The organism is Klebsiella sp. 2680 (assembly GCF_900198535.1).
Classification (GTDB): domain Bacteria; phylum Pseudomonadota; class Gammaproteobacteria; order Enterobacterales; family Enterobacteriaceae; genus Klebsiella; species Klebsiella indica.
Window position 1 is genome coordinate 1 of sequence record NZ_FZNJ01000003.1, and the last position, 230,686, is coordinate 230,686.

The 230,686-nt window shown below is 53.5% G+C and carries 217 protein-coding genes, 5 tRNA genes, 1 other RNA gene, 3 pseudogenes and 1 other annotated feature (1 of these 227 cut by a window edge); of the genes and pseudogenes, 108 read left to right on the forward strand and 118 right to left on the reverse strand.

The annotated features are described in order from the left end of the window. Positions 1–417: 417 nt before the first annotated feature. From clpB to rluD, 3 genes are all read right to left on the reverse strand, one after another. Positions 418–2,991, reverse strand: coding sequence for an ATP-dependent chaperone ClpB (clpB, locus tag FN037_RS13195; protein WP_142502436.1), 2,574 nt, complete (start codon positions 2,989–2,991; stop codon positions 418–420). 127 nt (positions 2,992–3,118) lie between these two features. Then, positions 3,119–3,850, reverse strand: a complete 732-nt coding sequence (gene yfiH / locus FN037_RS13200; RefSeq protein WP_138363085.1) for a purine nucleoside phosphorylase YfiH — start codon at positions 3,848–3,850, stop codon at positions 3,119–3,121. Further along, a complete protein-coding gene (gene rluD, locus FN037_RS13205) occupies positions 3,847–4,827 on the reverse strand; it encodes a 23S rRNA pseudouridine(1911/1915/1917) synthase RluD (protein WP_138363086.1) in 981 nt (326 codons plus the stop codon). The genes yfiH and rluD overlap by 4 nt, the downstream gene beginning before the upstream one ends. A 131-nt stretch (positions 4,828–4,958) precedes the next feature. Here rluD and bamD point away from each other — a divergent pair, with 131 nt between their 5' ends. From bamD to pheA, 4 genes are all read left to right on the forward strand, one after another. After that, on the forward strand, positions 4,959–5,696 hold the full coding sequence (gene bamD, locus FN037_RS13210) for an outer membrane protein assembly factor BamD (protein WP_138363087.1): 738 nt from the start codon (positions 4,959–4,961) through the stop codon (positions 5,694–5,696). 468 nt (positions 5,697–6,164) lie between these two features. Beyond that, positions 6,165–6,500, forward strand: a complete 336-nt coding sequence (gene raiA, locus FN037_RS13215) for a ribosome-associated translation inhibitor RaiA (RefSeq protein WP_138363088.1) — start codon at positions 6,165–6,167, stop codon at positions 6,498–6,500. Positions 6,501–6,605: 105 nt separating this feature from the next. Then, positions 6,606–6,730, forward strand: a sequence feature (Phe leader region). Continuing rightward, positions 6,607–6,654 carry a pheA operon leader peptide PheL gene (pheL, locus tag FN037_RS13220; protein ID WP_101706155.1) on the forward strand — a complete coding sequence of 16 codons (48 nt, stop codon included), beginning with the start codon at positions 6,607–6,609 and terminating at the stop codon, positions 6,652–6,654. (Overlaps the previous feature by 48 nt.) A 30-nt stretch (positions 6,731–6,760) precedes the next feature. After that, complete coding sequence (pheA, locus tag FN037_RS13225) at positions 6,761–7,921, forward strand: bifunctional chorismate mutase/prephenate dehydratase (RefSeq protein ID WP_142502437.1); 1,161 nt, start codon at positions 6,761–6,763, stop codon at positions 7,919–7,921. On the opposite strand, the gene FN037_RS13230 is transcribed toward pheA, so the two are convergent. The 3 genes from FN037_RS13230 to aroF form a co-directional block, all read right to left on the reverse strand. Next, complete coding sequence (locus tag FN037_RS13230; protein WP_142502438.1) at positions 7,918–8,790, reverse strand: SMP-30/gluconolactonase/LRE family protein; 873 nt, start codon at positions 8,788–8,790, stop codon at positions 7,918–7,920. The two genes, pheA and FN037_RS13230, sit on opposite strands and share 4 nt — an antisense overlap. A 67-nt stretch (positions 8,791–8,857) precedes the next feature. Further along, positions 8,858–9,979 (reverse strand): bifunctional chorismate mutase/prephenate dehydrogenase, encoded by a 1,122-nt coding sequence (gene tyrA, locus FN037_RS13235; RefSeq protein ID WP_138363091.1) that lies wholly within the window; start codon positions 9,977–9,979, stop codon positions 8,858–8,860. 9 nt (positions 9,980–9,988) lie between these two features. After that, the gene (aroF, locus tag FN037_RS13240; protein WP_138363092.1) at positions 9,989–11,059 is read right to left on the reverse strand and encodes a 3-deoxy-7-phosphoheptulonate synthase AroF; all 1,071 of its coding nucleotides are present in this window, start codon (positions 11,057–11,059) and stop codon (positions 9,989–9,991) included. 340 nt (positions 11,060–11,399) lie between these two features. Here aroF and FN037_RS13245 point away from each other — a divergent pair, with 340 nt between their 5' ends. From FN037_RS13245 to FN037_RS13255, 3 genes are read left to right on the forward strand one after another with little or no spacing between them, the layout of a single operon-like run. Beyond that, the gene (locus FN037_RS13245; protein WP_138363093.1) at positions 11,400–11,909 is read left to right on the forward strand and encodes a YfiR family protein; all 510 of its coding nucleotides are present in this window, start codon (positions 11,400–11,402) and stop codon (positions 11,907–11,909) included. Beyond that, positions 11,902–13,125, forward strand: coding sequence for a diguanylate cyclase DgcN (gene dgcN, locus FN037_RS13250; protein ID WP_138363094.1), 1,224 nt, complete (start codon positions 11,902–11,904; stop codon positions 13,123–13,125). The genes FN037_RS13245 and dgcN overlap by 8 nt, the downstream gene beginning before the upstream one ends. 11 nt (positions 13,126–13,136) lie before the next feature. Then, positions 13,137–13,619 (forward strand): OmpA family protein, encoded by a 483-nt coding sequence (locus tag FN037_RS13255; RefSeq protein WP_142502439.1) that lies wholly within the window; start codon positions 13,137–13,139, stop codon positions 13,617–13,619. 167 nt (positions 13,620–13,786) lie between these two features. Here the strand turns inward: FN037_RS13255 and rplS are convergent, their stop codons facing one another. The 5 genes from rplS to ffh all read right to left on the reverse strand — a co-directional run bounded on the left by rplS (position 13,787) and on the right by ffh (position 17,411). Then, positions 13,787–14,134 (reverse strand): 50S ribosomal protein L19, encoded by a 348-nt coding sequence (gene rplS, locus FN037_RS13260; RefSeq protein WP_000065253.1) that lies wholly within the window; start codon positions 14,132–14,134, stop codon positions 13,787–13,789. Positions 14,135–14,178: 44 nt separating this feature from the next. Further along, a complete protein-coding gene (gene trmD / locus FN037_RS13265; protein WP_138363096.1) occupies positions 14,179–14,946 on the reverse strand; it encodes a tRNA (guanosine(37)-N1)-methyltransferase TrmD in 768 nt (255 codons plus the stop codon). A 46-nt stretch (positions 14,947–14,992) separates the two neighbouring features. Then, the gene (gene rimM / locus FN037_RS13270) at positions 14,993–15,541 is read right to left on the reverse strand and encodes a ribosome maturation factor RimM (protein WP_142502440.1); all 549 of its coding nucleotides are present in this window, start codon (positions 15,539–15,541) and stop codon (positions 14,993–14,995) included. An 18-nt stretch (positions 15,542–15,559) separates the two neighbouring features. Next, positions 15,560–15,808: a 30S ribosomal protein S16 gene (gene rpsP / locus FN037_RS13275; protein WP_138363098.1), complete on the reverse strand. Its 249-nt coding sequence runs from the start codon at positions 15,806–15,808 to the stop codon at positions 15,560–15,562. Positions 15,809–16,046: 238 nt separating this feature from the next. After that, on the reverse strand, positions 16,047–17,411 hold the full coding sequence (ffh, locus tag FN037_RS13280; protein WP_138363099.1) for a signal recognition particle protein: 1,365 nt from the start codon (positions 17,409–17,411) through the stop codon (positions 16,047–16,049). Positions 17,412–17,577: 166 nt separating this feature from the next. Between ffh and FN037_RS13285 the strand changes: the two genes are divergently transcribed. Beyond that, a complete protein-coding gene (locus tag FN037_RS13285) occupies positions 17,578–18,369 on the forward strand; it encodes an inner membrane protein YpjD (protein WP_138363100.1) in 792 nt (263 codons plus the stop codon). Positions 18,370–18,387: 18 nt separating this feature from the next. Then, positions 18,388–19,677, forward strand: a complete 1,290-nt coding sequence (locus tag FN037_RS13290) for an HlyC/CorC family transporter (RefSeq protein ID WP_138363101.1) — start codon at positions 18,388–18,390, stop codon at positions 19,675–19,677. 68 nt (positions 19,678–19,745) lie between these two features. Here the strand turns inward: FN037_RS13290 and grpE are convergent, their stop codons facing one another. Then, positions 19,746–20,336 carry a nucleotide exchange factor GrpE gene (gene grpE, locus FN037_RS13295; RefSeq protein WP_138363102.1) on the reverse strand — a complete coding sequence of 197 codons (591 nt, stop codon included), beginning with the start codon at positions 20,334–20,336 and terminating at the stop codon, positions 19,746–19,748. Positions 20,337–20,459: 123 nt separating this feature from the next. On the opposite strand from grpE, the gene nadK reads away from it, so the two are divergent. From nadK to bamE, 3 genes are all read left to right on the forward strand, one after another. After that, positions 20,460–21,338 carry an NAD(+) kinase gene (gene nadK, locus FN037_RS13300; protein ID WP_138363103.1) on the forward strand — a complete coding sequence of 293 codons (879 nt, stop codon included), beginning with the start codon at positions 20,460–20,462 and terminating at the stop codon, positions 21,336–21,338. Between the two features lie 86 nt (positions 21,339–21,424). Continuing rightward, positions 21,425–23,086, forward strand: a complete 1,662-nt coding sequence (gene recN / locus FN037_RS13305) for a DNA repair protein RecN (protein ID WP_142502441.1) — start codon at positions 21,425–21,427, stop codon at positions 23,084–23,086. A 147-nt stretch (positions 23,087–23,233) separates the two neighbouring features. Beyond that, a complete protein-coding gene (gene bamE, locus FN037_RS13310) occupies positions 23,234–23,575 on the forward strand; it encodes an outer membrane protein assembly factor BamE (protein WP_138363105.1) in 342 nt (113 codons plus the stop codon). Between the two features lie 68 nt (positions 23,576–23,643). Here bamE and FN037_RS13315 read toward each other — a convergent pair whose 3' ends face one another. Both FN037_RS13315 and FN037_RS13320 read right to left on the reverse strand, forming a co-directional pair. Continuing rightward, positions 23,644–23,922 (reverse strand): RnfH family protein, encoded by a 279-nt coding sequence (locus FN037_RS13315; RefSeq protein ID WP_395034114.1) that lies wholly within the window; start codon positions 23,920–23,922, stop codon positions 23,644–23,646. Between the two features lies 1 nt (position 23,923). Beyond that, complete coding sequence (locus tag FN037_RS13320; protein ID WP_206665985.1) at positions 23,924–24,361, reverse strand: type II toxin-antitoxin system RatA family toxin; 438 nt, start codon at positions 24,359–24,361, stop codon at positions 23,924–23,926. 150 nt (positions 24,362–24,511) lie between these two features. On the opposite strand from FN037_RS13320, the gene smpB reads away from it, so the two are divergent. The 4 genes and pseudogenes from smpB to FN037_RS13340 form a co-directional block, all read left to right on the forward strand. Then, positions 24,512–24,994, forward strand: coding sequence for an SsrA-binding protein SmpB (gene smpB, locus FN037_RS13325; RefSeq protein WP_138363108.1), 483 nt, complete (start codon positions 24,512–24,514; stop codon positions 24,992–24,994). Between the two features lie 146 nt (positions 24,995–25,140). Then, positions 25,141–25,503: a transfer-messenger RNA gene (ssrA, locus tag FN037_RS13330) on the forward strand. A 294-nt stretch (positions 25,504–25,797) separates the two neighbouring features. Continuing rightward, on the forward strand, positions 25,798–27,003 hold the full coding sequence (locus tag FN037_RS13335; RefSeq protein ID WP_138363109.1) for a DUF4236 domain-containing protein: 1,206 nt from the start codon (positions 25,798–25,800) through the stop codon (positions 27,001–27,003). A 334-nt stretch (positions 27,004–27,337) separates the two neighbouring features. Next, positions 27,338–27,436: pseudogene (locus FN037_RS13340) on the forward strand (SOS response-associated peptidase); the annotation flags it as partial. Positions 27,437–27,501: 65 nt separating this feature from the next. Here the strand turns inward: FN037_RS13340 and FN037_RS13345 are convergent. Beyond that, on the reverse strand, positions 27,502–28,398 hold the full coding sequence (locus tag FN037_RS13345; RefSeq protein WP_177331091.1) for a LysR family transcriptional regulator: 897 nt from the start codon (positions 28,396–28,398) through the stop codon (positions 27,502–27,504). A 110-nt stretch (positions 28,399–28,508) separates the two neighbouring features. On the opposite strand from FN037_RS13345, the gene FN037_RS13350 reads away from it, so the two are divergent. Continuing rightward, positions 28,509–29,672: an alpha/beta fold hydrolase gene (locus FN037_RS13350; protein ID WP_064188004.1), complete on the forward strand. Its 1,164-nt coding sequence runs from the start codon at positions 28,509–28,511 to the stop codon at positions 29,670–29,672. Between the two features lie 624 nt (positions 29,673–30,296). Beyond that, positions 30,297–30,914, forward strand: coding sequence for a LysE family translocator (locus tag FN037_RS13355; protein WP_142502442.1), 618 nt, complete (start codon positions 30,297–30,299; stop codon positions 30,912–30,914). A gap of 189 nt (positions 30,915–31,103) precedes the next feature. On the opposite strand, the gene FN037_RS13360 is transcribed toward FN037_RS13355, so the two are convergent. Further along, positions 31,104–33,584, reverse strand: coding sequence for a phage tail tip protein (locus tag FN037_RS13360; protein WP_142502443.1), 2,481 nt, complete (start codon positions 33,582–33,584; stop codon positions 31,104–31,106). Here FN037_RS13360 and FN037_RS13365 point away from each other — a divergent pair. Both FN037_RS13365 and FN037_RS24395 read left to right on the forward strand, forming a co-directional pair. Beyond that, positions 33,558–34,321: pseudogene (locus tag FN037_RS13365) on the forward strand (IS5 family transposase); the annotation flags it as partial. The gene FN037_RS13360 and the pseudogene FN037_RS13365 sit on opposite strands and share 27 nt — an antisense overlap. 844 nt (positions 34,322–35,165) lie before the next feature. Beyond that, positions 35,166–35,354, forward strand: coding sequence for a hypothetical protein (locus FN037_RS24395; protein WP_185929280.1), 189 nt, complete (start codon positions 35,166–35,168; stop codon positions 35,352–35,354). Between the two features lie 59 nt (positions 35,355–35,413). Here the strand turns inward: FN037_RS24395 and FN037_RS13375 are convergent, their stop codons facing one another. The 10 genes and pseudogenes from FN037_RS13375 to FN037_RS13420 all read right to left on the reverse strand — a co-directional run bounded on the left by FN037_RS13375 (position 35,414) and on the right by FN037_RS13420 (position 43,857). Continuing rightward, positions 35,414–35,659: a hypothetical protein gene (locus FN037_RS13375; protein WP_142502445.1), complete on the reverse strand. Its 246-nt coding sequence runs from the start codon at positions 35,657–35,659 to the stop codon at positions 35,414–35,416. 255 nt (positions 35,660–35,914) lie between these two features. Beyond that, positions 35,915–36,109 (reverse strand): DUF1272 domain-containing protein, encoded by a 195-nt coding sequence (locus tag FN037_RS13380; RefSeq protein ID WP_142502446.1) that lies wholly within the window; start codon positions 36,107–36,109, stop codon positions 35,915–35,917. Between the two features lie 216 nt (positions 36,110–36,325). Next, entirely contained in the window at positions 36,326–37,687 is a 1,362-nt protein-coding gene (locus FN037_RS13385; RefSeq protein WP_142502447.1) for a YncE family protein, read from the reverse strand. A 377-nt stretch (positions 37,688–38,064) separates the two neighbouring features. Further along, positions 38,065–38,148 (reverse strand): annotated as a pseudogene (locus FN037_RS24615) (cytochrome b); the annotation flags it as partial. A 136-nt stretch (positions 38,149–38,284) separates the two neighbouring features. After that, positions 38,285–39,061: an ABC transporter ATP-binding protein gene (locus FN037_RS13395; RefSeq protein WP_142502448.1), complete on the reverse strand. Its 777-nt coding sequence runs from the start codon at positions 39,059–39,061 to the stop codon at positions 38,285–38,287. Further along, positions 39,061–39,831: an ABC transporter permease gene (locus tag FN037_RS13400; RefSeq protein WP_142502449.1), complete on the reverse strand. Its 771-nt coding sequence runs from the start codon at positions 39,829–39,831 to the stop codon at positions 39,061–39,063. The genes FN037_RS13395 and FN037_RS13400 overlap by 1 nt, the downstream gene beginning before the upstream one ends. After that, on the reverse strand, positions 39,828–40,835 hold the full coding sequence (locus FN037_RS13405; protein ID WP_142502450.1) for a glycine betaine ABC transporter substrate-binding protein: 1,008 nt from the start codon (positions 40,833–40,835) through the stop codon (positions 39,828–39,830). The genes FN037_RS13400 and FN037_RS13405 overlap by 4 nt, the downstream gene beginning before the upstream one ends. A gap of 16 nt (positions 40,836–40,851) precedes the next feature. Beyond that, positions 40,852–41,571 carry an aspartate/glutamate racemase family protein gene (locus FN037_RS13410; RefSeq protein WP_142502451.1) on the reverse strand — a complete coding sequence of 240 codons (720 nt, stop codon included), beginning with the start codon at positions 41,569–41,571 and terminating at the stop codon, positions 40,852–40,854. Further along, a complete protein-coding gene (locus tag FN037_RS13415) occupies positions 41,568–42,581 on the reverse strand; it encodes a D-cysteine desulfhydrase (protein ID WP_142502452.1) in 1,014 nt (337 codons plus the stop codon). The genes FN037_RS13410 and FN037_RS13415 overlap by 4 nt, the downstream gene beginning before the upstream one ends. A gap of 253 nt (positions 42,582–42,834) precedes the next feature. Beyond that, a complete protein-coding gene (locus tag FN037_RS13420; RefSeq protein ID WP_142502453.1) occupies positions 42,835–43,857 on the reverse strand; it encodes a malate/lactate/ureidoglycolate dehydrogenase in 1,023 nt (340 codons plus the stop codon). 244 nt (positions 43,858–44,101) lie between these two features. Between FN037_RS13420 and FN037_RS13425 the strand changes: the two genes are divergently transcribed. The 6 genes from FN037_RS13425 (at position 44,102) to FN037_RS13450 (ending at position 50,459) form a co-directional block, all read left to right on the forward strand. Continuing rightward, positions 44,102–45,109, forward strand: a complete 1,008-nt coding sequence (locus FN037_RS13425) for an ABC transporter substrate-binding protein (protein ID WP_142502454.1) — start codon at positions 44,102–44,104, stop codon at positions 45,107–45,109. A 20-nt stretch (positions 45,110–45,129) separates the two neighbouring features. Next, on the forward strand, positions 45,130–45,972 hold the full coding sequence (locus FN037_RS13430; protein ID WP_138363164.1) for an ABC transporter ATP-binding protein: 843 nt from the start codon (positions 45,130–45,132) through the stop codon (positions 45,970–45,972). Beyond that, positions 45,944–46,810 carry an ABC transporter permease gene (locus FN037_RS13435; RefSeq protein ID WP_142502455.1) on the forward strand — a complete coding sequence of 289 codons (867 nt, stop codon included), beginning with the start codon at positions 45,944–45,946 and terminating at the stop codon, positions 46,808–46,810. The genes FN037_RS13430 and FN037_RS13435 overlap by 29 nt, the downstream gene beginning before the upstream one ends. A 414-nt stretch (positions 46,811–47,224) precedes the next feature. Next, a complete protein-coding gene (locus tag FN037_RS13440) occupies positions 47,225–48,049 on the forward strand; it encodes a MerR family transcriptional regulator (protein WP_185929268.1) in 825 nt (274 codons plus the stop codon). A gap of 379 nt (positions 48,050–48,428) precedes the next feature. Continuing rightward, positions 48,429–49,679, forward strand: coding sequence for an OFA family MFS transporter (locus tag FN037_RS13445; protein WP_185929269.1), 1,251 nt, complete (start codon positions 48,429–48,431; stop codon positions 49,677–49,679). A 33-nt stretch (positions 49,680–49,712) separates the two neighbouring features. Beyond that, positions 49,713–50,459 carry an SDR family NAD(P)-dependent oxidoreductase gene (locus FN037_RS13450; protein WP_142502458.1) on the forward strand — a complete coding sequence of 249 codons (747 nt, stop codon included), beginning with the start codon at positions 49,713–49,715 and terminating at the stop codon, positions 50,457–50,459. Positions 50,460–50,679: 220 nt separating this feature from the next. Here FN037_RS13450 and FN037_RS13455 read toward each other — a convergent pair whose 3' ends face one another. The 5 genes from FN037_RS13455 to FN037_RS13475 form a co-directional block, all read right to left on the reverse strand. Further along, the gene (locus tag FN037_RS13455) at positions 50,680–51,990 is read right to left on the reverse strand and encodes an MFS transporter (protein WP_142502459.1); all 1,311 of its coding nucleotides are present in this window, start codon (positions 51,988–51,990) and stop codon (positions 50,680–50,682) included. A 105-nt stretch (positions 51,991–52,095) separates the two neighbouring features. Continuing rightward, positions 52,096–52,734 carry an N-carbamoylsarcosine amidohydrolase gene (locus FN037_RS13460; RefSeq protein WP_142502762.1) on the reverse strand — a complete coding sequence of 213 codons (639 nt, stop codon included), beginning with the start codon at positions 52,732–52,734 and terminating at the stop codon, positions 52,096–52,098. A gap of 12 nt (positions 52,735–52,746) precedes the next feature. Further along, positions 52,747–53,499 (reverse strand): Asp/Glu racemase, encoded by a 753-nt coding sequence (locus FN037_RS13465; RefSeq protein WP_142502460.1) that lies wholly within the window; start codon positions 53,497–53,499, stop codon positions 52,747–52,749. Next, positions 53,496–54,317: an alpha/beta hydrolase gene (locus FN037_RS13470; protein WP_142502763.1), complete on the reverse strand. Its 822-nt coding sequence runs from the start codon at positions 54,315–54,317 to the stop codon at positions 53,496–53,498. Before FN037_RS13470 ends, FN037_RS13465 begins: the two co-directional genes overlap by 4 nt. A gap of 2 nt (positions 54,318–54,319) precedes the next feature. Continuing rightward, positions 54,320–55,462: an FAD-dependent monooxygenase gene (locus FN037_RS13475; RefSeq protein WP_142502461.1), complete on the reverse strand. Its 1,143-nt coding sequence runs from the start codon at positions 55,460–55,462 to the stop codon at positions 54,320–54,322. Between the two features lie 324 nt (positions 55,463–55,786). Between FN037_RS13475 and FN037_RS13480 the strand changes: the two genes are divergently transcribed. The 5 genes from FN037_RS13480 (at position 55,787) to FN037_RS13500 (ending at position 62,503) form a co-directional block, all read left to right on the forward strand. Continuing rightward, positions 55,787–56,839: a 2,5-dihydroxypyridine 5,6-dioxygenase gene (locus FN037_RS13480; RefSeq protein ID WP_142502462.1), complete on the forward strand. Its 1,053-nt coding sequence runs from the start codon at positions 55,787–55,789 to the stop codon at positions 56,837–56,839. 78 nt (positions 56,840–56,917) lie between these two features. Then, positions 56,918–57,379 carry a MarR family winged helix-turn-helix transcriptional regulator gene (locus tag FN037_RS13485; RefSeq protein WP_142502463.1) on the forward strand — a complete coding sequence of 154 codons (462 nt, stop codon included), beginning with the start codon at positions 56,918–56,920 and terminating at the stop codon, positions 57,377–57,379. A gap of 44 nt (positions 57,380–57,423) precedes the next feature. Then, positions 57,424–57,951 (forward strand): (2Fe-2S)-binding protein, encoded by a 528-nt coding sequence (locus FN037_RS13490; protein WP_374043530.1) that lies wholly within the window; start codon positions 57,424–57,426, stop codon positions 57,949–57,951. Continuing rightward, on the forward strand, positions 57,948–61,517 hold the full coding sequence (locus FN037_RS13495) for a molybdopterin cofactor-binding domain-containing protein (RefSeq protein WP_142502465.1): 3,570 nt from the start codon (positions 57,948–57,950) through the stop codon (positions 61,515–61,517). Before FN037_RS13490 ends, FN037_RS13495 begins: the two co-directional genes overlap by 4 nt. A gap of 14 nt (positions 61,518–61,531) precedes the next feature. Further along, complete coding sequence (locus FN037_RS13500) at positions 61,532–62,503, forward strand: XdhC family protein (RefSeq protein ID WP_142502466.1); 972 nt, start codon at positions 61,532–61,534, stop codon at positions 62,501–62,503. Here the strand turns inward: FN037_RS13500 and FN037_RS13505 are convergent. Next, entirely contained in the window at positions 62,487–63,092 is a 606-nt protein-coding gene (locus FN037_RS13505; protein ID WP_312845805.1) for an NTP transferase domain-containing protein, read from the reverse strand. The two genes, FN037_RS13500 and FN037_RS13505, sit on opposite strands and share 17 nt — an antisense overlap. Before the next feature lie 522 nt (positions 63,093–63,614). Between FN037_RS13505 and FN037_RS13510 the strand changes: the two genes are divergently transcribed. Together FN037_RS13510 and FN037_RS13515 are read left to right on the forward strand one after the other, a co-directional pair. Beyond that, positions 63,615–65,480 carry a beta-glucoside-specific PTS transporter subunit IIABC gene (locus tag FN037_RS13510; RefSeq protein ID WP_142502764.1) on the forward strand — a complete coding sequence of 622 codons (1,866 nt, stop codon included), beginning with the start codon at positions 63,615–63,617 and terminating at the stop codon, positions 65,478–65,480. Between the two features lie 127 nt (positions 65,481–65,607). Further along, complete coding sequence (locus FN037_RS13515; RefSeq protein ID WP_142502765.1) at positions 65,608–66,453, forward strand: PRD domain-containing protein; 846 nt, start codon at positions 65,608–65,610, stop codon at positions 66,451–66,453. A 68-nt stretch (positions 66,454–66,521) separates the two neighbouring features. Here the strand turns inward: FN037_RS13515 and FN037_RS13520 are convergent, their stop codons facing one another. Genes FN037_RS13520 through FN037_RS13550 form a run of 7 tightly spaced genes read right to left on the reverse strand, consistent with a single transcriptional unit; the run spans position 66,522 to position 75,186 of the window. Continuing rightward, positions 66,522–67,634, reverse strand: a complete 1,113-nt coding sequence (locus tag FN037_RS13520) for a M24 family metallopeptidase (protein ID WP_142502468.1) — start codon at positions 67,632–67,634, stop codon at positions 66,522–66,524. Continuing rightward, positions 67,634–68,860, reverse strand: a complete 1,227-nt coding sequence (locus tag FN037_RS13525; protein ID WP_142502766.1) for a M20 family metallopeptidase — start codon at positions 68,858–68,860, stop codon at positions 67,634–67,636. The genes FN037_RS13520 and FN037_RS13525 overlap by 1 nt, the downstream gene beginning before the upstream one ends. 10 nt (positions 68,861–68,870) lie before the next feature. Then, positions 68,871–70,508: an ABC transporter ATP-binding protein gene (gene nikE / locus FN037_RS13530; RefSeq protein WP_142502469.1), complete on the reverse strand. Its 1,638-nt coding sequence runs from the start codon at positions 70,506–70,508 to the stop codon at positions 68,871–68,873. Further along, positions 70,508–71,335: an ABC transporter permease gene (locus FN037_RS13535; protein ID WP_142502470.1), complete on the reverse strand. Its 828-nt coding sequence runs from the start codon at positions 71,333–71,335 to the stop codon at positions 70,508–70,510. Before FN037_RS13535 ends, nikE begins: the two co-directional genes overlap by 1 nt. Then, complete coding sequence (locus FN037_RS13540; RefSeq protein ID WP_142502471.1) at positions 71,328–72,275, reverse strand: ABC transporter permease; 948 nt, start codon at positions 72,273–72,275, stop codon at positions 71,328–71,330. Before FN037_RS13540 ends, FN037_RS13535 begins: the two co-directional genes overlap by 8 nt. Positions 72,276–72,285: 10 nt before the next feature. Beyond that, the gene (locus tag FN037_RS13545) at positions 72,286–73,884 is read right to left on the reverse strand and encodes an ABC transporter substrate-binding protein (protein WP_142502472.1); all 1,599 of its coding nucleotides are present in this window, start codon (positions 73,882–73,884) and stop codon (positions 72,286–72,288) included. Positions 73,885–73,905: 21 nt separating this feature from the next. Beyond that, the gene (locus FN037_RS13550; RefSeq protein WP_142502767.1) at positions 73,906–75,186 is read right to left on the reverse strand and encodes a M20/M25/M40 family metallo-hydrolase; all 1,281 of its coding nucleotides are present in this window, start codon (positions 75,184–75,186) and stop codon (positions 73,906–73,908) included. 79 nt (positions 75,187–75,265) lie between these two features. On the opposite strand from FN037_RS13550, the gene FN037_RS13555 reads away from it, so the two are divergent. Then, a complete protein-coding gene (locus FN037_RS13555; protein ID WP_142502473.1) occupies positions 75,266–76,036 on the forward strand; it encodes a GntR family transcriptional regulator in 771 nt (256 codons plus the stop codon). Between the two features lie 258 nt (positions 76,037–76,294). Here the strand turns inward: FN037_RS13555 and FN037_RS13560 are convergent, their stop codons facing one another. Continuing rightward, positions 76,295–77,224 (reverse strand): LysR family transcriptional regulator, encoded by a 930-nt coding sequence (locus FN037_RS13560; RefSeq protein ID WP_142502474.1) that lies wholly within the window; start codon positions 77,222–77,224, stop codon positions 76,295–76,297. Positions 77,225–77,526: 302 nt separating this feature from the next. On the opposite strand from FN037_RS13560, the gene FN037_RS13565 reads away from it, so the two are divergent. Together FN037_RS13565 and FN037_RS13570 are read left to right on the forward strand one after the other, a co-directional pair. Next, complete coding sequence (locus FN037_RS13565) at positions 77,527–78,483, forward strand: aldo/keto reductase (RefSeq protein ID WP_142502475.1); 957 nt, start codon at positions 77,527–77,529, stop codon at positions 78,481–78,483. 60 nt (positions 78,484–78,543) lie between these two features. Beyond that, positions 78,544–79,959, forward strand: coding sequence for an MFS transporter (locus FN037_RS13570; RefSeq protein ID WP_260607874.1), 1,416 nt, complete (start codon positions 78,544–78,546; stop codon positions 79,957–79,959). Positions 79,960–80,257: 298 nt separating this feature from the next. Here the strand turns inward: FN037_RS13570 and FN037_RS13575 are convergent, their stop codons facing one another. The 3 genes from FN037_RS13575 to FN037_RS13585 all read right to left on the reverse strand — a co-directional run bounded on the left by FN037_RS13575 (position 80,258) and on the right by FN037_RS13585 (position 83,140). Next, entirely contained in the window at positions 80,258–81,580 is a 1,323-nt protein-coding gene (locus tag FN037_RS13575; RefSeq protein ID WP_142502476.1) for an FKBP-type peptidyl-prolyl cis-trans isomerase N-terminal domain-containing protein, read from the reverse strand. Beyond that, positions 81,577–81,963: a hypothetical protein gene (locus FN037_RS13580; RefSeq protein ID WP_260607875.1), complete on the reverse strand. Its 387-nt coding sequence runs from the start codon at positions 81,961–81,963 to the stop codon at positions 81,577–81,579. The genes FN037_RS13575 and FN037_RS13580 overlap by 4 nt, the downstream gene beginning before the upstream one ends. A gap of 265 nt (positions 81,964–82,228) precedes the next feature. Then, positions 82,229–83,140, reverse strand: coding sequence for a LysR family transcriptional regulator (locus FN037_RS13585; protein WP_142502478.1), 912 nt, complete (start codon positions 83,138–83,140; stop codon positions 82,229–82,231). A 115-nt stretch (positions 83,141–83,255) separates the two neighbouring features. Here FN037_RS13585 and speB point away from each other — a divergent pair, with 115 nt between their 5' ends. From speB to FN037_RS13625, 8 genes are all read left to right on the forward strand, one after another. Then, the gene (gene speB, locus FN037_RS13590; RefSeq protein ID WP_138359709.1) at positions 83,256–84,206 is read left to right on the forward strand and encodes an agmatinase; all 951 of its coding nucleotides are present in this window, start codon (positions 83,256–83,258) and stop codon (positions 84,204–84,206) included. A 10-nt stretch (positions 84,207–84,216) separates the two neighbouring features. Beyond that, on the forward strand, positions 84,217–85,065 hold the full coding sequence (locus FN037_RS13595; RefSeq protein WP_138359711.1) for a sugar phosphate isomerase/epimerase family protein: 849 nt from the start codon (positions 84,217–84,219) through the stop codon (positions 85,063–85,065). Between the two features lie 12 nt (positions 85,066–85,077). After that, positions 85,078–86,154, forward strand: a complete 1,077-nt coding sequence (locus FN037_RS13600; protein WP_138359713.1) for an isopenicillin N synthase family oxygenase — start codon at positions 85,078–85,080, stop codon at positions 86,152–86,154. Between the two features lie 19 nt (positions 86,155–86,173). Beyond that, entirely contained in the window at positions 86,174–86,977 is an 804-nt protein-coding gene (locus tag FN037_RS13605) for an ABC transporter substrate-binding protein (RefSeq protein WP_138359867.1), read from the forward strand. 24 nt (positions 86,978–87,001) lie between these two features. Beyond that, entirely contained in the window at positions 87,002–88,522 is a 1,521-nt protein-coding gene (locus FN037_RS13610; protein WP_138359715.1) for an amino acid ABC transporter permease/ATP-binding protein, read from the forward strand. Beyond that, positions 88,523–89,251, forward strand: coding sequence for a class II aldolase/adducin family protein (locus FN037_RS13615; RefSeq protein ID WP_138359717.1), 729 nt, complete (start codon positions 88,523–88,525; stop codon positions 89,249–89,251). Between the two features lie 5 nt (positions 89,252–89,256). Beyond that, positions 89,257–90,189, forward strand: a complete 933-nt coding sequence (locus FN037_RS13620) for a 2-hydroxyacid dehydrogenase (protein ID WP_138359719.1) — start codon at positions 89,257–89,259, stop codon at positions 90,187–90,189. Positions 90,190–90,263: 74 nt separating this feature from the next. Further along, on the forward strand, positions 90,264–91,058 hold the full coding sequence (locus FN037_RS13625; RefSeq protein ID WP_138359721.1) for an SDR family NAD(P)-dependent oxidoreductase: 795 nt from the start codon (positions 90,264–90,266) through the stop codon (positions 91,056–91,058). A 166-nt stretch (positions 91,059–91,224) separates the two neighbouring features. Here the strand turns inward: FN037_RS13625 and FN037_RS13630 are convergent, their stop codons facing one another. The 3 genes from FN037_RS13630 to FN037_RS13640 all read right to left on the reverse strand — a co-directional run bounded on the left by FN037_RS13630 (position 91,225) and on the right by FN037_RS13640 (position 94,943). Continuing rightward, positions 91,225–92,418: an MFS transporter gene (locus FN037_RS13630; protein WP_142502479.1), complete on the reverse strand. Its 1,194-nt coding sequence runs from the start codon at positions 92,416–92,418 to the stop codon at positions 91,225–91,227. A 16-nt stretch (positions 92,419–92,434) separates the two neighbouring features. Continuing rightward, on the reverse strand, positions 92,435–93,208 hold the full coding sequence (locus FN037_RS13635) for a transporter substrate-binding domain-containing protein (RefSeq protein ID WP_142502480.1): 774 nt from the start codon (positions 93,206–93,208) through the stop codon (positions 92,435–92,437). Between the two features lie 214 nt (positions 93,209–93,422). After that, positions 93,423–94,943 carry an aldehyde dehydrogenase family protein gene (locus FN037_RS13640; RefSeq protein WP_142502481.1) on the reverse strand — a complete coding sequence of 507 codons (1,521 nt, stop codon included), beginning with the start codon at positions 94,941–94,943 and terminating at the stop codon, positions 93,423–93,425. A 251-nt stretch (positions 94,944–95,194) separates the two neighbouring features. Between FN037_RS13640 and FN037_RS13645 the strand changes: the two genes are divergently transcribed. The 3 genes from FN037_RS13645 (at position 95,195) to FN037_RS13655 (ending at position 98,170) form a co-directional block, all read left to right on the forward strand. Continuing rightward, the gene (locus tag FN037_RS13645; protein ID WP_142502482.1) at positions 95,195–96,982 is read left to right on the forward strand and encodes a sigma-54-dependent Fis family transcriptional regulator; all 1,788 of its coding nucleotides are present in this window, start codon (positions 95,195–95,197) and stop codon (positions 96,980–96,982) included. Positions 96,983–97,339: 357 nt separating this feature from the next. Next, positions 97,340–97,639, forward strand: coding sequence for an ArsR/SmtB family transcription factor (locus tag FN037_RS13650; RefSeq protein ID WP_138359731.1), 300 nt, complete (start codon positions 97,340–97,342; stop codon positions 97,637–97,639). 9 nt (positions 97,640–97,648) lie between these two features. Beyond that, entirely contained in the window at positions 97,649–98,170 is a 522-nt protein-coding gene (locus FN037_RS13655) for a rhodanese family protein (RefSeq protein WP_138359732.1), read from the forward strand. Between the two features lie 201 nt (positions 98,171–98,371). Here FN037_RS13655 and stpA read toward each other — a convergent pair whose 3' ends face one another. Then, entirely contained in the window at positions 98,372–98,773 is a 402-nt protein-coding gene (gene stpA, locus FN037_RS13660; RefSeq protein ID WP_138359733.1) for a DNA-binding protein StpA, read from the reverse strand. Positions 98,774–99,471: 698 nt separating this feature from the next. On the opposite strand from stpA, the gene FN037_RS13665 reads away from it, so the two are divergent. Beyond that, positions 99,472–99,921 (forward strand): L-alanine exporter AlaE, encoded by a 450-nt coding sequence (locus tag FN037_RS13665; protein WP_138359734.1) that lies wholly within the window; start codon positions 99,472–99,474, stop codon positions 99,919–99,921. Positions 99,922–100,089: 168 nt separating this feature from the next. Here the strand turns inward: FN037_RS13665 and FN037_RS13670 are convergent, their stop codons facing one another. Continuing rightward, on the reverse strand, positions 100,090–100,440 hold the full coding sequence (locus FN037_RS13670) for a DUF2002 family protein (RefSeq protein ID WP_138359735.1): 351 nt from the start codon (positions 100,438–100,440) through the stop codon (positions 100,090–100,092). Positions 100,441–100,660: 220 nt separating this feature from the next. Between FN037_RS13670 and FN037_RS13675 the strand changes: the two genes are divergently transcribed. From FN037_RS13675 to emrB, 13 genes are all read left to right on the forward strand, one after another. Continuing rightward, complete coding sequence (locus FN037_RS13675; RefSeq protein WP_138359736.1) at positions 100,661–100,999, forward strand: DUF883 family protein; 339 nt, start codon at positions 100,661–100,663, stop codon at positions 100,997–100,999. Positions 101,000–101,572: 573 nt separating this feature from the next. Continuing rightward, positions 101,573–101,818 (forward strand): glutaredoxin-like protein NrdH, encoded by a 246-nt coding sequence (gene nrdH / locus FN037_RS13680; RefSeq protein ID WP_138359737.1) that lies wholly within the window; start codon positions 101,573–101,575, stop codon positions 101,816–101,818. After that, positions 101,815–102,225 (forward strand): class Ib ribonucleoside-diphosphate reductase assembly flavoprotein NrdI, encoded by a 411-nt coding sequence (gene nrdI, locus FN037_RS13685; RefSeq protein ID WP_138359738.1) that lies wholly within the window; start codon positions 101,815–101,817, stop codon positions 102,223–102,225. The genes nrdH and nrdI overlap by 4 nt, the downstream gene beginning before the upstream one ends. Continuing rightward, the gene (nrdE, locus tag FN037_RS13690; RefSeq protein WP_138359739.1) at positions 102,198–104,342 is read left to right on the forward strand and encodes a class 1b ribonucleoside-diphosphate reductase subunit alpha; all 2,145 of its coding nucleotides are present in this window, start codon (positions 102,198–102,200) and stop codon (positions 104,340–104,342) included. The genes nrdI and nrdE overlap by 28 nt, the downstream gene beginning before the upstream one ends. 10 nt (positions 104,343–104,352) lie before the next feature. After that, positions 104,353–105,315 (forward strand): class 1b ribonucleoside-diphosphate reductase subunit beta, encoded by a 963-nt coding sequence (gene nrdF, locus FN037_RS13695; protein ID WP_138359740.1) that lies wholly within the window; start codon positions 104,353–104,355, stop codon positions 105,313–105,315. 344 nt (positions 105,316–105,659) lie between these two features. Then, positions 105,660–106,865, forward strand: coding sequence for a glycine betaine/L-proline ABC transporter ATP-binding protein ProV (gene proV / locus FN037_RS13700; RefSeq protein ID WP_138359741.1), 1,206 nt, complete (start codon positions 105,660–105,662; stop codon positions 106,863–106,865). Then, complete coding sequence (gene proW, locus FN037_RS13705; RefSeq protein ID WP_138359742.1) at positions 106,858–107,922, forward strand: glycine betaine/L-proline ABC transporter permease ProW; 1,065 nt, start codon at positions 106,858–106,860, stop codon at positions 107,920–107,922. Before proV ends, proW begins: the two co-directional genes overlap by 8 nt. Before the next feature lie 69 nt (positions 107,923–107,991). Then, positions 107,992–108,987: a glycine betaine/L-proline ABC transporter substrate-binding protein ProX gene (gene proX / locus FN037_RS13710; RefSeq protein ID WP_138359743.1), complete on the forward strand. Its 996-nt coding sequence runs from the start codon at positions 107,992–107,994 to the stop codon at positions 108,985–108,987. Between the two features lie 217 nt (positions 108,988–109,204). Continuing rightward, positions 109,205–109,951, forward strand: coding sequence for an AzlC family ABC transporter permease (locus tag FN037_RS13715; RefSeq protein WP_142502483.1), 747 nt, complete (start codon positions 109,205–109,207; stop codon positions 109,949–109,951). After that, positions 109,941–110,276 (forward strand): L-valine transporter subunit YgaH, encoded by a 336-nt coding sequence (gene ygaH / locus FN037_RS13720; protein WP_138359745.1) that lies wholly within the window; start codon positions 109,941–109,943, stop codon positions 110,274–110,276. Before FN037_RS13715 ends, ygaH begins: the two co-directional genes overlap by 11 nt. Before the next feature lie 84 nt (positions 110,277–110,360). Beyond that, positions 110,361–110,891 (forward strand): transcriptional repressor MprA, encoded by a 531-nt coding sequence (gene mprA / locus FN037_RS13725; protein WP_138359746.1) that lies wholly within the window; start codon positions 110,361–110,363, stop codon positions 110,889–110,891. A gap of 132 nt (positions 110,892–111,023) precedes the next feature. After that, a complete protein-coding gene (emrA, locus tag FN037_RS13730) occupies positions 111,024–112,196 on the forward strand; it encodes a multidrug efflux MFS transporter periplasmic adaptor subunit EmrA (RefSeq protein ID WP_138359747.1) in 1,173 nt (390 codons plus the stop codon). A 15-nt stretch (positions 112,197–112,211) separates the two neighbouring features. Further along, complete coding sequence (gene emrB, locus FN037_RS13735; RefSeq protein WP_138359748.1) at positions 112,212–113,750, forward strand: multidrug efflux MFS transporter permease subunit EmrB; 1,539 nt, start codon at positions 112,212–112,214, stop codon at positions 113,748–113,750. Between the two features lie 361 nt (positions 113,751–114,111). On the opposite strand, the gene luxS is transcribed toward emrB, so the two are convergent. The 19 genes from luxS to mltB all read right to left on the reverse strand — a co-directional run bounded on the left by luxS (position 114,112) and on the right by mltB (position 128,988). Continuing rightward, a complete protein-coding gene (luxS, locus tag FN037_RS13740; RefSeq protein ID WP_138359749.1) occupies positions 114,112–114,627 on the reverse strand; it encodes an S-ribosylhomocysteine lyase in 516 nt (171 codons plus the stop codon). A gap of 162 nt (positions 114,628–114,789) precedes the next feature. Further along, complete coding sequence (gshA, locus tag FN037_RS13745; protein ID WP_138359750.1) at positions 114,790–116,346, reverse strand: glutamate--cysteine ligase; 1,557 nt, start codon at positions 116,344–116,346, stop codon at positions 114,790–114,792. Between the two features lie 66 nt (positions 116,347–116,412). After that, positions 116,413–116,841 (reverse strand): YqaA family protein, encoded by a 429-nt coding sequence (locus tag FN037_RS13750; protein ID WP_138359751.1) that lies wholly within the window; start codon positions 116,839–116,841, stop codon positions 116,413–116,415. Beyond that, the gene (gene yqaB, locus FN037_RS13755; protein WP_138359752.1) at positions 116,838–117,404 is read right to left on the reverse strand and encodes a fructose-1-phosphate/6-phosphogluconate phosphatase; all 567 of its coding nucleotides are present in this window, start codon (positions 117,402–117,404) and stop codon (positions 116,838–116,840) included. The genes FN037_RS13750 and yqaB overlap by 4 nt, the downstream gene beginning before the upstream one ends. Before the next feature lie 127 nt (positions 117,405–117,531). Continuing rightward, positions 117,532–117,846, reverse strand: a complete 315-nt coding sequence (locus FN037_RS13760) for a BON domain-containing protein (protein ID WP_142502484.1) — start codon at positions 117,844–117,846, stop codon at positions 117,532–117,534. Positions 117,847–118,276: 430 nt separating this feature from the next. Next, a tRNA-Arg gene (locus FN037_RS13765) sits at positions 118,277–118,353 on the reverse strand. Positions 118,354–118,540: 187 nt separating this feature from the next. Further along, positions 118,541–118,617: transfer RNA gene (locus tag FN037_RS13770), tRNA-Arg, on the reverse strand. A gap of 186 nt (positions 118,618–118,803) precedes the next feature. Further along, positions 118,804–118,880, reverse strand: a tRNA-Arg gene (locus tag FN037_RS13775). A gap of 174 nt (positions 118,881–119,054) precedes the next feature. Continuing rightward, positions 119,055–119,131, reverse strand: a tRNA-Arg gene (locus tag FN037_RS13780). A 4-nt stretch (positions 119,132–119,135) separates the two neighbouring features. Further along, a tRNA-Ser gene (locus FN037_RS13785) sits at positions 119,136–119,228 on the reverse strand. A gap of 323 nt (positions 119,229–119,551) precedes the next feature. Then, positions 119,552–119,737, reverse strand: coding sequence for a carbon storage regulator CsrA (gene csrA, locus FN037_RS13790; RefSeq protein WP_000906486.1), 186 nt, complete (start codon positions 119,735–119,737; stop codon positions 119,552–119,554). A gap of 235 nt (positions 119,738–119,972) precedes the next feature. Further along, positions 119,973–122,600: an alanine--tRNA ligase gene (gene alaS, locus FN037_RS13795; protein WP_142502485.1), complete on the reverse strand. Its 2,628-nt coding sequence runs from the start codon at positions 122,598–122,600 to the stop codon at positions 119,973–119,975. A gap of 126 nt (positions 122,601–122,726) precedes the next feature. Further along, positions 122,727–123,227, reverse strand: a complete 501-nt coding sequence (gene recX, locus FN037_RS13800; protein ID WP_142502486.1) for a recombination regulator RecX — start codon at positions 123,225–123,227, stop codon at positions 122,727–122,729. 67 nt (positions 123,228–123,294) lie between these two features. Beyond that, positions 123,295–124,353, reverse strand: coding sequence for a recombinase RecA (gene recA, locus FN037_RS13805; RefSeq protein WP_138359756.1), 1,059 nt, complete (start codon positions 124,351–124,353; stop codon positions 123,295–123,297). Between the two features lie 80 nt (positions 124,354–124,433). After that, positions 124,434–124,931: a nicotinamide-nucleotide amidase gene (gene pncC / locus FN037_RS13810; protein ID WP_138359757.1), complete on the reverse strand. Its 498-nt coding sequence runs from the start codon at positions 124,929–124,931 to the stop codon at positions 124,434–124,436. A gap of 320 nt (positions 124,932–125,251) precedes the next feature. Beyond that, positions 125,252–126,130, reverse strand: a complete 879-nt coding sequence (locus FN037_RS13815) for a metal ABC transporter substrate-binding protein (RefSeq protein ID WP_142502769.1) — start codon at positions 126,128–126,130, stop codon at positions 125,252–125,254. A 7-nt stretch (positions 126,131–126,137) separates the two neighbouring features. After that, a complete protein-coding gene (locus FN037_RS13820; protein ID WP_138359758.1) occupies positions 126,138–127,001 on the reverse strand; it encodes a metal ABC transporter permease in 864 nt (287 codons plus the stop codon). Next, on the reverse strand, positions 126,998–127,708 hold the full coding sequence (locus tag FN037_RS13825; RefSeq protein ID WP_171034825.1) for a metal ABC transporter ATP-binding protein: 711 nt from the start codon (positions 127,706–127,708) through the stop codon (positions 126,998–127,000). Before FN037_RS13825 ends, FN037_RS13820 begins: the two co-directional genes overlap by 4 nt. 203 nt (positions 127,709–127,911) lie before the next feature. Beyond that, positions 127,912–128,988, reverse strand: a complete 1,077-nt coding sequence (mltB, locus tag FN037_RS13835; RefSeq protein ID WP_142502487.1) for a lytic murein transglycosylase B — start codon at positions 128,986–128,988, stop codon at positions 127,912–127,914. A gap of 261 nt (positions 128,989–129,249) precedes the next feature. Here mltB and FN037_RS13840 point away from each other — a divergent pair, with 261 nt between their 5' ends. The 7 genes from FN037_RS13840 (at position 129,250) to gutQ (ending at position 134,239) form a co-directional block, all read left to right on the forward strand. Next, positions 129,250–129,813, forward strand: coding sequence for a PTS glucitol/sorbitol transporter subunit IIC (locus FN037_RS13840; protein ID WP_138359761.1), 564 nt, complete (start codon positions 129,250–129,252; stop codon positions 129,811–129,813). Next, complete coding sequence (locus FN037_RS13845; protein WP_138359762.1) at positions 129,810–130,787, forward strand: PTS glucitol/sorbitol transporter subunit IIB; 978 nt, start codon at positions 129,810–129,812, stop codon at positions 130,785–130,787. The genes FN037_RS13840 and FN037_RS13845 overlap by 4 nt, the downstream gene beginning before the upstream one ends. A gap of 13 nt (positions 130,788–130,800) precedes the next feature. Continuing rightward, a complete protein-coding gene (srlB, locus tag FN037_RS13850) occupies positions 130,801–131,163 on the forward strand; it encodes a PTS glucitol/sorbitol transporter subunit IIA (protein WP_138359763.1) in 363 nt (120 codons plus the stop codon). A 17-nt stretch (positions 131,164–131,180) separates the two neighbouring features. Further along, entirely contained in the window at positions 131,181–131,960 is a 780-nt protein-coding gene (gene srlD / locus FN037_RS13855; RefSeq protein ID WP_138359764.1) for a sorbitol-6-phosphate dehydrogenase, read from the forward strand. Between the two features lie 119 nt (positions 131,961–132,079). Then, positions 132,080–132,439, forward strand: a complete 360-nt coding sequence (gene gutM, locus FN037_RS13860) for a transcriptional regulator GutM (protein ID WP_138359765.1) — start codon at positions 132,080–132,082, stop codon at positions 132,437–132,439. A 68-nt stretch (positions 132,440–132,507) separates the two neighbouring features. Continuing rightward, positions 132,508–133,281, forward strand: coding sequence for a DNA-binding transcriptional repressor (locus FN037_RS13865; RefSeq protein ID WP_142502488.1), 774 nt, complete (start codon positions 132,508–132,510; stop codon positions 133,279–133,281). Beyond that, positions 133,274–134,239, forward strand: coding sequence for an arabinose-5-phosphate isomerase GutQ (gene gutQ / locus FN037_RS13870; protein ID WP_142502489.1), 966 nt, complete (start codon positions 133,274–133,276; stop codon positions 134,237–134,239). The genes FN037_RS13865 and gutQ overlap by 8 nt, the downstream gene beginning before the upstream one ends. Here gutQ and norR read toward each other — a convergent pair. After that, positions 134,202–135,746 carry a nitric oxide reductase transcriptional regulator NorR gene (gene norR, locus FN037_RS13875; RefSeq protein ID WP_138359768.1) on the reverse strand — a complete coding sequence of 515 codons (1,545 nt, stop codon included), beginning with the start codon at positions 135,744–135,746 and terminating at the stop codon, positions 134,202–134,204. The genes gutQ and norR overlap by 38 nt on opposite strands. Positions 135,747–135,932: 186 nt before the next feature. Here norR and norV point away from each other — a divergent pair, with 186 nt between their 5' ends. Both norV and norW read left to right on the forward strand, forming a co-directional pair. Continuing rightward, positions 135,933–137,363, forward strand: a complete 1,431-nt coding sequence (gene norV, locus FN037_RS13885; RefSeq protein WP_138359770.1) for an anaerobic nitric oxide reductase flavorubredoxin — start codon at positions 135,933–135,935, stop codon at positions 137,361–137,363. Continuing rightward, the gene (gene norW, locus FN037_RS13890; RefSeq protein WP_142502490.1) at positions 137,360–138,493 is read left to right on the forward strand and encodes an NADH:flavorubredoxin reductase NorW; all 1,134 of its coding nucleotides are present in this window, start codon (positions 137,360–137,362) and stop codon (positions 138,491–138,493) included. The genes norV and norW overlap by 4 nt, the downstream gene beginning before the upstream one ends. Before the next feature lie 70 nt (positions 138,494–138,563). On the opposite strand, the gene FN037_RS13895 is transcribed toward norW, so the two are convergent. From FN037_RS13895 to FN037_RS13910, 4 genes are all read right to left on the reverse strand, one after another. Then, complete coding sequence (locus FN037_RS13895) at positions 138,564–139,577, reverse strand: HoxN/HupN/NixA family nickel/cobalt transporter (RefSeq protein WP_142502491.1); 1,014 nt, start codon at positions 139,575–139,577, stop codon at positions 138,564–138,566. Positions 139,578–139,588: 11 nt separating this feature from the next. Beyond that, positions 139,589–141,808 (reverse strand): carbamoyltransferase HypF, encoded by a 2,220-nt coding sequence (gene hypF, locus FN037_RS13900; RefSeq protein ID WP_142502770.1) that lies wholly within the window; start codon positions 141,806–141,808, stop codon positions 139,589–139,591. A 12-nt stretch (positions 141,809–141,820) separates the two neighbouring features. Beyond that, positions 141,821–142,348 carry an electron transport protein HydN gene (hydN, locus tag FN037_RS13905; protein WP_138359773.1) on the reverse strand — a complete coding sequence of 176 codons (528 nt, stop codon included), beginning with the start codon at positions 142,346–142,348 and terminating at the stop codon, positions 141,821–141,823. A 134-nt stretch (positions 142,349–142,482) separates the two neighbouring features. Then, positions 142,483–143,496, reverse strand: a complete 1,014-nt coding sequence (locus FN037_RS13910; protein WP_142502492.1) for a LacI family DNA-binding transcriptional regulator — start codon at positions 143,494–143,496, stop codon at positions 142,483–142,485. A 254-nt stretch (positions 143,497–143,750) separates the two neighbouring features. Here FN037_RS13910 and ascF point away from each other — a divergent pair, with 254 nt between their 5' ends. Both ascF and FN037_RS13920 read left to right on the forward strand, forming a co-directional pair. Beyond that, positions 143,751–145,187 carry a PTS cellobiose/arbutin/salicin transporter subunit IIBC gene (ascF, locus tag FN037_RS13915; RefSeq protein ID WP_142502493.1) on the forward strand — a complete coding sequence of 479 codons (1,437 nt, stop codon included), beginning with the start codon at positions 143,751–143,753 and terminating at the stop codon, positions 145,185–145,187. Between the two features lie 26 nt (positions 145,188–145,213). Beyond that, positions 145,214–146,638 (forward strand): 6-phospho-beta-glucosidase, encoded by a 1,425-nt coding sequence (locus tag FN037_RS13920; RefSeq protein ID WP_138359776.1) that lies wholly within the window; start codon positions 145,214–145,216, stop codon positions 146,636–146,638. A gap of 101 nt (positions 146,639–146,739) precedes the next feature. Here the strand turns inward: FN037_RS13920 and hycI are convergent, their stop codons facing one another. The 9 genes from hycI to hycA all read right to left on the reverse strand — a co-directional run bounded on the left by hycI (position 146,740) and on the right by hycA (position 154,584). After that, a complete protein-coding gene (gene hycI, locus FN037_RS13925; protein ID WP_142502494.1) occupies positions 146,740–147,213 on the reverse strand; it encodes a hydrogenase maturation peptidase HycI in 474 nt (157 codons plus the stop codon). After that, complete coding sequence (locus tag FN037_RS13930) at positions 147,206–147,616, reverse strand: formate hydrogenlyase maturation HycH family protein (protein WP_142502495.1); 411 nt, start codon at positions 147,614–147,616, stop codon at positions 147,206–147,208. Before FN037_RS13930 ends, hycI begins: the two co-directional genes overlap by 8 nt. Further along, positions 147,613–148,380 carry an NADH-quinone oxidoreductase subunit B family protein gene (locus tag FN037_RS13935; RefSeq protein WP_138359779.1) on the reverse strand — a complete coding sequence of 256 codons (768 nt, stop codon included), beginning with the start codon at positions 148,378–148,380 and terminating at the stop codon, positions 147,613–147,615. Before FN037_RS13935 ends, FN037_RS13930 begins: the two co-directional genes overlap by 4 nt. Continuing rightward, positions 148,380–148,922 (reverse strand): formate hydrogenlyase complex iron-sulfur subunit, encoded by a 543-nt coding sequence (locus FN037_RS13940; RefSeq protein WP_142502496.1) that lies wholly within the window; start codon positions 148,920–148,922, stop codon positions 148,380–148,382. Before FN037_RS13940 ends, FN037_RS13935 begins: the two co-directional genes overlap by 1 nt. 9 nt (positions 148,923–148,931) lie before the next feature. Further along, the gene (gene hycE, locus FN037_RS13945; RefSeq protein ID WP_142502497.1) at positions 148,932–150,641 is read right to left on the reverse strand and encodes a formate hydrogenlyase subunit HycE; all 1,710 of its coding nucleotides are present in this window, start codon (positions 150,639–150,641) and stop codon (positions 148,932–148,934) included. A gap of 17 nt (positions 150,642–150,658) precedes the next feature. Beyond that, positions 150,659–151,582, reverse strand: coding sequence for a respiratory chain complex I subunit 1 family protein (locus FN037_RS13950; RefSeq protein ID WP_142502498.1), 924 nt, complete (start codon positions 151,580–151,582; stop codon positions 150,659–150,661). Between the two features lie 2 nt (positions 151,583–151,584). After that, positions 151,585–153,447, reverse strand: coding sequence for a formate hydrogenlyase subunit 3 (gene hycC / locus FN037_RS13955; RefSeq protein WP_142502499.1), 1,863 nt, complete (start codon positions 153,445–153,447; stop codon positions 151,585–151,587). Further along, positions 153,444–154,052, reverse strand: a complete 609-nt coding sequence (locus FN037_RS13960; RefSeq protein WP_138359784.1) for a 4Fe-4S dicluster domain-containing protein — start codon at positions 154,050–154,052, stop codon at positions 153,444–153,446. Before FN037_RS13960 ends, hycC begins: the two co-directional genes overlap by 4 nt. Before the next feature lie 82 nt (positions 154,053–154,134). Beyond that, complete coding sequence (gene hycA / locus FN037_RS13965) at positions 154,135–154,584, reverse strand: formate hydrogenlyase regulator HycA (RefSeq protein ID WP_138359785.1); 450 nt, start codon at positions 154,582–154,584, stop codon at positions 154,135–154,137. 208 nt (positions 154,585–154,792) lie between these two features. Between hycA and hypA the strand changes: the two genes are divergently transcribed. From hypA to FN037_RS14025, 12 genes are all read left to right on the forward strand, one after another. Further along, a complete protein-coding gene (gene hypA, locus FN037_RS13970; protein ID WP_138359786.1) occupies positions 154,793–155,143 on the forward strand; it encodes a hydrogenase maturation nickel metallochaperone HypA in 351 nt (116 codons plus the stop codon). Between the two features lie 78 nt (positions 155,144–155,221). Beyond that, complete coding sequence (gene hypB, locus FN037_RS13975; RefSeq protein WP_142502500.1) at positions 155,222–156,094, forward strand: hydrogenase nickel incorporation protein HypB; 873 nt, start codon at positions 155,222–155,224, stop codon at positions 156,092–156,094. After that, positions 156,085–156,357 (forward strand): HypC/HybG/HupF family hydrogenase formation chaperone, encoded by a 273-nt coding sequence (locus tag FN037_RS13980; RefSeq protein WP_142502501.1) that lies wholly within the window; start codon positions 156,085–156,087, stop codon positions 156,355–156,357. The genes hypB and FN037_RS13980 overlap by 10 nt, the downstream gene beginning before the upstream one ends. After that, positions 156,358–157,479 carry a hydrogenase formation protein HypD gene (gene hypD / locus FN037_RS13985; RefSeq protein WP_142502502.1) on the forward strand — a complete coding sequence of 374 codons (1,122 nt, stop codon included), beginning with the start codon at positions 156,358–156,360 and terminating at the stop codon, positions 157,477–157,479. Then, on the forward strand, positions 157,476–158,486 hold the full coding sequence (gene hypE, locus FN037_RS13990; protein ID WP_142502503.1) for a hydrogenase expression/formation protein HypE: 1,011 nt from the start codon (positions 157,476–157,478) through the stop codon (positions 158,484–158,486). Before hypD ends, hypE begins: the two co-directional genes overlap by 4 nt. Positions 158,487–158,947: 461 nt before the next feature. Then, positions 158,948–161,020: a formate hydrogenlyase transcriptional activator FlhA gene (gene flhA / locus FN037_RS13995; protein WP_142502504.1), complete on the forward strand. Its 2,073-nt coding sequence runs from the start codon at positions 158,948–158,950 to the stop codon at positions 161,018–161,020. Between the two features lie 38 nt (positions 161,021–161,058). Further along, positions 161,059–161,487: a molybdopterin-binding protein gene (locus tag FN037_RS14000; protein ID WP_138359792.1), complete on the forward strand. Its 429-nt coding sequence runs from the start codon at positions 161,059–161,061 to the stop codon at positions 161,485–161,487. A gap of 116 nt (positions 161,488–161,603) precedes the next feature. Further along, positions 161,604–162,551, forward strand: a complete 948-nt coding sequence (locus FN037_RS14005; RefSeq protein WP_142502505.1) for an alpha/beta hydrolase — start codon at positions 161,604–161,606, stop codon at positions 162,549–162,551. Between the two features lie 857 nt (positions 162,552–163,408). Further along, complete coding sequence (locus FN037_RS14010; RefSeq protein WP_138359794.1) at positions 163,409–164,326, forward strand: metal ABC transporter substrate-binding protein; 918 nt, start codon at positions 163,409–163,411, stop codon at positions 164,324–164,326. Beyond that, positions 164,323–165,144 (forward strand): manganese/iron ABC transporter ATP-binding protein, encoded by an 822-nt coding sequence (locus FN037_RS14015; RefSeq protein ID WP_142502506.1) that lies wholly within the window; start codon positions 164,323–164,325, stop codon positions 165,142–165,144. Before FN037_RS14010 ends, FN037_RS14015 begins: the two co-directional genes overlap by 4 nt. Next, positions 165,141–166,001, forward strand: coding sequence for an iron/manganese ABC transporter permease subunit SitC (sitC, locus tag FN037_RS14020; RefSeq protein WP_138359796.1), 861 nt, complete (start codon positions 165,141–165,143; stop codon positions 165,999–166,001). The genes FN037_RS14015 and sitC overlap by 4 nt, the downstream gene beginning before the upstream one ends. Then, the gene (locus tag FN037_RS14025) at positions 165,982–166,827 is read left to right on the forward strand and encodes a metal ABC transporter permease (RefSeq protein ID WP_138359797.1); all 846 of its coding nucleotides are present in this window, start codon (positions 165,982–165,984) and stop codon (positions 166,825–166,827) included. The genes sitC and FN037_RS14025 overlap by 20 nt, the downstream gene beginning before the upstream one ends. Before the next feature lie 91 nt (positions 166,828–166,918). Here FN037_RS14025 and FN037_RS14030 read toward each other — a convergent pair whose 3' ends face one another. Both FN037_RS14030 and FN037_RS14035 read right to left on the reverse strand, forming a co-directional pair. Beyond that, on the reverse strand, positions 166,919–167,263 hold the full coding sequence (locus tag FN037_RS14030; protein WP_138359798.1) for a nitrous oxide-stimulated promoter family protein: 345 nt from the start codon (positions 167,261–167,263) through the stop codon (positions 166,919–166,921). A 56-nt stretch (positions 167,264–167,319) separates the two neighbouring features. Then, the gene (locus tag FN037_RS14035; RefSeq protein WP_138359799.1) at positions 167,320–167,625 is read right to left on the reverse strand and encodes a SelT/SelW/SelH family protein; all 306 of its coding nucleotides are present in this window, start codon (positions 167,623–167,625) and stop codon (positions 167,320–167,322) included. A gap of 214 nt (positions 167,626–167,839) precedes the next feature. On the opposite strand from FN037_RS14035, the gene FN037_RS14040 reads away from it, so the two are divergent. The 5 genes from FN037_RS14040 (at position 167,840) to FN037_RS14060 (ending at position 173,925) form a co-directional block, all read left to right on the forward strand. Then, on the forward strand, positions 167,840–170,209 hold the full coding sequence (locus tag FN037_RS14040; RefSeq protein ID WP_142502507.1) for a TonB-dependent receptor domain-containing protein: 2,370 nt from the start codon (positions 167,840–167,842) through the stop codon (positions 170,207–170,209). A gap of 93 nt (positions 170,210–170,302) precedes the next feature. Then, positions 170,303–171,343: a hemin-degrading factor gene (locus FN037_RS14045; RefSeq protein ID WP_138359801.1), complete on the forward strand. Its 1,041-nt coding sequence runs from the start codon at positions 170,303–170,305 to the stop codon at positions 171,341–171,343. Next, positions 171,340–172,158 (forward strand): hemin ABC transporter substrate-binding protein, encoded by an 819-nt coding sequence (locus FN037_RS14050; protein ID WP_142502508.1) that lies wholly within the window; start codon positions 171,340–171,342, stop codon positions 172,156–172,158. Before FN037_RS14045 ends, FN037_RS14050 begins: the two co-directional genes overlap by 4 nt. After that, complete coding sequence (locus FN037_RS14055) at positions 172,158–173,153, forward strand: FecCD family ABC transporter permease (RefSeq protein ID WP_142502509.1); 996 nt, start codon at positions 172,158–172,160, stop codon at positions 173,151–173,153. The genes FN037_RS14050 and FN037_RS14055 overlap by 1 nt, the downstream gene beginning before the upstream one ends. Beyond that, positions 173,146–173,925 (forward strand): heme ABC transporter ATP-binding protein, encoded by a 780-nt coding sequence (locus FN037_RS14060; protein WP_142502510.1) that lies wholly within the window; start codon positions 173,146–173,148, stop codon positions 173,923–173,925. The genes FN037_RS14055 and FN037_RS14060 overlap by 8 nt, the downstream gene beginning before the upstream one ends. 61 nt (positions 173,926–173,986) lie before the next feature. Here FN037_RS14060 and FN037_RS14065 read toward each other — a convergent pair whose 3' ends face one another. Then, complete coding sequence (locus FN037_RS14065) at positions 173,987–175,240, reverse strand: enolase C-terminal domain-like protein (protein ID WP_138359805.1); 1,254 nt, start codon at positions 175,238–175,240, stop codon at positions 173,987–173,989. A gap of 343 nt (positions 175,241–175,583) precedes the next feature. On the opposite strand from FN037_RS14065, the gene FN037_RS14070 reads away from it, so the two are divergent. The 4 genes from FN037_RS14070 to FN037_RS14085 all read left to right on the forward strand — a co-directional run bounded on the left by FN037_RS14070 (position 175,584) and on the right by FN037_RS14085 (position 179,671). Next, positions 175,584–176,351, forward strand: a complete 768-nt coding sequence (locus FN037_RS14070) for an SDR family oxidoreductase (protein ID WP_138359806.1) — start codon at positions 175,584–175,586, stop codon at positions 176,349–176,351. Positions 176,352–176,443: 92 nt separating this feature from the next. Continuing rightward, entirely contained in the window at positions 176,444–177,808 is a 1,365-nt protein-coding gene (locus FN037_RS14075; protein WP_142502511.1) for an MFS transporter, read from the forward strand. A gap of 10 nt (positions 177,809–177,818) precedes the next feature. Next, the gene (idnD, locus tag FN037_RS14080; RefSeq protein WP_138359808.1) at positions 177,819–178,868 is read left to right on the forward strand and encodes an L-idonate 5-dehydrogenase; all 1,050 of its coding nucleotides are present in this window, start codon (positions 177,819–177,821) and stop codon (positions 178,866–178,868) included. Between the two features lie 89 nt (positions 178,869–178,957). Next, entirely contained in the window at positions 178,958–179,671 is a 714-nt protein-coding gene (locus FN037_RS14085; protein WP_138359809.1) for a FadR/GntR family transcriptional regulator, read from the forward strand. A 65-nt stretch (positions 179,672–179,736) separates the two neighbouring features. Here FN037_RS14085 and fucO read toward each other — a convergent pair whose 3' ends face one another. Continuing rightward, positions 179,737–180,888, reverse strand: a complete 1,152-nt coding sequence (fucO, locus tag FN037_RS14090; protein WP_138359810.1) for a lactaldehyde reductase — start codon at positions 180,886–180,888, stop codon at positions 179,737–179,739. Positions 180,889–181,664: 776 nt separating this feature from the next. Further along, positions 181,665–181,985, reverse strand: coding sequence for a FaeA/PapI family transcriptional regulator (locus FN037_RS14095; RefSeq protein WP_138359811.1), 321 nt, complete (start codon positions 181,983–181,985; stop codon positions 181,665–181,667). A gap of 173 nt (positions 181,986–182,158) precedes the next feature. Between FN037_RS14095 and FN037_RS14100 the strand changes: the two genes are divergently transcribed. The 3 genes from FN037_RS14100 to FN037_RS14110 all read left to right on the forward strand — a co-directional run bounded on the left by FN037_RS14100 (position 182,159) and on the right by FN037_RS14110 (position 184,769). Next, on the forward strand, positions 182,159–182,908 hold the full coding sequence (locus FN037_RS14100; RefSeq protein ID WP_138359812.1) for a transcriptional regulator: 750 nt from the start codon (positions 182,159–182,161) through the stop codon (positions 182,906–182,908). Next, the gene (locus FN037_RS14105; protein ID WP_138359813.1) at positions 182,901–183,371 is read left to right on the forward strand and encodes a hypothetical protein; all 471 of its coding nucleotides are present in this window, start codon (positions 182,901–182,903) and stop codon (positions 183,369–183,371) included. The genes FN037_RS14100 and FN037_RS14105 overlap by 8 nt, the downstream gene beginning before the upstream one ends. Before the next feature lie 198 nt (positions 183,372–183,569). Beyond that, a complete protein-coding gene (locus FN037_RS14110; protein WP_138359814.1) occupies positions 183,570–184,769 on the forward strand; it encodes an HD domain-containing protein in 1,200 nt (399 codons plus the stop codon). 31 nt (positions 184,770–184,800) lie between these two features. Here the strand turns inward: FN037_RS14110 and FN037_RS14115 are convergent, their stop codons facing one another. The 22 genes from FN037_RS14115 to FN037_RS14220 form a co-directional block, all read right to left on the reverse strand. Then, positions 184,801–185,538, reverse strand: coding sequence for an SDR family NAD(P)-dependent oxidoreductase (locus FN037_RS14115; RefSeq protein ID WP_138359815.1), 738 nt, complete (start codon positions 185,536–185,538; stop codon positions 184,801–184,803). A 1-nt stretch (position 185,539) separates the two neighbouring features. Next, positions 185,540–185,791, reverse strand: coding sequence for an acyl carrier protein (locus tag FN037_RS14120; protein ID WP_138359816.1), 252 nt, complete (start codon positions 185,789–185,791; stop codon positions 185,540–185,542). Positions 185,792–185,807: 16 nt separating this feature from the next. After that, a complete protein-coding gene (locus tag FN037_RS14125; protein WP_142502512.1) occupies positions 185,808–186,614 on the reverse strand; it encodes a MaoC family dehydratase in 807 nt (268 codons plus the stop codon). Continuing rightward, positions 186,611–187,864: a beta-ketoacyl synthase gene (locus FN037_RS14130; protein WP_138359818.1), complete on the reverse strand. Its 1,254-nt coding sequence runs from the start codon at positions 187,862–187,864 to the stop codon at positions 186,611–186,613. The genes FN037_RS14125 and FN037_RS14130 overlap by 4 nt, the downstream gene beginning before the upstream one ends. After that, complete coding sequence (locus FN037_RS14135) at positions 187,851–189,248, reverse strand: TolC family protein (protein WP_142502513.1); 1,398 nt, start codon at positions 189,246–189,248, stop codon at positions 187,851–187,853. Before FN037_RS14135 ends, FN037_RS14130 begins: the two co-directional genes overlap by 14 nt. Continuing rightward, complete coding sequence (locus FN037_RS14140) at positions 189,245–191,188, reverse strand: ABC transporter permease (RefSeq protein WP_142502514.1); 1,944 nt, start codon at positions 191,186–191,188, stop codon at positions 189,245–189,247. Before FN037_RS14140 ends, FN037_RS14135 begins: the two co-directional genes overlap by 4 nt. Further along, a complete protein-coding gene (locus FN037_RS14145) occupies positions 191,188–192,348 on the reverse strand; it encodes an efflux RND transporter periplasmic adaptor subunit (protein WP_142502515.1) in 1,161 nt (386 codons plus the stop codon). Before FN037_RS14145 ends, FN037_RS14140 begins: the two co-directional genes overlap by 1 nt. Continuing rightward, complete coding sequence (locus FN037_RS14150) at positions 192,345–194,456, reverse strand: peptidase domain-containing ABC transporter (protein ID WP_142502516.1); 2,112 nt, start codon at positions 194,454–194,456, stop codon at positions 192,345–192,347. Before FN037_RS14150 ends, FN037_RS14145 begins: the two co-directional genes overlap by 4 nt. A gap of 9 nt (positions 194,457–194,465) precedes the next feature. Continuing rightward, positions 194,466–195,416 carry an ABC transporter gene (locus FN037_RS14155; RefSeq protein ID WP_142502517.1) on the reverse strand — a complete coding sequence of 317 codons (951 nt, stop codon included), beginning with the start codon at positions 195,414–195,416 and terminating at the stop codon, positions 194,466–194,468. Between the two features lie 2 nt (positions 195,417–195,418). After that, positions 195,419–196,087: a DsbA family protein gene (locus FN037_RS14160; RefSeq protein ID WP_138359824.1), complete on the reverse strand. Its 669-nt coding sequence runs from the start codon at positions 196,085–196,087 to the stop codon at positions 195,419–195,421. A gap of 67 nt (positions 196,088–196,154) precedes the next feature. Further along, entirely contained in the window at positions 196,155–196,361 is a 207-nt protein-coding gene (locus FN037_RS14165; RefSeq protein WP_138359825.1) for a DUF4762 family protein, read from the reverse strand. 197 nt (positions 196,362–196,558) lie between these two features. Next, positions 196,559–197,230, reverse strand: coding sequence for a DNA-binding response regulator (locus tag FN037_RS14170; RefSeq protein WP_138359826.1), 672 nt, complete (start codon positions 197,228–197,230; stop codon positions 196,559–196,561). Positions 197,231–197,252: 22 nt separating this feature from the next. Further along, positions 197,253–197,789 (reverse strand): fimbrial protein, encoded by a 537-nt coding sequence (locus FN037_RS14175; protein WP_138359827.1) that lies wholly within the window; start codon positions 197,787–197,789, stop codon positions 197,253–197,255. Positions 197,790–197,798: 9 nt separating this feature from the next. Further along, a complete protein-coding gene (locus FN037_RS14180) occupies positions 197,799–198,848 on the reverse strand; it encodes a fimbrial protein (protein WP_142502518.1) in 1,050 nt (349 codons plus the stop codon). After that, positions 198,848–199,477 carry a fimbrial protein gene (locus tag FN037_RS14185; RefSeq protein ID WP_142502771.1) on the reverse strand — a complete coding sequence of 210 codons (630 nt, stop codon included), beginning with the start codon at positions 199,475–199,477 and terminating at the stop codon, positions 198,848–198,850. Before FN037_RS14185 ends, FN037_RS14180 begins: the two co-directional genes overlap by 1 nt. Positions 199,478–199,495: 18 nt before the next feature. Further along, the gene (locus FN037_RS14190; RefSeq protein ID WP_142502519.1) at positions 199,496–200,239 is read right to left on the reverse strand and encodes a molecular chaperone; all 744 of its coding nucleotides are present in this window, start codon (positions 200,237–200,239) and stop codon (positions 199,496–199,498) included. Between the two features lie 25 nt (positions 200,240–200,264). Then, complete coding sequence (locus tag FN037_RS14195; RefSeq protein WP_138359830.1) at positions 200,265–202,739, reverse strand: fimbria/pilus outer membrane usher protein; 2,475 nt, start codon at positions 202,737–202,739, stop codon at positions 200,265–200,267. Between the two features lie 75 nt (positions 202,740–202,814). After that, positions 202,815–203,369 carry a fimbrial protein gene (locus tag FN037_RS14200; protein ID WP_138359831.1) on the reverse strand — a complete coding sequence of 185 codons (555 nt, stop codon included), beginning with the start codon at positions 203,367–203,369 and terminating at the stop codon, positions 202,815–202,817. Between the two features lie 81 nt (positions 203,370–203,450). After that, positions 203,451–203,978, reverse strand: coding sequence for a fimbrial protein (locus tag FN037_RS14205; RefSeq protein WP_138359832.1), 528 nt, complete (start codon positions 203,976–203,978; stop codon positions 203,451–203,453). Positions 203,979–204,664: 686 nt separating this feature from the next. After that, positions 204,665–205,396 carry an amino acid ABC transporter ATP-binding protein gene (locus tag FN037_RS14210; RefSeq protein ID WP_138359833.1) on the reverse strand — a complete coding sequence of 244 codons (732 nt, stop codon included), beginning with the start codon at positions 205,394–205,396 and terminating at the stop codon, positions 204,665–204,667. 11 nt (positions 205,397–205,407) lie between these two features. Beyond that, complete coding sequence (locus FN037_RS14215; protein WP_138359834.1) at positions 205,408–206,076, reverse strand: amino acid ABC transporter permease; 669 nt, start codon at positions 206,074–206,076, stop codon at positions 205,408–205,410. Between the two features lie 6 nt (positions 206,077–206,082). Further along, positions 206,083–206,874: a transporter substrate-binding domain-containing protein gene (locus tag FN037_RS14220; protein WP_138359835.1), complete on the reverse strand. Its 792-nt coding sequence runs from the start codon at positions 206,872–206,874 to the stop codon at positions 206,083–206,085. A gap of 198 nt (positions 206,875–207,072) precedes the next feature. Here FN037_RS14220 and FN037_RS14225 point away from each other — a divergent pair, with 198 nt between their 5' ends. After that, a complete protein-coding gene (locus tag FN037_RS14225; RefSeq protein ID WP_142502520.1) occupies positions 207,073–208,395 on the forward strand; it encodes a CapA family protein in 1,323 nt (440 codons plus the stop codon). Positions 208,396–208,833: 438 nt separating this feature from the next. Here the strand turns inward: FN037_RS14225 and FN037_RS14230 are convergent, their stop codons facing one another. After that, a complete protein-coding gene (locus FN037_RS14230; protein WP_241675610.1) occupies positions 208,834–209,475 on the reverse strand; it encodes a TetR/AcrR family transcriptional regulator in 642 nt (213 codons plus the stop codon). Between the two features lie 219 nt (positions 209,476–209,694). Here FN037_RS14230 and FN037_RS14235 point away from each other — a divergent pair, with 219 nt between their 5' ends. Further along, a complete protein-coding gene (locus FN037_RS14235; protein WP_185929270.1) occupies positions 209,695–210,864 on the forward strand; it encodes an MFS transporter in 1,170 nt (389 codons plus the stop codon). A gap of 231 nt (positions 210,865–211,095) precedes the next feature. Here FN037_RS14235 and FN037_RS14240 read toward each other — a convergent pair whose 3' ends face one another. From FN037_RS14240 to FN037_RS14260, 5 genes are read right to left on the reverse strand one after another with little or no spacing between them, the layout of a single operon-like run. After that, complete coding sequence (locus FN037_RS14240) at positions 211,096–212,238, reverse strand: P1 family peptidase (protein WP_142502522.1); 1,143 nt, start codon at positions 212,236–212,238, stop codon at positions 211,096–211,098. A 12-nt stretch (positions 212,239–212,250) separates the two neighbouring features. Beyond that, entirely contained in the window at positions 212,251–213,093 is an 843-nt protein-coding gene (locus FN037_RS14245; RefSeq protein ID WP_138359839.1) for an ABC transporter permease, read from the reverse strand. Then, on the reverse strand, positions 213,083–213,973 hold the full coding sequence (locus tag FN037_RS14250; RefSeq protein WP_138359840.1) for an ABC transporter permease: 891 nt from the start codon (positions 213,971–213,973) through the stop codon (positions 213,083–213,085). Before FN037_RS14250 ends, FN037_RS14245 begins: the two co-directional genes overlap by 11 nt. Further along, entirely contained in the window at positions 213,966–215,102 is a 1,137-nt protein-coding gene (locus FN037_RS14255) for an ABC transporter ATP-binding protein (RefSeq protein WP_138359841.1), read from the reverse strand. Before FN037_RS14255 ends, FN037_RS14250 begins: the two co-directional genes overlap by 8 nt. Positions 215,103–215,137: 35 nt before the next feature. Next, complete coding sequence (locus FN037_RS14260; RefSeq protein WP_241675611.1) at positions 215,138–216,196, reverse strand: spermidine/putrescine ABC transporter substrate-binding protein; 1,059 nt, start codon at positions 216,194–216,196, stop codon at positions 215,138–215,140. Positions 216,197–216,352: 156 nt separating this feature from the next. On the opposite strand from FN037_RS14260, the gene FN037_RS14265 reads away from it, so the two are divergent. The 9 genes from FN037_RS14265 (at position 216,353) to mutS (ending at position 227,201) form a co-directional block, all read left to right on the forward strand. Continuing rightward, positions 216,353–217,195: a MurR/RpiR family transcriptional regulator gene (locus tag FN037_RS14265; RefSeq protein ID WP_138359842.1), complete on the forward strand. Its 843-nt coding sequence runs from the start codon at positions 216,353–216,355 to the stop codon at positions 217,193–217,195. A 398-nt stretch (positions 217,196–217,593) separates the two neighbouring features. Next, entirely contained in the window at positions 217,594–218,472 is an 879-nt protein-coding gene (locus tag FN037_RS14270; RefSeq protein WP_138359843.1) for a MurR/RpiR family transcriptional regulator, read from the forward strand. A gap of 17 nt (positions 218,473–218,489) precedes the next feature. Next, positions 218,490–219,437 (forward strand): N-carbamoyl-D-amino-acid hydrolase, encoded by a 948-nt coding sequence (locus FN037_RS14275; protein WP_142502523.1) that lies wholly within the window; start codon positions 218,490–218,492, stop codon positions 219,435–219,437. 32 nt (positions 219,438–219,469) lie between these two features. Continuing rightward, on the forward strand, positions 219,470–220,246 hold the full coding sequence (locus tag FN037_RS14280) for an ABC transporter substrate-binding protein (protein ID WP_142502524.1): 777 nt from the start codon (positions 219,470–219,472) through the stop codon (positions 220,244–220,246). Between the two features lie 23 nt (positions 220,247–220,269). Further along, on the forward strand, positions 220,270–220,926 hold the full coding sequence (locus tag FN037_RS14285; RefSeq protein WP_206665966.1) for an amino acid ABC transporter permease: 657 nt from the start codon (positions 220,270–220,272) through the stop codon (positions 220,924–220,926). Positions 220,927–220,934: 8 nt separating this feature from the next. Beyond that, positions 220,935–221,666 (forward strand): amino acid ABC transporter ATP-binding protein, encoded by a 732-nt coding sequence (locus FN037_RS14290; protein ID WP_138359875.1) that lies wholly within the window; start codon positions 220,935–220,937, stop codon positions 221,664–221,666. A gap of 23 nt (positions 221,667–221,689) precedes the next feature. Then, complete coding sequence (locus tag FN037_RS14295; RefSeq protein WP_138359846.1) at positions 221,690–222,889, forward strand: diaminopropionate ammonia-lyase; 1,200 nt, start codon at positions 221,690–221,692, stop codon at positions 222,887–222,889. A gap of 26 nt (positions 222,890–222,915) precedes the next feature. Next, positions 222,916–224,103: a YgeY family selenium metabolism-linked hydrolase gene (locus tag FN037_RS14300; protein WP_142502525.1), complete on the forward strand. Its 1,188-nt coding sequence runs from the start codon at positions 222,916–222,918 to the stop codon at positions 224,101–224,103. 530 nt (positions 224,104–224,633) lie between these two features. Next, positions 224,634–227,201: a DNA mismatch repair protein MutS gene (gene mutS / locus FN037_RS14305; protein WP_138359848.1), complete on the forward strand. Its 2,568-nt coding sequence runs from the start codon at positions 224,634–224,636 to the stop codon at positions 227,199–227,201. Between the two features lie 97 nt (positions 227,202–227,298). Here the strand turns inward: mutS and FN037_RS14310 are convergent, their stop codons facing one another. Genes FN037_RS14310 through FN037_RS14320 form a run of 3 tightly spaced genes read right to left on the reverse strand, consistent with a single transcriptional unit; the run spans position 227,299 to position 229,566 of the window. Further along, positions 227,299–227,535, reverse strand: coding sequence for a non-oxidative hydroxyarylic acid decarboxylases subunit D (locus FN037_RS14310; protein ID WP_138359849.1), 237 nt, complete (start codon positions 227,533–227,535; stop codon positions 227,299–227,301). A gap of 10 nt (positions 227,536–227,545) precedes the next feature. After that, positions 227,546–228,973, reverse strand: a complete 1,428-nt coding sequence (locus FN037_RS14315) for a non-oxidative hydroxyarylic acid decarboxylases subunit C (protein ID WP_142502526.1) — start codon at positions 228,971–228,973, stop codon at positions 227,546–227,548. Next, entirely contained in the window at positions 228,973–229,566 is a 594-nt protein-coding gene (locus FN037_RS14320) for a non-oxidative hydroxyarylic acid decarboxylases subunit B (protein WP_138359851.1), read from the reverse strand. Before FN037_RS14320 ends, FN037_RS14315 begins: the two co-directional genes overlap by 1 nt. 171 nt (positions 229,567–229,737) lie before the next feature. Here FN037_RS14320 and FN037_RS14325 point away from each other — a divergent pair, with 171 nt between their 5' ends. After that, positions 229,738–230,199 (forward strand): MarR family winged helix-turn-helix transcriptional regulator, encoded by a 462-nt coding sequence (locus FN037_RS14325; RefSeq protein ID WP_142502527.1) that lies wholly within the window; start codon positions 229,738–229,740, stop codon positions 230,197–230,199. Positions 230,200–230,224: 25 nt separating this feature from the next. Here the strand turns inward: FN037_RS14325 and rpoS are convergent, their stop codons facing one another. Continuing rightward, a protein-coding gene (gene rpoS, locus FN037_RS14330) for an RNA polymerase sigma factor RpoS (RefSeq protein WP_138359853.1) crosses the window boundary here: on the reverse strand, positions 230,225–230,686 show its final stretch. Its footprint extends 531 nt past the window's final position; the window shows 462 of its 993 coding nt (coding positions 532–993); its start codon lies off the right edge, out of view; it ends in the stop codon at positions 230,225–230,227.

Below are 230,686 nucleotides of genomic sequence, written 5' to 3' on the forward strand. Positions count from 1 at the left end.
TCGTGAATTAAACTTCGTAATGAATTACGTGTTCACTCAGAGACTTGGTATTCATTTATTGTCCGAAGACATTAAGAATCCATGTCACTTTGAGTGCCCACACAGATTGTCTGATAAATTGTTAAAGAGCAGTTGCGACGCGCCTTAGCGCCTGTCGCGAGGTGGCGTATAATACGCTTTCCTCATTCAGAGTCAACCCTGTTTTTCAGAGCCTTCCCTGCTGACCCGGCGGCTTGTGCACCGTTGTTCCGTGTCAGTGGAGGCGCATTATAGGGAGTAATTCTGATGTGGCAAGGGGTATTTTAAAAAAAAAGCCCACCCGCTTATTTTTAAGCCAAAACACCCGTCAGAATTAAATTATTGCCTGGTTTTTAAGCAAAAACGAGCCCAATGGGTCCGTTTTTGCTGTTTTGTGATTTACTGCACTGCCACTATCCGATCGTTTTTCACAACTAATTGCACTTCTTTACCCGGGATAAGCTCACCAGAAAGAATTTGTTGCGCCAGCGGGTTTTCAATCTGCTGCTGGATAGCACGTTTCAGCGGACGTGCGCCATAAACCGGATCGTACCCGTTTTCACCTAACAGTTTCAGCGCATCATCAGACATGTGGACTTCATAACCACGCTCTTCCAGACGTTTATACAACCGTTGCAGTTGAATCTGCGCAATAGAAGCAATGTGTTTTTCACCCAATGGATGGAAGACGACAACTTCATCAATACGGTTGATAAACTCCGGACGGAAGTTCTGGCTAACCACACCCAGCACTATTTCTTTCATGTGGCTGTAATCCAACGAGCCAAAACGTTCCTGAATCAGATCGGACCCCAGGTTCGAAGTCATGATAACCACTGTATTACGGAAATCGACCGTTCTCCCCTGCCCGTCAGTCAAACGTCCATCGTCCAGTACCTGTAGCAGAATGTTGAACACATCCGGGTGCGCTTTTTCCACTTCATCCAGCAGGATGACGGAATAAGGACGACGACGAACCGCTTCAGTCAGATAGCCGCCTTCTTCATAGCCAACGTATCCCGGAGGAGCCCCGACAAGACGCGAAACGGAATGTTTCTCCATAAACTCGGACATGTCGATACGCACCATCGCATCGTCGCTGTCGAACATAAAGTTAGCTAGGGCTTTACAGAGCTCCGTTTTCCCCACCCCCGTAGGACCAAGGAACAGGAATGAGCCAATAGGACGATTGGGATCGGATAACCCGGCACGGCTACGGCGGATCGCATTCGATACCGCTTCCACCGCTTCGTTCTGCCCAATGACGCGGCTATGCAGGGCCTGCTCCATACGTAGCAGTTTCTCACGCTCACCTTCAAGCATTCTGGCTACCGGAATGCCGGTCCAGCGCGCCAGCACTTCTGCGATTTCCGCATCGGTGACTTTGTTACGCAACAGACGCATGGTCTTACCTTCAGACTGGGTAGCTGCTGCCAGCTGTTTTTCCAGTTCCGGGATCTTGCCATACTGTAGCTCTGACATCCGCCCCAGATCGCCAACACGACGCGCCTGCTCAATAGCGATTTTGGCCTGCTCCAGCTCAGCTTTAATCGTCTGGGTCCCGGAAAGCGAGGCTTTTTCCGCCTTCCACTCTTCTTCCAATACCGAATATTGACGTTCTTTATCCGCCAGCTCGTCATTGAGCATATCCAGTCGCTTGATACTGGCTTCATCCGACTCTTTCTTCAGCGCCTGCTGTTCCAGCTTGAGCTGGATAATACGGCGGTCAAGCCTGTCAAGTTCTTCCGGTTTAGAGTCAATCTGCATACGGATGCTGGATGCCGCTTCGTCGATCAGATCGATAGCTTTATCCGGCAACTGACGGTCGGCGATATAACGATGAGACAACGTGGCCGCCGCCACAATCGCCGGGTCAGTGATCTGCACATGGTGATGCAGTTCGTAGCGTTCCTTCAGGCCACGCAGGATGGCGATGGTATCTTCAACCGTCGGTTCGGCGACAAATACTTTCTGGAAACGACGTTCCAGCGCGGCATCTTTCTCAATATACTGACGATATTCGTCCAGCGTCGTGGCGCCCACGCAGTGCAGTTCCCCACGCGCCAGAGCCGGTTTCAGCATGTTCCCGGCATCCATCGCGCCGTCCGCTTTACCCGCTCCAACCATGGTGTGCAATTCATCGATAAACAGAATAACGTTACCTTCTTGCTTAGAGAGGTCGTTCAGCACGCCTTTTAAGCGCTCTTCAAATTCACCGCGGTACTTGGCGCCCGCAACCAGCGAGCCCATATCCAGCGCCAGCACCCGACGGCCCTTCAGCCCTTCCGGGACTTCGCCATTGACGATCCGCTGCGCCAGCCCTTCAACGATGGCCGTTTTACCTACCCCTGGCTCACCAATCAGCACCGGGTTATTTTTGGTACGACGCTGCAGAACCTGAATTGTACGCCGTATCTCTTCATCACGGCCAATCACCGGATCAAGCTTGCCCTGCTCGGCACGCTCGGTCAGATCGATGGTAAATTTTTTCAATGCCTGACGTTGGTCTTCGGCCCCCTGATCGTTCACGCTTTCACCTCCGCGCATTTGTTCAATCGCCTGACTCACACTGGCGGTTGTTGCCCCGGCGGATTTTAAAAGGTCGGTCAGCGTACCGCGTGATTCAAGCGCCGCCAGAACAAATAGCTCTGACGAAATAAAGTTGTCTTTTCTCTTTTGCGCCAGCTTGTCGCAAAGGTTCAGGATACGTACTAAATCCTGAGATGGCTGAACATCGCCACCAGTGCCTTCCACCTGTGGCAAACGGCTCAGCGCCTGTTCAATTTTGCTGTGTAATTCCCCGGCATTAATACCTGCCGAAGTTAATAATGGACGTACCGATCCCCCTTCCTGATTCAGCAAGGCGCTCATTAGATGAAGAGGTTCGATAAACTGGTTGTCGTGCCCAAGTGCAAGCGACTGGGCATCGGCAAGAGCAAGCTGGAATTTATTGGTAAGACGATCCAGACGCATAACTCCTCCCATAACAGGTCAAATTTGCTACTGGAGATTAAATGAGGTCATCCCTCAATTATTCAAGGTTAAAGACCTGAACTATGCAAAAATAAGTTTGCCTTCTGGATCGTCTTAGCTCGGCAGGTTATATCAGCCAGATAAAACTTGCCATACGACCTGTCGTTCTGTCGCGACGATAAGAGAAAAATTCATCCTTTTCGCTAAAGGTACAGCGATCGCCACCAAAAATTTGCGCCACGCCAACATTCGCCAGACGCTGACGGGCCAGATGGTAGATATCAGCAAAATACTTTTCACCCGCGGGACGAAATGCGCTTTCCGCCTGTAAATCCTTTGCCATAAAGGCTTCACGCACTTCGGGGCCAACTTCAAACGCATCCGGCCCAATAGCAGGCCCAAGCCAGGCCATAATATTTTCCGGCTTATCGGCAAAGCAGGCGACGGTTTCTTCCAGAACGCCTGCACATAAACCGCGCCAGCCGGCATGAGCCGCCGCGACTTCGGTACCTGCGCGATTACAAAACAGCACCGGCAGGCAATCGGCGGTCATCACCGCACATACTGTGCCTGGCACATTGCAGTATGAAGCATCCGCTCGCTTTGACGCATATGGCCCGCCATCGAGTTTCAACACGGCCGTGCCGTGAACCTGCTCCAGCCACACGGGGTATGACGGCAAGCCGCCAGCGGCAAACATGCGCCGACGATTCTCTTCTACGAGCTGCTGATTGTCTCCGCAATGAGCGCCAAGGTTGAGTGAAGCGTATGGCGACAGACTAACCCCGCCAACGCGCGTGGAACTACAGGCAGCCACGCCTTTCGGCATCGGCCATTGCGGTACAATCAGTTTAGTCATAGCCAGTCGATATCATCTTTGTGAGCGTCAAAATCGGCACGCATGGCGTCAATCAAATCAACCATATCCTGCGGGATGGGCGCATGCCATTCCATCTCAATGCCGCTGATCGGGTGGTATAAGCGCAACATCGTCGCATGCAGCGCCTGACGATCAAATTTACGCAACGCCGTAATAAACGCTTCCGACGCGCCTTTCGGCGGACGCGGACGCCCCCCGTAGACAGGATCGCCCACCAGCGGATGGGTGATGTGCGCCATATGCACGCGAATCTGGTGCGTACGGCCAGTTTCCAGACGCAAACGCAAACGCGTATGAATGCGAAAATGCTCCATAATCCGATAATGGGTCACCGCTGGTTTGCCCATTGGGTGCACAGCCATATGCGTACGCTTGGTCGGATGGCGGCTGATCGGCTCTTCAACCGTTCCGCCTGCGGTCATGTGACCAATTGCCACCGCTTCATACTCACGGGTGATTTCACGCAGTTGAAGAGACTCCACCAGCCGGGTTTGCGCCGGGATAGTTTTCGCTACCACCATCAACCCGGTGGTATCTTTATCCAGGCGGTGCACAATCCCCGCTCGCGGCACATCAGCAATAGCCGGATAGTAGTGCAACAGCGCATTCAGCACAGTACCGTCAGGATTGCCCGCGCCGGGATGGACAACTAAATCACGCGGTTTATTAATTACGAGGATGTCATCATCTTCATAAACGATATTGAGCGGAATATCCTGCGGCTGGAAACGAACCTCTTCTTCGATTTCAACATCGACAGAAACGGTCTCTCCCCCCAGTACTTTCTCTTTCGGCTTGTCGCTGACATTGCCGTTAACCAGCACTCTCTGGTCAAGGATCCATTCTTTTATGCGCGAACGCGAATAATCCGGGAACAATTCGGCCAAAGCCTGATCTAAGCGTTGACCGAGTTGGTTTTCGGATACCGTTGCGTTGAGTTGTACTCGTTGTGCCATATACAGCTTCTTCGTTTAACGTTGGGTTTTACGGCTTTGCCGTTTAATATAGTGTGCTATTGTAGCTGGTCTTAATCGGGAGCAGGAACCGAGATTCTCCCGCATAAACATTTTGAGGAAGTCAAAACGTCATGACGCGCATGAAATACCTGGTGGCAGCAGCCACACTGAGCCTGGCTTTGGTGGGTTGCTCTGGCTCAAAGGAAGAGGTGCCCGATAATCCGCCGAATGAGATCTACGCGACCGCTCAGCAAAAGCTGCAGGACGGTAACTGGAAACAGGCAATAACGCAACTGGAAGCGTTGGATAACCGTTATCCCTTCGGCCCTTATTCCCAACAGGTACAGTTGGATCTGATTTATGCATACTACAAAAATGCCGACCTGCCGCTGGCGCAGGCAGCCATCGATCGTTTTATGCGCCTGAACCCTACGCATCCTAACATTGATTACGTCATTTATATGCGTGGTTTGACAAATATGGCGCTGGATGACAGTGCGCTGCAGGGCTTCTTCGGTGTCGATCGCTCTGACCGCGACCCACAGCACGCGCGCGATGCCTTCAACGACTTCTCCAAACTGGTTCGTGGCTATCCAAACAGCCAGTACGCAACCGATGCCTACAAACGTATGGTCTATCTGAAAGATCGTCTGGCGAAGTACGAGCTGTCCGTCGTGAATTACTACACCGATCGCGGCGCATGGGTCGCGGTTGTCAACCGCGTAGAGGGTATGCTGCGTAACTATCCGGATACCCAGGCCACCCGTGATGCATTGCCGAAGATGGAAAATGCTTATCGCCAGATGCAAATGAATGCGGAGGCCGACAAGGTCGCGAAAATCATTGCGGCAAACAGCAAAAACACCTGATTCCGGTAAATAAGCCAAACGGCAGCCTTTTGGCTGCCGTTGAGGCTGATGACAAACCTGATTTAGATATTGTGCTCGCATTTCTGCCGGGTGGCGGCTATCGCTTTACCTGGCATGTAAAACCAATAATATCATCATGTTATGGGTTTTTCGTAGGCCCGCGCAAGCGAAGCGCCGCCGGGCAATTCCGGAAAAACGCACTTTGTCAGCAATCTGAACGGCAGCCTTTTGGCTGCCGTTTTTATGTGCATGTCAGCGTGAGCTGAAGCGGTTTAGTGCTGAGTTAACCCATCAAATATGGCCCTCTTTCCTGCGTTCGACAAGCAAAATCTCCCCCGTTCCTGTCCTGACTCACAAAACAAATTCGTTGACAAAAAGTGACAATAAAATGTGATTTAACTCACGATTTTTGACATTAGGCGCGGTATGCTGAATTCACCAAGACGGGCAAGACAAGAGGTAAAATTTATGACAATGAACATTACCAGTAAACAAATGGAAATTACTCCGGCAATTCGCCAACACGTCGCAGACCGTCTCGCCAAACTTGATAAATGGCAAACTCATTTAATTAACCCGCACATCATCTTGTCTAAGGAACCGCAGGGTTTTATCGCTGATGCAACTATCAATACGCCGAACGGCCATCTGGTTGCCAGCGCGCGGCACGAAGATATGTATGCCGCCATCAATGAATTGATCAACAAGCTGGAACGGCAGCTGAATAAAGTGCAACACAAAGGGGAAGCCCGCCGCGCCGTAACATCGGTGAAAGAGGCAGGCTTTGTGGAAGAAGAAGAGTAATCCTTAACTTAAGTTTGTGTAATGCAACGCGCCTTCGGGCGCGTTTTTTATTGACAGAGAGAAAACAGTGCAGGTACTGTAATCCCACTGACTCAAGGAATTCATCGTGAAATTGATCCCGTTTTTCTTCGCATTCTTTTTTACCTTCCCCTGAATGGGAGGCAATTCGTCGTGTGATAAAGAATGCGAAGACGAACAACAAGGCCTCCCACGCGGGAGGCCTTTTTTATTGATATTCGATAACAAGAAAGGCAACACATATGACCGAGGAAAACCCATTACTGGCCTTACGCGATAAGATAAGCGCTCTGGATGAAAAGCTGCTTGCGCTGCTGGCGGAACGCCGTAGCCTGGCCGTCGAGGTCGGTAAGGCCAAGCTGGCGTCGCATCGTCCGGTGCGCGATATCGACCGGGAGCGCGACCTGCTGGAACATCTGATGGCCCTGGGGAAAAACCACCATCTCGATGCGCATTACATTACGCGCCTGTTTCAGTTGATCATTGAAGACTCGGTTCTTACCCAACAAACCCTGCTACAACAGCACCTGAATAAAATTAATCCACACTCCGCACGCGTGGCGTTTCTTGGCCCCAAAGGTTCATACTCGCATCTTGCGGCCCGCCAGTATGCCGCCCGCCACTTCGAACAGTTTATCGAAAGCGGCTGTGCCAAGTTCGCCGATATCTTTGAGCAAGTGGAAACCGGGCAGGCTGACTATGCCGTCGTGCCGATTGAAAACACCAGCTCCGGCGGCATCAATGATGTTTACGACCTTCTGCAGCACACCAGCCTGTCTATCGTCGGCGAACTGACTCTGCCTATCGATCACTGCGTGCTGGTCTCAACATCAACCAATGCCCAGCAAATTACGACCGTCTACAGCCACCCGCAGCCGTTCCAGCAGTGTAGCCAGTATCTTAGCCGCTATCCGCACTGGAACATTGAGTATACCGACAGCACCTCCTCAGCAATGGAAAAAGTGGCGCAGGCTAACTCGCCGACCGTTGCCGCACTGGGCAGCGAAGCCGGCGGAGCGCTTCATGGCTTACAGGTGCTGGAACATTGCCTGGCTAACCAGGCACAAAACATCACCCGATTCCTGGTGCTGGCGCGCAAAGCGGTGGAGGTTTCCAGCCAGGTGCCGGCAAAAACCACGCTGCTGATGGCCACTGGTCAACAGGCCGGTGCGCTGGTAGAGGCGCTACTGGTATTGCGCAATCACAATCTGATCATGACCAAGCTGGAATCTCGCCCGATTCACGGCAATCCGTGGGAAGAGATGTTCTATCTGGATATTCAGGCCAATCTGCAATCAATAGCCATGCGCAAGGCGCTGAAAGAGCTGACCGAAATAACCCGCTCCATGAAAGTGCTGGGCTGCTACCCCAGCGAAAACGTGGTGCCGGTAGATCCGGTTTAACGTTCACGAAACGGCAATTTCTTCATTCCTGCCACAGAAACCGGCAGGGTGAAGATTGCCCCGGAAAGCGGATACTTCGCCACTTCATCGGCATCCATATTCTCCCGCGTGGTAGTGATATAAAGCGTTTTCATGTCTGCGCCGCCGAAACAGACCATCGTAGGGCAGCGAACGGGCAGACGATACTCTTCCAGTTGTTCGCCAGTTGCTGAAAAGCGTGCAACGCGCCAGCCATCAAACATCGCGATCCAGTAGCACCCTTCGCTATCAATAGCAGCGCCATCCGGGATCCCTTCTCCCGCAACGAAGCGATGTATAACCTCACGTTTACCAGGCTCCCCTTGCCCGTCCAGCGCAGTGCGATAAATAACGGCGTTCGGCGTATCCGAGGTGTACATCCAGCGCTTGTCTTCGCTAAATGCCAGACCGTTAGCGCCATGGATATCACACTGAATCACCCGTGGACTGAGGCTATTATCGATACGCATCAGGAGCGCGCCGTTAAAATCCCCCGGCCCCCAGAACGTCCCCGCGTAAAAGCGGCCATCACGATCGGTTCCACCATCATTAAAGCGCGCCAGTTGCGGATTACTGGGGTTATCGCAGACTTTTCGCTGCAGCAGACCATGCGCATCTGTGAGCCAGATAGCGCTGCGTAAAGCGACAATAAATCCCCCCTTTTCACGCAGCGCAAAACAGCCGACTTCTTCGGGAAATTGCAGTACCTGATGCTCGCCAGTATGCACATCATAGCGGTGAATCTCACACGCCATAATATCGGCCCAGTACAGTGCCTGTTCGCTTTCACTCCAGGTCGGGCATTCCGGCAAATACCCGGCATAATCAAACAGCGGTTGTGGTTCAGCCATGTTTTCATCCCTATAAAAAAAGCCAGCGGGTAACCCCTCTGGCTTTATTGTATACATGTTTTACGGCTTACTGCCGATTATCATTTGCCTGGCGCAGCAGCGTTCGGCTTTCGCTCTGGAAACGTTGGGCGTAATCGCCAAACCAGTGTTCAACCTTACGGAAGCTATCGATAAACGCCTGTTTGTCGCCCTGCTCAAGCAGACCAATCGCCTCCCCAAAACGCCGATAGTAACGCTTTATCAGCGCGAGGTTATTTTCCGAAGACATAATGATATCAGCATAGAGCTGCGGATCCTGGGCGAACAGTCGGCCAACCATCGCCAGCTCCAGACGATAAATAGGTGACGACAGCGCCAAAAGCTGCTCAATGCGCACATTCTCTTCCGCCAGATGCAGGCCATAGGCAAATGTCGCAAAGTGGCGCAGCGCCTGAATAAAGGCCATATTCTGATCGTGTTCGACGGCGCTGATACGATGCAGACGCGCTCCCCAGACCTGAATTTGCTCCAGAAACCACTGGTAAGCCTCCGGCTGACGACCATCGCAATACACGACTACCTGCTTCGCCAGGCTGCCGCTATCCGGACCAAACATCGGATGCAACCCCAGCACCGGCCCTTTATGCGCGGCCAGCATCGCCTGCAGCGGCTCTGCTTTAACAGAGGCCAAATCGACCAGAATACAGTCCGCAGGCAACGGTGGCAGTTGTGCAATCGTCGCCACCGTCTTGTGAATCGGTACGCTGACGATAACCATACCGGCATCCGCAACAATCGCCTCGGCCTGTGACCAGTCGTCTTTTTCCAGGATACGCACCTGGTACCCGGAAAGCGTCAGCATCTTCTCAAACAGACGCCCCATTTGCCCGCCACCGCCGACAATCACTACCGGACGCAGGGTCGGACACAGCGTCTTAAAGCCTTTATCATTTTCGCTGGAATAAGACTCACGCATCACGCGACGCAAAACATCTTCGATCAGGTCCGGCGGGACCCCAAGGGCAACAGCATCCTCACGCCGGGAAGCTAACATTGCGGATTCACGCTCCGGGACGTAAATCGGCAACCCAAACTGGCTTTTAACCTCTCCAACTTCCGCCACCAGTTCCAGCCGCTTTGCCAGCAATGCCAGCAGCGCCTTATCGACTTCATCTATTTGATCGCGTAACGCGGTCAGTTCAGCAACCATATGATCCTCTTACACCAGACGAGCCGCCAGATGGCCTCGCAGATCTTTATCAATTTCACGGAGCAACGCCTCGGTGGTTTCCCAACTGATGCATGCATCCGTTACGGAGACCCCATACTTCATATCGCAACGCGGTTGCTCAGAGGACTGGTTACCTTCATGGATATTGCTCTCAATCATCAGACCAATAATGGAACGATTACCATCTTTAATCTGTGCGACAACGGATTCTGCTACCGCAGGCTGGCGGCGAAAGTCTTTATTTGAATTCCCATGGCTGCAATCTACCATCAGCGAAGGCTTCAGTCCCGCCTGAATCATCTCTTTTTCGCATTCCGCGACATCTTGTGGGCCGTAGTTCGGTGCTTTACCACCGCGCAGAATAACATGACCGTTGGGATTGCCCTGGGTTTGCAGCAGGCAGACCTGCCCCGCCTGATTGATACCAACAAAACGGTGCGGCATGGCTGCGGCACGCATCGCGTTAATCGCCGTTGCAAGGCTGCCATCGGTACCGTTTTTGAAACCGACCGGCATTGACAGGCCAGAGGCCATCTCACGGTGAGTCTGGGATTCCGTGGTACGCGCACCAATTGCGGACCAGCTAAACAGATCGCCGAGATACTGGGGACTGTTCGGATCCAGCGCTTCTGTCGCCAATGGCAGCCCCATATTGACCAGATCAACCAGCAGATGACGGGCAATCTTCAAGCCACCTTCAACATCAAACGAGCCATCCATATGCGGATCGTTAATCAGCCCTTTCCAGCCAACGGTGGTACGGGGTTTCTCAAAATAGACGCGCATGACCAGATAGAGGCTATCGCTGACCTCTGCGGCAAGGGTTTTAAAACGACGAGCATATTCAACCGCGGCTTCAGGATCGTGAATTGAGCAAGGACCACACACCACCAACAGGCGCGGATCGCGACCCGAAATAATGTCTGAGATTGTCTTCCGGGACTGCGCGATCTGCGCTTCCTGCTCAACACTCAAGGGGAATTCGGCCTTCAACTGATCCGGCGTGATCAAAACCTGTTCGTCGGTAATGTGTACATTGTTCAGCGCGTCTTTTTGCATGATTGGATCCTGTATAGCTCGTTTGCGATAGTGATTTCCTCAGCGAGGAGGAGGTAACGATACCATACCAAGTAAAGATTTCAATCCATATTCCGTAAATTTTAATTTACACCAGCAATTTAGTCGCACAACACACTCTTTTTTAGTAAACATTAATTTACACCAAAGTGAATTCCTCTGGCATTCCCCACCCACCCTATCTTCCTTTACTAAAAATCCTGGCAGAAATTACCGTAAAGCCGCAGGCGTGGCTAATGACGGTTTTCACCGATAATGTTATTCTCCGCTCAGGTATCAGCAACCTGCATTCCCCACGCTATGACAACCTGACGGAACCGTAATGACCGTTCTTCACCGTCTCTTTTTGACTTTAGTATTATCTCTTGTGGGTCTCCCTGCTGTTGCCTCCGGGCCGTCTGAAAATGTTCGTACTATCGTTTCGGGCATTGTGTCTTACACACGCTGGCCACAGTTACCAGGCCCACCCAGACTCTGTATTTTTTCGACATCACGTTATATCCATAGCCTGGCTGAAGAATCTGTGGAAATGTTGCCTTATCACCCCGTGATTGTTCGTAACACTGACGAAGCCTTACAGACGATTTGCGATGGTTTTTATTTTGGCAGTGAATCACCAATACAACAGGCTGAATTTACGGCTAGATATGGAAATCGCCCCCTATTGCTTATTGCGGAACAAAATACCGATTGCTCTATTGGCAGTGCTTTTTGTCTGCGTATAAATAATGAGAGAGTCAGATTTTCCGTAAATCTGGATGTACTGACGCACAGCGGCGTTCGGGTTAATCCCGATGTACTGATGCTTGCCCGGAAAACATCGCATGAATAAGGATTTGTCTCAGGCCCCGCGCCCCACATTTAAACGAGCGCTACGCCGTATCAGCATGATTAGCGTGGTTATCTCTATGACTCTAATCTGGTTACTGCTGAGCACCGCATCGGTATTTACGCTCAAGCAATATGCGCAAAAAAACCTTGAGCTGACGGCTGCAACAATGGGACATAGTCTGGAAGCCGCACTTGTTTTTGGTGATAGTTCCGCGGCCCGGGATACGCTGGCCGAGCTGGGTAAACAGGGGCAATTCTCCAGGGCCGTTTTACTGGATAAGCAGCAAAGAGACTTCGCAGCATGGAATAACGATCATCTGGTCAGCCAGGAAAAAATCAGCGACACGATCAGTAAATGGTTATTCCCGGAACCCACAGTTCAACCGATCTGGCATCAAGGGAAAATTATCGGCGAACTCCGACTGACCGCGCTGGACAAACTGATAAGCCACTTTCTCGGCATCGCAATTGTGGTTTTAACCGGGAGTATTTTTTTCGCGTCCTGTATCGCATTACTCCTTACCCACTCGCTGCATCGCGGCATTGTGAGCGCATTGCAAAATATTACTGAAGTGGTACACGATATTCGCAAAAATCGTCATTTCTCCCGCCGGGTTCCCGAAGAACGCATTGAAGAATTTCACCTGTTTGCCCAGGATTTTAATAGCCTGCTGGGAGAAATGGAGGACTGGCAGCAACAACTACAGGCCAAAAATGCCCAGCTCCTGCGCAGTTCATTACTCGATCCGTTAACCGGACTGGCTAACAGAGCGGATTTTTGTAATGCCATTACTGCGTTGATGAAAGACAAAACCAGACATAATTGCTCTGCATTATTATTTCTTGATGGCGATAACTTCAAACGCATTAACGATAACTGGGGTCATGCGGCAGGGGACAACGTTTTAATCGACGTTGCCAGACGCCTGATGGCCTTTGTCGGCAAACAGCACCAGGCATGGCGTCTGGGGGGCGATGAGTTTGCCATTCTGCTGCGAGGCGTTCGCACTGAAGCCGAAGTTCAGGTGCTCTGCGATGCATTATCCGAGCAGTTTCTCCCGCCGTTTAATCTCCAAAACGGCCATACCGCCAGGCTGTCACTGAGTATTGGTTATGCGTTAACCTGGGAACACGACTGCGCAGAAACACTACAAGAGCTTGCCGATCAAAATATGTATCGGATGAAAAACCAGCGTTTACAGCAAACACAAAAATAAAAGGAGTCACAATGTTCGGGAAATATTTTGCTTCCGCGTTACTGGCCATACTGTTTCTCACCAGTTGCCAGGCCCCACAAGGTAAATTCTCTCCGGAGCAGATTGCAGCCATGAAATCATACGGCTTCACTGAGACCAACAGTGGCTGGTTATTAGGATTATCGGATGCCATTTTATTCGATAAAAACGACTACCATTTGCGCGCCGACAGTAAAACAAAAATTCATACGATGGCATCACGTCTGGCCGCCACGGGTATTACCCACAGTCGTCTGGAGGGGCATACTGACAATTACGGTGAGGATAGCTACAACGAAATGTTATCGCTTAAGCGTGCTGACAGCGTAGCGGATGCCTGGGCCGAAGGTGCAAATATCCCGCGAGCAAATTTGACTACGCGCGGACTCGGGAAAAAATACCCTATCGCCAGCAACGATACCGCAAAAGGGCGCGCAGAAAACCGCCGCGTCACGGTGATTATCAGTACACCTTAAACTCTTTAATCGCTTGATCTAACCTGTAAAAGGGTGTGCTGACTATCGTCTCTGCACATGGCGCGATATCGTCAGTAAGCCACACGCCATGAAGGATTCAGCTAACGGTAAAAAAAGGGCCAGCCTGCAGGCCAGCCCTTTTATTCAGGATGTCGCGAAAGCGAATCTTAGTTAAGACGCTCTTTAATACGAGCAGCCTTACCGGTACGCTCACGCAGGTAGTACAGTTTAGCTTTACGCACAGCACCACGACGTTTAACAGAAATGCTGTCAACAACCGGAGAGTGAGTCTGGAAGACACGCTCAACGCCTTCGCCGTTGGAAATTTTGCGAACAGTGAATGCAGAGTGCAGACCGCGGTTACGAATAGCGATAACCACGCCCTCGAATGCCTGCAGACGTTTTTTGGAACCTTCAACAACCCATACTTTCACTTCCACGGTATCACCCGGACGGAAGGAAGGTACGTCCTGCTTCATCTGCTCTTGTTCAAGTTGCTTAATAATGTTGCTCATAATTTAATCTCTTATCCTGGGTAAACTGATATATCGGGAGCGTATTACGCTTGCCCATCATGTTTATGTTGCTGTTGTGCGTGTTCCGTTTTGAACTCCGCCAGCAACCTTGCTTGCTCTTCAGTCAGAGCCAGGTTTTCCAAAAGTTCAGGTCTTCTAAGCCAGGTCCGGCCCAGCGACTGCTTCAGGCGCCAGCGACGTATCTCAGCATGGTTTCCCGACAACAACACCGACGGAACGTCCATACCTTCCAACACTTCAGGACGCGTATAGTGTGGACAATCCAGCAATCCATCAGCAAAAGAATCTTCAATTGCTGAAGCTTCATGACCCAGAACACCCGGTATAAACCGGGAAACGGAATCAATCAGCGTCATTGCCGGTAACTCTCCACCGCTGAGAACGTAATCGCCGATTGACCATTCTTCGTCAATCTCGGTCTGAATTACGCGCTCATCTACACCTTCGTAGCGACCACATACCAGAATCAGTTTCTGATTGCTTGCCAGCTCGCTGACGCCTGCTTGATCAAGCTTGCGCCCCTGAGGTGAAAGATAAATCACCTTTGCACCTTCACCTGCCGCGTCTTTTGCTGCATGAATGGCGTCCCGCAAGGGTTGCACCATCATTAACATCCCCGGCCCGCCGCCATATGGACGATCGTCCACGGTACGGTGCCGATCATGCGCGAAGTCACGAGGACTCCAGCTCTGGATGTTCAGCAGGCCATTTTTTACTGCCCGGCCAGTTACCCCGTAATCGGTAATTGCGCGAAACATTTCAGGAAACAGGCTAACGATACCTATAAACACAAGCCAATCCCCATAGTGCCGTTTTGTTACCGTTTATCCGGAGAATTTAAAAACCAGGATCCCAGTCTACTTCGATTGTACGAGTAGTGAGATCGACTTTCTTGATAACCTGCCCATCGAGGAACGGAACCAACCGCTCCTTGATACCAAATGCATCTTTCAGGTTTGCCTTGATGACGAGAACGTCATTAGACCCGGTTTCCATCATATCGACGACTTTACCGAGGCTATAGCCTCCAGTGGTTACTACCTGGCAGCCCATCAGGTCTTTCCAGTAATAATCACCCTCTTCCAGCGCAGGCAACTGCGAAGAATCCACGACAATTTCGCAATTGGTCAATAGATTCGCGGCATCGCGATCATCAACGCCTTTCAGCTTGATGATGATATCCTGATTGTGGTGACGCCAGCTTTCCAGCTCAACGACCTGCCACTGACCCGCCTTCTGGATTACCCAGGGCTGATAGTCAAAAATGCTTTCGGCGTCTTCGGTGGAGGAAAACACTCTGAGCCAACCACGGATACCGTAGGAAGAACCCATCTTGCCCAATACAATCGGATCAACAGGTGCTTGTGCGGTGTGTTGCTTGCTCATCATGACCACCGTGACAGATTAAGCTGCTTTGTTAGCGGCTTTGATCAGCGCAGCTACGCGATCGGAAACGGTCGCGCCCTGGCCAACCCAGTGAGCGATACGATCCAGATTCAGACGAGTGCCTTCTTCGTTCGCAGAAGCGATTGGGTTGAAGAAGCCAACGCGCTCAATAAAGCGACCGTTGCGTGCATTACGGCTGTCGGTAACAACAACCTGGTAGAACGGACGCTTTTTCGCGCCGTGACGTGCTAAACGAATAGTTACCATAACATCCTCTTGTGTGAATAAAACAACCGGGCCCCATCGAGGAACGGAGCCCGGCGTCATATTAAAAGCCCGAAAATTTTACTGATTTCTGTGCAAAAATCAATTCAAAACTACATACGCTAAATAATTCGAGTTGCAGGAAGGCGGCAAGTGAGTAAATCCCCGGGAGCGTACACAAGTACGTGACCGGGGTGAACGAACGCAGCCAACGCATCTGCGGCTTGAATTATGAAGCGTATTAGCGGCCAGGGAAACCAGGCGGCATCATCCCTTTCATCCCGCGCATCATTTTCATCATGCCGCCTTTCGACTTCATTTTCTTCATCATGCGCTGCATATCGTCAAACTGCTTCAGAAGGCGGTTCACATCCTGCACCTGCATTCCGCAACCCGCAGCAATACGGCGCTTGCGCGAACCTTTAATGATTTCCGGCTTCGCGCGCTCTTTCAGCGTCATCGAATTGATGATCGCTTCCATACGCACCAGAACCTTGTCATCCATCTGCGCTTTAACGTTATCCGGGAGTTGCCCCATGCCCGGCAGTTTGCCCATCAGGCTGGCCATCCCCCCCATGTTTTTCATCTGACGCAACTGTTCAAGGAAATCGGTCAGATCGAAACCGTCACCTTTTTTCAGCTTAGAGGCCAGCTTCTCGGCCTGAGCACGATCGACTTTACTTTCGATATCTTCGATCAGCGACAGAACGTCGCCCATGCCGAGAATACGAGAAGCGATACGGTCCGGATGGAACGGCTCCAGCGCTTCGGTTTTCTCGCCTACGCCGAGGAATTTAATTGGCTTGCCGGTGATATGACGAATCGACAGCGCCGCGCCGCCGCGGGCATCGCCATCAACTTTGGTCAGCACAACGCCGGTCAGCGGCAGCGCTTCGTTAAACGCCTTCGCCGTGTTCGCCGCATCCTGCCCGGTCATCGCATCGACGACAAACAGGGTTTCTACTGGATTCAGAGACGCATGGACTTGTTTTATCTCGTCCATCATCGCTTCATCAACATGCAGACGACCGGCGGTATCCACCAGCAGCACATCGTAGAATTTAAGCTTTGCCTCTTTCAGCGCGGCATTAACAATATCAACCGGTTTCTGACCAACATCCGATGGGAAGAAATCGACGCTAACCTGTTCGGCCAGCGTTTCCAGCTGTTTAATTGCCGCTGGACGATACACGTCGGCAGAAACAACCAGCACTTTCTTTTTATGCTTTTCACGCAGGAATTTACCCAGCTTAGCGACGCTGGTCGTTTTACCCGCCCCCTGCAAGCCGGCCATCAACACCACGGCTGGCGGCTGTGCGGCTAAATCCAGCGCCTGATTCTCTTCGCCCATCGCCGCAACCAGCTCGTTGCGAACGATTTTGACGAACTCCTGGCCTGGCGTCAGGCTTTTGTTAACTTCATGGCCGACCGCGCGCTCTTTCACGCGGTTGATGAAGTCACGAACCACAGGCAGCGCGACGTCCGCCTCCAGCAGCGCCATGCGCACTTCGCGCAGGGTGTCTTTAATATTGTCTTCGGTGAGGCGTCCACGGCCGCTAATGTTGCGCAGCGTACGCGACAAACGATCGGTTAAATTATCAAACATTGTCTCTCGCCTGAGGTGGAAACGGTCGGTCGCCGCAGCGACACAAAAATACGGAATGGCCGCAGTATAACACGACATCAACGCGAATGTGCTGCAACGGTTGGAGCCAGAGTCGCGTGACGCTATACTGCTTTTCTCTACTATTAAGTCAACAGTCGACGCCCATATGCCTGTTTTTGCTCTACTCGCGCTTGTCGCCTACTCCATCAGCCTCGCGCTGATTATCCCTGGCCTGCTGCAAAAAAACAGCAGCTGGAGGAAAATGGCGATCCTTTCCGCAACTGTTGCGTTGATTTGTCACGCCTTCGCGCTGGAATCACGCATTTTTCCTGGCGGCGAAAGCGGGCAAAACCTTAGCCTATTAAATGTAGGATCGCTGGTCAGTCTGATGATTTGCACGGTGATGACCATTGTCGCATCGCGTAATCGCGGCTGGCTATTGCTGCCCATCGTCTACACTTTCGCACTGATCAATCTCGCCTTCGCGACCTTTATGCCGAACGAGTACATCACGCACCTGGAAACCACGCCGGGCATGCTGATACATATCGGTCTGTCGCTCTTCTCATATGCGACGCTGATTATCGCCGCTCTGTACGCGCTACAGCTGGCATGGATTGACTATCAACTGAAGAATAAAAGGCTGATATTCAGCAACGAAATGCCGCCGCTGATGAGCATCGAACGTAAAATGTTCCATATCACCCAGGTCGGCGTGGTTCTGTTGACCCTGACGCTGTGTACCGGGTTGTTCTATATGCATAACCTGTTTAGCGCAGAAAATATTGATAAAGCCGTGATATCTATTGTGGCGTGGTTCGTTTATATCGTCCTGCTTTGGGGGCACTATCATGAAGGCTGGCGCGGGCGCCGGGTCGTCTGGTTCAACGTGGCTGGCGCAGGATTGCTGACGCTGGCCTATTTTGGTAGCCGCGTCTTGCAGCAATTTATGAGCTAAGTCTTTAAGGAATCCCAAGTGGAACATATCTCCACCACTACGCTAATCGTTACTCTGCTCATTATGGTGCTCATCTCCGCCTATTTCTCCGGTTCTGAAACCGGCATGATGACGCTAAACCGCTACCGCCTGCGCCACATGGCCAAGCAAGGCAATCGCCAGGCGAAACGTGTCGAAAAGCTGCTGCGCAAACCCGACCGTTTAATCAGCCTGGTGCTGATCGGCAACAATCTTGTCAATATCCTGGCTTCGGCGTTAGGCACCATTGTCGGGATGCGCCTGTACGGTGATGCCGGCGTCGCCATTGCCACCGGCGTGCTGACCTTCGTGGTGCTGGTTTTCGCCGAGGTGCTGCCGAAAACCATTGCCGCGCTCTACCCGGAGAAAGTCGCCTACCCCAGCAGCCTGCTGCTCGCGCCGCTGCAAATATTAATGATGCCCCTTGTTTGGTTGCTCAACACCATCACCCGCATTCTGATGCGCATGATGGGCATTAAAACCGACATCGTTATCAGCGGAGCATTGAGCAAAGAGGAGCTACGTACCATTGTTAATGAATCTCGCTCACAGATATCCCGCCGCAATCAGGACATGCTGCTATCCGTGCTGGATCTTGAGAAGGTCAGCGTTGACGACATAATGGTTCCCCGCAACGATATTGTCGGCATCAATATTAACGACGACTGGAAATCTATCGTCCGGCAACTGACCCACTCTCCGCACGGACGCATCGTGCTATACCGCGATACGCTGGACGATGCGATCAGCATGCTGCGCGTCCGGGAGGCGTATCGCCTGATGACGGAAAAAAAGGAGTTCACGAAAGAAATCATGCTCCGTGCAGCCGATGAAATTTACTTCGTGCCGGAAGGTACGCCGCTCAGCACGCAACTGGTGAAATTCCAGCGAAATAAGAAAAAAGTGGGCCTGGTAGTGGATGAATATGGCGATATTCAGGGGCTGGTCACGGTGGAAGATATTCTCGAAGAGATCGTCGGGGATTTCACGACGTCAATGTCCCCTACACTTGCAGAAGAGGTCACGCCGCTAAACGATGGCTCAGTGATTATTGACGGCAGCGCCAACGTACGTGAAATCAATAAAGCGTTTAACTGGCATTTGCCGGAAGATGAAGCGCGCACGATTAACGGTATCATTCTGGAAGCCCTTGAGGAGATTCCGGCCCCAGGTACCCGCGTACGCATCGAACAGTATGATATTGATATTCTTGATGTTCAGGAGAATATGATTAAGCAGGTGAAGGTGATGCCGGTAAAACCCATTCGCGAAAGCGTGGCGGAGTCGTAGTAAGCCTTACTTTTTTGCTCGATATGAATAGCAAAACGGCCACCCTGGGGTAGCCGTTTCACTGTTATTTACTTCGCTTTCGCCACGGTCACCATCGCCGCGCGAATCGTACGACCATTCAGGGTATAGCCCTTTTGCATCACGCCCAGAACATTGCCAGCCGCCACATCTTCAGACTCAACCATCGCAATGGCCTGGTGTACGTTCGGGTCCAGCGGCACATTGGTATCAGCAATCACTTCCACGCCGAATTTACGCACCACATCCAGCATTGACTTCAGCGTCAGCTCAATGCCTTCAATCATTGGAACCATATCCGGGTTAGCTTTATCAGCCACTTCCAGCGCGCGATCCAGGCTGTCGATAACCGGCAGCAGTTCGTTGACGAATTTTTCCAGCGCGAACTTATGCGCTTTTTCGATATCCTGCTCCGTACGACGACGCAGGTTATCCTCATCGGCTTTTGCACGCAGCACCACTTCACGTTCGCGCTTCTGCGCTTCAACAAGCTGTGCTTCCAGATTCGCAATTTTTTCATCGCGCGGATCCACCTGCTCAGCCGAAACTTCAGGCTCTACCGCCTCAACGTCATCGTGCTGCTCCGTGATAATTTCTTCCGGGGCCTGCCCCTCAGGCGTTTTCTGTTCTTTACTACTCATGAATTTCTCCGCGTTTTTTCGCATTCATCTCGCTAACTTCGCTTATTATGGGGATCAGTTTCCGGGTTTCAAGGGAACACAGCCAGATTGTCACTATTCATTTAACCTAAGGACATCCAGATCATGAAGAACCATTTCAAGTGTATAGGCATCGTGGGACACCCCCGTCACCCAACCGCCCTGACCACACATGAAATGCTCTGGCGCTGGCTGTCCAGTAAAAATTATGACGTACTGGTTGAACAGCAAATCGCGCATGAACTGCAGCTTAGCGGTGTTAAAACAGGGACGCTGGCGGAAATTGGCCAACAGGCGGACCTGGCCGTTGTCGTTGGCGGCGATGGCAATATGCTCGGAGCCGCACGCACGCTGGCGCGCTACGATATCAACGTCATCGGCATTAACCGCGGCAATCTCGGTTTTCTGACCGATCTCGACCCGGATAACGCGCTACAGCAGCTCGCCGACGTACTCGAAGGCCATTATATCGCCGAAAAACGCTTTCTGCTGGAAGCGCAGGTGTGCCAGCAAGATTGCCAGAAGCGCATTAGCACAGCCATTAACGAAGTCGTTCTGCACCCCGGCAAAGTTGCGCATATGATTGAGTTTGAAGTCTATATTGACGAGGTATTTGCGTTCTCTCAACGCTCCGACGGCCTGATTATCTCTACGCCGACCGGTTCCACGGCCTATTCCCTCTCCGCCGGAGGACCGATCCTGACGCCTTCGCTGGATGCTATCACCCTGGTGCCCATGTTCCCGCATACGCTTTCGGCCCGCCCGCTGGTCATTAACGGCGACAGTACCATTCGTCTGCGTTTCTCCCAGCGCTGCAGCGACCTGGAGATTAGCTGTGACAGCCAGATAGCCCTCCCGATTCAGGATGGTGAAGATGTATTGATCCGCCGCTGCGATTATCACCTCAACCTCATTCACCCTAAAGATTACAGCTATTTCAATACATTAAGCACTAAACTCGGCTGGTCAAAAAAATTGTTCTGATTTTATGCCCCGCCTCTTTACTGTATAAAAAACCAGTTTATACTGTATTTAAACACAGTAATGGTTTTTCATACAGGAAGGCAGCTATGTTGGCACAACTCACTATCAGTAATTTTGCTATCGTTCGTGAGCTGGAAATCGATTTTCACAGTGGTATGACTGCCATCACCGGTGAAACCGGCGCCGGAAAATCAATTGCCATCGACGCGCTGGGGCTTTGTCTCGGTGGTCGGGCGGATGCCGACATGGTTCGCAGAGGCGCCAGCCGGGCTGATTTATGCGCGCGCTTCGCCCTGAAAGACACGCCCGCCGCCCAGCGCTGGCTGGAACAGAACCATCTGGAAAGCGGATGTGAGTGTTTACTGCGTCGGGTCATCAGCGCTGATGGTCGTTCCCGCGGTTTTATTAACGGTACGGCAGTTCCTCTATCGCAACTCCGCGAACTGGGTCAGTTACTTATCCAGATCCACGGTCAGCATGCGCACCAGTTACTGACCAGACCCGAGCATCAAAAAGCTCTGCTTGATGGCTACGCTGGTGAGTATGCGCTTACTCAACGTATGGACGAACACTATCGCCAGTGGCATCAAAGTTGCCGCGATCTGGCGCAACATCAGCAGCAAAGCCAGGAGCGCGCAGCTCGTGCAGATCTGTTGCAATACCAGTTAAAAGAATTAAATGAATTCAATCCGCTGGCGGGTGAATTTGAACAGATCGATGAAGAATACAAACGACTGGCCAACAGTGGTCAGTTGTTGACGACCTGTCAGCATGCGCTAATGGTGCTGGCAGACAGCGAAGAAGCCAACCTGCAAAACCTGCTCTACACCGCTAAACAACTGGTGAGCGAACTGACCGGCATGGACAGTAAACTCTCCGGGGTGCTGAATATGCTGGAAGAAGCCTCTATCCAGCTTAGCGAAGCCACTGACGAACTGCGTCATTACCACGATCGCCTCGATCTCGATCCAAATCGTCTGTTCGAGCTGGAACAGCGCATTTCCCGGCAAATCACCCTGGCGCGCAAGCATCAGATTTCCCCTGAAGAACTTCCTGCATTTTACCAGTCCTTGCTGGAAGAGCAGCGCCTGCTGGATGATAACGCCGGTTCTCTTGAATCCCTTAGCCAGAGGGTCGCTGAACATCATCACCAGGCGCTGGAGACAGCAAAGCAGTTGCACAACCTGCGCCAGCGTAGTGCTGATGAACTGGCTCGGCTCATTACTGAAAGTATGCACTCACTTTCGATGCCACACGGCGTGTTCTCCATTACTGTCGCGTTTGATGAACGTCATCTTACTGCCGAAGGCGCGGATCATATCGAATTCCGCGTAACAACTAACCCGGGCCAACCGCTGCAGCCGATTGCCAAAGTCGCCTCCGGAGGTGAGTTATCTCGTATTGCGCTCGCGATTCAGGTTATCACCGCGCGGAAGATGGAAACGCCGGCATTGATTTTTGATGAAGTGGATGTAGGTATCAGCGGCCCGACAGCAGCGATAGTGGGCAAACTGCTACGTCAGTTGGGTGAATCAACCCAGGTGATGTGCGTGACTCATCTACCGCAAGTTGCCGGTTGCGGCCATCACCATTTCTTTGTCTGTAAAGAAACTGACGGGGAAATGACTGAAACGCATATGCGCCCTCTGGATAAACGCGCCCGTTTGCAGGAACTGGCCCGTCTGTTGGGTGGTAGCGAAGTCACCCGTAACACCCTGGCAAACGCGAAAGAGTTGCTTGCCGCGTAAACTTTTTGATTTTCACAGAGTCATAGTGAACAGCAAATTGCCAATAGACCTGCAGCCGAAGGTTCCCAACCGGGCAAAGGTCTATTATCATCGGCATATTACAGACGAGCCACGTACTGTTCGGGCCCAAAAAGGAATCAAATCACTATGCGCTGTAAAACGCTGACTGCTGCCGCAGCGGTTCTTCTCATGTTGACCGCAGGCTGTTCCACTCTGGAACGAGTGGTTTACCGACCTGACATCAACCAGGGTAACTATCTGGCACCAACCGACGTAGCAAAAGTTCATGTCGGCATGACGCAGCAACAGGTTGCCTATGCTCTGGGTACTCCAATGATGTCGGATCCGTTTGGCACCAATACCTGGTTCTACGTTTTCCGTCAGCAACCCGGGCATGAAAAAGTCACCCAGCAAACCCTTACCCTGACCTTTGACAGCAGTGGAGTGTTAACCCACATTGACAACAAACCGGCCCTGACGGCGGAGTAAGACTGCTTAGATACAAAAAGCGCTCACTGAGCGCTTTTTGTGTTTCTGAAGATTTGCGCCTGAAACGATTACTTCCCTGCGTTTTTCTCTGCCCGCTGACGACGTAGTTCTTTCGGGTCAGCAATCAGCGGCCGATAAATTTCTACCCGATCGCCATCATGAACTTCATCCTGAAGCTTAGCCGGGCGGCTATAGATCCCCACTTTGTTTTTCGCCAGATCGATATCATCACGCAGCGCCAGAAGACCGCTGGCAACGATCGCCTGCTCGACCGTCGCCCCTTCATCCAGCTTAACCTGTTGCAGATACTGCTTTTCTGGCAACGCGTAGGCGACTTCGACCATCATTTTAGCCGACACTGTAGACCTCTTTGGCACGGCTCGTAAACGCTTGCACCATGTTCATGGCCAGCTCTTTGAAGATACGACCAAACGCCATTTCAATCAGTTTATTGGTAAATTCAAAATCGAGATGAAACTCAATTTTGCACGCTTCAGGGCTTAGCGGAATAAACGTCCAGCCGCCAATCAGCTTTTTGAATGGGCCATCGACCAGGCTCATCAGGATACTCTGGTTACTGGTCAGCGTATTTCTCGTCGTGAAGGTCTTACTGATACCCGCTTTAGATACATCAACCGCCGCAGTCATTTGCGTTGGTCCTAGTTCCAGAACCCGACTACCGGTACAGCCCGGCAGAAAATCAGGATAAGACTTCACATCATTTACCAGTTGATACATTTGTTCCGCACTGTACGGCACCAGTGCGGTACGGCTAATCTGAGGCATGGCAGGTTCCACATATAAACACGGTACAAATAATACCATTTATCTACTGCTAAAAAAAACGCTGTACCGCAACTCGTGCTAAGATAGCGCATTACGCCTCGCAGGATGGATTGAGGTACGACTGTTTTAAGACGATGACTTCAGGATACTATGACTAAGAAAAAAGCCCACAAACCTGGATCAGCCACCATTGCGCTGAATAAACGCGCTCGTCATGAATACTTTATCGAAGATGAATACGAGGCTGGTCTTGCCCTTCAAGGATGGGAAGTCAAATCCCTCCGAGCAGGCAAAGCCAACATAGGCGATAGCTACGTCATTCTGAAAGATGGCGAAGCCTATCTGTTTGGCGCTAACTTTACGCCAATGGCGGTGGCTTCCACTCACTATGTCTGCGACCCCACGCGTACCCGTAAGCTTTTGCTAAACCAGCGCGAACTGGACACGCTATATGGACGCATCAACCGCGAAGGTTATACCGTGGTTGCCTTATCGCTGTACTGGAAGAACGCCTGGTGCAAAGTAAAAATTGGCGTCGCCAAAGGTAAGAAACAGCACGATAAACGTACCGATCTAAAAGACCGCGAATGGGCGCTGGATAAAGCGCGCATCATGAAAAACGCAGGCCGTTAATTCCCTTCTGCTCTTGAGGGTCAGTTTCACTGGCCCTCGCGTTATATTGTTGTTGATGCTGACTTTTTGCTCTGCCTGCCGGAATAATCCGCGAAACGAGGACTGGTAAGCATATTCATAAATCTGTTATACTGTATTTACACATTGGGGCTGATTCTGGATTCGACGGGATTTGCGAAACCCAAGGTGCATGCCGAGGGGCGGTTGGCCTCGTAAAAAGCCGCAAAAAATAGTCGCAAACGACGAAAACTACGCTTTAGCAGCTTAATAACCTGCTCTGAGCCCTCTCTCCCTAGCTTCCGCTCTTAAGACGGGGATCAAAGAGAGGTCAAACCCAAAAGAGATCGCGTGGATGCCCTGCCTGGGGTTGAAGCGTTAAAACTAATCAGGCTAGTTTGGTAGTGGCGTGTCCGTCCGCAGGTGCCAGGCGAATGTAAAGACTGACTAAGCATGTAGTACCGAGGATGTAGGAATTTCGGACGCGGGTTCAACTCCCGCCAGCTCCACCAATCATGATTGGACAGTGATAGGACATCACTAGCAATAACAGGAAGTTAGCAGTCTCAGCAGGACACCGACCAGACGGTGCGGGGACAAAAAAGGATACGCAAAGGAGCCGCGGCTCCCTAGCGACAAAAAAGCCCGCCTACGCGGGCTTTTTTGTTTTACTCCACCAGCAAGTTAATCGCTTTATCATGGCGGTATGAAGATGAGCTAAGGATAGGATAGGCTTTTGTATCAGCTCAATGTTCATATAAAAACATTTCGAACTTTGGTACACAAAACTACACAGGGATAACTTTATGTCTCTTCGTTTCAGACAAACCTTTACTCTATTTCCTGGCGTGAAACTCAACATTGGAAAGCGTGGAATAAGCGCAAGCATCGGGGTACCTGGTGCAACTGTCAATGTTGGGAAAAAAGGACTCAGGGCGACTGTGGGACTCCCGGGTACGGGTTTATCTTATACTACACCTACCCTGCCCTATGATGATGGCCACTCAGTTACGAATCCATTAATTCCGTCCTCGACAGAACCTGATTTTGGCTTGACGGAATCATTTCCAAGCAACACTCCATCGAACGCTAAAATATATATGCCCATGGCTGGCATGAATGAAATTTCAAGCGCTTCGGTGGAAGTCCTGACAAGCTCGTCCCTTTTACCTTTACGGGATTTGATTGCTAAAGCGCGAGAACAAAGGGCAGAGATAAAATCTGATTTACAAGAGGCTCTTGCTGAAGAGTCAAAACAAAAGAACGAGTTGGTTCGACGCAAATCAAGTCTATTCCGTTGGTTTTACAAACGACGCATCGCAGAACTTGAGACAGAACTTCCCGTAACGCAAGCTGAGATATCTCGCCTAGTATCATGGGAAGATAGCACAAAAATAGCCATAACCTTCGAGAGCAGTGATGCTTCACAGCGCGCATATGCAGCAATGGTCCGTGCATTCGATATGTTAAAATCGAGTGTCAAAAAATGGGATATTACTGCAGATAAAGCTACAGACCAGTTTGCCGAAAGAACATTAGCAACCAGGTCTGTTAATCGTCACCCAGTTACCTTTGATTTCAGTTCAACGGATCTCATTCAATTTACAGGGCGTGCAATGCGATTTGAAAATGTGAATGGCGACGATATTTTGCTTTATCCTGGAGTTGCAGTCATACCACGAGCTGATGGGGCGTTCGCTCTGATTGATTTACGCGAATTACAAATCAGTTCAGAATATCGAAGATTCCATGAGGAAGAAGGTGTTCCCAGTGACTCACGCATAGATGGGCATACATGGGCGAAAACGAATAAAAATGGCTCACCAGACCGTCGATTTAAAGACAACTACCAAATCCCTATCTGCATTTATGGAAATATTACTTTCCATTCTCAAACTGGGGTAACTGAAGAATATATGGTATCAAATGCAGACGCCGCGCAAGCCTTTGCTGAGGCAGTAAAGCGCTATCAGACCTCACTCGCAGAATCCGAAGCGTTGATGAAGGCCTAACCTATCGCAGATATGGGGTGTCGGGGGTCGGAGGTTCAAATCCTCTCGTGCCGACCAAATAATCCCAATAGAACCAGCCTCTTATGGCTGGTTTTTTTATGCCTGTTTTTTGTACGGGGAGTTAATGGGGTGAAACTGGGGTGAAAACCCGTCAAACATTCACATCTCAGGGCATAGCTTCAAACGCTTATTTCTCACCTTGATACTGCATGTTCACACAGTGTGCGTGCTGTATTTCCAACCATTGAAGGAATTGTAGAGACTACTCTGAAAGATGCCTGGGAAACGGCTGATGACTGGTTTATAAACTGAGCTGTCAATACAATCACTCGTGGTGTCAGCAGACCATTTCACATGGCACCCTGTTTCCCGTGCCGTGGATAACGCGAAAAACCAAGTGCCAGAATTAATCGAGGCTATTGAGCGCCTATAAATTGATAACGTCGGCGATGTGCCAATAGCTGACATTACTGAACGTATATTTCATTTTTTCTCTCTTTACAGCTGTGTATCTCTTAAAGCTTCAGCAATAAAATCTACAAAGCTACGAACCTTGAAAGGAATGCGGATCGCACTGGGATACACTGCCTGAATGGTAAGTTCCGTTGTCTTGTACGCAGGCAGCAGCTCAATCAGTCTGCCCTGTTTTATATGCTCACAAAAAACAAAACTAGGACCATATGCTATGCCTGTTCCGGCCAGAGCGGCTTCCAGAAGCAACTGAATATTATTGGACGTGATTCGGCATGCACTTTCGATACGGTGAAAGCTGCCCTCAGGGTCGCAAATTGTCCAGTCTCCCGCTGAAACCGCCTGGCTGAACGCCAGACGCGGCGCGCGGGAAATATCTTCCGGCGTCTCTGGTGTGCCGTTTTTTTTCAGATAATCTGGTGATGCACATAAAACCATCTTGCAGGGCGCCAGCCGCCGGGTAACCAGCGACGGATCGTCAAGACTCCCAACCCTGATGGCAACATCAATTCGATTTTCAAGCAGGTCTGCGTATTTGTCTTCAAGCACAACATCCAGACTGACCTCCGGAAATTGTTCCAGATAACGTGACACGATCGCCCCAAGATGCATTGCACCGAAGGCGACCGGCGCAGCAATGCGAAGTAACCCGCGCGGTGTTGCCTGGACATCTCTCGCTTCTCTGTTCGCATCTTCCACAGCCTCAAGAATAACTTTACAACGTTCATAATATCGCTGCCCCACATCGGTCAGGCTCAGACGGCGTGTTGAACGCTGAATAAGCCGGACATTTAAATCGGATTCGATAGCACTGACATGTTTTCCTGCCATTGCCGCTGAAAGCTTAAAACGTCTTGCAGCCGCCGCAAAACTTCCTTCTTCCACTGCCGACATAAAAATCTGCATGCTGATAAATCTGTCCATAAACCCCGCCATTCGATAATTTGAGTATCGTCTATCGATATTATTTCACGGATTATCATTAATTGGGGCTGTAATTAACATTGTTTTCATTCCTCAGGAGGTGTGAAACAATGAAAATTAACGTGAACAATACGGGTATCAATGTACAGCTACAGGGCAGCGGTGAACTTGCGCTGGTATTTTTGCACTATTATGGCGGCTCATCCCGTACATGGGAGAGCGTGACAGGTCAGTTACCAGACCGCTACCGCACAGTTGCCATTGATCATCGTGGCTGGGGCTTGTCAGACGCTCCCGTATCCGGATACAGGATTGAAGACCTTGCCCGGGATGCCGAAGGCGTTATTTCGGCGCTTGAGCTTAAACGCTATATTCTGGTTGGCCATTCGATGGGGGGAAAGGTCGCCCAATTGATGGCATCGCGGCAGCCCGAAGGACTTGAGGGTCTGGTTCTCATTGCACCTTCCCCACCTTCCCCCATGTTGCTTTCCTCAGAGGAGCGCGACAGACTATCCAGCGCCTATAACAGCCGCGAATCAGTTGGGTTTGTCATCGACAATGTCCTGACGGCGCGGCCGCTCAGCCCTGCGATTCGTGAGCAGGTTATCGAGGACAGTTTAGGAGCGTCAGACGGAGCCAAAGCAGGCTGGCCCGGTGTGGCGATCAGCGAAGACATCACACGGGAAGTCGCCTCCATTAATGTTCCGGTCAGAGTCATCTCAGGGGAACTGGACCGGGTCGATACCCCGGAAACTTTGCAAAGAGAGTTGCTACCCCGTATTCCTCACGCAGCGATGTATATTATTCCCGGCACGGGACACCTTTCACCGCTTGAATCACCCGGTGTGATCGCTAGTCACCTGTCAGCCTTCGCAGCATCGATTGAGAAGCGTGCCGCAGTTTATCGCTCCCCTACTGAAACCATCGCCGCCTTTGATGAAGCATTCAACGCGGGAAAAATTGATAATTTAATGTCCGTTTTCAGTAATCGCGCCACCATGAAAATGACTGATGGAGCTGTTATTGAAAGTAATCCTGAAGCACTACGGATGGCTTTAATCGCGCTGACAGCATCACGGCCAGTTATCAGGAACCAGATACGCGCTCTCATCTCTTCTGGTGATCTCGTTCTCGTCCTTATCGACTGGTCGCTGACTATGACTTCAGATGACGGCACTCAACGCGTTGAACACGGTATCGCCACGCAGGTAATGGAGCAGGGTGCGGACAAGGGCTGGCGGATACGCATTTCAAACCCATCAGGGATTGTCTGAATGCTATTAAAGATGGAAAGAACTTACAGATGAAGATATTCATATGCAGTAAAACATAACAAGTCAGGGCTGGTTGTAGATGCAGCCTTGCCATTGGCTCCAGCCACATGCTCAGAACACCGCCCCTGACGGTTCGGCAGAGCCTACCAGCTCTGCCGTTTTGCCAAATCGGACTGAAATTCCGACCTGTCGGGACTCCTATAGATATATGAGCAAACTAGTAATGTTGGAGGATACCAGAGCCTCATCAGCAGACCTGTGTTCAGCTTCTTAGTATTCTGACCCGGAACGTCCGTTTCTCGCTCAAAGCTGACCTTCAGTTCATTCAAAACGTCTGCTGAGGGTGAGTGCCAAAGGCGGACTTTGATGGACTAGTGGTAAATCCCATCGCAGTGAGGAACGTGTATCCTATGTATACCAACAAATTCGACCTTTAATTGTATTAGCTCAGACTTGATCTGGCATTGTCACAGCACAGAGCTTAACCTTACCTGACAGGCCGGTCTGGGCCAGGAGCGGATGTTCTAGGCATTGTGTTATATTGTTAACCGGGAGCAGTTCATGGGGTGTGTATTTCGCGGAATGCGGGGGCTGTCTGACACTGATTAATGATGGAGAAGAGTCATGACAAGTGATTTGATCGCGCTTTCTGCTATTGGCGTAGCTATCCTGTTTGGCGCAATGAGCCCGGGAGTTAGCTTTCTTCTCGTGGCACGCACGGCCATGTCCAGTTCGAGACGGGCGGCTTTATCTGTCGCTGCAGGTATGGGTTTTGGTGCGTTTGTTTTTGCTGCCATAGCGTTAGCAGGTCTTCACACCCTGCTGACTCTGGTCCCATCACTTTACATGGGACTGAAGGTTGCAGGCGGTTGCTATCTTTTATGGCTGGCGTTGAAAATGTTTCGTCGTCCTTCAAATCGTTTTAATGATTCTGCCGGTACCGAGGAAATAAGCGCCTTAAAAGCTTTTATGACTGGCGTATTTACGCAAATCAGCAATCCCCATACTGCACTGGTCTTTGCCAGTATTTTTTCCGCAGCGCTTAGCAAAAATATTCAACCTGTTATGTATATCATCCTGCCAACAATGGCATTCGTTATTGATATGCTCTGGTATGCAGTTGTTGCATGCTTATTATCAACTGACGGGCCACGTCAGGTTTACATTAAATACCGTAAGTTTATAGATAAACTCAGCGGAGGCGTTATGGCCCTTCTGGGAATACGACTGCTGTTGAAGTAAGTCAGACGAGTACGATTTAGTCTACTAACACGACGTGTGCATGGCCTCGCTCAAAGCAGACTGTCAGATTTGATTGTGTGCTGTCAGTGAAAACTGTCAGCTCAAGTCTGAGCTAATACACTTTAATCGTAAAGCGCCGTGTTTATATAGTTGACCTCATTATCATTCAGTAAATTGAGCTAATACATTTTATTTGGTGATGACCGAACCTGAACGGCTGACAAACACGTGATACCTGGAAAGCATGAAAATCGTCCCGGTTGCGTTTGACGCGTTGTGTAACACGCATTCCACATCTGTATAACCATCACCAGCCGGAATAGAGACGGAGAACGACCCAATATTGTATCGACCGCCGTTTGACTGCCTCCACACCTGAGTGTCACCAGCCCTAATCTGGAAGTATGTTCCCGAACCTGATCCGCCACCCGTCATTCCCAGACAAGCAACCATGCCAACTGCGCATGAGCCCAAATTTAGCCTGTCGCTCGGACTGTTTTCATAGACAATGGCATTCTGACGACCTGCGGAATCATTCATCAATATCGATCCAACAATCGTGACTTTCTGCGGGAAGCTTTGTTGTTTGACACGACAAAATCTCACTATCTTCGTACCATCGTTCCCCAGATCTTCACTAAAGAAAATAGTCTGGTTAGGCAGCGTGTCAGAAATGTCTCCGACAATTTTATCCGCGCTCAAAGTGCCGCTGATCGTACAGCTTTCATTGATTACTACGTTATCAAGTTCGCCGCTGGTCGCCTCAATTTTCCCGCGCACTGTAACGTCATTAAACTCCGCCTTTCCGTTCTTGTTAACCTGCCAGCCCTTCGATCCGGAAGCGAAGTCATTCGACTGAATCACATTCCCTATTTTCGCATTATCGACGCTGCCGTCTTTAATGCGAGCCTTGTCGATGTACAGTTCATTGCCCTCGGCGATCATCACCGGCACGGAAGTTTTGCTGTTGCGGTTAAACAGCGAGAAACGGTCGGCATAGAGGATCAGGTCGCTTGTACTGCCGTCGCTGCCCAACACGATACCGGCGCCCACCTTCTTCCCGTTGTTTGTTTCAACTTTGATGGAGTACATCGAGCTGACCTTGCCGTTTGTCTCCGCCAGCGTCTGACCCTGGGCCTGTACGGTAGACGACAAGGTACCGACTGTACTGTTCAGACTCGTCAGGCTGTTTGCTGCTGATTCAATTTTCCCCTCGGCACTTGTCACCCGACTGGTCAGTGAATTGACCGCCCCCGCATCGGCTTTACCGCTCAGCGAACTCTGCAGGCTGGTGAGCTGCTGGCTCTGTGCCGTGATTTTATTCTCGGCATTCGTTACCCGCGTTGTCAGTCCGCTGATGGCAGTGGTGCTGGCATCAGCCACATCCAAGGCAGCCTGCGCATCGGTTATATCTGTAACGACGATATCATCGATATAGAGCTCATAACCCGGAGTGCCGCTCCCGGTTGCGCCGCGGGTAGAAATCCAGACCACACCGCGCGTCCGCCCGGTTCCGTTCATCTGCGCCTTACCGCTGAACTTCACCCACTTCCCTCGGCCACCCAGACCGCTTTCGCTTATCGTGACCGCAGCCTGCCAGGCGCTCTGACCAGCAGCATTCTGTCCCTGAATACCGACTATCGTATTCCAGCCCGATGATGGTGACTGGTCTGACGGCATCATGGCCCAAAGTTCGATTCTGTACACCGCGTTCTCGCGGATACTCGACCACGGGCCTATCGTCTTGTCGCTGTTGCCTCCGTCGTTTGCCTCACGGCGCAGGCGCAGGCTTTTGCTACCATTAAACTTCTGCGCTGTAGTGACGACGGCGCCACTTCCACCGATTTGCTGGCCATCAGCATAGCTTTCCAGTGAACCATCAAACCACGGGTTGGAGACCTGGTTGCGCAGCGTGCTGATACTCCCGGACAGAGATGTGATGCTCTCTGACTGCGTGGTCAGCGTGTCTTCCACCTGGCTGACCCGGTTCGTCAGCGTGTTCACCGCGCTGCTGTCCGCCTTCTTACCAATGTTCTGGTTTGCGGTCGACAGACCGTTTTCCAGCGCTGTGGTCCGGCTACCAATACTGCTCAGCGTGTTGCCCTGCTGGTTGACGGTCGTCTTCAGAGAATCAACGGCTTTTGCTGTGGCGTCGGCTGTGTTCTGGGCCTTGTTGGCCGCAGTAACGTTACGCAGGTGCCAGTCAGCTACATACCAGACCGTTCCGAATGGCGAACTCTGGTTAATCTGCAGGAACGGACGCATGAAATTCGTGTCCGACGGGACCGTAAATCGCCATGTCGCGCGCTTCCATGACGCTGTGGTTTTAGTGTTTCCGCCAGAAGCCTTTGCTCCGATACCGCCGGTCGCAGATGTGGCTCTGCCAATATAAAAGTTGAAATCAGCGCTACCGTTACCGCACGCGACAAGGGCGGTCATCTCAAAGATATCTCCCGGAGTGACCGCGATATTGTTCGCACTACTAAGGCTGATGTGATGATCTCGCGCAGCTATTTTTGCAGCATACGCAAATGGGCAGCCCGCTGGTACGCCGTCACTTGAGGTGGCTACGACGGTAAACCCCATCTGGTTAGCAGCCGGATCAAATGACGGGTTCGGGATATAATCATCACCGGCAAAGGTGGCCGTCCTTACTTCGCGCACAGACATGTCATGAATGGCATATTTTGGGTGCTTTGTTCCGGTGCTCCCTGGAGAGATTTGCCTGAACGTTACGGTCACTGGAAGACGGTTTATAACCGCTTTAACCGATGGTCTAAGGCTGGAATAATGAACAGTATTTTCAATAAATTACTCCAGATTCTGGATGAAAAAAAGTTGGTTGACTGGGATGTTATTGCACTTGATGGCAGTAATATCAGGGCCCTGAAAGCAGCGGCAGGTGCGAAAAAAAACATCCCGATGACCTCAACGACCATGGGCTGGGTCGCTCTCGCGGCGGCTTTGGCACCAAAATCCATTTGGCGACAGACGGGACAGGATTGCCATTAAGCTTCTGCCTGAGTGGTGGACAAGCCCACGAGAGCCAGTATGCACAAGTTCTGCTCAGCCGGGTCGGCATTATTCGTCAAAGTGGGTGCCTGAAATCCCGGGCAAAAGCAGTGCTGGCGGATAAAGGTTATTCAAGTAAAAAATTTCGTATTAGTTTGAAATTGAAGGGAATCAAGGCAGTTATTCCTTTTAAAAGTAATGAGAAAGCCAGCCGTGATGGACGCCGAAAACTGGATATCCGCTTATATAAAAAGCGCAATGTAGTAGAACGTAGCTTTGCAGCATTGAAAGAAAACAGGCGAATCGCCACACGTTCGGAAAAAACAGCCAGAAACTACCTGAGCATGCTAAAACTGGGGGCGATCAGGTTATTTTTAAGGCGATTGTTAAGTTAAGGGACACAGCCTAGCTTTTTCATTTTGTAAAACATCTACTACAGTATTTTTGTCATCTTTTAACTAAAGCAAGGGCTAACTCTGCGAAGCCGCTGCGCTTGCTTCTTCGAGTTCCCCTTGCTTTTCTGCCCTTCGGTTAGAAAAGGAAGACCCGTGGCTATGTGTCGCTCAAAGCGAACCTGATGAACTTGCTCACAGTCCACTATCACCAGCACTGCTCTCAATGAGCAGGGATTTCCGCCTGATGTTATTGAGGCTGCACTGGCCTTGTATCTATATAAAAATACCCCTTAACTACGTGTGGCTGATATGGCAACCTCGCTCAACAAAACGATAATCATTCTCTTTTGAAGAATATAAGTAATTTGTTCGTTTCCATTTCCGGACTGAGACAAAAACATAAAAAAGGTTCGTGTTTATACTTTGTTTTCGTGTCTCTACTATTTATTACTCTTATAGGATTTTTTAGGATATTACGCACTGTAAAGCGATATCATCAGGAATTCAGCAATGCCTCAGACATCATTGAACTATAGTTCTGGTTCGTATTATCCTGCGTCGCGATTTCGGTAGAATGTTGAATAAGTGTTATAAAGTGGTTGTAGACAGGAAAAGCAAATAATAACTTAGAGAATATTTATGAGAGAATTGGTTCATGATGAAATAAAATCTATTGCCGGTGCCGAATGTACCTTTAATTGCCTCGGACAGGCTGCGGTGAGTGTTGGAGTTGCTGGTGCAATTGGCGGTACGATAGCTGGTAATGCTACGCTGCCGGTCATCGGAATGGTTCCGGGTTGGGTGGCCGGAGGGATTATGGGTACAATTGGAGGAGCGGCTGGATATGGTGCGACATGTTGGTGGAGTGACACTTCTACGAATTAGTCTGGCAAGTCTGGTTGTTTTTATTATCACATTAGCAATCAGCATTTATCTTGATAAAGGGCAGGGATTAACAAAACCCGTTATTCAGGCAATTATTGCCACATTAATTTTTGGTACTGGATTTATCCTTCTTATGAGGAATAAATGATTTCAAATCTTCCTTGTTAACTGGATAATTCTCTAATACACGGTATCCACCGCAAGGCATTAATCGCTACTGTATCGCTCCGCCTGATCGCGTATTACAGTTTGCCCCACTTTTTTTGGTTCATCGCAGGTTAGAGTGAACCAATAGAAAACGGCAGTCAGAAGGTTTAGGTTTGTATTCGCCAAAACACACCCTGAACCTTCAAAACTGCCGTCATGATGAATGCTAACCTGACTTCTCTTTTCTGGAAAGGATTCAGTGTCTTTTCCTGCACTGAAATTGTCCACGATACCCTGCTTATCCACCTTCAGCCCCTGACTTCCCAACCGCCATGTTGTCGTGGATGCAACCGCAATATTCCGCATATTCACGATGCTACCCTGCGCCGTGTCAGGGAGCGTGAACTGCTAACTGGAAGGTCTGGCTGAATGTGCCTGTTCGCCGTCTGCGCTGTTTATCCTGCAGCATTATGACCGAAAAAATCGACTGGCTGCCTGAGCGTCAGCGATACACCGCCACCCTGTCTGCGTGGGTTGCATCACTCGTCCGGTTACTTCCGATTAAACATGTAGCCAGTTTGACCGCCGTATTGGGCGCCGCACCAATTCTCCCCCGCAGTTTGGGCAAAATCCGTTAAGCCGATGAGTCACGCAATCAATGCAAAAAGTACATTCGAATGAACAGATATAAGCTTCTGTTGAGTCCGGCGGCAAATTTTGATCGCAGCATTCACAATTAGGACGAAGCTCAAGCATAGTATCCTCCAGGAGTCAGTGTGGATTTCCTATATAGCCAAATAGCCAACTTCATGCCCGGCACCTGAAAACCGCCCTGCCGGGCCTGACGGGCGCAACGCCCTCTGTAATAAAGCAGAATAAACCGATTCAGCGCAGCCCCTTCCCATAAGCTGCTAAAGGCTAGTAATCATGCCAGGCTGACCTGCCCGCGAATAACGTAGCGAATTAAAGCCGTTATTTTTTGGGGGTGATTTTCGTCACCGAGCCTGTTTGAGCTTTATCCCCGGCAGTACCATACATAGACACCAGATAAACGGCTCCATCGGGCCCGACGGCCAGGTGGTTTGGCGTATCATCCATCGGGATATTAGCGACCAGTTTACCGTCCTTGTCCAGAACAGCAACGGTTCCGCCTGCACGCGTGGCGGCGAAAACCTGCGACGTCACGGGATCCCAGATGACAGATACGCCCCCGGCACCAATGTAAGTATCAGCGAGAACTTTGCCGTCCGCATCAAGAACCACGACATTGTTCGTCTCCTGAGAAGCAACGTAAAGACGACCGGTCTTCGGATCACGAGCGATGTCGGTTGCACCTTGCGCCTGAGGTACTTTCACTGTAGTACTCTTGCCCGTTTTGAGATCAATCCAGCCTACCCAGGGCGTATCGCGGCTGACGCCATAGAGTTTCCCACCGGTACTGTCGAGGGCAAGATCTGTACTGTAAAACTGGTCGCGGCCGCGGTTCGCCACGAACTCTATCTGACCGATATGTTCCAGCGTTTTGGTATCATATACCTCGATAAAACCGGTCAGCGCTGCGCTGACATAAGCCCGATTGTGGGCTTCATCAATAACCACATCACGTGGATGTGCTACCGACCCCTCAGGAAAAACTTTTACCACGGAAAGCGTTTTTGCATCATAGACGGTCACCGTCTCGGCAAGTGTGTTCGTCGTCCAGACATGATGATGGACATTATCAATACCGACGCCGAAGACACCAATTTGCTCACCCTTTTTATCTTTAGGCAGAGTAGCCTCAGCTTCGACAGCCAGCGTTCCGGCGTTCAGTCTCATCAGGCGGCTGCCATCATTCGGGCCGCGTGCCGAGGTCACGAACAGCTTCCCGTCGGCCGAAACTGCCGACTGGTAAGCCCGCTCACCAACGGGAGTTGTTTGCAGCCTGAAAGCCTCAGTGTTTTTCGGGGGAACAATTTGGGACAATTTCAACATGACCTGCGAAACGCTCGCGGGATTTTGCGTGATAACAGTGAGTGGATGAAGGCCTGTAGCCGCATAGGCCGGAACGGTTAGCGGAATAGTCAGGTTTCCCTTCTCGTCGGCGGTCAGCGGTTTCGGTGTCAGGACTTCCGCACCATTCAGCATAGTGACGGTCGTGCCCGCCTGCAGTTTCTTAATTGTTATGACCGTTTTATCTCCGGGCTTAACAGGAACGTCTCGTGACCCGGCACGGATACTGCCAGGGAAGGTAGTGGTGGCGGCTGTCCATTTGCTATCGGCGTATGCCGTTGTGGCGATTGACATCACAATAGCGGAGGCCAACAGCACTGAACGGACTGAAATTCTTCTCATCTTATCTCCATAAATTGTATTGATGCTGCATCTCAACGCAGCTACAGGTTTCCCCACGCGATGAGTCTTATCTTCCGCGATGAGGTGTATGTCTTGTTATGAGATCATTCAACATACCATAATAATGGAAATAATTATCATTACCAACTCAGACGGTGTCTCAAATGCAGGGCGTTTGATACATAGCAGGTGAACGAACTGGAGATTTCCTGGTAAGGAGGTGGCTTTGTGCCAGAAACAAACATGACTAACATCAGCGTGTGTTACCCACAGTGAACACCGAAGTGGCAGGTAGCAGAACAAATGTCAGAAGAAACAGAAAACGTCGCAGGGCTGCGGAATATAAAAACGCAAAGCGACTCATGGTTAACTCCGGGTTAACGAAAAGCGCGGCCGGGCCGCATACGACGCAGTACGCCGTCCCGTAACAGGTAATGATGGAAAAGCGCCGCTAAAGCATGCGCGAATGACGGAACCAAAACATATCCCGTTTGATCGGCTAAAGCAGTGGCTGGACGCTCATTCTGTCCAGCGTTTCTTTTGACGACTCAACTCTTGATTACACTGTCTGGTTAAGAAACAGCGCTGACGGTATTTTCATCCTAAATGGCGCTTCGCCTCCTGGCGCACCCGGTGCAGTACGTGATGTTTGATCCCACTGTAAGCCGGGTGTTCAGCCAGGGTTTCAATATCGCGTTCGCGGCCAAAAGGCAGGATGACCTCCTCAACGATTTTTCCAGGCTTTGCCGACATAATCAGAATACGATCGGCCAGGAACAGCGCCTCTTCTACGTCGTGAGTCACAAACAGCAGCGTGGTGCCGGTGGCAAGCCAGGCATCGCGCAGGAGTTCCTGCATCATCAGACGCGTTTGCGCATCCAGCGCGCCGAACGGTTCATCAAGTAGCAACACCTCCGGTTCCGGTAGCCAGGCGCGGGCCAGCGCCACGCGCTGTTTCATCCCGCCGGAAAGTTGCCAGGGCGCATGATGTTCAAAGCCTTTCAGCCCTACCCGCGTCAGCCAGTCCAGCGCCTGGGCGTTGACCTCACCTTTGTGGTATTTCCCCAGCCGTGGGCCAAAGGTGACGTTTTCCAGTACCGACAGCCAGGGAAACAAATTTGGCTGCTGGAAGATCATTCCCCGATCCGGCCCCGGCAGCTTCACTGTTTTTCCGCCTGCCGCCACGCGCCCACGGTCCGGCTTGTTGAATCCGGCGACCAGATTCAGGATCGTGGACTTCCCGCAGCCGGACGGCCCCAGCAGTACAACAAATTCTCCTTTCTCCAGAGACAGGCTGATATCGTCCAGCACCGTGAACGGCTGCGGTTTTGCCGCAAAAGAGAGCGATACGTTTTCCAGTGTGATGGCACTCATTACTCTTTCCCCGCCCAGGGCACAAAAAAGCGTTGCAGCCCCAGCAGCAATAAATCCAGTAAATAGCCGATACCGCCGAGCAGCAGAATCCCCAGCATCACGATATCGGTTCGCAGATACGAACTGGCGTTAATTACCATCCAGCCGAGGCCCGAACTGGCCGCCACCATTTCCGCCGCGATGAGCGATGTCCAGCCGATCCCTATCGATAGCCTGACGGTGGTAAACAGTTCCGGCAACGCATCCGGCAACACCACGCGCAGAAAAATCTGTTTGCGCGACGCGCCGAGCGTTTGCGCCACACGAATGCGCGAGCGACCAATACGATCGACCGCAGCAGATGCCCCCACGACCACGCTCAGGAAAGTGGCGATGAAGATCAGAAAGAACTTCGACGCCTCACCGATCCCCAGCCAGACGACCGCCAGCGGAATAAGCGCAATCTTGGGTAGCGGGCGCAAAAACTGCACGAACGGATTCAGTACCGCCGCCAGACCTTCCGATAACCCCATCAGCAACCCCAGGGGGATGCCGATGAGAATTGCCACAGAAAAAGCGCTTAAGGCCCGGGCCAGGCTGACTGCGACATGCTCCCACAGCGGCACCTGACGATAACCATCGGCCAACAACTCTTCGGTCGTCAGTCCGATATCCTGCAGCGACGGCAGCAGCAGCGGGTCCACCCACTGCCGCATCGTCGCCACTTGCCAGATACTAAAGAAAACAGCCACCGAGACGACGCTGATGGCAATGCGATAACTCAATCTCATTTCGCTGCTACCGCCGCGTCGCGGATATAGCGGGAGTTAATAGCGCTGTCCCAGTTCGCCGGAATATCACGTTTGCGGATCTCGCCAATCCCCGCCAGGAAGTTAGCGGTTTTTGTCAGTGCTTTTCCAATACCGCTATCCGTCGTATGAGTTCCATTACCCAGCCAGTACGCCGTCCCCTGCTGCGTCAGGGTTGGATATTCCAGGCCACCCAACGTATTCGCGGCAGTCGTCACCGGCGCGCCCACCTCTTTCGCCACAATCGCCGCCGCCCGTTCCGGGTCTTTCTTAAACTCATCAACTTTTTCCTGATGAACGCGCAGGAACGCGCTGACGGTTTGCGGGTACTGCTCGGCAAAGGCTTTACGCACCACATAGTTGTTGTAAATCAGGTAGCCGTCCTTTTGCAGATCTTTGGTCGCGAATACCTGATGCCCGCCGGAGGCTTCAAGCTCCTGCGCAAACGGCGCCCAGACATAGCCCGCGTCGATATCGCCGCGTTTCCAGGCCGCGACCATTTCCGCCGGACGCAGCGGCAATAAGGTTATTTTGCTGCGATCGAGATGGTTAACGCTAATGGCGGCTTCAAGCGCATATTGCGCCGTCGAGTTTGGCGGATAGGCTACGCGTTTACCTTCAATATCGTTAATACGGGTAATGCCATCTTTACCAATTAAACGCTCGTAGCTGGCAATCACCCCGGAGACGCCGACAATCTCCACCGGCAGTTTTCTGACAATGCCTGCCGTTGCCGGGCTGGAGCCGAAATTGGCAATATCAATCGCGTTACTGGCAAAATAATTTAACGCGTCCGCACCGGACGCAAATTGCACCCATTTGACCTTGCTGTGTAAAGCGTTATCCAGAGAACCATCGGCTTTTGCCAGCATCAGCACCTGAGAACCGCCGCTGTATGCCACGCGGACTTCTGCGGGTGTTTCGGCAAAGCTGGTATTGACCCACAGGCCACCCGCTGCAAGTAATACGCAGAGACTTTTTTTCATTTAATTTATCCTGTTATTAATGCCATGTTTCGCGCTGCGTTAGCCATAACCGGGCACACTGTTGCGCCAGCGCTTCTGCGGGATCAATCGACACGGCTAAATGCGGGGATGTCACCTCCGCCAGCGCAACCGGCACTTCCGTGCAGGCCAGCACCAGCCTCTCTGCGCCGCGATCGCGCAATGCCTGAGCCTGTAAACTCAGCAGTTCACCACCGGTACGCAGTTCGCCGCGTTTTACCGCATAGCACCCCGGCACAAACCACTGCCGTAGCTCCTCTGGCGTCGGCTGCACGCTTTCAATCCCCATAGAGGCGAAAGCGTGCTGGAACCAACCGGCATCCAGCGTGCCCTGCGTGGCGATAAGCCCGACCCGGCGGGGCTTCTCTTTCCCTTCAAATACCGCCAGCGTGGCGTCCACAATATGAAGCAACGGCGCGTCGCTGTGCTGCGCCAGCGCCTCATACCAGTGGTGCGCCGTATTACAGGCGATCACAATGTGGCTGGCGCCCGCGCGGTTCAGCTGTTCCACACCGTGCAAGAGCTGCGGCAACGGCGAAGGCCCTGTTCCCGCCAGCGCCTGTTGGCGATCCGCAATTTGCGGCACATTCCACACCACATGGGGGATTTGCTGTTGATCGCTGGTGGCGGGCGTTGCGCGCAGTAATTTATGCATCAAATCAAGCGTCGCCAGCGGCCCCATGCCGCCAAGAATCCCCAGCAGAAAAGGAGTACTCATGATGACAAAGAATCTGCGATGACCTGACGATAGCCAAACAGACCTGCGCTTCCTCCCGTATGGATAAACACCACATTCTCATCCTTGCGGAAATGGCCTTGTCGGATCAGATCAATCAATCCGGCCATGCCTTTACCGGAATAGACAGGGTCGAGCAGAATCCCCTCGTGCTGCGCCAGCAGTTGCAGCGCTTCAAGCATCCCCTCGGTGGGCAGACCATAGCCTTCGCCCACATAATCACTGTTGGCGACCACCGCCTCACGCGGCAATTCACCCGGCACGCCGAGCAGTTCCCGGGTCTGCTGCGCCAGACGCCAGACGTTGTGTTCCTGTTTATCACGCGGGGCGCGGACGCTAATCCCGAGGAGAGGAATGCCGCTGTGCGTGGCGGTTAAACCCGCAATCAGGCCAGCCTGCGTGCCTGCGCTGCCGGTGGCATGGACGATATGATCGATACGCAGCCGTAACTGGCTGGACTGCCAAAGCAACTCTTCCGCGCAGGATACGTAACCCAGCGCCCCGATTGCGTTCGAACCGCCACCGGGGATGACATAAGGGGTATGGCCCTGCGCACGCAGGCTTTCCGCATGATGCTCCATTGCCTGCTGCATATCCGTACCGCCGGGCAAATGGGCAATAATTTTGCCGCCGAGCAAACCGTCCAGCAGCACATTGCCGGATTGCTGATACTCATCACCCAGCGTCGTGACGCGTTGTTCGAGAAAAATATGCGTTTCCAGACCCAGTCTGGCCGCCGCCGCGACGGTCTGACGCACATGGTTAGACTGCGTGGCGCCCTGGGTAATGATAATATCCGCCTGTTTCGCCTGGGCGTCGCCGAGCAAAAACTCAAGTTTGCGGGTTTTATTGCCGCCAGTGGCAAGGCCGGTGCAATCGTCTCGTTTTATCCAGATATTTGGCCCCCCCAGCAAGCGTGAAAGTTGTGTGAGAGGCTCCAGTGGAGTCGGGAAATGGCCAAAATGAAGCCGGGGAAAACGCGCCAGATGCATAATAACTCCTGCAAAGAATAACGACGCCGCACATTAAAATTCGGCAGCGAGAGTAAGAAAGGTTCATGGAATATAAGAATGACTATATTGATTTTCTCACTCGCGGCTTACCAAGTTTTTCAGCTATGGATATGAGGAAAAAAGATAAAACAAAAAACGATCGCTTTATTTATTCGCCAGCATTCATTAACTGACCATCATGCCGATCCGTTTAAACAAACAACCAAATATGTCTTTTGGTGCGCAGGCACGCTCAGGTATTTAATGCTTCCAGAGCGACAAACGCCTGCCAACTGACGTCATCAATCCAGATGCCCTCTTCCTGGCGCCGGGCATACGCGCGCAATTCCGGTTCTCCGGGGATCTGCACATCGCGCCCTTCCTGCCCGCTACGAACCCAGTCAACCTGCGCTAACAGCGCCTGTGAGTAACGTTCCTCCGCGCCCAGCCGCGCGGGGTCAAATAGAATCGACAGCATATTGTTGATGATTCCGGCACGCGGCGGAATCTGCTGGCTTTCGGTCTCGCCGCCGGTCAGCGCAGCGCCGAGTAAGCTACATATTAGCGACAATCCCGCGCCTTTATGGCCGCCAAAAGGCAGCAAAGCGCCGAGCGGCTCAGTCATTAATACGGCAGGGTCGGTCGTGGGTTGCCCGTTCGCATCTACCGCGCATCCTGCCGGGATGGCGCGCCCTTCATTCCAGGCGATGCGCGCTTTATTGCCCGCAATGGCGCTGGTCGCGAAATCAAGGATAACCGGAGGGCGGTTCTGTAGCGGTACGCCCACGCAAAAGGGGTTTGTACCAAGCCTGGCGCGCAGCCCATCGAACGGCAACACGGCCGACGGCGCCGCCACGTTAGCAAAATGGATCGAGACCAGCCCGGCGCTCGCCACCTGCTCTGCCCATGCGCCGATCCGTCCAAGATGGTGGGTATTAGACAAGCCAATTATTGCCACCCCAAACTGGCGCACACGCTCAATACCCACGGTCATGGCCTGTTCGCCCAACGCCTGGCCGAAGCCATGCCCCCCATCAAAAGAGACAATCGGTCCGGCATCAGACAAGGTGGTCAGCGTGGCGCCAGGGTTCAAATCTCCCGCCAGAATGGCCCGAATATAGCGAGGCAACAGGGTCACGCCATGGGAGTCGTGGCCCTTTAATGAGGATTCAACCAGATTATCCGCAACCTTTTGCGCGATATCAGCGCCAGTACCAACCCGTACCAGATGATGTTGTAAAAGCGAACGTAAGTGATGATGTGAAAATAAGGGCATGATTCGACTCACACGACCATTGCCCCTGTGACGGCAATGGCTATTAAAATGGTGAGTCCGACTATAGCGAGGATGTATTTGTTACATAACCATGAATAATGACTAAGCTTTTCCGCTTATTAACTAACACGCCATGAATATCGTTATTCATTTTCCTGATATTTATTGCCATTTAAATCATTTCCTTTCCCTCTCGCCTCTGCCCATGATTTTTTGCTGAGAAACACCTTTCTGGGGAACAGATATGAATAAAAGAAACAGGGTATTTGCCTGGACGCTGGCGTTTTCCGCCCTTGGCGGAGTCAGCCAGTCGGCATTTGCGGAAGGGAACATTAGTATCGCGCAGCAATTTGGCATCGGTTATTTAATTCTTGATGTGGTGCGAGACCAGCAGCTTATCGAAAAAGAGGGGCAAAAAGAGGGGCTGGATATCAAAGTAGAGTGGCGCACGATTTCAGGCGCAACCGGGATGAATGAAGCGCTAATTTCAGGCGCTCTGGACGTTGCGTCAGCGGGCGTGCCTCCAGCGCTCACCCTATGGGATCGCACCAAAGGTAAGCAAAATGTGAAGGCAATAGCTTCTCTGGGATCGATGCCTAACTATTTATTGAGCAATAATCCGGCGGTAAAAACCATTAAAGATCTGACTGAGAAAGATCGTATTGCCGTCCCGGCGGCAGGAGTCGGTTTTCAGTCCCGGACATTACAAATCGAAACGGCGAAACTATATGGCGACAAAGACTTTAAACGCTTTGATAAAATTACCGTCAGCCTACCGCATCCGGATGCCAGCATGGCATTAATTGCCGGTAGCTCGGAAATTACCGCGCATTTTTCCAGCCCGCCGTTTCAGTATCAGGCGCTGGAGCACAACAACGTGCATAAAGTGCTCAGCTCCTATGATGTGCTGGGTGGGCAGGCAACGTTTAATGTTCTCTACACCACCCAGAAATTCCATGATGAAAATCCAAAAACTTATAAAGCGTTTTATCGCGCACTCAGTGAAGCCGCAGATATTATTAACCGTGACAAAAATGCGGCTGCCGAAACCTATATTCGCGTTGAAAAATCACGGCTTCCTTTGCCACTGGTACAAAAAATTGTTAACGACCCGGAAATCAGCTTCACCATTTCTCCTGAGCGTACTGGCGTATATGCCGAAAAACTCCATGAGCTTGGCGTACTGAAAAATAAGGCTGATTCCTGGAAAGACTATTTCTTTAAGGAAGCATGGGAAAACCCAGGCAGTTAAACCGCGATACCGGAGGTCTGATGGTCGCTCAACAAATCGACGGCCCGCTATTGCAGGTCAATAATGTCGATATTGAATATCGTACCCGCGAACGGCAAGTGCGCGCGACGCATGATGTCAGTTTTGATGTCTGGCCCGGCGACCGCTTTATTTTGCTCGGGCCGTCAGGCTGTGGAAAATCGAGCCTGTTGAAAGCCGCAGGTGGTTTTCTCGCCCCGCGCAGCGGCCACATTTCGCTTGCGGGAACGCCGATTAGCGCTCCCGGGCCAGAACGCATGATGGTATTCCAGGAGTTCGACCAACTGCCGCCCTGGAAAACGGTGCTGGAAAACGTCATGTTTCCTCTGCTGGCCAGCCGGAAAGCCAGTCGTTCACAGGCAAAAGAGACGGCGTTACATTTCCTCCATAAAGTTGGGCTGGCGGAATTTGCTGACGCCATGCCCCATATGCTCTCTGGCGGGATGAAGCAGCGTGTCGCCATCGCGCGAGCGCTGGCGATGAAGCCACGCATCCTGCTGATGGATGAGCCTTTTGCCGCCCTGGATGCGCTGACCCGACGCACAATGCAGGAGGAACTGCTTGCGCTCTGGGAAGAAGAACGCTTTACCCTGCTGTTCGTCACCCATTCGATTGAAGAGGCGCTGGTGGTGGGCAGCCGTATTCTGGTGCTTTCGCCGCACCCAGGTCGCGTCAGGGCGGAGCTTAACTGTCATCAGTTCACGCTTAATGATTTTGGCAGCGAGGCGTTTCAGCACGCCGCGCGCCATATTCACCATCTGTTATTCCCGACAATCGGGAACAGTCCGTCTCACTCATCCGGCGAGGAGCCAGAGTATGTCCCAGCCACCGTACATTCGTCCTGAATTCGAACGCGAATTACCGCCGCTACGCAATCTGTCGGTGGAAACGCCGCTGCCTTTAAGCCAACGTCTGTTGAATCAGACATGGCTGCGCAAGTGTCTGATTGTCGCCCTGGTGCTGGCGCTATGGGAGATCGCCGCGCGAATACAGCAAAACGATTTGATGTTGCCCGGGGTACTTCAGACGTTACAGGCATTTTGCGAAGACATGCGCAGTGGCGAACTGCCGCAAAAAATCGCCATTTCACTCAGTATTCTGTTGAAAGGGTATCTGGCAGGCAGCGCGCTGGCGCTGATTGCCAGCGCGCTGGCCGTGACCACCCAGTTTGGCCGCGATTTGCTCAGCACATTAACCGCGATGCTTAATCCGCTGCCGGCAATTGCGCTGCTGCCGCTGGCTTTGCTGTGGTTTGGTCTGGGGAATGCCAGCCTGATATTTGTGCTGATACATTCAGTGATGTGGCCCATCGCGCTAAATACCTGGTCCGGCTTTAGCAGCGTACCGGAAACGCTACGCATGACGGGACGCAACTACGGCCTCAGCGGACCACGCTATGTGATCACGATTCTCATTCCGGCCTCGTTGCCCGCTATTCTTTCCGGGCTCAAGATCGGCTGGGCGTTCGCCTGGCGCACGCTGATTGCCGCCGAGCTGGTATTTGGCGCATCCAGCGGCGAAGGAGGCCTGGGCTGGTATATCTTCCAGAATCGCAATGAGCTGTTCACCGATCGGGTATTTGCAGGACTGTTAACGGTCATCGCGATTGGCCTGCTGGTGGAAGGCATCGTATTCGCCAGTCTGGAAAAGATCACCGTTAAGCGCTGGGGGATGCAGCGTTAGTCTCCTGGTCACCCAACAGCCAGACGTTAACCGATTATCTTATCTTCGCTCCCTTCCTCGCCTTCGCTATAGCCCATACGCGGACAGGGGAGCACTCGTTATTTTTCTCTCAAATTGTATATTCCACCGTCCTGCTTTGAATAGTGAGCAGTACCATAAACTTTCCTGGCAAACCATTCACCAGGCAACATTCATCTGCATCAGAACTACAGCAAACACCCGCGAAACAGGGCCAGCCAGTCCTGCAGTTTTCAGTTAAAACTTTCCACCATATCAATTTTACTTTTATCATAAATGCCTGATAACGTTACAGCATGTCATACTCTATTCAGGGCGTGGCTTCATTAAATGAAAAGGTGTTAGGTTTCACAATTCACTACTTCATGAAATGCATTACTTTCTATGGTGACGATAATGAAATACAAAATAGGGAAAATATCACGCTTACTTAACCTGTCTACTGAAGGTATTCGTTTCTACGAAAAAAATGGCATTGTTGCGCCAAAGAAAGAACTGTACTCCAGCACTCGCTATTACGACGTATGGGACATTCATATCCTGATGCGTGCACGAGCTTACCGTCGACTTGGTTTCTCTATTCAGGAAATATACGATGTCATTCACAGTGGGGATATACCGCTCCTGACGGATGCGCTGTCCAATAAAGAGAGACTTATTGAAGAGGAAATCATTGAAAAGATGAACCTTCTCAAACGCAATCGTGAAATAAAAAGTATGGTCACGGATGCAGAAAAAATGCTAAATAAGTATCGCATCGAGTTTTCCCCTCACATTCTGCGCTTCAATACACAGAACTGCAACGCACTCATCAACGAGCCGCGGCGACATTTACTGGCCAGCGAATGGATTTCACACGCACCTTTCACCTTTACTTCAGCCATCTTTCCTAAAGATGAGATTTTGAGTAATGGTAAGGGGTATTTCCTCGGCTTCGGTATTGGAGATGATTATGCTCGCTATTTAAATATCACACCCAACAATTACATTCACCGTCTGCCTGCACATCTCAGCGTGTTCACAGTGTTCGCCTCCAGCTCTGACAGCTTACTTTCTCCCGCCCGGCTCGCCGGCGCGCTGGATGTTATTCAAAATAGCGGTCTGGAACTGGCTGGCGATGCTTTCAGCATTGTCATTAACTTCCATAAAACGAAAGATATTTACCGAAATTACCACCTGGTATGGCTTCCGGTCAAAGATCATACCAAAGATAGCGATTGAGACACTGATTATCTCAAGCTGATGTAGATTTCCGCTGATTGCCATGAGGTAGAAACGATGACTATTGGCACGATTAATGCGCAGTGACAACCGCAATGCCTGTACTCACCGGCACTTCATGTGACCAGGCTCATATATTTTGATATATTAACATTAGTAAAATATAAAATAAACATAATGGCAACCCACAACAAATAAAAAAACCACAAACAAATCACTTATTCCTCTTGATTTTCAGGGCTTGTTTTTCAAGCCACTTTAGCGTGTATAAATTATTCAACAATAAAACTTCACTCTCTCACATAAACAACCATAAAAATGAGAGACTCCCAATTTTACTTTCTATTTTAAATATTATTGAATTTATGAGGAGATGATTTTGAAACGATACAGTAGTCAGCGCTGGCTGATATTTTTGGCCGCCTGGATTATTATTTTCTTTATTGCTTCTGCAGCCATTTTCAGTGTGTTTTCGTCCTCTCTGGCAGCGCTACATGGCTGGACATTGTCTGAAGTTACCCTTTCCTTTTCAATCTATCAGTTATTCCTTGGCGTTGTCGGCATCTTCGGTGGTCGTTTTGCGGACCGAAAAACCCCGATCCCCTTGATGTATATTGGTGGACTCCTGTTCGGCGCGGGATGGTTCCTTACCGGGCATTCCACGACGCTTGCTATGTTGTATTTGACTTTTGGCGTTCTGGCAGGAACTGGTGCTGGCCTTATCTACAACGCAACGCTGGCAACAGCATTACGCTGGTTCCCGGAGATGAAGGGAAAGGTCTCAGGACTCCTGCTGGCTGCGGCTGCATTTGGGCCATTTGTGCTCGCGCCTCTGACCAATCTGTTTCTCACCTCTCTGGGCAGAGATGATGCGGGCATACAGCGTACCTTTCACTCTCTGGGATTGATTTTCTTTATCGCCATTGCCCTGGTCGGCTGGTTAATGCGCAAAGCGCCAGATGACATCACATCTGCCAAAATGTCTCTGCCCACTACCGGTGACAATGAGGGTGAATATCACTGGCTACGAATGCTCAAAACCCGCATGTTCTGGATTTTATTCTTTGTTTATATGTGCGCAGGCACCGCAGGGACCATGATGATCAGCTCCACGGCAATCATCGCGCAGTCCCAGTTCCATTTGACGACGACCATTGGCGCGTTTGCCGTCAGTATCAGCACCATCGCCAATTTCCTTGGTCGCCTGAGTTTCGGCGTCCTCATTGATAAATATGGTGATTTTCAGGCGTTATTGATAAGCCTGGTGCTTACCACTATCGCTTTGCTTTTACTTGGGATCTCGGAGCAACCAGCGCTGTTTTTCTTCTGCGTCGCGTTATTGGGATTCTCTTTCGGGGCGCCACTGGTTATTTTCCCGCCGATCACCAGTCGCCAGTTCGGCAGTAAAAATCTGGGGATTAACTACGGCATCATGTTCCTGGGTTTTACGGCGGCCAACTATGTCGGCCCGCGCATCGCCGCCAACTTTAAGGACAGCTACGGCAACTTCATTGGCGCCTATTTCACGTCAGCCGCTATCGCCATCGTTGGCGCCGTTATTGTCATATTGCTCATCCGACGCGAGAAAACCAGCACGGTACGCAAGTCCGCGGCATTACAACAACGTTGACCCTATTCCCTACGCTATCCGAGGATAATTTACATGAAAACGCAATTTACAGGAAAAATCGCCATCATCACTGGCGCCGCTGGCGGTATTTGCAGAGAAACCGCTTTCTGTCTGGCTGAACGCGGAGCACGTGGCATTGTCATTGCCGATCTCAATGGCAACAAAGCGCAGGAAACCGCACAGGCTATCTCCGCCGCTACCGAGTGCCGTTGTCTGCCCTTCACAACCGATGTCTCCGATCCTGAGAGTATCACAGCGCTATTCGCCTTCACCCTTGAACAGTTCGGAACCTTCCATATTCTGATCAATGGTGCGGGAGTATGCCCGACAACGCCATTGTCAGAATTGACAGCCGATAAATGGGACTGGTGTATGAATATCAACTTACGTAGCGCTCATCTTTGCTGCCGGGAGGCGATCCCTGTCATGCAACGTCAACATTATGGGCGCATTGTTAATATTGCCTCGCTCTCTTATCGCGTCGGCGGTATTGCCTCGTCGGTCAGCTACGCCGCTTCGAAGGGGGGATTGGTTACCGCAACAAAATGCTACGCACGGATGACCGCCAGGGATGGCATCACGGTTAATGCCATCTGTCCGGGACTGATTCTGACTGATATGACGCGCGACAATGGCTATGATCCTGAGACTATCCCTATGGGCCGCCTGGGAGAGCCGCGTGATATCGCTACCGCTATTGCTTTTCTGGCCAGTGATGACTCCCTCTACATGACGGGCTGCGCGATGGATGTCAATGGGGGATTGTATATGACGCCTTAGATCCATAGATCACGATGAGGCGGCTGAGCATCAGTAAGTATATGGCTTTCTTTAGCGACAGCCGCCCCGCCTGGCCTGACGGGCGTAACGCCCTCTGTAATAAGACAGAATAAACAGATTCAGCGCGGCCTGGCGACGACACATTACCGCCGCCAGGCAAAGTTATACCCGCGCGCTGAATAGCATTACATATCAAAACAATACATTGCACTCTGTTTAATCAACGATTGACCAGTTTAGCCGGTAAAGCGATAACCAACAGGCAACTGAGTAGCAGGCATATGGCGAAGAACCACAATGCGCCATTACCGCTGCCCGTAAGATCAAGTGCAATGCCCATCACGGAGTTACTCACCAGCCCGGCAATATTGGCGATGGAACAGGCGAACGCAAATCCTGCCGCTGCGGCCGTCCCCTTCAGGAATGTGGCGGGCAGGCTGAAAAACACCGGGACGGCCCCGATGATCATCGCTTGCGCCACCGAGAAGAGTAACACCGTCATCAACACGTTATGAGAGAAGAATGTGCTGGCGCCCATCGCAGCCGCGCCAATGACAAACGGTACGATAATATGCCAGCGACGTTCCCGCAGACGGTCCGAACTTTTGCCAATCGCCAGCATACCAATGAGCGCGGCCAGGCTGGGAATGGCTGTCAGATAACCGATGGTGCTGATATCCGTCGTACCGGCATTTTTGATAAAAGTCGGCATCCAAAAGCCCATCGCATAAGCGCTGAGCAGAATAGAAAAGTCGATTCCGCCCAACATAACCACGCGAATATTCAGCAGACCATCGCGCAGACGATGTTTTACCCCTTTTGCATCGCCCTCATCTTTTTCCAGCTCGCTCTGGATTGCCTTTTTCTCCTCGTGGCTAAGCCAGTTGGCGCGCTCAATACTGTCCGGCAACAGCCAAAAAGTCATCACACCCAGCAACACACTGGGCAGCCCTTCCAGCAAAAACAGCCACTGCCAGCCGCGTAAACCGTAGACCTCATGGAAATGTCCCATGATCCAGCCGGAAAGCGGGCCGCCAATCAGGCTGGAAAGCGGCAGGCCAATCATAAAGAGCGCGATAATACGACTGCGGCGCCAGGAGGGGAACCATTTCGTCAGATAGAACAGCACGCCAGGTAAAAAACCGGCCTCCGCCGCCCCCAGTAAGAAACGCACGATGTAAAACTGCATCGGCGTCTGTACCAGCAGCGTAGCGGTGGAGAGTAACCCCCAGGTAAGCATGATACGTGCAATCCAGATCCTGGCGCCTACACGTTGCAGAATAAGATTACTGGGTACTTCAAACAGAATATAACCGACAAAAAACAGCCCGGCGCCGAGTCCAAACGCTGTCTCGCTCAGAGACAGGTCGCTCGCCATTTGCAGCTTTGCCAGACCAATGTTGATACGATCCAGATACGCTGCCAGATAACACAGGCAGAGAAAAGGAATCAGTTTCCAGGTTATCTTGCGATAAATCGAGGCAGTGTCCTCGGCTGCCAGCTCAACAGGACGGGTTGAAACAACACTCATGATTTTCTCCGGGCGCGATGAAGTTTTATAGGCATGTCGTTATGCGTTTCACACACAGGTGAAACGTGCTCTTCTTTGCGTAATCCGTGCAGGTGAATAGCGCCCTTAACGGGCGCTGAACTGTCCCAGATACTCCAGCGTGGTGGCTTTAGACACCACATCGCCGTACTTGCTATCAATATCAAAGAGATTGGCTTCATGCGGCGCATCATGACGATCGCCAACACACTCGCGAACCACCATGGCGCGAAAACCATATTGCAAGGCGTCAACTGCGCTCGCCCTTACACAACCACTGGTGGAACAACCTGCGATGATCAACGTGTCTATCCCTTCCGTCACCAGCAACGACGCCAGTGCGGTGCCAAAAAACGCACTGGCATACTGCTTGGTAATCACCACTTCATCCGATCGCGGCGATACCCCAGTACAGAACGCCGCCAATGGATTCCCCTCCACCATGTCACGCATCACCGGGGCCTTCTGCACCCATATTCCGCCATCACGCTGATGTTGCGGGTGATAGCGAATCTGCGTGTGGATTACCGGGATCCCGCAGCGGCGCGCCGTTGCCAGCAACGCTTCTGATTGCTGTACGGCTTCCACCACCCCCGGCGCAAACAGCGGCGCCCCAGGCGTAGTGTATCCTTGCAGAAAATCGATCATCAGCAGCGCTGGCCGCTTACCGAAACCAATACGGTTTCCCCAGACGCCGGCATAGTTTTCATTGGCACTTTGTGTCATCACCGCTTCTCCTTACCAGGCGCCAGACAGTAACGCACCAGCGCCAGGCACCACTGGCTCAAGTTCCAGCGCGTTCAACAGCGCGAAAGTGGTGGCGATCGCTGCAGTGATCACCGGTTTACCGGTCTGTGCTTCCACTTTTGCGACTGCGGGTAGCGAAGGCATTTGTACGCAGGCTGAAAGCACAATCACATCGACATCATCCGTTGGCATATCGGCGACAATGCCAGGCAAATTGCCGGGATCGTGTCGGGCGACCGCGAGATTGTCGGCAATCTCCAGCGCTCGCCAGGTTTTGACTTCAATGCCTTCACGCTGGATGTAATCGACGACCAGTTCAGTCAGCGGCTTCATATAGGGTGCGACCAGCGCTATTTTTTTCGCCCCCATAATATGCAGCGCATCGACTAATGCCCCGGCACTGGTTATCACCGGCGCCAGCGCATTGTTTTCTCGTGTCACCTCGGTCAGACGCTGCTGTGACTGGCGGTGATAACCAGGCCCCATCGCCATGATCGCCACCAGGCAGGCATAACCCAGCACATCAACCTGCGCATCGGACAACTCCAGCGCGCAACGGTCGGATTCCTTGTCCATCGCCGCCAGCTCGTCTTTATTGACATGCTTCATACGCATCCGGCTGGAGTGGAAGGTAAAACGCTCCGGGCGAATCAGCTGGCGTGCCTGCAACATCGCGGGGATTTCGGTTTCCATCGTGATGTTGGAACTCGGCACAATCTGGCCAATACGATATAGACGGGTCATGACGGAACCTCCGTATTCAGCCTTACGCCAAGGAACAGGCCGAAAGCAGCAAAGAAACCGGCAAAATCATCCCAGGGGATCATATGACCGGCATTTTCAACGTGAGTAATTTCAATGGATGGCAACAGTTCGCGAATTTCAGCCTCATCTTCCGCCTGGATAACGCCCCCTTTACCTGCGACCATCAGCAGGGTTTTCGCCGGAAGGTGGGGAAAATACTGGTGAATATCGAGATGATGGAAGTCGTCATAGGCGCGGCGAATTGCCGGTTCATAGCAGGTATGCAGCCACTCGGCGCGCAGTTGACGCTGTTCTTCCGTCCAGCTCGGGCAATATTTTTTCATCGCCTCTGCATCCATTCCCTGCACCGCTTCACGAATAGAATCCTGATACCACGGCCACTGGCCGGGATAAGGGCGGCGCCCCGGTCCGGAAACCGGCAGATCAATCAGTGACAGGGATAACACGCCATCCGGCTGTTTCACTGCGGCACGCATGATGAAGCGAGCCCCCATTGAGTGCCCTACCAGATGGTATTCTGATAACCCCATCGCCTTAGCAAAGGCATTGATATCATCGGAGCAGCTTTCGGTGCCATAATCCAGCCCCTCTCCGCTGCTGGATAAACCGCGGCCGCGTACGTCCAACACCCAGGTATCAAACTGGCGGCCAAACACCTCGGCGACAAAGCCCCAGGTGATCGCCGGGCTGGTGATGCCCGGAACCAGAATCAGCGTCGGTCCGGTGCCGCCGTAACGCAGATAGTGCTGGCGAATACCATTGGCCTGCACCTGTCCCCCAGAAATAAAACAGCTCATCATCACGCCTCGCTTTTCAACGGCGCGTTGAACACGTCGTAGCCGTAAACCCAGGCAGGATCCTCCTGCGTACGCAAGAATGTGTTCGCGTTAGAAACGGCCTGTACACGCGAGGCACGCTCTTTACGGTTAACTTCGTACAGGCGGAAGGCCGTGCTGTAATCATCAAGGCCGGTTTCCGTCAGGCAACGTGACAACATCGCCGCGTCTTCAATTGCCATCGCTGCGCCCTGCGCCATATGCGGTTTCATCGGATGACAGGCGTCGCCCAGCAGCACAATGCGCCCTTCACTCCATACCGGCAGAGGCTGGCGATTCAGCAACGGCCATTTGGTCACCCCTTCACTGCATTCAATCAATGCCTGCACGACCGGGTGATAGTGGCCGAACGTTTCAAACATCTCTTGCTGGCTGCTCTCCACAAAGCTGCCTTTGAAATCCCATGCCGGATGCGGCACGCCGGAAACGTAGTAATACTCATCACGTGATTTGGTGGTGTAATACACCATCAGGTGACGATCTTCCGACCACCACTTCACGCAGTCCTCAAAACTCAGATTGTACTTACGCAGCTTCTCGCCGCGGATCAGCGCCCGGTGCGCCACCCAGCCGCTGTAGGTCGGCGCTTCCACGCCCAGCAGGTGCTCACGCAGTTTTGAGTTGATGCCGTCTGCGCCAATAACAATATCGGCGCGTTCTTCGCTGCCGTCCTGGAAACGCAGCACCACATCGCTGCCGCTATCCTCAACACTGCTCAGGCATTTATTGAAATGGAGCGTGCCAGGCTGCAGGCTGGTCATCTGCATCGCCTGCAAATCCCCACGATGGACGGTGACATACGCGGCGCCATACTCTTTGCGCGCAAACTCACCCAACGGGATGCGAGAAAGATAATCGCCCGTTTCACCATCACGGCTGAACCAGAAATCAGGATGGGAAGCCAGATCTTCCAGCGACTGTTCGATGCCCATACGGCGAAATACTTTTAAAACATTCGGCCCCATATGAATACCGGCCCCAAGACGGGAGAACACCGGACTCTGCTCGTAGACCTGTACATTGAAGCCTGCTTTCTGTAACAGCGATCCCGCAGCAAGCCCACCAAGGCCCGCGCCAACAATCGCAATGCGTTTATTATTGCTCATATTTTCCTCTCAAAATTCACGCTGATTTAAAGGCGCATCAGGGTCATTGATGACATCCCCTTCGCCAAAATTAAAGTGTACACACTATAAATCACAGTGTTATTCGCTTGTAAACAACAATGTCTTTCACAGTAAAGAATCAATGACACGATGTTAATCACAGCGAACAAGCTGCGTTAAATAGGCTTTTCTTATGGTAAAAAGAAATGCTTGCACTCTTCCTTTCAACACATCTATAACAAATACATGTAGTGTACTCACTATAAATAGATCGCTTTTTAACCACCAGATGTTGTCTGGCATCTAACCTGAGAGGAACCCTCCATGGCAGTAAATCAGAGTCAGTTAGGCGAGATGTTTGAGCAGGTATTACGTCTGTCTAAAGTGGACGCCACTCAGAGCGTCGCCATTTTAAAAAGTCACTATTCTGATGCTCGCACCGTGCAGGCTGCGACCGATGCTGCACTACGATTGGGCGCAAAAGTCTATTGCGTTGAGCTGCCCGCGTTTAATCATCCGACGGCCATGGGCAACGATATGACGGCCTACTGCGGCGACACTGCACTGACGGGCAATATTGCCGCGCAACGCGCGCTGGAGGCCGCAGACCTGATTGTCGATACCATGATGCTGCTGCACTCGCCAGAACAGGAACAGATCCTGAAAACGGGCACGCGTATTCTGCTGGCGGTGGAACCGCCTGAAGTATTGGCACGAATGTTGCCTACTGAGGAGGACAAATCGCGGGTGCTGGCTGCCGCGGCGGTGCTGGAGAAAGCCCGAATGATGACGGTGAAGTCGCAGGCTGGCAGCGACTTCCGCGCCCCGCTGGGAGAGTACCCGACGGTCACGGAATACGGCTATGCCGACGAACCGGGCCGTTGGGATCACTGGCCGAGCGGTTTCCTTTTCACCTGGCCGAATGAATCTCAGGCGGAAGGGGTACTGGTACTGGAGGTGGGCGACATTTTGCTGCCCTTTAAATCCTATGCGCGCGAACGCATCACGCTGGAAATTGAAAAAGGGTTTGTGACTCGAATTCACGGTGGTTTCGAAGCGGAGTATTTGCGCGATTACATGCGCTACTTCAATGATCCGGAAGTCTATGGCATTTCGCACATTGGCTGGGGTCTGCAACCACGCGCGCAATGGACCGCGATGGGCCTGCACGACAAAAACGACGGCATGTGTATGGATGCCCGCGCGTTTTACGGCAATTTCCTCTTTTCGACGGGTCCGAATACCGAAGTCGGTGGAAAACGTAAAACGCCATGCCATATGGATATCGCGCTGCGTCGCTGCGACATCAAAGTAGACGACCTGTTAGTCGTAGCGGAAGGAGAAGTGGTCGCACCGGAGGCCTCTCGCGCACGTTAACCTTACGCAGGGAAGTTGCTGTCAGCGCAGTGACAATTCATTACACTGGCTGCCAGTATCCGGGAAAAGGACCTTTTTATGTCGCATAACAACACGCCTCACGCGGAAGATAATTACGACTACACCCAACAGGTTGGCCATCTGCTGCGCAGAGTTTATCAGCGTCATGTCGCTATTTTTCAACAACAAATTGGCGGTTCACAGATCACCGCAGTGCAGTTTATAACCCTTTGCGCACTGCGTGATCACGGGCCCAGCGCCCAGAACGATCTGGTGCGTTACACCGCCGTTGATCAAGCCACCATTCGGGGGGTTGTGGAACGTCTGAAAACCCGAGGGCTGGTCACGCTTGGCCCGGACCCGAGGGATAAGCGTAAGGTCATTGTAATGCTGACATCAGCCGGTCATACGTTGATACAAAACACGACCGGCAACGCAGTTCACATCACTGAAATGACATACGGGCAGTTGAACCCAGCCGAACGTGTTGCGCTGGTTTATCTGCTCAGGAAAATGCTGGACGATTCAAGCCAGCGATAGCCCGGGGCGAGTGAGCCGCCTCGGTAAGGCGGTTAATAATGAAAATGATGGCACAACAGTCTGCCACTCCCGTTTCACCTGCAAGTTTGCGCTGTTATTCATTGAACGTTAACGGCGAAACAAAAGACGTCACCAGTTACCGCGACACCTCGCTGCTGCTGGTATTACGTAATGAGTTATGCCTCAATGGCCCCAAATATGGCTGCGGGCTCGGCGAATGCGGCGCCTGTACCGTGCTGATTGATGGTATCGCCGCGCGCGCCTGCGTGATCCCGGCCTATGGCGTGCGTCAGCGCGCCATCACGACCCTCGAAGGCTTAGGGCAACGTCATGCCTTGCATCCGGTGCAACAGGCATTTATCGAAGAACAGGCTGCGCAATGCGGTTACTGCCTGAACGGTATGATCATGACCACCGCCGCCCTGTTGCAAGAGGAGTCCTGCCCAAGCGATCAACAAATCCGTTCCGCGTTGAGCGGTAACCTCTGCCGTTGCGGCACCCACAAAGAAATTCTCTGCGCAGTGAAACGTGCCATTCAACTCTGTCAGCAACAGGCGGGGGAGCAGAAATGAGCCAGTCTGCAGCGCCAACCCAGCAGCAGTTGCTGGATTCAAATAACGTACTGCTGATTGTTGATGAGATCCAACCGCCACCGGGTCTGGTGCCAAAAGGCCAGACGCCTGCCATGCAACCGAAGGAAATTGCGCTATTTATTGCCATTGACGGTAACGGCCAGGTCTGGGCGTTTAACGGTCATGTTGATCTCGGTACCGGAGTAAAAACCGCGCTAACGCAAATTGTCGCCGAAGAGCTCAATCTGCGGATGGACCAGGTGAATATGGTGCTGGGGGATACGCAACGCGTCCCCAATCAGGGCGCGACTATCGCCAGCGCCACGCTGCAGATTTCCGCGATTCCATTGCGCAAAGCCGCGGCGGAGGCGCGTCGCTGGCTGACGCAGCAGGCCGCCGCGCGTTTGCAGGTTACCACCGATGCCTTAACGCTGGATGCCGGTGCGTTCCATCTGAATAGCGGGGTAAGCATCCGTTTCGCCGAACTGGTAGCGGGACAACGTTGCGAATTGCGTATTTCTGACGATGTACCGCTGAAACCTTCCAGCGAATATCGGCTGGTAGGCGCAAGTACACCGCGTGTTGATATTCCGGCGAAAGCGACCGGTGAGTTAACCTGGGTGCACGATATGCGTCTCCCCGGCATGCTACATGGCCGCGTCATCCGCCCGCCCTATGCCGGATATGACACGGGGCCGTTCGTGGGGACTTCATTGCAGAGCATTGACGAAAGCTCGATTGCCCATCTTGAAGGTATCGTCAAAGTGGTACAGATTGCGGATTTTGTCGGCGTGGTCGCGGAACGTGAAGATCAGGCTATCGCCGCAATGGAAGCCCTGAAAGTTCACTGGAAACCCTGGGAGCATTTGCTGCCGGATATACGCGATGTTGAACAGGCGATTCGTGATAATCCGCGCACTTCGCGCGTGGTACACGATACCGGTGACGTGGACAACGCTCTGGAAAATGTCGCACAGCGTTTTACTCGCAACTATGTCTGGCCTTATCAGCTACACGGATCTATCGGCCCCTCCTGCGCGGTAGCCGATTTTAATTCACAAGGATTACAGGTGTGGAGCGGCACGCAGAACCCGCATCTGTTACGCGCCGACCTCGCCTGGCTGCTTGAGATGGCGGAAAGCACCATCGAAGTGAACCGGATGGAAGCGGCGGGTTGCTATGGGCGTAACTGCGCGGATGATGTGGCAGCAGATGCCGCACTGCTATCCCGGGCTGTGGGCAAACCCGTGCGCGTGCAGCTGACCCGGGCTCAGGAACACGTCTGGGAACCCAAAGGGACCGCACAGTTGATGGATGTAGACGGTGGCCTCGATGCCAACGGCCATCCTCACGTCTACGATTTCACCACGTCTTATCCCTCCAACGGTGCGCCAACCCTGGCGCTGCTGTTGACAAGGCGGGTGGATCCCGTCGCGCTGGCGTATGAAATGGGCGACCGGACGTCAATCCCGCCCTACGACTTCCCGCACATGCGCGTAACGATTGAAGATATGGCGCCGATCATCCGCGCATCCTGGATGCGCGGGGTCTCGGCACTGCCCAATACGTTTGCTCATGAATCCTACATGGATGAACTGGCGCATGCGGCCGGTGTCGATCCGGTGGAGTACCGGCTGCGCTACATCAAGGATGAGCGTGCCGCGGAGCTAATCCGCTCCACAGCGGATCGTGCCGGCTGGACGCCGCGAACCGAACCAATGCAAAGTGAGAGCGAACCCGGAATATTACGCGGTCGGGGCTTTGCCTATGCACGCTACATCCACAGTAAGTTTCCCGGCTTTGGCGCCGCCTGGGCCGCCTGGGTCGCTGACGTTGCGATTGATAAGCGGAGTGGGGAAATCGCCGTCACCCGCATCACCATTGGTCACGATGCCGGAATGATGGTCAACCCTGACGGCGTGAAACACCAGATTCACGGTAACGTTATCCAGTCCACCAGTCGCGTACTGAAAGAACAGGTCACGATTGAAAGCAATATGATAGCCAGCCAGGAATGGGGGAGTTATCCGATCCTCACCTTCCCGGAAGTGCCTGATATTGATGTGATGATGGTGCCGCGTCCGTATGATCCGCCGCTTGGCGCAGGAGAATCCGCTTCTGTACCCAGTGCCGCCGCTATCGCTAATGCGGTATTTGATGCCACCGGTATCCGTTTTCGCGAGCTACCGATCACCTCAGACAAACTGCGTCAGGCATTGAATGGGCCTGATCCGCAGCCGGAACAACTCGCTGCCCCCGCTCGCAAGCCCCCTCTTCGCCGTCGTAAATGGGCCATTGGCGGCGCTACCGGGTTACTGGGTGCGGCTGTTGGCTTTGCGATCAATGCTTTGCCGTGGCGCGCCGCTATTGCGCCGGTAACGCCGCCGCAAGCAGGGAGTTGGTCAACAGAGATGCTCGAACGCGGTCGTCAGGTTGCCGCCGCAGGGGATTGTTCGGTATGTCACACCGCCGAAGGCGGCGCCACTAACGCTGGCGGCCTGAAGATGGATACGCCTTTTGGTACGCTGTTTTCTACCAATATCACCCCGGATAAAAAAACAGGCATTGGCGACTGGTCGTTTAACGCCTTCGATCGTGCAATGCGTCAGGGCATTAGCCGCGACGGGCATCATCTCTATCCGGCGTTTCCTTACACGTCGTTCCGGCAACTGAGCGAAGCGGATATGCAGGCGTTATACGCCTACCTGATGTCTCAACCTGCGGTTGAACAAGCGCCACCAGAAAATAAGATGCGTTTCCCTTTTAATATGCGTTTCCTGATGGCGGGATGGAATGCGCTCTATTTGCGGAGCGGCGAGTATCAAAACGATCCGACCAAAAGCGCCGAATGGAACCGTGGCGCCTATCTGGTCAACGGGGCCGGGCACTGTGGCGCCTGTCACTCGCCGCGTAACCTGATGGGCGCGGAAAAAGGCGGCGACCAGTTCCTTGCCGGTGGCTGGGTAGATGGCTGGGAAGCCCCGGCGCTAAATCAGCTCAGTAAAGCACCGCAACCCTGGACCGCCGAAACGCTCTACAACTATCTGCGCACCGGCTATGACGACAAACACGGCGTAGCTGTCGGCCCAATGGCGCCAGTGGTCAGCCATCTCGCCACGCTCCCGGAAGCCGATGTACGTGCGATGGCAAGCTACCTGGCGGATATTAATGGCCAGGATTCGGCACCCGCACCGGCGGCAAATCCTGTGATGCAACCCGCGTGGAACACCGCGGCGGGCGAACGACTGTTTAAGGGGGCATGCCAGGCATGTCACAGCGCCAGTGACGGAGGCCCAAAACTGTTTGGCGTCAGCCCGTCAATGGCCAACAGCAGTAGCCTGACCAGCGCCACGCCGGACAACCTGTTGCAGGTGGTGTTACACGGTATCGATAAACCTGCTACTGATAATCTGGGCTATATGCCGGGCTTTGCCGCCAGTTTATCAGACAAGCAGGTGGCCGAGATTGCCGCGTATCTTCGTCAACGTTACGCCCCCAATGAGCCAGCCTGGACGGATTTAACCGAAAAAGTCGCGCAGGTCCGCGCCAACCCCAGCAGCCATTAGCGTGGAGGAGATCTATGCTGTCACTTGATCAACGCGTGATTGACCAGGCTCTGCTGTGGCTGCAACAGCGGAAGGTCATTTGGCTGTGTACGGTGTTGCACAGCTGGGGATCTGCTCCGCGATCGCCGGGCGCGATGCTGGTCGCAAACAGCCAAGGCGACTGGATTGGATCGCTTTCAGGCGGTTGCATTGAAGAGGATTTTCTCGCAAGGCTGCAGCAAGGGGCCTGGCCACATGCCAGTGAACGGGTGCGCTACGGTGCTGAAGGTCTGGCTCCGCCAGTACAACTCCCTTGCGGTGGTATTCTGGACGTTCTGGTGGAGCGGTTAGCGCCAGATGAGCAGTCACTGGCGTTGTTATCCGCGATGCAGACCGCGTTATGCGGAGGTCCTCTGCTGGCACGTTATATTACGATCGGACATACCCATGAATGGCAGACGCTGCCCGCGGGCATGCCGCTCCCCGTGCTGCGCTATGACGATAACAGCGCGATATTACCCGTGGGCGCAGTGGCCACGATACTGATCGCCGGTTACTCTGCCGTCGCCTGTGAGTGCATCCGCATGGCGTTATTGCTCGGCTTCCGGGTGGTGATATGTGAGCATCGCGATACGGAGTTCCGGCAACTGAATGAAACCGTTAACGCGTGCGAGAATCTGCACTGTATCCAGCAGCATCCGGCCCGATATCTGGAAACGTCCGGCGCGTCCGCGGGAACAGCGATTCTCTGCCTGACCCATGATCCGCGTATTGATGATTTGACATTAATGGAGGCAGTGAACACCCCCGCGTTTTACATTGGCGCAATGGGGTCGGCAAAAAATAGTCAGCGGCGGCTGCAACGACTCACTGAACATGGCGGAGTATCGGAGCAGGCATTAAAGCGAATTCACGCGCCCATTGGTCTGCCCATTGGCAGCAAAACGCCCGCGGAGATTGCGCTGGCGACGCTGGCGGATATCGTCCGTGTCAGGAACGGTTTATAACCGGTAAATCAGCATCACGAATGACCCCGGCGTGGGCATTGAGGGTTTTGAGGATTGCGGGGTCAAGCAGCGTCCGGGCACCGTTATCCCCGCTTAAACGGCTCAGCGCTTCGCCATAACCGCGGGCGAATCCCACCGGATGCCCCGGTTGCTGTTGCCAGCATAATCGTACCTGCTGCGCGCCATCCGCGAGTGCCGTTGCCACACGTCGATGATCCTGGGCCGTCACCCAGGCCATATCGCCAGGCTGAATCAGCCAGCCCGGCCATGCCCTCGTCTGCTGTACGCCTGCCGCGATACTTTCGCCACTGCCATTACTGACGAGGGTGATGGCAGGAACCTGATATTGTCGCGCGAGCGCCAGAATGTCGGGATAGTCAGGCCGGGTAACCAATAGTAGTGGCAAACCTGAGCGCTTAGCCTGTTGCAAGGTTAGCGCCAGCAGCGGTTGCCCATTACGCTGCTGCGCCAGTAATTTATTGCCCTGACCGCCTGCTTGTTTAAACCGCTCCCCTAATCCGGCCGCAAGAATGATAATGCCCAGTCGCGCCTCCCCGAAATATAAATAGAATTTTTGTATGCCTGTGATGACGGGTTAAAACCGTTATCTCAACCTTAGTAAGACAGGCAATACATGATGAATATTATGCAGCACAATAATACCCACACAATTAAGGTATATATTCATCCCCTTTCACCACCTTTCCCCATAACTTATTGAGTTAAAATATAAATTAATAACACAAAGAGATAAACTCCCGGCATCTGATCAGACGAATTTCATATCCCTCTTATTTTTCCGCGCCGGCGCCCCGTTCATCCACAACCTTTTCCCGTTTTAACATCATATTTTTCTATGGATTATGGCGGTTCCAGCAGATTCCCGGAAAGGACACGAAATTTATTACTTGCGCTGATTTACCGTTTTTATTATTTCTTATTGTACATATACGCAGGCGTAACGTTACCGCTGCGCGTAATATTTATATCAGTTTTATTGCGGCGTGCTACTGCTCAGGCAGGCAAGACCAAAATAAAAATGTCTGCTTCGGTTTTTACCGGAGTGCATTTTTTTTTGGTCTTTTTTTTGTCTTAATGAAAAGGGAACATGATGAGTCATAACGAATTAGCAGAAGAAATCCTGCGCCTGGTCAACGGTGGCGGTAATATCCGTACCCTGACGCATTGTGCAACCCGACTGCGTATGGAGTTTAACGATCGCGACGCGGTACAAAGTGCAATGATCGAAAAGTTACCTGGCGTCATCAGCGTCGTTGAACACGGCGGGCAATTCCAGATAGTCGTGGGTAACGATGTTCAGCGGGTATTTCGCGTACTGGAAAAAGCCACTCATGGTCATAAAAGCCCGACGGCGCCCGCCAAACCACAACGAAACGGAATTGTTTCGCGGATTATCAGTGTAATATCGACGACACTCACGCCGGTGATTCCGGCCATCACCGGCGCCGGGATGATTAAAGCGCTATTAGCGCTGTGTAAGTTGACCGGGGTGATGAATGAAAGCAGCCCGACCTGGCAACTGCTGAACGTAATTTCTGACGCCGCCTTTTTCTTCTTGCCGGTACTTCTCGCTTATGGCTCAGCATTGAAATTTGAATGTAATGTCATTCTTGCAATGACCATTGCCGGAGCGCTGTTGCATCCGGAAATCGGGAAGATGATCGCCAGTGGTAAACCGATGGATTTCCTGGGGCTGCCCTTCCAGTTGGCTGATTACGCCGGTTCGGTGCTGCCGATTATCCTCACGGTCTGGCTGATGTCCTGGATTGAGCGCTTTGCTGAGCGCGTATCGCCTTCAATTATCAAATTTTTCGTTAAGCCGATGATTATCCTGCTGGTGACTGCGCCTCTGGCGCTGGTCGTCGTTGGGCCTGTTGGTATCTGGCTGAACGATATTGTCGCGGCAGGCGCTGTGATTATTGACCGTCATGCCAGCTGGCTCATCCCAATGCTCATGGGCGGGCTGCAGCCGTTCCTGGTGATCACGGGCACCGCCTGGGCAATGACGCCAATCGCCACAGGACAGTTGAGCAAGAATGGTTTTGAAATGATCAATGGTCCCGGCATGTTGGCGTCCAACATTGCACAGGGCGCCGCAACGCTTTGTGTCGCCTTAAAAACCCGCAATAAAAACCTTCGGCAGTTGGCGTCTTCCGCCGGATTCACCGCACTGCTTGGTATTACTGAACCCTCCTTGTATGGCGTAACCCTGAAACTGAAACGTCCGCTTGTCGCGGCGATGATCGGTGGCGGGTGCGCGGGAATTTATGCTGGAGTAAGCGGTCTGGTCCGCTACGCTTTTGTCTCCCCAGGGTTGGCCGCACTGCCTGCATTCATCGGCGAGAACCCGATGAATATCGTGCACGCCCTGATCACCTGCGCCATCGCAATTGTGGTGACATTTGCGCTCACCTGGATACTGGGATTTGAAGATATTCCGGAAAACATCACATCATCGCCTGACGTGGCGCCTGCTCCCGTTGTTTTACAACCAGGCACTATCGCCAGTCCTTTGCAGGGCGATCTGGTGATGTTAAGTGAAGTGAAAGATGACGTTTTCGCCAAGGGATTGCTCGGTCACGGGGTGGCGATTCGACCAAATGAAGGAATACTGCGTGCCCCCGTGAGCGGAAAAATCATGACCTTTCTCCCCTCTTGCCATGCGGTGGGATTGATGAGCCACGAAGGAATGGAAGTGCTTATCCATATTGGTATCGATACGGTTGCGCTCGGAGGTAAATATTTCAGTTCTTCTTTACAGGTGGGCGATGAAGTTCAGGCAGGCGATGAACTGGTACGCTTTGATATCCAGGCTATCGCGGCTGCCGGTTATGATCTGATCACGCCTGTGGTTGTCATCAACAGCGATGAATATGCCATGACTGTTGCCGCCGCAGGGCCTGTCGATTTTGGTCAGCCTGTTATGGAACTGAAAGTCAGGGAACAAGCGGCATGATGTATCAACCTCTCCTCCCCGGGAACATTTTGTGGAAAGCGTCTCCCGCCGCATATCCGCCAGAAGAGGCAGGAACAGCGACAGGATCGCCAGTAACAGACAACATTTACAGGATGCACGTTAATTGATGAAGGTTATTAAAGTCCTGAATAACAGTCTGGTCATGATTGAAGATGATGAGGGAAAAGAGGCCATCGTCATGGGAAAAGGGATCGGCTTCAGTAGTCGCGTCGGCGATATCATACCAACGGCTAAAGTTGAAAAACTGTTTGTGGTGCAGGAAAACCTGCCTGGCGCGGAGTACCTGAGCGCCTTTGCCGCCATGCCGGAAGAGATATTTCAAATGACGGGATTAGTGATGCAAATGGCCCAACAGGAATTAAGCTACCCTTTACGGCCACAGATCTTTTTCACTCTGACCGACCACCTGATGTTCGCGGTAGAGCGCAGTCGCAAAGGAATTATGCTGCAAAACAGGGTACTGTTTGAGGTACAACGTTTCTGGCCAGCGGAATTTTCATTGGCTCAAAAAGTGGTAAACCGCCTTAACCATCAATTTATGCTCGACCTGCCTCCTGAAGAGGCAGGCAATATCGCGTTTCATCTGGTCAATGGGCAATCGGAGCACAACGACACCCGTCAGACTTTACAGGCGATGCGAATGTTGAAAGATATTTTCAACATCATTCAGTATCACGCAGCCATCACCATCGACACGAACTCGCTAAATTACTCCCGTTTTCTTATTCACATGCAATTCTTTATACAACGCATGTTCACCGGGCAGCTAAACCATAGCCAGGGAAACACAATGCTGGAGCAAATAGCCCACCAGCATCCCCGGATGCATCGCTGTGCCCTGGTGATTAATGATTATGTAAAACAGCAGCTTGAAGTTGAGATAACCGACGATGAGTTATTATGGCTAATCGTTCATCTGGTGAGGATTTCTGAACCTGCCACAGCGCAGTAAGAGAATCACCGGCGGTAACGCGGGTTCGTTTGCCCGCGTGAACCTCTTTTTTCGGGGGAGTGCAGCTTTTAACTTTCGGGCAGCGATAACAGCTGCCGTGGCAGCATTGTCAGCCGCTCAGCCCCTTCCGGGGTCACGCGCACCGTTTCACTGAATGCCAGGCTCTGCGCAGAAATATACATGTGGAACACCATATCCTCTTCCAGTAACCATGACGCATTGACATGAAAACTGGTAGAAAAATCACTGGGGCGCGGCGTACGCGTATACAGCCCCAGCGCATATCCGGTCACATTGGGATAATCCTTACGCAATCCGCGATTCAGTAACGTCTCCCGCACAATGGCGTCAACGTCACCGGCACTTACCCCAGGTTTCATTGCCCTGAGTTGTTGATCCTGAATCGCGATCAACTGCTCTGCCAGTTCAGCGCGCTGTGATGAAATATCCCCGACGATAAACGGACGCATCAGGCGGGCGCTGTAGTGCCTGACCCTGGGTATGAGTTCGACATGCAGGACATCGTGGCGCCGCAGACGCTGCTCATGCCCACTGGCGTGCAGAAAGCCGCTGTCACCGCTGGCAATCACAATAGGCCCCGTTTCGCCGGTGTCCGCGCCGAGGCGCAAAAACTGCCCGGCTGCCAGCGCGGCAACATCACGCACGCGCCAGCCGCCCTGCGCGTCATGACCAATGCGGTTCATCGTGGCATCGGCAATAACCGCAGCCTGACGCAGGGCGATCAACTCCGCGGGAAATTTGACGCTACGCAGCCGGTCGCTAATGGCGGTTAAATCGCACCATTGCGCGTCAGGCAAGTGCCGTGCGAGCTGCCGCCAGCTGTGTACCGTCATGCCATAAGAGTAAAAGTCAGCACCGATACGTGCCCGCAGATAACCGCGACGTACGAGGCTATGCGCCACCGCGTACCAGGGATCGTCATCGTCACGATAAGTCTCTATCTCCAGCGCTGGCGACTGGGCGCGGCAAGGTGCTGCGTCCAACTGACGCAGCACCATCCAGGGTTCGCCATGAAGGGGAACCAGGCATGCGCGATACAGCGTTTCAGAGACGGTATAACCGGTTAACCAGGCCAGCAACTCGCCGTGATCGATCACCATAATATCGACCGCTTCCTGCTGCATCGCGGCACGCAGTCGGCTCAGTGCTTCCGCAATCATTATTCCCCCTCAACCGGCTGGCAGATCGCCAGAATAGCGAGAAGATAGATCTTCACCATATCGAGGAATTCACTGATTTCCACGCGCTCATCCGGCATGGTGTTGTACTTACCGCCCGGGCCGCAAACAATCCCTTCCATACCCGCATGTTGATAAAAATGCGCCGCATCGGTGCCATAGAAAGCGGGAGGCGTGATCACACCGGTCGGTTGCTCCGTGCCGCGCACGGTTTTCCAGGCGCGGTTCACCGCTTTCACAATCGGCGAATCAGGGGAAACTTCAAACGGCAACATCGTGGGTTTATCGCGCATACCGTCATCAAAAAGCGCGGCCTGAAGTCCGGGATAGCGCAGACACAGCGTATCCAGCAGCGCCTGCAAATCCGCCAGTACGCCTTCCACCGTTTGCCCTGGAGCGAAACGGGCGGAACCTTTTAAGCGAACAAAATCAGCCACCTGCGGCGGACGCCACTCTTCCAGTTCGCGCCCCAGAGCGCCATGTACGGTACCGATGTGCCCCCGGTTGATTTTACGATGTTCGTCGGTTTTCGCGCCGCTAAAGATCATGCTGTTGATCTGCGGAATCAGCTCCACCGCAGCACGGATAGCGTCAACCGCTTCCTCGCGTTTTGAGAGGTGCCGCGTATCCCCGGTCAGTTCGATGGTGAACATCAGTGAACCAGCATGCATCGTCAGCGCCTGCAAATCGGTGGGTTCTGCGTTAATAAAATAGTCCGCGCGGATCCCCTGCTCAATCGCCGCCAGCGTGCCGATCCCCCCCTGCAACTCCCCCACCACATAAGTCAGGATCACATCGCCTTTCAGCTTCACACCGGCATCAATCAGCGTTTTCAGCGCACAGAAATAAGCGGCATCCCCTGCTTTCATGTTTGACACGCCGATACCGTAAATAAACTGGTCGTCAATTTTCCCTTCCCAGGGATCGACGCTCCAGCCTTCGGTGACCGGGTTGGTATCAAGATGCCCATTAAACAACAAACTGTTGCCGCCACCACAACCAGGCAGACGGCCAATGGCATTGAGCCTGTCGCCAGGTACTTTTTGCAGTTCAGTTTCCAGGCCCAGGGCTTTCATCTGCCCGGCCATATACTTCGCTAACTCGCGTTCACCGTCAGTGGCGCTGTAACTCTTGTGCTGCACCATCTTTGCCAGAAAGGAGAGACAAAACTCGCGATCGATATGGTGAATTAACTGTTCAGGATTCATGCGCTTCTCGTTAAGCAACGGACTTAGATAGATCAGGAACATGCACCGCATCAAGCAATGCACAGGTATAGGGATGTTGTGCCAGCGCAGCCATATTCTCGCCGGGTAACACTTCCACCACATCGCCGCGATACATTACCGCCACGCGATGGGCGATCTGGCGGATCAGGTTGAGGTCATGGGTGATAAACAGATAAGCAGTGCCGTAGCGACGACGCAGCGCCAGTAATAGTTCAATAATGGTGGCCTGCACCGAGACATCCAGCGCGGCGGTGATCTCATCGCAAATCACCAAGTCTGGGGGACTGGCGAACGCCCGCGCGATAGCGACCCGTTGTTTCTGGCCGCCCGACAGCGCGTGCGGATAGCGGCTGGCGAATTCGGCGGGCAAACGTACCTCTTCAAGCAAGCGCGCTACCGCCTGCGATTCCGTTTCACCCGGCGGTAAACCGTAGAGGCGAAGAGGACGGGCAATAATTTCACCAATCGTCATTCGCGGGTTAAGTGACGCATCCGGGTGTTGAAAGATCATCTGCACGCGGCGGCGGTACTCCTTATCCATCTGTGCCCGCCCATGCACGCTGTAGCCGCAAAAATCGATCATGCCGTCAAACGGCACCAGGCCGGTAATCGCTTTACCCAACGAGGATTTCCCGGAGCCTGACTCCCCCACCACGCCAAGAATCTCGCCCTGATGAACGGCCAGCGAGACGGCGTTAGCGGCGCGCGTGGTATTGGCTTCTCGCTTCAACAGACGGTCAATGCATCTCTGTTGACCGTAATCAATAGTCAACTTTTCAAGACTGAGTAGCGGTTGCGTTCCTGCGGCATCCTGTACTAACCGATGCTGCGGATTGGGGACTGCGGCGATCAGTTTTCGGGTGTAATCGTTGCGCGGAGAGCGGAACAGACTATGCGTGTGAGCCTGTTCAACAATACGTCCTTTCTCCAGCACGCAGACCCGGTTAGCGACTTTCGTCACCAGAGCCAAATCGTGAGAGATATACAGCGATGCCACGCCCGTCTCTTCGCGCAGGCGTTCATAAAGATCGAGAATTTGCGCCGCGCTAATCACATCCAAAGCGGTAGTCGGTTCATCAAAAATCATGCAATCCGGCTGGCAGGCAAAAGCGGTGGCGATCAGGATGCGCTGCTTTTCACCACCGGAAACCTGGTGCGGATAGCGCCGCATCATGCGCGCCGGATGTTTCAGCTCCACATCATGCAGTAGCGCTTCCCCCAGTTCCTGCGCTTCACGCGAGGACAAACCACGATGGCGGCGCAACACTTCCGTTACCTGTTCACCCAGCGTTAGCGTGGGATTGAGCGACGCGCTGGGATCCTGAAAAATCATCCCCAGTTTTGCGCCGCGTAACGCCATCAGTTTCGGCGTCGGCATACTGAGCAGGCTGTTGCCGTGCAAACGGATATCGCCCTCGATTTCGCGTGCGTTACGCGCCAGCCAGCGCATGATCGCCCAGCCCAGCGTGGTTTTACCGGAACCAGACTCGCCCACCAGTCCCAGCACTTCACCCGGCATCACTTGCAGGGTGATATCGCGCAGCACCGGCAGGATCTGACCATTCTGCAACGCGTAATCGAGGCTGTAATTCTCCACCGACAGCACCGGTGCAAGGTTGTCACTCATCAGTGGCTCCTTGGATTAAGTACGTCGCGCAAACCATCACCGAGCAAGTTAAACCCAATGGCGACCAGCGCAATGGCAAGACCGGGGATCATCATCATCCACGGCGCATTAAAAAAATACGCCCGGGCTTCCGAGACCATCAGTCCCCACTCCGGCTCAGGCGGCTGCGCGCCAAGGCCGAGGAAACTCAACGTAGCAAACAGCATGATGGCGAACGCCACGCGGATAGTGGCTTCGACGATGATCGGGGCCAGAATGTTTGGCAACATCTCCCTCAGAATGATGTAGTACCCCGCTTCACCCCGTGCGATAGCGGAATTGATGTAATCCTGCTGACGCGCCGCCAGCGCCACGCTGCGCGAGATACGCACCATTCCGGGTACAAAGGCGATCGTAATAGCCAGCACCGCATTCATGCTGCTCTGCCCCAGCGTACTGACAATCAGCAGCGCGAATAACAGGCTGGGGATCGCCATTACCGCATCCATAGTGCGCATCATAAATTCATCTATTTTGCCCCCCAGATAGGCGCTGGCGGTGCCAAGCACCGAGCCGATAATCATCGCTAAGGCGGTTGCCAGCAGTGACAACAAGATAGTGGACCGTGCGCCAACCATGACCCGGCTGAAAATGTCGCGCCCCATCTGATCGGTGCCAAACCAGTGCTCAGCGCCAGGTGGTTTGTAACGGGTCAGAATGGAGATCGCTTCAGGATCAAAAGGCGCAATCCGTGCACCGCCCACCACCATCAGCAATGCCAGCAGTAAAATCAACACCCCGGCGGCCCCCTGCGGTGAACGCAGTAAACGTTTCAGTATCTCAGGCATAGGAAATTCGCTTATCCAGAATGACGTAGGCCAGATCGGCCAGGAAATTCACCACCGAATAGGTCACCGCGAGGATCATCACGCCCGCCTGAATGGTCGGCAGATCGCGCGCCTCTACCGCAACGATCAGCTCGCGGCCAATCCCCGGAATAGCGAAAATCTCCTCCACCACCACAATGCCGCCGAGCAAATAACCGACATCCAACGCCACAATGGTGATGGTCGGGAGCAGACCATTGCGCAACGCATGTCGCCACAAAATGCGACGGCGCGATAAGCCCTTCAACCATGCGGCGCGAATGTAGTCGGTGTGCAGCACATCCACCATTTCGGAGCGCACCATACGGGAGACATGCGCCACCAGAATCAGCGCCACCGTCATTGACGGCAAAATCAGATGCTGGATCCCGCTGATAACATTCTCGCTCAGGGGCACATAGCCGGTTGCAGGCAAGATCTGCCAGACATCGGCAAACAACAGCAATACCAGCGTGGCAGTAACGAATTCCGGAAAAGAGATACCGATGTAGGAGATGACGCTGACCAGTACATCGGCGGTTTTTCCCCGCCGCACAGCGGCCCAGATGCCGAGCGGGATGGCGATTATCAGCATCAGCACCAGTGCGCACGCCGCCAGCAGCAGCGAACGAGATAACGCCGTCAGCAATGTCGGACCGACCGGCAGACCATTGCGCATTGACACGCCAAAATTGCCCTGTAACGCGTGGGTCAGCCAGTGCCAGTATTGTAACCATGCCGGGGCATCCAGCCCCAGCCGTTCACGCACAACGGCTAATGCTTCCGGCGTGGCGTTCTGTCCCAGCAGGGTGACAGCCGCATCCGCTGGCAACAGTTGCGTGATCCCGAAGACCAGCAGCGACACCACCAGTAAGGTGTAAATCATCAGCAGAAGACGTTTAAACAGATAACTTGCTGTCACCGGTCGCTCCTTACATTGCGCGTCTGGGGGCTTTGTCAGTCAACCATACATGGTCGAGACGGAAGACCGCGCCGCGCGGATGAAGATGATAACCGCCGACGTAATCGCGGCTCGCCGCCAGCAGATCGAAGAAGGTCGGGATCAGTGACGGCACCCCGTCATACATCAATTGCTGCGCTTTGCCATATAACCGGGTACGTTGGGCTTCATCGTTGGTTTCTCGCGCGGCGTTAACCGCGGCATCAAATTCCGTGTTATTCCAGCGCGTTTCGTTCCACGATGCGGTAGAGGTGTAGAGCAGCGAGAACACCGCATCCGGGGTCGGCTGCATGTTGTAAAAACCCACGTAGAAATTACCTTTTTTCCACACCTGATCGAGATAGGTGCTATGCGCCATGGTCTGAACATTGATACGAAAACCGCCCTGCTTCGCCATTTCGCGCAGCGCGATACCCAGTTGCGTGCGGGTTGCCGGTTTGTCTGAGGCGATCAGGGTTAAATCGAGGCCATTGGGATAACCCGCTTCCGCCAGCAAGGCTTTGGCTTTGCTGTAATCCACAACCTTTTTTGCCAGACTGGCGTAGTAAGGATAAGAAGCGTTGATTGGCGTGTCGTTTCCAGGCGCCCCCAGACCATCGGCCACGAAATCCACGGTGGCCTGGCGATCAACACATAACGCCAGCGCCTGACGTACGCGTACATCATTGAACGGTTTCTGATCGCAGCCCATGTTGACATTCAGGAACTGACCTGAAGCCACACGCAGCGGCAGCACGCCGGATGATTTGCTGAGGCGGGCAAATTCACTCGACTGCGCGCTCAGCATCAGATCGGTATCACCGGCGATCAGCGCCGAGCTTTCAGCGATTCCATCGGGATAGACCACCACCTCCACCCCATCCAGATATGGACGCATCGGATCGTAATAATGCGGGTTACGTTTCACCACAATTTTGCGCTCGGGATCATATGACACCAGTTGAAAAGGACCGGCGCCCAGCGAGGCTTTGCTGAGTTTGTCATACTGACCCCGGGCAATACTGGCCGGGATAATTTTCGCGTCCGGATAGGCGAGCATTACCGGTAAATCGGCATACGGCGCGTCCGTTTCAATCAACACCGTACCGCCGTCTTTGGCGCTGACTTTATTGATTGGGCCGATATTGTGCAGAGCCGGCGAGGCATTGCCGGGATCGAGCAACGCCTGCAGGCTGGCGACCACATCGTCGGCGGTTAAAGCGGACCCATCGCTAAATTTCAGGTTCGGACGTAACACAAAGGTCCACTGTTTCAGGTCGGCGCTGGCTTGCCAGGATTGCGCCAGATCCGCTTCGGCTTTCATCTCCTGAGTGAGGCGAGTCAGTCCGCTGTACAGCAGTTCCGCCACCAGATATTCCGGATTGACGCGTGCCTGATGGGGATTCAGCACGCTGACGGCCTGATCAACACTGATGCGCAATACGCCCCCTTTACGTGGGGTACCGCCCGGTGTAGCGCTGGCGACCTGCGCCGCATGAGCCGAAAACGACCAGGGTAGCATCGCCGCACCGGTCAAAACGGTTGAGCTGGCGATAAACTGTCGGCGGTTTAACCCTTTCATTGCGCACATGTTCTCTTCCTCGTAAGTTTGTTAACGACCCGGGGGGTGTTGAAAATCATCGGCGAGATACGCCAGAATGGACTGCGAAAGCGCGATCAGATCTGACAGGGTGGTATACTCATCGGCGGCATGAATGCGGTTGTCAGGCCGTGCCAGACCCCCCAGCAGAATCTCCTGAATACCGGCCTGCTGCACCCACCCCATATCAGAGCTGGTCGATGAGCCCCAGGCGTCGAACGCTTCAGGTTTAAAGCCAAACCCCTGGCTCAGCGCCGCCTGCCAGCGCGGCCAATGTGGCCCAACGGGATCGCTTACCGGCGCCAAATGGCCGATCATTTGTACTGTGACGTCAAGGGCATCACTGCCCTGCATAGCGCTATCTACGCAGCACGTCAGTTCCTGCCAGACATCGTCGAAATCTTCTTCGGGGGCATAGCGACGGTTGATCAACAGCTCGAAACGTTCAGGGATGGTGGAACCTTTGCTGCCGCCGTGGGCGGCGGCCAGCGTCAGACGCGAAGTCAGCGGCTTACCGTGATAATGCGGTGGCGCCGGCATCGCTGAGGTGCGCTGTTCAACCTCGGTTTTCAGCTTATAGAGGGCGTGCATCAGCGGCAGCGCGGTTTCGATGGCATTGATGCCGTTAACCGGATCGCCTGAATGCGCCGATCGCCCGGTGATAATCACTTTGAGATCGATGCTCCCGAAGCAACCTGACCAGATGCGTGGCACTGCGCCACCGTTAAAACTGAGCAGATGACCCGCGATATACTGCTGTTCAGCCAGATAGCGAATGCCGGGATAAAGCCCCCCTTCTTCATCGCTACACAGCAAAAAAACCGGGTTGAAACGCAAACGCAAATGACAGACCTGTGCGGCACGAATAGCGGCTATCGCCGCGACAATCGTCCCTTTCATATCCGCCGCGCCGCGGCCAAAAAGTTTACCCTCCGCTTCGGTAAGCGCCAGCGGTGGATAACGCCAGCCATCACCGGCAGGGACGGTATCGGTGTGGAAATAGAGATTGCAGTTTTCCGTAGCCCCGGCATTGAGGGTTGCCAGCAGATTCACCCTTTCGCCCCAGGCGCTGCCATCAGGGGCTTGCCACAAATTTTCCGGCACGGAAACGCGCTGAAAGCTAAACTGCATCGGCGTTAGCAGTTGCGTCATCAAATCAGCAAATTGCGCATAGCCACTACCGGGAGGAAAGCAGGTATCGACGACCAGCATGCGTTGCAAATCGTCAGTCATCTGCGCGCCGTCCTGAGCTATTTTCTCTAACGCACTGTTTAGATGTGAATAATATGACATCATTTTTTTGTCTGCTATATTTCTATATAGTTTATAGATAATTCAATTCAACGATTCAGGTCAATCGGTAATCGGAAACATGCAAAAAAACTATGACGCAGGTGATGAACAACCCTTCTCTCGCTTAGCCGAAGGAGAAGGCGCACCGCTTTATGAAGTCGTGAAACGCCATATCAGCGAGTCGATTCTGCAAGGCGAACTGCCCGCCGGCACGATCTTACCCAGTGAAAACAGCCTGGCGGCAAATTTTGGCGTGTCCGTTGGCACTGTGCGTAAAGCCCTGTCAGCGCTGACCAGCGAAGGCATGCTAATGCGGCGCCGCAAAACCGGCACGGTGGTAACCGGCTGGGCGCAACTGCATAATCTCAGCCACTTTTTTCAGTACTTCCGTCTGCATGACAACGCGGGTGGCCTGTTACGCTCTGAGACGCTGTTGCTTGATTATCAGTTGAGTAGCGCCAGCGTCGCGGAAGCGGAGAAGCTGCAAATTGAAGCTGGCGATGACGTTATCCGCTTAAAACGTTTGCGCCGGGTAAAAGGCATCGCCGCCATGCATGAAAGCTTAGTGTTGCCTGCCGCGCGTCTGCCGGATTTTCCGCCTGCGGATCAATTGCCCCCGCTGCTCTATCGCTTTTTATTTGAGCGTTACGATCTGCGGGTAGCCGCTGTACGCGAACAGATTACCGCGACGCTGGCAAACGAACAGGACGCCGCGTTGTTAGAGGTGGCGTTGCCGCATGCTGTGATGGTGATTGACGAAGTCTCTTTCGACCAGAGCGCCACGCCGGTCATCCTCGCGCATCATCGGTTCAATACTGAGCATTTTATGTATGTGAATGAGGTGAGATAAGCGCCGGAATGGGTGCATATCTATCAGAAGGAACATCGGCGTCTGAAAGGCGGTGGGTCGCCGGATACGGCTGATGACAGGCCGCATCCGGATAATAGGAAACTGTTTTAACCCATTAATTCAGAGCAAAAACCAAAACGTGTTCTTCGCAATACCTGCGTTCTTGCGTTGAAAAAATCGCTTTCGCAGATTGTCAGGGAAGAGGCTATATCCACTCTCTTTGCCTTTGCGCCCACAGCGTATCGCAAAAGCCCCCCCTTATCGCGGATATATTTCCCCACTCGCGGTTGCGGAGGCCTGACCGGAATGCTGAATACTGCGCAGACATTGCTCCAGATAATCAAGAAACAAACGTACGCGCGGCGCCAAAATACGGCTATGGTAGATAGCATGTAAAGGCGCGGCGGGGATCGCAAAATCAGGCAACACAGGGACCAGCCTGCCGGTACGCAAATCATCCGTCACATCCCAACTGGATTTTCGCGCAATACCGTACCCATCCAGCGCCCAACGATGCACAACCTCACCGTCATTCGACATCATCCGGGCATTAATCTTCACTGAAATATCTCCGACGAACACCCACTCGGCAAGCGGATGGTGGCCGATAACCAGACAACTGTGCTGCGCCAGATCCGCAGGCACGGCCGGCATTCCGGCCTGCTGCAGATAAGCGGGCGAGGCGCAAAGAATCCGGTGATTATCCACCAGACGACGCGAAATGTATGACGAGTCATGCAGCCCGCCAAAACGGATGGCAATATCCAGCCCATTTTCCACCGGATCCAGAACACTGTCGCTGAGCAATAACTGGACCTGCAACGCCGGGTAACGAGCACAAAATGTTGCTATCGCCGGCGCGACATAACGCCGCCCCAACGCAACCGGGGCCGTCATGCGTAAATTTCCCACGATCTCAGTACGCCGCTCGGAGATCTGTTGTTCGACATAATCCACTTCGTCCAGCCACTGCCGTGCATGACGGTACAATATTTCACCTTCCGGCGTCAGAGACTGGCTGCGCGTCGTACGTTGCAAAAGACGAACCCCCATTTGATCTTCCAGACTACGTAAACGACGGCTGGCAGCCGGCACCGTCAGCGCCAGTTCCCTGGCGGCGGCGGAAATACTCCCCAGTTCCACAATACGGATAAAGAGCATAAGTAGCTTAAGGTCGGTAATCAGCATGATTATTGCCTTTTCAGGTAAGGTAGCATTGATTTTTTACCTTATTGTTTATTTGAAACGCAATTATTAATCTGAAAAAAGTCATCCGGCAAAGACATGAGCCATGCCACGGGTCATCCTGGAAACGCGTCTTACTGGCCGCCCGCATGACGCTATATCGTACAGACAAGCCACGCTTACGGGATACCCGGCGCAATATCATGGGTCAGACCACAATGTCGTGGCGCCGGTTGAAGCTGTCGTAACAAACGCACGGTTCCCTGGACATTAATGGGGTAATTCACTAATCAGGAGTCATAAGAATGAACAAACGTCCTCTCGGTAACACGGGCTTGTCAATCGCGCCGCTGGTGTTCGGCGGCAATGTTTTTGGCTGGACGATTGATGAGAAAACCAGCTTTGATGTACTGGATACATTTGTCGACCACGGCTTCGACGCCATTGACACCGCAGATGTATATTCTCTGTGGGCGCCCGGGAACCAGGGGGGGGAATCAGAAACCATTATTGGCCGCTGGCTCAAGGCGCGCCCCGGCATGCGTGACAACATCCGGCTATTTACGAAGGTGGGTTCCGATCTGGGGATCCCCGGGCATGAGGGGTTGTCTAAAAAATGGATATTCCAGGCGGTTGAAGATTCGCTGCGACGTCTGAATACGGACTATATCGACCTCTATTTTTCCCACTGGCCGGACCCAAAAACCCCGTGTGAAGAAACACTGGAAGCATTCCAGTCTTTACTGCAGGCGGGAAAAATTCGCGCGATGGGCGCGTCTAACCTTGATGCGCAGCAGCTTTCCGCGGCTCTGGACGTTTCACGTAAAAACAGTCTCCCTGCCTGGCAAGTCCTGCAGCCGGAATACAACCTTTATGACCGGGCTGGCTTTGAAGGCGAGTTGTGTGACCTGTGCGTGGAAAACAATATCGGGGTCGTCACCTACTACAGCCTCGCTTCCGGTTTCCTGACCGGGAAATACCGCAGCACATCCGACCTGGCGCACAGCAAACGTGGAGAAGGACTGGCGAAATATATGACGCCGCGCGGGATGCGGATTGTCGATACGCTGGTTACCGTTGCGCAAGCGCACAATGCCAAACCGGCGGAAGTCGCCCTGGCCTGGCTTATCGGGCGTAAAGGGGTAAGCGCACCCATCGCCAGCGCCACCAGCCGCGGCCAGGTGGAGAGCTTTGCCAGAGCCGTGACGCTCACACTCACTGCAGAGCAGACGGCAGCCCTGGATGCCGCCAGCGACGAATAATTATCATCGCCGGGCGCGCTGATGGGCCCGGTTTTCACCTTACCGACGCAGCATAATAATATGATGCCAATAACGTTGAATCGTCAGACTCTGACAGCCCTTCTGGTAGCCGGTGTTTTCTTTATGGAAAACCTTGACGCCACCATCATCACCACTGCGCTCCCGGTTATGGCACATGATTTTCACATTTTACCCGCGCAGTTATCTGTCGGGGTATCCGCTTATCTGGTATCCCTGACAGTATTTATTCCAATTAGCGGCTGGATGGCGGACCGCTTTGGCGCCCGACGGATATTTCCCGCCGCGATTGCGATTTTTACGCTGACATCCCTGCTGTGTTCCCTGAGTAACGGGCTATGGAGCTTTACCGTCGCGCGGATATTGCAGGGTATTGGCGGTGCCATGATGGTACCTGTCGGGCGACTGGTCGTTTTGCGTAATACTCCCCGGGAAAACATCGTCAATGCCATTGCAATACTGACCTGGCCCGCGCTAATCGCCCCTATTCTCGGCCCGCCGCTGGGCGGCTGGATTAGTTCATACTGGGGATGGCGGTGGATTTTCCTGCTGAACATCCCTTTAGGCGTAATTGCGTTTTGCGCGTCACTTGCGCTTATCCGTAACGATGAACAACGCGTCGGACGCTTTGATCTGACCGGCTTTATTCTGAGCGCGCTGGCCTTCGCCCTGTTTATGTCGGGGATTGAATTAGCCAGCCGGGACGATATTCCGACCGGATTATGGAGCAGCGTCCTGCTGTCTGGCCTGGTGTTACTGGCGCTCACCGGTCGCCATATGAAACGTGCGCCTGCGCCGTTGTTCGACCTGACGCCGCTGGCCATTCCGACCTTTCGCGTCACGGCGGTGGGCGGTTCCCTGTTTCGTACCGCCATCGGCAGCGCCCCGTTTTTGCTCCCGCTGATGTTCCAGGTTGGATTCGGCTGGAGCCCCGTCGCATCCGGGGTAATGTTGTTGTGGCTGTTTGCCGGAAACCTGGCGATGAAACCTGCAACGACATGGATTATGCAGCAGTTCGGCTTCCGGCGGGTGCTCTTAGGAAATGGTCTGCTGGTCTCTCTGGGGTTTGTCGGTTGCGCGCTGCTCAACCAGGATACCCCACATGCACTGGTCGCCGTACTCATGTTTTTCTGCGGGATGACTCGTTCCATGCATTTTACGGCATTAAATACTCTGGGGTTTGCTGACGTTCCGCAACCTCAAATGCGCGATGCCACAACGCTATTTTCAGTCATGCAGCAGATGAATGCCGGGACGGGAATTGCCGTTGGCGCGCTGGTGCTGTCGATCGCCCAGTACATACATGGCACTCAGGCGATCGGCGCGCACAGCGATGATTTCCGGCTGGCGTTCTGGATGATGACCCTCATTGCCGCGCTGGCGATGGTGGACAGCCTATTCCTGAAATCCGATGCCGGGCACGCGGTTCTTGTGAAAAAACAGCCGGTAAAACAATGATGCTGGCGTTCTGTCCACCCCGGAGAATAGCGGACGACGGCTCACCTTAAAAGGATTAACAATCAATAGACTGGAGACAGATAACAAACCTGTATTAGCGATTATGCCCGCATTTACGCCGGGTGGCGGCTGCGCCTTACCCGGCCTACGTGACCTTCGGCATTTGGTAACGCAGGCCCGACAAGCACAGCGCCGCCGGGCGATTGCCGAATCCGGCGCTTTATCAGCAATCAGAGCAGACCTGTTATAACCCGTATTCCAGGCTTAATTCGAAAAAAATAGCTTAACAAACCTGTGATTAACGCGCCTGCGGAAGCAATTCAAAAGTAATGGATATCAATGTATCAGGGGCAATATCCTCCGGCGTCGTGCTATACAGTGAACCTGCCTGACCATACAGCGTAACCGTTCCGCCTTTCAAACCGGCTGATAATATTTTCTCCATCAGAGGATCGATTTTCTTATTGTATACCATGTTAGAGTTCATCGTATTCAATATAGGTGTACCATCAAGCTTCTTTTCCAGTATATTCATGGATAACGTCTCATCAGGCTTGTATTTCTGCTTGCCTTTTTTATCAATAACGAAATATACGCCGTTCGGTAAGATTTCATACTTTTTGTTTTTTATCTTTGCCATAATTTTCTTTTCGAGATCGACGTACTTTAATGACATCTGCTCATTAAGATTTTTGATGATATTTTCTATTTCATCGTCTTTAATTTTAAGTTTTTTATTGTAAGCATCATTAAACCCTGCAACCAATGCGGATGGCGTGAGTTTTACATTGTTATCAGCCATCTTATGCATCTCTGATAATGCCTGGGTAAGGTAAAACACGCCTAATGCATAAGCATTTTTGTTGCTTTTATCAGCAAGATTAATATCCTTTTCTTTTGTCGATAGCTTATCAAGCGCTGACTGCAACTGCGTGTTCTTATCTGTTAAAGCGGCTACTGACGCATCATATTTTTTCTGCGCCGTCTCCGCGGCAGTAGCAAGCTCAGCGTTCTTTTTCGTCAGCGCGTCGATATCCGCTTTCTGCCTGCCTTCGCTCTGCGCACGCTGGCTTTTCAGTTCCGCGATCTGCGCCGACAGCGTGCGGGTGGTCTCGTCCAGCTTTTTCTGCGCCGTCTCCGCGGCAGTAGCAAGCTCGGCGTTCTTTTTCGTCAGCGCGTCGATATTCGTTTTCTGCCCGCCTTCATTGGGCGCACGCTGGCTTTTCAATTCCGCGATCTGTGCCGACAGCGTACGGGTGGTTTCGTCGAGCTTTTTCTGTGCGGCTGTCGCGGCCGCACTCAGTTCCGCGTTCTGTTTTCGCAGAATATTAATCGTATTTTCCGTTTTTGTTTTATTATATTGAGTGGCTTTATTCCTGGTAACGTCTTGCTTCTGCGTCGTATTCTTACCGCTGTTCTTTTTTTCTTGATTGACCGATATCGACTCTCCGGAACCGGCATCTACAGGCGGTGAGTTTTTTATCTCAAGTTTAGAGATGCTATCAAGAAAGCCTCCCTCCTCGGCGCGAGCAGGGAGCATCACAAAAAGGGCTGAAAGAGCAAATACAATCGCAAGACTGCTAAGATCGTAGATATTCAGTTTCCCTTTATGGCATCTCATCTGGCGCGCCCATCCTGGAGATCGGCTTTTCTTGCTCTGGTTTCAAACTCTTTTATTAATTTCTGAGAAATACTATTACATTTATCGTTTATCTTATATTCGAAAAGCGGCGTAATCGTTGACTTCACGTTAGCCGATGTCTGCTCGGAAACAGAAGCATAAAACTTAGCATCGTTGATTAAACCATACAGCTCACTGGAATCCTTCTGAAACTTTCTGTCTAATTTAACCAGGGCCTCAGCATCCTGGATACACTGCTGGATAGCCGAAATCTGAGCCGACTGTTGATTTTGACTATTTTCTTTTTTAATTAATGCACTCTCTGTTTTTTTAGTATTTACACACCCCTGTAATAAAAAAACAGAAATGCAAACTAATGCCAACGCGCTATTCCTTATCATTGTCCCCATCCGTCAAAAAATAGTGAGAAAAACACATCTATTGATTCCAGCAGAAAAATTTTTAGCAAACAATGTTCTGAGTTGGATTTAACATTAATTCGGATAAAACACGCAAAAAGGTTATTTTTTAACCAGATGATAAATGGGAATAGTCCTGGCAAAAAGCAAAATGGCTTTTAGCTACAAATGCCTCCGCCCAACCTCTGGTGATATGAAAATGGCCGCGGAGATTCCGCTCAGACCGACTTCATTCACTCCACTTCGGTCTGGCCACCGTATTCTTCTTCAGGAGATCACGAAACGCTTTCAAAAAAGGTTCATTGCTGCGCCCGCGTTTGCATATCGCCGAGAATGGCGACTGAAAACCAAACTCATTAGGCAATAATACCCGCAGCCGATTCTCTTTAATCCACGGCCAGGCGTAATGCTCTGGAAGATAACCGATATATTTCCCCGACAGAATCAACAGCAGCTGCGCATCCACCGTTTCAACGGTGGCGCTGCCCTTGCTGAATCCACGCCGCCGCAGGTCGCTGGTGTTCCAGTAACTGCGTGTTACCAGCGGGCACTGGCTGATCTGATCTTTGTCCAGTTGTCGGCTGAAGAACATCGGATGCAGATCGCTACAGTACAACCAGTGCTGCTCGCGATACAGCGGTTCGCTGATAATGTTATGCACCCGCGAGTTATAGCTGCCAATGGCAAGATCGATCTGGTTATTCAATACGCCGTTAAGCTGTTCCGCCGGGGTACGGATAATCAGCTTGATATGCACATTGGGGAACTTATCGCTAAAGCTGCGTAGCACCACCGGCAGCGACAGCGCGGTTTCGGTTTCGATGGAGTCGAGCACTGAGATACAAATCGTTCCACTGTGCTCGCCTTTTAGCAGCGCCGACTGGCGCTCCAGCTCGTTCAGTTCACTCAGTACGCGGATCGCCTGCTGCAAAAAATGCTGGCCCTTCTCGGTCAGGGCAAAACCGCCGCGTCCGCGCTGGCACAGGCTAAAACCAAGCTGGCTTTCCAGTTGCGACATCGCATTGCTGATCGCGGATACAGAGATCCCCAGCTCCTGCTGGGCCCGGTTATAGCTCTCAAGACGGGCCACCGTCTCGAAAACCTGTAGCTGTCGAATATTTAGCGTGGCGTCATTAAGCATGGCGTTTAGTTCACAAATAAATGAACTGAGTATTTACGGCAGACGATGTAAAGTCCAGCACATCTTTCGCACAATCCCTGCTGTTGAGTTTTGTATGTCAGATTCAGGAGCAGAAATGGATAACGTCTTTCATCAACCGCAAGGTGGCAACGAGATGCCGCGCTTTGCTGGCCGCGCAACAATGATGCGTCTGCCATTTATTGAAGATTTACAGGGACTTGATGCAGCATTCGTCGGCATTCCGCTGGATATCGGAACGTCCCAGCGCTCGGGGACGCGCTACGGACCACGCTATATTCGTAACGAATCAGTCATGATTCGTCCATACAACATGGCTACCGGCGCGGCCCCCTTTGATTCACTGTCGGTAGCGGATATCGGTGACGTAGCGATTAACACCTACAGTCTGCTGAAATCCGTGCAGATCATCGAAGATTACTACACTGGTTTAAATAGTTTCCCGCTGATTCCCCTGACGCTGGGGGGCGACCACACCATCACCCTGCCGATCCTGCGCGCGCTGACCAAAAAACATGGTCCGGTCGGCCTGATTCATGTTGATGCCCATACCGATACCAACGATGAGATGTTCGGCGAAAAAATCGCCCACGGCACCACCTTCCGCCGCGCCGTCGAAGAGGGGCTGCTGGACCTTAAACGCGTCGTCCAGATAGGCCAGCGCGCCCAGGGCTATGCCGCCGGAGACTTCCAGTGGGGCGTCGATCAGGGCTTTCGTCTGGTGCAGGCGGAGCAATGCTGGCACAAATCCCTGGCACCGCTGATGGCGGAAGTTCGCCAGCAAATGGGCGAGGGTCCGGTCTATCTCAGCTTTGATATCGACAGCCTCGATCCCATCTGGGCGCCCGGCACCGGCACCCCGGAAGTGGGCGGCCTGACGTCGATTCAGGCGCTGGAGATTGTGCGCGGCTGCCGCGGCCTGAACCTGATTGGCTGCGACCTCGTTGAAGTCTCTCCGCCCTATGACATCAGCGGCAACACCGCGCAGCTGGCCGCCAACCTGCTGTATGAAATGCTCTGCGTTCTCCCCGGCGTGAAATATGAATAGAGGATAAACCATGCAGCTCAACGTCTTTCGCACGCTGTGGGGCGTCACCACCCCGTGGCAGCAAACGGTTAGCGAACTCAAAAGCGCCGGCTGCTGCGGCATTGAAGCGCGAGTCCCGCTTAGCGCAGAAGAGCAGCAGACGCTGGGTCGGCGGATTGAAGCGTCGGCGCTCCAGTATATCGCCATCGTGTTTAGCGGCGGCGGCGTCATTCCGGCTCAGTCGGAAACGCCGGCGCAGCATCTGGAACGTTTAAAAGAACGATTTGCGGCGGCGAAAGCGTTGAATCCTCGTTTCGTCAACCTGCTGGCCGGTAATGATCGCTGGCCGCTGGCGCAGCAGGTCGATTTTCTCGGTAAGGCTCATGAGCTGGCCGCCGAGTATGAGCTGACCTGCAGCTTTGAAACCCATCGCGCCACGTCGCTGTATAGCCCATGGCTGACGCTGGAGATCATTCAGCAACTGCCGCAGTTGCGCTTTACCGCGGATATCAGCCACTGGATTGTCGTGAGCGAGCGCCTGCTCGACGACCCCTGCGATGATTTCAGCACCTTTATTGAACGGGTACACCATATTCAGGCCCGCGTCGGATATGACCAGGGGCCGCAGGTGCCGCATCCCGCCGCGCCGGAATACCAGGCTGCCCTGCGGTTTCAACAGCGTTTCTGGCAGCAGATCTGGCAATCGCAACGCCAGCGTGGCTACCAGCACACCACGCTGACGCCGGAATTTGGCCCCGATGGTTATTTGCATCACCTGCCGTTTACCAACGTTCCGGTGGCCGATCTCTGGTCGCTGAACGCCTGGATAGCCCAGCATGAACAGCAGCATTTTGTTGAATTTACCTCGCTAACTGAATAAGGAACTGCCGAAATGACCGCCGCAAAAAGTGCTTTTACTGAATTACCGATAATAGATATCAGCGATCTGGCCTGCGACGATCCCGCCAAACGCCAGGCGGTGGCCGACACCATCGGCCGGGCCGCCCGTGACGTCGGCTTTTTCTACATTACCGGTCACGGCATTGCGCCCGAATTGATCGCCGGGATCCGCGCGGCGGCAAAACAGATTTTCGCCCTGCCGATGCAGCGCAAGATGGCGTACTACATCGGCCAGTCAAAAAGCCACAAAGGTTATGTCCCCGAGGGCGAAGAGATTTACGGCTCCGGCAAACCGGACCATAAAGAGGCGTTCGATATCGGCTTCCAGGCCGCCGACGATCACCCTCTGGTCATTGCCAGAACACCGCTGATTGGCGCCAACGAGTGGCCGGATGTCCCGGAGTTTAAATCCCGGGTGCTGGCCTACTATGATGCGGTATTCGCACTCGGGCATCGCTTGTTTGATGCCTTTGCTCTCGCCCTCGGTCTGCCGGAAGGCTATTTCCGTTCCATGGTCACCTGCCCGCCTTCAAAACTGCGCCTGATCCACTACCCCTTTGACGCCAGCGCCGAAGATGTTCCCGGTATTGGCGCACATACCGACTACGAGTGTTTCACTCTACTGCTCGCCGACCAGCCGGGCCTCGAAGTGCTGAATGAAGATAGCAACTGGATCGACGCCCCACCGCTGAAAAGCGCCAGCGGAGAAGAGGCTTTCGTGATTAATATCGGCGACATGCTGGAAGTGTTGAGCGCTGGCACATTTGTTGCAACAGCCCACCGGGTACGCAAGGTGCCGCAGGAACGCTACTCCTTCCCGCTGTTTTTCGCCTGCGACTATCACACGCTGATTCGCCCCCTTCCGGGCTTCCTCGAAGCAGGCGAAGCCAGCGAGTATCAGGAACTGAGCATCGGCGAACATATGTGGAGCCAGGCGCTGCAGACTTATCGCTACCTGCGCGAGAAAGTCACCAGAGGTGAGCTCCAGCTCCCCGAACGCGCCCGCGGCACCAATACATTTGGTCATCTGAAAAAACAAGCGCAACAAAAAACCGTTAACAACCCGTGAGAACCCGTGAGGATAAATGATGAAACAAACGCTAAAAAAACTCTCGCGCCGTGTGGCGTTATCCATCGCCGTCACTGCTTGTTTTTCACCGCTCACTCAGGCGGCTGAATTGCTGACCAACGGCGTATTTAAAGTCGGTATGGAAGTGACCTATCCGCCGTTTGAGTCCTACGACAGCAATAACAATATCGTCGGTATCGACCCGGAGTTCGCGACGCTGATCGCCGAACATCTGAACGCCAAACCGCAGCTTATTGACACGAAATTCACCAGCCTGATTTTAGGCATCGGTAAAAAATATGACGCGGTGATCTCCGGAATGTATGTCACCCCGGAACGCCAGAAACAGGCGGATGCCATCCCTTACGCGTTGTCCGGCGCATCGATTATCGCCCTGAAAAACAGCCCCATTCAGCCGAAAACGGAAGATGAGCTATGCGGCGTGAAGGTGGGTCTGCAACAGGGGACAGCCTGGGTTTCCAGCCTGAAAAAACACTCCGACGACTACTGCCTGAAAAACGGTAAACCGGCCATCAGCATTCAGGAATACCCGACCGCGCCTGAAGTCTCTCAGGCGCTGTTATCAAAAAATATTAACGCCCAGTTAGAAATCGCCCCGGCGGCGCAAATTATTGTCGGGAAAAGCCGTGGTCGCCTGGTAATCAGTTCGAGCCGCCTGGTTTATCCATTACCGCTGGGAATTTACGTCGCCAAAGGCAACACCGAACTGGCCGAGGCCATTAAATCAACGTTAGCCGCCCTTAAAGCCAACGGCAAATATGACGCCATCATCAAGAAATACAACTTAGAAAGCATCGATTAATACAATAAAGAAACAGGAGTCGGTATGGAGTTCGATTGGGGATACTTTTTCTCATTATTTAGCTTTGGCGCATTCTGGCAAGCATGTGTAACCGTTGTCGCGGTCAGTTCGCTGTCCTGGTTTATTGGCCTGATATTAGGTTTTCTTTTAGCCTGCGCCAAGCTCTCCGGCCCGCGCTGGCTAAAAGTTCCCGTCGAACTCTATATTTGGTTTTTCCGCAGCGTACCATTGATGGTATTACTGGTCTTTGTCTATAACCTGCCGCAGCTATTTCCGGTCACCCAGCCGCTGCTCGGTATTCCGTTTATTGCCGGACTGATTTCAATGACGGTGACCGAAGCGGCCTATATGGCGGAAATCCATCGCGGCGGCCTGCTTTCCGTCGCCAAAGGGCAAAGCGAAGCCGGGCATGCATTAAGTTTTAGCTTTATCGGTATCCAGCGCTTAATTATTATCCCGCAGGCGTTTCGCATTTCGCTGCCTACGCTGATTAACGAATATATCACCATCATTAAACTCAGCTCGATTCTGTCGGTGATTTCACTGCCGGAACTGCTGCTTACCGGCCAGCGTCTGTACGCGCAGAATTTCCTCGTGATGGAGACGCTGCTGGCGGTCGCCATCTATTACGTTATGGTGGTCACCGTCTTTAGCTGGCTTTTCCGGGCGCTGGAAAACCTGCTGGATATTCAGCGCAAACGCCCGCAAACGCTTAATGACAGCGAATGCGAAACCCTGCGCCAGAAGCTGAAACCGCCGGTACAGGGGCAAAAGGCGCAGCCCGCCAGCGGCAATCCACCGGCGCTGGATTTGCACGCCATCAAAAAGTCCTGGGGCCAGCATGAGGTGCTGAAAGGTATTGATCTGAAAGTTGAAAATGGCGAAGTGATCAGCATCATCGGGCCGTCAGGTTCCGGCAAAACCACCCTGATCCGCACCATTAACGCCCTTGAAACCATTGATGCCGGCGAAATTATTCTGTATGGCGAAGATTACCTGAAGGGAGCCTCCATTGTTGATAAGCAGCAAATGCGCGCTGGCGTACGCCGCATCGGCATGGTGTTTCAGGGCTTCAACCTGTTCCCCCATCGCACGGTGCTGGATAACGTTATGCTCGCCCCGCTGTATCACAAACTGCTTGATCGCCCGGTGGCCAGAGAGCAGGCGCTGTGGCTGCTGGATCGCGTCGGTCTGCTGGCCCATGCCGAAAAATATCCGTATCAGCTCTCCGGCGGCCAGCAACAACGCGTGGCCATCGCCCGCGCCCTGGCGCTCAAGCCCGATATCATGCTGTTCGATGAACCGACTTCAGCGCTGGATCCGGAGCTGGTTGGCGAAGTGCTGAAAGTAATTCAGTCCCTCGCCCGTGACGGCATGACGATGTTGATCGTGACCCATGAGATGGATTTTGCGTTATCGATTTCTGACCGGATCGTGATGATGGAAAATGGCGTGGTGCAGAGCGATATGCCGCCGCAGCGTATCCGTAACGGCGCCGCCGATCCGTCCCTGACCCGCATTCGTGAATTTATGGGAGTGCAATAAATGGCAACTGAACTGGAATTACGCCAGCAACTGGCCGCCGCCTATCGCCTGGCGGCGCTGTTCGGCTGGGAAGACACGCTGTATACCCACTTCTCCGTGCGCCTGCCCGGCGGCGGCGAGCCGCGTTTTTTGATTAACCCCTTTGGCATGATGTTTGATGAAGTCACGGCCAGCAATCTCATCGTCGTCGATATGCAGGGCAAGGTTGTCGAGGGCAGCGCCCCGGCAAACTCAGCGGGTTTTACTATTCACAGCGCGGTCCATATGGCCCGCGAAGACGCCCATTGCGTTATTCATACCCACACGCTGCCGGGAATGGCGGTCGCCGCCTGTAAAGATGGCCTGCTGCAGCTTAACCAGATCAGCACCGAGTTTTATCAACGCGTCGGCTACCATCCCTATGAGGGCGTGGCGTTCGATCTCGATGAACGCGTACGGATCCAGCAGTCGCTCGGCGATAATATCGCCATGATCCTGCAAAGCCACGGCCTGCTGTCGGTCGGGCGCACCGTCGCCGATGCGTTTTACATCATGTACTATCTGAATCGCGCCTGCGAGATCCAGATGGCCGCCGCGCAGCTGGCGCCGCTCAGTCCCATTCACACGATCCCGGAGCATTTGAGCCAGCACGCCTGCGAGCAGCTTATGGGGGTTGAACATGAACGCCAGTTAGTGTGGCAGGCGTGGCTGCGCCGCCTCGATCGTCTTGATACTGCTTATAAAAACTGATGCCTATGACTCAATTAACTATCGTCGTGGATTGTAACGATCCTCAGTATGCCGGAGAAATTTGCGCGGCATTGAACGCATTCCCCCAGGTGAAGGCGGTTCTGCCCGCCGATCCCACCGCCCGCGAGGCGCAATACGCCTGCTGCTGGTTTCCCGATCCGCAGCTATTGGTTCACTCGCCTCAGTTGCAATTGATCCAGGCCGCGTCTGCCGGGGTCGATCATTTGCCCGCCAGCGTCTTTGCCAGCGACGTGCCGCTCTGCCGGGTGGTTGACGAAGATTTTCGCCACGGCATGTTTGAATATGCCCTGTGGGGCGTGCTTTGGTTTCAGCGCCGCTTCGATCGGGCGCTGGCCCACCAGCGCGAGCGCGTCTGGAAGATATATCCGCAGCGTGCGGCGACCGATTATCACGTTGGCGTGATGGGGCTCGGTGAAATTGGCGGCTATATCGCCACGCAGCTTGCCGGGCTGGAATATCAGGTTTCCGGCTGGGCGCGCAGCGAAAAATCCCTTGCGGGCGTGCGCTGCTATCACGGAGAGGCGCAGGCCGGTGAATTTCTTGGTCAACTGGATGCGCTGATCAACGTTCTGCCGTTAACGGAACAGACGCGAGGCATTCTCGCCCGGCCTTTACTGGCGCAACTGCCCGATGGCGCTGCGCTAATTAACTGCGGCCGCGGCGAGCATATGGTCAATCAGGACGTTCTCCAGGCGCTGGATAGTGGCAAATTATCCGGCGCCGTGCTGGATGTGTTTCCCGTCGAGCCGCTGCCGCAGGATGATCCGCTATGGCAACATCCGCAGGTAGTGATCACCCCACATATGGCCTCCATGGCGCAGACTGAGGTGATTGTCCGCCAGCTACTGGACAACATTCAGCGTCTGCAACAGGCGCTGCCGCTGAAAAATCTTGTTAACAAACAGAGCGGTTATTAACCCGGAAAACGTCAATAGCATCTTATTCACTGCTACGCTTAATGGTCTGTTCGACAAAAAATAAGGCTATCAGCATGAATATTAATTTATCGGGGAAAACCGCACTGATCACCGCCTCCAGCGGCGGTATTGGTTTCGCCATCGCCAAAGGACTGGCAGCCAGCGGGGCGGAAGTCATTATTAATGGTCGTAGCGAACGTAGCGTGAGCGCGGCCATCGCCCGTTTGCAAAATGACGTTCCCGGCGCGAAGCTGCGCCCGGCCATTGCCGACCTGAGCAGCGCCGAAGGCGTCAGCCAACTGGTGCAGGCGGTAAACGGTGTCGACATCCTGGTTAATAACGCCGGTATTTACGGCCCGCTGGATTTCTATGCCACCGACGATGCGACCTGGGAAAACTACTGGCAAACCAACGTGATGTCCGGGGTTCGCCTTTCCCGCGCGCTGCTCCCGGCGATGGTGCAAAAAGGCTGGGGCCGGGTAGTGTTTATCTCTTCGGAATCGGCACGCAATATTCCAGCGGATATGATTCATTACGGAGTCACGAAAACCGCTCAGCTATCGCTGGCCCGCGGGCTGGCGAAGTTTGTCGCCGGTAGCGGCGTCACCGTTAACAGCGTGCTGCCGGGACCAACCATCTCCGATGGCTTTGCCGAAATGATGAAGGACGAAGTCGCGAAGACCGGAAAATCGCTGGAACAACTGGCAAAAGAGTTCGTGATGGCGAACCGCCCGAGTTCGGTGATTCAGCGTGCGGCCTCGGTAGATGAAGTCGCCAATATGGTGGTTTACGTCTGCTCGACTCAGGCCTCCGCGACTTCAGGCGCGGCGCTGCGCGTGGATGGCGGCGTGGTGGATGATATTGTGTGACAAGCTGCGCCCAACCGCAGATTAGCGGTCGGGCGCTTTCGATATCTCTTTTCTGCTCCCGGGAAGCCAGGAGAATCATTCTCGCCTGCGACCTGCACGCTCCGGTTATTCCACGCATACCGTGTCCAGACTGACGGCGACCATTTGCGGCAGCAGAGAGAAGATTTTAACCTTTTAATACTCTCTGCCTGCCGACCAGCAACACGACCAGCGCCACCACAACCGGCACCAGCGAGCCCCACAGCACGGCATTCCAGCCGAAAAGGTTCATCAACGCCCCCGAAGAAAATGAGCCAATCATCATTATGCCGAATACAATAAAATCATTCAGCGATTGCACCTGGGTTTTCTCTTCCGGACGATGAAAATCCATAATCTGTGCCGACGCGCCGGTAAAACCAAAGTTCCAGCCGATACCCAGCAGGATCAGCGACAGCCAGTAGTGCATGACATCGATACCGGCCAGGCCAACCATCACCGACAGAACCAGCAGTATTAACCCGGCCGCGTTAATACGCCGGGCTCCGAAGCGGCTGATTAACCTACCGGTGAAAAATCCGGGGCCGTACATGGCGATCACATGCCACTGAATACCGAGATTCGACGCCTGCTGCGAAAGACCGTGCATATGCATGGAGAGCGGGGCGGCGGTCATCAGAAAGTTCATCACCATGTAAGAAACCGCGCCGCTAAACACCGTCCGGGCAAAGCCCGGCTGGCGCACAATCTCCCTCAGCGGACGCCCGCCGGATTTCGTCTGCGCAACCGGCACCGCGGTTTTTACCCCCAGCAATACCAGCGCCGATATTGCCGCCACCCCGCCCTGGGCGATAAACGTCATCGCAAAAGTATGCGGCGGCCACAGATTCATCGTACCGGTCACCAGCATCGGGCCAATCACCCCGGCCGCCACGCCGCCCCCCATCACCAGCGAGAGCGCCCGCGCGCGGCGTTCGTTGCTGACGCCGTCGGCGGCGGCAAAACGGAATGACACCGCCACTGCCGCATAGGCTCCGCCTAAAAAAGCCGCCAGGCAGAACAGCCAGAATGAGCTGACAACAACCGCCAGCGCCGCCGTCAGTCCCGTCAGAATACCGGCTCCCGTACCGGTCATAAAAACCGTTTTGCGCCCGCGCCTTCTGGCCAGCGCGCCAAACGGCAAAATACAGGCCGCCATTCCCAGCACAAAAATGGTGATGGGTAGCGTCGCCAGCGTCGGATCGGGCGCGATTTCGTTACCGACAATCGCCCCGGTAGCGTAAAATACCACCGAGTTCGCCCCCGCCAGCGCCTGTGCCGTGGCCAGGCGAACAATATTCTGGTTTTGCTGCCTGACGGGCAGGGCTAGCTCAGCGCTCATAAATTCCCTTTCTATATCAGTGTGTTATCTGGTCGTGAATCCGCCATTTCTGCTTCAGCACATTCTTGTCCTGGCTCTCCAGCCACTGATTGACTTTCTCCAGCAACTGCGGATTATCTTTATTCATCATATAGACTTTAAAGCTGCGGGTTCCGGGAAACGGCGTCTCGTTAGCCACGCAAAAGACCCCCGGTTCATTACTTTGATAATAAACACCTTCAATCAGATCGGTGACCATCATATCCGCCGTTTTCCGCCGCAGCGCTTCCAGGTTATCGACGTTATTTTTCACCCGAATAATCTGCGCATGCTTGATATGTTCATCGACAAAGCTTTGGTTGGTGCCGCCTGGATTGACAACCACCTTCACATTTGGCTGGTCAATTTTCTCCAGGCTGCCAAGCGCGGGGGCCGCCGCACAGTTGGCCAGCGCAATCTTGCCATTCGGCACTACCGGCTTGCTTAAGGCGAAATCTTTTGCCCGCGCCGGGGTTGCCGTTACGCCGCCCATGGCGATATCAAATTTGTCGGCTTTCAGGTCAGCGGACAGCGTCGGCCAACTGGTCTGCACGAAGCTCACCTTCAGCCCAAGACGCTTGCCGAGATCTTTCGCCATATCAACGTCGTAACCCAGTAACTCCCCGGCTTTATTGTGAAACGCCAGCGGCGCGTAGTCTCCCGGCACGCCGACCTTGAGTACACCGCTTTGTTCGATGCTGTTCATGTCACGGGCCTGAGCGCCAAAGACGATGACGGCGATGGTGAAAGCGATACCTGACTTCAACTTCATGTTTTTATCCTTGTTCAAATGAGAACATTTTCTGATGAAACCGCGTCGCCAACGGCTTCTGTTTGTTAGTCATCACATCTTTAATCATGGAAGCCGTCAATACTCATGACGGAAAAATCGCCAAATGGCAATCTTCACAGGACATAAAAAGCCCGCAACCTGTATTGAGGATTGCGGGCAGTATTTATTCATCAGGGACGTAACGGCGGTTCGCTCAGAACAATCCCAGCGGCGCGGTACCGTAGCTGACCAGCAGGTTTTTCGTCTGCTGATAAGCATCAAGCGCCATCTTATGCGTTTCCCGCCCTACGCCAGACTGCTTGTAACCGCCAAAGGCCGCATGGGCCGGATAGATATGGTAGCAGTTGGTCCACACCCGACCGGCCTTAATACCGCGCCCCATGCGATACGCCAGGTTGGTATCCCGCGTCCACACCCCGGCCCCAAGACCAAATTGGGTCTGGTTGGCAATAGACAGCGCCTCTGCTTCATCTTTAAATGTCGTGACGCCGATAACCGGGCCAAAAATCTCCTCCTGGAAACTACGCATATCGTTACGCCCCTGAATCAACGTTGGCTGAATATAGAAGCCGTTATCCAGCCCAGCGGAGATCGTGGCGCGTTCGCCGCCGGTGAGGATCTTGCCGCCTTCATCGCGCGCAATCTTGATATACGAGAGGATCTTATCAAACTGCTGGCGCGACGCCTGCGCGCCGATCATGGTGTCGGTATCGAAGGGATCGCCGCGGCGAATTTGCGCGACTTTCGCCATGACGCGCGCCATAAAGGGTTCGTAGATAGACGCCTGGATCAGCGCGCGGGACGGACAGGTGCAAACCTCTCCCTGGTTAAAAAAGCCCAGCACCAGGCCTTCGACCGCTTTCTCGATAAACTCCTCTTCGCCTTCCATCACGTCAGCGAAGTAGATATTCGGCGATTTACCGCCCAGCTCCACGGTACAGGGAATAATATTCTCCGCCGCGCAGGCCATAATATGGCGTCCCACCGGCGTCGAACCGGTAAAGGCGATTTTGGCAATACGTTTACTGGTTGCCAGCGCCTCGCCAGCCTCTTTACCAAAGCCCTGCACCACGTTGAGTACGCCCGGCGGGAACAGATCGCCAATAATCTCCAGCAGCAAGGTGATGCTTAGCGGCGTCTGCTCGGCGGGTTTCAGTACCACGCAGTTGCCTGCCGCAAGGGCCGGAGCCAGCTTCCAGGCCGCCATCAGCAGCGGGAAGTTCCACGGAATAATTTGCCCGACGACGCCCAGGGGCTCATGGAAGTGGTAGGCCACCGTCGTTTCGTCGATCTCCGCCGTGCTCCCCTCCTGCGCGCGCAGGCAACCGGCAAAATAGCGGAAATGATCGACCGCCAGCGGCAGGTCGGCGTTAAGGGTCTCGCGGATCGGTTTACCGTTATCCCAGCTCTCCGCTACCGCCAGATACTCCAGGTTCGCCTCGATACGATCGGCCACCTGCAACAGCAGGTTAGCACGATGCTGGGCCGGGGTTTTGCCCCAGGCTTCGGCAGCCCGATGCGCCGCATCAAGGGCGAAGTCGATATCTTTGGCATCTGAACGTGGAAACTGCCCGATGTCGCTGCCGTCGACCGGGGAGGTATTCATGAAGAATTCACCACCAATCGGTTCAACAAATTTACCGTCAATAAAGTTACCGTAAGCGGACTTTAATGAAACCAAAGCGCCCGGTGTGCCGGGATGTGCATAACGCATCGTGAATCTCCTTCTGTAGGGTTGAGGCGCAGCGGCGTATTAGTTTTGTACGATTGCTCGCGGCGCCTGCAATCTATAGCAGGGGTTATGCCACTTTTTCATTTTTCATAAAATATGAAAATATTCAATAAATTAGATATCAGATTATTTTTTCTGATCCGCAGAATACTTCTTATGTGTTGCAAATCGCAACACCAAGAAAACCATGCAGCTACAATATTGCAACAATAAAATCACCTGTGAGGTGCCTTGTGCCTGCCAATCCGTTAGCCCTGACGCCAGAAGTCAAAGCGAGCCCGCTACTGAGTGAATCCTGGTATCGCAGTCAGCGTTACGGTCTCGATCCCGCCTCGGATGACTTCCCCAGCCTGCACGCCAGCGAGTTGGCTGACAGGCTTGCCAGCCATAGCCGTCTGCAAACGTTGATCCAGCCGGTCATTAACGGGCTAACCCAAAAAGTGAGCGACCTGCAATCCGTGGTGGTCCTCTCCGACGCCAGTGGCCTGGTTTTGCAAACTTTCGGTAATACGCATGCCATGCAGAAAGCGCAGCGTTTCGCTTTAGCGCCGGGAAACCTGTGGAGCGAGAACAGGCGCGGAACCAACGCCATTGGCACCGCGCTGGCGATCGACGATAGCTGTGAAATTGATGGCCGCCAGCATTTTCTGACCAGTAATCAGGAGCTTTATTGCGCCGCCGTACCGCTACAACGCCCCGATGGAAAGATAGCCGGGGTGCTGGATATCTCCGGCCCGGCCCGGTATCCGCATGCTCAGACACTGGCATGGGTAAAAGGGGCGGCAAAGCAGATTGAGTATCTGTGGGTTAAACGGAGTCTGCATCCGCAGCAGTGGCTGATGAGCCTGCATACCCAGCCGGAAAAACTCGACAGCGTGGAGGAGTTGTTGTTGGTGTTTACGGATAGTGTTCTGACGGCGGCTAACCGGCTGGCAATGCGCGAGTTCAATCTCCATGCGGAGCAGTTTGGTCACCTCACCTTCCGACAGATTTTTCCCCTGGTGGCGCAAACCGCGGTAACTGTGCCACTGCCGCTCGCCGTCTGCGGCCAGAACTATTATTACCGCTTACGCGCCCCGGCCGCTGGCGGCGTGGCGATAACAGCGCGACCGGCCATCGACCTCCCCTTCTCCAGACAGCGAGAAGGAGAAAAACTGCTTCGCCTGCTTAACGCCGGGATCGGCTTGTGTATTGAAGGGGAGACCGGCTGCGGCAAAGAGTATCTCAGCCGTACCCTGCATCAGCATAGCCGCTGGCGCGACGGTAAATTCGTCGCCATCAACTGCGCCGCCATTCCGGAATCGCTGATTGAATCAGAACTGTTTGGCTATCAGCCCGGCGCGTTTACTGGCGCAAACAAAAACGGCTATATCGGCAAGATCCGCGAAGCTGACGGCGGCGTACTGTTTCTTGATGAAGTGGGCGATATGCCGTTAACCTTACAGACCCGGCTGCTGAGGATCCTGCAGGAAAAGGAAGTCACGCCGCTCGGTGCCAGCCAGAGCGTACAGGTCAACTTCGCAGTGATTTGCGCCACGCACCGTAATCTGGCGCAACGCGTCGCCGAAGGGACTTTCCGTGAAGACCTGTTCTATCGCTTACGTGAGTTTTCCCTTACGCTACCGCCGCTGCGCGACTGGCCGGAACTGCCGACGTTTATACGCCGCCTATGGCGCGACCTGGGCGGGGAAAAGCGGCAAATTACATTGACGACAGAGGTGCTTGATCACCTGGCGACGCAATCCTGGCCGGGTAACGTCCGTCAGTTACAGAGCCTGCTGAAGGTGCTACTGGCGCTCGCTGAAGAGGGGGAAACGCTGAGAATAGATGCGCTCCCCGCAGAATATCGCCCCCGCCCCGTCAGCCCTGCGCCGCGAGGTCTTCAGCAGCACGACGCCCAGTTGATTGCCGATACGCTGGCGAGCTATAACGGCAACGTCAGCAAAGCCGCGCAGGCGCTAGGCGTCGCGCGCAGTACCCTGTATCGCCGCGCGGCCCGCCGCGGAAGCCATGGGGGCTAGGCGGTGTCCCGCCCCGGTGCGTGACTGCCGCTGGCGTCATCAGGCTGCGTGTCAAGGCGCGAACCGTGCCGTTTGGGCGCTCAAATAAACGGCGAGTCACGCAGAAGCGCGCCACAGCCAGAATAACCTCCGCAATGCCGGGCGACCTACTTGTGGCAAAAAGCGCCTTCCGGTGCGCTCATGCCTATCGTTCAGACCATCCAGCTATCGGCTTAATCGCGCCCCCTGGTAAGGCATTGTCATGATTCCTGACGAATGATGCCATTGCCGAAATTTTCTATCGCTGGCGCAATCGCGCGCTGGCGCAATCGCGTTTTTTATTTTATATTTTTCTAAATTTAGAAAAGACTAAAATAAATGAATACACCAGAACAGCTACAGGCCAGCGCCGGAGACGCCGCCGCCCTGCTGAAAGCCATGAGCCACCCCAGCAGGCTGTTGATTCTGTGCATGCTGTGCGAAACCCCAGGGGTCAGCGCCGGTGAGCTGGCGCGGATCACCGGCCTGAGCCCCTCGGCAACATCACAACATCTGACGCGGATGCGTGATGAAGGGCTTATCGGCAGCGAACGCCAGGCGCAGCGGATTCATTACTTCATTACCCGGCCAGCGGTTCAGCAAATCGTGGCCACCCTGAAGTCAATCTATTGTCCTTAAGGAAGGTTTATGACTATCGCTACTCTTTCTCCTGCAGAAGCCCAGGCGCTCATCGCCCAAGGCGCCCGGCTGGTTGATATCCGCGACACCGATGAGTACGCTCGCGAACATATCCCCGGCGCAGAACTGGTGCCACTGGACACGCTGAACAATGGCGCGACGCTACACCCCCGTGCCGAAGAGACGATCATTTTTCACTGTCAGGCCGGTTCCCGGACGCAGAATAACGCCGCCCGTCTGGCGATAGCCGCCGCCCCCGCGCAGATGAAACTGCTGGCGGGAGGCATTCAGGCGTGGAAAGCGGCGGGTCTACCGGTGAAAGAGGATAAATCACAGCCGCTGCCGCTAATGCGCCAGGTGCAGATCGCCGCTGGCGTCCTGATTTTGCTTGGGGTTGTATCAGGTTATGCGCTTAACAGCGGCTTTTTCCTGCTTAGCGGCTTCGTCGGCGCCGGATTAACCTTCGCCGGTATTACCGGCTTTTGCGGTATGGCTCGCCTGCTGGCGGTAATGCCGTGGAACCGTCGTTAACGTCTCCCTTTGAGAGCGTTGAAGCGGGTGACAATCGGATGACTGCCGTGCGGGCAGATAATGACTGGATGAATAATATATCCGCCATAGTCCAGGTTACATATACGGTGGCAATAATCCGGCTGATCCCTGAACGTCACTCTGACCGACGCGGTGAAAGGCCTTCACATTGCTTCCGGCAGCACGACGAATGATTCGGGCTTAGATCAGGAAGCTCTCAAGGGGTTTCCCCTCCGCAACAGCGTTAGCGAGACACTTTGGCATTCGTCCCTGTCCGGTCCAGGTTTTTTCTGCGCCGGTATGATCGGTAAAGCGATATTTCGCCGGACGCGGCTGACGCTTTTTCGCGCGCTTAGCGCTGGCGCCGGACAGACCAACTAATTGCTCCGGCGTAATACCGTCAGCCCTCATCAATTCCAGCCAGGTATGTATTTTTTCCTGATATTCCGCCTGCTGTTTCTGAGCGGCCTGCTCTTCAGCTCGTTTTTCTTCAGTGACAGTCCTGAGCTTTTCCAGCATATTTTCAAGCTCGTCAATGGAGAATTCACGGGACATTGCGCGGAGTGAACGAATATTATTCAGTTTATCTAATCGTAATGACATATAATCAAAAAATTTCCAGGCAGTAAATAAAACACAGGTACGGTGGTAGTTTAATTGATAAGATTATTATTTTCCACCCTTTAGATAATTCATAATATATCATTATCCCCAGGAAATACCGGAAGCAAATCGATACAAGCATAATATTCAAAGTGAATAATATAGATTATGCCGATAAATATTCGTTGTGAAATATTCATCATCCTGTCTCTTGTCTGCTCAGAACGTTAACCGTATATCGTTGGGAGACCACTAACGCGAGAAACTCGCGGATAAAGAATATTAATACATAAAATGTGACTTTATATTCAAAATGAAAAACAGACCATTATGCTGAGTGACCACCCTAAAACACGGTAAAAACGCTAAAGTGGATACAATCCCTATCTGAACGCGATTCTGCACCTAAAGCAGACCATCGCTAAACCGCACTACGCTTATCCACATTAAGAGGATTTTAATTAACTCATTGATAAATAACACAAAAATAAGCAACGAGAACAAAAATAGCGTAACACAAAAAAAACAGACCCATACAGAGTATTTTATCGACAAAAAGCCATTAAATAAAAATTTATAGCTAGTTGTAAGTTTTAAAGTAGAGATATAATCTACACACGCTAATACATGCAATGAAAAACAACTGTAAATAAGCAAATCTTCTGCCATAACTGGCTTTATTTCCGAGGAGCACACCGATGTTCTCTGCTCAGTCCCGCTTGCGGCATGCGGTAGCAGACACCTTTGCGATGGTGGTTTACTGCACCGTCGTGAACATGATAATCGAAATCTTTCTCTGCGAAATGTCTTTTCAGCAGTCGTTATCTTCAAGACTGGTGGCAATCCCGGTGAACATTATTATTGCCGTTCCTTACGGTTTTTACCGCGATTTCGCCATGCGCCAGGCGCGCCGCATCAGCTCGTCAGGGTGGATGAAGAATATTGCGGATGTGGTTGCCTATGTAACCTTTCAGTCACCGGTATATGTTGGAATTCTGCTGGTTGTCGGCGCTGACTGGCATCAGATAGCCGCCGCGGTCAGTTCAAATATCGTGATATCCATGATGATGGGCGCCGCATACGGCTATTTCCTCGACTATTGTCGTCGCCTGTTTCGCGTTAGTTCCTACCAGCATGCCAAAGCCTGAACCGCTTCAGTAAAGGCGGTAAATCGGTGGTTCCGGCGAAAGGGGGCCTTTCGCCCGCCCCCGTGCCCATGGCTATTGCACTGAAAACCTGCCGCAGTGCGCTTCGCTTCACGCCCGCTTCATCTGGCATTCACCAAAACTAATCCAAAATCGCGCCAGCTCTTTTCATCAGCTAAATTGCGCTTCGCCAAATAAACCACTTAAAAAACGCTCAAGCGCCATCCGTGAGCTGAACCCGTGTGGAATACCATAATGCTGCTGCGCATCACCCGCTAAATAAAGCGGAAACTGCTGGTAATGCTCGCAGGTTTTTATATCTGACGCGGGCTCCGCCAGCGTCGTGCTGCGCTCTTTTAAAGCCGGATGAATAATTAACGCGGTACGCCCCATACGTGCTTCACGGTTCACATAGACATAATTATCACCACGACGATAGCCATAGGTCTTTTGCGTCACAACATCCATGGTGAAACCGGCTTTTTCAAGAACGCGCGCCACCTCATCTGGTCTTAAATACATACTCATTCCTCATTATCTTTTACCGCATCTTAACCTTACCTTATTTATTAAAGACAACGCTTTCGGAATATTCCATAAACGGCGTCGGACAGCAGAAATCAACATTCTGGACTACACTGAACATTTCTATCCTGAATAATTCAGCGTGCGGAGGAAAGATAACGCACTTTTCATCCCCCCTGAAGCATGACGGGTATCAACGGAATTAAGGGAGAAACCAATGGCAAACCGCAACACCGCAGAAGACAGCGCAGAAGAGATCCACCATGATGTCAGCCAGCTTGCGGATACGCTGGAAGAGGTACTCAAATCATGGGGCAGCGATGCCAAAGAGGAAGGGGAAGCCGCACGCAAAAAAGCGCAGGCGTTGCTAAAAGAGACCCGCGCCCGGCTTCATGGCAATAACCGCGTCCAGCAGGCGGCACGTGATGCCATGGGCTGCGCTCGCGATGCAGTAGGGTGCGCAGACAGCTACGTACACGACAAACCGTGGCAAAGCGTCGGCGTCGCTGCCGCCGTTGGGGTATTTATTGGCGTACTGCTGAATTTGCGTCGATGATAAAACAATCGGTCCGGTGCAAATAACCAATACCCGTCCTCCTCTGCATAGCTGATATGCCGGGGAGGACTGATAACAAGCCAGTATGAAAGAGTACGCCAGCATTGCCGTCTGCAGGCGGCTAACGCTTTCCCGTATAAAGATGCTATGCGCTTAACGTCAGCCAGTCGCCGAGTCTCCTGCCATTTCTGCCGCGGTTAAAGAGGTAAAACTTATCCCCTTCCCTTTCATGCCGTTATTCACTTGCCCTTCGCTCAACGCCAGCACGGCCTGTTCAGCAGATTAGTTATCGCAGCCGGATCATGTCAGCACCCGCCAGATTAGCATTCTGACTTTTGCCGTTACGCCGATCCACCCCGTTAACCACCTGACCATCAGCATGCGCCAGTCATTTTAAGACAAAGAACCCGCCCTCCAGCGTCGTTTTTCGTGGCGGTCAGTTTTTACAAAAACCATATATATTGAGTTGTTGAACTTTTAAATAACTACATCTAGTATTTCCTTTAACGACAACCCATAGCACGCGACATGATTTTCTGCGTCGAGTTGCTATTTTAAATGGAAATACGAATCATGCGCATTACTATTTACACTAAAAATGACTGCGTCCAATGTCATGCCACGAAGCGGGCGATGGAAACCCGCGGGTTTGCATTCGAGATGATCAATATCGACCAGCATCCTGAAGCCGTCGACATGCTGCGCGAGCAAGGTTTCCGCCAGCTACCGGTAGTGATTGCCGGAGAGACCCGCTGGTCTGGCTTCCGCCCGGATATGATTAACCGCCTGCGCCCGACAGCCACCGCGGTCAGCGCATGAGCCTGATCGTCTACTTTTCCAGCAGTTCCGAAAATACGCACCGGTTCGTCCAGCGTCTGGGGCTGCCCGCAGTGCGTATTCCGCTTAACGAGCGGGAACGCATTCAGGTAGACGCTCCCTACATTCTTATCGTCCCCAGCTATGGCGGCGGCGGCACGGCAGGCGCGGTTCCGCGACAGGCGATCCGTTTCCTCAACGATCCGCACAACCGCCAGCTCATTCGCGGCGTCATTGCTGCGGGCAACCGTAACTTCGGCGAAGCCTATGGCCGCGCTGGGGACATCATCGCGCAGAAATGCGGCGTACCGTATCTCTATCGCTTTGAGCTAATGGGCACCCCACAAGATGTCGACAACGTGCGTAAAGGAGTAAACGAATTTTGGCAACGACAACCGCAGAACGTGTAACCACCGGGGCGCCTGACTTCCACGCCCTCAATGCGATGCTGAATTTGTACGACAGCGACGGGCGTATTCCGTTTGAGAAAGACCATCAGGCGGTGGCGGCGTTTATGACCAACCATGTTGCGCCGAATAGCGCGCCTTTCGCCAGCCAGGACGATAAGCTGACATGGCTGGTCGCCGAGGGTTATTACGATGCGAAAGTGCTGGCCCGCTACGATCGCCAGTTTGTGCTTGAGCTGTTCGCTCATGCCCGGCGCTACGATTTTCAGTTCCAGACGTTTCTCGGCGTCTGGAAGTTCTATACCAGCTATGCGCTGAAAACGTTCGACGGCAAACGCTACCTGGAAGATTTTGCCGAGCGCACCTGCATGGTGGCCCTGTGTCTGGCTCAGGGCAATGAGACGCTGGCCCATCAGTTGACCGATGAGATCCTCTCCGGACGCTTCCAACCGGCCACGCCGACCTTCCTTAACGCCGGTAAGCAGCAGCGCGGCGAGCTGGTCTCCTGCTTCCTGTTGCGGATTGAAGACAACATGGAGTCCATTGGCCGGGCGGTAAACTCGGCGCTGCAGCTGTCAAAACGCGGCGGCGGCGTAGCGTTTCTGCTCTCCAACCTGCGTGAAGCCGGGGCGCCGATCAAACGCATTGAGAATCAATCCTCCGGCGTGGTGCCGGTCATGAAAATGCTGGAAGACGCCTTCTCCTACGCCAACCAGCTTGGCGCGCGCCAGGGGGCCGGGGCGGTCTATCTGCATGCCCATCATCCGGATATCCTGCGCTTCCTCGATACCAAACGTGAGAATGCCGATGAGAAAATCCGCATTAAAACGCTCTCGCTCGGGGTCGTCATTCCTGACATCACCTTCGAGCTAGCAAAAGAAGATGCGCAGATGGCGCTGTTCTCGCCCTACGACGTGGCGCGTCTGTACGGTAAACCGTTTGGCGATATCGCGGTGAGCGAAATGTATGCGGAACTGGTAGCCGACGAGCGGGTAAGCAAGCGCTGGATCCGCGCCCGCGACCTGTTCCAGCGGCTGGCGGAAATTCAGTTTGAATCCGGCTATCCGTACATTATGTTTGAAGACACGGTGAATCGCGCAAACCCGATTGCCGGGCGCATCAATATGAGTAACCTGTGCTCGGAGATTTTGCAGGTTAATACGCCGTCTACATTTGACGAAAACCTTGATTACGCCGACATCGGCCAGGATATCTCCTGCAACCTCGGATCGCTGAATATCGCCCACACCATGGACTCCCCGAACTTCGCCCGCACGGTTGAAACGGCGGTGCGTGGACTGACGGCGGTTTCCGATATGAGCCATATTCGTTCAGTGCCCTCGGTGGCGGCGGGCAATGCCGCCTCACATGCGATTGGCCTTGGGCAGATGAATCTGCACGGCTATCTGGCGCGAGAAGGCATCGCCTACGGCAGCGAAGAGGGGCTGGATTTTACCAACGTCTATTTCTATACCGTTACCTGGCACGCGCTGCGCACCTCAATGCTGATGGCGCGTGAACGAGGGAGCCGTTTTGCCGGTTTTGAGCAGTCGCGGTACGCCAGCGGCGACTATTTCCAGCAATACCTGGAGGGCGACTGGCAGCCAAAAACGGCAAAAGTCCGCGAACTGTTCGCCCGATCTGGTATTACCCTGCCCGATCGCGAGATGTGGCGACAGCTTCGCGATGACGTGATGCACTATGGCATCTATAACCGCAATCTGCAGGCCGTGCCGCCGACGGGATCTATTTCGTACATTAATCACGCAACCTCCAGCATCCACCCGATCGTGTCGAAAATAGAGATCCGCAAAGAGGGGAAAACCGGCCGCGTGTACTATCCCGCGCCGTTTATGACCAACGACAACCTGGCGCTGTATCAGGATGCCTGGGAAATCGGCCCGCAGAAGATTATCGACACCTACGCCGAGGCAACGCGCCACGTCGACCAGGGGCTGTCGTTGACCCTGTTCTTCCCCGATACCGCCACCACACGCGATATCAACAAAGCGCAAATCTACGCGTGGAAGAAGGGCATTAAAACGCTGTATTACATCCGTCTGCGCCAGCTGGCGCTGGAAGGTACCGAAATCGAAGGCTGCGTGTCCTGCGCGCTGTAAGGAGAACCGGATGACCCATCTATCGCGCATCAGCGCCATCAACTGGAACAAGATTGAGGATGACAAGGACCTGGAAGTCTGGAACCGGCTGACCAGCAACTTCTGGTTACCGGAGAAGGTGCCGCTGTCCAACGACATCCCCGCCTGGCAGTCGCTTACGCCGACAGAGCAGCAGTTGACGATCCGCGTCTTTACCGGGCTGACGCTGCTGGATACCATTCAAAATAGCGTCGGCGCCCCGGCGCTGATGGCCGATGCCCTCACTCCGCATGAAGAGGCGGTGCTGTCGAACGTCAGTTTTATGGAAGCGGTACACGCCCGCTCCTACAGCTCTATTTTCTCCACCCTATGCCAGAGCAAAGACATCGACGCCGCCTATGCCTGGAGCGAGCAAAACGCGCCGTTGCAGCGCAAAGCGCAGCTGATGCTGGCGTTCTATCAGGCCGATGAGCCGCTGAAGAAAAAAATCGCCAGCGTGTTTCTCGAATCCTTTCTCTTCTATTCTGGTTTCTGGCTGCCGATGTACTTCTCCAGCCGGGGAAAAATGACCAATACCGCCGATCTGATTCGCCTGATCATCCGCGATGAAGCGGTACACGGTTATTATATTGGCTACAAGTATCAGAAAGGACTGGAGATTGTCAGCGCTGAAAAGCGTGAGGAGCTGAAAAACTTCGCCCTCGACCTGCTGATGGATCTGTATGACAACGAGCTGGCCTACACCCGCGAGCTCTATGCCGACAGCGGCTGGATTGAAGAGGTAAACGCCTTCCTGTGCTACAACGCCAACAAAGCGCTGATGAACCTTGGCTATGAGGCGCTGTTCCCGGCGGAAATGGCCGCCGTCAATCCGTCGATCCTGGCGGCATTGTCGCCGAACGCCGATGAAAATCATGACTTCTTCTCCGGTTCCGGCTCTTCATACGTAATGGGAAAAGCGGAAGAAACCGTCGACGACGACTGGGATTTTTAACCTCGCAATCACCAGGAATATATCGACATATCTCCTGGTGAATTATTTCATATTATACATTTCCGCTCCCTTCAATATCTTTCCGCCATCACCTTGTCATATTCGGCAAAATCCTGTTGATTTCCGGTCAAATTAACAAAATATAACTAAAAAATATCAGCCATTTGCAATTTGCGCTCAGCCCTTATATCACGGGCGATGTAGCGGATTTCACCTTCCGGCGCATCCTGCGTAAATCAGCATAAAGGGTTGTCACAGATTCTCAGTATGTTAGGGTGTAAAAAATCAACTTTCTTCATCAGGTACAATATCGATATAAATAATAACAGGAAAATCTCTATTGCATGGCAATTAAATTAGAAATCAAGAATCTCTACAAGATATTTGGCGAGCACCCACAGCGGGCCTTCAAATATATCGAAAAAGGACTATCGAAAGAACAAATACTGGAAAAAACGGGGCTTTCGCTTGGCGTCAAAGATGCCAGTCTGACCATTGAAGAAGGCGAGATATTCGTCATCATGGGGCTCTCCGGCTCGGGGAAATCCACCATGGTTCGCCTTCTCAATCGCCTGATTGAACCTACCCGCGGCCAGGTGCTTATTGATGGCGTTGACATCGCCAGGATCTCAGATGCCGAGCTTCGCGAGGTGCGCAGAAAGAAAATCGCAATGGTTTTTCAATCATTTGCCCTTATGCCGCATATGACGGTCCTCGACAATGCCGCCTTTGGCATGGAGCTGGCCGGCGTAGCCGCTCAGGAACGCAAAGAGAAAGCGCTGGAAGCGCTGCGTCAGGTCGGACTGGAAAATTATGCTCACGCCTGGCCGGACGAACTCTCCGGCGGGATGCGCCAGCGCGTTGGCCTGGCCCGTGCGTTGGCGATTAATCCCGATATCCTGTTAATGGATGAGGCTTTCTCCGCGCTCGATCCATTAATTCGTACCGAAATGCAGGATGAGTTAATAAAATTACAGGCCAGACATCAGCGCACCGTGGTATTTATTTCCCACGATCTTGATGAAGCGATGCGAATTGGCGATCGCATTGCCATTATGCAAAATGGCGAAGTGGTTCAGGTCGGTACCCCGGATGAAATATTGAATAACCCGGCTAATGATTATGTGCGGACATTCTTCCGCGGCGTCGATATTAGCCATGTGTTTAGCGCCAAAGATATCGCGCGTCGTAGCCCGGTTGGTTTGATTCGTAAAACACCAGGCTTTGGCCCGCGTTCGGCGTTGAAATTATTGCAGGATGAAGACCGCGAATATGGCTACGTCATTGAACGCGGTAATAAGTTTGTTGGCATTGTCTCCATTGATTCACTGAAATCCGCGCTGGGCGAAGGTCAGGGAATCGATGCGGCGTTAATTGACTCCCCGCTCGCGGTGGATGCGCAAACGCCGCTTAGCGAACTGCTCTCTCACGTCGGCCATGCACCGTGCGCGGTGCCGGTTGTCGATGAAGGGCATCAGTACATCGGCATCATTTCAAAACGTATGCTGCTGCAGGCTTTAGATCGCGAGGGGGTAAACAACAATGACTGATCAATCTAACCCGTGGGACACCGCGGCAGCCGCGGATAGCGCGTCGCAATCCGCGGATGCCTGGGGTGCGACGTCCACGCCAGCGCCGTCCGGCGGCGGTGCCGACTGGCTGAACAGCGCGCCTGCGCCGCAGCCTGAACACTTCAATATTATGGATCCGTTCCATAAAACGCTTATCCCGCTGGATAGCTGGGTCACGCAGGGTATCGACTGGGTTGTCATGCACTTCCGCCCGCTGTTTCAGGGGATCCGCGTGCCGGTGGATTACATCCTGAGCGCTTTCCAGCAGCTCTTATTGGGCATGCCGGCGCCGGTGGCGATTGTTATTTTCTCGCTGATTGCCTGGCAGATTTCCAGCGTCGGCATGGGGGCTGCGACGCTGATTTCGCTTGTTGCTATCGGCGCCATAGGCGCCTGGTCGCAGGCGATGGTCACGCTGGCGCTGGTGCTGACCGCGCTGCTGTTTTGCATGCTGATCGGCCTGCCGCTAGGGATATGGCTGGCACGCAGTCCGCGGGCGGCGAAAATTATTCGCCCGCTGCTTGATGCGATGCAAACCACCCCGGCGTTTGTCTATCTGGTGCCGATCGTGATGCTGTTCGGCATCGGCAACGTTCCGGGCGTGGTGGTGACGATTATCTTCGCCCTGCCGCCGATTGTTCGTCTGACCATTCTGGGGATTAACCAGGTGCCGGCGGATCTGATCGAAGCCTCGCGCTCCTTTGGCGCCAGCCCGAGACAACTGTTGTTCAAAGTCCAGTTGCCGCTGGCGATGCCGACGATTATGGCCGGAGTCAACCAGACGCTGATGCTGGCCCTGTCGATGGTGGTTATCGCCTCGATGATTGCCGTTGGCGGTCTCGGCCAGATGGTACTGCGCGGTATTGGCCGTCTCGATATGGGGCTGGCTACCGTCGGCGGCGTCGGGATTGTTATCCTCGCCATTATTCTTGACCGTTTGACTCAGGCCGTAGGACGCGACTCGCGTAGCCGCGGCAACCGTCGCTGGTACACCACCGGCCCGCTGGGGCTTATCACTCGCCCTTTCTGTAAATAAAAGCACATGCCCCGGCCGCCACCCGACCGGGGACATGAACTTCTCCTCTGCTGAATAAAAGGAACAACGATGCGACATACAGCGATTCTTGCCACAGCGTTTACCGCCCTTATTTCCACCTCCGCCTTCGCCGCGGATCTGCCTGGCAAAGGCATTACCGTTAAACCGATTCAGAGCACTATTTCGGAAGAGACTTTCCAGACTCTGATCGTCAGCCGCGCGCTGGAAAAACTGGGTTACACCGTCGATAAGCCAAGCGAAGTGGATTACAACGTCGGCTATACCTCGATCGCCTCCGGCGACGCCACCTTTACCGCCGTCAACTGGCAGCCGCTGCACGATGATATGTACGCCGCCGCCGGTGGCGACAAAAAATTCTACCGCGAAGGCGTTTTCGTCAGCGGCGCCGCGCAGGGATATCTGATCGATAAGAAGACGGCCGATAAATACCACATTAAATCTATCGACCAGCTAAAAGATCCGAAAATCGCCAAACTGTTTGATACCAACGGCGACGGCAAAGCCGATCTGACCGGCTGTACGCCGGGCTGGGGATGCGAAGCGGTGATTAACCATCAGATTGAGGCTTACGGTCTGAGCAAAACCGTTACCCATAATCAAGGCAACTACGCCGCCATGATGGCTGACACCATCGCGCGTTACAAAGAGGGTAAGCCGATTCTCTACTATACCTGGACACCTTACTGGGTCAGCGATGTGCTGAAACCGGGTAAAGATGTCGTCTGGCTGCAGGTGCCGTTCTCTTCTCTGCCTGGCGTGCAGAAAAATATCGACACGAAGCTGTCTAATGGCGCCAATTACGGCTTCCCGGTCAGCACCATGCATATCGTCGCTAACAAAGCCTGGGCCGAGAAAAACCCTGCGGCGGCAAAACTGTTTAGCATCATGAAACTGCCTATTGCCGATATCAACGCAGAGAATGCAATGATGCACGAAGGTCATGGTTCAGAAGCCGATATTCAGGGCCACGTTGACGGTTGGATCAAAGCCCATCAGCAGCAGTTTGACGGCTGGATAAAAGAAGCCCTGGCTGCGCAGAAGTAATCCCTGTTTTTATCGCATATCCCGGAGAAGGCTCCCGCCTTTTCCGGGTGAGCAATACGGTGAAAATCAAATTCCGCTTTCATCTGCTTTCTTTCCCCTCCGATGGGTATCAACCCACAACGTCTCAAATGCTGTAAAGCCTCGCCGCTCTCTGTTAAGGTAAATGCCACCCGTTCAATCATGTTATTTTCACGTCAGTTATTAATAAGTCATCCCTATGGAAAACTCCGACGCATTGACGCATACGTCTCCTGTGAACGAAGCCACGCTGGCGGAAGGTATCAAAGACAGCCTGCCGATTGTTATCAGCTATATTCCGGTGGCCTTCGCCTTTGGTCTGAACGCCTCCAAGCTCGGTTTCACCCCGCTGGAAAGCCTGCTTTTTTCCTGCATTATTTACGCAGGCGCCAGCCAGTTCGTGATCACCGCGATGCTGTCTGCCGGGAGCTCACTGTGGGTCGCGGCGCTCACCGTGATGGCGATGGACGTTCGCCACGTGCTTTATGGCCCTTCCCTGCGCAGCCGCATTCCGTGTGCGCTGAATAAGAAAAAAACCGCCCTCTGGGCCTTCGGCCTCACTGATGAAGTATTCGCCGCCGCCACAGCGAAACTGACGCGCGACAACCGCCGCTGGAGCGAAAACTGGATGATCGGCATCGCCTTTCTGTCCTGGGGTTCATGGGTCTTTGGCACACTAGCTGGCGCTTATTCAGGCAGCGGCCTGCTAAATGGCTTCCCGGCCATAGAGGCTGCGCTGAGCTTTATGCTGCCCGCGCTATTTATGAGTTTTTTACTGGCGTCGTTCCAGCGTAAGCAGTCGCTTAGCGTTAGCGCCGCGCTGACGGGAGCGCTGGGAGGGATGCTCCTGTTTTCCATTCCCGCCGCAATCCTTGCCGGGATTGTCTGCGGCTGCCTGACCGCTCTGGTGCAGGCCAGTATTCAGGGGATGCCCGATGAACAGTGATGTCCTTATTATCGGAGCCGTGGTCGGCTGCGTAAATTATCTGTTCCGCTATCTGCCATTGCGTCTGCGTGCCGGGAGCGCCCGCCTCTCACACCGCGGTCCGCTCGGCGTCCTGCTCGATACCATTGGTATCGCCTGCATTTGCGCGCTACTGGTTGTCTCCAGCGTACCGGAGATGCTCCACGACGCCCGTCGTTTGCTGCCTACCTTAGCGGGTTTCGCGGTGCTGGGTCTGGCCTTCTGGAAAACGCGCAGCATTATTATTCCGACGCTTTTGGGCGCGTTAACCTACGGCGTTATCTGGAAAATCGGCACAGGGTTATAAGTATCGGTTTTCATCAATAATTCATTTGCTTTATTTGTCACAATGGTTATTATATCGACTGTAATTAATGAGGTCATAATCAAAATGGACAGTTCGTTTACTCCCATTGAGCAAATGCTCAAGTTCCGCGCCAGCCGTCACGAAGACTTCCCTTTTCAGGAAATTCTGCTCACTCGTCTTTGCATGCATATGCAGGGTAAGCTGCTGGAAAATCGTAACAAGATGCTGAAGGCGCAAGGGATTAACGAAACATTGTTTATGGCGCTGATCACCCTTGAGTCTCAGGAGAACCACAGCATTCAGCCTTCTGAATTAAGCTGTGCGCTAGGCTCCTCGCGTACTAATGCCACGCGAATTGCCGATGAGCTGGAAAAACGCGGCTGGATCGAACGCCGCGAAAGCGATAATGACCGCCGTTGCCTGCATTTACAACTTACCGATAAAGGTCATCAGTTTCTGCGCGAAGTATTGCCGCCGCAGCATAACTGTCTGCATCAACTTTGGTCTTCTTTAAGCGCCAGCGAAAAAGATCAACTTGAGCACATCACCCGCAAACTATTGAGCCGCCTTGACCAAATGGAAGAAGATGGCGTGCTTGCGGAGTCTCTGCGCTAAGCGTGGAATCACTCGCTCAACCCTTTTTCTGGATTGACAAGGAAAGCGGACAGGCCAGCAGATCATCTGCTGGCCTGTCTGATAAACCGTTCGGATCAGCCGATGTGAAATAATAAGATCGTGGAGAATAACATGAGCGTAAATGCGGAGAGCCAAACCCCGCCGCAACCGGGCAGCAAAAAAGGAAAGCGTAAAAACGCTCTTCTCTTACTGACCTTACTCTTTATTATTGCTGCCGTGGCATACGGGGTTTATTGGTTTTTGGTCCTGCGTCACTTCGAAGAAACGGATGACGCCTACGTGGCAGGAAATCAGGTACAAATTATGGCGCAGGTGTCCGGCAGCGTAACCAAAGTCTGGGCTGACAACACCGATTATGTACAAAAAGGCGATCCGTTAGTCACCCTCGATCCGACCGACGCCCGGCAGGCGTTTGAAAAGGCAAAAACCGAGCTGGCCGTCAGCGTGCGCCAGACGCGTGAGCAGATGATCAACAGCAAGCAGTTACAAGCCAATATCGAGGTCAAAAAAACCGCCCTTTCTCAGGCGCAAACCGATCTCAAGCGGCGCATTCCGCTGGGAGCCGCTAACCTGATTGGCCGTGAAGAACTGCAGCATGCTCGCGATACGGTTGCCAGCGCGCAGGCCGAACTGGACATGGCGATTCAGCAATACAATGCCAATCAGGCGATCGTGCTGGGAACGTCGCTGGAACAACAGCCTGCGGTGCTGCAAGCAGCTACCGAAGTTCGTAATGCGTGGCTGGCGCTGCAGCGAACAAAAATTGTCAGCCCAATTAGCGGCTATGTTTCCCGCCGTTCCGTACAACCTGGCGCGCAAATCACCACCGCCACCCCGTTGATGACCGTGGTTCCGGCCACGAATCTGTGGATTGACGCCAACTTTAAAGAGACGCAACTGGCGCATATGCGCATCGGCCAACCGGCAACCGTTATCAGCGATATTTACGGCGACGATGTGAAATACACCGGTAAAGTCGTTGGTCTCGATATGGGCACCGGTAGCGCTTTCTCGCTGTTGCCCGCGCAGAACGCCACCGGCAACTGGATAAAAGTGGTTCAGCGTCTGCCGGTACGTATCGAGCTGGATGAAAAACAGCTGGCGGAACACCCGCTGCGTATCGGTCTGTCGACGCTGGTTGAGGTGAATACCACCGATCGCAGCGGTCAGATGCTGGCAAACCAGGTACGTAATACCCCGGTTTATGAAAGTAATGCCCGCGAAATCGGCCTCGAGCCGGTGAATAAATTGATCGACAGTATCATCCAGGCGAACGCCGGGTAATTCGGGGTGAGCGTAATGCAACAGCAAAAACCGCTGGAAGGCGCGCAGCTGGTCATTATGACCATTGCGCTGTCGTTCGCGACCTTCATGCAGGTGCTGGACTCAACTATCGCCAACGTGGCTATCCCCACCATTGCCGGCAATCTGGGTTCATCATTAAGCCAGGGAACCTGGGTTATCACCTCATTTGGCGTCGCGAACGCTATCTCCATCCCGATTACCGGCTGGCTGGCAAAGCGCGTCGGCGAAGTGAAACTGTTTCTCTGGTCGACAGTGGCATTTGCTATCGCCTCCTGGGCCTGCGGTATGTCAAACAGCCTGACGATGCTGATTTTTTTCCGCGTGATTCAGGGGATCGTCGCCGGCCCGTTGATTCCGCTGTCGCAAAGTCTGCTGCTCAGTAACTATCCGCCCGCTAAACGTTCTATTGCGCTGGCGCTGTGGTCAATGACGGTGATCGTGGCACCGATTTGCGGCCCGATTCTCGGCGGCTATATCAGCGACAACTACCACTGGGGCTGGATCTTCTTTATCAACGTCCCGATTGGTATTGCCGTGGTGATTATGACGCTGCAAACCCTGCGTCACCGGGAAACACGCACCGAGCAACGGCGAATTGACGGCGTGGGTCTGGCGCTGCTGGTTATCGGTATCGGCAGCCTGCAGGTAATGCTTGACCGGGGTAAAGAGCTGGACTGGTTCTCCTCGAACGAGATAATCATCCTGACGGTTGTCGCCGTGGTGGCAATCTGTTTCCTTATCGTCTGGGAGTTGACCGACGATAACCCAATAGTCGACCTGTCATTATTTAAGTCGCGAAACTTTACCATCGGCTGTCTGTGTATCAGTCTCGCCTATATGCTCTACTTTGGCGCTATTGTGCTGTTACCGCAGCTATTGCAGGAAGTGTACGGCTATACCGCCACATGGGCTGGTCTGGCCTCGGCGCCGGTCGGCGTGATACCGGTGATTCTGTCGCCGATTATCGGCCGCTTTGCACATAAACTCGATATGCGCAGACTGGTCACTTTCAGCTTTATTATGTACGCGGTCTGTTTCTACTGGCGTGCCTGGACTTTCGAGCCTGGGATGGATTTCGGCGCCTCGGCGTGGCCGCAGTTTATTCAGGGCTTCGCGGTAGCTTGCTTCTTTATGCCGCTAACCACCATCACCCTTTCCGGTCTGCCGCCGGAACGGCTGGCGGCGGCATCCAGTCTGTCAAACTTCCTGCGCACGCTGGCGGGGTCAATCGGTACTTCGATTACCACCACCATGTGGACGAACCGCGAGGCGCTACATCATGCGCAGCTTACCGAATCGGTTACGCCGTATAACCCCAACGCCCAGCAAATTTACGGCCAGTTGCAGGACTTAGGAATGACGCAGCAGCAAGCGTCCAGCTGGATAGCACAGCAGATAACAAACCAGGGGTTGATCATCTCCGCCAACGAGATTTTCTGGCTCTCGGCAGGCATTTTTATCCTTCTTCTCGGGCTGGTGTGGTTCGCCAGGCCGCCGTTTAGCGCCGGAGGAGGCGGTGGCGGCGCGCACTAAGGGTGCGATCAGTGTCTGCGGGTGAATATCAGCCCGTTCGGGAAGATTATGCTGTTTTATTAGTCGGCATGAGATTCTTTGCTACGGTCGTTCTGGCGGAAATCGTCTGTGTTTTATTTCCGCCAGATTTTGATCTGTCGCTTCTCCGTTCATCGTAATACGAGAAAATACTTCCTGTTCATGGCGTGTGAACGGCTCGCTCGCCTCCCCCCCCTCGGCATGGTGCTGAAATCTGCCGCGATGCCATGCGCTTCACTTTGGCATCAGTCAGCAGCGTTGAAAGCTGAAGGGCAACATTATCGGCATTACGGCGTAGGGAAATCGTGGCCCGACGACTCGCCGGGCCGTGGCGGGATTGCGACTAGATGTGCAACTCTTGCAGTTTTTCTTTCGGCAGCGCCAGCTCGTCATTGCTATTGATGCGAACATCACGCTCAATAATATGTCGAGCGATTTCCTGCGCCTCTTCCAGCGAATGCATCGTGTAGGTACCACACTGATAAACGTTCAGCTCAGGGATCTGGTTTTGATCTTTTACTTTCAGCACGTCGGCCATCGCCGCTTTCCAGGCATCGGCAACGCGCTGTTCATCCGGCGTACCAATCAGGCTCATATAGAACCCGGTGCGGCAGCCCATCGGAGAAATATCGATAATTTCCACCCCCTTGCCGTTCAGATGATCGCGCATAAAGCCGGCAAACAGGTGCTCAAGCGTGTGGATGCCTCTTTCCGGCATCACTTCCTGGTTTGGCACGCAAAATCGCAGATCGAAAACGGTGATTTCATCGCCATGAGGCGTGTTCATTTTCTTCGCGACGCGCACCGCGGGCGCTTCCATTCGGGTATGGTCGACGGTGAAACTATCTAACAACGGCATTATTGACCTCCGATAGTGATTTTTTTAAAAATAAAATGAACTCTTTTTAGGGCAGCGGGTCTGACCATGTGAAAGACGCGCATTTATTATCATCATCCCTGAGTCAGAGATGAAAATTTGGCCACAGAAATGTGGCCGTTTTCTTTTTTACAGCACGCAAAACTACGCATGTCTTGCCAGTAACGCGGCAAACGGCTCGCTATCCGCCACTTCGACTCTACGCTGGCGCTCCACTGATGCTTCACGCTCGGCCACAAAATCCTCTTCGCGTAAAATCTCCAGCGGTTCTTCACGCAGTATCGTCCGATATCGATCGGCCAGCATCCTGCCGATGCCGCCAATACCTTCTTCAAGCATAGACCGCAGAATGCGCGCAGAGAAGGTTAATTCCGGGTCGTCAAAACAAGCGATCAGCTCATCGCAAACCTGCTGATACGCCTGGCATCCGTGAATGCTATCCAGCGTTTGCGCTACACGGCGTAAATCACGGAACAGATCTTTCCCTACCTGAGCCAACGGGAACTGGGCAGTTTCGCAACCAATGCCCAGCGTTAGCCCAGGCTTACGACCTTCAAGAATCACACGATTCCAGTTTTTACGCGTACACAGCAGTTCATCGCTGCTCATTTCTGGCGCATCGGCCAGCACGCACCAGACCATAAACAGATCCAGGAAGCGCACCTGTTGCTCATCAACACCAATCGGTGAAAAAGGGTTAATATCCAGGGAGCGCACTTCGATATATTCGATACCGCCGCGCAGCAGCGCATCAGAAGGCGTTTCGCCGCTGCGAGCCACACGTTTCGGACGAATCGGCGCGTACAGTTCGTTTTCGATCTGCAATACATTGCTGTTGATCTGCAGACGCTTGCCGTCTTTCTCCAGACCAATTTTGGCATACTCTTCAGAAGGCGTTTTAATCGCCCGCTTCAGTCCTGCCACATACTCATTCAAATCGTTAAACGTAATACCAAGATTACTTTGCGACTTATTGGTATAACCCAGATCACTCAGGCGCAGAGAGGTCGCGTAAGGCAGGTAATACATCCCGTTACTGGCTTCCTCAAACGGCAGTGTCGTCGTTTTCCCTTGCAGGAACGAAGAGCAAATCGCCGGAGATGCGCCAAACAGGTACGGGATCACCCAACCAAAGCGGTAATAATTGCGAATTGCACGGAAATAGCCTGCTGAAATGGCCTCTTTTCCGCTTTCCACATCCTCAACTCCGCACTTAGCCTGCCAGAAAGCCATGGGCAGAGAGAAGTTATAGTGTACGCCGGAGATGGTTTGCATCAGCGCGCCATAGCGGTTTTTCAGCCCTTCGCGATAGAGCGTTTTCAGGCGACCGATATTTGAGGTGCCGTACTGGGCCAGCTCAATATCCTGGCCAGGCGCGATATAGCAAGGCATACTTAGCGGCCACATCCGCTCGTCACCAATATGGCGCGCGGTATAACGATGCACATCGCGCATAAAAGTGAGCATATGCCGGATATCACCATCAACAGGTGTAATAAATTCCAGCAAAGCCTCGGCAAAATCGGTGGTAATCCATTTATGCGTCAGCGCTGCCCCCAATGCTGCCGGATGACCGGTAGTGGCCAGCGTGCCATCAGCATTGACGCGCAACGTTTCGCGTTCAAGACCACGTTGAATACCTTTCAGAGCCTGCGGATTTTTTTCCAGCCAGGCCAGCGCCTGTGATACGTCCGGGATCAATTTGACCTCCCGCCTGTCGAAATCATTTGAATTAGCATAATTGTAATGGTCGAACAATCAGTCCAATTAGTGCCACCACGTCATGCCCTGAAGCGTTATCGCCGCGATGGCGATATAGCGTAATGCTTTGCCAAGGCACAAGAAAAAGAGCACTGGTCCCCAGGAAATGCGCATCCATCCCGCCAGTAAACACAGCAAATCGCCTATAACAGGCGCCCAACTTAATAATAGCGCGGCCGCGCCATAGCGTCTTAACCAGCCGGACGCCTTCTCCTGCCAGCGCGATGTTTTGCGCAGCGGAAATAAGCGCCCCAGAATAACGTTAGTTACCCCTCCAAGGCTATTACCGATTATTGCTGTTAAAATCAGTAACCACGGCTGGCTGGCCCCTGCCAGTAGCATAGCAATCAACACCACTTCCGAATTACCGGGAAGCAGCGTTGCGCTCAAAAAACTACTGGCAAACAGCGAAATCAGCGACAGCGCGTCGCTCACAATCGTCGCACGTCCACGGCATCCATTCCGGCGCGCTTCGCCGCCTGCAGACCAAAGTCCGCATCTTCAAAGACAACGCATTTTTCCGCCGGCACGCCCATGCGTTCAGCGCAAAGTAAGAAGGTATCGGGCGCGGGTTTATGGTTTACGACATGATCGGCGGCAACCACCGCAGAGAAGTAGTGGCGCAGCCCCAGATGAGCCAACAGCGCTTCCGCCACGGCGCTCTCGCTGCCAGTACCAACCGACATGGGACGACGACCGTGCCACGCCTTAACCACCTCAATCAGCGGCAAAGGGCGAACACTATCAAGAAGCATCGCCTTCACAGCGTTCGTTTTTTCCTGCGCCAGTTGGTGAGGATCTAAATCAGCCTGATTTAATTCGATAATGGCCTGAGCAATCCGCCAGGTTGGAGAACCATTAAGCGCGACCATAGCCTGCATATCGAAACGCATGCCGTAACGTCCCAGAACCTCGTTCCATGCCTTACGATGCGTCGGCTCAGTATCGAGGATCGTGCCATCCATATCAAAAATCAGTCCTGCATAACGTTCGTACATCGTGTTCTCACCCGCCGGTTAAGGAGAGGTTACTGTAACGCAAAAGGCCGGTTTTGTCGCTGCCAGCGACAAACGCAACAAAGGCGCTTTATCGCGCCTTTGTTGGTAATAATATCGTTTTGTGCGTTTATTTGATTCTTAAATCGTTCTCAACCACGCGAACACCCTGTACTTTTCGCGCCACGTCCACCGCCCGTCTTGCACTATCCGCGGATGAGACAAAGCCGCTGAGCTGCACACGCCCTTTAAAGGTTTCGACACTAATTTCAGAAGACTTAATCTCCTTGTCATTGAACAACGCGGCTTTTACTTTAGTCGTGACCACCGTATCGTCAATGTACCCGCCGGTACTCTCCTTGGTAGGCGAACCCGCACAGCCTGCCAACGATACGGCTACCAGAAGCGTCGCGCAAAACGCAGATATTGCTTTGAACCATTTCATGGATTTCTCTCCTTGCATTTATATCACCCAAAATCAGGTTGTATACAGGGATAAACTATAGTGGAAAGAGGGAGTTGCCAATGAAAAAAGTGCTGAAAAAGATTGTGAATTATTACTCTGGAGAGGGATTAAAAAGACAACTGGAGGTTATTTTAGCAGGAAAACAGAGGAATTCTACAGGATGACTTGTTTTGCCACTCGCCCTTCGGGCCGTTGCTGAAGCAACGTTATCCTCCCTGGCGCTGGCGGCTATCTCGCAGACCATGAAATAACAACGCTGCTGTTATTCTGGAGAATAATGGTGCATCCGGGAGGATGACTCACGCGGTTCGCCCTTCGGGCCGTTGCTGAAGCAACGTTATCCTCCCTGGTGCTGGCGGTTATCTCGCAGACCATGAAGTAACAGCGCTGCTGTTATTCTGGAGAATAATGGTGCATCCGGGAGGATTCGAACCTCCGACCGCTCGGTTCGTAGCCGAGTACTCTATCCAGCTGAGCTACGGATGCATAAGAAACTTGTTTACTACATTTACTACGCGTCAGTGTCACATCTAACACCTGCCACACTGCGTAAAGAGGATGACTCACGCGGTTCGCCCTGCGGGCCGTTGCTGAAGCAACGTTATCCTCCCTGGTGCTGCCGGTTATCTCGCAGACCACGAAATAACAGTGCTGCTGTTATTCTGGAGAATAATGGTGCATCCGGGAGGATTCGAACCTCCGACCGCTCGGTTCGTAGCCGAGTACTCTATCCAGCTGAGCTACGGATGCATAAGAAACTTGTTTACTACATTTACTACGCGTCAGTGTCACATCTAACACCTGCCACACTGCGTAAGGAGGATGACTCACGCGGTTCGCCCTGCGGGCCGTTGCCAGGGCAACGTTATTCTCTCTGGTGCTGGCGGTTATCTCGCAGACCATGAAGTAACAGCGCTACTGTTATCTCGGAGAATATGGTGCATCCGGGAGGATTCGAACCTCCGACCGCTCGGTTCGTAGCCGAGTACTCTATCCAGCTGAGCTACGGATGCATAAGAAACTTGTTTACTACATTTACTACGCGCAGTGTCACATCTAACACTTGCCACACTGCGTAAGGAGAATGGCTACGCGGCTTGCTCTTTGGAAGCAACGTTATCTTCTCCGGCACTGGCTGCTTTCTTGCAGACCATTAGACAACAGCGCCGCTGTTCCCCTGGAGAAGATGGTGCATCCGGGAGGATTCGAACCTCCGACCGCTCGGTTCGTAGCCGAGTACTCTATCCAGCTGAGCTACGGATGCAAAATGGCGGTGAGGCGGGGATTCGAACCCCGGATGCAGCTTTTGACCGCATACTCCCTTAGCAGGGGAGCGCCTTCAGCCTCTCGGCCACCTCACCACACGCCTCTTACGAGTGCTTCGAAGAACTTGTTTGCGCTCTTCGTCGCTGCGATGGCGCACATATTACTTTCTGGTACCTATAAGTCAAACGATTTTTCGAGACCTTTTTTTCGTTTGCACACTTCCCGCGCAATTAGACGGTGAAAACGGCAAAAAGAGTATTTTATCAACAAGAAATTGACGATCACACCGCTATGAAAGGAAAAAATAGCTATAACGGATATCAGGGAATAGTCAAAAAAGAGAAGCAATCGAAGAAGAAAAGTGAGGAAAATAGCGGGCAGAGAGAGGCGCCTCACCGAATAGCGAGGCGCGAAAACCTTAGTAACTGGACTGCTGGGATTTTTCAGCCTGGATACGCTGGTAGATCTCTTCACGATGGACAGAGACTTCTTTAGGGGCATTAACGCCAATACGTACCTGGTTACCCTTAACCCCTAAAACTGTCACAGTGACCTCATCTCCAATCATGAGGGTCTCACCAACTCGACGAGTCAGAATCAGCATTCTTTGCTCCTTGAAAGATTAAAAGAGTCGGGCTCTCGTATCCCGGCATTATCTATCATATAACGCCAAAACGTAAGCGATCACAAACACCCTACAGTGTAAGCAGCCGCGGCATCACATTCTGTGAACCTAAGTTTAGCCGATATACACAACTTCAACCCGACTTTATCGTTATCAGTGCTTCTCGCGCAAGATGCCGCCATCCGGGAACGGCAGCATCTATTGTTTATAGTTATTACAGTTTTGCGCTTACCCAGCCTTTCACACTGGCCAACGCAGCAGGGAGAGCAGACGCATCCGTACCACCGGCTTGCGCCATATCCGGACGACCGCCCCCTTTTCCGCCCACCTGCCGGGCGACCATACCAATCAGTTCCCCTGCTTTCACGCGGTCTGTCACATCCTTAGACACTCCGGCAATAAGAGAAACCTTACCATCTGCAGCCGTGGCTAATACGATAACCGTTGAACCCAACTGATTCTTCAGATCGTCCACCATGGTACGCAGCATTTTCGGCTCAACGCCAGCCAGCTCGCTGACCAGCAGTTTAACACCGTTAATCTCTTCCGCTTTACTGCTGAGGCTTGCGCTCTCCTGCGCCGCAGCCTGCTCTTTCAGTTGCTGAAGCTCTTTTTCCAGTTGTCGGCTGCGTTCTAACGCGGCGCGCACTTTGTCGCCGAGGCTGTGGGTATCCCCCTTCAGCAACTGCGCAATATCGCTCAGTTGATCGCTTTGCGCATGCAGCCATGCAATCGCGCCTTCGCCAGTGACCGCTTCAATACGGCGCACGCCTGCGGCAGTGCCGGACTCAGACGTAATACGGAACAGGCCGATATCACCGGTGCGCGAGGCGTGAGTGCCGCCACACAGTTCCGTGGAGAAATCCCCCATGCTCAGCACGCGAACGCGGTCATCGTACTTCTCACCAAACAGCGCCATAGCGCCTGATTTACGCGCAGCATCAATATCCATGATATTGGTTTCGATTGGCAGGTTGCGACGAATTTGCGCGTTGACCAGATCTTCTACCGCCCGGATCTCATCCGGCTTCATCGCTTCAAAATGCGAGAAGTCAAAACGCAGCGCCTTGTCGTTGACCAAAGAACCTTTCTGCGCGACGTGCGTCCCAAGAACCTGACGCAATGCCGCATGCATCAGGTGCGTTGCGGAGTGATTCAGACGGATACGCTGCCGACGAGCTTGATCGACATCGGCCTGAACCGCATCGCCTGATTTCAGCGAGCCGCCGATCAGTTTCCCGATGTGACCAATCGCCTGACCGTATTTCTGGGTATCACTGACCTGGAAGGAAAAACCGGCACCCTTCAGTTCGCCTTTGTCGCCCACCTGACCACCGGATTCAGCGTAGAATGGCGTCTGATCCAGAATAACCACCGCCTCCTGGCCCGCATTCACTGTTTCAACCGCTTTACCGTCGATAAACAGGGCTGTCACTTTAGCGTTTAGTTCCAGGCTGTCGTAGCCTTTAAACTCAGAGGCGCCGTCAACACGAATCATCGCATTGTAGTCGGCACCAAAACCACTGGATTCACGCGCGCGACGACGCTGCTCTTCCATCGCTTCGTCAAAGCCCGCTTCATCAACTTTAATATTGCGTTCACGGCAGACGTCTGCGGTCAGATCAACCGGGAAACCGTAGGTATCGTACAGACGGAAAGCGGTTTCTCCGTCCAGCGTATCGCCTTTCAGTTTAGCCAGTTCTTCGTCCAGTAGCGCCAGTCCGCGCTCCAGGGTGCGGGCAAACTGCTCTTCTTCAGTTTTCAGTACCTGCTCAACCTGAGCCTGCTGCTGTTTGAGTTCTTCACCCGCTGAGCCCATGACATCAATCAACGGAGCAACCAGTTTCCAGAAGAAAGTATCCTTCGCGCCCAGCATGTTGCCATGACGAATAGCACGACGAATAATGCGGCGCAGCACGTAGCCGCGGTTTTCATTCGACGGCGTAACGCCATCGGCAATCAGGAACGCGCAGGAACGAATATGGTCAGCAATAACGCGCAGCGATTTGTTAGACAGATCGGTCGCGCCCGTCACGCCAGCCACGCTGTTAATCAGATCGCGGAACAGATCGATTTCGTAGTTGGAGTTTACGTGCTGCAGCACAGCAGCGATACGCTCCAGGCCCATCCCGGTATCAACGGACGGTTTCGGCAGCGGTTCCATCGTCCCGTCAGCCTGACGGTTAAACTGCATAAAGACGATGTTCCAGATCTCGATATAGCGATCGCCATCTTCTTCAGGACTTCCCGGAGGGCCGCCCCAGATATGATCGCCGTGGTCGAAAAAGATCTCAGTGCACGGCCCGCACGGCCCGGTATCACCCATCTGCCAGAAGTTATCGGAAGCAAAGGGCGCACCTTTGTTGTCGCCGATGCGGATAATACGCTCATGCGGTACACCGACTTCATTCGCCCAGATATCAAAGGCTTCATCATCGGTTTCGTAAACGGTCACCCACAGTTTTTCTTTTGGTAACGCAAACCAGTTTTCGCCGGTCAGCAGTTCCCATGCATATTTAATAGCATCCTGCTTAAAGTAATCGCCGAAGCTGAAGTTACCCAGCATTTCAAAAAAAGTGTGGTGACGCGCGGTGTAACCGACGTTTTCCAGATCGTTGTGCTTACCACCCGCACGAACGCAACGCTGCGCGGTAGTCGCGCGCGAATAATTACGTTTGTCGAGACCAAGGAAAACATCCTTGAACTGGTTCATCCCGGCGTTGGTAAACAGCAGGGTCGGGTCGTTATGCGGCACCAGGGAGCTGCTCGCAACTACCTGATGTCCTTTACTATGGAAAAAGTCGAGAAACGCCTGACGGATCTCAGCGGTGCTCTTGCTCATAATTATCCTGAAATCAAGCTAACGAAATGTCGCTGGCAGCCCCTAGTATTGACCGGCAGGCTACTCACGAAAATAAAGTGGGAATAAGATAAGTTTTCTTCACGGGGAAGTAAAATCCCGGATGGGTCAATCTGCAAAATTTCGCCAGATTTCCTGGATATCCTCCATCAGATAGCCGCGGTAGAGCAAAAAGCGCTGAATTTTGACTTTCTCGGCAAATACGGTGGGCAGGGGGTCGCCATATTTTCGCTGCGCCTGCTCTTTGGCAAGCCGCGCCCAGGCAATTTCGCACTCGCGCATGGCTGCCTCTATCGTCTCACGAGAGATCCCCTTCTGCTTTAGCTCCTGGCGGACGCGCGCCGGGCCGTATCCCTTGCGGCTACGGCTGGCAATAAACTGATGAACAAAGCGTTCGTCGTCCAGATAGCGGTTATCAATGCACCACGCGACAACGTTTTCAACCTCTTCCTGTGTCGCCTCCAGCGCCTCCGGGCCATTCTTCCCCATGACCGGAGCTGACAGCTTACGTCTTAGCTCCCGTTCACTGTGGTCGCGCATAGCGAGAATTCGCATAGCGCGATCAAGCAGGCGAGCATAGCCAGAGCGGCGGGATGAAGTTTCAGTCACGGAAGCCTCGCTAATCAAAAAGCCAAAGGGCCGCAGAAGCGGCCCTTTTTAGTCTGTGCAGACAATATCAGAAATCTTGTGCGGTTTCTGCTTCGCTGTTGCCATCAACCGCGAAATCCGGTGTGGAATCCTGATTGCTCAGCAGCAGTTCACGGACTTTCTTCTCGATCTCTTTTGCCGCAGCCGGATTCTCTTTAAGCCAGGAGATCGCATTCGCTTTGCCCTGACCGATTTTATCGCCGTTGTAGCTGTACCAGGCACCGGCTTTCTCAATCAGCTTCTCTTTCACGCCGAGATCGACCAGCTCACCGAAGAAGTTAATACCTTCGCCGTAGAGGATCTGGAATTCAGCCTGCTTAAACGGCGCGGCAATTTTGTTTTTCACCACTTTAACGCGGGTTTCGCTACCGACAACATTATCGCCCTCTTTCACTGCGCCGATACGACGGATATCCAGACGAACGGAGGCGTAGAATTTCAGCGCGTTACCACCGGTGGTGGTTTCAGGGTTACCGAACATTACGCCAATTTTCATACGAATCTGGTTAATGAAAATCAGCAGCGTATTGGACTGCTTCAGGTTACCCGCCAGCTTACGCATCGCCTGGCTCATCATGCGTGCCGCAAGGCCCATGTGAGAATCGCCGATTTCGCCTTCGATTTCCGCTTTCGGGGTCAACGCCGCAACGGAGTCGACAACGATGACATCTACCGCGCCGGAACGGGCCAGCGCGTCGCAGATTTCCAGCGCCTGTTCGCCGGTATCCGGCTGGGAGCAAAGCAGGTTGTCAATATCAACGCCCAGCTTACGCGCATAGATGGGATCCAGCGCGTGTTCTGCATCGATAAACGCACAGGTTTTACCTTCTCGCTGCGCCGCAGCGATGACCTGCAGAGTCAGCGTCGTTTTACCGGAAGATTCAGGCCCATAAATCTCGACGATACGCCCCATCGGCAGGCCGCCAGCGCCCAGGGCAATATCCAGAGAAAGCGAGCCGGTGGAGATAGTTTCCACATCCATAGAACGGTCTTCACCCAGGCGCATGATGGAACCTTTACCGAATTGTTTTTCAATCTGGCCCAGTGCTGCCGCCAACGCTTTCTGTTTGTTTTCGTCGATAGCCATTCTAACTCCTCTCATGCCGGGTGTTACCGGATAGTCAATTCTGTTCTGTTGAGGCAATTATACTGTATGGTCATACAGTATCAAGTATTTTGTAGAAATTGTTGCCAGAGGAGTGTTAACGCATACGCCGTTGCCTGACGGCGCACCGACTCACGGTCTCCGGAGAAACATTCGCATTGGGTAACCCCCTGGCCGCTGGCGCTGGCAACGCCAAACCATACGGTCCCAACCGGCTTTTCCACACTGCCGCCATCCGGTCCGGCAATGCCGCTGACCGATATCGCATAATCCGCGCGAGCCGCGCGAAGGGCGCCAATCGCCATCTCCACCACAACCGGTTCACTCACCGCGCCATGGTCGAGTAGCGTCTCTTCATTGACGCCGATCATCTGCGATTTCGCTTCATTACTGTAAGTGACGAAACCACGCTCAAACCATGCCGAGCTCCCCGCGATATCGGTAAGCGTTTTGGCTACCCAACCGCCGGTACAGGACTCTGCCGTGGTCACCGTTGCGCCGCGCGCTTTCAGTGCCTGCCCCACCTGCTCACTCAGTTGCATTAATTCTGAATCAGTCATTCGTTGCCCCACGTAGGCCATATAAAGAAGCCATCAAAGATAGCACTTTCAGCGGAAATATGGGGATGAAGTGGCAATTTTACGAGGGGTCTTGCGAAAAACATCGTCCACGCTGGCTCAGCATTAGCCGGGAACGGTCAGGCTTATCCGTACCGCCATTCGCCGCCGATAAGAGAGTTGAATTCGAGGTTATCAGGAATGAGCGCGCACAGAATCACGGCATACAGCTATTGCTGAATGAAGCTTTAGTCTACGGCGCTCAGAAAGAAAACAGATATCGAATGGGCATGACTAACCGGCCCATCACGGGCCGGCTTCATTTATTTCATACTCGCAGCGATCAATTGCACGTTATGACGCATCATTTTCACGTAGCTGTCCGCCACGCCGCCCGGTCTGGAGAGCGCTTCAGGATAAAGTTCGCCGCCCGGTTGCGCGCCCGTTGCGCTGGCGATCTGTTTAACCAGTCGCGGGTCGAGCTGATTTTCCATAAACCAGGTATGCACGCCGTCTGCTTTAATTTGTTTGATTAACGCCGCCACCTGCGCCGCGCTGGCTTCACTTTCCGAAGACAGGCCCTGCGGCGCGAGGAAGGTTACGCCATAAGCGCGGCCAAAATAGCCGAAAGCGTCATGGCTGGTCAGCACCTTACGCTTTGCCTGCGGAATAGCGCTGAACTGTTTTTTGGCCCAGCTATCGATCTCTTTGAGCTGGCTGATATAGGCTTTGCCGGAGGCCTCCAGTGCGGTTTTATCCTGCGGATCGGCCTTAACCAGACCTTTGAGGATATTCTGCGCATACAGCGCGCCGTTTGCCGCGCTGTTCCAGGCGTGCGGATCGGTTACCGTCTTTCCGTCTTCATCAAGGGTATGGGTTTTCACGCCTTTGGACGCAACAACCAGTTCGCCTTTAAAACCAGAGGCTTTAATTAATCTGTCGAGCCAGCCTTCCAGTCCGAGGCCATTCACCACCACCACATCAGCCTTACTGAGCAGCGCACTATCTTTCGGCGATGGTTCGAAGGTATGTGGGTCGCCGTCAGGGCCCACCAGCGAATCCACATGCACATGCTCACCGCCAACCTGCTGTACAATATCGCCTAAAACGGAAAAACTACTCACCACATTCAGCGTTTTCGCCATTACCCCTTGCGATGCCAGGCCTAACGCCAGCGCCAGCAAGATCCCGGTACGTTTCATCATTTTCTTACCCCATTAATTTACGCCAGCCGACAACCAGCCGACTGCGCGTGCCAAAAAACACTGAAACAAAAAAGATGCCGCTGGCGGTCAGCACAATGGCGGGCCCGGCAGGCAAATTCGCCGCCCATGACAGGCTCAGCCCCATCCACGCGCAAAAGCCGCCGATGAGCGCCGCCAGCAACAGAATCCCCGGCAGCGTCTTCATCCAACAGCGCGCTGCCACCGCGGGTAGCATCATGACGCCCACCGCCATCAACGTGCCGAGAACCTGAAATCCCGCCACCAGATTGAGCACCAGCAAGGCGAGAAACAGACCGTGCAACAGCGCGGGCAAGCGTCGGGAGTTCACCTGTAGCCAGACGCTATCGAAAGCTTCGCTGACCAGTCCGCGATAAAACAGGGCGATACACATCAGCGTCAGGCTGGCGACACCGGCAACAAACAGCGCAGAATCGCTGTCGACCGCCAGAATCGAGCCAAACAGCAGATGCAACAGGTCGACGTTTGAACTGCGCAACGATACCAACGTGACGCCCAGCGCCAGGGAGCCGAGATAAAATCCGGCAAAGCTGGCATCCTCTTTTAACGGCGTGCGACGACTGACCCACCCCGCCACCAGCGCAACCACAATCCCGGCGATAAAACCGCCGACGCTCATCGCCAACAGAGACATTCCGTTAAGCAGGTAGCCCACCGCCACCCCGGGCAAAATCGCGTGAGATAGCGCATCGCCCATCAGGCTCATGCGCCGCAGAAGCAAAAAGACGCCAAGCATGGTGGTGCTCAGCGATAACGCAAGGCACACCACCAGCGCGCGGCGCATAAAACCAAATTCGATAAACGGCTGAAAAAAGGTATGCCAGATCATGCCAGCCTCACGGAGTTAAATGCGGGTAGCACATCGGGCGTGTTCCCCCAGCGGGCGCGCTGCGGCGTCAACAGCATCGTTTCCGGGAAATAGTCGGTCACTCGCTGGTTATCGTGCAGCACCGCGAGGATCGTCTGGCCCTGCCGATGCATGTCGAGGATCAGCGCCATCAGTTCGCGACTGGTCGCTTCATCAATGCCGGTAAACGGCTCGTCCAGCATCACCAGCGGCGCCCGTTGCACCATCACTCTGGCAAATAACATGCGCTGAAACTGACCGCCGGAAAGTTCCTCGATCGGTGTTTTCGCCATCGCCGACATCCCTACCCGCTCCAGCGCCGCAGAGATGCGCTGACGCACCTCTCCGCGCAACCCGCGCAGTAACGACACCCGCGGCCAGGCGCCCTGGCTGACAACATCCTGCACCGTCAACGGAAACTGGGACTCCAGCGCATGCCGCTGCGCCAGCCAACCGATAATGGGCCGCCCGTTGCGCCAGCTCAGTCGGCCGCTTACCGGCGGAATAAATCCGGCCAGCGTCTTCAACAACGTCGATTTACCACAGCCATTCAGACCAACGATGGCCGTCATGCTCCCCATCTCTATGGTGCCGCTCAATGATGGAGTAATCGCCAGGCCCTCGTAGCCTGCCACCAGATGATCAAGCTCAATCATGGCAACGACACCGCCCACCAGGTCGCCAGCCACAGCACGGCCAGTAAGGCGCAGGCGATTGCCAGCCGCGTTGCACCAGAGGCCATCAGTATGGAAATCAATTTTCTCACCTCAACAAAACGTTATAACGTAACAATATTGAAAGATGAGCAAAATGTAAATTGGTGTCAACGAAAGGAAATGCTGCAAAATGTTACGGACTCGTCTTAGAACGGAGAGGAGTCCGTAAGTCAGGATTACTGTATGCGGGCCTGAGAAACCGCCAGCCCCAGTTGCCAGACGGCCATTGCATAATGGGTGCTGTGGTTATAGCGAGTAATGGTGTAGAAATTCGGCAGACCGTACCAGTACTGATATCCCGTGCCGATATCCAGCCGCAGCAGGCTTACCTGCTGGTGGTTGCCCAGCGGTTGAGTCGGCGTCAATCCTGCTGCCGCCAGCTGCGAGACGCTGTATTTGGTTTTAAAACCGTCGTTCAGCCCCGGCGCCTGGCCCATCGCCTGTACCGCCACCAGATCGCCGTTCACCCAGCCATGCTGTTTAAAGTAGTTCGCCACACTGCCGATGGCATCCACCGGATCCCACAGGTTGATATGTCCATCGCCGTTAAAGTCCACCGCGTACTGGCGATAGGAAGAAGGCATAAACTGACCGTAGCCCATCGCCCCGGCGAAGGAGCCTTTCAGGTCAAGCGGATCATCTTTTTCGCTACGCGCCATCAACAGGAACGTTTCCAGCTCGCTGGAGAAATATTCGGCGCGACGCGGATAGTTAAACGACAGCGTCGCCAGCGCATCAAGGATGCGAGTTTTGCCCATCACCCGGCCCCAGCGGGTCTCCACGCCAATAATACCGACGATAATTTCCGGCGGCACGCCGTAAACCTGATACGCACGATTAAGCGCATCCTGATACTGATTCCAGAACGCCACGCCGTTCTGTACGTTAGCCGGGGTAATAAACTGTTTTTTATAGCGCAGCCAGGCGCCATTCGGCCCTGACGGCGGCAATCTGCTCGGTGCCTGACGGTCCATCAAACGCAGAACGTAGTCCAGACGTTTGGCCTGCGAGAGGATGTCATGCAACTGCTGCCGGTCGAAACCATGTTTACTGACCATTTTGTCGATGAACTGCTCTGCCGCCGGATTATTGGCGAAATCCCCCCCCATCTGCATTACGTTATGCTGCGGATCCAGCAAAAAACCGCCCGTACCGCCCGCCATTTCCGTTTCTGCGGGAGTGTGGGGTTTGCTGCTACAGGCAGCGAGAATGAAACACAAGGGGAGTAAAGCCAGAGAGCAACGCTTCAACATGGGACATCCATTTAACAAATCGGCAAGAGATCGTTATGGTAAAACATGCGCCCGCTCACAAGGAAGCGCAGGTAATGTAAATTCTTTTTTATTGCCACTTTTTCCTTATCACTCGTCACATCCATTCTTTCTCTCGCACAAACTTTCAAAATAAAATATTTATCTTTCATTTTGCGATCAATTTAACACTTTTAAATCTTTCAAAGTGATTAAAATTGGCCGCCAGTTAGCAAGAAAAATAACACGCTGAAGGAGAGAACAATGATTGATGTCATTACCCACGCCGCCGAATGGTTTATCGGCCTGTTTCAGAAGGGAGGTGAGGTGTTTACCGGAATGGTTACCGGGATCCTGCCCCTACTGATCAGTCTGCTGGTGATCATGAACGCGCTGATCAATTTTATTGGTCAGCAACGGATCGAAAAGCTGGCGCAACGCTGCGCCGGTAATCCGATCTCCCGCTATCTGCTGTTGCCCTGTATCGGTACCTTCGTTTTTTGTAATCCGATGACCCTGAGCCTGGGGCGCTTTATGCCCGAGAAATACAAACCGAGCTACTACGCGGCCGCTTCTTATAGCTGCCACTCAATGAATGGCCTGTTTCCGCATATCAATCCCGGCGAACTGTTTGTCTATCTGGGGATCGCCAATGGGCTGACCACCCTCGGTCTGCCGCTGGGGCCGCTGGCGGTGAGCTATCTGCTGGTTGGTCTGGTAACCAACTTCTTCCGTGGCTGGATAACCGATCTGACCACATCGATTTTTGAGAAAAAAATGGCCATTCAACTTGAACAGAAAGTTCGTCTGTCAGGAGCGACATCATGACGCGTATTCGCATTGAAAAAGGCACCGGCGGCTGGGGCGGCCCTCTCGAACTGGACGCCGTTGCCGGTAAAAAGATTGTCTATATCACCGCAGGCACCCGTCCGGCGATCGTCGATAAAATTGCCGGTCTGACCGGCTGGCAGGCGGTAGATGGTTTTAAAGAGGGCGAACCGCCGGAAGCGGAAATCGGCGTGGCGATTATCGACTGCGGCGGCACCCTGCGCTGCGGTATCTATCCAAAGCGCCGCATCCCGACCATTAATATTCACTCTACCGGTAAATCCGGCCCGCTGGCGCAGTATATCGTTGAGGATATTTACGTTTCCGGCGTTAAAGAAGAGAACATTACCGCGCAGGAAGGCAGCCGCGCCCCGGCGCCAGAGGCTGCGCCAGCCCAGTCAGCGCCCCGTGACTATGATGCCAGCAAGAAAATAACCGAGCAAAGCGATGGCCTGCTGGCGAAGATCGGCATGGGAATGGGCTCCGTCGTGGCGGTGATGTTCCAGGCCGGTCGCGACACCATTGATACGGTGCTGAAAACTATTCTGCCGTTTATGGCCTTCGTTTCGGCGCTGATTGGCATCATTATGGCCTCCGGCGTCGGTGACTGGATCGCCCACGGCCTGGCGCCCCTCGCCAGCCATCCGCTGGGCCTCGTTACCCTGGCGCTCATCTGTTCTTTCCCCCTACTGTCGCCGTTTCTTGGCCCTGGCGCGGTCATCGCGCAGGTTATCGGCGTGCTGATTGGCGTCCAGATTGGTCTTGGCAATATTCCACCGCATCTCGCCCTGCCCGCGCTGTTTGCCATTAACGCCCAGGCCGCCTGCGACTTTATTCCGGTTGGCCTGTCGCTGGCGGAAGCTCGTCAGGAGACCGTGCGCGTCGGCGTACCGTCAGTGCTGGTGAGCCGCTTCCTGACCGGCGCGCCAACGGTACTGATCGCCTGGTTCGTTTCCGGGTTTATTTACCAATAAGAGGTTCCTGAAGATGACCGTGATTTACCAGACCACCATTACGCACATTGGCGCCAGCGCGACGATGGCGCTGGCAGACCAGATGCTGATCACTTTCCGGGAGGGCGCCCCGGCCGATATCGAAGAGTACTGCTTTATTCACAACCACGGCGAGCTGTCCGGCCCGCTGCTGCCAGGCGCAGAGCTCCAGCTTGGTGAACAGCGCTATCCGGTGACCGCCGTCGGCGACGTCGCTGAGCAAAACCTGCGCGAGCTCGGCCATATCACGCTGCGTTTTGATGGACATCACGAAGCGGAGTTCCCCGGAACCGTTCACGTGGCGGGCCCGGTGCCGGAAACCATCGCCACCGGCTGCGTACTGAAATTTGTTGCTTAAGTTGTAAGGAGAAAATTATGAATCAGGTTGCTGTTGTCATCGGTGGGGGACAAACCTTAGGGGAGTTTCTGTGTCGTGGGCTTGCCGCAGAGGGCTATCGTGTCGCCGTTGTCGATATTCAGAGTGATAAAGCGACCCGCGTCGCACAGGCCATTAATGCGGAATATGGCGAAGGAAGGGCTTACGGCTTCGGCGCAGACGCCACCAGCGAAGCCAGCGTTGTCGCCCTTGCCCGCGGCGTGGACGACATATTTTCCCGCGTTGACCTGCTGGTTTACAGCGCCGGAATCGCCAAAGCGGCCTTTATCAGCGACTTCGCGCTGGGCGATTTCGACCGCTCGCTACAGGTTAATCTGGTGGGCTACTTCCTCTGCGCCCGTGAGTTTTCCCGGCTGATGATCCGCGACGGGATTAAAGGGCGCATCATTCAGATCAACTCCAAATCCGGCAAAGTCGGCAGCAAGCATAACTCTGGCTATAGCGCGGCGAAGTTCGGCGGCGTGGGGCTAACGCAGTCTCTGGCGCTGGATCTCGCGGAATATGGCATCACCGTGCATTCTCTGATGCTGGGCAACCTGCTGAAGTCGCCAATGTTCCAGTCCCTGCTACCGCAGTACGCCACCAAACTGGGGATCGCCGAAGATCAGGTAGAGCAGTACTACATCGATAAAGTGCCGCTGAAACGCGGCTGCGATTATCAGGATGTGCTTAATGTGCTGATGTTTTACGCCAGCCCACAGGCTTCGTACTGCACCGGGCAGTCTATTAACATCACCGGCGGGCAGGTGATGTTTTAAAACAGGCGTCCCGGATTACGCTGCGCGTATCCGGGCGACAGAAGCAGAGCGTCCCTCGGGCAAGGCGTGCGCGCCGCGCCCCGGGGATTTCCCGACAACACACCGCTAAGGAAACTGATATGGTTAACACATTAATCACCGTCGCCGCCCTCGCCTGGATAACTCAACTCATCTTTGGCGGCTGGCAAATCAGGCAATTTAATCACGCCTTTGATCAACTCAGCCAGAAAGGACGCGTTGGCGTTGGCCGTTCCGCTGGCCGGTTCAGGCCGCGCGCCGTCATCGCTATCGCCGTCGACGAGCACGACCGTATTCGCGATACGTTGTTGATGAAAGGTCTCACCGTTTTCACCAGGCCGCAAAAAATCCCTGCGCTTAACGGCAAACATATCGAAGAATTGCAGCCTGATGTGATCTTTCCCAATGATCCTCTCTGTCAGAATGCACTATTATTAGCGCTTAATCCGAAATACCTATAATTTCGTTGTGAAAGTTAATATCTTGCGAAATTATCACTTCGAAATTTTAACCGCAGGATACAACACCTATGAAACCACGTCAGCGCCAGGCTGCCATTCTTGAACATCTGCAATCGCAGGGCAAATGTTCGGTCGAAGAACTGGCGCAACACTTCGACACCACCGGCACCACCATCCGTAAGGATCTGGTCATCCTTGAGAATGCGGGGACCGTTATTCGCACTTACGGCGGCGTCGTGTTAAATAAAGACGAGGCCGACCCGCCCATCGACCACAAGACGCTGATCAACACCCATAAAAAAGAGCGGATTGCGCAAGCCGCCGTCAGCTTTATACATGATGGCGACTCGATCATTCTCGATGCCGGCAGTACGGTGCTGCAAATGGTGCCGATGCTCAGCCGTTTCAATAACATCACCGTGATGACCAACAGCCTGCATATCGTTAACGCGCTTTCCGAACTGGATAATGAACAAACGATCCTGATGCCGGGCGGCACCTTCCGCAAAAAATCGGCCTCTTTTCACGGCCAACTGGCGGAAAACGCCTTCGAACACTTCAGCTTTGACAGACTGTTTATGGGCACCGACGGCATTGATTTAATCGCTGGCGTCACCACCTTCAATGAGGTTTATACCGTCAGCAAAGCCATGTGCAATGCGGCCAGAGAAGTTATCCTGATGGCCGACTCATCGAAATTTGGCCGTAAAAGCCCCAATATCGTCTGCGGCCTGGAGAGCGTGGATAAACTGATTACCGATGCCGACATCGACCCGGAATTCCAGCGAGCGCTGGAGGACAAAGGAATTGAAGTCATTATTACTGGAGAACATCATGAGTAACGTGCTGCTGGAAGCCGGACGCCAGACCCTGTTGCTGGAACTTCAGGAGGCAAGCCGCCTGCCTGAACGCCTGGGCGACGACTTTATCCGCGCGGCGGAAACCATCATCCACTGCGAAGGCAAACTGATTGTCTCGGGTATCGGTAAATCGGGCCATATTGGTAAAAAGCTGGCTGCCACCTTCGCCAGCACAGGGACGCCGGCCTTTTTCGTGCATCCGGCGGAAGCGCTGCACGGCGACCTCGGGATGCTCGACAGCCGCGACGTGATGCTGTTTATCTCCTACTCCGGCAGCGCCAAAGAGCTGGATCTCATCGTCCCGCGTCTGGAGGAAAAAGCTATTCCGTTGCTGGCGATGACCGGCAAATCTACCTCACCGCTGGCGCGGGCGGCCAAAGCGGTACTCAATATCGCCGTAGAGCGAGAAGCCTGCCCGATGCATCTCGCCCCAACCTCCAGCACCGTCAACACCCTGATGCTCGGCGATGCGCTGGCGATGGCGGTGATGCAGGCGCGAGGATTCAGCGAAGAGGATTTCGCCCGCTCGCACCCGGCTGGCGCGCTGGGCGCGCGGTTGCTGAACAACGTTCATCATCTGATGCGCCGCGACAACGACGTGCCTCGCGTGGCTGTCGACGCCAGCATTATGGATGCGATGCTCGAACTCAGCCGCACCGGACTGGGGCTGGTGGCGGTCTGCGATGCACGCAATCACGTCAAGGGCGTATTTACCGATGGCGACCTGCGCCGCTGGCTGGTGGGCGGCGGCCGCTTACAGGATATTGTCAGCCAGGCCATGACCCGTAATGGCGTCACGCTGCTGGCAGACAGCCGCGCGGTGGAAGCCAAAGAGCGCCTGATGAAGCACAAAATCAGCGCCGCGCCGGTAATTGATGAGAATGGCCAGCTGGTCGGCGCCATCAACCTGCAGAGTTTTTATCAGGCCGGGATCCTTTAAGCCCGAGACGCTTCGCCAGCCGGTGCAGGTTGGCAACATCAAGATCCAGCGCCCGGGCGGTGGCTGCCCAGTTACGGTTGTTATCCGCCAGCGCTCTGGCAAGGGTTGCACGCTGAAACGCCTCCGTCGCCGCGCGCAAACTCACGACTTCAGCCACTGGCTGCGGGCTTATGCCCGGCAGACCCGGCGCTTCAACCGTGAACTGAAAATGCTGTGGCTCCAGCACCACCTCATTACCCGCCTGGGTCGCCCGCGCCAGCACCACCGCCCGATGAATGGCATGCTCAAGCTCGCGTACATTACCCGGCCATGACCAGGCAAGCAGCCTGGCGCGTGTGGCCTCGCTTAAAATCACCTGCGCCAGCCCCATGCGTAAACGGCACTGCTCGCAGAAATAGCCCGCCAGCAGCACCACGTCATTTCCCCGTTCGCGCAGCGCCGGAACCGACAGCGGGAACACGCTCAGACGATGATAAAGGTCGGCGCGGAAACGCCCCTCCACTACCTCGTGGCGCAGGTCGCGGTTGGTGGCCGCCAGAACCCGCACATCGACCCGCAGGCTGCGATCGTCACCGACCCGTTGAATATCGCCATATTGCAGCACCCGCAACAGCTTGGCCTGCAGCGCCAGCGACAGTTCACCAATTTCATCGAGGAAAAGCGTCCCGTTATCCGCCATTTCAAACTTGCCGCTGCGGTTGCTTATCGCCCCGGTAAACGCCCCTTTAACGTGACCAAACAGCTCGCTCTCCGCCACGCTCTCCGGTAAAGCCGCACAGTTGAGATATACCAGCGGATTAGCCACCCGCGGCGATCCCTGATGAACAGCCTTCGCCACCAGCTCTTTACCGGTGCCGGTTTCACCGCTAATCAGGACGTTTAGATCGGAAGCGGCGACGATATCGATCTCTTTTTTCAGTTGCTGCACCGACGCCGACAGACCAATAATTTCCTGGCGTTCGGATACCGGGTAAACGCTGGTCGGCTCCGGCAGCACATTTTGATTTTCCAGCCTGGCAATCAGCAGCGCATTATTGAGCGCCCCGGCCACGAGGGCGGCAATCAGGCGCAGTTCCTCATCGCTGAAGCTATCGAAACGGTCCGCATCCATGCCATCAAGGGTAAGGGCGCCAATCAACGTTTGCCCGGCAAACAGCGGCAGCCCGACGCAGGCGTGTACCTTCAGACTCTCCAGGCCGGGGATCAACCCATCATAAGGGTCCGGCAAATCGCTGTCTGCGGGGAACCGCACCACATCCCCGGCGCGGGCAATCGCCTCCAGCCGCGGATGCCCTTCAAGGGCGAAGCGCCGCCCGAGCACATCCTGAGCCAGACCATCAATCGCCAGCGGCACAAACTGATGCGCTTCATAGCGCAACAGCGCAGAAGCATCGCAACCAAGGATCTGTCGCAGAGTGGCGATCAGGCGCGAGAAACGATCGGCATGACCAAGATCGCTTTGTAAATCAATGGCGATTTTCGCCAGGGCTTCGACGGAAAAACTCATTGTCGCCTCATTGTCATTTTGACAATAAAAAGAGTCATAATGACTATTATGACCATTGTCTTTTTGACATCAATAGTTTTAATGAAAATATTAAAACATTAAAAATCAAATAATTAAAAATTGGCACGCACCTTGATATAAGCAACATATCTGTTTTTAAACCATGCTGAATTTATTGAGGTTGCTATGTCAATTCTGGTTAAGAATAACATTCATTGGGTGGGCCAACGTGACTGGGAAGTCCGTGATTTTCACGGAACCGAATACAAAACGCTGCGTGGCAGCAGCTATAACAGCTATCTCATCCGGGAAGAACAAAATGTGCTGATCGATACCGTCGACCATAGATTCAGTCGCGAGTTCGTGCAGAATCTGCGCGGCGAAATTGACCTCGCCGATATCGATTACATCATTATTAACCATGCCGAAGAAGACCATGCCGGCGCGCTGACCGAACTGATGGCGCAGATCCCGGACACCCCGATTTACTGTACCGCCAATGCCATCGACTCCATCAACGGCCATCACCATCATCCGGAGTGGAACTTTAATGTGGTGAAAACCGGCGACAGCCTGGATATCGGCAACGGCAAGCAATTGATCTTCGTGGAAACGCCGATGCTGCACTGGCCGGACAGCATGATGACCTACATGACTGGCGATGCCGTGCTGTTCAGCAACGACGCCTTTGGCCAGCACTACTGCGATGAACGTCTGTTCAACGACGAAGTGGACCAGAACGAACTGTTCGAACAGTGCCAGCGCTACTACGCCAACATCCTGACCCCGTTCAGCCGTCTGGTCACGCCTAAAATCACCGAGATCCTCAGCTTCAACCTGCCGGTAGAGATGATAGCCACCTCCCACGGCGTGGTATGGCGCGATAACCCAACGCAGATCGTTGAGCTGTACCTGAAATGGGCGGCGGACTATCAGGAAGACCGGATCACCCTTTTCTATGACACCATGTCCAACAACACCCGCATGATGGCCGACGCGATTGCCCAGGGCATCAATGAAGTTGACCCGAACGTGGCGGTGAAAATCTTTAACGTCGCCCGCAGCGATAAAAACGACATTTTGACCAACGTGTTCCGCTCAAAAGGCGTGCTGGTCGGTACCTCAACCATGAACAACGTAATGATGCCGAAAATTGCCGGTCTGGTGGAAGAGATGACCGGCCTGCGTTTTCGTAACAAACACGCCAGCGCCTTTGGTTCCCACGGCTGGAGCGGCGGCGCGGTTGACCGTCTGTCCACGCGTTTGCAGGACGCGGGATTTGAAATGTCCCTGAGCCTGAAGGCCAAATGGCGTCCGGATCGCGACGCCCTGGCGCTGTGCCGCGAACACGGTCGCGAAATCGCCCGTCAGTGGGCCCTCTCCCCGCTGCCGCATAACCAGGAGAACGCCACGGCTTGCGCAGCGGCAGCCACCGTTGATTGCGGTCCGAAAATGCAGTGCGGCGTTTGCCAGTGGATTTACGATCCAGCGAAAGGTGAACCGAACCAGGATGTCCAGCCCGGCACGCCGTGGAGCGAAGTCCCGGATAACTTCCTGTGCCCTGAGTGTTCTCTGGGTAAAGATGTGTTTGATGTTCTGGCATCGGAGGCAAAATGAGTGCTGGCATCGTTATCATCGGTTCGGGCTTCGCGGCCCGTCAGCTGGTGAAAAATATCCGCAAACAGGACCTGCAAATCCCGCTGACGTTAATAGCCGCCGACAGTATGGATGAGTACAACAAACCGGATCTCAGCCATGTGGTCAGTCGCAAACAGAACGCCGACGATCTGACCCTGCAAACGGCGGGAGAGTTCGCTGAGCAATATTGTTTGCGCCTGTTTCCGCACACCCGGATAAGCGAGATCGACGCCGATAATCAGGTGGTGAAGAGCCGGGCGCGCGAGTGGCCCTATGACAAGCTGGTGCTGGCCACCGGCGCGATGCCGTTTATTCCGCCGGTGCCAGGACGCGAGCTGATGCTGACCCTGAACAGCCAGCAGGAATACGGCGCGGCGCAGAGCCAGCTACGCGACGCCAGGCGGGTGCTGATTGTCGGCGGCGGCCTGATTGGCTGCGAGCTGGCGATGGATTTCTGCCGCGCCGGGAAAGCGGTGACAGTAGTGGATAACGCCGCCAGCGTGCTGTCGGCGCTGACGCCGCCGGAGGTGATTAGTCGTTTACAGCATCATCTGACCGATAGGGGCGTACATCTGATGCTGAAATCGCAACTTAAAAGCCTGGAGCAGCGCACTGATGGTATTCGCGTCACTGTGGACCGTGAACGCACGGTGGTCGTTGATGCGGTGGTCGCTGCTGCCGGTTTGCGCCCGGAAACAGCGCTGGCGCGGCATGCGGGCCTGAAGATTAATCGCGGCGTAGTGGTAAACAGCCAGTTGCAAACCAGCCATCCGGCGATATACGCCCTCGGCGACTGCGCGGAAATCAACGGGATGATCCTGCCGTTCCTGCAGCCGACTCTGCTGAGCGCCATCTGCCTGAGCAAAAATCTGCTGTCCTGGCAGAGCGAACTAAAACTGCCGCCGATGCTGGTGAAAGTCAAAACGCCGGATTTACCGCTGCACCTGGCGGGCGATACGCTGCGTGAGGATCTGACGTGGAATATCGTTGCCGCTAAAAACAGTATGGTGGCGAAAGGCGTGGATGCCGAAAACCAGTTGCGTGCTTTTGTGGTCAGCGAGGACCGCATGAAAGACGCCTTTAGCCTGCTCAAACAACTGGCCAGCTAAATGGCCAGAACGGACGTTATTCCCGGAGGCGGCCAATTTCCCTTACCGCTTCCGGGAGACTATCCCCAATCTACCTGGCCAGCTTGTCGTAACCGCGCCAGCGATAGTTAAGCACCGACAACACCCAGCAGGCCACAAATAGCCCCACCACGGCAAACCCCGCATCGCCAAGATGATCATTTAATGCGCCAATCCAGCGCCATACTCCGCCGCTCAGGGAAAACTTATCCATCAACAGCCCCAGCGCCTCCAGGCCGCCGATAAACAGCGCCACCACCACTGAAGTACCGGTAATGGTCATATTGTAATAGAGCTTGCGCTGGGGTTTGCTGAACGCCCAGCCGTAGGCGCCGACCATCAGCACGTTATCGAGCGTATCCACCAGCGCCATCCCGCTGGCGAACAGCGCCGGAAAAACCATAATCGACCAGATCGACATCCCGCTCGACGCGCTGGCGGCGGAAATCCCCAGCACGCCGATCTCCGTCGCCGTATCAAAGCCGAGACCAAACAGAAATCCCACCAGATACATCTGCCAGCTGCGGCTGATGAGGCGAAAGGTTTTGGCAAACAGCCAGCTCATCATGCCGCCGCTGGCCGCCACCTCATCGCTGACCTTTTCGCCCTGCTTCCACGCCTGAAAGCTGCGCCAGACGCTGCGCAGAATAACCAGGTTGATAAACGCCATCACCAACAAAAACAGCGCCGACACGGCGGTACCGATCACGCTGCCGGTATCGTGAAACCAGCTCATCTGCTGGCCGAATGCGGTAGCCGTAGCGGCAATCGCCGCCGAAGCCAGCACCACAATCGACGAGTGCCCCAGCGAAAACCATGCGCCAACGGCGAAAGGCCGTCGCCCCTGCTGCATCATTTTGCGCGTAACATTATCGATCGCCGCGATATGATCGGCATCCACCGCATGACGCAGACCGTATCCCCAGGCCAGCAGGTTGGCGGCCATCAGCGCGCCGCTATCGCCAAATGCCGCAAACGCCCAGATCCAGGCCAGCAAATTGGCCACAATTAACACCATCACCAGCGCCGTCGCGCGCGGCTGCTGACGCAAAATCGTCACTATCATGTTGCTATCCTTTAAGACTGCAGGCGGGCTGCGGCGATAACCGCCTGGCCGAGAGCAATCGCGCCATCGCCAGCAGGAAACTGCTGCGGAAAGAGCAGAGTAAAATCGGCCAGATAAAAGGTCAATCGCGCCACCAACAATCGGTTATGCAGCACGCCGCCGCCAAAGGCCAGGGTGGAGATCTTCTGCGCGCGCGCGTAATCACGGGCCATTGCCGCCAGCCCGCGGGCCAGGGCGTCATGAAATGCCCACGCCTTCTGCGCCGGAGTGGCCTGCCAGGCCAGCCACTGTCGCCAGAAAGTGGATAAATCCAGCGCGCCGTCGCGCCACGGCAATGTCACCGGGTGGTCAATACCTTTGCAGGTCGCCGCCAGCGCTTCCAGCCGACAGGCCGCCTCGCCCTCATAACTCAGGCCTGGCGGCGCGCAGCCCAGGGCACAAGCGACAGCATCAAACAGACGCCCGCACGACGACGCTTTCGGCGCATTAATGCCGCGCTCGATAGCCCGCGCCAGCAGCGGCCAGTTTTGCTGGCGCAGCGCCGCGGTTTCGGCATAGTTCTGCCACTCAGGCACAAACGCCAGACAGTGGGCGAGCAGATTGCGCCACGGCTGACGGGCGGCAAGATCGCCGCCGGGCAACGCCACCGCGGGCAATCCGCCGAGACGCTGGCACTCCCGGTAGTTGACCCGCAGGCACTCGCCGCCCCATAGCTCCCCGTTTTCCCCCATGCCGATGCCATCCAGCGTCAGGGCGATAACGTCGCCGCCATCCAGCGGCCAGCGATGCTCGGCGAGACACGCGGCCGCATGGGCATGATGATGTAAAACGTGCTCCACCGGCAGCGCCAGCGATGCCGCCCACTGCGAGACGCGATAGCCGGGATGGGTATCAGCCACCACCTGCTGCGGCGTAAAAGCGTAAATCGCCTGCATCAGGTGCAACGCCCGCCGCCACTGCGCCTCCACGCCCTCATCGTCAAGATCGCCGAAGTGCTGACTGAGCACCGCTTCGTTTCCGCGCAGCAGGCAGAAAGTATTTTTCATATCCGCGCCGAGGGCCAACAGCGGCGGCGCATCGTGGAACCCCGGCGGCAGCGTCAGCGCGTCCGGCACGTAGCCGCGGGCGCGGCGCAGCATTTCGCCGCTTTGCCGCGCCACGGAATCATCCATCCGCTGCACAATCTCACGGTTATGCAGCAGAAACCCGTCGGCAATCCCGGCTAAATCCGCCAGCGCCTGGTCATTGCTTAGCGCTGGCGGGCGGCCGCTGAGGTTGCCGGAAGTCATCACCAGGGGGCGCGCCAGCGCCTGCGAAAGCAAATGCTGCAGCGGATTCGAGGGCAGCATTCCCCCGACGTCAATAAGCCCTGGCGCAATGAGATCGCACAGGCCATCAACCTGCGCTTTGTCCAGCAGCACAATCGGCGCGGCGGGGGAAGTCAACAGCTTCACCGCCTGGTCAGAGAGTCCCGCCGTCGTCGCCAGCATCACCGCCAGCGGTTTGGCCGGACGACGTTTACGTGCCCGCAGCGTCGCCACCGCATGGCGGTTTCCGGCATCGCACACCAGGTGGAAACCGCCCAGCCCCTTCACCGCCACAATCTCTCCCGCCATCAGGCGAGCAATCGCCGTGTCTAAAGCGCTCTCTCCGAACAGAGCGCCCTCCGCGCCGCGCCACTCCAGCCGCGGCCCGCATTCAGCGCAGGCCACAGGCTGAGCATGAAAGCGGCGATCGGCAGGATCGCCATATTCCGCCGCGCAGACGGGACAAAGAGGGAACGGCGACATCGAGGTTAACGGTCGGTCGTAGGGCATGGCGCGAATAATGGTAAAACGCGGCCCGCAGTGGGTGCAGTTAATAAACGGGTAGCGGTAGCGACGATCCTGCGGATCGTTCATCTCCGCAAGACACGCCGGGCAGGTGGCGGCATCGGGCACGATCTGGGTGCGCATACTCCCGGCTCCGCTTTGGCGGATAGAGAAAGCTGGGGGAGTCACGTCCCAGACAAACGGCCGGGTTTCGGTACTGTCAATACGCGCCAGCGGCGGACAGCGTCGGGTTAACGCGGCGAGAAACAGCGCGTCATCACTGGCAAGGCGCACCAGCACGCCATCGCCGTCATTACACACGTCGCCGCGCAGACCCAGTTGCTGCGCCAGTTGCCAGACAAAGGGGCGAAATCCCACCCCCTGCACTTTGCCGCGAATGCGGATTTGCACCCCGTTCAGCATGCGGTCGGGTTACCAGCTCAGCGCCGTACGATGGCGCTTTTCGTTATTCATCTGTTCGAGTTTGCCGCGATCGACGCACATCAGCGCGTGAGTCGGGCAGGCATCCATACAGGCCGGTCCCGCCTCGCGATGGTAGCAGAGGTCGCACTTGTTGGCTTCGGCTTTATCCGCCACTATGTTCAACCCTGCTCCGCTGTGGCGGATAACCGGACGCACCACCACCTCCATCGCGCCATACGGGCAGGCCACCACGCAGGTCTTACAGCCGATACAGCGCTCCTGCATGACGTGGACAAAATCTTTGTCGCGGCCAATCGCCCCGTTCGGACAGGCGTTGGCGCACGGGGCGTCTTCGCACTGACGACAGGCGGTAGCCGTCGAGACATTGACGCCTTTAATCACATGAATACGCGGTAAAAAGTTTTTTGGCGTCAGCGCGGCGCAATCCTGATTTTCCTGATGAGAAACCACGCAGGCCACTTCACAGGTGCGGCAGCCGATGCACTTGCTCGCGTCGGCGATAATGAAACGGTTCATCCATTTCTCCAGCGGTAAGAAGGTTACCCGCCAAAGTATGCATAATATATTCCAGTTTTTACCTTATTGATAATAAAGGAAATAAACCAATAAAAGACTGTCATCGTCAGTTGTGACGATGACAGATGACGACGTCAGGCAAAGGGTCCGGGAATAATGGAGCCGCGTTCCATTAGCGCGCCGGGGAAGGTTTGCTGATATTTCAGATCCCCGCCGTCGAGCATAAATATCAGGCGGTTAATACTCTCTTTAATCATCTCCGTTACCGGCACTTTAACGCTGGAGAGCGCGGGCACCATAAACGGGGCCAGCACAATATCGTCAAACCCCACCACCGACACCTGCTCCGGCACCTTAACGCCAAGCTGATGCAGTTGTTTCATCGCGCCAATCGCCATATCGTCATTACTCGCCACCAGCGCGCTGTAGCTGGCATTGCGCTGGCGCAGCGTCTCCACCCCTGCCGCGCCGGTTTCCGGCGTCCAGCGCCCTTCGACGATCAAATCATTATTCAGGGCAATACCGTGACGGGCCAGCGCGTCCTTATAGCCGGAGAGGCGCTCGACCCCGGTCGGTGAATCCAGCGAACCGGTAATAAAAGCGATATCGCGATGCCCAAGCGCAATCAGCTTTTCTACCGCCATCTGCGCCGAGGCTTTTTGATCGGACCAGACGCAGTGGCTGGCGTTACGGCGCAGACGGCGGTTCAATACCATAATAGGCTGATTATGATCCTCAATGATCTCATCCATCTCATCAACGCTGAGAAAGCGCGGATAGATAATAATCGCGTCACAGCGCAGATCGAGCAGATACTGGATCGCTTCCCGCTCCTCCTCCGCGCTGTGCTTGCCGTCGGCGAGGATTAACTGCCGCCCTTTATCTTCGGTCATCCGCGCCACATGATAGAGCAGCTCGCTAAAATAGACGCCGTGATAGAGGGTGTTGGTCACCACCAGCCCGAGGGTCTGGGTCTTTTTGGTCGCCAGATTGCGCGCCAGCAGATTAGGCCGATAGCCGCTTTCAGCCACCGCCTGGAATACGCGATCTTTGGTCTCCTGGCTGACATAGCCATTCCCTGAGAGAACCCGCGAAACGGTGGCCTTCGATACCCCCGCGCGCTTCGCTACCTCCAGCATCGTTGCCATGTGGTTATTCCTGTTGCCAATGTTGCCCGCAGTGTACTGCACCTGCGGTGTTTTTTCAGCATCTGCCCCCATCCCGCCCGCGCTTACAAAGCGATCAAAATCACAAAATTAATATTTTCTTTTTTTAACTCTTGCTGATGAAAATGAAACTAATCATGATTTTGTGGAACCGGTTTCCTATATATGCATGGTGCCGCGCTGTTCTACCGCGCGGCGACAGGCCAGTACCCCATTGATAAACAGGATAAAATCCGATGTCTAAAAATTATGCCGCCCTGGCGCAGCAAATTATCGTGGCGATTGGCGGCGTGGATAACGTCACCGCCGTCACTCACTGTATGACGCGCCTGCGCTTCGTGGTCAAAGACAACCAACAGGTCGATAGCGCCACCCTGAAGGGACTGAAAGGCGTACTCGGCGTGGTGCGCAGCGATAACCAGTGCCAGGTGATCATCGGCAATACCGTCTCCCAGGCGTACCGTGAAGTGGTGGCCTTGCTGCCGGGGGATCTGCGCCCTGCTGAACCACAGGGTAAACCGCCCGTCACGTTAAAACGCATCGGCGCCGGGATCCTCGACGCGCTGATCGGTACCATGTCACCGCTGATCCCGGCCATTATCGGCGGATCGATGGTCAAACTGCTGGCGATGATCCTCGAAATGACCGGCGTGTTGCCAAAAGGCGCGCCAACCCTGACCATTCTGACGGTGATTGGCGACGGCGCATTCTTCTTCCTGCCGCTGATGGTGGCGGCTTCCGCGGCGGTAAAATTCAAAACCAATATGTCGCTGGCGATTGCCATCGCCGGGGTACTGGTGCACCCGAGCTTTATCGATCTGATGGCGAAAGCCGCCCAGGGCGAGCACGTTGAGTTTGCCTTTATTCCGGTGACGGCGGTGAAATATACCTACACCGTGATCCCGGCACTGGTAATGACCTGGTGTCTCTCTTACATCGAACGCTGGGTCGACCGTATTACCCCGGCAGTAACCAAAAACTTCCTTAAACCGATGCTCATCGTGCTGATTGCCGCCCCGCTGGCGATTCTGCTGATTGGCCCGCTTGGGATCTGGATCGGTAGCGCCATCTCCGCGCTGGTTTATACAATTCATAGTTATCTGGGCTGGCTGTCGGTAGCCATTATGGGCGCGTTGTGGCCGCTGCTGGTGATGACCGGGATGCACCGCGTCTTTACGCCGACGATCATTCAAACCATTGCCGAAACCGGTAAAGAAGGTATGGTGATGCCGTCGGAAATCGGCGCAAACCTGTCGCTGGGCGGCTCATCGCTGGCGGTGGCGTGGAAAACCAAAAACCCGGAACTACGGCAGACGGCGCTGGCGGCGGCGGCCTCCGCGATTCTGGCAGGGATTTCCGAACCGGCGCTGTACGGTGTGGCGGTGCGTCTCAAGCGCCCGCTGATCGCCAGCCTGATCAGCGGCTTTGTCTGCGGCGCAGTAGCCGGAATTGCCGGGCTCGCCAGCCACTCAATGGCGGCGCCGGGCCTGTTTACCAGCGTTCAGTTCTTCGATCCGGCCAATCCGATGACCATCGTCTGGGTCTTTGGCGTTATGGCGCTGGCTATCGTACTGTCTTTCATTCTGACGCTGATACTCGGTTTCGAAGATATTCCGCCTGAAGAGGCCGATGCCAGACAGCGCCAGGCCAGCCCCCTGGCATCACACGCCTGAACACAATTTTATTAACGAGGTAACGCATGGCGACTTTTCCACAGGGATTTTTATGGGGCGGCGCACTAGCCGCCAACCAGTCTGAAGGAGCATATCTGGAGGGTGGTAAGGGACTGACCACCGTCGATACCATTCCCCACGGCGCTCACCGCCTGCCGATTAAGCTGGGGCTGGAGAAGCGATTCGAACTGCGCGACGATGAGTTCTACCCGAGCCACGAGGCCATCGATTTTTATCATCGTTATAAAGAGGATATCGCCCTGCTGGCGGAGATGGGTTTCAGCGTCTTCCGCACCTCCATCGCCTGGAGCCGTCTGTTTCCGCAGGGCGATGAGCTGGAGCCAAATCAGGAAGGGATCGCCTTTTATCGCTCGCTGTTCGAAGAGTGCAAAAAGTACAATATTGAGCCGCTGGTAACGCTGTGCCACTTCGACGTGCCGATGCATCTGGTGACTGAATACGGCTCCTGGCGCGATCGTAAAATGGTGGCGTTTTTCACCCGCTACGCCCGCACCTGTTTTGAAGCCTTTGACGGTTTAGTCAAATACTGGCTTACCTTCAATGAAATCAACATTATGCTGCATAGCCCGTTTTCCGGGGCCGGTCTGGTGTTTGCAGAGGGTGAGAATCAGGATCAGGTGAAATATCAGGCCGCACACCATGAACTGGTGGCCAGCGCCTTAGCCACCAAAATCGCCCACGAGGTGAACCCGCAAAATCAGGTCGGCTGTATGCTGGCGGGCGGCAATTTCTATCCATACTCCTGTAAGCCGGAAGACGTATGGATGGCGCTGGAGAAAGATCGCGAGAATTTGCTCTTTATCGATGTCCAGGCGCGCGGCGCGTACCCGGTGTGGGCGGCGCGGGTATTCCGCGAGAAAGGGGTAACCCTCGTCAAAGAAGCGGGCGATGATGAGATTCTGCACAATACCGTCGATTTCGTCTCCTTCAGCTATTACGCTTCCCGCTGCGCTTCGGCGGAGATGAACGCCAGTAACACCAACGCCGCCAATATCGTCAAGTCGCTGAAGAACCCGTATATTCAGGCCAGCGAATGGGGCTGGGGTATCGACCCGCTCGGTCTGCGCATCACCATGAATATGATGTATGACCGCTATCAGAAGCCACTGTTTCTTGTGGAGAACGGTCTCGGCGCGCGCGATGAGATTGACGCCAACGGTGAGATTAACGATGACTATCGCATTAGTTATTTGCGCGAGCATATTAAAGCGATGGGCGATGCTATTGAAGACGGCATTCCAGTGATAGGCTACACCAGTTGGGGCTGTATCGACCTGGTTTCCGCCTCTACCGGCGAGATGAGCAAGCGTTACGGCTTCGTGTACGTTGACCGCGACGATGCGGGTCAGGGTACGCTGGCGCGTAAGCGCAAGAAGTCATTCTGGTGGTACAAGAAAGTGATTGCGAGTAACGGGGAAGATCTGGCGTAAACATAGTGTGCCGGATGGCGGCGTGCTTTATCCGGCCTACAAGAAACGCGCCGTATGCAGGCCGGATAAGCGTTAGCGCCATCCGGCATCACAAACGACGCCTACTCCTCGTCCTCAGCAACCAACTGCTCAAATCCACCATTCCCCTGCCATCCTTCAAGACGCTGATAAACCACCTCAACCGCGTCTTTAATCGCTTGCGTCATCGGATAATAAAAACCGACGATATCTGGCTGAATGCCTAAGAAAATCACCTCGCCGATATCCTCTTTCAACTGATCGATAAGGTAGTTCAGCGGCATATTGTGGGTGGTCATCAGAAACATCTCGGCGATATCGTCCGGGTCAACGATGCGGATCTCGCCGGGATTCAGCCCCATATCGGTAGCATCGACGATCAACAGGCGATCCGGGCGCAATTCGCGAATGGCGACGATATCGTTTTCCGGGGTGCTACCGCCGTCAATAACAACCCAGTTGCCTTTAGGCTGCGCGGCGCACATTTCCGCCAGCAGCGGGCCCGCGCCGTCATCGCCCATCATGCTATTGCCGACACAGAGTAAAACATCAGTCATGGAGTCTCCTCACCATCAGGTAAATCGCGCTCTCCTCGTGAATATCATGCAGCATACTGAGCATCGTTTTGCTCCACGCCTGCTGCTCAGGGGTCTGCCTGACCAGCGCTTTATCGAAGGCGTGGGCAAGCATCGACACATGATTACTGTCGATGACGATCTCGCCATACTTCGGCACACCGGCCATTTTGTGATGCGCGACGCTGCCCTCTTCCAGAGTGGCAATCCACGCCAGATACGCCTCCCACGGACAGCTTAGCGCCGCCTCCAGACAGTCGATAACGCCGAGGTGGTGGCCAATCGCCAGGCTATAATAAACCACCTGCTGCGCCTGGTCAGGCGTGGCGTCGTTTTCATCAATAAATTTACGGCTCAGCTGACTGAACACCACCGTCTCGCTCATCGGATACGCGCTCCCTCAACCACCTGATTAAGATGGGTGACGATTTCCGTCAGACGCGGATCGCTTTCCGCCTCCAGCCAGCGCGCCACCTGATGATCGCCCAGCCCCAGCAGGCGCATATAGTCATCGGCAATCTGCCGACCGTAGCGATACCCTGCCAGACGACGCGCTTCGCGGTCGACACGCACGCGCAGCGGCTGCACCATCTCCGGGTGGAGAAGCCCGGTTGGCTGTTCGTCCAGCTCGCCCGGCAGACGGGCGTGGATCTTCTGCTCCAGCAGACCCAGCGCCATCGCGAAGCCGTACAGCGTTGCGGCGGGCGTCGGCGGGCAGCCGGGAATATACACATCCACCGGCACAATTTTGTCGGTACCGCCCCAGACGCAATAAAGATCGTGGAAGATACCGCCGCTGTTACCGCAGGCACCGTACGAAATGCAGATTTTCGGGTCCGGCGCGGACTGCCAGGCGCGCAGCGCCGGCGAACGCATCGCGCGCGTCACCGCCCCGGTAAACAGCAAAATATCCGCATGTCGCGGCGACGGCACCACTTTGATGCCAAAACGTTCGGCATCAAACAGCGGCGACAGAGTAGCGAAAATTTCGATTTCACAACCGTTGCAGCCGCCGCAGTCCACGCGGTAGACGTAGGCGGAACGCTTAATTTTCTTCAGCAGCGATGCTTTCATGCTGGCGATGGACTCATCCACCGTCATCGGTAGCGGAATGCCATTTTCATCGCGCGGGCCTAATAAGTTGCTCATCAGCAGGCCTCTCTCATATGGCGGGTCAGTTCAATACGATCGGACGGCAGCAGGCATTTCTGGCGCTTACACTCCGGGCAGGTTTCAAAGCTTTCGCGATGGCGCTCAGCGCGGGTGTCCCCGTTGTGCTTCAGTAACGCGATGGTGTAGTCGATCTCTTTTTGCACGGCGAACGGGCGTGCGCATACCCGACAGCGGCAAATGTCGAAACGCGACTGCTGAAGGAAATCCTCTTTTTTCCACACCGCCAGCTCATACTCCTGCGAGAGCGTAATCGCCGCCGTCGGGCACACTTCCTCGCAGCGGGCGCAAAAGATGCAGCGCCCGAGGTTGAACTGCCATGCCAGTTCGCCGGTAGCGAGGTCGGTTTCAACCGTCAGCGCATTCGACGGACAGGCATTGACGCAGGCGGCGCAGCCAATGCACTGCTGCGGGTTATGATCTGGCTTGCCGCGGAAGTTTTTATCGACCGCAATCGGCTCCAGCGGATACGACGACGTCGGCGCCCCGGTTTTGATGACTTTTTTGATAAAGGTAAACATGGCGATTCCTTATTTCAGCGGCGAGTTTTTACGCTCAATGCTGTAGCGCTCAAGTTCTTTGTACGGCACCACTTTGCTCTTCTTCTTACGCACATCCACCACGGTCATACGGTCAGTACAGGAGTAGCAAGGGTCGAGGCTGCCGATGATCAGCGGCGCGTCGGAGACCGTGTTACCGCGCAGCATATAGCGCAGGGTCGGCCAGTTGGCGTAGGTCGCCGCCCGGCAGCGCCAGCGGTACAGCTTCTGGTTGTCGCCGGTCATGCTCCAGTGGATATCATCCCCACGCGGTGCTTCGGCAAAGCCCAGCGCAAAGCGATGCGGAATATAGGTGAAGCCCTCGACTATCAGCGGGCCGTCCGGCAGGTTATCGAGACCGAAGTCGATCATATTCAGCGCGGTGTAGACTTCATTGATACGCACTTTCAGACGGGAGATGACGTCACAGCCCTGCTCGCTGTGCACTTCCATCGGCAGCAGGCCATAGCCGACAAACGGGTGATCGGCGCGGGTATCGCGGGCGTGGCCGCTGGCGCGCACCATCGGCCCGACGTTACTGAAGTCACGGGCGATTTCCGGATCGAGGCGACCAATACCGACGGTTCGCTGCGCCATGTTCGGCGTGCTGAGCAGCATATCCACCAGCTCCTGCACCTCCCGGCGCATCTGCTGCGCCAGTTGACGGGTCTGGATCATGTCCGCTTTCAGCAGATCGCGACGAATCCCGCCGATCAGGTTCATCCCGTAGGTTTTACGCGCCCCGGTCAGGATCTCCGCCATTTTCATCGACGTTTCACGCACGCGGAAGAACTGCATAAAGCCAGAATCAAAACCAGTGAAGTGACAGGCCAGGCCGAGATTCAGCAGGTGCGAATGCAGGCGCTCAACTTCCAGCAGGATGGCGCGGATCATCTGCGCGCGTTCCGGCACCACGATGCCCATCGCGTTTTCAACGGAGGTGGTATACGCGGTGCTGTGGGCAAAGCCGCAGATGCCGCACACGCGGTCCGACAGGAAGGTAACTTCGTTGTAGCCCATACGGGTTTCCGCCAGTTTCTCCATACCGCGATGGACATAGAACAGACGGTAGTCGGCGTCGATAATGTTTTCGCCGTCGACAAACAGACGAAAGTGGCCCGGTTCATCAGAAGTGACGTGCAGCGGGCCGATCGGCACCACCTTATTTTTCTTGTCACCCAGTTCGTTGATAAATTCGTAGGTTTCGTCATCGACGACTGGCGCCGGGCGCTGGCGGTAATCCATGCTGTCTTTACGCAGCGGATAGAGTTCATCCGGCCAGTCGTCCGGCAGCACCAGCCGGCGTTCGTCAGGCAGGCCGACCGGCACCAGGCCATACATATCGCGAACTTCACGCTCGCCCCACACGGCTGCGGGCACCCGTGGCGTCACCGACGGATATTCCGCTTTACTGGCGTCCACCTCCACGCGTACGGTGATCCAGCATTTCGTCCCCTGTTCCATCGACAACACATAGTAAACGGCATAATGACCGTTGAGTTTACGTTCGTCATTGCCAAACAGCACCGACAGCCAGCCGCCCTGCTGATAGTAGAGATATTCCACCACTTCCGGCAGATAGTTCACCTTCACGGTGAGGGTCAGCTGATCTTTGGTCTGCCAGGCTTCATCCAGCACCACGCCGGGAAAGGCCTGATGCAGCGCGGCAAGATAGTGTTGACCGATTTTTTCTTCAGACATGCTCAAACTCTCTTAAATCACGCCACCAGCAAGGAGACGAAGGCTAAAAAGGCAAAACCAAACCCGGCCCAGGTGACGCGGGAAACGGCGCAAAAGCGCAGGCGCGCCATGCTGTTTTCAAACAGGGCAATCACCAGCACGCCGACAATCGGCTTGACGACGGCAAGTACCAGCGCCAGCAGCAGTCCACTCGCGCTGAAGGTCTCCATCTGTCCCCACGGGATAAACACGCCGACGAACATCTGCAATACCACCAGTTGTTTGAGACCGATCCCCCACTTCAGCACCGCGAAGCCGCTGCCGCTGTATTCGGTCAGCGGGCCTTCCTGCAACTCCTGCTCCGCTTCCGCCAGATCAAACGGCAGTTTGCCCATCTCGATAAAGGTGGCGAATGCGCAGGCGCACAGCGCCAGCATCAGCGGAATGCTGCGCGCTATCGGCCAGTGGTAAATCGTGTCGGTGATATTGCTGATGTGCGTGGAACCGGCCACCTGCGCCGCCACCCACAGGCCGAGCAGCAGGATGGGCTCCACCAGTACGCCGAGCATCGCTTCCCGGCTTGCGCCGATCGCGGTAAACGGGCTACCGGTATCAAGGCCGGAAATAGCGAAGAAGAAGCGAGCGATAGCGAACAGATAGATCAGGGTGATCAGATCGCCCAGTTGCGGCAGCGGCGACCTCACTGTCACCACCGGCAGCGCGGTGGCGATAGTCAGCATCACGCCGACCATCACGTACGGCATCAGACGAAAGACCCAGCCGGAATCCGCGGGCGCCACGCTCTGCCGCCCGAGGAGTTTGATCAGGTCGCGATACTCCTGCAAAACGCCCGGACCGCGGCGGTTATGCAGACGCGCGCGGGCGACGCGGGTAATGCCAGACAGCAACGGCGCGGCGGCGAACAGCGCCAGAGCCTGCAAGAATGCAATCACCAGGTTCATTTTCAGGCTCCTCGGGAAATCATAATCACCACCAGCACCGCCAGTTCAACCAGCGCTACGCCGCGAAACAGCGCAGGCGCGGAATCGCTCTGCCAGCCGGAAATCCGTACGGGCGCGGCGGTACGTTGCCAGCGGGGGAGCAGACGCGCCGGATGCAACCAGTGACGCAGTTTAAAAACCGGCGCAAAAGCCTCTTTCACCGGCATGGCGAAACCGTGGGCGGTAACAACCATCGATTTCTCATGGTTGTAGCCACAGACCCAGGCCGTGCCGCGCGTGCGGGCAGGCAGACGATCGCCTTTAAAGAAGAGCATCAACAGCAGCGGCAACAGCGGACAGGCAATGAGCAGGAGGGCTATCAGCGGCTGGGAAACCACGCTTGAAGCCTCAGCATGAGCCGGGAAAACGCGCCCGACAAGCGGTAACAGCAGCGGCGCGGCGACTCCGCCAATCACGCAGCAGATGGCGGCCAGCGCCACGCTAAAGGTCATCAGCCGCGGCGCGCAGGTCGCGTTCTCCGCCTCCGGGCTGCGCGGTGCGCCAAGGAAAGCGACGCCATAGACTTTCGCCATACACATCACCGCCAGCGCGCCGGTCACCGCCAGGCCTGTCGCCAGTAGCGGCCCAAGCAGACGACCAATAAACACCTCGCCCGTGCTCATCCGGAAGAAAGACTGATAGATAACCCACTCTCCGGCGAAACCATTCAGCGGCGGCAGCGCAGCCATCGCCATCAGGCCCACCAGCATGGAGAGCGAAATCAGCGGCATTTTCTTGCCTATCCCGCCGAGTTTTTCGATATCGCGATGGCCGGTGCGAAACCACACCGCCCCCGCGCCGAGAAACAACGTGGTTTTAAACAAACTATGGTTGATGAGGTGATACATACCGCCAATAAAGCCCAGCGCCATCAGCGCCGGGTTATGGCTGGCGATGCCGGTGACGAAGGCGCCGAAACCGAGCAGAATAATGCCGATGTTTTCCAGAGTGTGGTACGCCAGCAGCCGCTGAATATTGTGCTCCATCAGGGCGTACAATCCGCCGACGAATGCGGTGATCATTCCCAGCACCAGCAACATCACGCCCCACCACAGCGGCGGCACGCTCCCGGCCAGCGACACCGTCAGAATGCCGTACAGGCCAACCTTCATCACCACCGTGGAGAACAGCGCGGCGGCCGGGGCGCTGGCGCCCGCATGGGCCTGCGGCGCCCAGCCGTGGAGCGGGATAACACCGGCCAACAGCGCAAAACCGATCAGCCCAGGCAGCCACAGCAGCGCGTTTTGCGGAGCGTCCATCGCCAGTTGCGTAATCTGCGCCAGTTCAAGCGTGCCGTAGAACGACCAGACCAGCCAGCAGCTCCAGGCCAGCAGCAGAGTGCCAAACCGCCCCAACGCAAACCACAGTTTGCCGGACTGTGGGCAGCCGGTAAGGAAAGCGGCGCAGAGAGCCATAATCTCCGCCATCACCACCAGCGCGCCAAAGTTAGTGACAACCACCGCGCTGGCGGCGGCAGCCAGCAGCAGGTTCACCAGCAGGCCGTTAGCCTTCACCTGCGGGTGGCGATGCCAGGAAATATTAAACAGGGAAATCGGCAGCGCCGACAGGCCAATCGCCAGCAGCCACAGGGCGTTGACGCCGCCAATCCGAATGCTCAGATGCAGCATCTGCAACATGCCGTCGTCTCCGTGCTCCGGCATCAACAGCGCCGTTCCGCCCGCCAGCGCCAGCATGATGCTGGCGACCGCGCCGCCCACCCCGGCAATCGCGCCGCTCAGCGGTTTACGCAGCGTGAACAGAAACGCCAGCACCGCGCTGGCGGCGTACCAGACCACCGCCTGATTCACTAAGGCAATCACACTCATTTCACATCCCCTTGTTGCGCCTGAAACCGCGACAGATCGCCGAAGTCGGTATGAAAGGCCAGTTGCCGCTTACGCTTGTTGGCCTGGGCGATATCACGAATATCCACCAGCATCAACGCTTTGGTCGGGCAGGTCCGTACACACGCCGGGCCCTGTTCATCGAAATGGCACAGGTCGCATTTGACGGCGACGGCACGCACGCCCGGCAGCCAATCGAGCAAAGCGCTGACGCGGGACTGGGCCGGTGGCGCGGCGGGGGCCATCGGCGTATTGGCATTAGCCGGAATATCCAGCGGACGGCTGCCGGAAAACGCAATAGCGCCGAACGGGCAGGCGATTGCGCATAACTTGCAGCTTACGCACAGGCTTTCATTGAGCTGTACCGCGCCATTGACGCGATTAATCGCGTTGACCGGGCATACGACAGCACAGGGCGCATCTTCGCAGTGGTGGCACATCTGCGGCGCGGATTCTTTTTCATTGCGCATCAACCGCAAGCGGGGCGCAGATTGCAGGCCCTGCTGGCGGTGAGTCTCAGCGCAGGCGGCTTCGCAGGTACGACAGCCGATACAAACGGTGGAGTCAGCAATTACAAAACGGTTCACCGGGTCATCCTCAGGTGAAAGTCATTTTTGACGAAAACAGGCTACGTAAGTGTCAATTTCGACACTTATCGACACCTGGCGATTAACGGGCCAGCGTCAGACGGCTTAAATCCACCGGCTGGTCCTGTTCCATCGCGTCATACAGGCGGTCATACACGGTGGCGATCGTCGCCAGATAGTGTTCGAGTACCTGTTCGCGATCGCGGTTACTGATACGGCCATCAATGGTGCCATCGGAGTCCAGCGTTGCCCGGGCAATCAACTGCCTGTCAGCGCGGTTCCGGGTTTCCACGTAATATTCGATGGTATGGCTGTTAAAGCCCTCGGCCAGCGCCACGTAGACCTGAAAGTGGCCAAACAGTACGAAGCAGAGTTCGCTATCTGGCGCACAACTCATTTCATGATGCAGACGCGCTTTCGACAGGGTTATCCCCTGGACCAGCGAGCTGCAGTAGGTGTGCCACTGCTTCTGATGCTGGCGGTGACGATCGGCGATGTAGTCCGCCTTTTCACTTAATTCCCAAATAGTCATCCTGGTTCCCCCGAGATATGAGTCGCACCGGTTAAGCACTTTCCATGCCAAATTGTAATTAATTGATATTTAATAAATTTAATCACAACGATGCGTTAAGAAGACATGACGATGACGATACCTGACGGTCGTCATCGTCAGTCAGTCGACAGTAGCGGTGAGATGGCATCGTTATTGCATAGATGGGCCATCGCGATACGGAGGCATCATGCACGAAATCACGCTTAGCCAGCGGGCGCTGGAAATTATCGAACAGCAGGCGCAGCAGGCTGGCGCACGTCGGGTTACCGGCGTGTGGCTAAAAGTTGGGGCGTTTTCCTGCGTCGAAGCCAGCGCGCTGACCTTCTGTTTTGAACTGGTGTGCCGCGGCACGCTGGCGGAAGGCTGCGAACTGCATATCGCCGAACAACAGGCTGAATGCTGGTGTGAATCCTGCCAACAGTACGTGCAGCTTATCTCGCAGCACGTGCGCCGCTGTCCACAGTGTCAGAGCGATCGGTTGCAGATTGTGGCGGACGAGGGTTTACAGATTCAGCGAATAGAAGTGATTCCCGGGTAATTCGGTTGTCTCGCAGCGCCAGGCGCGGCCAACAAAGCGACAATACGAAATATGACGGGACAGACCAGGAGCAAAACTATGTGTACGACTTGCGGCTGTGGGAAAGGCAACCTTTATATAGAAGGCGACGAACATAACCCGCATTCGGCGTTTCGCAGCGCCCCCTTCGCGGCCGCCCCGCGTCAGATGATGAATATTACCGGCATAAAACGTGATGGCTTCACCCCTGAGCGTACTGAAAACGGCGATCTGCACTACGGTCACGGCGAAGCGGGTAGTCATGCGCCGGGTCAGAGCCAGAAACGCATGCTGGAAGTGGAAATCGACGTGCTGGATAAAAACAACCGTCTGGCCGCCCGCAACCGCGCGCGCTTCGCCGCCAAAAACCAGCTGGTGCTGAATCTGGTCTCCAGCCCCGGCTCCGGCAAAACGACCCTGTTGACGGAAACCCTGCTACGGCTGAAAGAAAAAACCCCCTGTGCGGTCATTGAAGGCGATCAGCAGACGATCAACGACGCCGCGCGCATCCGCGCCACCGGCACGCCGGCCATTCAGGTCAACACCGGTAAAGGCTGCCATCTTGACGCCCAGATGATCGCCGATGCCGCGCCGCGCCTGCCGCTGGATGACAACGGCATTCTGTTTATCGAAAACGTCGGCAACCTGGTATGCCCGGCAGATTTCGACCTCGGCGAGCGCCATAAGGTGGCAGTGCTGTCGGTGACCGAAGGGGAAGACAAGCCGCTGAAGTATCCGCATATGTTCGCCGCCGCCAGCCTGATGCTGCTCAATAAAGTCGACCTGCTGCCGTATCTCACCTTTGATGTGGAAAAATGTCTGGCCTGTGCCCGGGAGGTGAATCCGGATATTGACATTATTCTTCTTTCCGCCACCCACGGGGAAGGCATGGACCAGTGGCTTAACTGGCTGGAGGCGCAGCGATGTGCATAGGCGTTCCGGGACAAATTCGCGCCATTGACGGCAATCTGGCAAAGGTGGACGTGTGCGGCATTCAGCGCGAAGTCGATCTCACTCTGGTCGGCCCGGTCGATGACCAGGGCCAGCCGCGCCTGGGCGAGTGGGTGCTGGTGCACGTCGGTTTCGCCATGAGCGTGATTAATGAAGCTGAAGCCCGCGATACCCTTGACGCGCTGCAAAACATGTTTGCCGTCGAGCCGGACGTCGGCGCGCTGCTCTACGGCGAGGAGCGGTAAATGCGTTTTGTTGATGAATACCGCGCTCCGGAGCAGGTAATGCAACTGGTGGAACACCTTCGCAAGCGGGCCCGCCTGCTGACGCATACCGCCGAACGCCCGCTGCGCATTATGGAAGTGTGCGGCGGCCATACTCACGCCATTTTTAAATTCGGCCTCGACCAGTTGTTGCCGGAAAATATCGAATTTATCCACGGCCCCGGCTGCCCGGTGTGCGTACTGCCGATGGGACGCATTGACGCCTGTATCGATATCGCCAGCCGTCCGGGCGTCATTTTCTGCACCTTTGGCGACGCCATGCGCGTGCCGGGAAAAAACGGTTCGTTGTTGCAGGCGAAATCACGCGGGGCCGACGTGCGTATCGTCTATTCGCCAATGGATGCCCTGAAGCTGGCGCAGCAAAATCCCGACCATGAAATAGTCTTCTTCGGTCTCGGTTTCGAAACCACTATGCCCGCCACCGCCCTCACGCTGCGTCAGGCCCGCGAGCGCGATGTGGCTAATTTTTACTTTTTCTGCCAGCACATCACTCTGCTGCCGACCCTGCGCAGCCTGCTCGATCAGCCGAATAACGGGATCGATGCTTTTCTCGCCCCCGGTCACGTCAGCATGGTTATTGGCACCGAAGCCTACGGGTTTATCGCCAGCGACTATCATCGTCCTTTAGTGGTGGCGGGATTCGAACCGCTTGATCTACTGCAAGGCGCGGTGATGCTGGTTGAGCAGACAATAGCGCGGCACAGTGAGGTGGAAAACCAGTATCGCCGGGTGGTGCCTGATGAGGGCAATCCACTGGCGCAGTCGGTCATCGCCGATGTGTTCTGCCTCAGCGGCGACAGCGAGTGGCGAGGTCTGGGCGTGATTAACAACTCTGGCGTCCGTCTGATGCCCGCGTATCAGCGTTTTGACGCCGAGGCGCATTTCCGCCCGGCACCGCAGCGCGTTTGCGATGACCCGCGCGCCCGCTGCGGCGAGGTGCTGACCGGCCGCTGTAAGCCGCACCAGTGCCCGCTGTTCGGCAGTACCTGCAATCCGCAAAGCGCCTTTGGCGCGCTGATGGTTTCCTCGGAAGGGGCCTGCGCCGCCTGGTATCAATATCGCAGTCAGGAAATCGAAGTATGAAAAGCATCCAGTTAGCTCACGGTAGCGGCGGTCAGGCGATGCAGCAGTTGATCGGCGACCTGTTTATGCAGGCTTTCGCCAACCCCTGGCTGGCGGAACTGGAAGATCAGGCGCGGCTTGATCTCGCCGGGCTTACCGCGCAGGGCGATCGTCTCGCCTTTTCTACTGACAGTTATGTTATCGATCCGCTATTTTTCCCCGGCGGCAATATCGGCAAGCTGGCGGTATGCGGCACAGCGAATGACGTGGCGGTGAGCGGCGCACTGCCGCGCTACCTCTCCTGCGGGTTTATTCTTGAAGAGGGGCTGGCGATAGCCACGCTCGAAGCGGTCGTCAATAGCATGGCGCAGACCGCACGGGAAGCCGGGATCGCGATTGTCACCGGCGATACCAAAGTGGTGCCGCGGGGATCGGCGGATAAACTGTTTATTAACACCGCCGGGATCGGCGCGATCCCGGCAGACATTCACTGGGGCGCCCAACAAATTAGCGCCGGCGACGTGCTGCTGGTCAGCGGTACGCTTGGCGATCACGGGGCAACGATTCTTAATCTGCGCGAGCAGATGGGGCTGGACGGTGCGCTGTCCAGCGATTGCGCGGTGCTGACACCGCTGATTCAAACGTTGCGCGACATCCCCGGGGTCAAGGCGCTGCGCGATGCGACCCGCGGCGGCGTTAACGCAGTCGCTCATGAGTTTGCCGCCGCCAGCGGCTGCGGGATTGAACTGCATGAACAAAATCTGCCGATCAACGATACCGTACGCGGCGTATGCGAACTCCTCGGGCTGGATGCGCTTAATTTTGCCAATGAGGGCAAGCTGGTGATTGTCGCCGCCCGGCACGCTGCGGAAAACGTGCTGACGCGTTTACGCGCTCACCCGCAGGGGCGCAATGCGGCGATCGTTGGCGATGTTGTGGAACGTCCGGGCGTGCGCGCCATCGGCCTGTACGGTGTGAAGCGCACTCTTGATCTTCCCCACGCCGAGCCGTTGCCGCGAATTTGTTAACAATGTATGGCGATTTCCCGGAGGCGGCGCGTTGTGCCCGTCCGGGTGGCATTATCTCAACGACTTGTTATGGAAAACTAAAGAACACATTGTTGCTCCCCCCGCCCCTCCGGGGAGAGGGTGAGGAGGAATGCACGGCACGGATAGAATAGCAAGGGTGAAAACCCGCCTGGCTCACCGCTTCATTATCCAGCCCAAATCATCGGGCCACCACGGATCGGTTTACGGCGGCAATGACCGCTTAATTTAACAGACTATTAGAGCCTATCCCTGTAGGCGTTATTGGCGCAGACAGTTTGAATACGGCCAGCGCGGAAGAACCGGAGCGTACACCTAGTACGTGAGGATTCTGAGCACTGCCCAGGTTCAAAATGACAAGTAAAATAGACCTAATGGGATAGGCTCTTATTTGTATCATCACTTTATTACGCGCTGCTTTGCGGTGCTTTTGGGCTTAAGCAATGTCGTATACACCAATGGGCGATCTTGGGCAGCAGGGCCTGTTTGATATCACCCGCACGTTATTACAGCAGCCGGATCTGGCTGCGCTGAGCGAAACGTTAACCCGTCTGGTGCAACAGTCCGCGCTCGCCGACCGGGCGGCAATTATTTTATGGCATCCCGGTAACCATCGTGCGGTCCGGCATGCCTGCGACGAAGCCGGGCACCCGCTAAACTACGAAGACGAAACCGTCCTTGCCAACGGTCCGGTACGACGCCTGCTGTCGCGACCGGATGCGCTGTATTGCGACAGGGCGACTTTTGCCGAAACCTGGCCGCAGCTGGCCAGCAGCGGACTCTACCCCACATTTGGTTATTACTGCCTGCTGCCGCTGGCGGCGGAGGGCCGCATCTTCGGCGGCTGCGAATTTATACGCAATGCCGACCAACCGTGGACGGAAAAAGAGTACCAGCGGCTGCACACCTTTACGCAAATCATTGCCGTGGTGACCGAGCAAATCCAGAGCCGTGTCAGCAATAACAGCGATTACAATCTGCTATGCCGTGAGCGCGATAATTTTCGCATTCTGGTGGCGATCACCAATGCCGTACTCTCGCGGCTGGATATCGATGAGCTGGTCAGCGAAGTGGCGAAGGAGATTTATCATTATTTCCGCATTGACGCCATCAGCGTCGTGCTGCGCAGCAACCGTAAAGGCAAGCTCAATATCTACTCCACCCACTATCTTGACGCCGACCATCCGGTGCACGATCAAAGCGAGGTGGATGAAGCCGGAACCCTGACCGAGCGGGTATTTAAGAGCAAAGAAATGCTGCTGCTCAATCTGCACGATTATGACCGGCTGGCGCCGTACGAAAAAATGCTCTTTGAAATATGGGACAACAAAATCCAGACCCTGTGCCTGTTGCCGTTGATGTCCGGCAACACGCTGCTTGGCGTGCTGAAGCTGGCGCAGTGCGATGAAAAAGTATTCACCACCACCAACCTCAAATTGTTGCGGCAGATTGCCGAACGGGTCTCAATCGCCATTGATAACGCCCTCGCCTATCGTGAGATTCAGCGCCTGAAAGAGCGTCTGGTGGATGAGAACCTCGCGTTGACTGAACAGCTCAATAACGTCGAGAGCGAATTTGGCGAAATCATTGGCCGCAGCGAAGCGATGCATCGCGTGCTTAAGCAGGTCGAGATGGTGGCGCACAGCGACAGCACGGTGCTTATCCTTGGCGAAACCGGGACCGGTAAAGAGCTGATTGCTCGCGCCATTCATAACCTGAGCGGCCGCAACAGCCGCCGGATGGTGAAAATGAACTGCGCGGCCATGCCCGCCGGACTGCTGGAAAGCGATCTCTTTGGCCACGAGCGCGGCGCCTTTACCGGCGCCAGCGCCCAGCGCATTGGCCGCTTCGAACTGGCGGATAAAAGTTCGCTGTTCCTTGATGAAGTCGGCGACATGCCCGTGGAACTGCAGCCGAAACTGCTGCGCGTATTACAGGAACAGGAGTTCGAACGCCTCGGTAGCAATAAGCTGATTCACACCGATGTCCGCCTGATCGCCGCGACTAACCGCGACCTTAAGCAGATGGTCGCCAATCGTGAATTCCGTAGCGATCTCTACTACCGCTTGAACGTCTTTCCGATCCACCTGCCGCCGTTGCGCGAACGCCCGGACGATATTCCGTTACTGGTGAAAGCCTTCACCTTTAAAATCGCCCGCCGTCTTGGGCGCAATATCGACAGCATTCCGGCGGAAACGTTGCGTACCCTCAGCCGTATGGAGTGGCCGGGTAATGTGCGCGAACTGGAGAACGTTATCGAACGGGCGGTGCTGCTGACCCGCGGCAACGTGCTGCAATTATCACTACCGGAAATAAGTATCGAGCAGGCGCCGCTGACAGCGGAGGTAGCAGCAAAAGAAGGAGAGGACGAATACCAGCTGATTGTCCGGGTACTGAAAGAGAGCAACGGCGTGGTTGCCGGGCCGAAAGGCGCGGCCCAACGACTGGGATTAAAACGCACAACATTACTTTCCCGTATGAAACGTCTGGGCATTAGCAAAGATGTTCTGGTATAACCAGAGAGTCATTTCTAAACGCATTGAGCGGAGGCATTATGGCGGTATCAGCACGTAACCAACTCGCCGGCACAGTCAGCGCGGTCGCCACTGGCGCAGTCAACGACGAAATCGAACTGACTTTAGCGGGCGGCGCAAAGCTGGTGGCGATCGTCACCCACAGCAGCAAAGAAGTGTTGGGTCTGGCGACAGGTAAAGACGCCATTGCGCTGATTAAAGCGCCGTGGGTCACGCTGGCGACAGAAGATTGTGGTCTGAAGTTTTCCGCCCGCAACCAGTTCACCGGTAGCGTGACCCAGGTGACAGAAGGCGCGGTGAACGCCACCGTGCATATTCAGGCCGACGCGGGCTTTGAAATCATCGCCGTGGTCACCAATGAAAGCCAGCAAGAGATGAAGCTGGCGCAGGGCAGCCGTGTCATCGCGCTGATTAAGGCTTCCGCCATTCTTATTGCCACCCGCGCCTGATTAATATTCAGAACGCTGTTTCATTTCTATTTAAATGAAACGGCGTTCTGTGAAGCCACTCGCAATACTTGTTACTCATCAATGATAAATAAGCCTTTTCCTTACTGGAGATGCTTATGACGCGTTTACCCCTGGCGGCGGCCATCATGCTGCTTTTGTCTGCTCCGACGGCATTCGCCTCCCTGTCGACCTTTTCAGTCTGGCCCGGCGGTGAAGCGCCCGGGGCGAAACACAGCCCGGTGGTTGAATCTCTCGTGGAGCGCAGTAACAATCCCGCGCTGCCTGACCGCGCCGTCACCGGCATCCGCGCCCCGGCAATCACCGTTTATGCGCCAGAGAAGCCCAACGGTATCGCCCTGCTGGTGACGCCAGGAGGATCATATCAGCGTGTGGTGCTGGATAAAGAAGGCAGCGACCTTGCGCCGGTATTTAATGCGCAAGGCTATACCCTGTTTGTGATGACTTATCGGATGCCCGCGGAGGGTCACACGGAGGGCAGCGATGCTCCGCTGGCCGATGTACAGCGCGCGTTGCGTACCCTGCGGTCGCGTGCCGCAGAGTGGCATATCGACCCGCATAAAATCGGTATCATGGGGTTTTCCGCCGGGGGGCACGTGGCAGCGAGCCTGGAGACCCGCTACAACGCGTCGGTTTACACCGCCATCGATGCTATCGACCAGCAGAGCGCGCGACCAGATTTTGCCATACTCGCGTACCCGGTGATTTCCATGGATCCGGCGATTGCCCATCGCGGCTCGCGCAAAGCGCTGATTGGCGATACGCCGACAGCAGAGCAACAGCGCCGTTATTCGCCGGAGCAGAATGTGACGCCTGAGACGCCGCCGACATTTATTCTGCATGCGGTAGACGATCCTTCGGTACCGGTGGATAACTCACTGGTCATGTTCAACGCGCTGCGCGCCCACAAGGTGCCGACGGAATTGCATTTGTTCGCCGAGGGCAAGCATGGCTTCGGTATTCGTGGAACGAAAGGTCTGCCCGTCGCCGAGTGGCCGCAGCTGGCGATGAACTGGATAGACTCGCTGCCCGACATGAAAAAATAGCGTCACCTGTTCTGATGCCAATCGGTTAAGCGAGTCATCGGTGTTGTCGTCTGTTTCATTGACTAACGGCATTCGCTTTTTCGGTGGTTCTGGTGAAAATGGCGCATTTTTAATTTCCCCATTGGATTCAGTGGCCTGTTCCGTTCACGGTTAATACGAGGATATTCTTCATATGCATTGCGTGTGAACGGCCAGGGGGACGTTTCGCCCGTCCCCCTGCACCCCCGGCATTGCGCTGAAAACCTGCCGCTGCGCGGTCCGCTCCACTCCGGCTTCATCTGGCGGACCGGGCGGGACTCGACGTCCTATCTCGACCCGCCCTCTGGCCGCCGTCCTGGCGGCCAGTCCTGGATGCGCGCCTGCGTTCCCGCCAGGTTTCCTTGATGCGCCCAACCCCCCTGCTGTGAGCCTGGGCTGAAACGGTTACTCCCCTGCGGCTGTGGGTTCAAATCTCCTGCGTTTTGCAACCGAATAGGGATTTCGCCAGAACCACCGATTAACGGAACCGAGCAGCCAGCCTCTACACACGGCTGACAGCCCCTTAACTGACCAGCATGAGCTTCCTGCCTCTTGTAAGTCGGTAAGCGCACGCTTCATTAAGCGTCTCTTCAGTAAATGGCCTTAAACAAATAACCTATTGTTATATAATAAAAAATTAAGAAAAACCGCCTCCACTGCCTTCTTCATCATTCCCCTGACAGAATCTGGTCTGCTGCACGATTTTGTTCTCATGCTAACCATTTGCCTTGAATTTAAATAATAATCATTTTCATTTACTAATAGCCTGTGCTATATAACATAGCAAAAGCTATAAATGATGATTAATTAATCGCAACCTGCAACCTGTGAGGGATCCTATGCTGCACCTGCCACCTTTGAAACATCTGCTGCTTGCCACGACTCTGGCGCTACTGACCATTGCCCCCGTCCAGGCAAAAGAGAAATTTAAAGTCATTACCACGTTTACCGTCATCGCCGACATGGCGCAAAACGTCGCGGGCGATGCGGCTGACATCAGTTCAATCACTAAACCCGGTGCCGAGATCCATGAATATCAGCCGACCCCCGGGGATATCAGGCGGGCACAAGGCGCGCAGTTGATCCTCGCCAACGGCCTCAATCTTGAACTGTGGTTCGCCCGTTTTTATCAGCACCTGAACGGCGTACCAGAGGTGGTGGTCAGCAACGGCATTCAGCCGATGGGCATCAGCGAAGGGCCTTATAACGGCAAACCCAACCCACATGCCTGGATGTCCGCAGATAACGCCCTGATCTATGTCGACAATATCCGCGACGCGCTGGTGAAATACGATCCTGAGAATGCCAATACTTACCGCCACAACGCCGAGACTTACAAAGAGAAAATTCGCCAGACCATGGCACCGCTGAAGGCGGAACTGGGGAAACTGCCGCAGGATAAACGCTGGCTGGTGACCAGTGAGGGCGCATTCTCCTATCTGGCTCGCGACAACGATCTGCGCGAACTCTACCTGTGGCCAATCAACGCCGACCAACAGGGCACGCCGCAGCAGGTGCGCAAAACCATTGATACGATGAAGAAAAAGCATATCCCGACCATCTTTAGCGAAAGCACTATCTCCGATAAACCGGCGCGCCAGGTGGCAAGAGAAGCAGGCGCTCACTACGGCGGCGTTTTATACGTCGACTCTCTGAGCGCCGCCGATGGCCCGGTGCCGACCTATCTCGACCTGCTGCGCGTCACCACGCAAACCATCGTCCAGGGCATCAACGACGGATTGAGGAAACAATCATGAGTGACGCACTACCGGGGATCGCAGTCAACAACGTCAGCGTGACCTGGCGTAACGGGCATACCGCCCTGCGGGATGCGTCATTCAACGTCCCACGCGGTTCGATTGCCGCGCTGGTCGGGGTGAACGGCTCAGGAAAGTCGACGCTGTTTAAAGCATTGATGGGCTTTGTTCACGTGGCGCGCGGCGATATTGCGATTCTCGGCCAGCCGGTTAACCGGGCCCTGCGCCAGAACCTCGTCGCCTATGTCCCGCAGGCGGAAGAAGTGGACTGGTCCTTCCCGGTGCTGGTGGAAGACGTGGTGATGATGGGCCGCTACGGCCATATGGGCTGGCTACGACGAGCGAAAAAACGCGACCATGAAATTGTTGATGCCGCGCTGGCGCGGGTCGGCATGAGCGAGTATCGCCACCGGCAGATAGGCGAACTTTCCGGCGGACAGAAAAAGCGCGTGTTTCTGGCCCGCGCGATCGCCCAACAAGGGAAAGTGATTCTGCTGGATGAGCCCTTTACCGGCGTCGATGTGCAGACGGAAGCGCGCATCATTGAGCTGCTGCGGGAGCTGCGCAATGAAGGGTGTACCATGCTGGTTTCGACCCATAACCTCGGTTCGGTGAGCGAATTCTGCGACTACACGGTGATGGTCAAAGGTACCGTGCTGGCCAGCGGCCCGACGGAAACCACGTTTACCGCTGAAAACCTTGAGATCGCTTTTAGCGGCGTACTGCGCCATGTAGTGTTGAGCGGCGCGGAAGAGAAAATTATTACCGACGATGAGCGGCCGTTTATTAGCCGCCGCGTGGCGGGAGGTAAGGAATGAACTGGCTGCTGGAGCCGTTTGGCTATCAGTATATGCTGAACGCGATGTGGGTCTCGGCGCTGGTGGGAGGCGTGTGCGCATTTCTCTCCTGCTATCTGATGCTCAAAGGCTGGTCGTTGATTGGCGATGCCCTCTCCCACTCCATCGTACCCGGCGTGGCGGGAGCATATATGCTCGGCCTGCCTTTCGCGCTGGGCGCCTTTCTTTCCGGCGGGCTGGCAGCGGGCAGTATGCTGTTTCTCAATCAACGCTCGAAGCTGAAAGAAGATGCGATTATCGGCCTGATCTTCTCCTCTTTTTTCGGCATCGGCCTGTTTATGGTTTCACTGAATCCCACTTCGGTGAATATCCAGACCATTATTCTCGGCAATATTCTGGCCATTGCCCCGGAGGATATTATTCAACTGGCGGCAATTGGTTTTATTTCGATGGTAATTCTGCTGCTGAAGTGGAAAGACCTGATGGTAACCTTTTTCGATGAGAACCACGCCCGTTCAATTGGCCTCAATACCCGTGGGCTGAAACTGTTGTTCTTCACGTTGCTGGCGGCCTGTACCGTGGCGGCACTGCAAACCGTCGGCGCATTCCTGGTGATTTGCCTGGTGGTCACCCCCGGCGCCACCGCCTGGCTGCTGACCGACCGCTTCCCGCGCCTGCTGCTCATTGCCGTGGCTATCGGTAGCCTGACCAGCTTTTTCGGCGCGTGGATCAGCTACTATCTGGACGGTGCGACCGGCGGCATCATCGTCGTGGCGCAAACGCTGCTGTTTTTAGTCGCTTTTGTTTTTGCACCGAAGCACGGCCTGCTTGCCAGCCGTCGTCTCGCCAGGAGGTCTCATGCTGAACGTGCTGCTTGAACCTTTCCAGTTTCCTTTTATGGTTAACGCCATACTGGTGGCAATGATTGTCGCCGTTCCCTGTGCGCTGCTTTCCGTGTTCCTGGTGCTGAAAGGCTGGGCGCTGATGGGCGACGCCATGAGCCATGCGGTATTTCCCGGCGTCGTGGTGGCCTATATTGTCGGCGTCCCCTTCGCCATCGGCGCGTTTATCGCCGGGTTATTCTGCGCTATCGCCACCGGTTACCTCGATGATAACAGTCGCATCAAGCGCGACACGATCATGGGAATTGTGTTTTCCGGGATGTTCGGCGCGGGTCTGGTGCTGTACGTCGCGATTCAGTCGGAGGTTCATCTCGACCATATTTTGTTTGGCGATATGCTGGGTATTTCGGCCAATGATATTGTACAAACGTCGCTGATTGCGCTGCTCATCGCCTTAATTATCGGCCTGAAGTGGCGCGATTTTCTGTTGCACGCCTTTGATCCGCAGCAGGCCAGGGCCAGCGGGCTGCGCTGCGGGCTGCTGCACTACGGGCTGCTGTGCATGATTGCGCTGACCATCGTCGCAACGCTAAAAGCCGTGGGGATTATTCTGTCGATTTCATTACTGATCGCGCCGGGGGCAATCGCCCTGCTGTTGACACGGCGCTTCGTCAGCGCTCTGTTGCTGGCAGTGGTCATTGCGGTGAGCTGTTCACTGGGCGGCGTGTGGTTGTCGTTTTATCTCGACAGCGCCCCCGCGCCGACCATTGTGGTGTTGTTTACCCTCCTGTTTGTTATCGCGTTTGTCAGTACGTCGGTTCGCGATCATCGAACGCTGTCAGAAGCACCAGGCCGCGGCTAGCGCCGCCGGAAGTGCCTGGAATAAAACAGGCCCCCTTGCCCTTTCAGGGTGAGGGGATGCTCCCGAAAGCGCTACGCAGCGCGAGCCGGGGCTATTTTTTAGACCGGTACTTTTCGGGAAGCGCGGGGACAGGGCGTTTATCATCAATCAGATGGCGAAGTGTCAGGATCGGATGACGCCAGAGCATTCGAGGCCCGGCCCAGCGCATAATCTGCTTCATCTCTTCGCGTCTCGCGGGTTGATAGCAGTGCACCGGACACTGCCTGCAGGCGGGTTTTTCTTCACCAAATACGCACTTATCCAGACGCTTGTCCGCGTAGGCATTAAGCGCCCGGTAATGTTCAGCGTCGTCGCTGGCATCCTGACAGAGGCGCCGATAGAGCGAAATCATACTGCTAATGGTCTTTTTTTCCCGCGCAATACGTTTCCCCGCCATAGACTGTTCCTCACCAATAAAGATGCATTAATAATACACGTTTAAAGAGAGCAATGTCACTCACTACTCCCTGAGGAGTATGCCGGTTTATCCACGTGTCCCAGCGCTTTGTCCGGGAAGCAAACGTCGCGAACCCGGCGTTTCAGTTCGGCGGCATCGGGAAAACCACCATCCTGCTTACGCTCCCAAATTTGTACCTCATTAACCGTCACCACGAAAATCCCGCCGGTTCCCGGTACCAGCGTCACCGAGCCAATATCGGTACTGAAACTGTGCAGCAATTCCTGGGCCATCCAGCTGGCGCGCAGCATCCAGTTACATTGCGAACAATAGGTAATGGTAATAGCGGCTTTGTGACTCATCGCTTTCTCACTGTCAGTAAAGGGGGAAATTGTAAACAACTTGCAGATTAATTGAGAAATAATCAATAATTTTGTTGCAAACGATAATACCTATCATTACCATTCGCGATAATTAAGTATGGAACAACATGTCCGGTCATGGAATAACAGGACACACCTGCACTCTGGAAGTAATGCGTGGGCCAATACTAATAATTATCAAGGCGTGGCTATTATGTATATCTCCACTCAATCAACAGCATGGTTCAAGAAAAGCCTGCTGGTGACCTCTTTGCTTGCAGCAATCTATCAAACTTCTGCCGGGGCGGCAGATACCAACACGAAAGCGGCCAGCAATACCGCCTCTGAGGATAGCTCGGAACAGATGACCGTGACCGCGCCAGCCCCTGTGCTAAAAGCAGGCAGCGAGCATTCCATCAGCGCTCAGGAATTGCAGGATAAAGGCGCCAACGATTTTGGTTCCATTATGCGTTACGAACCGTTGATTAGCGCGACCGGCGCCAGCGGCGGTTCCGGCAACGGTAAAAGCGGCTTCGACCGCGGCGGCTATACCGGCTACAACATTCGCGGCATGGAAAGCAACCGCGTCGGTATCGACGTCGACGGTATCGCCCAGCCCAATGCCACCGGGCGCAGCTATGCCAGCCGCGCAGGCCTCAATACTTTCGGAATGGGGCGCGACTACATCGACCCGTACATGTACGGCAGCATTGATATTCAGTCCGGAGCGACCTCGATCGATACCCCCAACAACGCTATCGGCGGCAACGTCTCTTTCCGTCCGAAATCCGCCGATGACTATCTGCATCCGGGGAAAACCAGCGCCTTCGGCTACCGCAGCGGCTATGATTCCGCCGACCGTAGCTGGCACAATGGCGTCACGGTCGCTGGCGGCGATGAAACCCTGCGCGGCATCTTCGTCTACAGCCGTCGCGACGGCCAGGAAACGGAAAATAACAGCGGGACGCTCGATTCATACCCGGCAAACTGGCACTCGGACGCGTTTATGGCGTCCGGGATCTGGCAGCCGAATGACGAACACAAGCTGACCAGTACATTTGATTACTACCATAAAACCAACCATACCCATTACGATGCCTGGAACTCCAGCGGCAGCAGCATCATCGGCACCTCGAACCAGACCAGCCAGACCCGCCGCTGGGGCCTGAGCCTGAAAGATGACTGGACGCCGATGAATGACTATATCGACGGCGTATCAACCAAAGTCTACTACCAGCATACCGAAGCCCATGACTGGACTTATATGCCGGACAGTATCACCCGCGCGATGCAAACAGTGAGCTCCGACTACGATACCGATACCTGGGGCATTCAGAGCGCGCTGGTAAAATCGATCGGCCGCCACGACCTGAGCGCCGGTTTTAACGCCAGCACCACCAAAACTCAGCGCCCGCTAACCCAGTCGCCAACCCCTAGCGCCTACAGCGTGATTATGCAACCGGACGCCGACAGCCGCAGTTATATCGTCGCCGGTTTCGTGCAGGACCAGATTAACTTCGACCTCGACAGCCATAATTTCGCCGTTATCCCGGGCATTCGTGTGGTACATCAATCGACCAAACCGGAAAATCTCTCCGACCTGGCCAACAACAGCAGCGTGCTGACGGGTTCGGCGGTCTCGACGCTGTATGGCAAGAACGCCGATACCCAGGCGCTGCCGTCGTTGACTTTCCAGTACGATATCACTCCTCGGCTGATGACTTACCTGCAATATAAGCGCGGGGCGCAGTTCCCCAACGCCAGCCAGCTGTATGGCTCCTGGAACCTCGGCTCCAGCTATGCGGCCAGTCAGCAGTATGCACTGATCGGGAATACCGATCTGAAAACCGAAACCAGCGATAACCTCGAGTGGGGGATGAAGGGCGAAGTGACGGAAGGCATTACCCTGCGCACCGCGCTGTTCTACAACAGCTATAAGAACTTTATCGCCTATACCCGCTACACCCGCGCCAATAACCCGACACAGTTCGCCAATGTGCCGTCGAATATCTACACCATCTATCAGGCGGAAAACCGTGATAAAGCCTATATTTACGGCGGTGAAATTAGCGCCAGATTCAACTTTGGCACCTGGTTTGAAGAGGTTAACGGCCTGAGCGCCACCCTCGCCTACGGTTATAGCGAAGGACAATCGAAATCCAGCTACAGCGGCGATAAATACGTCGATCTTGATAGCGTCGCGCCAATGAAGGCGATCGTCGGCGTGGCATGGGACGATCCGGCAAAACGGTACGGTACCGCCTTGACTGCCACCTTTGTTAAGGGCAAACGCGCTACCGCCACCAACCGCGAGAGCTACTCCAACAGCGGCTCGGCCATTACCGACGCCACCAGCGAATATATGCGCGTTCCGGGTTACGGCATGCTGGACTGGACCGCTTACTGGCAGGTAACGAAAAACGTGCGCCTGAACGGCGGGGTTTACAACATTACCGATCGTAAATACTGGGATTATCTGAGCAGTCGCAATATCGAAACGGCCACCAATCAGGACGCTAACGATAAAGCGCTGGCGGTGATGCCAGGCCGGACCTGGCAACTGGGCGTTAACGTCGATTTCTGATTAGCCAGATACGTTTTTGACAAACGCAATAATAAGAAACCTGCTCCCCGGCCCGCGCGCCGGGGATACTCATCGTAGAGAAGGATGTGAATTATGCCAAACACGCCATCGCAACATGCTCCGCTGTGGCAGCGCTATCTGACCACCAAAGCACAATCCTCCGCCAGATACGCGCGCGATATCGCCAGTGAAATGGGGATTAGCGAAGCCGAACTGACCGAGGCCCGTCTGGGCCACGATGCTGTACGCCTGCAGGACGACGCGCGCGCGATTCTGGCGGCGCTGGAAGCGGTAGGCGAAACCAAATGCATCTGCCGCAATGAATACGCGGTACATGAACAGGTCGGCGCATTTACTCATCAGCATCTGAGCGGCCACGCCGGGCTGATCCTCAATCCACGCGCCCTCGACCTGCGCCTGTTCCTTAGCCAGTGGGCCAGCGCTTTTCACCTGACCGACAATGGTCGCCAGAGTATTCAGTTCTTCGACGCCCACGGCGATGCGTTGCTCAAGGTTTACACCACCGGAAATACGGATATGGCGGCCTGGGATGCGCTGATTGCCGGGTACCGGCAAAGCGCTCCTGCTCCGCTGACGATTCTTCCGGTCACGGAGGTGAAATTTGCCGATTCCGCCGACGGCGCGGCGCTGGAAAAGGAATGGCGCGCCATGACCGACGTACACCAGTTCTTCGGCCTGCTGAGAAAATATAACCTGTCACGTCAGCAGGCGTTCCGCCTGGTCAGCGATGATCTCGCCTGCCGGATTGAAAAAGAGACACTCCCGGCACTGCTGGACACCATCCACAAGGATGGCAATGAGATCATGATTTTCGTCGGCAACCGTGGCTGCGTGCAGATCTTCACCGGCGTACTGGAAAACGTTGCCCCAATGCGCGGCTGGCTGAATATATTCAATACCGCTTTTACCCTGCATCTGCGCGAAGATAGCGTCGATGAAATCTGGGTAACCCGCAAACCCACGTCCGACGGTCACGTTACCAGCGTCGAGTTGTTCGCGAAAGACGGCACGCAAATCGCCCAGCTATATGGCCAACGCAGCGAAGGCCACCCGGAACAGGCGCAGTGGCGCACGCAGGTTGATCGTTTAACAACCGAAGGGTCGATCGCATGAAGCGCTGGCTGATATTACTTGCGGCGTTTCCGCTGCTGGTCTGCGCCGCCGCCGAGCGGATAGTCTCTCTCGGCGGCGACGTCACGGAGGTGGTTTACGCGCTTGACGCCCAGCCGCAACTGGTGGCCAAAGACAGCACCAGTACCTGGCCTGCTGCCGCGCAGAACCTGCCGGATGTGGGCTATCTGCGCCAGTTGAACGCCGAAGGGATCCTCTCTCTGCGCCCGACGCTGGTCTTAGCCAGCGCGCAGGCACGGCCCTCTCTGGTGCTGAAAAAGGTCGAAGAGAACAAGGTTAAAGTGGTCAGCGTACCGGGCGGCTATGATTTTCCGGCAATCGAGAAAAAGATCGCTGTCATTGCTGACGCCCTCGGCAAACAGAGTGAAGGTGAAGCCTTGCGTCAGCAGCTTCATCGGCAGATAGCGCAAATTCCGTCTCAGCCCATGAATAAACGCGTGCTGTTTATTCTCAGCCACGGCGGCATGAACAGCATGGTGGCCGGTAAACAAACGGCGGCAGACGGCGCGATCAGGGCGGCTGGTCTACAGAACGCGATGCAGGGCTTCGACCATTATCGCAGTATGTCCCAGGAAGGCGTTATCGCCAGCCGGCCGGATCTGGTGGTCATTTCCGCCGATGGTCTGAAAGGGATGGGCGGCGAAACCGGACTGTGGAAGCTGCCGGGACTGGCGCAAACGCCGGCGGGCCGTCATAAGCAGGTGCTGGTGATTGACGATATGGCCCTGCTTGGCTTTGGCCCGCGCACGCCGCAGGCGATACTCGCCCTGCGGCAAAAAGCGGAGCAGTTGCCCTGATGCGATCCCACCTTGCCCGTCATCTGTGGTTAATGACGCTGCTTCTGGTCATCCTGACGCTGTTTGCCACGAGCCTTGGGGCGATGCGTCTGCCATTGAGCAGCCTGCTCCCTGCCGGCGATGAGATCCTGAGAAATATCTGGTTAACCATACGCCTGCCGCGGGTACTGCTGGCGCTGCTGGTGGGGGCTGCGCTGGCGCTCTCCGGCTGCGTGATGCAGGGGCTGTTTCGCAATCCGCTCGCCGATCCAGGGCTTTTAGGGATCAGCAGCGGCGCGGCGCTGGCGGTGGCCTGCTGGCTGGTGCTCCCTCTGTCGCTCCCGGCGCTGGTGGCGCTGTATGCGCCGATGCTGGCGGCGTTTATCGGTAGCGTGGCGGTGATGGTAGTCATTTTTATTCTCAGCCGAGCCGGAGACGCCTCGCTCTCGCGCCTGCTGTTGGTCGGCATTGCCATTAATGCCCTGTGCGGCGCGCTGGTCGGGGTGCTGGCGTGGCTCAGCAATGATAGCCAGTTGCGTCAGCTTTCCTTGTGGGGCATGGGTAGCCTCGGCCAGGCGGAATGGTCCACGCTGCTGGTGGCGGCCACGCTGATGATCCCGGCCTCCATCGTGGTATGGGCAATGGCCTCGCGTCTTAACCTGTTACAGCTGGGCGATGAAGAAGCGCACTATCTCGGCGTTAACGTCCGCGCATTGCAGCGGCTGTTGCTGTTATGCAGCGCACTGCTGGTGGCCTCCGCAGTGGCTATCAGCGGCATTATTGGTTTTATCGGCCTTGTGGTGCCGCATCTGATGCGGATGTGGCTGGGGCCTGACCATCGCGGCCTGATCCCCGGTTCGCTGCTGTGCGGCGCGATACTGCTCCTGCTGGCCGACACCCTGGCGCGCACCGTCGCCGCCCCTGCGGAGATGCCGGTCGGTCTGTTGACCAGCGCGCTCGGCGCGCCGTGGTTCCTGTGGCTCATTTTTCGTCGGGAAAGAGAAATTCATGGATAACCGCTATAGTGCGCGTTCGCTCTCTTTGCGCATCGGTAATCGGCAGATTATTAACGATGTTTCCCTTGAACTGCGTGGCGGCGAAATGATGGCGCTGATTGGCCCTAACGGCGCGGGGAAATCAACCCTGTTGCGTCTGTTAACCGGTTTTTTAACCCCTGACGATGGCGAACGGTTAATCGAGGGACGGCCGCTGGAAAGCTGGTCGGCGCAAGCGCTTTCCCGTCGCCGGGCGGTGATGCTGCAACGTACTCAGCTCCACGCCGACTGGCCGATTGAAACCGTTATCGCCATGGGTCGCTCGCCCTGGAGCAGTACGCCGAACATGGAGATGATCCGCCAGGTGATGAATGAGACCGGCTGTGATCACCTCGCCGGGAGACGCTATCCATCTCTTTCCGGCGGCGAGCAGCAGCGAGTCCAGTTGGCCCGGAGTCTGGCGCAGCTATGGCGCGATGGCGCGCCCGAAGGCTGGCTGTTTCTCGATGAACCCACTTCGGCGCTGGATCTGTACTATCAGCAACATCTTCTGCGCCTGCTCAGGCGTCTGACCCGCAGCGGCAAACTGCATGTCTGTGTGGTCCTGCACGATCTGAATCTCGCGGCGCTCTGGGCCGACCATATTCTGTTGCTGCATCAGGGCAACGTGGTAGCGCAGGGCACGCCGCGGGAAGTGATTCAACAACCGATTATTAGCCGCTGGTATGGGGCGGAGGTAAGTATGGGAGAGCACCCGGATATCGCCGTACCGCAGGTGTATCTGGCGCCGTGAGCAAAAGGGCGCAAGCGTATATAAAGCCCGCTTGCGCCGTTTCGGTGGTTTACTGCGCAGCTTACGGTCTTGACGCGGTCCCATCCGGCGTCCGCGCCATCGTCCATGACGGGATCCCGCCTTCACAGGGATACTTCGCCGCTTTAGCTTCATCTATATCGATTCCCAGGCCCGGCTTATCGTTCACATAAGCGTACCCTAGCTCTATCTCAGGACATCCCGGGAAGACATCACGTAAAGCATCATTCATCGGCGTGTACTCCTGAATGCCGAAGTTTGGCGAGCTCAGATCAAGGTGCATATTTGCGCTGACACCGACCGGCGAGATGTCGCCAGGTCCGTGCCACGCAGTACGCACGCCGTTCAACTCACTGTATACCGCCAGTTTCTTCGCGGGTGTAATGCCGCCGATGGTGCTGACGTGACAACGGATGTAATCGATCAGCTTATTGTCGATTAACGGCTTCCACTCATTCACATTCACAAACAGCTCCCCCATGGAAATCGGCGTGGAAGATTGTTGACGAAGCATTTTGAGCCAGTCGATATTTTCCGGTGCTACCGGGTCTTCAAGGTAAAAAAGTTGATATTGTTCAAGCGTTTTCGCCAGATTAATCGCGGTAACCGGGGTCACTCGCTCATGTACGTCATGTATGAATTCAATACCAAAGCCCAGCTTATTGCGAAGATGGTCAAACAGACGCGGAACACTTTTCGCGTAGGCGTCCGGGTCAAAATAAATACCCGGCGTTTTACTCCGTGGAGAGCGTTTGGGCTGAATATTTTTCGCCCGAGCCAACTGAGTTGCAATCAGCTTTAAATCATCTGTCCCTGCACCGCCATACATCCCCATCTGACAGCGTACATACTGATAACCTTCCTCCATTCGGGCGCGGATATTGTCCTCAACTTCCACCTCATCACCACCATCGGTATGGCAATACAACGGGATACCGTCTCGGCATTTGCCGCCCAACAACTCATAAACCGGCATCCCCGCCAACTTACCTTTAATATCCCACAGAGCCATATCAACGCCGGATAGCGCATTATTCATAATCGGCCCATTACGCCAGTAACCGCTGACCGCACCTGACTGCCAGATATCTTCAATACGCATCGGATCTTTGCCAACGAGAAAAGGCGACATGTACTCATCGATGGCGTTTTTCACCGCGAAGATACGCTGGGTAAATGTCGCACAGCCCAGGCCATACAGCCCTGGTTCGTTGGTTTCGATTTTTACAACGGCCAGATCAATGCCACCGGGCGCCGTCAGAATCGTTTTCACATTGGTGATTTTCAGGTTACTCACTTTAACTCCTTAGTTCCGCGAATTAACTACATGCCATGCAACAAGTCATAATGAAATGGCAACGCCAAATTTGTAGGTTGTCCTACAACTTGACATTGTTATATCACGCCTGAAAAGTAAGCGTTTCCTCAATGCCCTATTCTGTGACCTCGATCATATCATTGATACGACAATCTAAAAAAAATACTTTAATAACAATAATATAATTATAAACATCATATGAGAATGCCTTGCATTTGTGATCATGATTGCAAATTTATTTTTAGGATGTTGCTTTTATCATTCAAAAAAACAATCTTAAATAAGACAGTCATCATACAAATAAAGCCAATGAGGAAATGAAATGAGCGCATTATTCGATTTAACGGGGAAAACAGCGCTGGTCACCGGATCGGCACGTGGGCTGGGATTTGCCTATGCGGAAGGGCTCGCCGCTGAGGGCGCAACAGTAATTCTGAACGACATTCGCGATACGCTGCTGACAGAGTCTGTAGAAAAACTGGCAAGTAAAGGGTATCGCGCACACGGCATGGCGTTTGATGTGACAAATGAAGACGCCATTGAAAAAGCCTTTGCAGAGCTTGATGCGCAGAATATCCACGTCGATATTTTGATAAACAATGCCGGTATTCAGTATCGTAAACCGATGGTGGAACTTGAGCTGGAAAACTGGCAAAAGGTGATTGATACCAACCTGACCAGCGCTTTCCTCGTTTCTCGTGCCGCTGCGAAACGGATGATTGCTCGCAATTCCGGAGGGAAAATCATCAATATTGGTTCGCTGACCAGCCAGGCAGCCCGACCGACTGTCGCCCCCTATACAGCGGCGAAAGGCGGCATCAAAATGCTCACCTGCTCCATGGCAGCCGAATGGGCGCAATTTAATATCCAGACTAACGCCATTGGCCCAGGCTATATTCTGACAGATATGAATACCGCGCTTATAGAAGATCAACAGTTCGATAGTTGGGTGAAAAATAGCAACCCATCACAGCGCTGGGGTCACCCAAGTGAATTAATTGGCACCGCTGTTTTTCTGTCATCAAAAGCCTCTGATTATATAAACGGGCAGATTATTTACGTCGATGGTGGCTGGCTGGCGGTGCTGTAATTCGGCAAAGAACTTAACATTTTTGCCTTTAAAATTCCCGGCAAGTTTTTGCATTAAATGTAAAAACCTGCCGACATAACACAGGTATTATTATGAAGGCTTCAAGATCACGACTCTTTATTCTCACATTGTTGTTTATTGTAACGGCAATTAATTATATGGATCGCGCCAATCTTGCAGTTGCCGGCACGAATATCCAGAATGATTTTACGCTAACGCCAACACAGCTCGGTTTACTTTTTTCTATGTTCACCTGGGCTTATGCCGCCAGCCAAATCCCCATCGGCTACGTTCTTGACCGAATTGGCTCGCGTATTCTTTATGGCGGTGCAATTATATTATGGAGTATATTTACTTTCATGATGGGATTTTCCTCTCATCATTTATTCACTACCACTACTGCTTCATTCGCTATGCTATTAGTGTGCCGCGCATTAATTGGCGTCGCCGAAGCACCATCATTTCCTTCTAATACAAAAATTATTGCTACCTGGTTTCCGGATCATGAACGCGCACGAGCCACGGCCATTTACTCCAGCGCACAATATATCGGTCTGGCGCTACTAACTCCGGCACTGTCATTTATTGTAGCTAATTATGGTTGGGAAATGTCATTCTATTTATCCGGTGGCGTGGGAATATTGTTTGGCATATACTGGTTAATATACTACCGGGATCCGCAACACAGTACTTCGGCTAATCAAGCAGAGCTCGATTATATCAAGGCTGGTGGTGGTTATGGTTCCGTAAACCAATCTTCCGTCAATACCAAAATAAGCTGGCAGGATATTAAATTCTTTCTCACTAAAAAGACCGTCTGGGGGCTTTTTATTACCCAATTCGCCTGTTCCTCAACGCTCTATTTCTTTCTCACCTGGTTTATTGTCTATCTGGAAAAAGGGCTACATCTTTCTATTTCCAAAGCAGGCATTGGTGCCATGCTCCCCTATATTATGGCAATGCTTGGCGTGTTATGCGGCGGGACACTCAGTGATATGCTATTGAAAAAAGGAAAATCCAGAACATTAGCACGTAAATTACCAGTAATGGCTGGCCTGTGCGTCACCATGATTATTGTCATGGTGAACTTTTTTGAAGATCAACCGATCGTTGCTATTGTTATTCTCTCAATCGCTTTTTTCGCCAATGCTTTTTCAAATTTAGGCTGGGTAGTCTGGAGCGATGTCATACCACGTAATTTTCTCGGCACTATGGGGGGAATCCTGAATATATGTGGAAATTTATCTGGTATCGTTAGCCCAATAGTTATCGGCGTTATTCTCGATCGTACGCATAACTTTCATTATGCCATGTGGTATATCGCAGCGGTCGCCGGACTCGGACTGCTGGCTTATATTTTCCTGGTAGGAAAAATCGAAGTTATTTTGCCTGATAACAAGAAGGCAAATAGTAGCAATGACAGCGTAATGCATCCAGCCGCCCCCACAAATAAATAATGAGGAAATCATGAACACTGAGAAAATAACCTGTAATGCATGCCTGGCGCATGCAGAAAAAGATGTTCGTTTTGAATCGCGTGACATTGAATACAGTAATGATGACGTCGTGGTTAAAGTAGCCTGCGGTGGGATCTGTGGCTCTGATATCCATTATTATCAGCATGGTCGCGCTGGCATGTCGATTCTGAAACATCCGATGGTTATCGGACATGAATTTGTCGGCATAGTCGAAAAAATCCCGGCAGGCAGTGAATTAAAGGTTGGTCAGACTGTAGCCATAAACCCCTCCAGCCCGTGTAATCAATGCGAGATGTGCCTTTCAGGCAAGCAAAATATGTGTGGCGCAATGCGCTTTATGGGAAGTGCGCAATTTAACCCTCACGTTAATGGCGGCTTCTCAGAATATGTGGTGGTTAAACCGGAACAATGCATTCCTTATGCTAGTCAGGTTCCGGCAAATGTGATGGCCTTTTCCGAACCTTTAGCCGTCGCCATACACGCGGTAAAAATGGCGGGACAGCTCACCGGGAAACGTGTGTTGGTCATCGGCGCGGGACCTATCGGTTGTCTGATTTTAGCCGCGGCAAAATGTGCTGGTGCTTCTGAACTGGTCGCCTCCGATTTAAGTCCACGGTGTTTGGATCTGGCACGACAGATGGGGGCTACGGCAGTTATGGATCCACGCGACGAAAAACGCGTGACGCATTATCAGCAAAATAGAGGTTACTTTGATGTAGTCTTTGAAGCATCAGGCGCACCAGCAGCTATCACCTCAACGGTGGCGTTCACTCGACCTACTGGAAAGATCGTTCAGGTTGGTATGGGCGCAAATCCGGAGAGTTGGCCAGTTTCAGCAATGTTGGTCAAAGAGATTAATTGGATTGGTTCTTTCCGATTCATCGACGAATTTACGACTGCGGTGAGGTGGCTGGAAGACGGGCGCATTAATCCACGCCCATTAATCAGCGCTGAGTTCTCTCCAGAAAAAATTGAAGAGGCATTGATTACCGCCACAGACAAAAATATTTCTGCTAAGGTCCTCATTCGCTTTGAATAATAGTGACAAGCGCCCGCTCGGGCGCTTTGTTCTTAAAAATGAATTGTTATACAATGCTGTTATTCTCAGCACTTTAATGGACAGCGATTTTGAGCATAAAATCCATTCAAAAACAGAATGTTGTCAGTGAAATTTATGATCAGATAAGCGCAAAACTGCTGGATGGTAGCTGGCCGCCGGGTAGCCGCCTCCCCTCTGAAGCTGAGCTTACCACTTCCTTTAACGTCAGCCGGGTCAGTGTGCGCAGCGCAGTTCAACGTTTTCGCGATCTCGGTATTATCGTCACCCGCCAGGGAAGCGGTAGTTACGTTAGCGATCACTTCACACCGCAAATGCTGAGCAACGATCCTCGCCCTATCATGCATCTTAGCCGAGAAGAGTTTCACGACATGATGATCTTCCGTCAGACCGTGGAATTCAAATGCGTAGAACTGGCCGTCACTCACGCTACTGATGAAGATATTCTCCAGCTTGAACAAGCGCTCAACAATATGCTCATCAACAAAGGCGACTATAAAAAATATTCTGAAGCGGATTACGCTTTCCATCTGGCGATTGTCAAAGCCTCGCACAATAGCGTCTTTTATAACGTAATGAATTCTATCAAAGATATTTATTACTATTATCTTGAAGAACTTAACCGCGCACTGGGCATTACCCTTGAAAGCGTTGAAGCCCATATCAAGGTCTATATGTCGATTAAGAATCGCGATGCCAGCACAGCGGTAAAAGTCCTCAATGAAGCGATGTCGGAAAACGTGACTGCCATTGACAAGATTAAGTCTGAAACGAGCGGTAATTGATGGATGGTTATAGCGAAATCACACCGTAGCCGGTAGCATTACCGGCTACGGTTGAGATGGTTAGCTTAAAAAATTGCCCGATACAGCGCCTTAATCTCTTCCAGACTGGTATCACGCGGGTTACCGCCGGTACATACGTCCGCCAGCGCTGCGGCAGCCAGGGCGTCAATATCGTCCTCTTTCATTCCGACATCGCGCAGACGCGCAGGGATATTCACGTCGCGATTAAGCGCGGCCACCGCGTCAACCGCCGCCTTACGCGCTTCAGCGATCGGTAAGGTCGCCGCCTGTTTATTCCCCAGCGCAACGGCAATATCGCGATATTTCTCACCGGTAAATTCGGCATTGTAGGCCATAATATGCGGTAACAGCACCGCATTCGCGACGCCATGCGGCGTACCGTAGAACGCGCCCAGCGGATGCGCCATGCCATGAACCAGACCAAGCCCGACATTCGAGAAGCCCATCCCGGCAATATATTGCCCCAGCGCCATCCCTTCGGCTCCCTGCGCCTCGCCCCGTACCGAAGCGCGAAGCGAACGGCCAATGACTTCGATAGCCTTCAGGTGCAGCATGTCAGTTAGTTCCCACGCACCTTTAGTGATGTATCCTTCAATCGCGTGAGTCAGCGCATCAACACCGGTCGCGGCTTTCAGGCTGGCGGGCATGCTGGCCATCATCTCAGCATCGATAATCGCCACAACCGGGATATCATGTGGATCATAACAAACAAATTTACGGCGATTCTGAACATCGGTAATGACGTAGTTAATGGTCACTTCCGCCGCCGTACCGGCAGTCGTTGGGATGGCAATCATTGGCACGGCGGCATTTTTCGTGTCTGCACCACCTTCCAGACTGCGAACATCGGCAAATTCGGGATTATTAATGATAATCCCGACCGCTTTACAGGTATCCTGCGGCGAACCGCCACCAATGGCAATCAGATAGTCGGCCCCCGATTGCTTAAAGGCCTCAACGCCCTGCTGCACCACCTCAATCGTCGGATTGGGGATCACTTTATCAAAGATACTATAGGCCAGTCCGGCTCCGTCAAGAATGTCGAATACTTTTGTCGCAACCTTAAAACGAATCAGATCCTCGTCAGTGACCACCAGCGCTTTTTTGAATCCCCGTTTTTTCACTTCATCGACAATGCAGCTAATGGAGCCTGCGCCAAAATAAGAGGTTTCGTTTAAAATCATTCTGTAAGCCATCTTGTACTCCCTCCAGTACACATGTTTAATCACCATAATATTTAGACTTACAGTAACGTGAATGACACGGTAGTTTTATTATTTAATATCAAACAACCCCTCAATCCTCCCGCACTCAAGCTCAGTTAATTCTCATTCACCTTATATTACGGGAAGTTTTTCCAGTATATTGGACATCACTCTCTGCCGTGGTCACAGCGGTCCTGAGTCACAGCTCAGCATATAATCCAACGGGAAGTATTTCTCTCACGCAGTGTTTAATTTGAGCCAGATCACACTGTTATCCCGTGCAGTGAAAGGGATCGCATTTTTACACATAAAACCGGGCTGTAGAGCAGAACGGATCAGACAGAATGAAAGATAGCGTATAGATACCCGTACGCTTTCAGGATGACGTGCGCTACGCACAATAATCAGGCCAGTCCCTGGCCGTCCAATGAACCGTCGTCAGATGCACTCGATGCTGAGCAAAACTCATTGCTACATAACAATAACATGTCACAAACAACCGCCGCATTTTATCAACAGAGTCGGCGTCTACCGGCGCCATCACGAACGCTTTTTATAAGAATTATCTGTTATTATTGATAAATACTTATCAAAATAAGAATTGCCAAAGTAAAAAACGATCTCTTTAAGAGGTGAGACGCACTATTACTAAGAACATTCTCAGTATCTCGCGAGATTTAGCCCCTCAGGCATAATTAATAAATGTAAAAATCAGCTAAATTCCCTCTGTTGATTGCAAACATCCAGGCCTCTTGTTAGTATGGCTTTCAATCAATATATTTATTATAAAAATACCATTTATGATGTTTTTTTATTTTTATTCTAACGACCTGACCATACTTCTCTAGTGGCAATAGCAAATGTCTGACTTTATATATTGACATTTCACATATGTCAGCTAATTCACGAGTAAGTAATCCTTCAGGAGAATGTTCTTTTAGTATGTAAAGAATATGCTCTTGCTCTGGTACGTTCACCCCGGAGAGTTTATTGATACCCATAGCGGTCATCAATACCCTTAAACTCTCAACAGCACGACCAGACCTATGCTGTAAGCCAGGGTTACATAATGAGGTTGCAATCTTCATGCATCAGCTCCTTCTGTCAATTCCAACGAATGACAGTATGGATTGACCACACAAAAACGACAACATTAGCTTAAAAATTCACTTTAAACAGAATATTTATCTAAAAATTACTTTTTTTTATGATAAAAACCCTGATATAAAGAGTGGATTTTTAATTCCGTATGGAGATAAAAATGCGGTTCGATATAGAGGGATTTATTACTTTCGATACAGAGGAAGCTTCTCTGGTCAACTTGTTAACGGGTGATTGTATTGAACTTTCAGCGACATCGACTCGTCTTCTGGCCACCCTGTTGCGGCAGCAGGGAGATATCATTTCACGTATTGATATTTTTCAGGCGGTATTTGAAAAATACGGTGCCAGGCCGTCAAACAGTAATCTTAATCAATACATCTCAACGCTTCGTCGCAGCCTCTCGGACCTTGGCATTGAGAAAAATGTGATTATTACGATACCGCGAATTGGTTTTAAGATTTCTGATGAAATCATTGTCACGACCGACTGCGATTACCACTCATCATTCACCCTTCCGGACATTCCTCCGGAACTCTCCAGAAAAAGACTTATCTGGCGACACCGCAAGACATTATTTTTCGCCCTGATATTATCCGTAAGTATTTTTTTTATCACTTACTCATTTTTCTATAAAAAACAAACCAGCAATCAAACCTTCTATCAGGATAAGTGTAGCATCCACTCTGTCGACGCGCTATCCACAACAGAGTTTCTTGATAATCCTCAAAATGAAAAAATGCTCCCCTCGGAAATTGACTGTTCGACACCTAAGGAGATTTATTTTTTCAAACGAAAAATCAATGATGACCATGGATTAGGACGTTACATGAACATATTTATCCTTGAATGCGATCTTAAACACCAGCAATGCCACAGTTACTATTATAAGGAAATAAAAAATGCGTAAATATCTATTAGCGACTGGCGTTGGCCTGATCATAGCAGTTTCGCTGTTATTTTATTTTTGTCTCAATAACCGCAGTGTATTATCCTGCGAATCGAAGTATGATGTTACTCAGCAAATAAATGAAGATACTTTCCGCGCCGAGGGACTCCTCTCCGCTGAGTTCTCACCGGATGGTCTTTTTATCAATTTTGAAGGATTGATCACCAGTAACGATGAAAAATATATTGTCTCGCGCAGTATTTCTCTCTCATTGAAAAAATATAAAAACAGCCGCACGCTTTTCCACGCGCCGGAAATTAGGATAATTCGTCATAATAATGATAACACGCCAGAAAGCATTGCTCAAAAAATCATCTTTAGTGACCAAAACAATGACAGAATAATCTATATCAATCATATTAATGATGATACTATATTATTCGGTAATCCGGCGTTCCCTCAATATGGCTGCAAGCGTAAATAGTCCATCATTGATTGCGACTTAGAGCCTATCCCACCAGGCGTTATTGGCGCAGACAGTTTGAACACGGCCAGCGCGGAAGAACCGGAGCGTACACGTAGTACGTGAGGATTCTGAGCACTGCCCAGGTTCAAAATGACAAGCAAAATAGACCTAATGGGATAGGCTCTTATCTCATCCGTTTAATATTACAGCGATATCATGACCATACATTTACTCCCGACCTTAGCCAGCATTGCCAATACTATTGATATGATCAATCCGAAACTGAACCTGCATCATATCAGAACCGCGTTTATCGCATCGCATCTGGCCAGTCGGGTTGATCTGTCACCCGCTTTACAGCGCAAAACTGTTCTTGCCGCGCTGGTCCATGATATCGGCGGATTAAATGAAAAATCCCGTCTGGAACCACTGAATTACATTGATGATGAGCGTAACAACCATGCGCTCATCGGGAGCGAATTACTCAGTCGGATTCCGCTTTTTCGTCCACTGAACAAGATAGTTCGCTACCACCATACCCACTGGCGTAACGGTCTGGGGCATTACATAGAAGGGGAACTGGTTCCCGAAGAGAGCCATCTGTTGTTTTTCGCCGATCGACTTGATGTCCTTTACAGTCAACACCGCGCGACCCATATCGCTTTTTTAGGTAAAAAACTCCTTGAAATCGTTAATGCCGGTGCGCACATCCTCTATAAAGAAGAATATATACAAGCATTCAGGACACTCTCGGAAAATAAACATTTCTGGACAGTCATGGCCTCCTCTGACTATCGGGATTACATCAAAGAAATACCCGGAATTCATAACGACACGATCTCACTACATAACCTACGCGATATCGCCAAACTGCTCTCTTTTATCATCGATCAATTCGCTGAGCAAACGCCATGCTATTCCGCAGCCGTGGGACGTATTGCCGGTTATCTGGCGACAAAAATGGGAATGAGCGCAGCGCAAACGCTAAAAGTCGAAATTGGTGGGTTATTGCATAATATTTCTTGTCTCGACCATAGCCCGCCACTGCAACGTTTATCTACTGCGAAGAAAAGTAAACAACCGCTCTATCTTATTGAGGGCATTGACGATATTTCAGAATGGATGATTATGCAAAATAGCCTTAACCCCTATCAATTAAGCAATCCTTGCCTTGAACCCGAAGCGGCGCTGATCGCAATCGGGCGCCAGATAGTTCAAGTCTTCACCAGCACACGAACGGGGGAAAAATCGCTGGCTCAGATCATCAACCATCATCGCGGAGATAAAATGCATCAATTTATTATGTCCCTGGTCGCACAATATTCCTCGCAGATTATGCAGATTTATCAGACGACAGATAAAGAGATAGCAGGGTTAGTGGAACGCATTTCACAACTTACTGACGCCGACAGATAGCAGGCCAGCCTGGTACCTACGGCGATAGTATTCAGGCACACAGCCCGCCGTCCAGCACCAGGGTTTGCCCGGTCATATATTGACTCCCCTCGCCAATTAAAAACGCCACGGCCTGAAGCACATCCTCCGTTTCTCCAAGCCTGCGCAACGGTATGGACTGGCGTAACTCTTTTAATTTTTGAGCGGGTATCTCCTCCAACATTTCCGTGCGAATCAGGCCCGGCGCCAGGCAGTTCACCCGGATGCCAAAGCGCGCCACCTCCAACGCCAGCGAACGGGCCATGCCGCTCATCGCCGCTTTACTTGCGGCGTACGCCGTCTGCCCCACGTTGCCCTTTAGCGCGCTGACCGATGACATCAGCACAAGGGAGCCGCGCCGCTGTACCATCATTGCCGGAAGCAGAGTTCGATTCCAGTTAATCATTGAAATAACGTTGGTTTCCAGCACATCACGCCACTGCGCGGCATGCTGATGAATATGCAGTCCATCACGAGCGATCCCCGCGTTGTGGATGATCGCCTCGGGAGCGCCCCACTCGGCCACCAAATCATGCGCCAGACACTCCACGCCTGCTTCATCGTTGCCGTCGCAGGCGTAGCCTTGCACCCAATGGGAGGAATTTTTGTTCTGCTCCTGAGCTGTAATAGCGTGAATAGCGGCTTCGTTGCGCCCGGTGAACACCACGTTCCAGTGTTGCGCTAACCCTGTGACCAGCGCCCGGCCAATACCGCGACTCCCCCCCGTTACCAGTATCCATTTTTGCGCCATATCAGTTGTCCGATCCTTTGCTGATATGCTGACAGAGTTCACCGATAGTCATCCCAGGGTTATGGATAAACCAGTCTGCCTCCAGGGTAATGTTGAATTCACGTTTTGCCAGTACCATCAGCTCAACATAGTCCAGACTATCCAGCTTCAGCCGAACGAGGGGCGTGTTCTCATCCACCTCATCAGGCTCGAGATCTTTGGCATCGCAAAGCATTTCGCAGACTTTTTGCAGAACCTCATCATACGGAATCATAAATTATCCTTATTTATCAATTAATAACTGGACCAACTTTTAGCGTAAGCACATTCGTCATCATCAGGTCATCCCACTGTGCCGCCGCGGCAATACGCACCACTGCTCCCTTGTCCACCTGGCCGACCACCAGCGAGGGCAGCAGCCAGAGCGACAGAGATTCGGGCCAAATCGGCCCCCCTGTGTTCATAAGACGGGTATCGAACACCACTTCCTGATGGGTTTGCAGCACCGGATAATGGGTAAAGATTTGCTGCAACGAGGTTTCCCCCTGACCGAGCAGAACGGCAATGTTCTCCTGGCGCAGCAACGCTTCATCGCAAATCAACTGGCGGAAGAGCAACGCGTCGAGAAACTGCCACTGCGCAAGATCGGGCCAGGCGCTGTTGAAATAAGATTGCAGGGCAAGTAGCGTCCGGGGGGCAAGCGTGCTGGGCTGCTTTCCCGCCAGCGATTCCGGCTCAGCGGCAAAGCTGAGCTGGCATGACAAACAGGCCTCGCCGCGCTGTGGATCGTTGACTGTCGCGGCGGATAAAATGTGCTTTCTCGCCGCTCCTGGCATTAACAACCAGTCGGTATCGCACCATAGCGGCCTGCGCAAACGAACCCGGCATTTCAGATAACGTCCGGCATCAGACATCAGATAGGGCAACCGCGCCTGGACATCGCGTTTCACGTCCAGCAGCGCGCGCATCCCGTGAACGCTCAGCTGACTGCCGCCCATTGCGCGCGCAGCCTCAAGATCGAAGTGGATTGGATTATCATCCCCGGAAAAAGCCGCCCACTGCCGGGCGTCGGCAAGGGTGTAATGAAGCCGCTTCACGCATGTTTCTCCAGCACCAGCGCGGCATTTGCGCCACCGAAACCAAAGCTGAGATTCAGAGCCCGGCGAACCTCGCCCTGACGATGCCCTTCAGGGATATAGTCAAGATCGCATTGCGGATCGGGTTGGGTTAAATGCGCCGTCGCCGGCATGATCCCGGACGCCATCGCCTGCAGGCAGACGATCGTTTCAAAGCTTCCTGCTGCGGCGATCAGATGCCCTGAGTAGGCTTTAGTGCTGGAAACCGGGATCCGGTACGCATATTCACCCAGGGCCTTTTTCAGCGACTGCGTTTCGTTAATATCGTTAAGCGGCGTCGAAGTGCCATGAGCGTTGATATAGTCGAGATCGGCGGGCTGAAGATCCGCGCCGCGCAGCGCCCAGCGGATGGTCTGTTCGCGGGCCACGCAATCTTCCGCCGGGGAGGTAAAATCCACCGCATCGGAAAAATTAGCATAACCGGTGACTTCCGCGAGGATCGTCGCGCCGCGCGCAAGCGCACGCTCACGCTCTTCCAGGCACAGCACCGCTCCCCCCTCCGAAAGTACAAACCCGCTGCGTTGCAGGCTGAACGGGCAGCTGGCACGCTCCGGCGATTCCGTTTCCCGGCTCAGCGCGCCAAGCACATCAATATTCCAGATGGCGCAAACGCTGTTTAATGACTCCCCGGCACCGGCGAGCATCATGCTGGCGCGTCCAAAGCGAATCGCATCATAAGCCTCGCCGATAGCGATGGTGCCGGTGGCACAGGCGGCAACCGGCGTATTTTGATATCCGCGTAAGTTCCACAGTTGACTACAGGCGGCAGTGGTGACATTCGGCATCGAGAAAAAGCAGCTAAAGGGTGAAGAAACGCCTTTTTTCTCAAACTCCGGCACCGCCAGATAGCTTTCATCTAACCCGGCCCAACCGGAACCAATAATCGCGCCGCACATCAGCGGCTCATAAAACGCGGCGGGCTGTTCACCGGCAAAAGCCATCGCCATCGCTTCCCGCGCGGCGGCCAGCGCAAGGCGCGCGTGGCGCGGCAGACGCCGACGAATGACGGCGGGAACGCCCTTCAGACTCGGTTCGTTCGCCACCTGTCCAATAAAATGGGTATGAATACCGTGAGACGAAAGATCCACATAGCGGTAGCCGTATTGATAATCCATGATCGCCTGCCAGCTTTCGGCGGCGCTATCGCCCAGAGGAGTCACTGCGCCATAGCCGGTTATCACTACGCGATAGGGAGGGTTACTGTGACGCATGTCGGGATATCCTCTGTTGCGGGTTATTGCCTCCCTGCGCCAGCCAGAGCTGCAAAGTGGCATAAAGATAGTCGTACTGGTTTTGTGCGAGGCTGTTCTGCACATCAAGCAGCGTATCCTGGGCGTTCAGTAGCGTCTGGTAGTCCACCGCGCCCGCCCGATAGCGACTCGCGGTGAGCGTCAGACGCTGCTGACCCCATTGCAGCGATTGCAACAAACGATCGCGCTGCTCGTCGGCGTTAAGCCGTTTTTCCATGGCGTTATCCACTTCCGACAGCGCGGTATAGGCCGTCGTGCGGAAATTCACCGCCTCCTGCTGTACCTTGACGCTGGCCTGCGCCACGGTGAGCTGTACCGTATTCCACTGAATAAAGGGGGCGCCGACGCTGCCGCCGACAACCCGTAGCGGATCGCTAAACCACTGGCGAAAAATCTGGCTCCCGGCGCTGAGGGTTCCCTGTAGCGAAAGGGTGGGATAGAAGCTCAGCCGCGCGGCATCCGACCCCGCCAGCGCCGCGCGCAGACGGGACTCCGCCGCCTGCAGGTCGGGTCGGCTGGCGAGCGCCGCCAGCGGGGTTGCGGAATCAATGGCGATACGCTGGCGAACATCCAGCCCGGGGGCTTCATCGCTATGCTGGGCGGGTGGTCGGTTAAGCAGCAGCGCCAGCGCGTTGCGTGCCAGTGCCCGCTGCTGTTGCAGGGCAAGCCGTTCATTCTGGCGGCTAATGAGCGTCTGCCGGGCCTGCAGCACATCAAGCCGCCCGACCTTCCCTGCCCGCTGCCAGGACTCAATCTGCGCCAGCGTCTGTCTGGCAATGTCCAGGCTAACCGTCTGATACGCCATCTGTTGATTCAGCAGAGCGATATTCCAGTAAAGCTGCGCAGTGGTACCAATGGTTGACAGGATCGTCGCCCGGTAGTCCTGTTCGCTGGCAATCGTTTCCCACTCGCTTTGTTCGCGAACCCGCGCCAGCTTGCCCCAGAGATCCAGTTCATAGCTTAATGACAAGGAGGCGCTGTAACTCTCCTGCGAACGTCCGCTATTTAACGCTTTTGAATGCGTACCACTGCCGTTGAGCGTCGCCTCAGGGCTGATATTCGTCCCGGTGAGCCCGGCTGAAATACGCGCCTGTTTTAGCGTTAACGCGGCAGCGGCCAGATCGTTGTTACTTTCCAGCACCTGACCGATCACCCGCGACAGCCGCTCGTCGCCGAAACGATCCCACCAGCGTCCCGCGTTCTCCTGTGAAGACGTCATACTCAGCGCCTCCGTCCGCTGCCAGTGTGCAGGCACCGACAGCAGCGGACGCTGATAATCGCTGCGGGTCAGGTTCCCGCAGCCGGTGAGCAGGATTATCAACATCAATAAAAGAGAGGATCTCATTCGCGTGCCAACGCCTCCGTCGGATTAAGCCGCGCGGCTCTGCGCGCCGGGAAATACCCGAACGTCAGGCCAATCAGGGCGGAAAAACCACAGGCCATCGCCACCGGTCGCCAGGTGAAGACCATCGAAAACGCCTGCGTCAGCAGCGCAAACAGGTTACCGGCGACCCAGGAGCCTAACACCCCCGTCAGCCCGCCGAGCGCGCAAATCATCACCGCCTCAATCAAGAACTGATGCATGATGTCGGACGGACGGGCCCCCACCGACAGACGAATACCAATCTCATGGATTCGCTCGGTAACCGACACCAGCATGATATTCATGACCCCGACGCCGCCGACCAACAGCGAAATCGCGGCAATCGCGGTGATCAGCAGCGACATCGAGTCAGAGGTTTTTTGCAGCGTCCTGGCAAGCTGTTCGTCAGTCTGGACAAAGAAATCTTTTTTACCGTGTTCGCGAATAAGATGCCTTTCCGCACGCCGCGCGGCCTCCTGCGGCGATAGCGTCTCCGGAAAGCGCAGCGTGAGCGCCTCCAGCGGCTTATCGCCGGAAATCCGCTGCAGAAGCGAGGTGTAGGGGATCCACGCCGACATAAATCCACTGACCACCTTCGGCCCCGGTTTGCTGGCGATACCGATCACCCGCCACGGCGCGCCGGCGATTTGCACAATTTTCCCCAACGGATCTTCATTGCCCGGAAACAGCGTCTCTTTGCTGGTTTCATCCAGTACCAGCACCGGCTCCCGATCATTGACATCGCGGTGAGTAAAACCGTTGCCATGAATAAAACGGATCCCCTGCAATGAGAAATAGTCGGCGGAAACCCCGGAGAGAATAATTGAGGAGTCAAATCCCTGACGCACCGCGGTCGTCATGCTGGAGACAACGGGCGACACGCCGAGCACCCAGGGCTGCTGGCTGAAGCTGGCGATATCTTCCAGCGACAGCGCCCGTTCCATGTCCGGGCGTTTGCTGCCCCAACCGGTGCCGGGACGGATTTCAAGAGTGGTGTTACCCAGCTTGCCTATCTCGTCCATGATGGTCCGCCGGGCGCCTTCGCCTACCGCCATGGAGGAGACCACCGATGAGATACCGATGATAATGCCAAGCATCGACAGGAAGGCGCGCATTCGATGGCCCAGCAACGCGCGCCACGCCATCCGTACCGACTCCGCCACGCTGCGAGAAAGAGAAGCCCGGCCGTTATCCTGTACCGCAGGCAGCAATTGAATGTCATCATTATCACGCGCGGAATAGCGATTATCGGCGACGATCTGTCCATCGCTGATCTCGACGATCCGCTGCGCCTGCTGCGCCACTTCGCGGTCATGGGTGACGATAATCACCGTGTGCCCGTCGGCGTTGAGCTGGTGCAGAACATCCATCAGCGCCCGGCCGCTGACGCTATCCAGCGCCCCGGTAGGTTCATCGGCGAGAATAATCTGCGCGCCGTTGATCAGCGCCCGACAGACGCTGACCCGCTGCTGCTGCCCGCCGGAAAGCTGCGCCGGTTTATGCTGTAAACGCGCATCAATCCCCAATTTTTCCGCCAGTAGCGCGATTCGCGCCTGGCGTTCAGCGGCGGGCATCGCGGTATAGAGTGCGGGGATAGCGATATTCTCTTCCGCCGTCAGATAAGGCATCAGGTGATAGCGCTGAAAAATAAAGCCCAGCCAGCGGCTGCGCAACTCCGCCAGCACCGCGCTATTGGCCTGATGAGCGGCGATCCCATTAATATAAACCTCGCCGCTGCTGGGCTTATCCAGGCAGCCGATAATGTTCATCAGCGTTGATTTACCCGAACCGGAAGCTCCCATGATCGCCACCATTTCGCCGGGCATAATGGTCAGCGAGACCGATTTCAGCACCGGGATCGTCTGCGTCCCGGCGGCAAAATGACGGGTAACGTTGTGCAGGACAATTAACGGATTCGTCATCAGCCAGGCCCCGCGTCCTGCGGGATCACCACCCGTTCGCCGGGCCGCAATCCTTCAAGCACCTGCGCATACTGGCGATCGTTAATCCCGATACGCACGGTTCGCTCCTCGCTGCCGTTCTCCTTTTCCACCCTCACCAGGTAGCGCTCATCACCGAGAGCACGCCCCAGCGCGGCGACCGGCACCCGCAGTACATCTTTCACCTGGGCGATACGGATAAACACCTGGGCGGTCATTGAGGTTTTCAGCAATCGCTGACGGTTATCCACCTCAAAGGTGCCGTTATAGTAAATCGCGCTGCTTTGCTGATTACTGACAAAAGCAGCGCTATTTTGTTCTTCCAGCGCCTCCTGCGGGGCGGGCTGGACATAGCCAAGCTGCCCCTCATAGCGCGTCTGCGGATCGGCAATCACATAAAACCACAGTGGCTGTCCCGGATGGATTTTCTGGATATCCGCTTCAGAAATACGCGTTTGTACCTGCATTTTATCAAGGTCGGCGAGCACCAGAATGGTCGGTGCGATTTGAGAGGAAACAATGGTTTGCCCCTCACGGGTAACAATCCCCAGCACTTCACCATCCATAGGGGCGAGAATGCGGGTGTAGCCGAGGTTAGCTTTGGCGGTCTGTACGCTCATTTCCGCCTGCACAATCTGCGCCTCATTGACCGCAACCTGCTGAACCTGGGCGGCATACTGCGCCTGCGCCTGTTCGAGATCGCTGTTTACCCCGGATCCCTCGCGATTCATGGCCTGTTCCCGCGCCAGCGCTTTGCGGTACTGCTCCAGCATGGCCTCCGAGGCGAGTTTTTGCGCCCTGGCGCTGGCCAGTTGCGCGGTAGCGTTGCGTAACTCCGAAAGCTGCAGCGTCGGGTCGATTTCAGCCAATAGCTGCCCCTTTTTCACCCGTTCGCCCTGACGTACATACAGCTTGCGTAGCTGACCGCTAACCTGAGCGCCGACGCGCACCTGGACCGCAGGTTTGATAATGCCGCTTGCCAGCACCACCTTTTCGATATCCCCGCGATCGAGCGCGACGCTATAGAGTGACTCGCCCTGCCGCGGAAACGAACGCGGGTATAAAACCGCAACGATAATGATCGCCATCGCGGTCAGCGCAAGCAGTAACGTTTTACGGCGACGTAAAAATCCTCGCATCATCGGCCTGGTGCTCCCTGCCCGATATCCCGCAATTCGCCGTCATGCAGACAATAAACTCGCGTGAAATGATGTAAAATCGGCGTGCTGTGGGTCACCACAATCAGCGTTTTTCCCTGTTCACGACAGTGCTGGCACAACGCTGCGATCACCGTCTCGGCGGTTGCATCATCAAGATTGGCGGTCGGCTCATCAAACAGCAAAATAGGCCGTGTGCTGTAGAGCGCCCTTGCCAGCATCAGCCGCTGACGCTGGCCTAAAGAGAGCGCGGAATGGCTTTCGCGGATCAGCGCCTCCATGCCTCCCGGCAACGCCTGAACCACCGGTCCCAGCGCCATTTTCGTCAGTAACGCTTCCACTCGCCCGCGATCGCTGTCGCTATACCATGGGTCAAATAAAGTGATGTTTTGCAGCACAGAGGCATTAAACAGAATATCTTCCTGACTCTGTAACCACACTTGCAAGGCCAGCTGCTGCGCACTCGCCTCATCGTTGTTCAACAAAATTCGTCCATGTTGCGCGGAAAACAGTCCGGCCATCAGGCGCAGCAAGGTGCTCTTTCCTGCGCCTGAGTCGCCAACGATCGCCACCTGATCCCCCGGTTCCAGAATCAGATCAACGGCGTTCAGCACCGTTCTCCGCGGATCGTAGTGAAAGCTCACCTGCTCGAACGCCAGCCGCGGCGCCTCATCCACGCAGAGCGGTGAAAATACCGGCGATGCAGCATCGCGTTTTGTAAACAAGCTTCGGGCACGGGTGTCAATGACATGCAGCTGTGATTTGCGGATCACGGCATAGAACAGCCGCGTGACGTAGGAGGTAAAAATCTGCCGTAAGAAGCTGTAGGCGAAGAAGTCGCCCAGCGAGATCTGTTTAGCCTGTACCAACGGCAGCACCACCAGCATAAAAACCACCATCTCAAGGCTTCCGGTCAGTTGATACAGCCCCTCTTTGACTTGCTGATACACTTTCTGCCGCTGAAGACAACGAAAAAGGTCATAAGAAAAGCGGGCAAACTGTGCTTTGCGCTGCGTTTCCAGTCCGGCGGTTTTGATGGTTAACACTCCTTGCAACGTTTCCATCAAAAAGTCATTCAGCGTCGCGCTTTTGAGCTGTAGCTGCTGGGTGTACCAGCGGTCGCGGAATATCGCCCAGACGCTAATCAGCCCCATCACCACGATGCCAACAGCAGAAATTAGCGCCAGCACCGGTGAGATCCAGAACATAATGCCGATCGCGATGACGCAAATAATCCAGTCCGAGCGCAGTCCGTTATCCAGCTCGATTTTTTGCAGCATCCCTCCCTGCCAGGCAATAAAGCGACTAAAAATATCCCCCGGCGCGCGTTTTTCAAAAAAACGCAGCGGGTTATTCAGCAATCTGGAAAAACCGATGTCGCTATTGAGCAATACAAAACGGCGAATGAAACGTTCGCTAATCACCCTGACGCCTAACGCCAACAATGTGGAAACGACAAAGGCGAGGATGAACCACAGGTAAGGAAATTGTGCGTTCCCGACGTCAGAAAAAGCCTGATTAATTGCGTGGCTGACCATCGTCGGCATTAAAAACAGCGTCAGCGAGACCAGAAACGTTAATAGCATCAGCGTGTAAATTCCCGGTACCGCCGCCGTCTCCTTCAGGCTCATCGCCCCTGGCATCGCTTGCTGAACATCAGCGATAGCCGATGGGGACATAACGCCTGCGGAAGGAGACTCTTCGAGGATCAGCGCATAGCCGCTGATCTCTTTTTTTAACGCCGAGAATGGCAACCACTGTTGGCCAATCGCCGGGTTCATCACGCAGACGTAATCGCCTTTGTGCCACGCCAGCAGGACATAGTGGCTGGCGCCATAGTGCAAAATGGACGGGAACGGCAGCGCATGAATTTCATCATGATCGAACAGGACCGGAACGGTAGCGATCCCGAGCTGTTGCAGAATAGCAGATAAATCGCTCAACGATGTCCCGTGATCGGATGCCGGGAATATTTCCCGCAATGCCGGGAGCGAGCACGGAATATTTTGCGTTTGCGCCAGCATGGCAATACAGGAGAGGCCGCACTCATTGCTCTCTTCCTGAAAAACCATATCCGGGATAATTGTTTTCATTATAATGCGTCAGTGATTAATAAAATAAAGCGAGTGGCTATGCCATAACAGCCAGTCCTGCGGATAGTCACGCAGAGTGTTTTCAATTATTGTCGGCAAGTTTCCCGCCACCTCTTTCGCTGATTGCGGAGGATAGATTTTTATCTTTATTCCTTGCTGATAATAAAGATGATAAAAAACGACCTGTGCCGACACGATGCGAGAAAACCGCTGCACCCCATTGTGTAATTTCGCCGGGCGGCCAAATAGCCGACAATTTATTTTTCCGGACTGCGCCTCATGGGTCTGTACGGTATAGTCGGCAGGAATATCCGGGAAAATAATCATATTTTCCCGCCCTTCCGAAACGTTTGTCAGCAATGCCATCAACTCGCTGGCCAACGACCGATTATCCTGATGGATAGAGCAGTAAGAGAGCGCGACGCCGCCCGTTTTACGGCTGGCGACGGTATAGCTTTCCGCGCTGGATGAAACCACTACGCTGGCTTTTCCTGGGGTTACGCCAGCGCCGACTATCGCCGCCAAAATATCGGACACACAATGCAGGGGCGCCAGCACAACGGGCGTCTTTTGCGCCACCAGCGGGGCGACAATCACATCAAGTTCCCGCGTACACGTCTGAATTTCAGACAACGTGACCGGATGCTGCCCCCAGGTCGCCCCGAATTCTAGCAACTGGCGGCGGAAGGCCATCCATGCCGTATCAATTCGCTCCTTACCGCCGGTCAGACAACGGTAATTTTGCGTCGCCACCGCGGTACGCCCGCGATACCGCCTGCCCAATACGCCCAGCCGACAAAGTGACCGAACCGTTATAAACAGTAACGGCATGGCGGTATGGCGCATCACTCCGCGTACTGCCTTATTGCCGCCCCTCCGGCAAGGACGATAGCGCCGGACAAGCTGAGTGGACCATTTTCTTACGCTGAAGACGCACCAGACGATCAGAAAGCGCACCACGCTTACTCCTTGTCCTCGGTAAGTAACTGGCGCATATAGTCGGCAAATTCAGGGAACTGACGATCCTTCGCCACCACCCATTTTTTATTAATGATAAACAACGGCGTTGCGTTGATGTCGTAGAGGTCGGTAATTTTCGCCATATACGCGAGGCGTTCATCAACGGCTTTACTCTGGCGTACCTGATGATATTTTGCGACATTGATATTGTTCTTTTTCAACCAGGCATTAAGCGCATCATCATCAGCCAGATTAATACCGCGCGTCATCACCGCATTAAAAGCCCGATCGCGCATCTGGCGCTCAATGCCCATTAGTTCCAGCGTCGCAAAAACCGGCGCATAAACTGCCAGTCCATTTCTTTCAGCAGTAATATGGATCACTTCAAATGTGCTATCTTCCGGCAACGAGGCGGCGAATTTTTCAATATCCTCTTCATTTGAGGCGCAGTAGTGGCAGCCGTAAGACATCACTTCAATAACACTGTTTTCGTGTTTTATCGGGCTACTGGCAACCGTTGCACTATCTATTTTTCGTAGCGCCGAAGGTTTGCTGCTGTCCAGCGAAAATGTGTTAAATACAAAAATGTGATAACACAGTACGGTTATCAGCGATGAAATTAATGCGACCAGAAAGGTATAGCCAACAGCGGTAATGGGTTTTATCTTCATTCGATACCAGACTCGCGAAAATGGCGCATAAATAGATGGAGAGCTGCCCCTCCATCTGGCAGAGAAATTACTGGCGAATGCGATTCGGCACAAAGCACATGTTGTTAGCAGCATCTTTCATACTAACGGTTGAGTTGCCGTACTTATCAGTACAGGTGGTGACTTCTTTACAAGAAGAGACACCGCCAATAATGACCGATTCATAAGAGGTGGTGCACACTTCTTTGCATCCCCCAATAATAGCTGACGCTTCAATCATGCTTAATTTTTGCATTTATTAGATCCTTAACGATTTCCATTGATTGTATTTTCTTACACTTAGAGCCTATCCCACCAGGCGTTATTGGCGCAGACAGTTTGAGCACTGCCCAGGTTCAAAATGACAAGCAAAATAGTCCTAATGGGATAGGCTCTTACCAACTGGCTTAGAGAGCGGCCAGTTATTCTGTCGATGCCATATTTTGTGCAACGTTATGCGCAAGGCGTGGCGACTATGCACTTAAAAATATTAAAAAGCTCAACGTTATTTTTAGCATTTAGCTTTTTCATCAAACCACGTTTACAGCGGCTCAGTCGGCGAACATCAATCTGTTGCTCAGCGGAAATCTGTGACAATGATTTCCCTTTGAATATTTCTTCCATCAACCACCAGTCATCGCTGGAGATGCTGCGATTAAAATCCCTGGCCAACCATTTTTGCCGGGTATAATGAATCAACGAGCGGCTAAAAAATATCTTTTTTGCCACCATAAGATTAGCACTTTCAACAAACTTAAAAAAATTCTCCAGTGACTCATTCTTTAATAACCAGCTTGCTTCCGGGAGCAGCGAATGCAGTGCAAAAAAAAGAGAAATATTATTCTCGCTTAATAAAATCACCAGTTGCTGATTTTCCCGGCAATAGTATTCTTTTATCGTATACAGTGCATGGAAGCGTTCTTCCGGTAAACTGTCGACATCGCAAAGGATCCAACGCAGTTCATTTTTCTTGCCGGGAAGCTGCAACGTATCTCTCAGTTGTGAAAAACTATTGAGCCTTGAGAAGGTGCAATCATTTTCACGTGTAGCAAGCGCTGAAACCACATTACGCACCCCTTCGGAAAAAAAGATATTCTTATCGTAGAGAAAGAAATGGCGACTCATTATTCATCATCCCTGATCTGTTCTACTGATAGTTTAAAGTGTAATTCGCTGTCGCCTGAAAGCCCCCGGTTTGCAAGGTTTTGTTACTCAAGGCGTTAGGCTCTCCTTCCACAAAAGCGTTGAAATTTAAACTCATAGAGGTACCGGAAATTGCCAGCGCGGTCGTCGGTACATTCAGTGAAATAGCCGTACCGTCGCTTTCTTCAAAACCGATACCGATGCCGCTGGCGGCTCCCGTCACCACCAGGCGGTCGCTCATATTGGTATTTTCCGTCCCGCTAAACGTCACAGTGACGGAATTAAACACCGCCGTACTGCAATCCTTCAGCGTAATAACGAATGCCTTTGGCAAGGATTTTCCTTCCGCATAGAGCGTGCGGGCAGAAATCTCGCCAAAATCCACGACAACATTTTTTGATAAAGGGTCAATGCTGCAACCGTGAGCTACTACCTCTCCTTGAAACTTCAAGTCACCGCCGATCAACTCACCGATGGCATGCACGGCGGTTGCCGAAAACAATGAATATATGATGACTATCGATGCGATTAACTGGCGCATGTTGTTCCCTTACTGAAACTCCGCCACCACGGTGGCTGATGCCTGAAATGCCCCCTCGAGAACGTCGCTTCCGGCCTGCGCAATAGGGGCTGCGGTCAAATTCCAGGTTCCCTGGTTGTTCGTAAAGCCCGGGACATCATAAAAGTGATTCGCGGCGACTAAACCCCCAGCGGAATCTTTCAAAATAATGCCGAGATTGGAACGGTCGACGGCCCCGGTGGTTCCTAAATAATCGCTATTAAAACTGGCGGTATTCGCCTGCTGAATTCCAAGCCGAATATTCAGACTACCACTGGTAAAACTCCCACCTTCGCACTTCACCTGAATCGGCACCGGTTGGCTATAATTCGAGCCATTAAGCGACGCCGCTGAACCAGGAATCGTGCCAAAATCGACCGTAATCGGTGAACCGGCATTAATGATACATTTGTCCGGAACGGTAATGACGCCCGAGTTAATTGAAACAATGGACATTGGCGTAGAGCCCATTCCTGCGCTGAGATTCCCCAGACGCCCATAAAGTTTGGCTATTTCCGTGCCCAGCAGATTAACGCCGTTAACAATCGGTTTGGTGATCATAAACGTCACCCGCCCCTTCGCGCCGGACTCAAAATTATTAAACTGTACACCTGGCGATGAACAACTATTCTGAAACGCCTGGTTTGATTCATTATCAAAAGGCACTGACAGGTATTCCATCCGATTACCGCGGATGTATATTTCAATTTTTACATCCATGTAGTCATTCAGTTTTAAATAACCGGGGCTACTTCCCGGCTGAAGCAGCGAGGCTGTCGCCGTGTAAAAAATCGGCTGGTTCGTCATAGTGGTCCCACAGGACGCCACGCCAGCATATTGCCCACCTAATGCAAACTCATAAGGAATAGTCGCGCCGACGGTGTTGTTAGTAATATTCTGGGTTGTGACATCAATATTATACATTTTAGGGCCACCAACCGGGGTAATTTCTCCCTCAACCGCACTCACCCCCAGAGACAATAAGCTGCCGCATAATACAATAGCGACACGAGATTTACGCCCGATAACCATTGTCGCCATTAGAGATACTCCATTTTCAAACGCAGCAGCCCGCTAAAGTCGCCTGCAATAACATTTCGTCCCGTGGACTCCAGTACGGCAATAAACGTCAGACTGCTATCGCCGGTTTTCACAATAAATGGCGGCTGGGTTTGATTAATATCCAGCGCTCGTGCTTTCGTATCCAGAAGGCGAATACCAGCACCTGACATGCTGCCGGTCAGGCGCAATAACTGGCGGTTCACCTCATCCGACTCACCGGTAAATGTTAACTGTACCGCCTGTTCGCCGGTGGTATAAAGGTGCTTACTGTTTCCCGTGGTCTTCGCCGCCATGCTATCGCGCGCCTGTGAAGCCCCTTTCAGGCAATCTTTCAGATCGACACGTACCAGTACCGGCTGGCTACGATCACCCGCCTGATGAAAACGGCGGGCGCTAATTTCCCCCATTTCGATAATCTGCAGGCGACTCTGAGGTGCAAGAACACACGGCGAAGCATAAACGGAACCATGGAATATCACATTACCGCCATCTTCCCCCTGATGATCCTGGTTATAGTGCTGCGGCTGTAGCGGAATAACAGCGTCGGCCAGCGTTTGCATACTGATACCGAAGACAAACAGTGCTAATAACGATAAACGCGTTTTCATCATCAGGTTCCTCTTCAATTATCCTTGCTGCGATGGCGGGAGCGCCTTACAGGTATTTCCTTCACAGCGATATTTCAGTTCCGGATGACCGCCATAATCATTCACATACATCATCGCGAAATTACTGACGCTGGCATCGGTTACGCTAAATTCCAGGCTGGACTTCGGCGCAATCATAACCCCTGGGAACTTGGTTATTTTTTCACCCTTAGCCCGAGTTAAGCTAATAATGGTGATGTAATAGGGCGTCGGATTTTGCGCGATCATCTTGTTACCGCGCTTTTGAAAGACGACCTGGTCCTGCCAGACCTCACTTTTGCTTTTAGGAATAATGGCCGTCGGGCGGTAAAATAATTTAATCCGCGACTGCATGGCTAACTGCAGGACATTCGCTTTATCCGGTTTAGGCGGAATTTCGCGCACGCTTAAATAAAACAGGCTTTCACGATCCTGAGGCAATTGGTTAATACCGTCGGTTTTCGTAACCCGTGCAACCCCTTTTTGTCCGCCGTTAATTCGCTGTAAAGGCGGCAGCACCACCAGCGGAGAGGTGATTTTGTTGCCTTTGCTGTCCTCAACCCACGATTGCGCGAGGAAAGGAATATCCGGGCTGGTGTTGGTTAAATTCGCACTTGCCGAACTGTCCTTACCGGTGATGATTAAGCGAGTACGATCCAACGAAACGCCAGCCTGAGCGCTGCCACTTACTGCGGCCAGCATCAGGACACCCATCCAGCCGAATTTGTTGCTTGTTATACTCATTTTTCGCCTTTTATTACTGTCACTGTCATTTACACGGCAATAGCGCGGATGCTGAACGATGCTCTATTGATGGCGGGATGGCGATCTGACACTGCGTTTTCCCACTCCACATCACGTTTAGCCGTTCATGCGGATTGACCCCTGCCAGCCATCCCTGTCCACCTTCCATAATCATCGACACACTTACGCCATCGCCATTAATCACTTCGGCGCCAAAGGGCGGGTAAGTCCCGTCAGCCAGACGAATGATGGCCATCATTTTCTCGCCTTTCGCCATACCGAAGGCCTGGTAGCCGATGGCACCTTCCGTCAACGTCGCGGTACTGATCGATTTTGCCGGTTCAATGGATTCCGACATCGCATCAACATCAACCCGGGTATCAAAGCTGTTGTAGCTCACGATGTCTGGAATAACGGCAATGCCGAAATTGTTGGTTCGTGATTTACCATCATTGAGCGGAACGTCGCCGATACCGTTGGTATTGACCATCACGCGAGCGGTATTGAGCGTCGCGCCGCTGTTGTGGAGTGCCGCGCCATGCCGGGTCGCCGTAAAGCCCCCGCGCAGAGTGCTACTCAGTGAAAAATAGTGATTTTGCTGATAGCTGGCGTTGCTGTTAATCTCGGCGTACTGCGAGCGACGCTGATAATAGCCATCAACATTGGCATAGCCATTCTGGCTCGCCCCGGCGCGAATCCGCCACAGGTTGTTGTAGTCGCTGCTGTCGGTATAAGAGAGCATCGGGCTGGTCTTGCCATTATTGGTCTGTATATCCAGACCGCTCCATTTGCTGTCGCCAACGGGAACGGAGAGCGTAAAAGCAATAGAGTCGTCCTTACGCCCCTGATAATCAGAACGATATGCCGAAATATTGGTGGTGATCCCCCGGATGTCGCCGATATTAAACGAGCGTCCCAGAGAGATGCCGTAACGATCCTGACTACTGCGATTCCAGTAATTCTGATGGGTATAGGTCAGGAATAGGGTCGTCGCCTTGCCTGGTTCATCGGCCCAGAAGGTTTTATTCCCGGTAATGGTATAGATTTCTTTCTCCCGACCGAGACTGTCGTATCCTTCATAACGTTCATTCAGATATTGCGCGAATGAGCGGAAGTCTTGCTGAGAAAAGCGATAGCCCGCGAAGGTGATAGAACTGTTATATTCGTCGAAAGTCTTCGCATAACTCAGCTTGAACGACGTGCCTTTCAGGCGTTTTTGATTTGGCTGCTGGCTGTAAGACTCCGTGACATCCAGTGACAGCGCGCCAAGTATGCTGAGATCCCGGCCAATACCGGCGGCAACCGACGTATATCCCGCCCCCGCCGTCTGCAACCCGCCATACAACGACCAGGCGTTGGTCACCCCCCAGGAGAAATCGCCGGATGCAAATCCTGGCCCCTGGATTTTATGGTTATAGCGGGACGGCGCCCCGACGGCCACGTTGTAACGCACGTAGCCCGGACGCGTGAGATAGGGAATATTGGCGGTGTTGACCTGGAAAGTGGAAATGGCGCCGTCCTGCTCTTCTACCTGAACATCCAGCGTACCGCGCACCGAACTGCGTAAATCCTGAATATTAAACGGCCCGGCGGGGACCGTCGTTTCATAAATAATGCGTCCATTCTGCCTGACGGTGACTTTCGCGTTACTCTTTGCCAGTCCGCGAATTTCTGGCGCGTAGCCCTGCAGATTCGGCGGCAGTTGACGCTCATCGCTGGCAAGATTAAGCCCGGTAAAACGTACGGTATCAAAGACCTGAGAATCAAGATAGATTTCTCCCGCCGTCAGTTTTGCCGCCATCATCGGCAATGGGCGATAGGCGTAAATCCGACCCATATCAAAATCGAACTGATGCGTCGAGCTGTAATAGCTGGTCTGGTATTCACCGCGTAAGCGCCAGCCGCCCAGGTTAGCGCCAGCCTGCCCATAGCCGCTCAGCGAGGTGTAATCGTCGTGCATATTGAGCTGCCGGGTATATTGCCCGGTGAGGCTATAGTCAAACAGAACGCCACCGATCCCCTGATCCCAGCGTTCGGGCGGCGTCCAGTTTGGATCGTTATATTTCATCCATGCCTGCGGGACAGTAATATCCAGCACGCCGGCATAGTTATTCAGGCTGGAGCCTGGAATGGTCAGTACGTTGTAACAATCCTGAAACGGTTGCTCTACCTTCCGTTGCGCTTCTTCTTTCAGGGCCAGCCTTGAAACGACTTCGCCGTTAATACAGGCCTGGGTGCGCTTACCATCTTTAGAGGGCAGATAACGAACCTTGTGCTGCCCTACGGCCTGACCATTAATTTTAATGTCCAACAGGTAGTCGCCTGGCGGAACATAATTGTCGGTAGCAAAGCGGCTTAAATCAATATTGTTGCGGTCAGCGGCATCCAGCACGTCAGTATTAAATTCCACATCCGTTGAAGCGTAAGACATAGACGCGCAGCAGAAGATCATTATCTGAGAGAGGATTACATTTATTTTTATTTTCTGTTCTGCTGACATGACTATTCATCCCGAATCATTCAGTAAAATATCGTGCACAACAAACAAGCTAAAATATGAATAACTGGTTTGTTTCTAGTTATAATCCATAAAAAAGCGAGTGACGGCGTAAAACTCCCCAGCCTTAATATGTTGCTGAACCGGAACCAATGAAGCGGTGAATCTCAGCGTATTATTCTCATCACTCAGAAGATATCCCGAAGAGGGTTCCCCGAAGGTTAAAACCTCTCCATGACGATCGCGAATCTGTATGCCAAACCCCTTCCCCTCGCCATCGGGAATTAATACGGTGGGATCCTGCGACGACGCATTTCCTGTAAAGGTTATGGTGGCATATGCACCAGGCGTTGACTGATTTTGACTGCCGAAAGACTGACAACCGACTAAGCGCACCATAAAAGGCCGAATAAGCTGACTTTCCCGGTTCATATTAATGTCGCGAGCGGATACGTTGCCAAATTCCACCCACAGCTCTCGCGAGGCCGGATCGATATCGCAGGCAGCCGCGACCAGCTCGCCAGAAAGCGCCAGTTGCCCGGGCGTAGAATTAGTACTCAAAGCATGTCCGGAAAAGAGCAATATCGATACGAATAGCGTTATCAGCCGCTTTTTCTCTGAATCCTTAACCATACTCAGAATCCCATATTATCTGGCCTGTCCCTCAAATATTGCGGGGAGAACACCTCCCCGCGCACGATAATTCAGCGTCGATTATTGATAATCGATAGTGAAATTGATCGTTGACTGGAATGCGCCTGCTGTTACAGTCGTAGCGCCGCTTTCTGCTTTCAGGAATGCCACGAAAGGAATGGTGTTGGCACCATCAACCAGCGTAACCGCCGTGGTCGGCTGACCCCAGACAACAGTCTGGCTGGCGCTGTCTTTCAGGCCAATGCCCGCGCCAGTTGCCTGACCGGAGGTGAACGCCGCCAGAGTGCTATCGTTCGGATTCACTGTGGACGGGCTATAGGAAACAACAGCGCTGCCGGCAACGGTGGTATCGCAATACTGTAGTTCGATGTTTTTGGTTTCAGTTGCCTGACCACCGCCCTGCAGCAGGGAAACAGGAACCTGACCAAAATCAACGGTTACCGGGCTGGACGACGGCGCCAGACCACATGCGGTATTTACCAGCTCACCCGAGAGTTCAATCTTGCCGGTAGTGCTATCAGCCAGTACAGACATAGAGCCCAGCGCAGCAGTTAATGCCACAGCCATAGCAACTTTATTCAGTTTCATAGAAAATTCCTGCGTTTTAAATTTTTATCCTAAAAAGTAAAGAGCAATAAAGTTGTAGCGTTATACACAACCTGCTGCCCTCCGCATCACCGAAAATCCCTTTTAATAATTAAATCCCACCCTTCAGAATTTAATTACATTGAGTCTTTCCCTTGACCGCAAAAACATATCAAATCATTTCCAAAGCCTAAAGGAATATATTGGAAAGAGAATTAAAAAAACATTTAAACTCGCGAGCCACAGCGCATCAGAAAATTAACTCGCAAGAAGGCGGGATATATCCTAAAAACAAATTACGAAAAGCAACTAATAAACCGGATTAATGACAGAGAAACGCAAAGCAATCACAACATATATTACAACCCATTAACAAAAAATTCGCAATTAATATTGTCGAGAGCCAAAAAATCAGTGAAGCGGCATCGTTCACTCGCATTTACCGGCATGAATGTTTTTTTTCAGGTGATGTTGGCGCAAGCCAGATGAAGCGGTTCGCGCAGCGGCGGCTCGCAGAAAATACCGGGAGGCATGGGGTAAGCAAAGGCCCCATGCCGCTCACAGGCAACCGGTATGAAGGCTATCCCCATATTGACAGTGAGCGAAACCGCTCACTGGTCAGGAGCTGGCGAAAATAAAAACGCGCCGTTTCGCCGGGCAATCGCAGCGATGAATAGTCGATCATGCGGTCATCGAATGGACTGCAAAAACTTGCGGGTACGTTCGTGTTGCGGCTGAGTGAACATATTCTCTGCGGAGCTATCTTCCACAATCACGCCGTCGGCCATAAAAATAACCCTGTCGGCCACATCCCTGGCGAACGACATCTCATGCGTCACCAGGATAAGCGTGGTCTGATGATCGACAATCGAGCGGATGACCTGCAGCACTTCATTGACCAGCTCAGGATCCAGCGCCGATGTGGGTTCATCAAAAAGGATCACTTTCGGTTTGACCGCCAGCGCACGGGCAATAGCCACACGCTGCTGCTGACCGCCGGATAACATCGCCGGGTAGCTGTCGGCTTTTTCACGCAGACCCACTCGCTCCAGCAACGCCATCCCGATTTCATTGGCCTGTGCCTTCGGCATTTTTTTACCGATGATCAGCGCCTCGGTAATATTCTCCAGCGCCGTTTTGTTCTTAAACAGGTTGTAATGCTGGAAGACCATTCCGGTGTGTGCCCGTAACGCAGTCTCTTGCTGACGGGTAAATTTCCGCGCATCAATCACCTGATCCGCGATTTCCAGCGTACCGCTCTCCGGCTTTTCCAGTAAATTGATACAACGCAGAAGAGTCGATTTACCGGAACCAGAAGGGCCAATAATCGCCACCACCTGCCCCTGCGCGATCTCCAGGGAGATGTCTTTCAGTACCGGATTGCCATTAAATGATTTATGCAAATGACGGATTTTCAGCATAGCGCGGTTCCTCAGCGGTACGGGCGGTTGAGACGATGCTCAATCGATTTTTGTAGCAACGTCAGCAGGATGGTCACGGCCCAGTAGATCAGCGCTACCGCCAGGTAGCTCTCCAGAAAGCGAAATGAGTTACTGGCAAGAATTTTGGTCTGCGCAAAGATATCGGTCACGCCAACGGTAAACGCCAGGGATGACTCTTTGATCAACATAATCAGGTAGTTGCTCATCCCCGGCACAGCAATACGCACCGTTTGCGGCAGAACGATACGGCGAAAACCTTGCCAGCGGGACAATCCCACGGACAGGCTGGCTTCCATCTGCCCCTTGTCGACCGAGTTCATCGCCCCCCGGAACTCCTCCGCCAGATTTGCGGCGGTCTTAAAGCTGAGAGCAATAATGGTGGCGGAAATGGCGTTCATCATGCTGATCCCCGGAAACAACTGCGGGATACCAAAGTAAAAGATGAACAGCGTTACCAGTGTCGGCACGGAACGGAAAAACGAAATATAGACTTCAGCAAACTGCGTCAGAACCACAATACGGTTACGGATAATCAACGCCAGCACCATCCCCATGACCGAGGCGATAACCATAGAGGTTATCGCCAGAAACAAGGTCACAGGCAGGTAACTGAGCAGCGTTGGAAAAGCTTCCAGCATAAAGCTCAGATTAAAATTCATCTCTTATTATTCCTTGCTGACATCCTGTTTCAGATACTGCTCAGAGAGTTTTGTCAGCGTACCGTCCGCTTTCAGCGCAGTGAGCGCATCATCAAACGCTTTACGCAACGCATCGCCCTTTTCATTTTTCACGAACGGGAACGCTTCCTGATAACGGTAAACCGGGTCACCTGATTTTTTCAGCGGTAAACGGGAGTTATCGATCAGCAATTGCGCGCCAGCGCGGTCCATAATGTAGGCATCGATACGGCCCAGCGCGACATCCTGAATAATAGCGCTTGGTTCATCGTAAGTATGAATATCTATACCGGCATCCGGGTAATTCTTACGTAAAAAGTTTTCTTTGCTGCTGCCAACGTCGACACCCAGTCGTTTACCTTTTAAATCCGCGATATTTTGAATAGAATCATCGTTCTTACGGGTTACCAGTTGGGCGCCGGAATAAATATAAGGCTGCGAAAATTGGTATTTCTCACGGCGCTTATCGTTGACTTCCACCTGGTTCGCAATGGTGTCGATCTTACCCGCATCCAGCATCCCGAAGAGGCCGGTCATATCCGCAGTGGTTAACTCCACACGGCTGTAGCCTAATTTTTTCGCAATGGCGTTGACGGTAGCGATATCATAACCTTCGTAATCTTTGCCATTTTGTTTGTATGAAAAACCGATACTGACGCCAAAGGTGCCAACATGCAGTACTTTTTCATTAGCGGCCGGTTTCTTATTGTCGTCGCAACCGGCCAGCAGGAAAGCACTTAAAAGTACTGTGGTTATTATCCCTGATTTAAAATTAAACATGGTAATGCCCTTGTCATCATGGGTGATTATTGATGTTGTGGTGTTAAATTTAAGCACGCCAGTTTAAATCACTTCAGGAACAACTTATATTCCTGTTTGAAATTATTTATAACATACAGGAATAATCCATTTCTGCATGACAGAGATATCATTCTTACCATTAAAATGGCAAGTACCGAGAATAACCAGAGGGTTAGTATGAGAATTATTGCTTGCGGTGATTTACTGTTTTCGAGCCGAAATCTGGCGAAAAGATTAGATTCCAGCATCGTAGAATTATTACAAAGCGCCGACGCGGTGTTCGCCAATGCCGAATTTAGCTGTCCGCAACCGAACCTCCCGCCAGCGGCGGGCCGCGGTTATATTACCGCCGTAAAACCCGTCACGCTGGATGAGTTCGTCGATTTAAATATCCGCCTGGTCTCCTTTGCCAACAATCATACCGGCGATTTCGGCTGGGAAGGCGTGATCGATACGATGGAAGCCGCCGAAGCGCGTAATCTGATCCCGTGCGGCCTGGGGCGTAACCTGGATGATGCCCGTCTTCCCCGTTTCCTCGACACCGCCAAAGGCCGCGTTGGCGTGGTTGCATTGGGTTCCACTCGCTCAGAAGTGTTTCTGGCGGCCAACGGCGGCGCGGGCACTCTGCCACGCCCGGGCCTGAACCCGCTGCGTTGGGGGCGCGCTTACGTTTTACCGGATGACCAGTTTGAACAGCTCAAAGCCATCACCCGTTCACTGGGGATTGATGAGAGCGTCCGCGAGGGTATGCGCGTCGAAGTGATGCCGCCAAAAGATGAAAACGAATTCATATTCGGCTCGTTGTTCGAGAGCGCCCTGCAGATTGAGCGCGGCGAAAAAGCCCATGTACGTACCTGGTTTAATGAGCAAGATTGTGTCGCCAACGAGCGTAGCATTCGCGACGCGGCGAATCGGAGTGATTTCACCCTGGTTAGCCTGCATACCCATGAAGGGGATAAAGATAGCTGGTACTCTCCGGAGGCGCCGGAATTTATCGAACGCTTTGCCCGTCGGGCGGTCGATGCTGGTGCAGACACGGTTGTCTGTCACGGGGCGCACTTTATGCGCGGTGTTGAAATCTATAACGGCAAGCCGATCTTCTATAACCTCGGCAGCCTTCTGATGGAGTTCGAAGCCGGCGAGTCGATCATCGGGCCCGAGATGTATCAGGCGTATGGCCATGCGGTGGATGCCCGCCCTTCTGAGCTACACCGCGCTCGCGCCAAAAACAGCGCAGGCGAGTTCACCGGTTTCAATGCCGAAGCGCGTTTTTCTCAAAACGCCCTCGCCATATTTGATGTGACCCCTGACGGTTTGGCCTGCCAGTTACTGCCTCTGGATTTGGGAATGAGCCGCGAACGTGTTCTTTCTCGTGGTCTGCCGGAAACGGTCCCCCATCAACAAGGTGCAGAAATTGCCAGTTTGCTTACCCGGTTGAGTCAACGTTACGGCACCAGGTTTACCTACGATCAGGCAAGCGGCTTAATTAAATTCTCTTAAGCACGCACGATTTCAGGCCTTAACAAACCCGCCAGTTGACCGCTAAGCCACTGGCGGGTTTTTAATGTAAAGGGAAAGGCAGGTTTGCTGACAGCCGCGATACCCGGCCTGATGCCTTATGGGAGAAGATGTTTCAATGATGCTCTCTTTTTCAATGCAGCAATAACACGTTGCACAGTAGAATACGGCAAATCCACCCGTTCCCCCTATTTCAGCCAGCGTGCGTCTTTCGTTATTACGTCACCATGTAATATCCGCTACACAAATAACGCCCTCCGTTTTACCGGTGTTTACTTCACTTTCATATTCAATGTATGTATGAAAATATTGACCATATGATGCGGTAATAGCGTGATTCTGCGTGGGAAGTTTTATAATGAATGTTGTCCAGGCCTTCCGCTCTCAATGAAAGGCATTATTTCTTCGACGAAAATCATATTAAGCCTGCGGGTATTCGTCAAAAAACATATCCAGCCCGGCTTCAAACAATTCACCGATATCCAGAGGGTTTGACGGATCAAGCATACCGTTGTGCACCATCCCGAGCCAGTTTGGCGCCAGTAAGAGATGAGGAAACTGGACCAGTTTGTCACACCTGAGTTCTCCCTCTCTGAATGCGGTCTCCAACAACGGCCTCAACGTATCGATCAGCGGTTCATGAACGTCCTGTAAATACGCTTTAGCCAGCGCCGGAAAACGGGTGCTTTCAGTAATCACCAGTCTGGCAATTTGAGCCCGGCCCGATGACTCCAGCGTTTTTATGACAGGTAAAAGCACACGCTTCAGGTATTGCTTGATGCTCTCTCCCTGCTGACGTGGTTCAGACTGAAGTTCCAGAGGAGCTGTCACAATAAACTTCTGCAAAACGCTTTCGAAAAGACTCTCTTTCGTCTGAAAGTAGTTATATACCGACCCCTTGGCCACCCCTGCTTTTTTACAAATGTCGCTGACTCGCGCATCAGCAAAACCACGCTCGATGAATTCCTCCATCGCCGCTTTGATGATGGTTTCACGCGTTTTTTCGGTCTTTAATCGGCTTGGGCCTCGTTTCTTACCTGTCCGTCCTGAACTCTTGTTCACACCATTCTCCTCCTGCCTGCGGACCCGATTACAAAATTGACCTTTAGGTCATTTTTGATCTAATATTGTGACATGCGTCATATAATGACCGCAAATTATTGTCAGACGATGCTATCATCGTTCTCCTGTACATACCGGAAGTGAGACAAAATGCCCCGGATCCCCGCAGTCAATATTAACAAAGCATTACTGGTTTTGTTCGCGCTTGTCGTTCTGGGGATGAACTTACGAAGTCCTCTGACGGCTGTTCCGCCCGTTCTTCAGTCAATACGTAACGATCTGGCTCTGAATGCAACGTTGTCAGGGCTTCTGACCAGTATTCCCGTCCTTTGTTTCGGGGTTCTCACCCCCCTGGCATCCCTGCTGATTGCCAGAATAGGGATTAATAAAAGTATGTGGTTTACGCTGGTCGGCACTGCTATCGGCATTTTGTTTCGCCCCTATACCGGAACGCTCGGGATGCTGGCCGGCACATTGCTTCTTGGTGCCGCCTTAGCGGCAGGAAACATTGTCAGTCTGATGATCATTGCCCGGGATTTCCGTCAGCGCATGAGTATGGTAACGGGTATCTACACTTCCTCCCTTAATATTGGCACTATGCTGACAAGTTCTTTGACGGCCCCAATCGCACTCTTTACCGGCTGGCAATTTGCACTGGCCAGTTGGGTATGGCTCCCCCTATTTGCGCTGGTATTATGGTTATACTCACAGCGGCGAAGCGTGCCTGCGACCAGCATTTCGCCGGAATATAATCCATTGCCGCTACAGTCCTCGCATCCTGTCTCCGGGATAAGAAAAATAGCGATTGCCGCACTGAGCGCGGGTTTTGTGGCGCATCTCTTTATTTATTATGGCATCACCGCGTGGCTACCTTCATATCTGATAACAAATGGCGGTATGCACGCGGCGACGGCGGGAGGGATCGCCTCCATATTTCAGGGAATGGCTCTGCTGGGGGCGTTCGGTGTACCTGTGCTGAACCGTTATATCAAATCAGGTTATCTGATGGTCGCGATGGGGGTATGTTGGGGAGCATCGATTCTCTTTATGTCTTTTTTCCCCCGTCTCTGGCCAGTATGGTGTTTCATTGGTGGGATTGCCCAAGGCGGTGGTTTTGTGGTGATCTTTACTCTCATCATGCAGCTATCGCCCGATCTTGATGATAATCGACGGATATCGGCGATGGTTCAGGGGATCGGATACACGCTGGCTTCTCTTGGCCCGATAGTTGTTGGGCAATTTCATGAAATGAGCGGGCAATGGCGCCACTCCTGGGAATGTCTGACAGGTGTCTCTGTAATTATGATTTTGTCCGGCGTCATCATCATCACAATTGTGGATAAAACAACGTCCCGGATCGAGCGGCCGGTTGAGGATGGTCAGCGGTGATAAGCTCCTGCTCTCTTTTACCCTATCCCCTTCCTCTCTTTTCTGACGTGTTTAATCATCAGAGTTCCGGGGAATTCATTAAGTATGAGCAAGAAAACTTGTGATGTATGGCTTTCAGAGCGTCTTCCCCCTCGCTGAAGATGGGTAGTTTCCACAACTGTTGATATTGCAAAGGAATGCACGATATTCGTTAAGACTGGACTCTCGGATGATATAAAAAATCTGTCCTGGCTATCCGGGAACTGATTGACATCCATTCCCGCCGGAGCCGCGCCACGCCTCTACCGCCGCAGGGTTCATTTGCTTAATCAACTGATATAATACCTGTGCATCAATGGCCTTACAGATCCCCGCAGGTCGTTGCATCACCGCGTCCTCGGCGGTCAACATCGCGTTAATGACCGCCTCGTGGGTGCTTTCCACCGCAGCCAGATAGAGGGCATCGAAGCATTCATCGTTCAGATACTCGAAAGACTGGTGCATTCCCGCCAGTTGTGGCAAAGGTGCAGCGTTAGCAGTGCTGAAAGCTAAAAAGATATCGCCAGAATTGTTGCCTCCCGGGCTACCGGATTTCGCAATCCCCAACCCTGCCCTCCGGGCCAGGCGCTGTAACTGGTGCGGCATTAGCGGAGCATCGGTAGCCAGGATCGTGATAATAGAACCACGCTCTCTTTCCAGTCCCGAAGGTATTTCGGGCATTAATTTTCCCACCGGCACGCCAAACAGTTCGAACCACTCTCGCTGACCGTAGTTAGCCTGCACTAACGCACCCAACGTATAGTCTTTCCCCTCCACCGTAAAACGGCGCGATGCAGTACCGGTGCCCCCTTTAAAACCGTAACAGATCATGCCATTACCACCGCCGATGTTTCCTTCAGCCAGAATACCACCAGTTGCGCTATTCAACGCTGCGAGCGCATCTTCCTCAGTGATGTGCAGCCCGTTGATGTCGTTAATGACACCATCATAGGTTTCGGCAACCACTGGCATGGCCCACAGGTGATTCAACTGCCATATGTTGTGATAATGCTCGACGATCCAGCGTACCGCAGCGTGATGGACTATTCCGACCGAATGTGTGTTGGTCAGACATACTGGTCCAACGAAATAGCCGCCGTCCCGAATCCAGTGTCCACCGGTCATTTCACCGTTACCGTTAAGTGCGTGACAGCCTGCCCACACCGGCTGGGGCTCTGACTGGTACCCCCGGGGCAGTATTGCTGTCACTCCTGTTTTGATACGTTTGCCATCGCGACTGACACCATCAATAGTGTGATAGCCCACCAGCACACCTTCGACATCGGTAATCGCATTGTAGCGTCCCGTTATACCGGGAAATTTAAGCCCCAACTGACGCGCCCTAACTTTAGTCATTATCCTTTTCCTTTACCTGGCCGTCTGTCGGTTGCGCAAATACAGGCCCAGTGCGGCGATCAGCAGAGAGCCCAAAATCAATAGTGTGGCAATTGCATTAATCTCCGGCTTGATTCCCCGCCGGATCATGCCGTAGATCTGTACCGGTAACGTGGTAGCATCAACCCCTGCGATAAAATAAGTAATCACCAGATCGTCCATCGAAATGATGAAGGCCAACAGCGCCCCGCCAGCGATACCAGGCGTCAGCATGGGCAAAGTGATGCGCCGGAAGGTCGTCCAACCGTTAGCGCCCAAATCCGCCGACGCCTCCTCCAGCCGCCCGTCCATACCCGCCAGTCGGGCACTGACGATCAGAAAAACGTAACTACACAGGAAAGTACAGTGACCAATGATGATCGATAGCCGTCCCAGTGGCACGCCCACGTTGACGAAAAAGATCAGTAGCGCGATGCCCAATACGATATCAGGCATCATCATGGGAACATACAGCAGGAAATTGTAGAACCCATGCAGCCGAAAGCGGTAGCGAGCCAGCGCCAATGCGGTCGCCGTGCCGATTGTTGTCGAGATGACGGTGGTACACAGTGCGACAAACAGACTATTTTTCAACGCTCGCAGTACCTGAGCCGTTGAATCAATGTAAAGCGCATTGTCTGCCAGCCGATTATCCATCCCAAATAGCGATCGATACCAGTCAACGCTGAATCCTTGCCAGACCATCATGTTGAGCGGGTTGGCATTAAACGAATAGATCACAATGAGCAGGATCGGCAGATACAAAAACGCAAAAAACAGTGTGCCGTAACCATTGAATAGCCAGGCGGCCAGACTCGCCCGAAGATTAGTGCGCATCACGCCTCCCGTAGCGACTACTCAGATAGAGATAGAGAAACAGTGCCAGCAGCACCATTGACATTAGCAGCATGGCAAGTGCTGCGCCGAACGGCCAGTTACGGGCGGCCAGAAACTGCTGCTCGATTAAGCTGCCTATCATCACCACTTTCGCCCCGCCCAGCAGTGAAGGCACAATGAAGTTCCCCAGACTGGGAATGAACACCATGATGCAACCTGAAACCACACCGGGCAGGGTCAATGGAAAGACGACCCTGCAGAAAGTTTGCGCCCTGTTGGCCCCGAGATCATAAGACGCATCCACCAGTCGGTGATCAAGCTTCTCGACGCTTGCATAGATGGGCAGGAACATAAAGGGAATGTAGATATATGCCATACCGATCAACACAGCGGGTTCGGTATAGATTAAATCCAGTGGCTTCGTCATCAACCCAGAGAACTGCAAGATTTCGTTGAGAAATCCTGATGGCCGCAGAATTAATACCCATGCATACAGTCGAACGATGAGACTGGCGAAAAATGGCAGCGTAATGAGGAAAAGCAAGAAATTACGCACTCTCGGCGACTTACCTCTGACCCAAAAGGCGATGGGATAGCAAATAAGCAGGGACAGTAGCGCACTCATCAACGCCACACGAAACGACGTCAGGATAATATGCAGGTAGAGTGGATCGAACTCCTCCAGTATGCCATCCGCCCAGCCCAGAATGCGGCCATAGTTATCTGGATAAAAGTGCCATTCGACACCGCCATACAGCCCAGGTGTCAGCACACTGAAAATCGCCATGATCGTCAAGGGGATAAACAGAAATATCCCCAGCAGCAGCGTCACGGGCGTCAGCAACCCCGTCAGAGCAAGAGACATTTTATTTTTAGGCATTGATTTCCTCCTCCCGCTGCAGCAAACGACCAGAAGCGATCGAGTACCACAGATGGACGACGTTACCCGGAAAAAGCGAATCTCGCCGCCCGGCGGAAATTTCACGGATCAAAGCCTTGACGACTTCCCCCTGCGAGGAACGCAGGACAATCTCAATATCCGTACCTAAAAAGATGACTTGTTCCACCACGCCGCGGAACTCGCCATAACGGGCGATATCCTCCGGAGGGGTTAACTGGAAATGCTGTGGTCGTAACAATAGCCAAAGTGTCTGTCTCTCCCGCCAGGGTCCGTTGGCGTCAACCAGGAATATCTCCCCGGCCTCGCTGATCAGTCGCAGTACGCCGGATTCACTACAATCCACTCTTACTCTAATCAGGTTACTTTCGCCGACAAAGCCAGCGACAAAACGGTTCGCAGGCTGATGGTAAACGGCCTCAGGCGCAGCGTTTTGTTGAATCTTTCCACCGTTCAGCACGATAATGCGATCCGACATCGTCAGGGCCTCGTCCTGATCGTGAGTAACGAAGATGAACGAGATACCCAGTTCGCTCTGCAAACGCTTCAGTTCGAGTTGCATCGTCTTGCGCAGGCTGCGGTCCAGCGCTGACAACGGTTCGTCCAACAACAATAATGTTGGACGATTAATGATGGCTCGTGCCAGTGCGACTCGCTGCTGTTGCCCGCCTGAAAGCTGCGATGGCCGACGTTTCTCCATCCCGCGCATGCCCACCAGTTCCAGCGTCTCTGCCACTCTCTGGTTACGCTCCCGGCGCAGTACCCCGTGGATATCCAGGCCATAACCGACATTATCAGCCACTGTCATATGAGGAAACAGAGCGTAACTCTGGAAAACCGTATTCACTGGTCGTCGGTGTGGCGGTACCTGATTCATTCTGTCGCCGAGAATGAACAGTTCACCGCTGTCCAGGCGTTCAAATCCGCTGATGCTCCGCAATAAGGTAGTTTTGCCGCAGCCGGAGGGACCCAGCAAAGTAACAAACTCATTGTCTCGCACTGAAAAACTGATGTCGTCCAGGGCCTTAACGCTCTGTCCCTCGGGTGTGCGGTAGTATTTAACGGCGTTTTCCAGGGCAACAACCGTACGGTAGTTATTTTCATGCAACATGGGCAATCCCGGTCAGTGTGCGGATATGGAAACGATCAGTTAGCGCTACGGAAGCGAGTCCACACCCGATCATACAGGCGCAGGTCTTTGCCCAGATTAGTGAAAATTTGGAGTTTTGCCCTGACCTCCGCTGGTGGGTTAGCCGCTGGGTTGTTCTTCAGCGCATCAGGCAACAGTGCCACCGCATCGCGGTTCGGCGTGCCGTTCATCTGCTGAGCCGTATTCAGTGCCGCTATTTCCGGCTGAAGAAAGAACTCCATGAATTTTTTGGCATTCGCCTTGTTCGGTGCACTATTCAGGACACACATGTCCTCCTGGTACATCGTCGCGCCTTCTTCAGGAATGACGTAGGCCAGTTCGTCCGGATTCTGAGACACATACATCAGCGCCCCAACGAAATATTGAGCGGCTGCCACATCGCCGGATTGCACCAACGGTACACTTTCATAGGTTAAGGCAGAGATCAGCGGCTTACGGGCGGTAAGCCAGTCGGCAGCGACCTTCAGATCCTCTGGGTTGGTGGTGTTTACCGATTTATGGTTGACTATCAATCCGACTCCCAGCGTTTCCCGCATGTCGTCGAGCATAATCACTTTCTTGCCTTTTTTTGCCTCGGCGAAGAAGTCCTCCCACGACGTAATAGGCTTGTCCACTTTCTTTTTATTATAGAAAATCCCCACTGTTCCCCAGGCGTACGGCAGGCAGTATTCTCCTTTAGGATCGGTTTTCGCCCGTAAAAACTGCGGATCGATATGGGTAAATCCCGGTGCCTGATTGATGTCCGTGCGAGCCAGCAGCTTCAGAGAGGCCATGGCATCTTGCATGTGCACTGAGGGAAAAACGATGTCGTAACCGCTGGCGCCAGCCTGGATTTTGGCCAGCATCTCCTCGTTGCTGCCGTAGGTATCAAGCTTAACCTCAATACCTGTCTCTTTAGTAAATCGGGACAACACCTCCGGGTTGATATAATCACCCCAGTTATACAAGTGCAATTCTTCCGCCGCCTGTGCCGCCCCGCAGCCTAGCGCACCTAGCAGCAGTAATCCGCGAGCGATATTCTTCAGCCGTTCTACCTTGTATCTGGTCTGCATCATTTCTTCTCCTCGTGGTTTTGACATAATTATGTCTTTCGATTGAAATTTGCAATTTTAATGCCAGACTAAGAGATGTCAGATGCAGTAAACGACATTTTTATGTCATAAAAATGGAAAAAGATATTTTTATACCTTAATCATCAACGAGGTAACCCGATGATCGAAGAACGGCTGAAACAGCTGGACGGTAAACTCACCCCAGCTGAATGGACGCTGTGGGCCTATATCAAGGCAAATCTTGAAAATATTGCGTTCGAAAATGGTGCAACGCTTGCGCAAAAAAGTGGCGTGAGTCCGAACACCGTCAGTCGCTTTCTGCGCCGTCTGGGCTACAAGGGATTGAAAGGACTCAAAGAAGATCTGCGTGACGAGGTACGAGTACGTTCTCTGCTTAATACCACTTTACTGGAACGGGTCGAGTCGAGAACAGACGATCTGACCCTCCATCTGAACCAGGAAATCGCCGCATTGGTCAAGTTTAGGGAACAACTCGACAGCCAGCACTGGCAGGATATAGTGGATTGTGTCAGCCAGGCGGAGCACGTTTTCATCTGTGGTTTTCAAACCATTCGCGGTCTGACAGAAGATTTCGCCAATCGCCTTTCGTTGGTCAGGCCTGACGTCACGTTTCTCGACCTCTATGGTGGCGTGTTGGGACGCTGGATCGACAGCCATGACAAACGCTGCTGTGTCATCCTGATTGATGTCGCACCCTACGCCGATGTGGGGATCGCATTCGCCAACGACTGTATTGGAGACCGTACAAACACCGATTTGGTCGTATTCACAGATGAATACGGCATTGCCAAATATATGAACACTCCACATATTATGGCTATCACCACTAATACCGGTCTGATGCTGGAGTCCACCGCCGGATTAGCCTACGCACTGAACGTATTACTGCACTGCGTCGCCGCCAGCAACCGCGACAAATTGCAACACAGACTGGAACTCTACGACAGCCGAGTCAAACACCTGAAACTCTACCGAACTTGACAACCTAAGGTGTCGGGCAGGTGATAAGTTAAAACGCATACAGATTGAGTTCACGGGCAGCAGCAACGCCAGTGCCCTCTGCAAGTCAGGAGTACGACCACGAGAAATCCAACTTACATAAAGGGCAGATGATGAGTCCTCTGACATAACAGGCAGCATCGAATTTCCCGAATCCCCCTTGCCCTATAATGGTACACACCTGCCAGTTAACACGCCTTTTTAGTGCACCAGGCATTATCCTGGTGCAGCACATCTCGCCTGTGAGTCTCCCGAAAAATCATAACAACATGAAAAATAATATAAAAAAAATCATGGCACACCATTTGCTTATCTCTGGTACAACTGTTCGAAAATTAAGTTAATCCTGAAACACCAGTACCAATGATTGAGGGAATAGAATGAAGAATAATGATGCACCTGAAAATAGCCAGTCACTGGAGACCGTGATTCGCAAGCGCTATAGCATGTTATCACCCTCAGAGAAAAAATTTGTTTCAGTATTATTAGAACAACAAAACCATCTGGGATATTACAGTGCGACGGAACTGGCAATAAAAGCAGGGGTATCAAAATCTACCGCCGCTCGCTGTTTTCGCCAACTGGGATTTAGTGATTTTAATGAGTTTCGCCAAAGTGTATTGCCCCTTCGCGAAAATACAAACTCACCGCTGGCGCAAATGGCGAGAACTGAAAACCGGGATCTGGACGCCACGTCTCGATTCGAAAAACATATTTATCAAGAGCAGGAAAATTTAAACCAGCTATTACTTTCCGGGCAACAAAAATCTCTGGAAACGTGTGTGGATATTGTTGGTTCTGCGTCACATGTCTGGATTGCAGGGTTTCGTAATGGTTATACCCTGGCATGCTATGCCCAGGCACTATTATCCAATATCCGATCGCATGTCACTCTTTTGAATAAAGGGGACGGGCACTTTGCGGAAAACCTTGCCAGCATGAAAGCGCAGGATGTTCTTATATTAATGGATTTCCCTCGCCGGACTAAATTGCTTTCCCACATCGTACAGATAGCCAAAAAAAACAACGTGCGCATTGTGGCCTTCAGCGATCAAACATTATCGCCAGTCACCTCAGAATATGAAGTGGTAATTAGTTGCCAAAATGAAAGCATCACATCATTTAATTCTTATATTGCTGGTCTGAGCATGGTAAATTATCTGACCAACGAAATTAGTTTTGCTTATCCAGAACAATCCCAGCGTACATTGCAAAGAATAGAGCAAAATCACCAGTTAATGAGTGATCTTATTGATTAAGACCGAAAGGAAAAACAATGCCAAGGTATATAAACGTCGCCATTGGTCAATTAGGACCAGTGAATCGCGAAGACTCTCGCACATCTGTAATAAACCGTATGATGAAAATGATGCGGGAAGCCAAAGCGCTTGCTGCTGATATTATCGTCTATCCAGAACTGGCATTAACGACATTTTTCCCACGCTGGTATATGGAAAAAGAAGATATTGACCAGTGGTTTGAAAAAGAGATGCCGAGTAAAGAAACTCAACCGCTATTTTCACTGGCCAAAGAGTTGAGTATTGGTTTCTATTTGGGATATGCCGAAAAAGAGACTAAAGATGGCTGCGCACATTATTATAACAGCGCAATTCTGGTTGATAAGCACGCTGAAATTATTGGGAAATATCGCAAAGTTCATCTGCCAGGCCATAAAGAATATGAGCCGTGGAGACGTTTTCAACATCTGGAAAAACGTTATTTTGAACCGGGCGATCGCTTTCCTGTATGGACCGCTTTTGATGGCGTTATGGGCATGGCGCTTTGTAATGATCGCCGCTGGCCGGAAACGTATCGGGTTATGGGGTTGCAGGGAGTAGAAATGGTGTTCATCGGCTATAACACGCCGGTACATAATGCCCCGGCACCGCTGCATGACGATCTGTCGCTGTTTCACAATCAACTTTCATTACAGGCTGGCGCCTATCATAACGGCTGCTGGGTAGTCGGTGTTGCCAAAGCCGGTTGTGAAGAGAATATTGAGCAAATAGGCGGGAGCTGTATCGTCGCGCCATCAGGCGAAGTTGTCGCCGCTTGCATCACGAAAGGTGACGAAGTGGTGGTCGCCCATTGTGATCTCGATTTTTGTCAAATTTATAAACGCACTACCTTTAATTTCGATCTCCATCGGCAGCCTCACGCTTATAAAGAAATTATCCAATATAAGGGCGAGACATTAAACGCTGACGGTTCGTTACGCTCATAAACTATCCATCCATTAAAACTGTGAGGTACTTTATGCTTCATCTTAAAAAGATTCTTCTGTTCTCCTTTTCATTCATATTGCTGGCCATGCTCTCCCGAATGGCAAATGCTGATGACGGTCTGGCAAAAATAAAGCAACGAGGCTCACTGATTGTCGCTACTGGCAATTATAAACCATTCGAATATTATGACGATAACAACCAATTAGTTGGTTACGACATTGATATTGCCAGAGCAGTGGCAAAAAAAATCGGTGTCAAACTAAAAGTGGAAGATATGCAATTTACCGCATTAATTCCATCGGTACAGAGTGGTCATGCCGATATGGTTATTGCCGCCATGTACATCACCGACACGCGAAAAAAAGTGGCGGATTTTTCACAGCCCTATTTAAAAACAGGCATGGTATTCGTCACCCGTTCTGATAATACGACCGTGACAAATGCTGCATCTTTAAAAGGACTAACCGTAGGGGTAAAAAGCGGTGCGACGAGCGAACAGATTGCGCACCAGCTTAATAAGGACATTCCCTTTACGATTAAAACCTATCAGGATACTGCCCAGCAGACCATGGACCTCGCGAATGGCCGCCTTGATGTAACAATCAACGACTTATTAAATCAGCTTGAGCTGAACAAGGTCTTCCCACAGGTAAAAATTGTTGGCAAACCATTTACTGAGGCAGCGCTGGGTATTGCCGTAGCGAAGGGTAACACTTCGTTATTATCCGTCATTAATGCGGTAATCGCTGAACAAAAAGCAAATGGTGAAGCTGAAAGCCTCTATAAAAAGTGGATTATTGGGCAGTAACTTTCTTTCCAGGGTAAATCCTAATGATGACGCTGAATTATGAAGTTGTATTAAGCAAAATGCCATTATTGCTTCAGGGCTGTTTAATGACTCTGGAAGTATCCCTATTGGCTTTATTACTGGGGGTGACCACAGGGATTATTGGTTCATTATGTCGCCTGTCCACCAATAAATTTCTGAACCTGTTAGCATTCCTGTATGTCTGGTTTTTTCGTGGTACTCCTTTTATGGTTCAGCTTTTTATTCTCTATTTTGGTTTACCGAGTATTGGTCTGCCAATGAGTAGTATGAGTGCCGGTATTATAGGACTGGGGTTATATACCGGCTCCTATATCACGGAAATCATCCGCGGTTCTATTTTAGCCGTAGATAAAGGCCAGGCGGAGGCGGCTGAATCGTTAGGTATGAATGGTCCACAAGCGCTCTGGCATATCATTGCGCCGCAGGCCATTAAGTTATGCATTCCGGCACTGGTTAATCAATTCATAATGACCATTAAGAACTCCTCTATCGTCTCTTTAGTCACGATATCGGAACTCTTTCATGTGGCGGATCGCATTAACTCATCAACATTTCGTTCATTCGAAGTTTATACCACTATCGCGGTGCTGTACCTGATCATGAACTCGGTCTTCATGATTGTGGCAGCCAGACTGGAAAAAAGGATGGCCCGTTCATGAATCATTATATGCTTGAAATGCATCAGGTCACAAAACGCTTTGGCGATCACGAAGTGCTAAAACAATTTTCCTTACTGGTTTCCCCCGGTGAAAAAGTCGTACTGATCGGGCCGAGCGGTTCAGGAAAAAGCACCGTACTCCGCTGTATTAACCATCTGGAACCAATCCAGGGCGGGAATATTATCGTCAACGGTCACGAGGTAAGAGATAAACGTTCCTTGCGCCAGTTGCGCCAGAACATCGGTATGGTGTTCCAGCGTTTTAATCTGTTTCCCCATAAAAGCGTACTGGAAAACGTTATGTCCGGACCGGTCATCGTCAAAAAAATGCCCGTTGCCGAAGCCCGCCAACGAGCACTAAGCCTGTTGGATCGCGTCGGCCTTGCCGACAAAGTGCACAGCTACCCCAAAGAACTCTCTGGCGGCCAGCAACAGCGCGCGGCCATTGCCCGGGCGCTCGCCATGAATCCTGATGTCATGCTGTTTGACGAGCCGACTTCCGCGCTTGACCCTGAGCTGGTTGACGAGGTGCTGTCGGTAATGACCAATTTGGCTAAAGAGGGCATGACGATGCTGGTCGTCACGCATGAGATGGCGTTCGCCCGTGAATTTGGCGATCGTGTTCTGTTTATGGATCAAGGCATGGTGGTCGAGGAAGGCACCGCAGAACAGATATTTACTGCGCCGCAACAGCAGCGGACCCGCGATTTTTTACGCCGCGTATATCGTCACGCAAATTAACCACAATCCCCAGGAGAGAGACAATGACAGATCTGATTCGCGCGGTCGTTAACTCATCACGTTCAGCGCCCAATGATGTGCTGTCGGCCTTCACGCCATCAGTGTTGAAAAATGTTATCGCGTTCCATCAATCCATTCCCGGTTATCGCCCAACGCCACTAACACCGCTTCCACTGCTCGCCCGTACGCTGGGAGTAAAAACGATACAAGTGAAAGATGAGTCGCACCGTTTTGGCCTCAATGCCTTCAAGGCGCTGGGGGCATCCTGGGCGATGGCGAATCACCTTGCGCAGCAACTGGAGCTAACGGAGCAATCGCTCACCTTCCCCCAGCTACAAGCAGCGTTGCGCCATCAGCCTTCGCTAACTCAAACCTTTGCGACCACGACGGACGGCAATCACGGGCGCGGCGTGGCGTGGATGGCACGCCTGTCAGGACAAAAAGCGGTCATTAACATGCCCGCCGGCACCACCACCGAACGCTTACAGGCGATCCGCGCGGAAGGTGCGGCAGCGCAGATTGTACCGATGAACTATGACGATGCCGTACGTCTTACCGCAAAGCAGGCGGAGGAAGCAGGTTGGGTTATCATGCAGGATACGGCCTGGCCCGGTTATGAAGCGATCCCCTTGTGGATCATGCAGGGCTATAGCACGCTGATTACTGAAATCGCAGAACAGCTCACTGAATTGCCCACCCATCTTTTTGTTCAGGCTGGCGTTGGCGCGTTTGCTGGCGCTATTCAAGCGGCAGCCATTGCCCGCTGGGGCGAACAAGCGCCCAGAGTGATCATTGTTGAATCCAGTCAGGCAGATTGCCTTTACCGTTCAGTCCAGCGCAACGACGGACAAACCGTCGCCGTCAGCGGCGCGCTGGAGACTATTATGGCCGGTCTCGCCTGTGGCGAAGCCAATACGATCGCCTGGCCCATTCTTCGCGATAACAGCTACGCCTTTCTCTCCTGTGAAGACGAGGTCGCAGCACTCGGAATGCGCATGTTAGCCGCGCCCTGCCCGGGCGATATGCCCATTACCAGCGGAGAATCCGGTGCGGTCAGCGCCGGTGCGCTGGGGATACTGATGCAGCCGGACTATGCATCAATGGCACAAATGCTCGATCTGGATCACAACGCCCGCGTTCTGCTAATCAGCACCGAAGGCGATACCGACAAAGCCGGCTATCGCAACATTGTCTGGGGCGGCCAGCATACGCTTTCCTTGTAGTCACCATCTAACCTTCGAGAACAAGAATGAATCAACAACGCCAAAATACGGTTATCACCTGCTGCCAGCGTTTAATCCAGAAACAAAGTTACTCCGGGCAGGAAAAAGCGGTCGTGGATGAAATTCACACTATTATGACGGAACTGGGCTACGACGAGATCACCATTGATCGCTACGGCAATATTATCGGGATGATGAAAGGCCATCTGCCGGGCAGACATATTCTGTTTGATGGGCATATTGATACCGTTCCGGTAAATGCCGCTCAGTGGCAATACTCCCCCTATTCCGCGGAGATTATCGATGACAAAATATATGGTCGTGGCACTTCCGATATGAAAGGAGCAGTTGCCGCCATGCTGACCGCCATTAGCAATTTCGCCCACGATAGCAACCGGCAGTTTGCCGGAAATCTGTACGTCTCCTGTGTTGTACATGAAGAGTGTTTTGAAGGTGTCGCCAGCCGGTTGATCAGCCAGAATGTGAAGCCGGATGTGGTGATCATTGGCGAAGCCTCCGAGCTGAATCTGAAGATTGGTCAGCGCGGGCGCGCAGAAATCTTACTGGAAACTTTCGGTAAACCTGCCCATTCCGCCAACCCGGAAACCGGCATCAATGCGGTCTATAGCATGGCTACTTTACTGAATGCGTTGCAAAAACTACCCGTGGAACAACACCCGCAGTTAGGTAAAGGGATCCTGGAAGTAACGGATATTAAATCCTCCCCCTGGCCTGGCGCTTCCGTGGTTCCTGACTATTGCCGGGCCACAGCAGACCGTCGTCTGCTCACCGGAGAAACACCGGCATCCGTGCTTGCGCCATTGCAGATGTTGCTCGATCAGTGCGCCGAACATAACCCACATTTTAAGGCGAAAGTGAGTTTTGCTGAGGGAGAGGAAACGTGCTGGACTGGTGAACAGATTCAGGCGATGCGGTTTTTCCCTGGTTGGATCATGGATGAGGCCAGCCCGTTGGTGCAAACCGCTCTGACCGCTTTGCGTGAATCCGGTCTGACGCCAGAGGTGACCACCTATTCTTTCTGCACTAACGGCAGCCATTATGCCGGTGAAGCAAATATCCCAACGCTCGGCTTCGGGCCATCACGGGAGAACTTAGCTCATGTGATCGATGAATACATCGAAGTGAAACAACTGCTGGGCGCATCACAGGGTTACTATGCGTTGGCAAAAGCGTTAACTAAATCTGAAAGTTGAGCCGCCGATGCCGTTAGAGACAGCTTGATTGCGGAGGCTTTCACGTGCAGAACGCCCGATTCCGACTGCGCAGAGCATACTGATGTTCTGTGCGTCGGAACGTATTTGTTCAGAGGGTATCACATCGCTGAGCAAGATATTACCGGGCGGTGTCCCGTAACGGGTCTCGGTATCGTCATTGTGCCCAAAGCCTATCATCAAGGCCGAGGGCGCAGGACATCATGGGTCTGCGTTCAAGCCTGATAACGCGGAGGAGAGACGTTGCAGGTTTAACTCTGCCCAGAAGATGGCTTCTGTATTGCACAAAACTTCACTAACCGTAATTTCAGCAGTATCCGCCTTCCGTTTAATCACATGGCGATTTCTTTTGCTCAACTTTAATCGTTTATACGAATTTACAAGCCGTCTCGTATGCCTGACAGATTCCGGTATACTTCGGTGATACAAATTTATCGATTTACATGGGTTTAAAGCGGTTTCATATGAGACCTCTTGATGCGCCAAAAGACTTAAAAACGAGTTAAATCAATATGCAAGAGTCTATCGACAAGGATATATCTGCCCACACCCCGATGATGCAGCAGTATCTCAAGCTGAAAGCCCAGCACCCGGAGATTCTGTTGTTCTACCGCATGGGCGATTTTTACGAACTGTTTTACGATGATGCGCGCCGTGCCTCACAATTACTCGATATCTCGTTGACCAAACGCGGTGCATCTGCTGGTGAACCGATTCCAATGGCGGGTATCCCACATCATGCGGTAGAAAACTACCTTGCCAAATTAGTCAATCAGGGCGAATCCGTCGCCATCTGCGAACAGATTGGCGACCCGGCTACCAGCAAAGGCCCGGTAGAGCGCAAGGTCGTGCGCATCGTTACGCCTGGCACCATCAGCGATGAAGCGCTGTTGCAGGAACGCCAGGACAATCTGCTGGCCGCCATCTGGCAGGACAGCAAAGGCTACGGCTACGCTACGCTGGATATCAGTTCCGGGCGTTTTCGTCTGAGCGAACCGCCTGACCGGGAAACGATGGCCGCAGAATTACAACGCACTAATCCTGCAGAACTGCTGTACGCCGAAGATTTTGCCGAAATGTCGCTGATTGACGGCCGCCGTGGTTTACGCCGCCGTCCGCTATGGGAATTTGAAATCGACACTGCTCGCCAGCAATTAAATCTGCAATTTGGTACACGGGATCTGATTGGCTTTGGCGTAGAGAACGCGCCACGCGGACTGTGCGCGGCAGGTTGCCTGTTGCAATATGTCAAAGATACCCAGCGCACCTCCCTGCCGCACATTCGTTCCATTACGATGGAACGTCAGCAGGACAGCATCATTATGGATGCCGCCACGCGCCGTAATCTGGAGATCACCCAGAACCTGGCAGGCGGTGTGGAGAATACGCTGGCTTCAGTGCTCGACTGCACCGTCACGCCGATGGGCAGCCGTATGCTTAAACGCTGGCTGCATATGCCAGTCCGCGACACTAAAATTCTGATCGAACGTCAGCAAACTATCGGCGCGCTGCAGGAGTTCACTGGCGAATTACAGCCAGTGCTGCGTCAGGTAGGCGATCTGGAACGTATTCTGGCGCGCCTTGCCCTGCGTACCGCCCGGCCGCGGGACCTCGCCCGTATGCGCCACGCTTTTCAGCAACTTCCTGAACTGCGCGCGCAACTGGAAACCGTTAACAGCGCCCCGGTACAAATGCTGCGTGAAAAAATGGGCGAATTCAGCGAACTGCGAGAACTGCTTGAGCGCGCCATCATTGAGGCGCCACCGGTCCTGGTGCGTGACGGCGGTGTTATTGCCCCTGGCTACAACGAAGAACTGGATGAATGGCGCGCACTGGCTGACGGAGCGACCGACTATCTGGATCGACTGGAAATCCGCGAACGCGAGCGAACGGGTCTGGACACGCTGAAAGTCGGGTTTAACGCGGTACACGGCTACTACATCCAGATCAGCCGCGGGCAGAGCCATCTTGCCCCGATAAACTATACCCGCCGCCAGACGCTGAAAAACGCCGAACGCTACATTATTCCTGAGCTGAAAGAGTATGAAGATAAGGTTCTGACCTCTAAAGGCAAAGCGCTGGCACTGGAAAAGCAGTTATACGACGAGCTGTTCGATATACTGCTGCCGCATCTTGGCGACCTGCAACAGAGCGCCAGCGCGCTGGCAGAGCTTGATGTGCTGGTGAACCTCGCCGAGCGCGCGGAAACGCTCAACTACTGCTGCCCTACGTTTAGCGATAAACCCGGTATTCGTATCAGCGAAGGCCGTCACCCGGTGGTTGAGCAGGTACTGAAAGAGCCGTTTATCGCCAACCCGCTGCATCTCGCGCCACAACGAAGAATGTTGATTATTACCGGCCCGAATATGGGCGGGAAAAGTACCTATATGCGGCAAACCGCACTGATTGCGCTGCTGGCTTATATCGGCAGCTATGTGCCGGCTGAGAAAGTAGAAATCGGCCCTGTTGATCGTATCTTCACTCGCGTTGGCGCAGCGGATGACCTGGCCAGCGGTCGCTCAACCTTTATGGTGGAGATGACCGAAACCGCCAATATTCTGCATAACGCCACCGAACACAGTCTGGTGCTGATGGATGAAATTGGCCGCGGCACCTCGACCTATGACGGCCTGTCTCTGGCATGGGCCTGTGCGGAAAGTCTGGCGAATAAGATTAAAGCGCTGACCCTGTTCGCGACTCACTACTTCGAATTAACCCAGTTACCGGAGAAAATGGAAGGCGTCGCGAATGTGCATCTGGACGCGCTGGAGCATGGCGATACCATCGCCTTTATGCACAGCGTGCAGGACGGGGCAGCAAGCAAGAGCTACGGACTGGCGGTTGCCGCGTTGGCTGGCGTGCCGAAAGAGGTAATTAAACGTGCGCGCCAGAAACTGCGCGAGCTGGAAAGCATTTCACCCAACGCAGCCGCCACGCAGGTGGACGGGACCCAGATGTCACTGCTGGCGGTCGCGGAAGAAGCCTCGCCAGCCGTTGAAGCGCTGGAGAACCTCGACCCGGACTCTCTGACGCCGCGTCAGGCGCTGGAGTGGATCTACCGGTTGAAAAGTCTGGTGTAAATCAGAAATGCCCGGTGGCGCTGCGCTTACCGGGCCTGCTAAAAATATCAAAATGTGTAGGCCGGATAAGGCGTTAGCCGCCATCCGGCTTGTTTATTTAGCGCTTATCTTCCGCCAGCAAAGGGGGAATGCTCGGCACCATCGGCGCCTCATCAATATCCTTCTGCGTCATACGGAAGGCTTCCGGATAATGTTCGCGGCTGGTACGGCGTAGCGGCTCGGTATCACGCCAGGTGTACAGACAATGCTGGCACTGGAATACCGTCCAGATATTTTTTACCGGCGAGGTCGCCATCACTTCAATATGCTCATCAGCACAACGTGGACAAATCATCTGCAACTCCTTATTTACGGTTGACCAGCATGGCGGTCAGCTTTTCAGCCCAGGCTTTGGTTTCCGGTAAGTCACGTACCGGCTGGCTATAGTGACCACGATTATCCGGCGCAACCGGCGTCGTCGCGTCAATGATCAGCTTGTCGGTGATCCCCGCCGGGCTTGAGCCCGGATCAAGCTCCAGCACCGACATATTCGGCAGCTGTACCAGGTCTCCTGCCGGGTTAACTTTCGATGACAGCGCCCACATCACCTGCGGCAGGTTAAACGGATCGACATCCTCATCAACCATAATCACCATCTTCACATACCCCAGACCGTGCGGCGTGGTCATTGCCCGCAGGCCGACCGCGCGGGCAAATCCGCCGTAACGTTTTTTGGTGGAGATAATCGCCAGCAGACCGTGGGTATACATGGCGTTAACCGCCTGCACTTCCGGGAACTCCGCCTTCAGTTGCTGATACAATGGCACACAGGTCGCTGGTCCCATCAGGTAGTCGATTTCAGTCCACGGCATGCCGAGGTACAGAGATTCAAAGATGGGTTTTGTGCGATAAGAGACTTTATCAATACGCACGACGGTCATGTTCCGGCCACCTGAATAATGACCGGTGAATTCGCCGAATGGCCCTTCTATCTCACGCTTGCGCCCTTCGATTACCCCTTCAAGGATCACTTCTGACCCCCACGGCACATCAAAGCCAGTCAACGGCGCGGTGGCGATTGGATACGGGCTTTCGCGCAGCGCGCCCGCCATTTCATATTCCGACTGATCGTATTTCAGCGGCGTGGCGCCCATCAGAGTGATGATCGGATCGTTACCGAGCGTAATAGCAATCGGCAGATCTTCGCCACGCTCTTCCGCTTTGTGCAGATGCAGGGCGATATCGTGCATCGGTACCGGCTGCAGACCCAGCTTACGCTTCCCCTTCACTTCCATGCGGTAGATGCCGACGTTCTGTTTACCAAAGTGGTCCGGGTCGAGCGGATCGCGTGAAACCACGCAGGCTTTATCGAGATAAAAACCGCCATCGCCATCGTTCAGACGGAACAGAGGCAGAATATCAAACAGGTTAATGTCCTCGCCGTCAGCACTGTTTTCCGCCCAGGCCGGGTTCGGCCGACGCTCCGGCGTCACCGGGAATGTGTCCCAGCGGCGAATAAACTCGTCAATCTGCTTTTTCACCGGTGTATTCGGCGGTAATCCCAGTGAGATTGCGTGATTCTGCCAGGAACCGATGGTATTCATCGTCACGCGGGCATCGGTGAAGCCGCGGATATTGTCAAACCACAAGGCCGGAGCGCCATCGCCAATTCGCCCGGTGGCGTTCGCCGCGGCGGCCAGATCCGGCTCCGCGTTAACTTCTTCGCTAATTTTCAGCAGTTGCCCCTGCTCGTCCAGCGCCTGCAAAAAGCTGCGTAAATCATCAAAAGCCATTATTCATTCTCCTGTGAAAACTTCTCTACCGCCCGTAACCCTTGCCAGCGGCGCGCTTTGTGATACTCCAGTCCGAACTGATCCAGCACCCGCGTGACAATATGGTCTGTAACGTCCTCAATGGTTTCAGGATGGTTGTAATAAGCGGGCATCGGCGGCACCATCGCCACTCCCATGCGTGACAGCGCCAGCATGTTTTCCAGATGGATAGTGCTCAATGGCATTTCTCGCGGTACCAGCACCAGCTTACGCCCCTCTTTCAACATCACATCCGCCGCGCGCCCAACCAGTCCCTCGGCATAACCGGCACGAATACCGGCCAGCGTTTTCATGCTGCAGGGGATAATAATCATCCCGTCGCAACGAAATGAACCTGATGAGATGACCGCGGCCTGGTCTGCCGGGCTATGTGAGAAATCGGCCAGCTCTGCGACCTGGCGAACGTTCCAGGACGTTTCCAGAGCGATGGTGGTTTTGGCCCACTTTGACATAACCAGATGCGTTTCCACTTCCGGCATTTCACGAAGCGCCCTGAGCAATGCCACCCCCAACGGCGCCCCCGTCGCCCCCGTCATCCCGACAATCAGTTTCATCGTTACCTCACACATTGTTCGTATACGAACATTTTTATTAAAACTACGCTTGCCAGGATATCGACGCAAGTTGCTTCGTGGACGATCGCATTTTTAATCAATACAGGAAATACAACTAAAAGCCCCGCCGAACGGCTATCATAGAACTAACGGGTTTATTACGGAGTGGTCATGGAGTTAAGAAACGAAGCATTCCATCTGTTACGCCAGCTTTTTCAGCAGCACACCGCCCGCTGGCAGCAGACCCTGCCTGACCTCACCAAACCGCAATATGCGGTGATGCGTTCAATCGCGGAGCAGCCAGGTATTGAACAGGTGACGTTAACGGAAGCAGCGGTAAGCACTAAGGCGACGCTGGCAGAAATGCTGAGCCGTATGGAGAGCCGCGGGCTGGTTCGTCGCGAACAGGATCCGATGGATAAACGCCGCCGGTTTGTCTATTTAACGGCAGAAGGTGAAGCGCTGCTGGCAAACTCAATACCGCTGGGTAATGGCGTTGATGAAGCGTTTCTGTACCGGCTAAGCCAGGAAGAACGTCTGCTGTTCTCCAGCCTCATTCAAAAAATGATGACGAAAGAGCAGATGAATGCGTGCGACCAGATCGACAAAAAAGAAAAAGGCCCAATCGCATGATTGAGCCTTTTTTAAGAAAGGTATCTTACTCGCGGAAAAGCGCTTCGATGTTCAGCCCCTGCCCCTGCAGGATCTCCCGCAGACGGCGCAGGCCTTCAACCTGGATTTGACGCACGCGTTCGCGGGTCAGGCCAATTTCACGGCCAACATCTTCCAGCGTCGCGGCTTCATAACCCAGCAAACCAAAGCGACGCGCCAGCACCTCACGCTGCTTGGCGTTCAGTTCAAACAGCCATTTGACGATGCTCTGTTTCATATCATCGTCCTGCGTGGTGTCTTCCGGACCGTTGTCTTTCTCATCGGCCAGAATATCCAGCAGCGCTTTTTCCGAATCGCCACCCAGCGGCGTATCCACCGAGGTTATGCGCTCGTTCAGACGGAGCATACGGCTCACGTCATCAACCGGTTTATCCAGTTGTTCGGCTATCTCTTCCGCACTGGGTTCATGGTCCAGCTTATGGGACAATTCACGGGCGGTACGCAGATA

What these genes read in the sequence shown, in the direction of transcription:
- clpB (WP_142502436.1), bottom strand. Translation starts at nt 2,991, where the DNA reads ATGCGTCTGGATCGTCTTACCAATAAATTCCAGCTTGCTCTTGCCGAT.
- yfiH (WP_138363085.1), bottom strand. Translation starts at nt 3,850, where the DNA reads ATGACTAAACTGATTGTACCGCAATGGCCGATGCCGAAAGGCGTGGCT.
- rluD (WP_138363086.1), bottom strand. Translation starts at nt 4,827, where the DNA reads ATGGCACAACGAGTACAACTCAACGCAACGGTATCCGAAAACCAACTC.
- bamD (WP_138363087.1), top strand. Translation starts at nt 4,959, where the DNA reads ATGACGCGCATGAAATACCTGGTGGCAGCAGCCACACTGAGCCTGGCT.
- raiA (WP_138363088.1), top strand. Translation starts at nt 6,165, where the DNA reads ATGACAATGAACATTACCAGTAAACAAATGGAAATTACTCCGGCAATT.
- pheA (WP_142502437.1), top strand. Translation starts at nt 6,761, where the DNA reads ATGACCGAGGAAAACCCATTACTGGCCTTACGCGATAAGATAAGCGCT.
- FN037_RS13230 (WP_142502438.1), bottom strand. Translation starts at nt 8,790, where the DNA reads ATGGCTGAACCACAACCGCTGTTTGATTATGCCGGGTATTTGCCGGAA.
- tyrA (WP_138363091.1), bottom strand. Translation starts at nt 9,979, where the DNA reads ATGGTTGCTGAACTGACCGCGTTACGCGATCAAATAGATGAAGTCGAT.
- aroF (WP_138363092.1), bottom strand. Translation starts at nt 11,059, where the DNA reads ATGCAAAAAGACGCGCTGAACAATGTACACATTACCGACGAACAGGTT.
- FN037_RS13245 (WP_138363093.1), top strand. Translation starts at nt 11,400, where the DNA reads ATGACCGTTCTTCACCGTCTCTTTTTGACTTTAGTATTATCTCTTGTG.
- dgcN (WP_138363094.1), top strand. Translation starts at nt 11,902, where the DNA reads ATGAATAAGGATTTGTCTCAGGCCCCGCGCCCCACATTTAAACGAGCG.
- FN037_RS13255 (WP_142502439.1), top strand. Translation starts at nt 13,137, where the DNA reads ATGTTCGGGAAATATTTTGCTTCCGCGTTACTGGCCATACTGTTTCTC.
- rplS (WP_000065253.1), bottom strand. Translation starts at nt 14,134, where the DNA reads ATGAGCAACATTATTAAGCAACTTGAACAAGAGCAGATGAAGCAGGAC.
- rimM (WP_142502440.1), bottom strand. Translation starts at nt 15,541, where the DNA reads ATGAGCAAGCAACACACCGCACAAGCACCTGTTGATCCGATTGTATTG.
- rpsP (WP_138363098.1), bottom strand. Translation starts at nt 15,808, where the DNA reads ATGGTAACTATTCGTTTAGCACGTCACGGCGCGAAAAAGCGTCCGTTC.
- ffh (WP_138363099.1), bottom strand. Translation starts at nt 17,411, where the DNA reads ATGTTTGATAATTTAACCGATCGTTTGTCGCGTACGCTGCGCAACATT.
- FN037_RS13285 (WP_138363100.1), top strand. Translation starts at nt 17,578, where the DNA reads ATGCCTGTTTTTGCTCTACTCGCGCTTGTCGCCTACTCCATCAGCCTC.
- grpE (WP_138363102.1), bottom strand. Translation starts at nt 20,336, where the DNA reads ATGAGTAGTAAAGAACAGAAAACGCCTGAGGGGCAGGCCCCGGAAGAA.
- nadK (WP_138363103.1), top strand. Translation starts at nt 20,460, where the DNA reads ATGAAGAACCATTTCAAGTGTATAGGCATCGTGGGACACCCCCGTCAC.
- recN (WP_142502441.1), top strand. Translation starts at nt 21,425, where the DNA reads ATGTTGGCACAACTCACTATCAGTAATTTTGCTATCGTTCGTGAGCTG.
- bamE (WP_138363105.1), top strand. Translation starts at nt 23,234, where the DNA reads ATGCGCTGTAAAACGCTGACTGCTGCCGCAGCGGTTCTTCTCATGTTG.
- FN037_RS13315 (WP_395034114.1), bottom strand. Translation starts at nt 23,922, where the DNA reads ATGATGGTCGAAGTCGCCTACGCGTTGCCAGAAAAGCAGTATCTGCAA.
- FN037_RS13320 (WP_206665985.1), bottom strand. Translation starts at nt 24,361, where the DNA reads ATGCCTCAGATTAGCCGTACCGCACTGGTGCCGTACAGTGCGGAACAA.
- smpB (WP_138363108.1), top strand. Translation starts at nt 24,512, where the DNA reads ATGACTAAGAAAAAAGCCCACAAACCTGGATCAGCCACCATTGCGCTG.
- FN037_RS13335 (WP_138363109.1), top strand. Translation starts at nt 25,798, where the DNA reads ATGTCTCTTCGTTTCAGACAAACCTTTACTCTATTTCCTGGCGTGAAA.
- FN037_RS13345 (WP_177331091.1), bottom strand. Translation starts at nt 28,398, where the DNA reads ATGGACAGATTTATCAGCATGCAGATTTTTATGTCGGCAGTGGAAGAA.
- FN037_RS13350 (WP_064188004.1), top strand. Translation starts at nt 28,509, where the DNA reads ATGAAAATTAACGTGAACAATACGGGTATCAATGTACAGCTACAGGGC.
- FN037_RS13355 (WP_142502442.1), top strand. Translation starts at nt 30,297, where the DNA reads ATGACAAGTGATTTGATCGCGCTTTCTGCTATTGGCGTAGCTATCCTG.
- FN037_RS13360 (WP_142502443.1), bottom strand. Translation starts at nt 33,584, where the DNA reads ATGTCTGTGCGCGAAGTAAGGACGGCCACCTTTGCCGGTGATGATTAT.
- FN037_RS24395 (WP_185929280.1), top strand. Translation starts at nt 35,166, where the DNA reads ATGGTGCGACATGTTGGTGGAGTGACACTTCTACGAATTAGTCTGGCA.
- FN037_RS13380 (WP_142502446.1), bottom strand. Translation starts at nt 36,109, where the DNA reads ATGCTTGAGCTTCGTCCTAATTGTGAATGCTGCGATCAAAATTTGCCG.
- FN037_RS13385 (WP_142502447.1), bottom strand. Translation starts at nt 37,687, where the DNA reads ATGAGAAGAATTTCAGTCCGTTCAGTGCTGTTGGCCTCCGCTATTGTG.
- FN037_RS13395 (WP_142502448.1), bottom strand. Translation starts at nt 39,061, where the DNA reads ATGAGTGCCATCACACTGGAAAACGTATCGCTCTCTTTTGCGGCAAAA.
- FN037_RS13400 (WP_142502449.1), bottom strand. Translation starts at nt 39,831, where the DNA reads ATGAGATTGAGTTATCGCATTGCCATCAGCGTCGTCTCGGTGGCTGTT.
- FN037_RS13405 (WP_142502450.1), bottom strand. Translation starts at nt 40,835, where the DNA reads ATGAAAAAAAGTCTCTGCGTATTACTTGCAGCGGGTGGCCTGTGGGTC.
- FN037_RS13410 (WP_142502451.1), bottom strand. Translation starts at nt 41,571, where the DNA reads ATGAGTACTCCTTTTCTGCTGGGGATTCTTGGCGGCATGGGGCCGCTG.
- FN037_RS13415 (WP_142502452.1), bottom strand. Translation starts at nt 42,581, where the DNA reads ATGCATCTGGCGCGTTTTCCCCGGCTTCATTTTGGCCATTTCCCGACT.
- FN037_RS13420 (WP_142502453.1), bottom strand. Translation starts at nt 43,857, where the DNA reads ATGCCCTTATTTTCACATCATCACTTACGTTCGCTTTTACAACATCAT.
- FN037_RS13425 (WP_142502454.1), top strand. Translation starts at nt 44,102, where the DNA reads ATGAATAAAAGAAACAGGGTATTTGCCTGGACGCTGGCGTTTTCCGCC.
- FN037_RS13430 (WP_138363164.1), top strand. Translation starts at nt 45,130, where the DNA reads ATGGTCGCTCAACAAATCGACGGCCCGCTATTGCAGGTCAATAATGTC.
- FN037_RS13435 (WP_142502455.1), top strand. Translation starts at nt 45,944, where the DNA reads ATGTCCCAGCCACCGTACATTCGTCCTGAATTCGAACGCGAATTACCG.
- FN037_RS13440 (WP_185929268.1), top strand. Translation starts at nt 47,225, where the DNA reads ATGAAATACAAAATAGGGAAAATATCACGCTTACTTAACCTGTCTACT.
- FN037_RS13450 (WP_142502458.1), top strand. Translation starts at nt 49,713, where the DNA reads ATGAAAACGCAATTTACAGGAAAAATCGCCATCATCACTGGCGCCGCT.
- FN037_RS13455 (WP_142502459.1), bottom strand. Translation starts at nt 51,990, where the DNA reads ATGAGTGTTGTTTCAACCCGTCCTGTTGAGCTGGCAGCCGAGGACACT.
- FN037_RS13460 (WP_142502762.1), bottom strand. Translation starts at nt 52,734, where the DNA reads ATGACACAAAGTGCCAATGAAAACTATGCCGGCGTCTGGGGAAACCGT.
- FN037_RS13465 (WP_142502460.1), bottom strand. Translation starts at nt 53,499, where the DNA reads ATGACCCGTCTATATCGTATTGGCCAGATTGTGCCGAGTTCCAACATC.
- FN037_RS13470 (WP_142502763.1), bottom strand. Translation starts at nt 54,317, where the DNA reads ATGAGCTGTTTTATTTCTGGGGGACAGGTGCAGGCCAATGGTATTCGC.
- FN037_RS13475 (WP_142502461.1), bottom strand. Translation starts at nt 55,462, where the DNA reads ATGAGCAATAATAAACGCATTGCGATTGTTGGCGCGGGCCTTGGTGGG.
- FN037_RS13480 (WP_142502462.1), top strand. Translation starts at nt 55,787, where the DNA reads ATGGCAGTAAATCAGAGTCAGTTAGGCGAGATGTTTGAGCAGGTATTA.
- FN037_RS13485 (WP_142502463.1), top strand. Translation starts at nt 56,918, where the DNA reads ATGTCGCATAACAACACGCCTCACGCGGAAGATAATTACGACTACACC.
- FN037_RS13490 (WP_374043530.1), top strand. Translation starts at nt 57,424, where the DNA reads ATGATGGCACAACAGTCTGCCACTCCCGTTTCACCTGCAAGTTTGCGC.
- FN037_RS13495 (WP_142502465.1), top strand. Translation starts at nt 57,948, where the DNA reads ATGAGCCAGTCTGCAGCGCCAACCCAGCAGCAGTTGCTGGATTCAAAT.
- FN037_RS13500 (WP_142502466.1), top strand. Translation starts at nt 61,532, where the DNA reads ATGCTGTCACTTGATCAACGCGTGATTGACCAGGCTCTGCTGTGGCTG.
- FN037_RS13510 (WP_142502764.1), top strand. Translation starts at nt 63,615, where the DNA reads ATGAGTCATAACGAATTAGCAGAAGAAATCCTGCGCCTGGTCAACGGT.
- FN037_RS13515 (WP_142502765.1), top strand. Translation starts at nt 65,608, where the DNA reads ATGAAGGTTATTAAAGTCCTGAATAACAGTCTGGTCATGATTGAAGAT.
- FN037_RS13520 (WP_142502468.1), bottom strand. Translation starts at nt 67,634, where the DNA reads ATGATTGCGGAAGCACTGAGCCGACTGCGTGCCGCGATGCAGCAGGAA.
- FN037_RS13525 (WP_142502766.1), bottom strand. Translation starts at nt 68,860, where the DNA reads ATGAATCCTGAACAGTTAATTCACCATATCGATCGCGAGTTTTGTCTC.
- nikE (WP_142502469.1), bottom strand. Translation starts at nt 70,508, where the DNA reads ATGAGTGACAACCTTGCACCGGTGCTGTCGGTGGAGAATTACAGCCTC.
- FN037_RS13535 (WP_142502470.1), bottom strand. Translation starts at nt 71,335, where the DNA reads ATGCCTGAGATACTGAAACGTTTACTGCGTTCACCGCAGGGGGCCGCC.
- FN037_RS13545 (WP_142502472.1), bottom strand. Translation starts at nt 73,884, where the DNA reads ATGTGCGCAATGAAAGGGTTAAACCGCCGACAGTTTATCGCCAGCTCA.
- FN037_RS13550 (WP_142502767.1), bottom strand. Translation starts at nt 75,186, where the DNA reads ATGTCATATTATTCACATCTAAACAGTGCGTTAGAGAAAATAGCTCAG.
- FN037_RS13555 (WP_142502473.1), top strand. Translation starts at nt 75,266, where the DNA reads ATGCAAAAAAACTATGACGCAGGTGATGAACAACCCTTCTCTCGCTTA.
- FN037_RS13560 (WP_142502474.1), bottom strand. Translation starts at nt 77,224, where the DNA reads ATGCTGATTACCGACCTTAAGCTACTTATGCTCTTTATCCGTATTGTG.
- FN037_RS13565 (WP_142502475.1), top strand. Translation starts at nt 77,527, where the DNA reads ATGAACAAACGTCCTCTCGGTAACACGGGCTTGTCAATCGCGCCGCTG.
- FN037_RS13570 (WP_260607874.1), top strand. Translation starts at nt 78,544, where the DNA reads ATGATGCCAATAACGTTGAATCGTCAGACTCTGACAGCCCTTCTGGTA.
- FN037_RS13575 (WP_142502476.1), bottom strand. Translation starts at nt 81,580, where the DNA reads ATGAGATGCCATAAAGGGAAACTGAATATCTACGATCTTAGCAGTCTT.
- FN037_RS13585 (WP_142502478.1), bottom strand. Translation starts at nt 83,140, where the DNA reads ATGCTTAATGACGCCACGCTAAATATTCGACAGCTACAGGTTTTCGAG.
- speB (WP_138359709.1), top strand. Translation starts at nt 83,256, where the DNA reads ATGGATAACGTCTTTCATCAACCGCAAGGTGGCAACGAGATGCCGCGC.
- FN037_RS13595 (WP_138359711.1), top strand. Translation starts at nt 84,217, where the DNA reads ATGCAGCTCAACGTCTTTCGCACGCTGTGGGGCGTCACCACCCCGTGG.
- FN037_RS13600 (WP_138359713.1), top strand. Translation starts at nt 85,078, where the DNA reads ATGACCGCCGCAAAAAGTGCTTTTACTGAATTACCGATAATAGATATC.
- FN037_RS13605 (WP_138359867.1), top strand. Translation starts at nt 86,174, where the DNA reads ATGAAACAAACGCTAAAAAAACTCTCGCGCCGTGTGGCGTTATCCATC.
- FN037_RS13610 (WP_138359715.1), top strand. Translation starts at nt 87,002, where the DNA reads ATGGAGTTCGATTGGGGATACTTTTTCTCATTATTTAGCTTTGGCGCA.
- FN037_RS13615 (WP_138359717.1), top strand. Translation starts at nt 88,523, where the DNA reads ATGGCAACTGAACTGGAATTACGCCAGCAACTGGCCGCCGCCTATCGC.
- FN037_RS13620 (WP_138359719.1), top strand. Translation starts at nt 89,257, where the DNA reads ATGACTCAATTAACTATCGTCGTGGATTGTAACGATCCTCAGTATGCC.
- FN037_RS13625 (WP_138359721.1), top strand. Translation starts at nt 90,264, where the DNA reads ATGAATATTAATTTATCGGGGAAAACCGCACTGATCACCGCCTCCAGC.
- FN037_RS13630 (WP_142502479.1), bottom strand. Translation starts at nt 92,418, where the DNA reads ATGAGCGCTGAGCTAGCCCTGCCCGTCAGGCAGCAAAACCAGAATATT.
- FN037_RS13635 (WP_142502480.1), bottom strand. Translation starts at nt 93,208, where the DNA reads ATGAAGTTGAAGTCAGGTATCGCTTTCACCATCGCCGTCATCGTCTTT.
- FN037_RS13640 (WP_142502481.1), bottom strand. Translation starts at nt 94,943, where the DNA reads ATGCGTTATGCACATCCCGGCACACCGGGCGCTTTGGTTTCATTAAAG.
- FN037_RS13650 (WP_138359731.1), top strand. Translation starts at nt 97,340, where the DNA reads ATGAATACACCAGAACAGCTACAGGCCAGCGCCGGAGACGCCGCCGCC.
- FN037_RS13655 (WP_138359732.1), top strand. Translation starts at nt 97,649, where the DNA reads ATGACTATCGCTACTCTTTCTCCTGCAGAAGCCCAGGCGCTCATCGCC.
- stpA (WP_138359733.1), bottom strand. Translation starts at nt 98,773, where the DNA reads ATGTCATTACGATTAGATAAACTGAATAATATTCGTTCACTCCGCGCA.
- FN037_RS13665 (WP_138359734.1), top strand. Translation starts at nt 99,472, where the DNA reads ATGTTCTCTGCTCAGTCCCGCTTGCGGCATGCGGTAGCAGACACCTTT.
- FN037_RS13670 (WP_138359735.1), bottom strand. Translation starts at nt 100,440, where the DNA reads ATGTATTTAAGACCAGATGAGGTGGCGCGCGTTCTTGAAAAAGCCGGT.
- FN037_RS13675 (WP_138359736.1), top strand. Translation starts at nt 100,661, where the DNA reads ATGGCAAACCGCAACACCGCAGAAGACAGCGCAGAAGAGATCCACCAT.
- nrdH (WP_138359737.1), top strand. Translation starts at nt 101,573, where the DNA reads ATGCGCATTACTATTTACACTAAAAATGACTGCGTCCAATGTCATGCC.
- nrdI (WP_138359738.1), top strand. Translation starts at nt 101,815, where the DNA reads ATGAGCCTGATCGTCTACTTTTCCAGCAGTTCCGAAAATACGCACCGG.
- nrdF (WP_138359740.1), top strand. Translation starts at nt 104,353, where the DNA reads ATGACCCATCTATCGCGCATCAGCGCCATCAACTGGAACAAGATTGAG.
- proV (WP_138359741.1), top strand. Translation starts at nt 105,660, where the DNA reads ATGGCAATTAAATTAGAAATCAAGAATCTCTACAAGATATTTGGCGAG.
- proW (WP_138359742.1), top strand. Translation starts at nt 106,858, where the DNA reads ATGACTGATCAATCTAACCCGTGGGACACCGCGGCAGCCGCGGATAGC.
- proX (WP_138359743.1), top strand. Translation starts at nt 107,992, where the DNA reads ATGCGACATACAGCGATTCTTGCCACAGCGTTTACCGCCCTTATTTCC.
- FN037_RS13715 (WP_142502483.1), top strand. Translation starts at nt 109,205, where the DNA reads ATGGAAAACTCCGACGCATTGACGCATACGTCTCCTGTGAACGAAGCC.
- ygaH (WP_138359745.1), top strand. Translation starts at nt 109,941, where the DNA reads ATGAACAGTGATGTCCTTATTATCGGAGCCGTGGTCGGCTGCGTAAAT.
- mprA (WP_138359746.1), top strand. Translation starts at nt 110,361, where the DNA reads ATGGACAGTTCGTTTACTCCCATTGAGCAAATGCTCAAGTTCCGCGCC.
- emrA (WP_138359747.1), top strand. Translation starts at nt 111,024, where the DNA reads ATGAGCGTAAATGCGGAGAGCCAAACCCCGCCGCAACCGGGCAGCAAA.
- emrB (WP_138359748.1), top strand. Translation starts at nt 112,212, where the DNA reads ATGCAACAGCAAAAACCGCTGGAAGGCGCGCAGCTGGTCATTATGACC.
- luxS (WP_138359749.1), bottom strand. Translation starts at nt 114,627, where the DNA reads ATGCCGTTGTTAGATAGTTTCACCGTCGACCATACCCGAATGGAAGCG.
- yqaB (WP_138359752.1), bottom strand. Translation starts at nt 117,404, where the DNA reads ATGTACGAACGTTATGCAGGACTGATTTTTGATATGGATGGCACGATC.
- FN037_RS13760 (WP_142502484.1), bottom strand. Translation starts at nt 117,846, where the DNA reads ATGAAATGGTTCAAAGCAATATCTGCGTTTTGCGCGACGCTTCTGGTA.
- csrA (WP_000906486.1), bottom strand. Translation starts at nt 119,737, where the DNA reads ATGCTGATTCTGACTCGTCGAGTTGGTGAGACCCTCATGATTGGAGAT.
- alaS (WP_142502485.1), bottom strand. Translation starts at nt 122,600, where the DNA reads ATGAGCAAGAGCACCGCTGAGATCCGTCAGGCGTTTCTCGACTTTTTC.
- recA (WP_138359756.1), bottom strand. Translation starts at nt 124,353, where the DNA reads ATGGCTATCGACGAAAACAAACAGAAAGCGTTGGCGGCAGCACTGGGC.
- pncC (WP_138359757.1), bottom strand. Translation starts at nt 124,931, where the DNA reads ATGACTGATTCAGAATTAATGCAACTGAGTGAGCAGGTGGGGCAGGCA.
- FN037_RS13815 (WP_142502769.1), bottom strand. Translation starts at nt 126,130, where the DNA reads ATGAAACGTACCGGGATCTTGCTGGCGCTGGCGTTAGGCCTGGCATCG.
- FN037_RS13820 (WP_138359758.1), bottom strand. Translation starts at nt 127,001, where the DNA reads ATGATCTGGCATACCTTTTTTCAGCCGTTTATCGAATTTGGTTTTATG.
- mltB (WP_142502487.1), bottom strand. Translation starts at nt 128,988, where the DNA reads ATGTTGAAGCGTTGCTCTCTGGCTTTACTCCCCTTGTGTTTCATTCTC.
- FN037_RS13840 (WP_138359761.1), top strand. Translation starts at nt 129,250, where the DNA reads ATGATTGATGTCATTACCCACGCCGCCGAATGGTTTATCGGCCTGTTT.
- FN037_RS13845 (WP_138359762.1), top strand. Translation starts at nt 129,810, where the DNA reads ATGACGCGTATTCGCATTGAAAAAGGCACCGGCGGCTGGGGCGGCCCT.
- srlB (WP_138359763.1), top strand. Translation starts at nt 130,801, where the DNA reads ATGACCGTGATTTACCAGACCACCATTACGCACATTGGCGCCAGCGCG.
- srlD (WP_138359764.1), top strand. Translation starts at nt 131,181, where the DNA reads ATGAATCAGGTTGCTGTTGTCATCGGTGGGGGACAAACCTTAGGGGAG.
- gutM (WP_138359765.1), top strand. Translation starts at nt 132,080, where the DNA reads ATGGTTAACACATTAATCACCGTCGCCGCCCTCGCCTGGATAACTCAA.
- FN037_RS13865 (WP_142502488.1), top strand. Translation starts at nt 132,508, where the DNA reads ATGAAACCACGTCAGCGCCAGGCTGCCATTCTTGAACATCTGCAATCG.
- gutQ (WP_142502489.1), top strand. Translation starts at nt 133,274, where the DNA reads ATGAGTAACGTGCTGCTGGAAGCCGGACGCCAGACCCTGTTGCTGGAA.
- norR (WP_138359768.1), bottom strand. Translation starts at nt 135,746, where the DNA reads ATGAGTTTTTCCGTCGAAGCCCTGGCGAAAATCGCCATTGATTTACAA.
- norV (WP_138359770.1), top strand. Translation starts at nt 135,933, where the DNA reads ATGTCAATTCTGGTTAAGAATAACATTCATTGGGTGGGCCAACGTGAC.
- norW (WP_142502490.1), top strand. Translation starts at nt 137,360, where the DNA reads ATGAGTGCTGGCATCGTTATCATCGGTTCGGGCTTCGCGGCCCGTCAG.
- FN037_RS13895 (WP_142502491.1), bottom strand. Translation starts at nt 139,577, where the DNA reads ATGATAGTGACGATTTTGCGTCAGCAGCCGCGCGCGACGGCGCTGGTG.
- hydN (WP_138359773.1), bottom strand. Translation starts at nt 142,348, where the DNA reads ATGAACCGTTTCATTATCGCCGACGCGAGCAAGTGCATCGGCTGCCGC.
- FN037_RS13910 (WP_142502492.1), bottom strand. Translation starts at nt 143,496, where the DNA reads ATGGCAACGATGCTGGAGGTAGCGAAGCGCGCGGGGGTATCGAAGGCC.
- ascF (WP_142502493.1), top strand. Translation starts at nt 143,751, where the DNA reads ATGTCTAAAAATTATGCCGCCCTGGCGCAGCAAATTATCGTGGCGATT.
- FN037_RS13920 (WP_138359776.1), top strand. Translation starts at nt 145,214, where the DNA reads ATGGCGACTTTTCCACAGGGATTTTTATGGGGCGGCGCACTAGCCGCC.
- hycI (WP_142502494.1), bottom strand. Translation starts at nt 147,213, where the DNA reads ATGACTGATGTTTTACTCTGTGTCGGCAATAGCATGATGGGCGATGAC.
- FN037_RS13930 (WP_142502495.1), bottom strand. Translation starts at nt 147,616, where the DNA reads ATGAGCGAGACGGTGGTGTTCAGTCAGCTGAGCCGTAAATTTATTGAT.
- FN037_RS13935 (WP_138359779.1), bottom strand. Translation starts at nt 148,380, where the DNA reads ATGAGCAACTTATTAGGCCCGCGCGATGAAAATGGCATTCCGCTACCG.
- FN037_RS13940 (WP_142502496.1), bottom strand. Translation starts at nt 148,922, where the DNA reads ATGTTTACCTTTATCAAAAAAGTCATCAAAACCGGGGCGCCGACGTCG.
- hycE (WP_142502497.1), bottom strand. Translation starts at nt 150,641, where the DNA reads ATGTCTGAAGAAAAAATCGGTCAACACTATCTTGCCGCGCTGCATCAG.
- FN037_RS13950 (WP_142502498.1), bottom strand. Translation starts at nt 151,582, where the DNA reads ATGAACCTGGTGATTGCATTCTTGCAGGCTCTGGCGCTGTTCGCCGCC.
- hycC (WP_142502499.1), bottom strand. Translation starts at nt 153,447, where the DNA reads ATGAGTGTGATTGCCTTAGTGAATCAGGCGGTGGTCTGGTACGCCGCC.
- hycA (WP_138359785.1), bottom strand. Translation starts at nt 154,584, where the DNA reads ATGACTATTTGGGAATTAAGTGAAAAGGCGGACTACATCGCCGATCGT.
- hypA (WP_138359786.1), top strand. Translation starts at nt 154,793, where the DNA reads ATGCACGAAATCACGCTTAGCCAGCGGGCGCTGGAAATTATCGAACAG.
- hypB (WP_142502500.1), top strand. Translation starts at nt 155,222, where the DNA reads ATGTGTACGACTTGCGGCTGTGGGAAAGGCAACCTTTATATAGAAGGC.
- FN037_RS13980 (WP_142502501.1), top strand. Translation starts at nt 156,085, where the DNA reads ATGTGCATAGGCGTTCCGGGACAAATTCGCGCCATTGACGGCAATCTG.
- hypD (WP_142502502.1), top strand. Translation starts at nt 156,358, where the DNA reads ATGCGTTTTGTTGATGAATACCGCGCTCCGGAGCAGGTAATGCAACTG.
- hypE (WP_142502503.1), top strand. Translation starts at nt 157,476, where the DNA reads ATGAAAAGCATCCAGTTAGCTCACGGTAGCGGCGGTCAGGCGATGCAG.
- flhA (WP_142502504.1), top strand. Translation starts at nt 158,948, where the DNA reads ATGTCGTATACACCAATGGGCGATCTTGGGCAGCAGGGCCTGTTTGAT.
- FN037_RS14000 (WP_138359792.1), top strand. Translation starts at nt 161,059, where the DNA reads ATGGCGGTATCAGCACGTAACCAACTCGCCGGCACAGTCAGCGCGGTC.
- FN037_RS14005 (WP_142502505.1), top strand. Translation starts at nt 161,604, where the DNA reads ATGACGCGTTTACCCCTGGCGGCGGCCATCATGCTGCTTTTGTCTGCT.
- FN037_RS14010 (WP_138359794.1), top strand. Translation starts at nt 163,409, where the DNA reads ATGCTGCACCTGCCACCTTTGAAACATCTGCTGCTTGCCACGACTCTG.
- FN037_RS14015 (WP_142502506.1), top strand. Translation starts at nt 164,323, where the DNA reads ATGAGTGACGCACTACCGGGGATCGCAGTCAACAACGTCAGCGTGACC.
- sitC (WP_138359796.1), top strand. Translation starts at nt 165,141, where the DNA reads ATGAACTGGCTGCTGGAGCCGTTTGGCTATCAGTATATGCTGAACGCG.
- FN037_RS14025 (WP_138359797.1), top strand. Translation starts at nt 165,982, where the DNA reads ATGCTGAACGTGCTGCTTGAACCTTTCCAGTTTCCTTTTATGGTTAAC.
- FN037_RS14030 (WP_138359798.1), bottom strand. Translation starts at nt 167,263, where the DNA reads ATGGCGGGGAAACGTATTGCGCGGGAAAAAAAGACCATTAGCAGTATG.
- FN037_RS14035 (WP_138359799.1), bottom strand. Translation starts at nt 167,625, where the DNA reads ATGAGTCACAAAGCCGCTATTACCATTACCTATTGTTCGCAATGTAAC.
- FN037_RS14040 (WP_142502507.1), top strand. Translation starts at nt 167,840, where the DNA reads ATGTATATCTCCACTCAATCAACAGCATGGTTCAAGAAAAGCCTGCTG.
- FN037_RS14045 (WP_138359801.1), top strand. Translation starts at nt 170,303, where the DNA reads ATGCCAAACACGCCATCGCAACATGCTCCGCTGTGGCAGCGCTATCTG.
- FN037_RS14050 (WP_142502508.1), top strand. Translation starts at nt 171,340, where the DNA reads ATGAAGCGCTGGCTGATATTACTTGCGGCGTTTCCGCTGCTGGTCTGC.
- FN037_RS14055 (WP_142502509.1), top strand. Translation starts at nt 172,158, where the DNA reads ATGCGATCCCACCTTGCCCGTCATCTGTGGTTAATGACGCTGCTTCTG.
- FN037_RS14060 (WP_142502510.1), top strand. Translation starts at nt 173,146, where the DNA reads ATGGATAACCGCTATAGTGCGCGTTCGCTCTCTTTGCGCATCGGTAAT.
- FN037_RS14070 (WP_138359806.1), top strand. Translation starts at nt 175,584, where the DNA reads ATGAGCGCATTATTCGATTTAACGGGGAAAACAGCGCTGGTCACCGGA.
- FN037_RS14075 (WP_142502511.1), top strand. Translation starts at nt 176,444, where the DNA reads ATGAAGGCTTCAAGATCACGACTCTTTATTCTCACATTGTTGTTTATT.
- idnD (WP_138359808.1), top strand. Translation starts at nt 177,819, where the DNA reads ATGAACACTGAGAAAATAACCTGTAATGCATGCCTGGCGCATGCAGAA.
- fucO (WP_138359810.1), bottom strand. Translation starts at nt 180,888, where the DNA reads ATGGCTTACAGAATGATTTTAAACGAAACCTCTTATTTTGGCGCAGGC.
- FN037_RS14095 (WP_138359811.1), bottom strand. Translation starts at nt 181,985, where the DNA reads ATGAAGATTGCAACCTCATTATGTAACCCTGGCTTACAGCATAGGTCT.
- FN037_RS14100 (WP_138359812.1), top strand. Translation starts at nt 182,159, where the DNA reads ATGCGGTTCGATATAGAGGGATTTATTACTTTCGATACAGAGGAAGCT.
- FN037_RS14105 (WP_138359813.1), top strand. Translation starts at nt 182,901, where the DNA reads ATGCGTAAATATCTATTAGCGACTGGCGTTGGCCTGATCATAGCAGTT.
- FN037_RS14110 (WP_138359814.1), top strand. Translation starts at nt 183,570, where the DNA reads ATGACCATACATTTACTCCCGACCTTAGCCAGCATTGCCAATACTATT.
- FN037_RS14115 (WP_138359815.1), bottom strand. Translation starts at nt 185,538, where the DNA reads ATGGCGCAAAAATGGATACTGGTAACGGGGGGGAGTCGCGGTATTGGC.
- FN037_RS14120 (WP_138359816.1), bottom strand. Translation starts at nt 185,791, where the DNA reads ATGATTCCGTATGATGAGGTTCTGCAAAAAGTCTGCGAAATGCTTTGC.
- FN037_RS14130 (WP_138359818.1), bottom strand. Translation starts at nt 187,864, where the DNA reads ATGCGTCACAGTAACCCTCCCTATCGCGTAGTGATAACCGGCTATGGC.
- FN037_RS14135 (WP_142502513.1), bottom strand. Translation starts at nt 189,248, where the DNA reads ATGAGATCCTCTCTTTTATTGATGTTGATAATCCTGCTCACCGGCTGC.
- FN037_RS14140 (WP_142502514.1), bottom strand. Translation starts at nt 191,188, where the DNA reads ATGACGAATCCGTTAATTGTCCTGCACAACGTTACCCGTCATTTTGCC.
- FN037_RS14145 (WP_142502515.1), bottom strand. Translation starts at nt 192,348, where the DNA reads ATGATGCGAGGATTTTTACGTCGCCGTAAAACGTTACTGCTTGCGCTG.
- FN037_RS14150 (WP_142502516.1), bottom strand. Translation starts at nt 194,456, where the DNA reads ATGAAAACAATTATCCCGGATATGGTTTTTCAGGAAGAGAGCAATGAG.
- FN037_RS14160 (WP_138359824.1), bottom strand. Translation starts at nt 196,087, where the DNA reads ATGAAGATAAAACCCATTACCGCTGTTGGCTATACCTTTCTGGTCGCA.
- FN037_RS14165 (WP_138359825.1), bottom strand. Translation starts at nt 196,361, where the DNA reads ATGCAAAAATTAAGCATGATTGAAGCGTCAGCTATTATTGGGGGATGC.
- FN037_RS14170 (WP_138359826.1), bottom strand. Translation starts at nt 197,230, where the DNA reads ATGAGTCGCCATTTCTTTCTCTACGATAAGAATATCTTTTTTTCCGAA.
- FN037_RS14175 (WP_138359827.1), bottom strand. Translation starts at nt 197,789, where the DNA reads ATGCGCCAGTTAATCGCATCGATAGTCATCATATATTCATTGTTTTCG.
- FN037_RS14180 (WP_142502518.1), bottom strand. Translation starts at nt 198,848, where the DNA reads ATGGCGACAATGGTTATCGGGCGTAAATCTCGTGTCGCTATTGTATTA.
- FN037_RS14185 (WP_142502771.1), bottom strand. Translation starts at nt 199,477, where the DNA reads ATGAAAACGCGTTTATCGTTATTAGCACTGTTTGTCTTCGGTATCAGT.
- FN037_RS14190 (WP_142502519.1), bottom strand. Translation starts at nt 200,239, where the DNA reads ATGAGTATAACAAGCAACAAATTCGGCTGGATGGGTGTCCTGATGCTG.
- FN037_RS14195 (WP_138359830.1), bottom strand. Translation starts at nt 202,739, where the DNA reads ATGTCAGCAGAACAGAAAATAAAAATAAATGTAATCCTCTCTCAGATA.
- FN037_RS14200 (WP_138359831.1), bottom strand. Translation starts at nt 203,369, where the DNA reads ATGGTTAAGGATTCAGAGAAAAAGCGGCTGATAACGCTATTCGTATCG.
- FN037_RS14205 (WP_138359832.1), bottom strand. Translation starts at nt 203,978, where the DNA reads ATGAAACTGAATAAAGTTGCTATGGCTGTGGCATTAACTGCTGCGCTG.
- FN037_RS14210 (WP_138359833.1), bottom strand. Translation starts at nt 205,396, where the DNA reads ATGCTGAAAATCCGTCATTTGCATAAATCATTTAATGGCAATCCGGTA.
- FN037_RS14215 (WP_138359834.1), bottom strand. Translation starts at nt 206,076, where the DNA reads ATGAATTTTAATCTGAGCTTTATGCTGGAAGCTTTTCCAACGCTGCTC.
- FN037_RS14220 (WP_138359835.1), bottom strand. Translation starts at nt 206,874, where the DNA reads ATGTTTAATTTTAAATCAGGGATAATAACCACAGTACTTTTAAGTGCT.
- FN037_RS14225 (WP_142502520.1), top strand. Translation starts at nt 207,073, where the DNA reads ATGAGAATTATTGCTTGCGGTGATTTACTGTTTTCGAGCCGAAATCTG.
- FN037_RS14235 (WP_185929270.1), top strand. Translation starts at nt 209,695, where the DNA reads ATGAACTTACGAAGTCCTCTGACGGCTGTTCCGCCCGTTCTTCAGTCA.
- FN037_RS14240 (WP_142502522.1), bottom strand. Translation starts at nt 212,238, where the DNA reads ATGACTAAAGTTAGGGCGCGTCAGTTGGGGCTTAAATTTCCCGGTATA.
- FN037_RS14245 (WP_138359839.1), bottom strand. Translation starts at nt 213,093, where the DNA reads ATGCGCACTAATCTTCGGGCGAGTCTGGCCGCCTGGCTATTCAATGGT.
- FN037_RS14250 (WP_138359840.1), bottom strand. Translation starts at nt 213,973, where the DNA reads ATGCCTAAAAATAAAATGTCTCTTGCTCTGACGGGGTTGCTGACGCCC.
- FN037_RS14255 (WP_138359841.1), bottom strand. Translation starts at nt 215,102, where the DNA reads ATGTTGCATGAAAATAACTACCGTACGGTTGTTGCCCTGGAAAACGCC.
- FN037_RS14260 (WP_241675611.1), bottom strand. Translation starts at nt 216,196, where the DNA reads ATGATGCAGACCAGATACAAGGTAGAACGGCTGAAGAATATCGCTCGC.
- FN037_RS14265 (WP_138359842.1), top strand. Translation starts at nt 216,353, where the DNA reads ATGATCGAAGAACGGCTGAAACAGCTGGACGGTAAACTCACCCCAGCT.
- FN037_RS14270 (WP_138359843.1), top strand. Translation starts at nt 217,594, where the DNA reads ATGAAGAATAATGATGCACCTGAAAATAGCCAGTCACTGGAGACCGTG.
- FN037_RS14275 (WP_142502523.1), top strand. Translation starts at nt 218,490, where the DNA reads ATGCCAAGGTATATAAACGTCGCCATTGGTCAATTAGGACCAGTGAAT.
- FN037_RS14280 (WP_142502524.1), top strand. Translation starts at nt 219,470, where the DNA reads ATGCTTCATCTTAAAAAGATTCTTCTGTTCTCCTTTTCATTCATATTG.
- FN037_RS14285 (WP_206665966.1), top strand. Translation starts at nt 220,270, where the DNA reads ATGATGACGCTGAATTATGAAGTTGTATTAAGCAAAATGCCATTATTG.
- FN037_RS14290 (WP_138359875.1), top strand. Translation starts at nt 220,935, where the DNA reads ATGCTTGAAATGCATCAGGTCACAAAACGCTTTGGCGATCACGAAGTG.
- FN037_RS14295 (WP_138359846.1), top strand. Translation starts at nt 221,690, where the DNA reads ATGACAGATCTGATTCGCGCGGTCGTTAACTCATCACGTTCAGCGCCC.
- FN037_RS14300 (WP_142502525.1), top strand. Translation starts at nt 222,916, where the DNA reads ATGAATCAACAACGCCAAAATACGGTTATCACCTGCTGCCAGCGTTTA.
- mutS (WP_138359848.1), top strand. Translation starts at nt 224,634, where the DNA reads ATGCAAGAGTCTATCGACAAGGATATATCTGCCCACACCCCGATGATG.
- FN037_RS14310 (WP_138359849.1), bottom strand. Translation starts at nt 227,535, where the DNA reads ATGATTTGTCCACGTTGTGCTGATGAGCATATTGAAGTGATGGCGACC.
- FN037_RS14315 (WP_142502526.1), bottom strand. Translation starts at nt 228,973, where the DNA reads ATGGCTTTTGATGATTTACGCAGCTTTTTGCAGGCGCTGGACGAGCAG.
- FN037_RS14320 (WP_138359851.1), bottom strand. Translation starts at nt 229,566, where the DNA reads ATGAAACTGATTGTCGGGATGACGGGGGCGACGGGGGCGCCGTTGGGG.
- FN037_RS14325 (WP_142502527.1), top strand. Translation starts at nt 229,738, where the DNA reads ATGGAGTTAAGAAACGAAGCATTCCATCTGTTACGCCAGCTTTTTCAG.